At 63.8% G+C, this 227,794-nt stretch carries 211 protein-coding genes and 5 tRNA genes (2 of these 216 only partly in view); 105 read left to right on the top strand and 111 right to left on the bottom strand.

The window, feature by feature from the left end; translation table 11 throughout:
- The 8 genes from fliD to queE all read left to right on the top strand — a co-directional run.
- Positions 1 to 866, top strand: partial view of a flagellar filament capping protein FliD gene (gene fliD / locus RQH62_RS00485; protein ID WP_311266786.1) — the 3' portion only. 526 nt of this gene lie to the left of the window's left edge; only the last 866 of its 1,392 coding nucleotides appear in the window; the start codon falls outside the window, past its left edge; its stop codon occupies positions 864 to 866.
- A gap of 27 nt (positions 867 to 893) precedes the next feature.
- The gene (gene fliS, locus RQH62_RS00490) at positions 894 to 1,292 is read left to right on the top strand and encodes a flagellar protein FliS (RefSeq protein ID WP_311266787.1); all 399 of its coding nucleotides are present in this window, start codon (positions 894 to 896) and stop codon (positions 1,290 to 1,292) included.
- Between the two features lie 152 nt (positions 1,293 to 1,444).
- Positions 1,445 to 2,641, top strand: a complete 1,197-nt coding sequence (locus tag RQH62_RS00495) for an aspartate aminotransferase family protein (protein WP_311266788.1) — start codon at positions 1,445 to 1,447, stop codon at positions 2,639 to 2,641.
- A gap of 101 nt (positions 2,642 to 2,742) precedes the next feature.
- Entirely contained in the window at positions 2,743 to 3,669 is a 927-nt protein-coding gene (gene argF / locus RQH62_RS00500) for an ornithine carbamoyltransferase (RefSeq protein ID WP_311266789.1), read from the top strand.
- Positions 3,670 to 3,792: 123 nt separating this feature from the next.
- The gene (locus RQH62_RS00505) at positions 3,793 to 4,698 is read left to right on the top strand and encodes an Hsp33 family molecular chaperone HslO (protein WP_311266790.1); all 906 of its coding nucleotides are present in this window, start codon (positions 3,793 to 3,795) and stop codon (positions 4,696 to 4,698) included.
- Positions 4,699 to 4,889: 191 nt separating this feature from the next.
- Positions 4,890 to 5,264, top strand: a complete 375-nt coding sequence (locus tag RQH62_RS00510; protein WP_311266791.1) for a hypothetical protein — start codon at positions 4,890 to 4,892, stop codon at positions 5,262 to 5,264.
- A 59-nt stretch (positions 5,265 to 5,323) separates the two neighbouring features.
- Positions 5,324 to 6,016: a 7-cyano-7-deazaguanine synthase QueC gene (gene queC, locus RQH62_RS00515; protein WP_311266792.1), complete on the top strand. Its 693-nt coding sequence runs from the start codon at positions 5,324 to 5,326 to the stop codon at positions 6,014 to 6,016.
- Positions 6,017 to 6,029: 13 nt separating this feature from the next.
- The gene (gene queE, locus RQH62_RS00520) at positions 6,030 to 6,677 is read left to right on the top strand and encodes a 7-carboxy-7-deazaguanine synthase (protein WP_311266793.1); all 648 of its coding nucleotides are present in this window, start codon (positions 6,030 to 6,032) and stop codon (positions 6,675 to 6,677) included.
- 6 nt (positions 6,678 to 6,683) lie between these two features.
- Here the strand turns inward: queE and RQH62_RS00525 are convergent, their stop codons facing one another.
- The 3 genes from RQH62_RS00525 to lipB form a co-directional block, all read right to left on the bottom strand.
- Positions 6,684 to 7,376 carry a hypothetical protein gene (locus tag RQH62_RS00525; RefSeq protein WP_311266794.1) on the bottom strand — a complete coding sequence of 231 codons (693 nt, stop codon included), beginning with the start codon at positions 7,374 to 7,376 and terminating at the stop codon, positions 6,684 to 6,686.
- A gap of 87 nt (positions 7,377 to 7,463) precedes the next feature.
- The gene (locus RQH62_RS00530) at positions 7,464 to 7,751 is read right to left on the bottom strand and encodes a hypothetical protein (protein WP_311266795.1); all 288 of its coding nucleotides are present in this window, start codon (positions 7,749 to 7,751) and stop codon (positions 7,464 to 7,466) included.
- A 59-nt stretch (positions 7,752 to 7,810) separates the two neighbouring features.
- Entirely contained in the window at positions 7,811 to 8,521 is a 711-nt protein-coding gene (gene lipB, locus RQH62_RS00535; protein WP_311266796.1) for a lipoyl(octanoyl) transferase LipB, read from the bottom strand.
- Between the two features lie 81 nt (positions 8,522 to 8,602).
- Here lipB and RQH62_RS00540 point away from each other — a divergent pair, with 81 nt between their 5' ends.
- Positions 8,603 to 9,418: a hypothetical protein gene (locus RQH62_RS00540; protein ID WP_311266797.1), complete on the top strand. Its 816-nt coding sequence runs from the start codon at positions 8,603 to 8,605 to the stop codon at positions 9,416 to 9,418.
- Positions 9,419 to 9,422: 4 nt separating this feature from the next.
- Here RQH62_RS00540 and RQH62_RS00545 read toward each other — a convergent pair whose 3' ends face one another.
- Genes RQH62_RS00545 through RQH62_RS00555 form a run of 3 tightly spaced genes read right to left on the bottom strand, consistent with a single transcriptional unit; the run spans position 9,423 to position 11,361 of the window.
- Positions 9,423 to 10,013, bottom strand: a complete 591-nt coding sequence (locus tag RQH62_RS00545) for a GNAT family N-acetyltransferase (RefSeq protein WP_311266798.1) — start codon at positions 10,011 to 10,013, stop codon at positions 9,423 to 9,425.
- Complete coding sequence (gene hemF / locus RQH62_RS00550) at positions 10,013 to 10,906, bottom strand: oxygen-dependent coproporphyrinogen oxidase (RefSeq protein ID WP_311266799.1); 894 nt, start codon at positions 10,904 to 10,906, stop codon at positions 10,013 to 10,015. Before hemF ends, RQH62_RS00545 begins: the two co-directional genes overlap by 1 nt.
- Positions 10,903 to 11,361: a tRNA (cytidine(34)-2'-O)-methyltransferase gene (locus tag RQH62_RS00555; RefSeq protein ID WP_405053497.1), complete on the bottom strand. Its 459-nt coding sequence runs from the start codon at positions 11,359 to 11,361 to the stop codon at positions 10,903 to 10,905. Before RQH62_RS00555 ends, hemF begins: the two co-directional genes overlap by 4 nt.
- Before the next feature lie 206 nt (positions 11,362 to 11,567).
- On the opposite strand from RQH62_RS00555, the gene petA reads away from it, so the two are divergent.
- The 5 genes from petA to RQH62_RS00580 all read left to right on the top strand — a co-directional run bounded on the left by petA (position 11,568) and on the right by RQH62_RS00580 (position 16,024).
- Positions 11,568 to 12,134 (top strand): ubiquinol-cytochrome c reductase iron-sulfur subunit, encoded by a 567-nt coding sequence (gene petA / locus RQH62_RS00560; protein ID WP_311266801.1) that lies wholly within the window; start codon positions 11,568 to 11,570, stop codon positions 12,132 to 12,134.
- A gap of 11 nt (positions 12,135 to 12,145) precedes the next feature.
- On the top strand, positions 12,146 to 13,438 hold the full coding sequence (locus RQH62_RS00565; RefSeq protein ID WP_311266802.1) for a cytochrome b/b6: 1,293 nt from the start codon (positions 12,146 to 12,148) through the stop codon (positions 13,436 to 13,438).
- 14 nt (positions 13,439 to 13,452) lie between these two features.
- Positions 13,453 to 14,304 (top strand): cytochrome c1, encoded by an 852-nt coding sequence (locus tag RQH62_RS00570; RefSeq protein WP_311266803.1) that lies wholly within the window; start codon positions 13,453 to 13,455, stop codon positions 14,302 to 14,304.
- A 92-nt stretch (positions 14,305 to 14,396) separates the two neighbouring features.
- A complete protein-coding gene (locus RQH62_RS00575) occupies positions 14,397 to 14,933 on the top strand; it encodes an adenine phosphoribosyltransferase (RefSeq protein ID WP_311266804.1) in 537 nt (178 codons plus the stop codon).
- Positions 14,934 to 15,100: 167 nt separating this feature from the next.
- Positions 15,101 to 16,024, top strand: a complete 924-nt coding sequence (locus RQH62_RS00580) for an endonuclease/exonuclease/phosphatase family protein (protein WP_311266805.1) — start codon at positions 15,101 to 15,103, stop codon at positions 16,022 to 16,024.
- Here the strand turns inward: RQH62_RS00580 and RQH62_RS00585 are convergent.
- The 11 genes from RQH62_RS00585 to RQH62_RS00635 form a co-directional block, all read right to left on the bottom strand.
- Positions 15,979 to 16,641, bottom strand: a complete 663-nt coding sequence (locus RQH62_RS00585; protein ID WP_311266806.1) for a 5'-methylthioadenosine/S-adenosylhomocysteine nucleosidase — start codon at positions 16,639 to 16,641, stop codon at positions 15,979 to 15,981. The genes RQH62_RS00580 and RQH62_RS00585 overlap by 46 nt on opposite strands.
- A 66-nt stretch (positions 16,642 to 16,707) precedes the next feature.
- On the bottom strand, positions 16,708 to 17,082 hold the full coding sequence (locus RQH62_RS00590; protein ID WP_311266807.1) for a hypothetical protein: 375 nt from the start codon (positions 17,080 to 17,082) through the stop codon (positions 16,708 to 16,710).
- A 148-nt stretch (positions 17,083 to 17,230) separates the two neighbouring features.
- The gene (locus tag RQH62_RS00595) at positions 17,231 to 18,259 is read right to left on the bottom strand and encodes a hypothetical protein (RefSeq protein WP_311266808.1); all 1,029 of its coding nucleotides are present in this window, start codon (positions 18,257 to 18,259) and stop codon (positions 17,231 to 17,233) included.
- A 276-nt stretch (positions 18,260 to 18,535) separates the two neighbouring features.
- Positions 18,536 to 18,943: a hypothetical protein gene (locus RQH62_RS00600; RefSeq protein ID WP_311266809.1), complete on the bottom strand. Its 408-nt coding sequence runs from the start codon at positions 18,941 to 18,943 to the stop codon at positions 18,536 to 18,538.
- Between the two features lie 274 nt (positions 18,944 to 19,217).
- Positions 19,218 to 22,775: an SNF2-related protein gene (locus RQH62_RS00605; protein ID WP_311267490.1), complete on the bottom strand. Its 3,558-nt coding sequence runs from the start codon at positions 22,773 to 22,775 to the stop codon at positions 19,218 to 19,220.
- Positions 22,775 to 24,175, bottom strand: a complete 1,401-nt coding sequence (locus RQH62_RS00610) for an EH signature domain-containing protein (RefSeq protein ID WP_311266810.1) — start codon at positions 24,173 to 24,175, stop codon at positions 22,775 to 22,777. The genes RQH62_RS00605 and RQH62_RS00610 overlap by 1 nt, the downstream gene beginning before the upstream one ends.
- Positions 24,172 to 24,900 carry an OmpA family protein gene (locus tag RQH62_RS00615; RefSeq protein WP_311266811.1) on the bottom strand — a complete coding sequence of 243 codons (729 nt, stop codon included), beginning with the start codon at positions 24,898 to 24,900 and terminating at the stop codon, positions 24,172 to 24,174. Before RQH62_RS00615 ends, RQH62_RS00610 begins: the two co-directional genes overlap by 4 nt.
- A gap of 3 nt (positions 24,901 to 24,903) precedes the next feature.
- Positions 24,904 to 27,096, bottom strand: a complete 2,193-nt coding sequence (locus RQH62_RS00620; protein WP_311266812.1) for a hypothetical protein — start codon at positions 27,094 to 27,096, stop codon at positions 24,904 to 24,906.
- A 25-nt stretch (positions 27,097 to 27,121) separates the two neighbouring features.
- Complete coding sequence (locus tag RQH62_RS00625) at positions 27,122 to 33,139, bottom strand: DEAD/DEAH box helicase (RefSeq protein ID WP_311266813.1); 6,018 nt, start codon at positions 33,137 to 33,139, stop codon at positions 27,122 to 27,124.
- Complete coding sequence (locus tag RQH62_RS00630) at positions 33,139 to 36,477, bottom strand: STY4851/ECs_5259 family protein (RefSeq protein ID WP_311266814.1); 3,339 nt, start codon at positions 36,475 to 36,477, stop codon at positions 33,139 to 33,141. Before RQH62_RS00630 ends, RQH62_RS00625 begins: the two co-directional genes overlap by 1 nt.
- Positions 36,478 to 36,828: 351 nt before the next feature.
- Positions 36,829 to 37,206 carry a cyclic-phosphate processing receiver domain-containing protein gene (locus tag RQH62_RS00635; protein ID WP_311266815.1) on the bottom strand — a complete coding sequence of 126 codons (378 nt, stop codon included), beginning with the start codon at positions 37,204 to 37,206 and terminating at the stop codon, positions 36,829 to 36,831.
- A gap of 405 nt (positions 37,207 to 37,611) precedes the next feature.
- Here RQH62_RS00635 and RQH62_RS00640 point away from each other — a divergent pair, with 405 nt between their 5' ends.
- Genes RQH62_RS00640 through RQH62_RS00660 form a run of 5 tightly spaced genes read left to right on the top strand, consistent with a single transcriptional unit; the run spans position 37,612 to position 44,502 of the window.
- The gene (locus RQH62_RS00640; protein ID WP_311266816.1) at positions 37,612 to 39,177 is read left to right on the top strand and encodes a class I SAM-dependent DNA methyltransferase; all 1,566 of its coding nucleotides are present in this window, start codon (positions 37,612 to 37,614) and stop codon (positions 39,175 to 39,177) included.
- Positions 39,174 to 40,346: a restriction endonuclease subunit S gene (locus tag RQH62_RS00645; RefSeq protein ID WP_311266817.1), complete on the top strand. Its 1,173-nt coding sequence runs from the start codon at positions 39,174 to 39,176 to the stop codon at positions 40,344 to 40,346. The genes RQH62_RS00640 and RQH62_RS00645 overlap by 4 nt, the downstream gene beginning before the upstream one ends.
- Positions 40,347 to 40,349: 3 nt before the next feature.
- Complete coding sequence (locus tag RQH62_RS00650) at positions 40,350 to 43,904, top strand: DEAD/DEAH box helicase family protein (protein WP_311266818.1); 3,555 nt, start codon at positions 40,350 to 40,352, stop codon at positions 43,902 to 43,904.
- A gap of 47 nt (positions 43,905 to 43,951) precedes the next feature.
- A complete protein-coding gene (locus RQH62_RS00655; protein WP_311266819.1) occupies positions 43,952 to 44,218 on the top strand; it encodes a type II toxin-antitoxin system ParD family antitoxin in 267 nt (88 codons plus the stop codon).
- The gene (locus RQH62_RS00660) at positions 44,215 to 44,502 is read left to right on the top strand and encodes a type II toxin-antitoxin system RelE/ParE family toxin (protein WP_311266820.1); all 288 of its coding nucleotides are present in this window, start codon (positions 44,215 to 44,217) and stop codon (positions 44,500 to 44,502) included. Before RQH62_RS00655 ends, RQH62_RS00660 begins: the two co-directional genes overlap by 4 nt.
- A 162-nt stretch (positions 44,503 to 44,664) precedes the next feature.
- Here the strand turns inward: RQH62_RS00660 and RQH62_RS00665 are convergent, their stop codons facing one another.
- Positions 44,665 to 44,958 carry a hypothetical protein gene (locus RQH62_RS00665; protein ID WP_311266821.1) on the bottom strand — a complete coding sequence of 98 codons (294 nt, stop codon included), beginning with the start codon at positions 44,956 to 44,958 and terminating at the stop codon, positions 44,665 to 44,667.
- 44 nt (positions 44,959 to 45,002) lie between these two features.
- Here RQH62_RS00665 and RQH62_RS00670 point away from each other — a divergent pair, with 44 nt between their 5' ends.
- Positions 45,003 to 45,143: a hypothetical protein gene (locus RQH62_RS00670; RefSeq protein WP_311266822.1), complete on the top strand. Its 141-nt coding sequence runs from the start codon at positions 45,003 to 45,005 to the stop codon at positions 45,141 to 45,143.
- 111 nt (positions 45,144 to 45,254) lie between these two features.
- On the opposite strand, the gene RQH62_RS00675 is transcribed toward RQH62_RS00670, so the two are convergent.
- A tRNA-Val gene (locus tag RQH62_RS00675) sits at positions 45,255 to 45,329 on the bottom strand.
- 129 nt (positions 45,330 to 45,458) lie between these two features.
- Between RQH62_RS00675 and RQH62_RS00680 the strand changes: the two genes are divergently transcribed.
- Positions 45,459 to 46,790, top strand: coding sequence for a dicarboxylate/amino acid:cation symporter (locus tag RQH62_RS00680; protein WP_311266823.1), 1,332 nt, complete (start codon positions 45,459 to 45,461; stop codon positions 46,788 to 46,790).
- A gap of 23 nt (positions 46,791 to 46,813) precedes the next feature.
- Here RQH62_RS00680 and cpdR read toward each other — a convergent pair whose 3' ends face one another.
- Entirely contained in the window at positions 46,814 to 47,200 is a 387-nt protein-coding gene (cpdR, locus tag RQH62_RS00685) for a cell cycle two-component system response regulator CpdR (protein WP_311266824.1), read from the bottom strand.
- 142 nt (positions 47,201 to 47,342) lie between these two features.
- Between cpdR and RQH62_RS00690 the strand changes: the two genes are divergently transcribed.
- Positions 47,343 to 48,236, top strand: coding sequence for an N-formylglutamate amidohydrolase (locus RQH62_RS00690; protein ID WP_311266825.1), 894 nt, complete (start codon positions 47,343 to 47,345; stop codon positions 48,234 to 48,236).
- Positions 48,237 to 48,239: 3 nt separating this feature from the next.
- On the opposite strand, the gene RQH62_RS00695 is transcribed toward RQH62_RS00690, so the two are convergent.
- The 3 genes from RQH62_RS00695 to RQH62_RS00705 form a co-directional block, all read right to left on the bottom strand.
- The gene (locus RQH62_RS00695; protein ID WP_311266826.1) at positions 48,240 to 50,093 is read right to left on the bottom strand and encodes an acyltransferase family protein; all 1,854 of its coding nucleotides are present in this window, start codon (positions 50,091 to 50,093) and stop codon (positions 48,240 to 48,242) included.
- 389 nt (positions 50,094 to 50,482) lie between these two features.
- Positions 50,483 to 51,502: a class 1 fructose-bisphosphatase gene (locus tag RQH62_RS00700; protein ID WP_311266827.1), complete on the bottom strand. Its 1,020-nt coding sequence runs from the start codon at positions 51,500 to 51,502 to the stop codon at positions 50,483 to 50,485.
- A 104-nt stretch (positions 51,503 to 51,606) separates the two neighbouring features.
- Entirely contained in the window at positions 51,607 to 52,503 is an 897-nt protein-coding gene (locus tag RQH62_RS00705) for a tetratricopeptide repeat protein (protein ID WP_311266828.1), read from the bottom strand.
- Positions 52,504 to 52,646: 143 nt separating this feature from the next.
- On the opposite strand from RQH62_RS00705, the gene RQH62_RS00710 reads away from it, so the two are divergent.
- On the top strand, positions 52,647 to 53,432 hold the full coding sequence (locus RQH62_RS00710; protein WP_311266829.1) for a TerC family protein: 786 nt from the start codon (positions 52,647 to 52,649) through the stop codon (positions 53,430 to 53,432).
- 6 nt (positions 53,433 to 53,438) lie between these two features.
- Here RQH62_RS00710 and RQH62_RS00715 read toward each other — a convergent pair whose 3' ends face one another.
- The 9 genes from RQH62_RS00715 to RQH62_RS00755 all read right to left on the bottom strand — a co-directional run bounded on the left by RQH62_RS00715 (position 53,439) and on the right by RQH62_RS00755 (position 64,994).
- Positions 53,439 to 54,140 carry a YoaK family protein gene (locus RQH62_RS00715; RefSeq protein WP_311266830.1) on the bottom strand — a complete coding sequence of 234 codons (702 nt, stop codon included), beginning with the start codon at positions 54,138 to 54,140 and terminating at the stop codon, positions 53,439 to 53,441.
- 101 nt (positions 54,141 to 54,241) lie between these two features.
- Positions 54,242 to 55,600 (bottom strand): alginate export family protein, encoded by a 1,359-nt coding sequence (locus tag RQH62_RS00720; RefSeq protein ID WP_311266831.1) that lies wholly within the window; start codon positions 55,598 to 55,600, stop codon positions 54,242 to 54,244.
- Positions 55,593 to 56,015, bottom strand: coding sequence for a DoxX family protein (locus RQH62_RS00725; RefSeq protein ID WP_311266832.1), 423 nt, complete (start codon positions 56,013 to 56,015; stop codon positions 55,593 to 55,595). Before RQH62_RS00725 ends, RQH62_RS00720 begins: the two co-directional genes overlap by 8 nt.
- Positions 56,016 to 56,020: 5 nt before the next feature.
- A complete protein-coding gene (locus RQH62_RS00730; RefSeq protein ID WP_311266833.1) occupies positions 56,021 to 56,920 on the bottom strand; it encodes a glyoxalase in 900 nt (299 codons plus the stop codon).
- 166 nt (positions 56,921 to 57,086) lie between these two features.
- Entirely contained in the window at positions 57,087 to 59,012 is a 1,926-nt protein-coding gene (locus RQH62_RS00735) for an amidohydrolase (RefSeq protein WP_311266834.1), read from the bottom strand.
- The gene (locus RQH62_RS00740; RefSeq protein ID WP_311266835.1) at positions 59,009 to 59,209 is read right to left on the bottom strand and encodes a DUF1427 family protein; all 201 of its coding nucleotides are present in this window, start codon (positions 59,207 to 59,209) and stop codon (positions 59,009 to 59,011) included. The genes RQH62_RS00735 and RQH62_RS00740 overlap by 4 nt, the downstream gene beginning before the upstream one ends.
- A gap of 61 nt (positions 59,210 to 59,270) precedes the next feature.
- Positions 59,271 to 59,930, bottom strand: a complete 660-nt coding sequence (locus RQH62_RS00745) for a hydrolase (protein ID WP_311266836.1) — start codon at positions 59,928 to 59,930, stop codon at positions 59,271 to 59,273.
- Positions 59,931 to 60,154: 224 nt separating this feature from the next.
- On the bottom strand, positions 60,155 to 62,416 hold the full coding sequence (locus RQH62_RS00750; protein WP_311266837.1) for a beta-glucosidase: 2,262 nt from the start codon (positions 62,414 to 62,416) through the stop codon (positions 60,155 to 60,157).
- Between the two features lie 112 nt (positions 62,417 to 62,528).
- Entirely contained in the window at positions 62,529 to 64,994 is a 2,466-nt protein-coding gene (locus tag RQH62_RS00755; RefSeq protein ID WP_405053498.1) for a TonB-dependent receptor, read from the bottom strand.
- 168 nt (positions 64,995 to 65,162) lie between these two features.
- Between RQH62_RS00755 and RQH62_RS00760 the strand changes: the two genes are divergently transcribed.
- The 4 genes from RQH62_RS00760 to RQH62_RS00775 all read left to right on the top strand — a co-directional run bounded on the left by RQH62_RS00760 (position 65,163) and on the right by RQH62_RS00775 (position 69,244).
- Positions 65,163 to 66,401, top strand: coding sequence for an MFS transporter (locus RQH62_RS00760; RefSeq protein ID WP_311266839.1), 1,239 nt, complete (start codon positions 65,163 to 65,165; stop codon positions 66,399 to 66,401).
- Entirely contained in the window at positions 66,398 to 67,432 is a 1,035-nt protein-coding gene (locus RQH62_RS00765; RefSeq protein WP_311266840.1) for a LacI family DNA-binding transcriptional regulator, read from the top strand. Before RQH62_RS00760 ends, RQH62_RS00765 begins: the two co-directional genes overlap by 4 nt.
- Positions 67,433 to 67,497: 65 nt before the next feature.
- Positions 67,498 to 67,863, top strand: a complete 366-nt coding sequence (locus tag RQH62_RS00770) for a bleomycin resistance protein (protein ID WP_311266841.1) — start codon at positions 67,498 to 67,500, stop codon at positions 67,861 to 67,863.
- 55 nt (positions 67,864 to 67,918) lie between these two features.
- On the top strand, positions 67,919 to 69,244 hold the full coding sequence (locus RQH62_RS00775; protein WP_311266842.1) for an MFS transporter: 1,326 nt from the start codon (positions 67,919 to 67,921) through the stop codon (positions 69,242 to 69,244).
- On the opposite strand, the gene RQH62_RS00780 is transcribed toward RQH62_RS00775, so the two are convergent.
- Positions 69,205 to 71,502 carry a glycoside hydrolase family 3 N-terminal domain-containing protein gene (locus tag RQH62_RS00780; protein WP_311266843.1) on the bottom strand — a complete coding sequence of 766 codons (2,298 nt, stop codon included), beginning with the start codon at positions 71,500 to 71,502 and terminating at the stop codon, positions 69,205 to 69,207. The genes RQH62_RS00775 and RQH62_RS00780 overlap by 40 nt on opposite strands.
- A gap of 144 nt (positions 71,503 to 71,646) precedes the next feature.
- Here RQH62_RS00780 and RQH62_RS00785 point away from each other — a divergent pair, with 144 nt between their 5' ends.
- The 3 genes from RQH62_RS00785 (at position 71,647) to RQH62_RS00795 (ending at position 77,226) form a co-directional block, all read left to right on the top strand.
- Positions 71,647 to 72,657 (top strand): LacI family DNA-binding transcriptional regulator, encoded by a 1,011-nt coding sequence (locus RQH62_RS00785; protein WP_311266844.1) that lies wholly within the window; start codon positions 71,647 to 71,649, stop codon positions 72,655 to 72,657.
- A 45-nt stretch (positions 72,658 to 72,702) separates the two neighbouring features.
- A complete protein-coding gene (locus tag RQH62_RS00790) occupies positions 72,703 to 75,678 on the top strand; it encodes a TonB-dependent receptor domain-containing protein (RefSeq protein WP_311266845.1) in 2,976 nt (991 codons plus the stop codon).
- A gap of 108 nt (positions 75,679 to 75,786) precedes the next feature.
- On the top strand, positions 75,787 to 77,226 hold the full coding sequence (locus RQH62_RS00795) for a glucoamylase family protein (RefSeq protein WP_405053499.1): 1,440 nt from the start codon (positions 75,787 to 75,789) through the stop codon (positions 77,224 to 77,226).
- A 6-nt stretch (positions 77,227 to 77,232) separates the two neighbouring features.
- Here the strand turns inward: RQH62_RS00795 and RQH62_RS00800 are convergent, their stop codons facing one another.
- The gene (locus tag RQH62_RS00800; RefSeq protein WP_311266847.1) at positions 77,233 to 78,588 is read right to left on the bottom strand and encodes a carboxylesterase family protein; all 1,356 of its coding nucleotides are present in this window, start codon (positions 78,586 to 78,588) and stop codon (positions 77,233 to 77,235) included.
- A gap of 186 nt (positions 78,589 to 78,774) precedes the next feature.
- On the opposite strand from RQH62_RS00800, the gene RQH62_RS00805 reads away from it, so the two are divergent.
- The 5 genes from RQH62_RS00805 (at position 78,775) to RQH62_RS00825 (ending at position 83,318) form a co-directional block, all read left to right on the top strand.
- A complete protein-coding gene (locus tag RQH62_RS00805) occupies positions 78,775 to 79,104 on the top strand; it encodes a hypothetical protein (protein WP_311266848.1) in 330 nt (109 codons plus the stop codon).
- A gap of 154 nt (positions 79,105 to 79,258) precedes the next feature.
- Complete coding sequence (locus RQH62_RS00810; RefSeq protein WP_311266849.1) at positions 79,259 to 79,756, top strand: spore coat U domain-containing protein; 498 nt, start codon at positions 79,259 to 79,261, stop codon at positions 79,754 to 79,756.
- 25 nt (positions 79,757 to 79,781) lie between these two features.
- Positions 79,782 to 80,525 carry a fimbria/pilus periplasmic chaperone gene (locus RQH62_RS00815; protein ID WP_311266850.1) on the top strand — a complete coding sequence of 248 codons (744 nt, stop codon included), beginning with the start codon at positions 79,782 to 79,784 and terminating at the stop codon, positions 80,523 to 80,525.
- The gene (locus RQH62_RS00820; protein ID WP_311266851.1) at positions 80,506 to 82,812 is read left to right on the top strand and encodes a fimbria/pilus outer membrane usher protein; all 2,307 of its coding nucleotides are present in this window, start codon (positions 80,506 to 80,508) and stop codon (positions 82,810 to 82,812) included. Before RQH62_RS00815 ends, RQH62_RS00820 begins: the two co-directional genes overlap by 20 nt.
- 11 nt (positions 82,813 to 82,823) lie before the next feature.
- Positions 82,824 to 83,318: a spore coat U domain-containing protein gene (locus RQH62_RS00825; RefSeq protein ID WP_311266852.1), complete on the top strand. Its 495-nt coding sequence runs from the start codon at positions 82,824 to 82,826 to the stop codon at positions 83,316 to 83,318.
- Between the two features lie 72 nt (positions 83,319 to 83,390).
- Here RQH62_RS00825 and RQH62_RS00830 read toward each other — a convergent pair whose 3' ends face one another.
- Positions 83,391 to 85,598 carry a TonB-dependent siderophore receptor gene (locus RQH62_RS00830; protein ID WP_311266853.1) on the bottom strand — a complete coding sequence of 736 codons (2,208 nt, stop codon included), beginning with the start codon at positions 85,596 to 85,598 and terminating at the stop codon, positions 83,391 to 83,393.
- Between the two features lie 277 nt (positions 85,599 to 85,875).
- Here RQH62_RS00830 and RQH62_RS00835 point away from each other — a divergent pair, with 277 nt between their 5' ends.
- On the top strand, positions 85,876 to 86,199 hold the full coding sequence (locus RQH62_RS00835; RefSeq protein ID WP_311266854.1) for a hypothetical protein: 324 nt from the start codon (positions 85,876 to 85,878) through the stop codon (positions 86,197 to 86,199).
- A 304-nt stretch (positions 86,200 to 86,503) separates the two neighbouring features.
- On the top strand, positions 86,504 to 89,038 hold the full coding sequence (locus RQH62_RS00840; protein ID WP_311266855.1) for a sulfite reductase flavoprotein subunit alpha: 2,535 nt from the start codon (positions 86,504 to 86,506) through the stop codon (positions 89,036 to 89,038).
- 9 nt (positions 89,039 to 89,047) lie between these two features.
- Here RQH62_RS00840 and RQH62_RS00845 read toward each other — a convergent pair whose 3' ends face one another.
- The 5 genes from RQH62_RS00845 to RQH62_RS00865 all read right to left on the bottom strand — a co-directional run bounded on the left by RQH62_RS00845 (position 89,048) and on the right by RQH62_RS00865 (position 94,335).
- Positions 89,048 to 91,747 carry a TonB-dependent receptor gene (locus RQH62_RS00845; protein ID WP_311266856.1) on the bottom strand — a complete coding sequence of 900 codons (2,700 nt, stop codon included), beginning with the start codon at positions 91,745 to 91,747 and terminating at the stop codon, positions 89,048 to 89,050.
- A 15-nt stretch (positions 91,748 to 91,762) separates the two neighbouring features.
- Complete coding sequence (locus RQH62_RS00850; RefSeq protein ID WP_405053511.1) at positions 91,763 to 92,476, bottom strand: EF-hand domain-containing protein; 714 nt, start codon at positions 92,474 to 92,476, stop codon at positions 91,763 to 91,765.
- A gap of 70 nt (positions 92,477 to 92,546) precedes the next feature.
- Positions 92,547 to 92,807: a hypothetical protein gene (locus RQH62_RS00855; RefSeq protein ID WP_311266858.1), complete on the bottom strand. Its 261-nt coding sequence runs from the start codon at positions 92,805 to 92,807 to the stop codon at positions 92,547 to 92,549.
- A 120-nt stretch (positions 92,808 to 92,927) separates the two neighbouring features.
- The gene (locus RQH62_RS00860; RefSeq protein WP_311266859.1) at positions 92,928 to 94,091 is read right to left on the bottom strand and encodes a GGDEF domain-containing protein; all 1,164 of its coding nucleotides are present in this window, start codon (positions 94,089 to 94,091) and stop codon (positions 92,928 to 92,930) included.
- A 153-nt stretch (positions 94,092 to 94,244) separates the two neighbouring features.
- Positions 94,245 to 94,335: transfer RNA gene (locus RQH62_RS00865), tRNA-Ser, on the bottom strand.
- A gap of 101 nt (positions 94,336 to 94,436) precedes the next feature.
- Between RQH62_RS00865 and RQH62_RS00870 the strand changes: the two genes are divergently transcribed.
- The 3 genes from RQH62_RS00870 (at position 94,437) to RQH62_RS00880 (ending at position 98,316) form a co-directional block, all read left to right on the top strand.
- Positions 94,437 to 95,327, top strand: a complete 891-nt coding sequence (locus RQH62_RS00870; RefSeq protein ID WP_311266860.1) for a peptidylprolyl isomerase — start codon at positions 94,437 to 94,439, stop codon at positions 95,325 to 95,327.
- A 188-nt stretch (positions 95,328 to 95,515) separates the two neighbouring features.
- Complete coding sequence (locus tag RQH62_RS00875; RefSeq protein WP_311266861.1) at positions 95,516 to 96,745, top strand: methyltransferase domain-containing protein; 1,230 nt, start codon at positions 95,516 to 95,518, stop codon at positions 96,743 to 96,745.
- Positions 96,742 to 98,316 carry a CmcI family methyltransferase gene (locus tag RQH62_RS00880; RefSeq protein ID WP_311266862.1) on the top strand — a complete coding sequence of 525 codons (1,575 nt, stop codon included), beginning with the start codon at positions 96,742 to 96,744 and terminating at the stop codon, positions 98,314 to 98,316. The genes RQH62_RS00875 and RQH62_RS00880 overlap by 4 nt, the downstream gene beginning before the upstream one ends.
- A gap of 57 nt (positions 98,317 to 98,373) precedes the next feature.
- Here RQH62_RS00880 and RQH62_RS00885 read toward each other — a convergent pair whose 3' ends face one another.
- Positions 98,374 to 98,550 (bottom strand): hypothetical protein, encoded by a 177-nt coding sequence (locus RQH62_RS00885; RefSeq protein WP_311266863.1) that lies wholly within the window; start codon positions 98,548 to 98,550, stop codon positions 98,374 to 98,376.
- 234 nt (positions 98,551 to 98,784) lie between these two features.
- On the opposite strand from RQH62_RS00885, the gene RQH62_RS00890 reads away from it, so the two are divergent.
- The 5 genes from RQH62_RS00890 (at position 98,785) to RQH62_RS00910 (ending at position 102,866) form a co-directional block, all read left to right on the top strand.
- A complete protein-coding gene (locus RQH62_RS00890) occupies positions 98,785 to 99,615 on the top strand; it encodes a sulfite exporter TauE/SafE family protein (RefSeq protein WP_311266864.1) in 831 nt (276 codons plus the stop codon).
- A gap of 105 nt (positions 99,616 to 99,720) precedes the next feature.
- Entirely contained in the window at positions 99,721 to 100,431 is a 711-nt protein-coding gene (locus RQH62_RS00895) for a response regulator transcription factor (RefSeq protein WP_311267491.1), read from the top strand.
- Positions 100,424 to 101,776, top strand: a complete 1,353-nt coding sequence (locus tag RQH62_RS00900; protein ID WP_311266865.1) for a HAMP domain-containing sensor histidine kinase — start codon at positions 100,424 to 100,426, stop codon at positions 101,774 to 101,776. Before RQH62_RS00895 ends, RQH62_RS00900 begins: the two co-directional genes overlap by 8 nt.
- Positions 101,769 to 102,329 carry a hypothetical protein gene (locus tag RQH62_RS00905; RefSeq protein ID WP_311266866.1) on the top strand — a complete coding sequence of 187 codons (561 nt, stop codon included), beginning with the start codon at positions 101,769 to 101,771 and terminating at the stop codon, positions 102,327 to 102,329. The genes RQH62_RS00900 and RQH62_RS00905 overlap by 8 nt, the downstream gene beginning before the upstream one ends.
- A 171-nt stretch (positions 102,330 to 102,500) precedes the next feature.
- A complete protein-coding gene (locus tag RQH62_RS00910; protein ID WP_311266867.1) occupies positions 102,501 to 102,866 on the top strand; it encodes a hypothetical protein in 366 nt (121 codons plus the stop codon).
- A 34-nt stretch (positions 102,867 to 102,900) separates the two neighbouring features.
- Here RQH62_RS00910 and RQH62_RS00915 read toward each other — a convergent pair whose 3' ends face one another.
- Positions 102,901 to 104,103 carry a cardiolipin synthase B gene (locus RQH62_RS00915; RefSeq protein ID WP_311266868.1) on the bottom strand — a complete coding sequence of 401 codons (1,203 nt, stop codon included), beginning with the start codon at positions 104,101 to 104,103 and terminating at the stop codon, positions 102,901 to 102,903.
- 128 nt (positions 104,104 to 104,231) lie between these two features.
- On the opposite strand from RQH62_RS00915, the gene rpoZ reads away from it, so the two are divergent.
- Entirely contained in the window at positions 104,232 to 104,576 is a 345-nt protein-coding gene (gene rpoZ, locus RQH62_RS00920) for a DNA-directed RNA polymerase subunit omega (RefSeq protein ID WP_007708529.1), read from the top strand.
- Positions 104,577 to 104,702: 126 nt separating this feature from the next.
- Here the strand turns inward: rpoZ and RQH62_RS00925 are convergent, their stop codons facing one another.
- Together RQH62_RS00925 and ung are read right to left on the bottom strand one after the other, a co-directional pair.
- The gene (locus RQH62_RS00925) at positions 104,703 to 105,053 is read right to left on the bottom strand and encodes a glycine zipper 2TM domain-containing protein (RefSeq protein ID WP_311266869.1); all 351 of its coding nucleotides are present in this window, start codon (positions 105,051 to 105,053) and stop codon (positions 104,703 to 104,705) included.
- Between the two features lie 114 nt (positions 105,054 to 105,167).
- Positions 105,168 to 105,881, bottom strand: a complete 714-nt coding sequence (ung, locus tag RQH62_RS00930) for a uracil-DNA glycosylase (RefSeq protein ID WP_311267492.1) — start codon at positions 105,879 to 105,881, stop codon at positions 105,168 to 105,170.
- Positions 105,882 to 105,990: 109 nt separating this feature from the next.
- On the opposite strand from ung, the gene bla reads away from it, so the two are divergent.
- From bla to RQH62_RS00945, 3 genes are read left to right on the top strand one after another with little or no spacing between them, the layout of a single operon-like run.
- Positions 105,991 to 107,046: a class A beta-lactamase gene (gene bla / locus RQH62_RS00935; protein ID WP_311266870.1), complete on the top strand. Its 1,056-nt coding sequence runs from the start codon at positions 105,991 to 105,993 to the stop codon at positions 107,044 to 107,046.
- 56 nt (positions 107,047 to 107,102) lie between these two features.
- Positions 107,103 to 107,468: a DUF962 domain-containing protein gene (locus tag RQH62_RS00940; protein ID WP_311266871.1), complete on the top strand. Its 366-nt coding sequence runs from the start codon at positions 107,103 to 107,105 to the stop codon at positions 107,466 to 107,468.
- A gap of 39 nt (positions 107,469 to 107,507) precedes the next feature.
- Positions 107,508 to 108,575: a GNAT family N-acetyltransferase gene (locus RQH62_RS00945; protein ID WP_311266872.1), complete on the top strand. Its 1,068-nt coding sequence runs from the start codon at positions 107,508 to 107,510 to the stop codon at positions 108,573 to 108,575.
- Here the strand turns inward: RQH62_RS00945 and RQH62_RS00950 are convergent.
- Both RQH62_RS00950 and RQH62_RS00955 read right to left on the bottom strand, forming a co-directional pair.
- On the bottom strand, positions 108,553 to 109,422 hold the full coding sequence (locus RQH62_RS00950) for a cupin-like domain-containing protein (RefSeq protein WP_311266873.1): 870 nt from the start codon (positions 109,420 to 109,422) through the stop codon (positions 108,553 to 108,555). The genes RQH62_RS00945 and RQH62_RS00950 overlap by 23 nt on opposite strands.
- A complete protein-coding gene (locus tag RQH62_RS00955) occupies positions 109,419 to 110,561 on the bottom strand; it encodes a GNAT family N-acetyltransferase (RefSeq protein ID WP_311266874.1) in 1,143 nt (380 codons plus the stop codon). Before RQH62_RS00955 ends, RQH62_RS00950 begins: the two co-directional genes overlap by 4 nt.
- A gap of 171 nt (positions 110,562 to 110,732) precedes the next feature.
- On the opposite strand from RQH62_RS00955, the gene RQH62_RS00960 reads away from it, so the two are divergent.
- From RQH62_RS00960 to RQH62_RS00975, 4 genes are all read left to right on the top strand, one after another.
- Entirely contained in the window at positions 110,733 to 111,731 is a 999-nt protein-coding gene (locus RQH62_RS00960) for an NAD-dependent epimerase/dehydratase family protein (protein WP_311266875.1), read from the top strand.
- 354 nt (positions 111,732 to 112,085) lie between these two features.
- Positions 112,086 to 113,045, top strand: a complete 960-nt coding sequence (locus tag RQH62_RS00965; protein WP_311267493.1) for a KpsF/GutQ family sugar-phosphate isomerase — start codon at positions 112,086 to 112,088, stop codon at positions 113,043 to 113,045.
- Complete coding sequence (gene kdsB / locus RQH62_RS00970) at positions 113,042 to 113,851, top strand: 3-deoxy-manno-octulosonate cytidylyltransferase (protein ID WP_311267494.1); 810 nt, start codon at positions 113,042 to 113,044, stop codon at positions 113,849 to 113,851. Before RQH62_RS00965 ends, kdsB begins: the two co-directional genes overlap by 4 nt.
- 10 nt (positions 113,852 to 113,861) lie before the next feature.
- Complete coding sequence (locus tag RQH62_RS00975; RefSeq protein ID WP_311266876.1) at positions 113,862 to 114,452, top strand: histidine phosphatase family protein; 591 nt, start codon at positions 113,862 to 113,864, stop codon at positions 114,450 to 114,452.
- A gap of 47 nt (positions 114,453 to 114,499) precedes the next feature.
- Here the strand turns inward: RQH62_RS00975 and dmeF are convergent, their stop codons facing one another.
- Both dmeF and RQH62_RS00985 read right to left on the bottom strand, forming a co-directional pair.
- Positions 114,500 to 115,525, bottom strand: coding sequence for a CDF family Co(II)/Ni(II) efflux transporter DmeF (dmeF, locus tag RQH62_RS00980; protein WP_311266877.1), 1,026 nt, complete (start codon positions 115,523 to 115,525; stop codon positions 114,500 to 114,502).
- Entirely contained in the window at positions 115,522 to 115,794 is a 273-nt protein-coding gene (locus RQH62_RS00985; RefSeq protein ID WP_120250949.1) for a metal/formaldehyde-sensitive transcriptional repressor, read from the bottom strand. The genes dmeF and RQH62_RS00985 overlap by 4 nt, the downstream gene beginning before the upstream one ends.
- A gap of 64 nt (positions 115,795 to 115,858) precedes the next feature.
- Between RQH62_RS00985 and crtY the strand changes: the two genes are divergently transcribed.
- The 4 genes from crtY to RQH62_RS01005 are packed head-to-tail and all read left to right on the top strand — an operon-like array spanning position 115,859 to position 120,119.
- Positions 115,859 to 117,007, top strand: a complete 1,149-nt coding sequence (crtY, locus tag RQH62_RS00990) for a lycopene beta-cyclase CrtY (RefSeq protein WP_311266878.1) — start codon at positions 115,859 to 115,861, stop codon at positions 117,005 to 117,007.
- The gene (locus RQH62_RS00995; protein WP_311267495.1) at positions 116,986 to 118,500 is read left to right on the top strand and encodes a phytoene desaturase; all 1,515 of its coding nucleotides are present in this window, start codon (positions 116,986 to 116,988) and stop codon (positions 118,498 to 118,500) included. Before crtY ends, RQH62_RS00995 begins: the two co-directional genes overlap by 22 nt.
- A 26-nt stretch (positions 118,501 to 118,526) precedes the next feature.
- On the top strand, positions 118,527 to 119,108 hold the full coding sequence (locus RQH62_RS01000; RefSeq protein ID WP_311266879.1) for a TIGR00730 family Rossman fold protein: 582 nt from the start codon (positions 118,527 to 118,529) through the stop codon (positions 119,106 to 119,108).
- Positions 119,109 to 119,168: 60 nt separating this feature from the next.
- A complete protein-coding gene (locus tag RQH62_RS01005; RefSeq protein ID WP_311266880.1) occupies positions 119,169 to 120,119 on the top strand; it encodes a phytoene/squalene synthase family protein in 951 nt (316 codons plus the stop codon).
- Positions 120,120 to 120,269: 150 nt separating this feature from the next.
- Here the strand turns inward: RQH62_RS01005 and RQH62_RS01010 are convergent, their stop codons facing one another.
- From RQH62_RS01010 to lptB, 11 genes are all read right to left on the bottom strand, one after another.
- A complete protein-coding gene (locus tag RQH62_RS01010) occupies positions 120,270 to 121,616 on the bottom strand; it encodes an ammonium transporter (protein ID WP_311266881.1) in 1,347 nt (448 codons plus the stop codon).
- 13 nt (positions 121,617 to 121,629) lie between these two features.
- A complete protein-coding gene (locus tag RQH62_RS01015; protein ID WP_004209785.1) occupies positions 121,630 to 121,968 on the bottom strand; it encodes a P-II family nitrogen regulator in 339 nt (112 codons plus the stop codon).
- A gap of 158 nt (positions 121,969 to 122,126) precedes the next feature.
- Positions 122,127 to 122,702, bottom strand: a complete 576-nt coding sequence (locus RQH62_RS01020) for a DUF924 family protein (protein WP_311266882.1) — start codon at positions 122,700 to 122,702, stop codon at positions 122,127 to 122,129.
- Between the two features lie 92 nt (positions 122,703 to 122,794).
- On the bottom strand, positions 122,795 to 124,237 hold the full coding sequence (tldD, locus tag RQH62_RS01025) for a metalloprotease TldD (protein WP_311266883.1): 1,443 nt from the start codon (positions 124,235 to 124,237) through the stop codon (positions 122,795 to 122,797).
- A 45-nt stretch (positions 124,238 to 124,282) separates the two neighbouring features.
- Complete coding sequence (locus tag RQH62_RS01030) at positions 124,283 to 124,510, bottom strand: zinc-finger domain-containing protein (protein WP_311266884.1); 228 nt, start codon at positions 124,508 to 124,510, stop codon at positions 124,283 to 124,285.
- Between the two features lie 45 nt (positions 124,511 to 124,555).
- A complete protein-coding gene (locus tag RQH62_RS01035) occupies positions 124,556 to 124,723 on the bottom strand; it encodes a hypothetical protein (protein ID WP_311266885.1) in 168 nt (55 codons plus the stop codon).
- 143 nt (positions 124,724 to 124,866) lie between these two features.
- Positions 124,867 to 124,942: transfer RNA gene (locus tag RQH62_RS01040), tRNA-Val, on the bottom strand.
- Between the two features lie 56 nt (positions 124,943 to 124,998).
- Positions 124,999 to 126,018 (bottom strand): MarR family transcriptional regulator, encoded by a 1,020-nt coding sequence (locus RQH62_RS01045; protein WP_311266886.1) that lies wholly within the window; start codon positions 126,016 to 126,018, stop codon positions 124,999 to 125,001.
- A 257-nt stretch (positions 126,019 to 126,275) separates the two neighbouring features.
- Complete coding sequence (locus RQH62_RS01050) at positions 126,276 to 127,127, bottom strand: D-amino-acid transaminase (RefSeq protein WP_311266887.1); 852 nt, start codon at positions 127,125 to 127,127, stop codon at positions 126,276 to 126,278.
- Positions 127,128 to 127,693: 566 nt separating this feature from the next.
- A complete protein-coding gene (rpoN, locus tag RQH62_RS01055) occupies positions 127,694 to 129,217 on the bottom strand; it encodes an RNA polymerase factor sigma-54 (RefSeq protein WP_311266888.1) in 1,524 nt (507 codons plus the stop codon).
- A gap of 45 nt (positions 129,218 to 129,262) precedes the next feature.
- The gene (lptB, locus tag RQH62_RS01060; protein WP_311266889.1) at positions 129,263 to 130,045 is read right to left on the bottom strand and encodes an LPS export ABC transporter ATP-binding protein; all 783 of its coding nucleotides are present in this window, start codon (positions 130,043 to 130,045) and stop codon (positions 129,263 to 129,265) included.
- Positions 130,046 to 130,481: 436 nt separating this feature from the next.
- Here lptB and RQH62_RS01065 point away from each other — a divergent pair, with 436 nt between their 5' ends.
- Both RQH62_RS01065 and RQH62_RS01070 read left to right on the top strand, forming a co-directional pair.
- Entirely contained in the window at positions 130,482 to 130,784 is a 303-nt protein-coding gene (locus RQH62_RS01065) for a hypothetical protein (RefSeq protein ID WP_056687087.1), read from the top strand.
- A 193-nt stretch (positions 130,785 to 130,977) separates the two neighbouring features.
- Complete coding sequence (locus RQH62_RS01070) at positions 130,978 to 131,739, top strand: hypothetical protein (protein WP_311266890.1); 762 nt, start codon at positions 130,978 to 130,980, stop codon at positions 131,737 to 131,739.
- A 136-nt stretch (positions 131,740 to 131,875) separates the two neighbouring features.
- Here the strand turns inward: RQH62_RS01070 and RQH62_RS01075 are convergent, their stop codons facing one another.
- From RQH62_RS01075 to araD1, 7 genes are all read right to left on the bottom strand, one after another.
- On the bottom strand, positions 131,876 to 133,900 hold the full coding sequence (locus tag RQH62_RS01075) for a discoidin domain-containing protein (protein WP_311266891.1): 2,025 nt from the start codon (positions 133,898 to 133,900) through the stop codon (positions 131,876 to 131,878).
- Positions 133,901 to 134,015: 115 nt separating this feature from the next.
- Positions 134,016 to 136,877 carry a TonB-dependent receptor gene (locus tag RQH62_RS01080; protein WP_311266892.1) on the bottom strand — a complete coding sequence of 954 codons (2,862 nt, stop codon included), beginning with the start codon at positions 136,875 to 136,877 and terminating at the stop codon, positions 134,016 to 134,018.
- 252 nt (positions 136,878 to 137,129) lie between these two features.
- The gene (locus RQH62_RS01085) at positions 137,130 to 138,557 is read right to left on the bottom strand and encodes a glycoside hydrolase family 43 protein (protein ID WP_311266893.1); all 1,428 of its coding nucleotides are present in this window, start codon (positions 138,555 to 138,557) and stop codon (positions 137,130 to 137,132) included.
- 38 nt (positions 138,558 to 138,595) lie between these two features.
- Complete coding sequence (locus RQH62_RS01090) at positions 138,596 to 139,630, bottom strand: arabinan endo-1,5-alpha-L-arabinosidase (protein ID WP_311266894.1); 1,035 nt, start codon at positions 139,628 to 139,630, stop codon at positions 138,596 to 138,598.
- 107 nt (positions 139,631 to 139,737) lie between these two features.
- Positions 139,738 to 141,303, bottom strand: coding sequence for an alpha-L-arabinofuranosidase C-terminal domain-containing protein (locus RQH62_RS01095; RefSeq protein WP_311266895.1), 1,566 nt, complete (start codon positions 141,301 to 141,303; stop codon positions 139,738 to 139,740).
- A 20-nt stretch (positions 141,304 to 141,323) separates the two neighbouring features.
- Entirely contained in the window at positions 141,324 to 142,250 is a 927-nt protein-coding gene (locus tag RQH62_RS01100) for a Gfo/Idh/MocA family oxidoreductase (RefSeq protein WP_311266896.1), read from the bottom strand.
- 10 nt (positions 142,251 to 142,260) lie between these two features.
- Positions 142,261 to 143,253 (bottom strand): AraD1 family protein, encoded by a 993-nt coding sequence (gene araD1, locus RQH62_RS01105; RefSeq protein WP_311266897.1) that lies wholly within the window; start codon positions 143,251 to 143,253, stop codon positions 142,261 to 142,263.
- Positions 143,254 to 143,457: 204 nt separating this feature from the next.
- On the opposite strand from araD1, the gene RQH62_RS01110 reads away from it, so the two are divergent.
- Positions 143,458 to 144,222, top strand: a complete 765-nt coding sequence (locus RQH62_RS01110) for a FadR/GntR family transcriptional regulator (RefSeq protein WP_311266898.1) — start codon at positions 143,458 to 143,460, stop codon at positions 144,220 to 144,222.
- Between the two features lie 150 nt (positions 144,223 to 144,372).
- Here RQH62_RS01110 and RQH62_RS01115 read toward each other — a convergent pair whose 3' ends face one another.
- Both RQH62_RS01115 and RQH62_RS01120 read right to left on the bottom strand, forming a co-directional pair.
- Positions 144,373 to 144,714 (bottom strand): gamma-glutamylcyclotransferase family protein, encoded by a 342-nt coding sequence (locus tag RQH62_RS01115; RefSeq protein WP_311266899.1) that lies wholly within the window; start codon positions 144,712 to 144,714, stop codon positions 144,373 to 144,375.
- Between the two features lie 120 nt (positions 144,715 to 144,834).
- Positions 144,835 to 146,142, bottom strand: coding sequence for a sugar MFS transporter (locus RQH62_RS01120; RefSeq protein WP_311266900.1), 1,308 nt, complete (start codon positions 146,140 to 146,142; stop codon positions 144,835 to 144,837).
- A gap of 124 nt (positions 146,143 to 146,266) precedes the next feature.
- Here RQH62_RS01120 and RQH62_RS01125 point away from each other — a divergent pair, with 124 nt between their 5' ends.
- Together RQH62_RS01125 and RQH62_RS01130 are read left to right on the top strand one after the other, a co-directional pair.
- The gene (locus tag RQH62_RS01125) at positions 146,267 to 147,412 is read left to right on the top strand and encodes an aldose epimerase family protein (protein WP_311266901.1); all 1,146 of its coding nucleotides are present in this window, start codon (positions 146,267 to 146,269) and stop codon (positions 147,410 to 147,412) included.
- Positions 147,412 to 148,269, top strand: a complete 858-nt coding sequence (locus RQH62_RS01130; RefSeq protein WP_311266902.1) for an SMP-30/gluconolactonase/LRE family protein — start codon at positions 147,412 to 147,414, stop codon at positions 148,267 to 148,269. Before RQH62_RS01125 ends, RQH62_RS01130 begins: the two co-directional genes overlap by 1 nt.
- A 261-nt stretch (positions 148,270 to 148,530) precedes the next feature.
- Here RQH62_RS01130 and RQH62_RS01135 read toward each other — a convergent pair whose 3' ends face one another.
- The 3 genes from RQH62_RS01135 to RQH62_RS01145 all read right to left on the bottom strand — a co-directional run bounded on the left by RQH62_RS01135 (position 148,531) and on the right by RQH62_RS01145 (position 150,748).
- Positions 148,531 to 148,686 carry a hypothetical protein gene (locus RQH62_RS01135; protein ID WP_311266903.1) on the bottom strand — a complete coding sequence of 52 codons (156 nt, stop codon included), beginning with the start codon at positions 148,684 to 148,686 and terminating at the stop codon, positions 148,531 to 148,533.
- An 18-nt stretch (positions 148,687 to 148,704) separates the two neighbouring features.
- Positions 148,705 to 149,415 (bottom strand): hypothetical protein, encoded by a 711-nt coding sequence (locus RQH62_RS01140; RefSeq protein ID WP_311266904.1) that lies wholly within the window; start codon positions 149,413 to 149,415, stop codon positions 148,705 to 148,707.
- Between the two features lie 115 nt (positions 149,416 to 149,530).
- Complete coding sequence (locus RQH62_RS01145) at positions 149,531 to 150,748, bottom strand: toxic anion resistance protein (RefSeq protein WP_311266905.1); 1,218 nt, start codon at positions 150,746 to 150,748, stop codon at positions 149,531 to 149,533.
- Between the two features lie 132 nt (positions 150,749 to 150,880).
- Between RQH62_RS01145 and RQH62_RS01150 the strand changes: the two genes are divergently transcribed.
- Complete coding sequence (locus RQH62_RS01150) at positions 150,881 to 151,576, top strand: DUF899 family protein (protein WP_311266906.1); 696 nt, start codon at positions 150,881 to 150,883, stop codon at positions 151,574 to 151,576.
- A gap of 34 nt (positions 151,577 to 151,610) precedes the next feature.
- On the opposite strand, the gene RQH62_RS01155 is transcribed toward RQH62_RS01150, so the two are convergent.
- Both RQH62_RS01155 and RQH62_RS01160 read right to left on the bottom strand, forming a co-directional pair.
- Complete coding sequence (locus tag RQH62_RS01155) at positions 151,611 to 153,161, bottom strand: S10 family serine carboxypeptidase-like protein (RefSeq protein WP_311266907.1); 1,551 nt, start codon at positions 153,159 to 153,161, stop codon at positions 151,611 to 151,613.
- Between the two features lie 298 nt (positions 153,162 to 153,459).
- Positions 153,460 to 154,695: an aminotransferase class V-fold PLP-dependent enzyme gene (locus RQH62_RS01160; RefSeq protein ID WP_311266908.1), complete on the bottom strand. Its 1,236-nt coding sequence runs from the start codon at positions 154,693 to 154,695 to the stop codon at positions 153,460 to 153,462.
- A gap of 161 nt (positions 154,696 to 154,856) precedes the next feature.
- Between RQH62_RS01160 and typA the strand changes: the two genes are divergently transcribed.
- The 6 genes from typA (at position 154,857) to RQH62_RS01190 (ending at position 159,172) form a co-directional block, all read left to right on the top strand.
- Positions 154,857 to 156,674, top strand: coding sequence for a translational GTPase TypA (gene typA, locus RQH62_RS01165; RefSeq protein ID WP_311266909.1), 1,818 nt, complete (start codon positions 154,857 to 154,859; stop codon positions 156,672 to 156,674).
- A 114-nt stretch (positions 156,675 to 156,788) separates the two neighbouring features.
- A complete protein-coding gene (locus RQH62_RS01170) occupies positions 156,789 to 156,956 on the top strand; it encodes a hypothetical protein (protein WP_311266910.1) in 168 nt (55 codons plus the stop codon).
- A gap of 168 nt (positions 156,957 to 157,124) precedes the next feature.
- Positions 157,125 to 157,655, top strand: a complete 531-nt coding sequence (locus RQH62_RS01175; RefSeq protein WP_311266911.1) for a helix-turn-helix transcriptional regulator — start codon at positions 157,125 to 157,127, stop codon at positions 157,653 to 157,655.
- Positions 157,656 to 157,722: 67 nt separating this feature from the next.
- A complete protein-coding gene (locus tag RQH62_RS01180; RefSeq protein WP_056687147.1) occupies positions 157,723 to 158,067 on the top strand; it encodes a hypothetical protein in 345 nt (114 codons plus the stop codon).
- Positions 158,068 to 158,289: 222 nt separating this feature from the next.
- Positions 158,290 to 158,727 carry a hypothetical protein gene (locus RQH62_RS01185; protein ID WP_311266912.1) on the top strand — a complete coding sequence of 146 codons (438 nt, stop codon included), beginning with the start codon at positions 158,290 to 158,292 and terminating at the stop codon, positions 158,725 to 158,727.
- Entirely contained in the window at positions 158,705 to 159,172 is a 468-nt protein-coding gene (locus RQH62_RS01190; protein WP_311266913.1) for a MarR family transcriptional regulator, read from the top strand. Before RQH62_RS01185 ends, RQH62_RS01190 begins: the two co-directional genes overlap by 23 nt.
- A gap of 10 nt (positions 159,173 to 159,182) precedes the next feature.
- Here the strand turns inward: RQH62_RS01190 and RQH62_RS01195 are convergent, their stop codons facing one another.
- From RQH62_RS01195 to RQH62_RS01205, 3 genes are read right to left on the bottom strand one after another with little or no spacing between them, the layout of a single operon-like run.
- The gene (locus tag RQH62_RS01195; protein ID WP_311266914.1) at positions 159,183 to 160,511 is read right to left on the bottom strand and encodes an ATP-binding protein; all 1,329 of its coding nucleotides are present in this window, start codon (positions 160,509 to 160,511) and stop codon (positions 159,183 to 159,185) included.
- Entirely contained in the window at positions 160,508 to 161,275 is a 768-nt protein-coding gene (locus RQH62_RS01200) for a response regulator (protein ID WP_311266915.1), read from the bottom strand. The genes RQH62_RS01195 and RQH62_RS01200 overlap by 4 nt, the downstream gene beginning before the upstream one ends.
- A 13-nt stretch (positions 161,276 to 161,288) precedes the next feature.
- Positions 161,289 to 162,188 (bottom strand): intradiol ring-cleavage dioxygenase, encoded by a 900-nt coding sequence (locus tag RQH62_RS01205; RefSeq protein WP_311266916.1) that lies wholly within the window; start codon positions 162,186 to 162,188, stop codon positions 161,289 to 161,291.
- Between the two features lie 194 nt (positions 162,189 to 162,382).
- On the opposite strand from RQH62_RS01205, the gene RQH62_RS01210 reads away from it, so the two are divergent.
- The 4 genes from RQH62_RS01210 (at position 162,383) to RQH62_RS01225 (ending at position 165,916) form a co-directional block, all read left to right on the top strand.
- A complete protein-coding gene (locus RQH62_RS01210) occupies positions 162,383 to 163,696 on the top strand; it encodes a NupC/NupG family nucleoside CNT transporter (protein WP_311266917.1) in 1,314 nt (437 codons plus the stop codon).
- A 67-nt stretch (positions 163,697 to 163,763) separates the two neighbouring features.
- Positions 163,764 to 164,810: a DUF1176 domain-containing protein gene (locus RQH62_RS01215; RefSeq protein ID WP_311266918.1), complete on the top strand. Its 1,047-nt coding sequence runs from the start codon at positions 163,764 to 163,766 to the stop codon at positions 164,808 to 164,810.
- A gap of 80 nt (positions 164,811 to 164,890) precedes the next feature.
- On the top strand, positions 164,891 to 165,598 hold the full coding sequence (locus tag RQH62_RS01220; RefSeq protein ID WP_311266919.1) for an HAD family phosphatase: 708 nt from the start codon (positions 164,891 to 164,893) through the stop codon (positions 165,596 to 165,598).
- 120 nt (positions 165,599 to 165,718) lie between these two features.
- Positions 165,719 to 165,916, top strand: coding sequence for a hypothetical protein (locus tag RQH62_RS01225; protein WP_311266920.1), 198 nt, complete (start codon positions 165,719 to 165,721; stop codon positions 165,914 to 165,916).
- A 241-nt stretch (positions 165,917 to 166,157) separates the two neighbouring features.
- Here the strand turns inward: RQH62_RS01225 and egtD are convergent, their stop codons facing one another.
- The 6 genes from egtD to gluQRS all read right to left on the bottom strand — a co-directional run bounded on the left by egtD (position 166,158) and on the right by gluQRS (position 171,202).
- Entirely contained in the window at positions 166,158 to 167,117 is a 960-nt protein-coding gene (egtD, locus tag RQH62_RS01230; RefSeq protein WP_311266921.1) for an L-histidine N(alpha)-methyltransferase, read from the bottom strand.
- Positions 167,118 to 167,122: 5 nt separating this feature from the next.
- Entirely contained in the window at positions 167,123 to 168,391 is a 1,269-nt protein-coding gene (egtB, locus tag RQH62_RS01235; protein WP_311266922.1) for an ergothioneine biosynthesis protein EgtB, read from the bottom strand.
- Between the two features lie 84 nt (positions 168,392 to 168,475).
- The gene (locus RQH62_RS01240) at positions 168,476 to 169,330 is read right to left on the bottom strand and encodes a GGDEF domain-containing protein (RefSeq protein ID WP_311266923.1); all 855 of its coding nucleotides are present in this window, start codon (positions 169,328 to 169,330) and stop codon (positions 168,476 to 168,478) included.
- 143 nt (positions 169,331 to 169,473) lie between these two features.
- The gene (locus RQH62_RS01245; protein WP_311266924.1) at positions 169,474 to 170,043 is read right to left on the bottom strand and encodes a cob(I)yrinic acid a,c-diamide adenosyltransferase; all 570 of its coding nucleotides are present in this window, start codon (positions 170,041 to 170,043) and stop codon (positions 169,474 to 169,476) included.
- Between the two features lie 12 nt (positions 170,044 to 170,055).
- Positions 170,056 to 170,289: a twin transmembrane helix small protein gene (locus RQH62_RS01250; protein ID WP_311266925.1), complete on the bottom strand. Its 234-nt coding sequence runs from the start codon at positions 170,287 to 170,289 to the stop codon at positions 170,056 to 170,058.
- Between the two features lie 10 nt (positions 170,290 to 170,299).
- The gene (gluQRS, locus tag RQH62_RS01255) at positions 170,300 to 171,202 is read right to left on the bottom strand and encodes a tRNA glutamyl-Q(34) synthetase GluQRS (protein ID WP_311266926.1); all 903 of its coding nucleotides are present in this window, start codon (positions 171,200 to 171,202) and stop codon (positions 170,300 to 170,302) included.
- A 94-nt stretch (positions 171,203 to 171,296) separates the two neighbouring features.
- Here gluQRS and RQH62_RS01260 point away from each other — a divergent pair, with 94 nt between their 5' ends.
- Positions 171,297 to 171,863 carry an HNH endonuclease gene (locus tag RQH62_RS01260; protein WP_311266927.1) on the top strand — a complete coding sequence of 189 codons (567 nt, stop codon included), beginning with the start codon at positions 171,297 to 171,299 and terminating at the stop codon, positions 171,861 to 171,863.
- 18 nt (positions 171,864 to 171,881) lie between these two features.
- On the opposite strand, the gene RQH62_RS01265 is transcribed toward RQH62_RS01260, so the two are convergent.
- Positions 171,882 to 172,616, bottom strand: coding sequence for a Crp/Fnr family transcriptional regulator (locus RQH62_RS01265; protein ID WP_311266928.1), 735 nt, complete (start codon positions 172,614 to 172,616; stop codon positions 171,882 to 171,884).
- A gap of 206 nt (positions 172,617 to 172,822) precedes the next feature.
- On the opposite strand from RQH62_RS01265, the gene murA reads away from it, so the two are divergent.
- On the top strand, positions 172,823 to 174,106 hold the full coding sequence (murA, locus tag RQH62_RS01270; RefSeq protein ID WP_311266929.1) for a UDP-N-acetylglucosamine 1-carboxyvinyltransferase: 1,284 nt from the start codon (positions 172,823 to 172,825) through the stop codon (positions 174,104 to 174,106).
- Between the two features lie 8 nt (positions 174,107 to 174,114).
- Complete coding sequence (locus RQH62_RS01275) at positions 174,115 to 175,641, top strand: PAS domain-containing protein (protein ID WP_311266930.1); 1,527 nt, start codon at positions 174,115 to 174,117, stop codon at positions 175,639 to 175,641.
- On the opposite strand, the gene RQH62_RS01280 is transcribed toward RQH62_RS01275, so the two are convergent.
- From RQH62_RS01280 to RQH62_RS01290, 3 genes are all read right to left on the bottom strand, one after another.
- Positions 175,589 to 176,023: a response regulator gene (locus RQH62_RS01280; protein ID WP_311266931.1), complete on the bottom strand. Its 435-nt coding sequence runs from the start codon at positions 176,021 to 176,023 to the stop codon at positions 175,589 to 175,591. The two genes, RQH62_RS01275 and RQH62_RS01280, sit on opposite strands and share 53 nt — an antisense overlap.
- A gap of 96 nt (positions 176,024 to 176,119) precedes the next feature.
- The gene (locus tag RQH62_RS01285) at positions 176,120 to 176,338 is read right to left on the bottom strand and encodes a DUF2188 domain-containing protein (RefSeq protein WP_311266932.1); all 219 of its coding nucleotides are present in this window, start codon (positions 176,336 to 176,338) and stop codon (positions 176,120 to 176,122) included.
- Positions 176,339 to 176,341: 3 nt separating this feature from the next.
- Complete coding sequence (locus RQH62_RS01290; RefSeq protein ID WP_311266933.1) at positions 176,342 to 176,959, bottom strand: DNA-3-methyladenine glycosylase 2 family protein; 618 nt, start codon at positions 176,957 to 176,959, stop codon at positions 176,342 to 176,344.
- Positions 176,960 to 177,033: 74 nt separating this feature from the next.
- Here RQH62_RS01290 and RQH62_RS01295 point away from each other — a divergent pair, with 74 nt between their 5' ends.
- Positions 177,034 to 177,351 (top strand): 2Fe-2S iron-sulfur cluster-binding protein, encoded by a 318-nt coding sequence (locus tag RQH62_RS01295; protein WP_311266934.1) that lies wholly within the window; start codon positions 177,034 to 177,036, stop codon positions 177,349 to 177,351.
- Between the two features lie 117 nt (positions 177,352 to 177,468).
- Here RQH62_RS01295 and RQH62_RS01300 read toward each other — a convergent pair whose 3' ends face one another.
- Together RQH62_RS01300 and rlmB are read right to left on the bottom strand one after the other, a co-directional pair.
- Complete coding sequence (locus RQH62_RS01300; RefSeq protein ID WP_311266935.1) at positions 177,469 to 178,215, bottom strand: hypothetical protein; 747 nt, start codon at positions 178,213 to 178,215, stop codon at positions 177,469 to 177,471.
- A gap of 28 nt (positions 178,216 to 178,243) precedes the next feature.
- Entirely contained in the window at positions 178,244 to 178,984 is a 741-nt protein-coding gene (gene rlmB / locus RQH62_RS01305; protein ID WP_311266936.1) for a 23S rRNA (guanosine(2251)-2'-O)-methyltransferase RlmB, read from the bottom strand.
- A 103-nt stretch (positions 178,985 to 179,087) separates the two neighbouring features.
- Between rlmB and RQH62_RS01310 the strand changes: the two genes are divergently transcribed.
- From RQH62_RS01310 to RQH62_RS01320, 3 genes are all read left to right on the top strand, one after another.
- Positions 179,088 to 179,174, top strand: a tRNA-Tyr gene (locus RQH62_RS01310).
- A 58-nt stretch (positions 179,175 to 179,232) separates the two neighbouring features.
- Positions 179,233 to 179,308: transfer RNA gene (locus RQH62_RS01315), tRNA-Lys, on the top strand.
- 103 nt (positions 179,309 to 179,411) lie between these two features.
- The gene (locus tag RQH62_RS01320) at positions 179,412 to 179,732 is read left to right on the top strand and encodes a multidrug efflux SMR transporter (protein ID WP_311266937.1); all 321 of its coding nucleotides are present in this window, start codon (positions 179,412 to 179,414) and stop codon (positions 179,730 to 179,732) included.
- 149 nt (positions 179,733 to 179,881) lie between these two features.
- On the opposite strand, the gene RQH62_RS01325 is transcribed toward RQH62_RS01320, so the two are convergent.
- Positions 179,882 to 180,415 (bottom strand): hypothetical protein, encoded by a 534-nt coding sequence (locus tag RQH62_RS01325; protein WP_311266938.1) that lies wholly within the window; start codon positions 180,413 to 180,415, stop codon positions 179,882 to 179,884.
- A gap of 420 nt (positions 180,416 to 180,835) precedes the next feature.
- Between RQH62_RS01325 and RQH62_RS01330 the strand changes: the two genes are divergently transcribed.
- Complete coding sequence (locus tag RQH62_RS01330) at positions 180,836 to 182,710, top strand: ATP-binding cassette domain-containing protein (protein ID WP_311266939.1); 1,875 nt, start codon at positions 180,836 to 180,838, stop codon at positions 182,708 to 182,710.
- Here the strand turns inward: RQH62_RS01330 and RQH62_RS01335 are convergent.
- From RQH62_RS01335 to cysS, 3 genes are all read right to left on the bottom strand, one after another.
- Positions 182,707 to 183,204 carry a GNAT family N-acetyltransferase gene (locus tag RQH62_RS01335; RefSeq protein ID WP_311266940.1) on the bottom strand — a complete coding sequence of 166 codons (498 nt, stop codon included), beginning with the start codon at positions 183,202 to 183,204 and terminating at the stop codon, positions 182,707 to 182,709. The genes RQH62_RS01330 and RQH62_RS01335 overlap by 4 nt on opposite strands.
- 76 nt (positions 183,205 to 183,280) lie before the next feature.
- A complete protein-coding gene (locus RQH62_RS01340; RefSeq protein WP_311266941.1) occupies positions 183,281 to 186,178 on the bottom strand; it encodes a CHAT domain-containing tetratricopeptide repeat protein in 2,898 nt (965 codons plus the stop codon).
- An 82-nt stretch (positions 186,179 to 186,260) separates the two neighbouring features.
- Positions 186,261 to 187,796 carry a cysteine--tRNA ligase gene (cysS, locus tag RQH62_RS01345; RefSeq protein ID WP_311266942.1) on the bottom strand — a complete coding sequence of 512 codons (1,536 nt, stop codon included), beginning with the start codon at positions 187,794 to 187,796 and terminating at the stop codon, positions 186,261 to 186,263.
- A 395-nt stretch (positions 187,797 to 188,191) separates the two neighbouring features.
- Between cysS and RQH62_RS01350 the strand changes: the two genes are divergently transcribed.
- Positions 188,192 to 188,902 (top strand): Bax inhibitor-1/YccA family protein, encoded by a 711-nt coding sequence (locus RQH62_RS01350; protein WP_311266943.1) that lies wholly within the window; start codon positions 188,192 to 188,194, stop codon positions 188,900 to 188,902.
- Positions 188,902 to 189,195: a zf-TFIIB domain-containing protein gene (locus tag RQH62_RS01355; RefSeq protein ID WP_311266944.1), complete on the top strand. Its 294-nt coding sequence runs from the start codon at positions 188,902 to 188,904 to the stop codon at positions 189,193 to 189,195. Before RQH62_RS01350 ends, RQH62_RS01355 begins: the two co-directional genes overlap by 1 nt.
- 144 nt (positions 189,196 to 189,339) lie before the next feature.
- Here the strand turns inward: RQH62_RS01355 and RQH62_RS01360 are convergent, their stop codons facing one another.
- From RQH62_RS01360 to RQH62_RS01385, 6 genes are all read right to left on the bottom strand, one after another.
- Entirely contained in the window at positions 189,340 to 189,633 is a 294-nt protein-coding gene (locus RQH62_RS01360; RefSeq protein WP_311266945.1) for a GIY-YIG nuclease family protein, read from the bottom strand.
- A 111-nt stretch (positions 189,634 to 189,744) separates the two neighbouring features.
- Positions 189,745 to 192,528: a DNA polymerase I gene (gene polA, locus RQH62_RS01365; protein ID WP_311266946.1), complete on the bottom strand. Its 2,784-nt coding sequence runs from the start codon at positions 192,526 to 192,528 to the stop codon at positions 189,745 to 189,747.
- 40 nt (positions 192,529 to 192,568) lie between these two features.
- A complete protein-coding gene (locus RQH62_RS01370; protein ID WP_311266947.1) occupies positions 192,569 to 193,294 on the bottom strand; it encodes an anti-sigma factor in 726 nt (241 codons plus the stop codon).
- Positions 193,284 to 193,805, bottom strand: coding sequence for a sigma-70 family RNA polymerase sigma factor (locus RQH62_RS01375; RefSeq protein WP_311266948.1), 522 nt, complete (start codon positions 193,803 to 193,805; stop codon positions 193,284 to 193,286). The genes RQH62_RS01370 and RQH62_RS01375 overlap by 11 nt, the downstream gene beginning before the upstream one ends.
- 7 nt (positions 193,806 to 193,812) lie before the next feature.
- Entirely contained in the window at positions 193,813 to 195,078 is a 1,266-nt protein-coding gene (locus tag RQH62_RS01380; RefSeq protein WP_311266949.1) for a glycosyltransferase family 1 protein, read from the bottom strand.
- Between the two features lie 35 nt (positions 195,079 to 195,113).
- The gene (locus RQH62_RS01385) at positions 195,114 to 196,202 is read right to left on the bottom strand and encodes an FUSC family protein (RefSeq protein WP_311266950.1); all 1,089 of its coding nucleotides are present in this window, start codon (positions 196,200 to 196,202) and stop codon (positions 195,114 to 195,116) included.
- A gap of 109 nt (positions 196,203 to 196,311) precedes the next feature.
- Between RQH62_RS01385 and RQH62_RS01390 the strand changes: the two genes are divergently transcribed.
- Complete coding sequence (locus RQH62_RS01390; protein WP_311266951.1) at positions 196,312 to 197,112, top strand: transporter; 801 nt, start codon at positions 196,312 to 196,314, stop codon at positions 197,110 to 197,112.
- A gap of 1 nt (position 197,113) precedes the next feature.
- On the opposite strand, the gene RQH62_RS01395 is transcribed toward RQH62_RS01390, so the two are convergent.
- Positions 197,114 to 198,265 carry a serine hydrolase gene (locus RQH62_RS01395; RefSeq protein WP_311266952.1) on the bottom strand — a complete coding sequence of 384 codons (1,152 nt, stop codon included), beginning with the start codon at positions 198,263 to 198,265 and terminating at the stop codon, positions 197,114 to 197,116.
- Positions 198,266 to 198,440: 175 nt separating this feature from the next.
- Between RQH62_RS01395 and RQH62_RS01400 the strand changes: the two genes are divergently transcribed.
- Entirely contained in the window at positions 198,441 to 199,283 is an 843-nt protein-coding gene (locus tag RQH62_RS01400) for an alpha/beta hydrolase (RefSeq protein ID WP_311267496.1), read from the top strand.
- Positions 199,284 to 199,438: 155 nt separating this feature from the next.
- On the opposite strand, the gene nadB is transcribed toward RQH62_RS01400, so the two are convergent.
- The 5 genes from nadB to purM form a co-directional block, all read right to left on the bottom strand.
- Positions 199,439 to 201,043 (bottom strand): L-aspartate oxidase, encoded by a 1,605-nt coding sequence (gene nadB / locus RQH62_RS01405; protein WP_311266953.1) that lies wholly within the window; start codon positions 201,041 to 201,043, stop codon positions 199,439 to 199,441.
- A gap of 103 nt (positions 201,044 to 201,146) precedes the next feature.
- On the bottom strand, positions 201,147 to 202,076 hold the full coding sequence (locus RQH62_RS01410; protein ID WP_120250880.1) for an ABC transporter ATP-binding protein: 930 nt from the start codon (positions 202,074 to 202,076) through the stop codon (positions 201,147 to 201,149).
- 184 nt (positions 202,077 to 202,260) lie between these two features.
- The gene (locus RQH62_RS01415; RefSeq protein ID WP_311266954.1) at positions 202,261 to 202,416 is read right to left on the bottom strand and encodes a hypothetical protein; all 156 of its coding nucleotides are present in this window, start codon (positions 202,414 to 202,416) and stop codon (positions 202,261 to 202,263) included.
- Between the two features lie 138 nt (positions 202,417 to 202,554).
- Positions 202,555 to 203,505, bottom strand: a complete 951-nt coding sequence (purN, locus tag RQH62_RS01420; RefSeq protein WP_311266955.1) for a phosphoribosylglycinamide formyltransferase — start codon at positions 203,503 to 203,505, stop codon at positions 202,555 to 202,557.
- A gap of 138 nt (positions 203,506 to 203,643) precedes the next feature.
- On the bottom strand, positions 203,644 to 204,738 hold the full coding sequence (purM, locus tag RQH62_RS01425) for a phosphoribosylformylglycinamidine cyclo-ligase (protein ID WP_311266956.1): 1,095 nt from the start codon (positions 204,736 to 204,738) through the stop codon (positions 203,644 to 203,646).
- A 226-nt stretch (positions 204,739 to 204,964) separates the two neighbouring features.
- Here purM and RQH62_RS01430 point away from each other — a divergent pair, with 226 nt between their 5' ends.
- From RQH62_RS01430 to argB, 6 genes are all read left to right on the top strand, one after another.
- Entirely contained in the window at positions 204,965 to 206,230 is a 1,266-nt protein-coding gene (locus RQH62_RS01430; RefSeq protein WP_311266957.1) for a heavy-metal-associated domain-containing protein, read from the top strand.
- Positions 206,227 to 206,865, top strand: coding sequence for a chromosomal replication initiator DnaA (locus tag RQH62_RS01435; protein ID WP_311266958.1), 639 nt, complete (start codon positions 206,227 to 206,229; stop codon positions 206,863 to 206,865). Before RQH62_RS01430 ends, RQH62_RS01435 begins: the two co-directional genes overlap by 4 nt.
- A gap of 3 nt (positions 206,866 to 206,868) precedes the next feature.
- Positions 206,869 to 209,010 (top strand): RNA degradosome polyphosphate kinase, encoded by a 2,142-nt coding sequence (locus tag RQH62_RS01440; RefSeq protein WP_311266959.1) that lies wholly within the window; start codon positions 206,869 to 206,871, stop codon positions 209,008 to 209,010.
- Complete coding sequence (locus RQH62_RS01445; protein ID WP_311266960.1) at positions 209,007 to 210,524, top strand: Ppx/GppA family phosphatase; 1,518 nt, start codon at positions 209,007 to 209,009, stop codon at positions 210,522 to 210,524. Before RQH62_RS01440 ends, RQH62_RS01445 begins: the two co-directional genes overlap by 4 nt.
- A 55-nt stretch (positions 210,525 to 210,579) precedes the next feature.
- Entirely contained in the window at positions 210,580 to 211,260 is a 681-nt protein-coding gene (locus RQH62_RS01450) for a queuosine precursor transporter (protein WP_311266961.1), read from the top strand.
- A 108-nt stretch (positions 211,261 to 211,368) separates the two neighbouring features.
- Positions 211,369 to 212,286 carry an acetylglutamate kinase gene (gene argB, locus RQH62_RS01455; protein WP_311266962.1) on the top strand — a complete coding sequence of 306 codons (918 nt, stop codon included), beginning with the start codon at positions 211,369 to 211,371 and terminating at the stop codon, positions 212,284 to 212,286.
- A 110-nt stretch (positions 212,287 to 212,396) separates the two neighbouring features.
- Here argB and RQH62_RS01460 read toward each other — a convergent pair whose 3' ends face one another.
- Complete coding sequence (locus tag RQH62_RS01460; protein WP_311266963.1) at positions 212,397 to 212,921, bottom strand: GNAT family N-acetyltransferase; 525 nt, start codon at positions 212,919 to 212,921, stop codon at positions 212,397 to 212,399.
- Between the two features lie 135 nt (positions 212,922 to 213,056).
- Between RQH62_RS01460 and RQH62_RS01465 the strand changes: the two genes are divergently transcribed.
- Genes RQH62_RS01465 through RQH62_RS01485 form a run of 5 tightly spaced genes read left to right on the top strand, consistent with a single transcriptional unit; the run spans position 213,057 to position 215,860 of the window.
- Positions 213,057 to 213,371 carry a YggT family protein gene (locus tag RQH62_RS01465; RefSeq protein WP_184269699.1) on the top strand — a complete coding sequence of 105 codons (315 nt, stop codon included), beginning with the start codon at positions 213,057 to 213,059 and terminating at the stop codon, positions 213,369 to 213,371.
- 35 nt (positions 213,372 to 213,406) lie between these two features.
- Complete coding sequence (locus RQH62_RS01470; protein WP_311267497.1) at positions 213,407 to 213,694, top strand: DUF167 family protein; 288 nt, start codon at positions 213,407 to 213,409, stop codon at positions 213,692 to 213,694.
- A complete protein-coding gene (gene folD / locus RQH62_RS01475) occupies positions 213,691 to 214,584 on the top strand; it encodes a bifunctional methylenetetrahydrofolate dehydrogenase/methenyltetrahydrofolate cyclohydrolase FolD (protein WP_311266964.1) in 894 nt (297 codons plus the stop codon). Before RQH62_RS01470 ends, folD begins: the two co-directional genes overlap by 4 nt.
- Complete coding sequence (locus RQH62_RS01480) at positions 214,581 to 215,243, top strand: DUF4440 domain-containing protein (protein ID WP_311266965.1); 663 nt, start codon at positions 214,581 to 214,583, stop codon at positions 215,241 to 215,243. The genes folD and RQH62_RS01480 overlap by 4 nt, the downstream gene beginning before the upstream one ends.
- Positions 215,240 to 215,860 carry a MarC family protein gene (locus tag RQH62_RS01485; RefSeq protein ID WP_311266966.1) on the top strand — a complete coding sequence of 207 codons (621 nt, stop codon included), beginning with the start codon at positions 215,240 to 215,242 and terminating at the stop codon, positions 215,858 to 215,860. The genes RQH62_RS01480 and RQH62_RS01485 overlap by 4 nt, the downstream gene beginning before the upstream one ends.
- A 98-nt stretch (positions 215,861 to 215,958) precedes the next feature.
- On the opposite strand, the gene RQH62_RS01490 is transcribed toward RQH62_RS01485, so the two are convergent.
- Entirely contained in the window at positions 215,959 to 216,639 is a 681-nt protein-coding gene (locus RQH62_RS01490; protein ID WP_311266967.1) for an OmpA family protein, read from the bottom strand.
- A gap of 148 nt (positions 216,640 to 216,787) precedes the next feature.
- Between RQH62_RS01490 and RQH62_RS01495 the strand changes: the two genes are divergently transcribed.
- Entirely contained in the window at positions 216,788 to 218,104 is a 1,317-nt protein-coding gene (locus RQH62_RS01495) for a hemolysin family protein (protein ID WP_311266968.1), read from the top strand.
- A gap of 107 nt (positions 218,105 to 218,211) precedes the next feature.
- Here RQH62_RS01495 and RQH62_RS01500 read toward each other — a convergent pair whose 3' ends face one another.
- Complete coding sequence (locus RQH62_RS01500) at positions 218,212 to 218,790, bottom strand: GNAT family N-acetyltransferase (RefSeq protein WP_311267498.1); 579 nt, start codon at positions 218,788 to 218,790, stop codon at positions 218,212 to 218,214.
- 33 nt (positions 218,791 to 218,823) lie between these two features.
- Positions 218,824 to 219,459 (bottom strand): cytochrome c family protein, encoded by a 636-nt coding sequence (locus RQH62_RS01505; RefSeq protein WP_311266969.1) that lies wholly within the window; start codon positions 219,457 to 219,459, stop codon positions 218,824 to 218,826.
- 173 nt (positions 219,460 to 219,632) lie between these two features.
- Between RQH62_RS01505 and RQH62_RS01510 the strand changes: the two genes are divergently transcribed.
- The 8 genes from RQH62_RS01510 (at position 219,633) to RQH62_RS01545 (ending at position 225,158) form a co-directional block, all read left to right on the top strand.
- Positions 219,633 to 220,523 (top strand): prephenate dehydratase, encoded by an 891-nt coding sequence (locus RQH62_RS01510; protein ID WP_184269712.1) that lies wholly within the window; start codon positions 219,633 to 219,635, stop codon positions 220,521 to 220,523.
- Between the two features lie 254 nt (positions 220,524 to 220,777).
- Positions 220,778 to 221,506 (top strand): sterol desaturase family protein, encoded by a 729-nt coding sequence (locus RQH62_RS01515; protein WP_311266970.1) that lies wholly within the window; start codon positions 220,778 to 220,780, stop codon positions 221,504 to 221,506.
- Positions 221,507 to 221,535: 29 nt separating this feature from the next.
- Positions 221,536 to 221,937: a DUF2141 domain-containing protein gene (locus RQH62_RS01520; RefSeq protein ID WP_311267499.1), complete on the top strand. Its 402-nt coding sequence runs from the start codon at positions 221,536 to 221,538 to the stop codon at positions 221,935 to 221,937.
- An 86-nt stretch (positions 221,938 to 222,023) separates the two neighbouring features.
- Positions 222,024 to 222,869: a MipA/OmpV family protein gene (locus RQH62_RS01525; protein WP_311266971.1), complete on the top strand. Its 846-nt coding sequence runs from the start codon at positions 222,024 to 222,026 to the stop codon at positions 222,867 to 222,869.
- Positions 222,870 to 222,967: 98 nt separating this feature from the next.
- On the top strand, positions 222,968 to 223,879 hold the full coding sequence (locus RQH62_RS01530) for a tetratricopeptide repeat protein (protein WP_311266972.1): 912 nt from the start codon (positions 222,968 to 222,970) through the stop codon (positions 223,877 to 223,879).
- A 5-nt stretch (positions 223,880 to 223,884) separates the two neighbouring features.
- Positions 223,885 to 224,499: an LON peptidase substrate-binding domain-containing protein gene (locus RQH62_RS01535; protein WP_311266973.1), complete on the top strand. Its 615-nt coding sequence runs from the start codon at positions 223,885 to 223,887 to the stop codon at positions 224,497 to 224,499.
- Positions 224,496 to 224,675, top strand: coding sequence for a Trm112 family protein (locus RQH62_RS01540; protein WP_311266974.1), 180 nt, complete (start codon positions 224,496 to 224,498; stop codon positions 224,673 to 224,675). Before RQH62_RS01535 ends, RQH62_RS01540 begins: the two co-directional genes overlap by 4 nt.
- Positions 224,676 to 224,747: 72 nt before the next feature.
- Entirely contained in the window at positions 224,748 to 225,158 is a 411-nt protein-coding gene (locus RQH62_RS01545) for a hypothetical protein (RefSeq protein WP_311266975.1), read from the top strand.
- 60 nt (positions 225,159 to 225,218) lie between these two features.
- Here the strand turns inward: RQH62_RS01545 and RQH62_RS01550 are convergent, their stop codons facing one another.
- The 3 genes in view from RQH62_RS01550 to RQH62_RS01560 are tightly spaced (at most 18 nt apart) and all read right to left on the bottom strand, a layout consistent with a single transcriptional unit that may run on beyond the window.
- The gene (locus RQH62_RS01550; protein WP_311266976.1) at positions 225,219 to 225,650 is read right to left on the bottom strand and encodes a RidA family protein; all 432 of its coding nucleotides are present in this window, start codon (positions 225,648 to 225,650) and stop codon (positions 225,219 to 225,221) included.
- Between the two features lie 18 nt (positions 225,651 to 225,668).
- A complete protein-coding gene (locus RQH62_RS01555; RefSeq protein WP_311266977.1) occupies positions 225,669 to 226,928 on the bottom strand; it encodes an aminotransferase class V-fold PLP-dependent enzyme in 1,260 nt (419 codons plus the stop codon).
- On the bottom strand, positions 226,925 to 227,794 hold the 3' portion of the coding sequence (locus RQH62_RS01560) for an aminotransferase class I/II-fold pyridoxal phosphate-dependent enzyme (RefSeq protein ID WP_311266978.1). It continues 261 nt past the right edge of the window; only the last 870 of its 1,131 coding nucleotides appear in the window; the start codon falls outside the window, past its right edge — the gene reads right to left on this strand; the stop codon is at positions 226,925 to 226,927. Before RQH62_RS01560 ends, RQH62_RS01555 begins: the two co-directional genes overlap by 4 nt.

Here is a 227,794-nt window from a genome sequence, read left to right on the forward strand (position 1 = left end):
CGGACACGCAGGGTACCCGTCTGGTGTTCAAGGGCGAGACCGGCGCAGCCAATGATTTCACGATCAGCGCGAATGCTGATGACAGCAGCAGCATCCTGGGGAGCATGAACTTCACGAGCTCGTCCACGGCGCAGAATGCCAAGGTCACGCTCGACGGCGTCGCTTATGAATATGCCAGCAACACGATTGATGATGCGATCCCTTATCTGCGGATCGACCTCAACAAGGCATCGCCCGGCACCAGCGTGACCCTGTCGATGAGCCAGCCCACGGCCGGCCTGTCCGACCTGCTCAAGGAATTTGTCGACGCCTATAATACGTTGATGAAGGCGCTGAATACGGCGACGGCGACCGGGGCGGACTCGTCCAGCTCCGGTGTGCTGAACGGGGTCGCGGGCGTGCGTGACATGAAGCGCCAGCTGTCCGGCATCACCTCGACCCAGCTGGCATCGACCGGCACCTACAAGACGCTGGCCGATATCGGTGTTTCGACCAACCGCGACGGCACGCTGAGCCTGGACACCACCCGCCTGGCCGCCGCGATGGAAGCGGACCCGGAAGGCGTTACCAACATGGTCAATCCGAAAGTGTCGACCGCGTCGAACCAGGGCCTGTCGGCGCTGATGGATTCAGTGCGCGACAATATCGAACGGAGCGACGGCCCGCTCAAGACGGCCCAGACGCGCTATGATGCGCTGGCCGAGGATTTTACCAAGCAGCTCGAAGATCTGGACGAGAAGATGGCCAATTATGAGGAGCATCTGACCAAGGTCTACGCGGCCATGGAGACGCGTTTGTCCGCGCTCAAGGCGACACAAAGCTACCTCGAACAGCAGATCGAGGTCTGGAACAACAGCGACAGTTAATCAGTCAATCGGGGACGGAAGCAGACGATGTTTTATAATCAGGGTTATGCAGGCGCCAGCGCGGCACGCCGTTACGCAGCGGTCCATTCGGGCAGCCGCACCGAAGGTGCGACGCCGCACGCATTGGTCAAGATCCTGTTCGACGAGTTGCTGCTGGCGCTTGAAGCGGCAGCGCTGGCCGAACGGCAGGGCGACCGCATGAAGGTATCGGACAAGCAGGCCCGTGCCATGTCGATCCTCTTCGCGCTTGAATCGAGCCTGGACTTCGACAAGGGGGGCGACATTTCGGTCGGCCTGGCTCAAATCTATCGCGAAGCCCGCCGCCTGCTGCTGGTAGGCGCCAAGGACCGCTCGGCTGAGCCGGTCGAGCAGGCCCGCGACATCATCGCCGAAATCGCCGAAGCCTGGAACCAGATCGGCCGCTAAGGCAGAGCGAGAGCGCCCGTCCGGGCGGGGTTGCGCCCCCAACATGCCGCTTGTATAGGCGGTGCTCGCGAAGGGCGGCCCGGCGGGGGCCGCCTTTTTGCGTTCTACCAATGCGCACAGGACGCGCACCATCACCCAGAAAGGGAAGGCTCATGTCGATTACGCCGCTCATGCCCGTTTACCCCCGGTGCGATGTTCGTCCGGTGCGAGGCGAGGGCTGCTATCTGATCGGGGAGCGCGGCGAGCGCTATCTCGACTTCGCCAGCGGCATTGCGGTCAATCTGCTTGGTCACGGCCATCCGAAACTGGTGCAGACTATCGCCGATCAGGCCGCGACGCTGATGCACATCTCCAACCTCTACGGATCGCCGTTGGGGGAGCAATTCGCGCAGAAGCTGGTCGATAACAGCTTTGCCGATACTGTCTTCTTCACCAATTCGGGTGCGGAAGCGGTCGAGTGCGCGATCAAGACCGCGCGCCGCTATCACTTCGCCAATGGGCAAGCGCATCGGCACAAGATCATCAGCTTCGACAACGCCTTCCACGGCCGCACGCTGGGCACCATTTCGGCCACCAGCCAGCCCAAGATGCGCGATGGCTTCGAACCGTTGTTGCCCGGTTTTCAGGTCGTGCCCTTCAACGATCTCGACGCGGCGCTGGCGGCGATCGACGACAACACCGCCGGATTCCTGCTGGAGCCGGTGCAGGGCGAAGGTGGCGTGACGCCGGCGACGCAGGACTTCCTCAAGGGGTTGCGCAAGGCATGCGACGAACATGGCCTGCTGCTGATCCTGGACGAAGTGCAGTGCGGCTATGCCCGGACCGGCACCTTCTTCGCGCATGAGCAATATGGCATTACGCCAGACGTCATGGCCGTGGCCAAGGGCATCGGCGCGGGCTTCCCGCTCGGCGCCTGCCTCGCCACCGAGGAAGCGGCCAAGGGCATGGTGTTCGGCACCCATGGGTCCACCTATGGCGGCAATCCGCTTGCCATGGCGGTCGGCATCACCGTACTGGAAGAAGTGCTGGCAGAAGGGTTCCTGGATCAGGTGATGGCTATGGGCGCACGTCTGCGGTCGGCGCTGGAGCAACTCATCCCCAATCATGACGACATGTTTGAGGATGTGCGTGGCATGGGCCTGATGCTGGGCGTCAAGATGAAGGACGCCTATGATGCGCGCGCCTTTGTCGGCCATCTGCGCGACCATCATGGCCTGCTGGCCGTGTCGGCCGGCCAGAATGTGCTGCGCATCCTGCCGCCCCTCGTCATCGAGGAAAGCCACATCGCCGAGTGCATCGAGAAGATCTCCGCCGGCGCGCGGACCTTCGCCGAAGCCAAGGCGGCTTAAAACCAACCTCCGTTCGCCCTGAGCTTGTCGAAGGGCCGTTCTCTTCAAACGAAGAAGCGGGCTTCGACAGGCTCAGCCCGAACGGCTGTGGGGGTAATGATATGACCAAGCATTTCCTGAATCTCACCGATGCGGGCGGCGACGCGATTGCCGCGATGATCGCCGACGCCATTGACCGGAAGGCCGCGCGTCAGGGCAAGCCCAAGGGTTGGGTGGACGCTGACGCACCGCTGGCCGGCCATACGCTGGCGATGATCTTCGAAAAGAACAGCACCCGTACCCGCGTCAGCTTCGACATGGCGATTCGCCAACTGGGTGGCACATCGCTGATTCTGGAGGGCGCGACCAGCCAGATCGGTCGCGGCGAAACCATTGCCGACACGGCACGCGTGCTCAGCCGCATGTGCGATGCCATCATGATCCGCACCGACGATCATGCCAAGATCGAGGAGATGGCCGACTATGCCAGCGTCCCGGTCATCAATGGGCTGACCGACCTGTCGCATCCCTGCCAGATCGTCGCTGACCTGCTGACTGTGGTCGAGCATGGGCTGGCGCTGCCCGGTAGCCAGTGGGCGTGGCTGGGTGATGGCAATAATGTCCTCCATTCGATCGTGGAGGCGGCGGGGCTGCTCAAGTTCGACGTGCGCATGGGCATTCCCGAGGGCTATGATCCCGATCCGTCCTTTGCAGCGGCGGCGCAGGCGGCCGGGTCGACCATCACGCTCACCCGCGATGCGGCACAAGCGGTGGCGGGTGCCGACGTGATCGTCACCGACACCTGGATTTCCATGGGGCAGGCGCATGCCGAGGCAAAGCTGGCGGCGATGATGCCTTATCAGGTGACGCCAGACCTGATGGCCGGTGCCAAGCCCGATGCCAAATTCCTCCACTGTCTGCCCGCTCATCGCGGCGAGGAAGTAGTCGAGGCGGTGATCGACGGCCCGCAATCGCTGATCTGGGACGAAGCGGAAAACCGCATCCATGCGCAGAAGTCGGTTCTGCTCTGGGCGCTTGGAAAGCTGTAAGCGGACCTTATATTCGGGCGAAATTTCCCGTTCGCCCACGAAATCGTCGGGGCCTGTCCTGCGCTGAAGAGCGAAGGGCGGGCCCTCGCGGCTTTCGGGGTGAAGGGATCGGAAGGAAATAGCGTGACCAGTCCCCATATCGACCAAGCCCTGGGCTTCACCATCCCTTCGCGCCATGCGCGCGGCCGTCTTGTGCGCCTCGGGCCGGTGCTGGATCAGGTGCTTGCCGCCCATGCCTATCCGCCTGCGATCGAGCGGTTGCTTGCCTCTGCGCTGGTGCTGGCGGCGTTGCTGGGCAGCACGCTCAAGCAGGCCAATGGCCAACTGACGCTGCAAGCGCAGACCGATAATGGCGTCGTCAGCCTGCTGGTCGCCGATTATAAGGATGGTGCCCTGCGTGGCTATGTGAAGTTCGATGCGGATCGGCTGGCGGAGCAGGGTGCGGACCCGACCCTGTTCGGTCTGTTCGGCAAGGGTTATCTGGCGATTACCTTCGACCAGGCCATATCCGGTGAACGCTATCAGGGCATCGTTCCGCTGGAGGGACAGTCGCTGGCCCAGGCTGCCGAGCATTATTTTTTCCAGTCCGAACAGATCCCCAGCATCATCCAGATCGATACGCGCCATGATGCCGGTGCGGGCTGCATCGCCGCGGGCCTGCTGCTCCAGCATCTGCCAGAGGGGGAGGTCGGGCGCGAACGCCTGCATGTGCGCCACGATCATCCCGAATGGGAACATGTTCAGGCGCTGGCCCAGACACTGAAGGCGGAAGAACTGACCGATGATGCGCTGCCGCTGACCGATATCCTCTGGCGCCTGTTCCATGAGGAGGATGAGGTGCGAGTCTCAGAAGCGGCGCCGCTCGCGAAGGGCTGTCGCTGCGACCTTGGCCATATTCGCGATGTGATCGGTCGTTTCCCGGCCAGCGAGCGCGCGGAGATGGCGGATGAGAAGGGCATTATCGGCGTGGACTGCGCTTTCTGTTCGCGCCTCTTCCCGCTGGCGCTGGACAGTTTTGCTGCTCATTGAAGGCAATCGTTTCGCTAACGATATTTGTAATTGGGGCAGTTTTCGCCGCCTGCGCTATGAAAATGCCGCAATTAGCCGGCATGGCGTAGGGTGAGCGATTGGCGCTCGGAAACATTTTGCAACCGGTAACGGGATCGGGCGGGATCATGAAGAGGGCGGGATGGCACGCGCTCGGCGTGCTTGCGATGAGTATGGCGATAGTGTCAGCGCCAGGCGCTGACGTTGCTGCGGCGGGCTTGTCGGCACCCCAGGCGCTGCAAGCTTTGGAAACCGGGGAATGGGAATTGCGCGGACGCGGCGAAGGCGCGGAGACGCGCAAGCTCTGCGTCAGCGACCTGCGCCAGCTGCTTCAGGTCCAGCATGGCCGCACCTTGTGCCGCAGCTTCACCGTAAGTGACAGCGCCCATGCCGTTACGGTGACCTATGATTGCGCGGCGGCCGGCAATGGTCGCACCGATCTGCGGGTCGAAACCACCCGCCTTGTGCAGATTCGTTCGCAGGGGGTTGCCGACGGCGCGCCCTTCGCTTTCGCGGCCGAAGGTCGGCGGATCGGCGACTGTTCATGACTTGCCGCGCGGGGCGACCCATACTTGCACTGCGGCGCAACGAGGCGTAGCGCGGGGCCATGGTTGCCAATGAAGGAAAATTCGCTGTCGTCCTGCTGTCTGGCGGGCTCGACTCCATGGTTGCGGGCGGACTTGCGCGTGAGGCTGGCTATCGCATCTTTGCACTGTCGATCGACTATAATCAGCGTCACCGCGTTGAACTGCGCGCCGCTGCGCGCATCGCCGAATCGCTCAATGCCATTCGGCATATCGTCCTGCCGCTGGATTTGACCGCTTTCGGCGGGTCGGCGCTGACCGCAGATATTGCCGTGCCAAAGGGCGGCGTCGGGGAAGAGATTCCGGTTACCTATGTGCCGGCACGCAACACCATTTTCCTGTCGCTGACGCTGGGGCTGGCCGAGGTGGCAGGTGCCAGTGACATCTTCATCGGCGTGAACGCGCTCGACTATTCGGGTTATCCCGACTGCCGGCCGGAATTCATCGACGCGTTCCAGAAGATGGCGACGCTCGCGACCAAGGCCGGGGTGGAGGGGCATCCGATCCGTATTCAGACACCGCTCCAATATATGAGCAAGGCGGACATTGCCCGCGAGGCCCATCGGCTGGGCTTGGACGCCGGCATCAGTTGGTCCTGCTACGACCCTACGCCCGACAACAAGCATTGCGGCCTGTGCGACAGTTGCCGTCTGCGGTCGAAGGGCTATGAGGAAGCTGGCCTGCCCGATCCCACCATTTACGCCGCCAGGCCCTGAAAGGCGGATGGCGATGGCTTATGCGGTCAAGGAAATGTTCCTGACCCTGCAAGGGGAAGGCGTTCAGGCGGGACGGCGTGCAGTGTTTCTGCGTTTTGCCGGCTGCAACCTGTGGAGTGGCCGGGAACAGGACAGACGCGATGCCGTGTGTCGCTTTTGCGACACCGATTTCGTAGGAACGGATGGGCTTGGTGGCGGCAAATTCGCCGATGCCGCCGCGCTGGCCGACGCCGCGCTCGCCTTTTGGGGTGAGGGCGTTGCGGGTCATTATATCGTGCTGACCGGCGGGGAGCCGATGCTTCAGGTCGATGATCCCCTGGTCGATGCGCTGCATGCACGGGGCTTCACCATCGCGATCGAGAGCAATGGGACCATCGCCGCGCACCCCGGCATCGACTGGATCTGCATCAGCCCCAAGGCAGGTAGCGATGTGGTGCAGCAGTCCGGCAACGAATTGAAGCTGGTCTGGCCGCAGCCCGATGGCGGGCATGATCTGGCCGAGTTGGCGGCGATGGAGCAATGGGCGTTCGACCATCATCTGCTCCAGCCGCTGGATGATCCCCATGCCGCCGACAACGCTCGCGCAGCCATCGCTCTGGTCATGGACCGGCCACAATGGCGGCTGACCGTGCAGGCCCATAAATATCTGGGCCTGCGCTGAGCGGGATCAGGGCGTTACGCCGGTCTTGTCATTCCATGCCTGGTGGCAGACTGGTAGCAATACGCCCTTCTTCCAGCATTTGGGATCGAAGGATGGCAGGGTCACGCTATAGTCATAGCCCGGCGTGCCATAATATTGCTCCCCTGCGGCGATGAGCGACTTTTTGATCGGCCCCAATCCGACGCGACCCACTTCATTGAGCGTGCCGCGATCGGCGAAGATGGCCTGCCGGCCGACTTCCGCGGTCGTCTGACAGAAGCCCTTCTGTGCCTGAACCGTCGAATAGCTCGAATAGATGCGGGTATTATACATGTCGGACGCTGACTGGCCTGCCTTGCCCTTGCCGACAGTGCGCTGGAAATAGCCGAGCAGCGCGGCCTGGGCCACATCCAGTTCTGCGTCATGATGGGCGATCATGGCGTTGTAATTGCTGGTCGACAGCAGAGTCGGCTCGAACTGGCATTGCAGCGCCGCGACATTGAGCGCGGCGCGCACATTCCAGGCGAGGCCGGCCTTGATCTCCGCGGGTGTGGCGCCCGGCAGGCCGAGCGCGGTCGCGGCGGCCGCATCGGTTAGCGGCGGCGCGCTCATGTCGGGCGGCGACCAGAAGAATTGGGCCGATGCGGGTTGTGCCAGCATCGGCGCGACCGTCAGGGTCAGACCGGCGATCGCACGGCGCAACGGGAAACGCGAAGTCATGGATTATTGCCTCTCTGGAAGGGCGCTATAAATGCCGCCCTCATTCTGTCCGGTCCCTTGTATCAACCCTGAACGATCGCGCCAGTCCTACTGGTCGGACAGGACTTCCGCTTCTTCGGCCGGCGCTTTTTCCGGGGCGGGCTTGGCTGGCGCGCTGCTGGCGTCCGCGCTGTTGTTGCCGGGCAGGGCAACGGCAGTGCCTTCGCTCTGTACGCCGTCCAGATCGGTCATGGCATCGGTCGCGGTACCGTCCACCACTTCCATATCCTTCATCTGGACCTTGTTGCCGCCTTCTTCCTTGCCGCCGCACGCCGCCAGCGGCAGGATCGCGGCGATCAGGGTCAGGGTAAAGAACGTCTTTGCGGCAAAACGCATCCGGGTTTCCTTAAATGATGGGTGCCCGGCAATTCCCCCGCCCGGCGAAAGTCGCAAACCTAACGGCCTGTGTCACATTCCTCAACCCCCGTGCCGCAACGCTTAAGGTTGCCGAGGAAGGCAGGAAAATGCGCTTTGAGCGCTATATCCAACGCCGCCATCGACGCGTTGCCGTTGAGCGCCGCGATGCTGGTGACCGGAAATTCGCTGATGCCGCACGGCACGATGCCTCCGAAATGGGACAGGTCGGGATCGACGTTGATCGCAAAGCCGTGGAGCGTCACCCAGCGCCGCACGCGGATGCCCAATGCGCCGATCTTGGCCTCCCGCCCTTGCGGGTCGTCGGTCCAGATGCCAATCCGCCCCTCTGCGCGACGGGCTGCGATGCCAAGGTCGCCCAGCGCCGCGATCATCCAGCCTTCCAGATGATGCACGAAATTGCGGACGTCCTTGCCCCGTTCGCGCAGGTCGATGTTGAGATAGCCGATCCGTTGCCCCGGACCGTGATAGGTATAGCGACCGCCGCGCCCGGCATCATGCACCGGGAAGCGCGGATCCAGCAGTTCGGTCGGATCGGCGCTGGTGCCGGCGGTGTAGAGCGGCGGATGTTCCAGCAGCCAGACCCGTTCCTGCGCATCGCCTTCGTACATCGCGGCTGCGCGTGCCTCCATTTCCGCCAGCGCGCCCGGATAGTCGACCAGACCGGGATCGACCCGCCATTCGACGGAGGTGGGAAAGGGCGGCGGAAGATCGGAAGAAACATCGGACATAGGGCGCTTCCTTGACTTGGACTGGCCGAGCGATCAAGTCTCGCGCCGCATTTCCAGCATGATAGGGCAGGCAGCATAGATATGGCGACAATGTCGATCGGCAAGGCGTGGGAGGAGGCGGTGGCCTTCGTCGCGCGCGAAGCGACCCTGCTCTTTCCGGTGGCGCTGTTGTTCGTCGCGCTCCCCGGCCTCATCCTCCAGGAAATGATGCCGCCCGAATTGCAGGCCTGGTTCGCCCAGCCCAAGCCGGATGCGATTCCGGCGATGCCGCCGGGCTTCGGGTTGGCAATGCTGCTGACCATCATCCTCATCTGGTTCGGGGCGCTTGCCTTGTTCGCGCTGGCGTTGCGTCCCGGCATCAGCGTGGGGGAGGCATTGCGCCTCAGCTTCGCGCGCCTGCCGGTGCTGATCGGCACGGCATTGGTCGTGGTCGGCGCCGTGGCTGGCATTTTCGTGGCGGCGGCGTTGGTGGGCGTGGTCTTCTCGCTGGCCTCCAAGCAACTGGCCGCTGCGGCTGGCCTGCTGCTGGGCTTCGGTCTGGCGGGCATCGTCTTTTTCGCCAGCATCCGGCTCGTGCTGCTCAACCCGGTGGTGATCGACACGCGATTGGGCGTGATGGATTCGCTGCGACAGGCATGGGCGCTAACGCAGGGCTATTTCTGGCGCCTGTTCGGTTTCCTCATCATCGTCATGCTGTTGTCCACCATCGCCGGATCGGCAGCGCAGGCGATCATCGGATCGCTGGCTGGTCTGGCCGGCGGGGCGGATGCTGCGCGCCTGGCCGGTGGTCTGGCCGGCGCTGCGGTGTCCAGCATCGCCCAGGTCTATATGCTGGTCATGCTGGCACGCCTCTATCGGCAGGCCCAGCCGCAGGATATGTCGGACATTTTCAGCTGAACGCCTATCGCACGTCCAGAAGTGGCATATGTGGTGCCGCCTCGGGCGGGAGTATGCCGGCCAGTCGCGGATCGGCAAAGGTTTCGATTTCGCGCCCATAGGGCGTAAAGCCCGACCGGATATAGAAGCCCAGCGCCGCCGGGCTGTCGAGCGTGCAGGTGTGGACCCAGAAACGTTCCACGCCCTTGCGCCACGCGAGCGACTTGGCCTGCGCCATCAGCCAGCGACCCAGGCCCTTGCCATTCAGTTCCGGCACCAGCCCAAAGAAACTCAACTCGCAATTGGGCAGCGATCGGAAATCCAGTTCCAGCAAGCCGACTTCGGTCCCGCGCGGATCGGTGATCGCATAGACCTCCACGGCCGGGTCATGCAGGATCGCGGCAAGATCCGAATCGGCCATCACCAGCCGTGAAAACCATAGCCATGGCGTCCCCACCCGGCGGAACAGGGTGCGATAGGCGCGAAGGTCCGGCTGTTTCCAAGGGGCCAATCGCAGCGGTGCGGGCGGGATCGGCGCGGGCTTGGGCCGTTCCAGCATTTCCAGATGCGTGACAACCGTCGCCACCATGCCCGGTTCGACCGGAATGAAGGGCATCAGTTCCAGCTCGCCATCGGCGGCAGGCTCATCAGAATCGCGTCGATGTTGCCGCCGGTCTTGAGGCCGAACAAGGTGCCGCGATCATGGACGAGATTGAATTCGGCATAGCGACCACGCCATTCCAACATGGTGCGATAATCCTCATCGCTCCACGATTCGTCCATGCGTCGCCGCACGATCGGCGGGAAGGCGTTCAGGAAAGCGTCGCCGACCGCGCGGGTGAAGGCGAAATTCGCGTCGAACGCGGTATCGTTGTCGGCACATTCCAGATGATCGTAGAAGATGCCGCCGACACCGCGATGCACATTGCGATGGGGGATGAAGAAATAGTCGTCCGCCCATGCCTTGAAACGAGGATAATGGTCCGGATCATGGGCATCGCAGGCGGCTTTGAGCACATCATGGAAATGCGCCGTATCGTCCTCGCGCGGCAAAGGCGGGTTGAGATCCGCGCCGCCGCCGAACCAGCTCTTGGTCGTCACCAGATAGCGGGTGTTCATATGCACGGCGGGCACATGCGGATTGGCCATATGCGCGACCAGGCTGATCCCGGTAGCGAAGAAAGCGGGATTGTCGCCCGCGCCATGAATGGTCTGGGCAAAGCCGGGAGCAAATTCGCCGCCCACGGTGGAGACGTTGACGCCGACCTTTTCGAACACCTTGCCCTTCATCACGCCGCGGACGCCGCCACCGCCCTCGCCGGGGGCCTGTCCTTCGGCTTCGCGATCCCAGGCCGTGAAGTGGAAGCGCGCATCGCTTCCCGCTTCCCGCTCGATCGCCTCGAACTCGGCGCAGATCCGGTCCCGCAGCGATTCGAACCAGTTGCGTGCAGCCTGTTGCCGGGCATCGAGCGGGAAAGGCACGGCGGGCACAGGGTTGCTGTCGGTCATTCGGGAAACTTTCCGGTCTGGCGTAGGGCTTCTGCAACGGCGATGCCTGTGGACACGGCGATGTTCAAGGATCGAAAACCGGGTGCCATCGGGATGCGGATGCGGATATCGGCCAGATCGCGCACGTCGGTCGGCACGCCGGCGCTTTCCGATCCCATCAGCAGTACGTCGTCGGGCTGAAACTGCACCTCCGGCAATTTCTGCGAGGCATGGGCGCTCATCAGCAGCAGGCGGCGGCCCTGCGCGCGCCGATCCGCATCGAAGGCGGTGAAATTGGCATGGCGCGTAACTTCGGCCGATTCCCCATAGTCCATCGCCGCGCGTTTCAGGCGGGCGTCGGAAAAGGCGAATCCGGTGGGCATGATGATGTCGACCGGCACCTGGAAACAGGCGGCAAGGCGCAGGATGGCGCCGACATTGCCGGCAATCTCCGGCTGGTAAAGGGCGATACGCATGGGGTGCGCCATAGTCGATCAAGAGCATTTGCAACAGACTAGGTGATATTGCGGCTGGCAAAGCGGGCGCAGTGCGGTTATCACGCCCCTCGAACCACGCCGGGGGGAGGCGGGTCGACCCTTGGTCGAGTGCCCAAAACCCTTGATAATCAGCGCCGGTAACGGCATTCCGGTGTGACAGGGAAGTCTTGCAAGGGTAGAGGTGCATGGCGAGCGTTGAACAGATAGACGGTACGGGTCCATCCGGCGAAGATGGCGTACGCCGCCGGGATTTCATCAACATCGCTGCCGTCAGCTTTGCTGGCGTAGGCGCAGTCGCCGTAGTCCTCCCTCTCGTCGACCAGATGAATCCCAGCGCAGACGTGCTGGCGCTCGCGTCGACCGAAGTCGATCTTTCGGCGATCCAGCCGGGCCAGGCGATCAAGACCACTTTCCGCAGTCAGCCGCTGTTCGTGCGCCAGCTGACGCCGAAGGAAATCGCCGAAGCCGACAAGGTCGATCCTTCCACCCTGCGCGACCCGCAGACGCTGGAAGAGCGGACCGTCGACGGCAAGAAGCAGTGGCTGGTGACGATGGGTGTCTGCACCCATCTGGGCTGCGTGCCGCTGGGCGCGGGTGAAGGCGAGAATCGCGGCGAGTTTGGCGGCTATTTCTGCCCCTGCCACGGTTCGTCCTACGACACGGCCGCTCGCATCCGTAAGGGGCCTGCCCCCAAGAACCTGGAAGTGCCGAAGTATAGCTTCACTTCCGACACCGCCATTCTCGTGGGTTGAGGGGGACCGACATGAGCTTTCCTTGGGCTGAGCAATATACCCCCAAGCATCCTGTGATGCAGTGGGTCGACGAGAAGCTGCCGCTGCCGCGTCTCGTCTACAACGCGGTCGGTGCCGGCTATCCGGTCCCGCGCAACCTTAACTATTTCTGGAACTTCGGTGTCCTCGCCGGCCTCGCGCTGGTGATCCAGATCGTCACCGGCGTCGTCATGGCGATGCATTATGGCGCCAATGACCTGGTCGCCTTCGGCACCGTCGAACAGACGATGCGCGACGTGAATGCGGGCTGGCTGATGCGCTATGCTCATGCCAACGGCGCCAGCTTCTTCTTCATCGTGGTCTATCTCCACATCTTCCGCGGCCTCTATTTCGGTAGCTACAAGGCGCCGCGCGAAATGGTGTGGCTGCTCGGCCTCGTCATTTTCCTGCTGATGATGGCGACTGCCTTCATGGGCTATGTCCTGCCTTGGGGGCAGATGTCCTACTGGGGCGCGAAGGTCATCACCGGCCTGTTCGGCGCGATCCCAGTCGTGGGTGAGCCGATCCAGACCTGGCTGCTCGGCGGTTTTGCCCCCGGCAACGCTTCGCTGAACCGCTTCTTCTCGCTCCACTTCCTGCTGCCCTTCGTGATTGCGGGCGTCATCATCCTGCATATCTGGGCGCTGCATATTCCCGGTTCCTCGAACCCGACCGGCGTGGAAGTGAAGGGGCCGCAGGATACCGTGCCCTTCCATCCCTATTATACCGCCAAGGATGGCTTCGGCGCAGGCGTCTTCTTAATCGCCTTCTCGATCCTGCTGTTCTTCGCGCCCAACTTCCTGGGCCACCCCGACAATTATATCGAGGCGAACCCGCTTTCGACGCCTGCGCATATCGTGCCGGAATGGTATTTCTGGCCCTTCTACGCGATCCTGCGCGCCTTCACCGTGGACTTCTTCTTCATTCCCGCAAAGCTGCTGGGCGTGCTGGCGATGTTCGCGTCGATCCTGCTGCTCTTCTTCCTGCCCTGGCTGGACACTTCGCCGGTGCGTTCGGGCCGTTATCGCCCGACCTTCCGGAAATTCTGGTGGATCCTGCTCGGTGACGTGGCGGTGCTGGGCTATTGCGGCGGGGCCCCTGCGGCAGAACCCTTTGTGATGATCTCGCAGATCGCGGCGGCTTATTATTTCGCCCACTTCCTCATCATCCTTCCGCTGATCGCGCGCTTTGAAAAGCCGCTGCCGCTGCCCGGTTCGATCACCGAGTCCGTGCTGGCGAAATATGGCAAGACCGACGGCGAAGCCGCCGCGGTTCCGGCCGAATAAGAGGGTAGACAGATATGGTTCGCATTGGCGCATTTCTCGTCGGCCTCTTCTTCGCCGGCTGGCTGTTCATTTCCTTCCTCGTGGGTGCTTATTCCTACGTGACCGAGCCGCCGGCGGCCACGGTGGAGCATGAGTTCCATCTGCCGCCCAAGCATGTCGCTTTCTCGTTCGACGGCCCCTTCGGCAAATATGACAAGGCGCAGTTGCAGCGCGGCTTCCAGGTGTTCAAGGAAGTCTGCTCGGCCTGCCACAGCCTGAAGTTCGTTGCTTTCCGCGACCTTGAAGCGCTGGGCTATAATGAGGCGGAAGTGAAAGCGATTGCCAAGCAGTGGGCGATCAAGACTCCATCGGTCGATCCCGCCACCGGCGAAGCCTCAACCCGCGATCCGGTCCCGGCCGATCACTTCCCCAAGCCCTTCGCGAACAATGTCGCGGCGGCGGCGGCGAACAATAATGCGATCCCGCCAGACCTGTCGCTGATGACCAAGGCCCGCCATCATGGCAGCGCCTATGTCTATTCGCTGCTGACGGGCTTCCAGGAACAGCCGGCTGAACTGCTCAAGGAGTTCCCGGACGCCAAGACGCCGGAGGGGCTGCACTACAACCCCTATTTCGCCAACCTGAACCTCGCCATGGCGCCGCCGCTGTCGGCCGAAGGTCAGGTGACCTATGGTGACGGCACAAAGGCGACGGTGGACCAGATGGCGCAGGACGTGTCGGCCTTCCTCACCTGGACTGCCGAACCGAAGCTGGAAAACCGCCACCGTGCGGGTCTGGCGACGATCATCTTCCTGCTGATCGCCACGGGTCTGGCCTATATGTCCTATCAGAATATCTGGGCGGACAAGAAAAAGGCGGCGACCTGAACTCTGGCAGGCTGCTGAGACAAAATACCATATTTCATAGAGAACGGGCGCGGTTCCTTGAGGGGGCCGCGCCCTTTCTCTATGGAGGCCCCATGAGCATCGACAGCCTGACAGCCCTGATCCGCGCCATCCCCGACTTCCCCAAGCCGGGTATCATGTTCCGCGACGTGACCACGCTGCTGGCCGACGGTCCCGGCTTTGCCGAACTGGTCGCCCGGCTGGTGAATGTCGCCCGGCCGCTGGACGCCGACCTGATCGTCGGGATCGAGGCGCGGGGCTTTATCCTCGGCGCGGCGCTGGCCCATGCGCTGGGCAAGGGCTTCGTGCCGGTGCGGAAGAAGGGCAAGCTGCCCGGCAAGGTCGTGGGCATCGACTATGTGCTGGAATACGGTACCGACCGTCTGGAACTGCATGAGGGGCAGGTGCCGCAGGGCGCGCGCGTCATCCTTGTCGATGATTTGATCGCCACCGGCGGCACCGCGCTGGCCGCTGCACAACTGTTGCGCGAGCAAGGGGCGAGCGTCCTCATGGCGCTGTTCGCGGTCGACCTGCCCGATCTGGGCGGCAAGGCCGCACTGGAGGCCGATGGCGTCGTGTCGCAGGCGCTGATCGTCTTCGAGGGCGAATAGGCCGGGCAAAGCTTATGTCGGCGCTACAGCGATGGATCAGCGGCATGCGGGGCACGGCGCTGGCGTTGGCCCTACTCACGACCGGTTGCGCCACACCGCTTCCCCGCAATGCCCTAAGTTGCGTAGAGGCAACTCCGCCCGTTCTCGTTGCACATGACCAAGAGCGGGTGACCACGACCCTGACGGTCCTCACCTATAATATCGAGGGTCTGGGCTGGCCCGCCCGCTCGGGCCGTGCGCCGTCCTTGCGCGCCATAGGCGAGCGACTGGCCGCCCTGCGTGCGGAGGGGCGGGCGCCCGATATCGTCCTGTTCCAGGAAATGTTCAGCGGCGCTGCCAAGCAGGCGATCGCCGCCACCGGCTATCCCGCCATCGTCACCGGCCCGCGTCGTACCACCCGTGCGGAAGGCGTGACGAAGGAATCGCTTCCCGGCCGATCCCACATCAAGCGCGGCGAGCTTGGCCTGCACTTCACCGGCAGCGGCCTTGCCATCGCCTCGCGCTATCCGATCGTCCATGTCGACATGCACGCTTATGGTCGCCGCTCCTGCGCGGGGATTGACTGCCTTGCCAATAAGGGGATCATGCTGGCGCGCATCGCCATTCCCGGCGTGCCGACGCCGATCGACATATACGACACGCATATGAACAGCCGTGGCGCATCCCGCGCGCCGGCGCACCGCAATCTCGCCGCTCATGATCGCCAGTCGCTTGAAGCCTCCGCCTTTATCGACCGCAGCCATGAGGACGCCTATCCGCTGATCTTCGGCGGCGACTTCAACATGCGCCATTCGGAAGATCGGTGGGAGAATTTCTCTCGCTACCAGTCGCTCAATCTGGTCCATCGCGTCTGCGCCGATCCTGAATCGGGTTGCGACGTGCGCATGTCATGGGACGGCGACGAACCGTGGATGGATACCCAGGATCTGCAATTTTTCTGGCCGGGCGACACGGTTTCGGTCCGCCCGATCCGCGTCGAGGCCATGTTCGACGGCAGCCCCAGCGGTCCCGAATTGTCCGACCATGACGGCTTTCTGGTGACCTATCAGCTGTCCTGGCCGCGCAGTGCCGCCATGACAGGCGGCTGCTGACGATTTAGCGCATCAGGCAACAGGTCGACGACCTGCGCCAGACGTTCGTCGATCAGGCCCAGCAATTCCATCCAGCCATGGATATGCTCCAGCTCGCCGGGACCATCGGATACGCCGCGCAGCCCCATCAGCGGCACCTCGAACCGTTCGCACGCCCGTGCCACAGCGAATGTCTCCATATCGACCATGTCCGCGTCGATCGCAGCATATTCCTCGCCACCCACCACATTGGCACCGGTCGATAGCCGAACAGAGGGCAGGGCAAGCGGCGTCACCAGCGGGACATTGACCGGGTGATCGATGAGCGGCGTCACGCCTTTGGTAAAGCCCAGGCGTGAGGCGTCCATGTCGCGCCACGACACGCTGGCGATCTGGAAAATTTTGCCCAGCGGGCAGGTACGCGATCCGGCCGAGCCCAGGCAGACGACCAGATCCGGCAACGCCTGCTGGCGCTCCAATTCCTGCAGCGCCATGCCCGTAACCAGGGCCGCTTCCACCGGCCCCACGCCGGTCAGCAGCGGCGTGAAGCGTGCGCGCAGGTGCGGGCCATATTCGGCGTCCACCGCCATGACGAACAGCACCCGCTGTCCGCCGATCGTCTCGCACGCTATCGCCATTCCCGTTCCGATCCGACGCATTGCCAGTCTGTAATGTTCAGGACACCCCCGTGACATTGGCGCAGGCTATAGTCGAGCCTGTGTTTGTCCCGTGAGTTGATCTTGCCCATGTCCGTTCTGATTTCTCTCCCCGTCCGTTCTTTCGATGACGAGACCATTACCGCCGCCGACATCGTCGCCTGGGCTAAGGTCGAACGCGCGCTTTCGGCCAAGCGCGAAGCTTGCCGGAAATTGGGCGAGGGTAAGGTCGCCACGCATTGATCGGGTTTTGATAACGCCAGAAAAGAGAAAGCCCGCCGCTTCAACAGAAGCGACGGGCTTTGTCATGGTGGGCGTGGCAAGGATTGAACTTGCGACCCCTGCGATGTCAACACCAGCTATCCACGTAAAACTGCGGTTTTCTGTATCGAAATGCAGGCAAATCAGGGTGATTTGCCCCATAATTCTCGATTCGCGTGGTCATTTGGGTTCATATTGAACCAGACGACCACTGTGGGTTACTGGGCGATGTAAGACTATGTAAATATTGCCTTTTGATAGAAACGAAACTCGGCCCTAATGCCCATCGACGCGGACGCCTTATCATCCATCATTTTGTAGGGAGCAGGCACAGGATTGGGGACGTTTCCTCATTCCGAGCCGTCTCGAGCCAGCGACGGCCTTCGATCCCCTGCCTTTCCAATTCCTCAAGCGTGAGGATGGTCGATATAGCGGATGTCTCGCGAGAACGGATGGTATTGAACAGTGGACGCAACTCGTCCGTCGTCCTTTCAAGCGCCTCTCCCCATGCGCTTGTGCCCACTTCGATCGAAGAGGCTTGCATCCTTTTGAGGGCGTTGTCTGCCACGCCGAAGCGTCCTCCAAGCTTTGCAAGGGCCTTCGCGCCTTCGCCTGCCGCATATCTTGCTGCGACGTCGTCTCCGGCGGCTAGTCGGGCGGACACGCGCATCGCGATCGCCATTGCCATCGCTTCCTGCATCGGCTCGACGGCCTGAGTGTCGCTTCTATCGTCATCCAGCATCTGATAGATTCGCCGCTCGAAAATATTCACCAGAGCATGGGCTTCGTTTGCGACATGGCGCCAATGCTGGGAAGCATCCGACAGATGCCAGCCTTCATCCATCTGCTCGGTGGCGGTGCGCAGGCGAATGAAATCATCAGCAATTTTTTCCCGGAGCATATGTTCCACAGCACGGCCAATCGCGTCGACCCGTTGAGAAAGACTGTCGAGCTTGGTTTCGACCCTGTCGATTTTAGCGGAGAGCACGGCAAAGCCAGCTATAGACACACCGATACCTGCTGCGTCCAACGCCGCGTTGCCCAGTTGCAGGTTGTGCAGAACGCCGATCGCAGTTTTGATTTGCTCATTCTGCACATAGTTTGCAGCGTGACCCAGCAGATCTACCCCCAGCCCAACGCCTTGAAGAGGAAGCGTGGCGGGCGACGTCAGTAATTGGCTGGCGAGGCTCGTGAGGCCGGATGTCTCCTGTAAATGACCTGCAATCCTACCGGTTTGGACCGATCTGATGATCGAACCATAGATCCGGAACTCGCCAGTCTGAACCCCGGCCAGCAAAGTCTCTGGCACCTCCCGAAGGAGGATTTCACCGATCGCCATTATTGTCATTTCAGTTTCTTCGCCTGGGAGCACGCGCGATCGAACGCTTGTGCAATCTGTTCACGAATTGCTGGTTGCTTCGAATTTCCGTTGATGAGCGTTGCGATCACATAGTCGCGAACTTTCCTTCGAAGCCTAGATTGTGCCTTATCACGGATCTTGCCTGTGTTGAGTGCGCCAGTGGCAATGGCGATACCTGCTATGGCGCCACCGCCGACGACAACGGGCCAGCTGATGATGGTAGTAGAGACAAGCCCGAAAAGGTCGTCGATGTCGTCACAGCCATGGACGGTATAGCGGCAGCGACTGCGACGCCGCCTGCCAATGGGCCGGCCGCCACGGCCACATCTTGCCAGCCATCGAATGCTCCGCCTGATCCTTGATCTCCAGAAGGTTGTTCGTGCCAGATTGTATGACCATCAAGGCGTGATTTGCGCGATCCAGCAGGTCTGTGATCACTGGTTCGGCCCTGTTACGCACCAGTGGTGCGATGTGTTCGGCAATGAATTTTTCCTGACCGAACAGACCTTCTTTGAGGGTCGTGCCCAGAACAAGCTTGTCAGATTCTGCGATCATATCGGCAGCCAACTGGTTCAAGGCGGCCGCTGCGACGAGAACATAATCGTCTCGCCATTTGTCGATTTCGCGATGGCCGAACAGGTTTAGAAAATTGAACATCGACACCCCCAGATGTCAGAACAGCATGTCTGGTCCGGGCATTACAAGCTGTAAGTGCCAGTGCTCCTCGCGCGGCTTGGTCAGTTTGTCACCGCCGATTTTATGGACGCGCATGAGCAACTTGGTCAGCGTCTCCCGAAGGGCAGTTTCAGCACGGGAAAGGCCGGAAAGCCGATGAGCGAGGCATTCGACGTTGCCTGCCGGTCTTCATTATGCCTGCCTGAAAGGCAAAACCACGCTTTCCGGGCATAGCAAATGCTGCTGACAGGGTGGGTATCCGTCACGGCTCGGTCGTCAACACCACCCTGCATTGATGGCGATTGTGCATCACCGCGTCGATGCCGCGCCCAAGATCCCAAATAAGCGTTCGCCCTGACCGCGTCACTGCCTGCACCTCGCGGTCGTGGAGCGAACTGTTGCCGCGTTTCGACAATGCGATGAACTGCAACGGAACATCCCGACCGAACGTGCGCTGCCAGCGGTCATGCATGTCACCATATTGGGTTGCGTCATTCTCCGGGGGATCGACGTCCACAAATTCCGTATCGGCCGTGATCAGCTGAACGCTATCCACCCCTTGCCCATCCTTCAGCAGCATGCGGGCAAAATCGACCACATTCTGGCGCGCACGGGCGCCAGCTGCTCCATAGGGGTCGACGATACGCAGTTCACGCACCGGATCGGCCTCGATCGGGCCTTTGAAGATACGATAGTCGCGCGCTCCGCCGGGTTGATACACCACACGTTGCGGCCAGGTCGGCGGAGGGGCGACCGGAGCAGGCGGCGGAGGCGAAGCGACTACGCGTGGGCGCAGAATGGAACGCGGCGCAGGAGGCGCCGGCGGCTCGGGTGCTGCAACAGGCGGACTGGGCTGCTCGGCAGCTTCCGAGACCCAAACATCCTCCTCGCTGTCGCCCAGAATGCCGTCGAACAGCATGCCAGCGTCATTCTCATCTTCTGCTGGCGCCAGCAGGCCGCGGCTGAGCGCGCGCTTTCGTTCCATTAGGGCATGGAGCTTCAGGTCGAAGCTGGTCGGCGCGACCGCCGGGTCAGGATGGACCGACTGAGGCAAATAGACCGTGACGTCTTTGTCCTGGCCGATGCGATAGGCGCGGTCGGTAGCCTGGTCTTCGACCGCTGGATTCCACCAGCGTGACAAGTGGATGACGTGGTTCGCGGCGGTCAGTGTCAGTCCTACGCCACCGGCCTTGGGCGACAGCAGCATCGCATCGAAACCAGCTCCGCGGCTCTGGAAGCGATCGACTGCCGCCTGGCGAGCCTTGCCCGCGACCCCGCCATGGATGCGCTCGACCGTATGAGACAGATTGAACCGCCGCGCGATCTCTGCGGCTAGGAGGGCCTGCATTGCCAGGCTTTCGCAGAAAATCAGAACCTTTTCCCGCTTCGCGCTGATCTCGTGAAGCAGCGAGAACAAGGTTGCTATGCGTGCTGAATCCTCGAAATAGCCGGCATCGCTCCCCGCCTGTTCCGGCGCCAGCGGGTGCAGCGAAACACCGCGCAACTGGTGCAACACTTCCAGCATGCGGCCCCGCTCGCCCGACCCCTTGACCACCATCGCACGCAATATCGCGCGGTCATAGGCCTGCGCCTGAAGTGGTGGCATGTTCAGCGGCAGGGCGCGGATGTGCTTTGCCGGCAAACCGGCCAGGCAATCATCCTTCATGCGTCGCAGGAGGACGGGCGGCCGTCCCCCCTGTTCCTGCGTTAGCAAGGCATGCAGACGCTGCAATGCTTCGGGTTCGGCAGGATAGCTCTCTTCAAACTGGCGGCTTGACCCCAGCAAGCCGGGGTGCACGACATCCAGCACCGACCACAGATCCTGCAATCGGTTCTCCACCGGGGTGCCGGTCATCGCCAGTTGGAAGGCGGCATTCAGCGTCTTAGCCGCCCGCGTGACCTGGCTGGCGGGATTCTTGAGCTTCTGCGCTTCGTCATAGAGGATGGCGGCGAAAGGCTGGCGCGCGAGGCTCATATGATAGTCGCGCATCGTCTCGTAAGTGGTCAGGACGACCCCAGCCTGCGCCCAAGCCGCCGGGTCGATCGCGCTATCCCCGCTGTCGATGTCCCGCGCTGCTCCACCGCGCAACCTGGTGAGTGCGGCGCCATGGGCGTCAACGACCCGCCCCAGGGCATCAGGCTCCAGATGTCGGTTGATCTCGGCCCGCCAATTTTCCAGCAGGCCCGTTGGAGCGACGATCAGCACTGGCCTTCCGGCGCCATGTTCGCTGCGCAGCCACGCCAGAAATGCGAGCGCCTGAAACGTCTTGCCCAGCCCCATATCGTCGGCGAGCAGGGCACCGGGCAATCCGGCACGGCGGCAAGTGACGAGCCACTGAAAGCCATCGAGCTGATGTGGCTTGGGTGTCGAACGCAGGCAGGTCGGCAAGGCTGCCGGGGATGTATCGATGCCCGCATCGCGGACGAGCGGCGCATAGACCACGTCATCCAGATTGTCGCGCACTTGCAGGAAGAAGCGCTGTCGCAGCATCGGCGGCGGTATGTCCGCCTTCGTGTCGGTCACACCGGCAGCCGTCACAAGATCGACCAGCCTCTCCAGCGCTGTCACGGTGGCCTGTGTCGCAGGAATGTCCTGCCCCTCATAGCGGAAGCTGGCGCGCTCCTCGCGCACGGCCTGCTGTGCCATTTCCGTCACGAACGCGGCGTCATCCGGCGCGATCGGGATGCTATGCGCATCCGGCTCCTCACCGATCCGCAGGCCGAAGCTTTCTGGCAGCCAGCTATCCGGTTTGGGCTTGATCCAGGGCAGGACGGGCTTGCGCCACACATCGATGCCAGCAACCCGTTCGGAAAATTGCTGGGTTTCGATGAACAGCCGGGGCACGTCGGCAGGATCATGACCGGCCGATCGCAATGCATCGCCGATGTGACGCTCTGGTGCGGTGGCGAAGGCGCGGCGCTGCTCGGCGCCACCAGCCTGTGCCACACGGACGGCAGCCAGCGCTTCGCTCAGCTGCGGATCGATATAGAGCAGGGAGCCGTCATCGAGCAGATAGGTCCGCCTGCGGCCATCGCCGTTGCGGAACCGGCGGGCAAAGCCTGTAGCTAGAGCAGGAGGTAACAGGCTGTCGGTCGCCTCATCCAGCACGGCGCCATCCTCTGCCTGCGAAACCCGATCGCGGGCGAACAGCACCGGGTCGAAGTCGAACCCATCGCCCGATGTGCGCAGTTGTAGCGAAAGGCCGGACGCATAAGCGAGCCGGAGCCGATCGATCAAGCCGTCAGGCCGGATATTGGCCGCGCCTTCCTCGCCGATGGCTTGCTTGAGATCAGCCAGGGCGCGCTGCCGACTGGCATCATCGGACGCTGCATTGACTGCCTCTACGGCTACCAGTGTGGAGTAGAGCGGTTCGGGGATACGCCAGTCGCGTCCGTCCTGTCGCAGAAACCCGTCCTTGAGTGCCGCCCGCACGGTCACGCCGCCCATGCGTGACCAGTGCGTATCGATACGAAAGCTATCCCGCTGGATAAGACCGCTCGACCGCAGCGTCAGCGCCAGCCGCGTCGCCAGCGGAAGGCCAAGCGCTTGTGCCTCGCTGTCACTCAGCCGGGCGATCAAGGCCGGATGCAACCGGGTGCCGTCCGTATTCGGCTTAACTAACGCTTCTCCATCAGCAGCCACCTCGCCATCACCATAAGCTTGCAGCAGCCGCGCAATGGCGGCGGTAGCTATGTCAGGACGATGCAGCACCCAGTCGTCGAAGGGGATGATCTCACGCGAAGCCTTGCCGAAGGGGAGGCGGGAAGGGATTTCGCGAACCAGCGACAGGCGCTGGCCGTTGGCATGGAAATTCACCATCACATCCCGGCCCCATAAACGGGATGCCGGATGCCCGTGTGGCGATAAATGATCGAAGAGAAGCGCCATTCCCACATGCTCATATGAGGGACGTATTGGAAGCCGGCAGGCCCGACCGTCGTGCGGAGCAGGTTGCCATCATAGCGATCCTGATAGAGCGGAGGCGCTACATATTTGCTCAACCTTTTATCAGGATGTCTGGCGGTTGCGTCAGGCCAGAACCGACATGATCCATTATGACTCCATTCTGCGATCCTAAGGTCACCAATGGACAGGATCAGAGCGGAGTGGCTGGGGTCTGCTCCGCCTGAAACGAGCCCATATTGCACACGTTCATCGCGCGCCAGATGACCGGCGAGCTGTTCCGCCCGACGACCGAAGGCGAACCATGCATCCGAGATTGCACTCACTTCGATATAGCCCAGCCAGAAAGCTTCGCGGGCATCCCATTGATCCTGCCGGTCGGTGGTCTTGCGGACGATGGAGAAGAAGGCGCGGACATTACGTTCCGCCAGCCAGAAGCGCAGCCGGCCAGTTATAGACCCAGAAACATAGGACGATTGCCAATCAGCGATCTTTTGCTCAATCGCGGACCACTTCGCGGCGGCAAGTCGGGGATCGCCGATGCGTGCGATCAGCAGCCGGCTGATCTGGTCCTTATAGTCCGCTGCTGGCGCCGCGCTGCTCCATGGCGCGAGCAACGCCCATGCCAGTAATGCCTCCATGCCTCCGATCGCCAGCCGATCGAACAGCGCGATCAACCGTGTCCCCATCTCCTGTGCCCGCTCGCCGCGCGCACGTCCCGCTTGCTCGCACGCATTCTCGATGGCATCGGCCACATAGCCGCCATGTGCCAAATCGCCGTCCAATCCTGCCTCTCGCAGGGTGAGGAGCGGGTTGTCGGTCGTCAGCAACGCGCGTGCTAACCTTGCAGGACCATTGTCCGCGTCCCACAGACGCCATTGCTGCCCGCGTTGCCGCCATGGCCAGTCATGTCGCTCTGCCGTCAGTTCAGAAGCGGCACGCAACGCGTCGAAGGACGGATGATCCAGCGGGAAATGCCGTAGATAGGCGGTCAGGAGGGAGCGATCGACACTTTTGGCGTTGGCGGCCACGGCCGCGTCGAGTGTGGCCGGTGCTACCTTGTCACAGTCATGGTGCGGCCAAAGTTCGCCGACCATACGCCGTAGGTCACGCCGTGCGATGGCGCGAGGGACAAGTGCGCTGTCGCCGAGCCGCCGCAGGAAATCTTCCCAGGGTTCGCTCGGCCCGACCGCCTTGCCCTTACGATCCGCCAACCGGTTGGCCGCGCGCTCGCATGCCGTCTTGCGCTCCGCTGGCGGCAATGGCAGCCGCCCCGCTCTAGCTAAGCGCTCGGCCGTCTCGCGCAGCCCGCTCATTCCTGCCCCGTCAGCATCTGGACCAGATCCTCAGGTGGCGGCGCCGCCATTAGGAAGCGCAGATCGATGCGCCGGTTACGGCTCTTGGCGGCCTCACTGGTCCCTGTATCGACCGGCCGATCGGCGCCATAGCCGCTTACCGATAGAATCGGTCGCTTCTCTCGGTTGCGTAGCGCATCTAGCACCGGCACTGCCCGTTCCATTGCCCGGAAGGTGCTGGTCGCGCGTAGCGCCGACAGGTCCATATTGTCTGCCCACCCATTCATCTTGTCGGCATCAGTGTGGCCTTCGATGAAGATCGCATCGATGCTGTGCGGTGTGTCGGGGCACCCCTGTTTACGGCGCGGAAAGCTGTAGCAAGGCAGCACCTGCGCCATCGCCCCTGCAATTACACCAACGGCGCGCTCGCCCTCGGTCGTCATCCGATATTCGCTTTTGGCGAACAGGATCGCCGCAGGCATGCGCAGCACCCCTGTTCGCGTGTCGATTTCTACCTTCACGCTGGAATCGCGTCGTTCGATTTCGGTCTTGAGGTCGCGCAATATCTTCGTTCTCGCCTCACCCGCGTCGGATAGTGCCTTGCTCTTCTGCTGGAATTGAAGAGCGAAATAGAGCAGCAAAATGATGAAGATGAAGAGCAGGCCCACCATCATGTCGGCCATGGAGATAAAATAACTCTCCTCTTCCTCTTCACCGCGTGATCGCCGGACACCGCGACTGGACATGGTTTAGCCCCTTCCGCCCGGACCGTTGCGGTCCTCCAGTGCCTCGGCGAGATCCTTTATGACGTCGAGCGCGCTGCCCAGCCTATCGACAGCATCGGCAAGCGCCAGATCGATCCGCCCGACATGCTCGTTGAGGCCGGTGGCATGTTCTTGGGATGCCTGGCCGATCTGATCGAGAGCCCGCCCCAGCGCCTCGTCCACCGCCTCGAACCGGTCGCGATACCCATTCCACGCTTGCGCTGCTGCGCCAGACGTGGCGGTCAGGCTGTCGGCGATGCCGCGCATCATCTCCTGCTGGATACCATTGCGGCGATCCATTTCCTTGAGCGTCTCGTTGGTCCAGGTTGCTGCCTTGTCTATACTGTCGGTGGCAACGCGGATCGGATCGGCCACCTTGTGCAGGTCATTGGCGGCACGGCCCAGCATGGTCGCGACGCCCTGCGCCTCGCGTCCCGCGTCGGCGAGCTTGCCGGCATGGCTGTCTGCAGCACCTGCGGATCGCTCGATCGCGCCGGCCAAAGCCTCCATGCGCCCGGCCGTGGTCGTCAGGGTCTGCACCAGCCCGGCACTCGCCGTCTCGAAACGTGCGCCGAAGGCCTCGAACGCCTGTCCGATGGCGCGGCTGGATGCTTCGGTGGAGCGGTTGATTGCCTCATCGAGCGCTGCCCCCATGCCGGTTTGGGCTCTGGCTGTAGCGGCCTCCAGAGCCGTCGCTGCCTTGGCAAGGACTTCGGCATTGCGCTCTGCTGCGCCTTGCGCGCTGCCCGACAGAGCCTCGCCAAGATCGGCTATCTGCCCACGCATATGATCGAAGGCGGACTGGATACCGCTCGTCGCTCCTGCGAAGCCCTCCAGCGCCGCGCCGATCGCGGTGCTGCTCTCCGCCATTGCATCGCGCACCGCGCCGCGCACGGCCGCGACCATCGCTTCGCTCGCGGCAGCCGAGGCGGACTGCATCTCCTCGCCCATCGCACGCATCACCTCGCGCTGTCCCTGCGCCATGGCGTCGTAGCTCGCGCGGTCTTCCTCCACGCGCTGTGCGGTGCGGCGCTCGGCTTCGTCGGACTGGCTGGCGAGCGAACGCGACATGCCGTCGATCCGACCATATAGTTCGGCGAAGGCCTGCGTCATATGTTCGGACGCCGTGGAAAACTCCCGTGCAGCCGTCGCGATCTGCTCGCTCGCTGCGCCGCTGGCGCCCTCCAACCGATCGTTGACGCCCTGGAGTCCCGACGTCATGCCGGTCAGCGCCGCTGCCAGCCCTTCCATTTCGCTGCCGGCGTTACGGCTGATCGCTTCGCCCAGTTCCTTGCCGATCTGGTTGAAGCTGCCGTCTTTGAAATCGTTGATCGACGTCTGGATGCCTGACAGGCCCGCCACGACCGGCTGCATATGCTGGCCCAGTGCATCGCCGATGCTGGCGGCGAGCTGCTGGCTGAACTCTGTTAGCGCCAGACTTTGCTGTTCGAGTTCCCTTAGTTGCTGCGCCGCAATGCGCTGAGGTGGAGAAAAGAGTGTGCCATATTCCAGGCGCTCGCACAGCGTTTCAAGCCGTTTATCGGTCGCAGAGTGCCATTTCCGGTCGACCATGCGGAGCACGATGGAAGCGAGAACGCCGCCGATCGATGTCCAGAATTTGGTGGCCGTCATAGTCAATAGGTCGACCAGGGCTTTCTGCACCTGTGCCATGTCAGCCCCGCTCGACATGGAGCTGACGGCGCCCACCAGTGCCGCGATGATACCGAAGAAAGTCAGCGTAAGGCCCGTCGCCACGAAAATGTTAGCCCACCAGGCAAGCAGGCGTGAATCGTCGCTCAAATGTAGGAAATAGCCTTCTGGCCGGCTTGTGGCGCGCAACGGCCTGTCGTTGGGATCGACAAAGGTTTCCGTGAACTGCGTCCAAGCATGGCGCAGCTCTCCAGTTCCCTTGCCGCCCGCGGTCATGGCGGCTGCAATGTCGTCATAATGATCGGCAAAGGCTGCCTGAGCGTCAGCGTCCGTCTCTTGCCGGGCAATGATGTCCGTGGCCGCCAGGCGCGCCTCCAGTGCTGTCCTGGATGGCCTGTAATAGCGCCAGTAAGTCCGGACGATGATGTATGCCGCCAGCACCAATATCAGAGCGAACAGGGCAAACCCGGTCCATGTCCACCCGAACAGCAGGGCAACGATCTTATTCGGAAGTATCTGATGGTCCACGAATATTACCCCAATATCCAGATCGTTATGTCGTCACCACGGCATAGCCTGCACCATTTGCATTTATCAGCGCCGAATAGCGTAGCAACCTATCGGTTTGACTTGCCGCGTCCACGCCGAAATCGAATTTTGCAGAAACAGGCGTGCGCCACGAGCCAAAGCCCTGATCCAGGACAAGCCGCACTTGCGCGCCATCGGCGAAGCCGAGTGTCATGATCCGGCCATGCTCGGCGCCGTGCTCGATCAGGTCGGCCTCCAGCCCATGGGCGTCCAGCACGGCGTCCAGCACATCGGCACGGGTCCATTCCGATTGCCAGTCATGATGGATCAGATAGGGCTGTTGGCCATGGTGCTTGTGGCGGTTGGTGACGATCCGGACATCGATCGTCGCGTCCGGCCCTGCCAGCGCATCGCGCAACGCGGCCATCGTTTCGACCATCAGCCGGATAACCAGCGGCGATTGCAGATAGCGGTCGTTATAGTCGATGCGCGTCAGCACGCCCGTTCCGCCGGCTTCGCGGATCGCCGGCAGCAGCGTATCGACCATGCGCGTGCCGAACCCGGCGATGGTTCCGTCGGCGGCGCCTGCAAGGCCCATGAAGCGCGTCCCCGATGCGGGCAGCAGGCTATCTAATCCGATTGCCGCGGCAAGTGGTAACCGTTCGACGCGTCCGCACACGACCGGAGCTGTCAAGCCCAGGCCCCAGCCCTCGCCGGGCAGTGCCGCGGCATCATCCCGCGATGCCCAGAGCATGGTTTCGGCGCTATCCGTGGCGGCAGCAATTGCCTCGGCGCCATTGTCGAAGCGCATCGCCGCTCCGCGCCGCAGGTCGATGGCATGGGCCTTGGCAAAATCCCTCAGGGCCAGTCGCGCGGCTGCGTCCAGCCGGTCTAGCCAAGCCGGATCGGCAATCAGGCGCAGGCTTGCGCCCCGATCTGTTGCTCTTCGCGCAACCATGGCGAGCGGTCCCTGCGCGAGCATCGCTACATCGGCTTCGCCGCCAATCCACAGGCTGACAGACTTAGTCCCGCCATCAACGGCAGTCATCAGCTCGTCGGCAACAGCGCGACTGAACCGCGCGTCGTCCACGAAGCGGTCTTCGCTCGCGACCGACCCCAGAGCCTCCAGCGTCTCCAGCACCCAGGCCAGCGCGCCCTTGCGATCGACGATCTCCTGCTGCCGGAAAAGATCTCCGGTCAGGATGCACGCAGAACAGCCCCGCTCGCATCCCGGCTCGCGGCATTCCAGTATCGCGGCTGCTTCTCCCAGTAGCTGATCATAAAGCGCCGTCGCTTGCGGCGCGAACCCAGCGCCGCCCGATGCGCGGTCGAACAGGTAAAGCGAATGCGTGCGCTGTCCAAGGGAACCTATGGCAGGCCTCACCGCCATGCCGATCTCGCCGGCCTCAATGCCGAGCCCGCGCGTCAGTGCCCGGCGTAGCGCCGACAGCGCCGCCCAGGCCGCGCCTTCGCTGTCCAGCCCCATGGGCTGCAACTCCGCCACGTCGGTGACGATGTCGTGCCCAAGGGCCAAGTCATGGACGATCTTGAAAGGATGATCGTTGCCGGGACACAAACCCGCTCCGTTTGGCTTGGTGTGCCGCAATGGCCTGTGATTCGGCATTGGTTTGCCAGGCTCTCCGGTCGAGGCTTCGGCCCGTCCGCATTCCAGGCAGATATGATAGCCCTTGCCGCCTACGCCTCCGCGCGAGGAGAAGAAGACGAGGCCATCGTGACTGGCCCGCATCCGACCCTGCGCGGGATTGGTCATCGGCGCCCAGCCAGCGCCACGGGCTACGATCCGCTCGGGCTCCGGCTCAATGAAGGCGACTATGTCGGTCTCGGCATGCGGCTTGTCGGCTCGATCGGCGGTAAAGCCCGCTGGCTCCAAATAACGTAGTTGCGCTTTGAGGGGGATTGCCGCCTGACAGGCCGGGCAATGCTCCGGCACTACCGATGCCGTGTCGGCTGCACCGCAGGACGGACAGGCCCAGAAATTGCGGATGGCCTGCACTTCGCTCGCTTGGTCGGCATCGATCGGCCGACGCCAATTGAGCGTCACGCCAGCCGAGCGATAGACCAGGCCGTCAACTACCACTTCTGCGCCCGGTGCATAGTCTCGGATTGCAATGTCCAAGTTACGCGTCGGGAAGCTACGTCGGCGACCGCGCACGTCGCCGGCCTCCGCCTCGTCGGCTGCAGGCTTGTCACTATGGACGAAGGGCACCACGGCCGTCGGGAAACCATGGCCGGGCAGCACCGCTCTTGTCGCCAGCTCGCTCAGCAGATTGTCCCGCGCCAGGCGCTGCAGCTGGAAGCCGATGGCGTTCTTACCCTCCTTCGATAAGCCCTCGGCCTGCGTCTGCATGATCCGCCATTCCTCGATTATCGCACTGCGCACTTGGCTCATCGCTTCGAGGGTCGCGTTGAACAGCAGGTTGTCACCCGCCAGCACGGTGCCATTCACCAGAACCGCCAGTTCTGTCCCAAGCGCCTGCACCGTCGACGGACGCCCGACCCACTCCAGGAACGCGTCGACAGGCGCCGATGCCGGCTGCGCAGCGCCGACACTTTCGGGGCAGCCGAAGAAATCGCCCACCTGCGTCTTGAGTGCTTCTCCACCTTCGCTTGCGAACCATCGGGCCAGTAGCAGGGCGTTGACATGACGTTGGACGATGCGCCGGCTGTCCAGCTTGACCTGCGGCGCCCGCGTGTGTCGGCTGAGATAGGTTTGCGGATCGCGGAACATCTCGCGGTCGAGCGGCGTGTCGCGCGTATAGGTAAGCGAGGTGGCGAAGCCCTGTCCACGGCGTCCCGCGCGCCCGACCCTCTGGCGATAATTGGCGAGCGCGGGGGGCACGTTGGTCATCATCACTGCAGACACCGAACCGATATCGACGCCCATTTCCATCGTGGTGGAGCAGTTGAGGATGTTGATCTCGCCCTTCTTGAAAGCGATTTCGAATGTCCGTAGCCGCGATGGCGGCTGCTGCGCGCTATGTTCGGCTGCGCGTATATAGGGCGACAGCATCGCCACGCGATCGTGCAGGTTTGCCCACAGCCCACCGACGCGCAGCGTGCAGACAGCTTCATCCTGATCAAGCCAGTCGGCAATCTGCTCAACCTGGTCGCCTTTCGGGAAGGTGACCGGAAGGCGCGGCATGACGATTGGCTTGGGGGCAAGATTGCTCGTGATCAATCCATCGCGATGGCCATAAGGGCTTAACCCCAGTGGCGGGTTTGCCAGCACCCGGCGGGTAACCGAGCATTGCGAGGCATCGACGACAGGTGCGATATGGGCGGCCTCCAGATTCAGGGCGTAGCCGTCCTCGGTCGGGCTGGAGAAAAGCGGCAGCAAGGCGTCCCACGCAGCTTCCAGCAGGTCGTTGAGGTCGCGTTTGTCTCGTGCCTCGCTGCGATCCAACCTCAGCGTCTTTTCCAGCAGGCGAACGATGTTACCGGCATTGCCGCCCGGTCCGGCGATCGGCCAGCGCTGTTCCTTGCCGACTTTCGGCTTTTCGCCAAAAGGAAGTAATTCCTTTCGCCACCCTCGTGCGGTGATCCAGTGCAGATCATCGTCGCTAGCCCGTATCGCGAGATTAGCGCGGGCGACCATGTCGAGCATGGCATAAAGCAGTCCCTGCCATGCGCCTACATCGAACCCACGCGCCGTCAACAGGTTGGGTAGGCCGCGCACGCGATCAATGGCATCGAAGCGAAGCCGCGCCAGCCCCATGGTTTCGACCGTATTGGCCTGCCGCGGACGCCGTGCCAGTTCGCGCAGCATCAGGAACTCGGCCAGCGCCTCAGGATCCTCATAACGCTTGTCGCGGGGCGCCCAGATGTCGCGCATCCATTTGCGCACCTCGTCACGCATCGCCAGCTTGCCGCGAAGCTTCTTCCAGGACAGGCCGCCAAGCGATGGACTAAGAGCTGCCGCCAGCTTTGCCCGTTGCATGTCCAAGATCTGATCGAGGCTTGCGTCCCTGTTGGGCAGCGCCTCCAGCGCAGTGATGGTTTGTCTGGTCGTCAGGATGTCGGGATCATCAGCAGCTGCAATCTCAGCCATACTCCCCTGCACGGCATGATAGATATGGCTGCGGACGAAGCCACGCTCGGCGGCGCTTTGCAGATTGGCGGCGAACCGGGCCGTGCCTTGCCGGCTGTCGGTAAAGGACAGCAGCTGTCGTCCGTCCGCAGGCGGTCGGATGGCGATGCCGGCCGGGATACGCGGCTTTACGCCGTCCAGCAACACCGGCGCGGCATTGCCGATCAGGAAAGGCGCGCCGAACCGAAGGGGCCGTAGCACCGGCCCGCCTGCGCCAGCCTGCGCACCGCAGGCGCCGCAACGATCGCCCTTGTGCACTTGATAGGGCACGGTATCGTCCTGCGCGCGGTCATATCGCTCGCCGGTCGCAACTTTTACATGGGCCGTGCCGCCGCCTTCGAGCGTGCGGGTGGCAATCGCTAGGTGCAGCGCGTCATAATCGCCCGCCGCCGCATTTGTCTCGGCCAAACCGTCTTCAACTTCTCCTTCCGGCTCGAACAGCTCGGCAAACTCATCCGCCAGAGCGGCATTGGTGCGCAATTGCAGCCGTCCGTCGCGCTCCTCGCATTCCAGATAGGGTTCGCCGCATTCCCGACAGTTCGCGACCGCCAGCACGGCAGACTCGCAATCGGGACAGTTGTTCACGCGCTCGGGCAGGATCATCCCGAACGGCCAGCCGGGCGCTGATCCGTTACAATGCGTGTTGATGCAGCTCCACAGCCCCGGCACCGCGCGCAGGAAGCCATGCACGCGCAGCGGCAGCAATGGCGCCCCATCGGTGTCTGCCGCGATTGCGCTGACCACAGCCTCGACCGGCTGTCCGGTGGCGCGCAGCATGGTTTCGGCCTGATCCAGCCGCACCGGCCCGGCCTCGGCCGCCCGGACGAAATCCTGGACTGGCGGGCAGGCCGCCAGAGCCATGCGGTCCGTCAGCATTTCGTCAGTCAGGGCCGGGGAGCTTCCCGGTATTGGCAATTGAACTTTGTCGCGGTTGCCCAGCACGACCTTGACCCGAGCCTCGTCCGCGCCGGACAGGTCGCGCAGGAAGCGGCGGAGCTGCTCAGTCACGTCCTTGCCTTCGCCGATCGTTGCCGACGTCGCGACGAAGCGCACGTCATCGGGCTTCACGTCAAACGCCAGCATCACGCGCCGGAGCAGCAGTGCCACTTCGGCCGCAGCCGACCCGACATAGCCATGCGCTTCGTCTAGGATGATCCAGCGTAGCTTGCCTTGGCTCTTTTCGATCAGCGGGCGGTCCACCCGCCGCACCGTCATATATTCCAGCATGGTGATGTTGGTGACGAGGATCGGCGGCGGATCGTTGCGTAGTGTCGCCCGATCCTCGGCCTGCTCGGGATTGAGTCTATCGCGCGCCGGCAGGGTCTCCGGCGTCAGGCCATTATACAGCCCGAAACGGACTTGGTCGCCGAAGGGCGCTGTCCAGGCGCTAAGGCGTTCGCGCTGGCTCGCGATCAGGGCATTGAGCGGATAGAGCATGATCGCGCGCACGCCGGAAAGCCGTCCGGTCTGCTGCGCTTCGCTCGCCAGATCGTGCAGCAGCGGCATCAGGAAGCATTCGGTCTTGCCTGAACCGGTGCCGCTCGATACCAGCACCGATCGCTTTTCCGCGTGGGTTAGATGCTCCCACGCCTCCAGCTGGTGCTTGTAGGGCTGCATGGCTGGATCGAAGCGATAATTGGCATCGCGGTTCTGCGAGATCGCCTTGATCACCTCGGGATGCAGCGGATTGCCTGCGCAGTCCGCAAAGCTGCGCCCGCTCGCAATGAAGGGCGCCGCCCCCTCGATCAACGGTTCGCGCACCAGCGCGCCTTGCGCAATGTCAGTCCCACCAAAACGCCGCCGTATTTCGGCTGCCAGTGGGGGATGGTTAAGCCCGGCCTGGCCCAACACCGCCTCCACCGCGCGATCCCGCACCAGGTCCATCGTGCGCAACGGAACGGTGCCGGGGCGTGGGGTCGGGTCGGAAGCGGCCATTATTGGGTCTCCTTGAGCGCGGCGGCGAAGGCGTCGGCGAAAAACATGGGGTAGGCACGCGCCACCGCTTTGATGTGACGGACGGCTTGTGCATTCGGCACCCATGCGCCGTTGACGGCGAGGGCGGCGGCATAGGGTGCATCGAGCGTTTCCAGACAATCGTCCGGCAGGCGTAGATGATCATCGGGCAGGGGCAGGCCCTCTTCGCGATAGCGACTACCCTCGCTGCGGCCGGGGACTGTGCGCGAATCCGCAATCTTGCGGATCAGTATCTGGTTTACGTCGGCGCGCGGCACCGTTGGTAAATCGCCTTTCAGCACATGCGCCAGCAACGGTTCCCGATCGACCAGCGTGTTGAGGACGGCCAGGCTGGCCATGAACGCGATCTGCCCCGCTCCTTCGACCCCCGGCATGCGCGCGATCAGCCCCTCTCGCCACGCATCGAAGGCCTGCCACCAGATGGTGCGCGGGATCAGGCACCAGGCGAAGGGCAGGGCATTGGAAAGGCCGAGGATGGCGTCGCGCTGCTCCGGCGTGGCGGCCACGGCCATGCGCGCCAGAGCGGCGGGATGCTCCGGCAGCAGGCGCATCGCCAGTATATACCAGGGAAGGATGCCGTTCAGGGATGCTGCCAGCGCATTTAGTTCGCTAATGATCGCATGGTCTTCCCGCGCGGCGATCAGCACATCATGCAAAGCGGCATTCAAGGCATGCCAGTCGGTGATCTGCATCGCACGGGTGAGCGCGCTGTTTGCCGGCGGGGCTGCGCCATTGGCCATCACGACCTCGGGGCGGGATAGGAGGCGGTCGCCCTCACGCAGATAGATGATCCATCCGCCACCGGTATCGGCTGGCAGATGAAAGGGGCGGTGATTGGCATCCGTCAGCAGAGAATAAGTGCCGAAGCTGACCTCGTGGGTCGGGTCGGCCAGAGACCGGCCGCAAATCCGGGCATCGGCTGCGACAACCCCTGCACTTGCCACCAGTCCGCCATCGTCCTGCCGGAGCAGCCACATCGCGAAAGGACGAACATCCCAGTGCCCATGTGTGCCAATCATGCTTAGGCGCACGGATGCATCCCCAGTCGCTGGCAGCAGCAGGCTGGCAATATCCTCCGCTACCGAACTCATCGGCATCTCGGCATGATATTGCCAGTGCATCGTCGAGGATGACCTGCGGGGACCGCGTTCGCCCAGTTCGCCCAGCAGATAGCTCTCCCCTTCGCTCACGGCCACCAGCTCACGCAGATCGTCCAGCGTGATCGTCATCCCGTGTGGGAGCAGTGTGCCGTCCCAGTGCGCAATCGTTGCATCTGCTGGATAGCCAATCGTGATTAGCAGCGGTGGCCCGTCCGACCATCGGATCGTGGCGTCAAAACGATAGCGTGGTCGGGCCATTCCCGGCGGCAAACTGATCCACTGATCTCCCGCCACGCGCACCGGCGCACCTTCGGCTGGCGTCAGGCTGACGTTGCCGAAGCCCGAGACGGTGTAACTTGTTCCTGTGCCGGTCCCGCTACGTTCAACGCGCGCAGTCGCGGGCAGCACCGCAATCCGGCGTCGATCGAGCAGCATCTGGCCGTCGCGCCAACCGATGTCATAATGTCCTACCGGCAAGGGGGAGGGCGCACGGGACCATTCGCGAGACCCGATCGTGCGGATGAACAATCCGCCTCGAGTCTGATCGCCCGCTTTCACTATCGGTGGTCCCAGGAACAGATCCGCGTCGCCGGCCGTCTCGACCCAGTGGGGCGTCTTGCCGTCGATAAATGCCAACCGATCCCGGCGATCGCGGGTTTGCCCCGCACGCACACGATAGCAGTCGCCGTCGGGTGCCGTGACGAACGCGCCGCCTTTTACGCGCCACAGCAGTGTATCGCCGACTCCCGGCCCGATCTGGGCCACCTCCTCGATACTTTCACCATCGCCAGCCGTGGTGACGCGCCAGTCTGTCGGGGCCTGGAGAACCAGCAGATCGGCCTTGAACAGCCCTGACCCGCTTCCCTCGACCTTCAGCCGTTCCGGTGCTTCCGCCGTTCCTGCGGCAAGGGTGCAGACCAGCAGTTCCCCGCGCCTGGGCTTACCTTGTTTCCATATGATGCGTCCGATCCAGCGCTCGCCCGAACGGATGTCCATCTCGATGGGTGTCGCAAAGGGAACCGGCAATATCTCGCGAATCGCACGTCGTGATCGAGCCGTCCAGCGACTGTCTTCTCCGGTCGGTGGCTCCAGCATGCCCAGCTCGCCGGGCATATTTCGCGCCAACGCACCCGCTGCAAACAGTCTCAGCCGGCCGACATCGGCATCGATACCCTGAACCACCTTGCCATCTACATGGCCGTCGAGGCCTAGACGAGCTGCCTCGTTCCAATGCTCATTCGCCCCACGCACCAGCAACCGTTCGACGCCGACCGCTGTGCCGCCAATCTCGGCCGCTTCCACCAACAACAATTCGCCCAGTAGCGCTTCTGCGCCCGGCCCGGTGACGCTCAGAGGGAGCGTCTCGCGCCAGTCGGGACGATGCATCTTGAGCCAGCCAGCAACCGGCAGGCCTGCCGCCCGTGCTGGCCCGTCCGTAGCGCGTCGAATATCGACGACGGCCAGCGCCAGTTCCGCGCACAGCAGCGTAAATTCGTCATCCTGGAACAGGCGGGCCGTAATCCGTTCCTGCCGCATGCGAGCGAACGCTTTGGCCTGCTCTAGCCCGGCTAGCGGATCGGCCAGCAGCGGAGCAACGATCCCGGCGAGCATGGCGCCGGCCCAGCCCTTGCCACCCTGCTCCAGAGCAGCAACCGGAAATCCGCCCTCTCGGGCTAGGGTGCCCAGCAGATATCGTCCGCGCTGACCCGTTTTACACTTGCGGCCCCAGCGACGCAGACCAGCTTCAGTGATTTCGCCCAGAAAGGTCTGATCTACTGAGGCGCCCAAGCTATCGATTAACGGCTTCCACTTCAGCCCATCACCGCGATAGCAGCGCCGGAACCAGTCTGCTGCCCATAGCACGAACAAGCCAGGTCCATCGCCTTGGCCCAATGCATTACGCGCTGCCCTTTCCGACAGATTGGCTTGCAAGAGGTCATAGGCCTCATCGCTCAGCCGATAGCCATGCAATGGAATCTGACGGGTTTCGCTGATGCCGTAGTTAGCGGCAAAATGGGGCATTCTCGGACCATTATTTGCCCGACCACGCAGTTGCGACACCTTGTTCAGCGCCTTTATCCGTAAAGCACGCACGGAAGCGTCGTTATGAGCCGCCGCATACTTCGCAAGGGCACGAAGTTTTTCAAAGTCCTGCTCTTCGTCGATTCTCAACGACAGGGTCAGCCGTTCATTGGACATTATCTTGCTTCCCCAATGCATCGCGCCGCGATTTACGTCAGCTTCGTAGGATGGCCCCCTGCGCCGCGATGGTGTGGGTAATAATGATCCATTATCATTCGCTTAATTCAAGCGGGAACATTCCATCCGGTTCAATGTCGACTTAATGCACTGCATTCGAGAGCTGGAATTTGCGCATTCATGCTCGTAAATCTGAGCTTCTGTGAAAGGGGCAGGACGCATTGATTTGAGAAGTGCAATCTGATTCAGGCTCCGTGAGGAGACTGGGAATGAGTGACCTGCTCGGCTGCACCAAGGGCGGCAGGTCATTCTATGTAGTTTGGAGCTGAGGGCAGCTTGAGCCGTCACCTGCTACCGAGCCGGCGTTTCCATGGGGTAATCATATTCGAGCGCGCTGCGCCTGCGCACTTCCACCGCCGGGATTTGCTCGTGCCTGATCGCCGCGTGCATCATGGCGATCATGGCCTCGGCGGCGACGATATTCGCGCTATGGACGGTAAGCCGTTTCAGTTGGGGCAGACGCATCGCCGGATTGAGCGCGTCGCCAACGATGCGACCGACTGCATGGCGTCCTTCCAATTCCTCTTGAAGGTCGTTGTCGAACGAGATTTCGGTGATCTCGGCAGAATGGGCCGACACCATGTCCATCAATGCGGGCACGGATCTGACTACGAGCCAATCGGGCTCGTTGGCAGGGGGCAGGCGCTCGTCATCCAGAAATATCCGCATATCATGTGTTCCAGTCATAGTGTCCGGGTAAAGGTGGCGAACGACTGCCTGATTGGCAGCATCCGGGTCGAGTGACGATGAAATCCCTAGGACTTCCGTTTCCCGGTGATCAGCCCTGCTTGCCCTTGAACGCTCGTGCGACGAGCGAGCTGCTCGCGGTAGCTAACCCCAGTGCTCACCCTTTTCTTGTCGCTCACAACCGTCTCCAGACCTGAAAATCACGTTGATTATGAGAGACCTAATTGTGCACGGCAAGCGCGCCATGGTCCGCCTGCCCGGTCAAGGCAGCAGGTGCGGATGCCCCCCAATCTTGGCGCGAACGCGCTTTATGGTTGCGCCGACTCCCTCTCCCTGATCAAGGTCGCTCGACTTCATTCCACGATTGCCTTCGGAGACGAACATTCCATGCTGACCGGTGAAATTCGCGGCCAGATCAACAAATTGCGCGATGCGCTCTGGTCGGGCGGCGTGTCCAACCCGCTCACTGGCGTCGAGCAGATCACTTACCTCCTCTTCGCCAAGCGCATCGACGAAATTCAGACCCGCGAGGAGGCAAAGGCGCTCGCGCTCAAGAAGCAGGGCTATGTTCCGCGCCGCGTCTTCCCCGAAGGCAAGGATGAGCTGGGCACCCCCGGCTTCCCCGATGGTTGCCCCTATGAGTTGATGCGCTGGTCGACGTTCAAGAATGAAGCGCCCGAACGCATGTATGAGATCGTCGCCGATCACGTCATGCCCTTCCTGCGCACGCTGGGCGGGTCGGAAAGCGTGATGGCCAGCCATATGAAGGGCGCGCGCCTGGCCTTCACCAAGCCCGCCCTGCTCGACAAGCTGGTTCAGGGGCTGGATGAAATCCCGATGGACGATCGCGATACCAAGGGCGACGTCTATGAATATCTGCTCTCCATGATTTCCAGCGCGGGCGAGAATGGCCAGTTCCGCACGCCCCGCCACATAATCGATCTGATCGTGCGGCTGATGAACCCCGGCCCGGAAGACACCGTCTGCGATCCCGCCTGCGGCACCGCCGGCTTCCTGATGATGGCGGCCGAGCATGTGAGGCGCGAGCATCCCGGCATTTTCTACGATGCCGCCAGCCGCCAGCATTTCGAGACGAAGGCCTTCACCGGCTTCGATTTCGACGAGACGATGCTGCGTATCGCCGCGATGAACATGATGCTGCACGGGATCGAGGAGCCGCGCATCGAATATCGCGACAGCCTGGCCGAAGGCGCGGGGGAAGATAGCGGCCATTACAGCCTGATCCTGGCTAACCCGCCCTTTGCCGGCAGCCTGGACAATGAAAGCTGTTCCAAGGATCTGTTGAAGGTCGTCAACACGAAGAAGACCGAACTGCTGTTCCTGGCCCTGTTCCTGCGCTTGCTGTCGACCGGCGGGCGTGCGGCGGTGATCGTGCCGGATGGCGTGCTGTTCGGATCGTCCAAGGCGCACAAGGGCATGCGCAAGGCACTGGTGGACGAGCATCGGCTGGAGGCGGTGATCTCGTTGCCCTCCGGCGTGTTCCGGCCTTATGCGGGCGTTTCCACCGCGATCCTGATCTTCACCAAGACAGGGCGCGGCGGCACCGATTCCGTCTGGTATTATGACATGCAGGCGGACGGGTGGAGCCTGGACGACAAGCGCAATCCGCTGCTGGCCGACGACCTGATCGGCCCTGCGCCGTCGCGGGCGCTGGATGAAGTGGAGCATAGCAAGAACAATCTGCCCGACCTGCTCGCCCGCTGGGCCGACCGCGAAGGCGGCGAGTGTGCCAATCCCCGCACTGCGCAAAGCTTTTGCGTTTCGCGCGCGGAGATCGAGGCAGCGGGCTACGACCTGTCGATCAACCGATACAAGGAGGTGGTGCATGAGGCGGTGGAGCATGCGGCGCCCAAGGATATTATTCGCGAGTTGCGCGAACTGGAGGACGAGATCGCCAAGGGGCTGAAGGCGCTTGAGGAGATGTTGGGGTGATCCTTACTCCTATTGGTGAATGCGTAGAAACGGTAAAATCCTGGAATCCCGCGAGGGAAGCTGCCGACCAGAATATTGACTACGTCGATTTGGGGGCGGTCGATAACGAGCAGAAAATTGTCGTCGATGCCCAACGTGTGCTTGGCAAAGAAGCGCCGAGTAGGGCTCGGCAGAAAGTCTTGGCCGGGGATATCGTTGTCTCGACTGTCCGGCCCTATTTGAATGGCGTGGCTCGTATTCCTGATCATCTCGATGGTGCAACGGCATCCACGGGATTTTGTGTGCTCAGGGCGTCCAGCGAAAAGATCGATCCCGCCTATCTTTTTCACTGGGTCAAAACACCGACTTTCGTTGCGGATATGATCCGTAAATCGACCGGTGCAAGCTATCCGGCGGTTTCGGATCGTATCATTTTGGAATCCTTGGCTCCGGTCCCGTCCCTCCCGGAACAGCGCCGGATTGCGGCGATTCTGGACCAGGCGGACGCGCTGCGGCGCCTGCGCCTTCAATCCCTTTCGTGCAATGCGAAATTGGGGCAGGCAATTTTCCATGACATGTTCGGAAGTCCGCGCGTGAATGAGAAGGGTTTTGCCACCAGTCGCTTGGGCGAAATCGCCACACTGGGGTCGGGGGGAACACCTTCAAAATCCGACAAGAAATTCTGGAGCGGTGATTTTCCATGGGTCTCGCCCAAGGACATGAAGACGATTCGGATCAAGGATGCCCAAGACCACATCTCAGATGAGGTATTTGAGCGGACGTCACTCAAAAAGGTGCCGGCAAATACTGTTATGATTGTCGTGCGAGGCATGATCTTGGTCCATACGGTTCCGATCGGCATGGCAATGTGCGATGTCGCCATAAATCAGGACATGAAATCGCTGCACTTTGACGCTCGTGTGTCATCGGAATTTGCGCTTTGGTGTCTTATTGCTCAACATGATGCAATTCTCAAAAAAGTGGATACCGCTGCGCACGGCACGAAGCGGTTGAGTTCTGAAGCTTTGCAGGATTTGCCTGTCATTGTGCCGCCGATTGAGCTGCAAAAACAATTTGAGATGCGGATAAGTGCATTTGAAAAAATAATGACTTTTCAAGATAAGCACTTAAATCAACTTCAAGGCGCATTTGTCTCCCTCCAACATCGCGCCTTCCGTGGAGAACTTTAGCTGATGACCACAGCCGGATCGGGCGGTCGCAAGACCCTGTCGCTCTCGGGCGGTGCCACACCGCGCTCGTCCACGCCCGTTCCGGCTGACCAGTTCGCTTTCCTCGCCGCTTTTCCCTTCATCGCCGATCATGTCGCCATGGCGCAGCGGCAGGCGCTGTCCGATCCGCGCGGCGCCGCCGTCCATTGTCGCCTGGCGGTCGAGGCGCTGGTCGGCTGGCTCTATGATCACGACACAGCGCTGCGGCGCCCCTATGGCGACCATCTGGCCGCGTTGATCGCCGAGCCGAGCTTTCATGCACTCGCCGGCACGATGATCCGCACCAAGATCGACCTCATCCGCAAGATCGGCAACCGCGCCGCCCATCCTGGCCAGTTCGCGGGCAGCCAGTCGGTCAGCGCGCTGCGCGAGCTGTTCCACATCGGCATCTGGTTCGCCACCCGCTATTCCGACAATCCGCCGCCGGCCGAACTGGCCTTCTCCGCCGACCTGCTGCCGCGCGGCGATACCGGGCTGCAGACCAGCCCCGCCGACGTCCAGCGATTGGAGGATGCCGCCGAGGCCAGCCGCGCCGCGCTGGAGCAGGAGCGCAAGGCCCGCATGGCAGACGCCGACACGCGCGAGGCGCTGGAGGCGGAGCTGGCGGCGATGCGCGCGGAGATCACTGCGCTGCGCCGGGCCAATGAAGGTCGCGACGCCGGCCATGACTATGGCGAAGCGGAAACCCGCGACCTCTATATCGACGTGCTGCTGCGGGAAGCCGGCTGGCCGCTCACCGATACGCGAGATACGGAGTTCCCGGTCCATGGGATGCCGAACGATCGTAGCGCCGATGGCAAGGGCGCAGGCTATGTCGATTATGTGCTGTGGGGCGAGGACGGCAAGCCGCTGGCGGTGATCGAGGCCAAGCGCACGCGCAAGAGCCCCATGGAGGGGCAGCAGCAGGCGAAACTCTATGCCGATTGCCTGGAGGCGCAATTCGGCCAGCGCCCGATCATTTTCTGCACCAATGGCTATGAGCATATGCTCTGGGACGATCTGCGCTATCCGCCGCGTCCCGTAGCGGGGTTCCGCACCCGCGACGAACTGCAACTGATGGTGCAGCGACGCACGACCCGCCTGCCGCTCGCCAGCGTCCCGACCAATCGCGCCATCGCCGGATCGCATCGCCGCACCTATCAGGAAAAGGCGATCCGTGCCGTCTGCCACCGGTTCGAGGATGTCGAGCATGGCGGGGAGAATCATCGCAAGGCGCTGCTGGTCATGGCGACCGGTTCCGGCAAGACGCGCGTCTCCATCGCGCTAACCGACGTGCTGATGCGGGCCAACTGGGCGAAGCGCATCCTGTTCCTGGCCGACCGTATCCCGCTGGTGAAACAGGCGGCGGGCAATTTCCGCAAGCACCTGCCCGACAGTTCGCCGGTCAATCTGGTTCTGCATCCCAAGGCGGACGGGCGCGTGTTCCTGTCCACCTATCCCACGATGATGAATCTGATCGAGCGGGCGCGGCAGGAGGGCAAGCAGCGCTTCGGCCCCGGCTATTTCGACCTGATCATCGTCGATGAAGCACACCGGTCGGTCTATCGGAAATATAAGGCGATTTTCGACTGGTTCGACGCGCCGCTGGTTGGCCTGACCGCCACGCCCAAGGATGAGATCGACAAGAACACCTATGCGCTGTTCGAGCTGGAGGATGGGGTTCCGACAGACGCCTATGACCTGAAGCAGGCGGTGACGGACGGCTTCCTGGTGCCGCCCAAGGCGATCGACGTGCCGATGAAGATCCCCTTCGCTGGCATTCGTTACGATGATCTGCCCGACGATGAGAAGGAGGCGTGGGACGCGATCGACTGGGGCGAGGATGGCCCGCCCGACAGCGTCGATCCCGCGGCCATCAACGACTGGCTGTTCAACATCGACACCATCGATCAGATGCTCAAGCAGTTGATGGAGGACGGGCTGAAGGTCGCTGGCGGCGACCGGCTGGGCAAGACGATCATCTTCGCCAAGAACCACAAACATGCCGAGTTCATCGTCGAGCGATTCAATGCGAATTATCCGGCGCTCAAGGGGCATTTCTGCCGCCTGATCGACAATCAGGTGAAATATGCCCACAGCCTGATCGAGGATTTCGAGCAGCCGGAGAAAGACCCGCACATCGCCGTGTCCGTCGACATGCTCGATACCGGTATCGACATTCCCGACGTGCTGAACCTGGTCTTCTTCAAGATCGTGCGATCGAAATCGAAATTCTGGCAGATGATCGGTCGCGGCACGCGCCTGCGCGAAGGCATTTTCGTCGATGCTGATGGCCAACGGACGGACAAGGAATATTTCTACGTCTTCGATTATCTGGGCAATCTCGACTATTTCAATGCCCAGATGGACGGTGCCGAGGCCCGTGCTGCCGCGCCCCTTGGCGAGCGGCTGTTTACTGCCCGCGTCGAGCTATTGGGGCTGATGCAGCCGCCGCCAGCCGATGCGTTGATCAAGGCCGTGCATTCTCCCGCCAATGGCTATCGTGGCGAAGCCGACGAACAGGGCCTCTATGAGGTCGTGAAAGCGCATCTGAGCCAGGAAGTGGCCGGCATGCCGCTCGACAATTTCATCGTTCGCACCAAGCGCCGCTATGTCGAGAAATATCAGGATGGCGCCGCCTGGAGTCATCTGGGCGAAGAGGATCGGCACGAACTGGTCGAGCATGTCGCCGGTCTGCCGACCAGCCTGACCGACCCGGATGTCGATGCCAAGCGGTTCGACCTGCTTTGCCTGCGCATCCAGCTGGCGATGCTGCGAAACATCAGCTTCGCGCCGTTGCGCAAGGCATTCATCGAACAGGTGCATCAGCTGGAAAGCAAGGGCGCGGTGCCGGACGTGGCGCGGTGCATGGCCCTGATCCTGGAAGTCCAGACCGATGAATGGTGGACCGATGCAACGCTGGAGATGGTCGAGGTCGCCCGTCGCCGTTTGCGCAGCCTGATGAACCTGATCGAGCCGGGAAAACAGGTCGTCGTCACGACCAACGTGGCCGATGTCATGGGCGTGAAGCGCGAAATAGAATTGGTCGATCTGGGTGGCGCGTCGTCTCTGGCGCAGTTCCGGCGCAAGGCCCGTGCTTATGTCGATCAGCATGCCGACCATGTCACGCTGGCGCGGTTGCGACAGGGGCGGCCGCTCACGCCGGTCGACCTGGACGAGTTGCAGAAGCTCTTCACCGACGCGGGCGTGGCCGAGAGCGCCGATTTCCAGCGTATTCGCCAATTGCCGGACATGCCGGATTTCATTCGATCGCTCATCGGCCTTGATCGGCGCGCCGCTCAGGCGGCTTTCAATGATGCACTGGCTGGCACCGCGCTATCGCCGCAACAGATCCATTTCGTCGAGATGATCGTCGACTATCTCACCGCCTCCGGCCAGATGGACCCGGCGGCGCTCTATGAGCCGCCTTTCACCAACGCCGCACCCAATGGCGTGAGTGACATGTTTGACGGTGAGGTGGTGGCGAGGATCGTCAACACCCTGGAGGAGTTCGAGCCTCGGTTCGACGTCGCCCTCTAACGATCGATCAGATTGCCGCCAGTATCATAAAGTGATAGTTTGCCCTTATGCCATCCAGCTTCACCCTCGGCAGCCATTTCGAAGGCTTCATCAAGCGCCAGGTCGGCAGCGGCCGCTATGCATCCGCCAGCGAAGTTGTGCGCGATAGTCTGCGTCTCCTCGAAGAGCGCGAAGAGGAGCGGGCAGCCCAAATGGCGGCGTTGCGGGCGGAGATCGACAAGGGAGCAGCCAGCGGCCCAGGCATCTCCGCAGACGAGGTGTTTGACAGGCTCAGGGCGCGCATTCGCGAAACCGGTCACAAGCACGCCGGATGATCCTTCAGTTTTCGCCAGCCGCTGAGGCTGACCTGATCGACATCGCCCTGTTCATTGCAACGGGCGATCCAGACCGGGCGCTGACGTTCATAGACGAGTTGCAGGCTGCCTGTAGCATCCTGCTCGACTATCCCCTTGTCGGCGTCGCCCGGCCTGAACTCGGCGACAACCTCCGTTCCAAGCCCTATCGTCGATATCTGATCTATTACCGCCTCGTCGGCGACGTCGTTCGCATTGAACGTTTCCTTCACGGTTCGCGTGATCCGTCGGCGATCGACAGTTGAAGGGTTGAAAGCGCTTGAGGCGTAAATCCCGAAATTCGCTCAACCAATGTCAACTTTTATCAACTATGGTGCTTTTGCGCTTCGGGCCTGAAAGCCAGGTATATATGGGCAATCAGCGCCGTCGTGGTGTTCGGCATAAATGCTGATTGCCCGAATTTTTATTCAGTGAAGCCGATCCCGCAACCGTTTCTGGATGCAAGCCTCTACCGGTTCGATCGTCCATTCACCGTCAGAATACATCCCGATCCCGCTCACGCCGCGTTGCAGCGCCTTGTTCAAGGCGTCCGGGTCGCGCTCATCCATCTTCGGCCTGGAGACGATAGTATAGCTCGGCACAACCCCATAACGATGAACGAACAGGTCGAAGAATATTCCGGCCGCAGCCCGGTTGCTCCTGGCAAAAATCGTCACCGACATTTTGCCGCACGTCGAGACCCCATCGTAGACGCGCATCATGCGATCTCCTCAAAGCGTTCAGGAGGCACGATGGTCCAACCGGCATGAGGGTCGTAATAGCCAATGCCAGCAACGCCCAGCGAGAGGGCCTTGTCAGCGTGTCGCTGCGTGCCTTGACCGAGCGGACCTATGCTAGATACAGCCCTGGCTTCATGCGAGACGCCGCTGCCGCGCTCGATTGGTGAGCTTGATATAATGTGGTCGGTGCCAAGCGGCTGGTTCAATTGAACCGGGCGAGCTCTGTGGTGCAGAGCAATAAAAACCCCGGTAAGTCGTTGACCTACCGGGGTTTTCAATGGTGGGCGTGGCAAGGATTGAACTTGCGACCCCTGCGATGTCAACACAGTGCTCTACCACTGAGCTACACGCCCGCCGTGGAGGGGGCCAATAACGAGGGTCGGTGAATCGCGCAAGCAGGAAATTGAAACAGGTCGATATTCTTCTGGACAGGGCAGGGGCCGCCCATATGCTGAGACGCAAACAGGGGGACGCCGATCATCATGCTGCCATCGCCAAACTCGCCGGTTCGGGCGGCGCCACGGCTGCCTTTCTATCGCCAGCTTTATGTTCAGGTGCTGGCCGCGATCGCGCTGGGCGTGTTGATCGGCCATGTCTGGCCGGATGCCGGCAAGCAGTTGAAGCCGCTGGGCGAAGCCTTCATCAAGCTGGTGAAGATGATCATCGCCCCGGTCATTTTCCTGACGATCGTTACCGGCATTGCCGGCATGAAGGAACTGGGGGCGATCGGCCGGGTCGCGGCCAAGGCGTTCGGCTATTTCCTGACCTTCTCCACGCTGGCGCTGATCGTCGGTCTGATCGTCGCCAATCTGGTCCAGCCGGGCGCCGGCCTCAATATCGACCCGGCGACGCTCGATGCCGGCAAGGTCGCCGATTACGCGCATCAGGCGCATGAGCGCACGCTCACCGGCTTTCTGATGAGCATCATCCCGTCGACCATGGTGTCGGCGGTGGCGGACGGCAACATCCTTCAAGTGTTGTTCGTCGCCATTTTGTTCGGCATCGCGCTCACCCTGATCGGCGACAAGGCGCAGCCGCTGATGACGGTGCTCGAATCGGCCAGCCATGCCGTGTTCAAGCTGGTGTCGATCCTGATGAAGGCGGCGCCGATCGGTGCCTTTGGCGCCATGGCCTTCACTATCGCCGAATATGGCGTCGGCACGCTCGCCAATCTCGCCGGGCTGGTGGCGACATTCTACCTGACGTCGTTGCTGTTCGTGCTGGTGGTTCTCGGCGCGGTCGCCTGGGCCGTGGGCTTCAACATCCTGCACTTGATCCGTTATCTGAAGGCGGAATTGCTGCTGGTGCTGGGCACCTCCTCATCGGAAGCCGCATTGCCCAGCCTGATCGAAAAGATGGAACGCGCCGGGTGCCGCAAGTCGGTGGTCGGGCTGGTCGTGCCGACTGGCTACAGCTTCAATCTGGACGGCACCAATATCTACATGACGCTGGCGGCGCTGTTCATCGCGCAGGCGTGCAATGTCCATCTCAGCCTGGAGCAGCAGATATTGCTGCTGCTGGTGGCGATGATCTCGTCCAAGGGCGCGGCGGGCGTCACGGGCGCGGGCTTCATCACGTTGGCGGCTACGCTGTCGATCGTGCCGTCTGTGCCGGTAGCAGGCATGACGCTGATCCTGGGTGTCGATCGCTTCATGAGCGAATGCCGCAGCCTCACCAATTTCGTCGGCAATGCCGTGGCGACGGTGGTAGTGTCTGTCTGGGAAAAGGGGCTGGATCGCGAGCGGTTCAACGCCGCAATAGCGGGCCGTCCGCTCGACCCAACGCCCGACATGCAGGAAGTGGTGCCCGACTAAGGCCGGGCACAGTCCGGGCAGCGTCAGGGATTGTCGGTCGATGCCGGCACGCTTTCGCTGCCGAACATCCGTTCGACCTCCAGCACCAGATCGCGCAGGTGGAAGGGCTTGGACAGCACCTTGGCCTGCGGCACCGCCTTGCCGGCCTTCAACGTGACGGCGGCGAAACCGGTGATGAACATGATCCGCATGTCCGGTGCGACTGACGCGGCATGCTGCGCCAGTTCGATCCCGTCCATCTCGGGCATGACGATGTCGGTCAGCAACAGGTCGAACCGGTCCGATTCGATGTGAGGCACGGCCTCCCGTCCGGTAGCCACCGACACGACCTCATATCCCGACCGTTCCAGCGCACGGGCGAGATAGACCCGCATGCTCTCGTCATCTTCGGCCAATAAAATGCGAACCATTGCCCCCAACATTCCCACTCGGCCGTCCCACGGCGCTTGGCGCCGATCCGACAGGGTGGCGCGAAGCCCGCTTATATGCGACAAGGTTTAAATATTTGCCAGCCGGGTAACCTTTTTTGGCGCGCCGGTGAAAGGAGCCGCATTGGATCATCCCGCGCCGTGTTTCCCGACCTTAAGCAAAGCGGCCTTCGATCTTTATGGCCCGGCTCTACCCGACCGGCCGATCATCCTGTCCGTGCCCCATGCCGGGCGGGTTTATGATGCGGATCTGCTTGCCGCCGCCCGTGTCCAGCCACAAATTTTGCGCCGGCTGGAGGATAGCTGGGTCGATCTGCTTGCTCACCCGCTGATCGCGCGCGGCTTTTCCGTCGTCGTCGCTCGCGCGTCGCGCGCCATGATCGACCTCAACCGGCATGAACGGGAAATCGATGCCGGCATGATCGCCGATCTGCCGCGTGATGCGACGTTGCAGAGCAGCGCAAAGCTGCGCGGTGGCCTTGGCCTCTTCCCACGTCGCCTGCCCGGTGCGCATGAATTGTGGCGCGGTCCGATGCGCTGGGCGGAAGCGCGCAGGCGGATCGAGACGCTGCACCGGCCCTATCATGCGATGCTGGCCGACATGCTGGCCGCCGCACGGCAGGCGCATGGCCATGCAATCCTGATTGACCTTCATTCCATGCCACCCCTTGCGCCGCCTGCGGCTGGCCAGCCAGCCCCCGATATAGTGCTGGGCGATCGGTTCGGCCGCAGCGCATCGACTCGGCTGATGACGCTGGCGGCCGGTGTGGCGACGGGCCATGGGCTGATCGTAGCGCAAAATCATCCCTATGCCGGCGATCATATGGTCGATCGCCATGGGCGGCCGGAACAGGGCATCCACGCTTTGCAGGTGGAGATCGACCGGGCGCTCTATCTGGATGTTACGCTGGACCGGCCGGGGCCGGGGGTGGCGCGGATGCAGGCGGTCGTCACCCGCATGGTCGAGGCGCTGGCGGCGGAGCTGCCACGCTCCGACTATGCGCTCGCCGCCGAATAAAGGTCATCGCGCTTCCGTCACCAGTCGCGCGCCCGCGACGCTCAGATGGTGCGAATCGAAATAAAGCGGCCGGCCTCCCTGTTCGATGGCACAGCGTCCGCTGGCGCAGAGCGCAGCGATCGGGTCGATCATCCGGACGCCCTTCGCCTGCCATCGTGTGAACAGGGCGCGCAAATGCCGGGTCCGCGCTTCCACCCAGGCCCGATCGACGCCGTGCGCTTCTGCCAGACGCCCGGCTCGCACCAGATGGGCAAGGTGGCGCGGCACGTCGAAGGGCTGGGGCGGCACCGGGCCGATCAGCACCACCTCTCGTCCCTCCGCACGGATTGCGGCGATCGTGCGGTCCAGTCTGGCCACGAAGGCGGGATCGTCAAAATCGCCATTGGCCCAGAAGGCGGCGAGATAGATGCGCTTGAGGGTCCGGTCGGCCCGGATCGCGGCGAAGGCGGCACGGTTGGCTGCGGCGCAGCGCGGATCCTTTGCCTCATAGCCCAGCACGGGTGGACAACTCGACGTCGTGCGCTCGACCAGGGATCGCCCTTGGGCTCGCGCCGCCAGCGACAGGGCATAGGCCAGTTCGACGCCATGGCTGTCCCCCCACAGCATCGCGTCAGGCGGCACGGTCGCACCCAATGTGCAGGGCAGGGCGCCGCGCATATAAGTGTCATGGCATTGCTTGCGTGTGGGCGCGAAATCCGTCTGCCCCGCCATTTGCGCCAATACCTGCGGCGCGAAGCGGGAGGGCCAGCCACCCATCGCCATCAGCGCCAGCGACAGCAGGCAGAGGATCGCCATGGCCGCACCGGTGAAGCGGAAGATGGCGCGCGCCGGCATGCGTTGCGCATCGCGGAAGGGGCGCTCGACAAAGCGCCAGGACGCTGTCCCGGCCAGCAGCGCGGCGCCGATCACCATGATTCGCGTGCCACCCGATAGCGGCAGGTCGGTCGCATATTCGGTGAAGACGATCAGCGGCCAGTGCCACAGATAAAGCGAGTAGGAGATGAGGCCGATGCCCACCATTGGCCCCCAGCCAAGCAATCGGCCGATGGATGTCCCCGGCGCGGCATGGATCAGCGCCGCAGCCCCCAGAACCGGGGCGAGGGCTGTAACTCCGGGAAAGACGGTGTTGCGATCATAAAGTGCGACAGCGAGTAAGACAGTTGTTGCGCCTATCCACGCCGTGCATTCGCGCAGCCAGCGCGGTCGTATGGCTGGCACTGCGTCCAGCGCCAGCAGCGCGCCGGCGAACAATTCCCAGGCGCGGGTCGGGAGCAAATAGAAGGTGAAACCGCTGGTGTCGCGCTGCATGGCGATGGCGATGGTCAGCGACAGTGCCGCGATCCCTGCGACCACTGCCGTGCGCCACTGCGGTGCGAAGCGGGCCAGAAGCATCAGCAGGACGGGGAAACCGATGTAATATTGCTCCTCGACCGCCAGCGACCATGTGTGAAGGAGCGGTTTCACATCCGCGCCGCCGGAGAAATAGCCGGTGTCGGTGAAGAACCAGATGTTGGAGGCGAACAGCGTTGCGGCCAGCGCCGATCGGGGCACGCCCTCCAGGTCGCCGGGCAGATAGAGCCAGGCCGCTCCAGCCAATACCGTCAGGATCATCAGCGCCAGCGAGGGCATGATGCGACGGAAACGGCGTTCGTAGAAGCGGACGAGCGAAAAGCGCCCTTCATCCACTTCGCGGGCGATGATGCCGGTGATAAGGAAGCCGGAAATGACGAAGAAGATGTCGACCCCGACATAGCCGCCGGAAAAGCCCGGCACATGCGCATGGAACAGCAACACCGGCAGGATGGCGAGCGCGCGCAGGCCGTCAATGTCGCGGCGATAGCGAATCGTATTGGTCATAGCGGGAGCGGGGCCGTGCATCCCTGCGGCCTAGCAGCCAAGCCCTGACATTTGCTTAGCGCTGCGACTCGTGAATGAACGCGGCCTGACACTGCGGCCGGCAATGGATTGCGTTTGATGCAACCATGGTTTCGTCCTTCGCATTTGCGAAAACCCCGCCGCCGGGACAAAAGAACTGTGCCTTTCAGGCATCCTCTCCTAAAAACTTTCAGGCCGGTCTTGCGATCGGCCTTTTTTTTGTCATCGCGCTGGGCTAGAGCGAAATCGCTGTTTGGCGCGCCATATAAAAAGTTTCTGGAGAGGAGCCGCCGGTTAAGACCGGCACGGCGAGCCGAAGCAAGGGGGATCGAGCGGTAACGCTCTCCCCCTTTTTTCTTGCCCAGGTCGATTCAGGCGGCAACCGCCGCTTCTGCGCCATAAGCGACGACCGCGGCCACTTCCGCCGCGTCGCCCAACACCACGCCGATGCGCTGGTGCAGGGCGGTGGCGGGCACATCCATGATCGGCATGAAGCCGTCGCTTGCCGCGCCACCAGCCTGTTCGATCAGGTAGCTCATCGGATTGGCTTCATACATCAGGCGCAGCTTCGCCTTGCCGGGCGTGCGGTCGTCATAAGGATACATGAAAATGCCGCCGCGCTTCAGGATGCGATGCACGTCGGCCACCATCGAGGCGGTCCAGCGCATGTTGTAATCCTTGCCACACGGCCCCGCTTCGCCAGCCACGCGCTCGTCCACATAACGGGTGATGGCCGGCGACCATTGGCGGCGATTCGACATGTTGATCGCAAATTCGCACTTGCCCTGCGGCATCTTCATGTCCGGGTCGGTCATGACCCAACTGCCGACCTCGCGGTCCAGGGTGAATTCATAGACGCCGGTGCCGACGCTGAGCACCAGGATCGTCTGCGGTCCGTAAATGGCGTAGCCTGCGGCAACCTGGCTGCGGCCGTCTTGCAGGAAATCCTCTTCGGTCACGGCGCGGCCGGCGCAGCCATCGGGCGCCTTCAGCACCGAGAAGATGGTGCCGACCGACAGGTCGACGTCGATATTGCTGGACCCGTCGATCGGATCGAACAGCATCAGATATTCGCCCTTGGGATAGCGATTGGGGATGGGATAGAGCGTCTCCATTTCCTCCGAAGCCATCGCGGCCAGATGTCCGCCCCATTCATTGGCGTCGAGCAGCAGTTCGTTGGCGATGACGTCCAGCTTCTTCTGCACTTCGCCTTGCACATTCTCGCTGGTCAGGCTGCCCAGCACTTCGCCCAGCGCGCCCTTGCCGACCGCATGGCTGATCGTCTTGCACGCGCGTGCGACGGTTTCGATCAGCAGGCGCAGTTCGCCCGGCAGCGCGTTCGCCTCCCGCTGCTGTTCGATCAGGAAACGGGTCAGGGTGGTCCGGGACATATGCCGCCTTTCGCAAGTGATGGGATTTGCGGCTGCACGCCGCGGCAATGGTGGAAGAACGGCCCGTCGCTACGGCACCCGTCCGGTCAAGTCCAGTCGAAGCGTCAGCCGCCCGTCGCGCGCCGTTTCGCGTCGTCGCGGCCGATCGTCAGGTCGCGTACGCGCGTTACATCCTCCTGCGCGGCGCCGGCACGGCCATAGGCGCGTTCGGCGGCGGCATAATCGCCCATCCGTTCCGCACAGAGGCCAAGGTTGAACAGTAGGGAGGGATGGCCGGGCAGGGCTCGCTCCATCTCCGCCCATGTCGTACAGGCCGCGACCGGATCGCGCTGCGACAAGCGGATACTGTCCTTGAATGCCTGCCCCATTACCTTGTCCATGCCCTCGCGCCCTTCGCGCAGGCGGATGTGATAATTCTCATGGCGCGGCATGATATCGTCGATGAAGCGATCGGCGGCGGTGCGCACCATCTTCGCGATCCGGTCCTTGGGGCTGGGCTTGCCCTTGTCGCCGGGGCAGGTGGTGATGCTGTCCGTTTGCGGCCGGGTCTGCGTATAGAGGATGCGCCCGTCATCGCTGCCCGCGACCCGCAGAGTCGAGGAGAAACTGATCATCTCTTGAAGGCAGGTAGCCTCCACCTTTTCCTTGCGCACGCATTTGTCGCCCTGTTTCTCGGCGCATTGCTCGACCTTGCGTTTGACGTCGCTTTCCCGGACCGATGCGTCGGCCATGCCCGACACCAGCGCGTCGGCCTCCGGCCCGCGTCGTGACAGGGCGATCAGGTCGTAATAAGGCCGTCCGTCCGGTCCGCGCTGGCTCAGTTCTGCCTCGATCGCCAGCCCCAGCGCCATGCCGTCGCGTCCGGCGATCCGGTCGATGCCGATGCTGCGGGTCAGGCTCACCTCGCGAAAGGCGGCCGGGAAATGGCCGTTCATCTCGAAGACTTCGGCTTGCACAGGCGCGGTAAGAGCCAGCGCCACAAGGCCAAGCATGATACGCATCGATGATCCCCCCAAGGTCCAGCAAGTCAGCATTAGAAACTGCGCCATCGGGCATCAAGCAGCAACAAAGGAACGCTAGTCCTTTTGCGCCGTTTCGTTACGCTGCCGGACAGTCGTGACGACCGGGTGCAATAGAGGATGATATGGACAGTCTGATTACCGCTTTCACCGATCCCACGGCCCTGGCTGCGCTGATCGCGCTGGTGGTGATGGAGGTGGTGCTGGGCATCGACAATCTGGTGTTCATCTCCATCCTGACCAACAAGCTGCCCGAAGCGCAGCGGCCCAAGGCGCGAAAGATCGGCATCGGGCTGGCGCTGGTGATGCGGCTTATCCTGCTGTCGATGATCGCGTGGATCGTCGGCCTGACGCAGCCGGTGTTCAATCTGGGTTTCAGTGGTCCACTGGACCAGCATGGCGCGCCGACGTTCGAAACCGACTTCTCCTGGCGCGACCTGATCCTGATCGCGGGCGGCCTGTTCCTGATCTGGAAAGCGACCAAGGAAATCCATCATAGCGTCGATCCCGCGCCGGCCGACGGCGTGCTGGACAAGAAGGGCGTGGCGACCATGACCTTCGGTGCGGCGATTGCGCAGATCATCGTGCTGGATATGATCTTTTCGCTCGACTCCATCCTGACGGCGGTGGGCATGACGGACAATCTGGCGGTCATGTATATCGCTGTGATCTTTGCAGTGACGGTGATGCTGATCGCGGCCGATCCGCTGGCCAATTTCATCGCCCGGAACCCGACGGTGGTGATGCTGGCGCTGGGTTTCCTGCTGATGATCGGCGCGGTGCTGATCGCAGACGGCTTCGGCGTGCATGTGCCCAAGGGTTATATCTACGCGGCCATGGCCTTTTCGACGCTGGTGGAGGTGCTCAACATCTTTGCCCGCCGCGCCAAGACGCGGTCGGGCGGAGACTGAAGCGCATCAGGCAGCGAGGGTATCGGCCGCTGCCGGATGCGCCATGCAGGCGAGGGTGCCGCCCAGGATCAGCGCGCCGGCCAGCAATAGCGGCACGACGAGGCCACTCTGGGTGACGAGCAACGCACCGATGGCAGCGCCCAGAAAGATGGCGAGGACGCTGCCGATCCGGCGCGCCCAATTGGGATTGCCGCCGCCTGCAAGCGAGGAATCCGCAGCCAGCCCCGTCACGGTCAATGTAAGTACCGTAGTGGTCAGGTCGGGTATCTTGAGTTGGCGAATGGTGGCGTTGCGAAAGCCCATGGCGAGGCCGGTGAGAGCGATGATCGCGTAAAGGGCGGCGCCGGGCGACTGGCTGGCCATGTCAAAGCCGGTCGCGACCCCGGCCGCCGTCCAGAGCAGGCTCGCCTCCACCAGCGCCGCGACCAGCAGCCAGCGGCGCAAAGGCAAGCCGGCATGGCCCTTGCCCACGCGACCTGCAACCAGCGCGCCGATCAGGAAGCTGGCGATCGCGACCAGATAGGATGCGGCATGAAAGCCCGGCGTGCCCACGGCGGCGAAGCCCAGAAACACGATATTGCCGGTCATGTTGGCAGTGAACACCTTGCCCAGCCCCAGCACGCTGATCGCGTCGACCAGACCGGTCGTGACAGACAGGAGCAACAGGAGCCAGGGCAGGGGCGAAGGGCTTTTGGCGGGAGCGGTCATGAATAGTCTCCGGATGGGATAATGCCGCTGATCCTATGGACGGGCAGAATTTGCATGCAGTCGAATAATGTCCGTCATTCTGTTCCATAATGTGGAATAGTTCAGAAGCGGAAATTGCTCTCCAGCCCCAGCATGGTGGTCGTCTTCGCCGGGCCGGTATCGCGGATGAAGGCGCCCGGCGCGAATGCGGAGAAGGAGGTCGATACCTCCCATTCGGGCGTCGCCTGCCAGGCGATCGTGACCTCCGCCTCCTTGCCGATGAAGCGGGCGTCGCTGTCACCGGGTGCGCGGATCAGATTGCCCGGAATGTCGTAGACACCATCGCCCTTGCTGGCGCGCCAATAGGCCATGGCGCCGAGGCTGGCGGACAGGCCTTCGTACAGCGTCCCGCTGACTCGCGGGTTGACGCTGATAATGTTGGTCGGGCCGACCGGCGACAATTCACCGAAATATTTGCCCTTGGGGAAAAGCGCGTTGAAGGTACCGAGCTTGCCGTCGCCGGCCTTCTTGTCGCCGCTGACGATGTTGACGCGCAGCGTTGCATCGGGCGCCAGCGGCAGGTCGGGGAAGCTGCGGCCGACTTCGGTGCCCAGCGTCCAGGCGGCGATGCGCTGGCCATCGAAATGGCCGAACTGATAGACGCCCTCGACATTCCAGTGCCAGTCGTCGCGAATCCCATGCGACCGAAGGCCAAGGCTGTGGCGTATCTCCCGCCCTTCAAAGCCGCCAAAACGGGCGGCACGGTTGCGATAGCTCAGATAATAAAGGTCGAGTTCGGGCAGCGCGGCATAGGTGCCCCAGAGAGCTTTGCTATCCGACGTGGCATCGTCGAAACTGCCGGGTCCGGGCTGCACCGGCTTCATCGCCAGCAGGCTGACCGTCGCCTTGCCGATCCTGACATCGGCCCGCGCGCCATCGAAGGCGAGCGGCATATTGGGGCCATAACGTGTGCCGATCAGCCTTTCGGTGCCGAGCGAAAGCATCTGCCGCCCGGCGCGCAGGGTGACGGGGCCAAGATCGATCTCGCCAAAGGCCTGGAGCAGGTCGACCCGCGTCTGGTCGATCGGGCTGGCGGACGGCGCGACGCCGACCGCATAGGCCGCGATCGGCTGAACGAAGGCGCGGGTCTTGCCGATATGCAGATCGACATAGGGCAGGGCGCGCAACCAGAGATAGGCGTCGTCCGGTGCATCCGCTCCGCCCCAGAGATTGTCCCCATAGCTTTCGCTGCGCGCCCGCACTTCGATGCCGGTGGACAGCCAGGCTTCGTCACCGATCGGAATATATTTGAACGGGCCGGTCCAGTGATGGGCACGCTTTTCCGCATCGGCGAGGTCGGACCAGTCCTCGTCATAGCGGGTGATGCTGAGCGTCGGCGCCTGCCAAGCCTCGCGCGGCTGGGCAGCGGCCGGGACCGGCAGCGCCAGCAGCGCGAGGCAGGGCAGAAGGCATTTACGCATCGGCCTTCTTCCGATTCGCGATCATCGCCACGAGGATGAAGCCGCCGATCAGGCCGATATGCTCGAAAAAGGCATTGGTCGCCATGAAGCGCTCCTGCCCGGCCGGCATTGCCCAGAAGGCGTTGGCGGTGAAGGCGGCGAGCAGCGTGAAGACGCCCAGCATGCCAGCGCCCAGCCAGACCAGCCGCCCGGTCAGGATCAGCAGCGGGCCGATCAGTTCCAGCGCGATGGTCAGCGCGGCCCAGAAAGCGGGCGGGCTCATGCCGAAATGCGCCTGTTCGGCGACGGCGCCCTGCCAGTCGGTCAGCTTGACGATCCCGCCGAGAAGATAGGCGCTGGTCAGCATCAGCCGGGCGAGAAACCATGTGGGGCGCCATGCGAGGAGGGCGGAGACGAAATGGGGGGTGGCGGTCATGGCGCTCACTCCCCGACGACGCTGTGAATTTCGGCGATATAGCCGCCGGGGAAACGGACGATCGCCGACTGGTGGCCGCCATCCTCATGGGCCGGCACCAGCGTTTCGACACCGGCGGCCTCGGCTTTGTCGAGCGTGGCGCCAAGGTCCGCGACGGCATAGCCGGTCATGTCGCGGCCATAGGGCCAGGGCAGTTGCCCGTCCGATACGATGACGCTCATTTTGCCATAGCCGGATGTCAGGCGGATGCGGCGATAGGTGTTGCCCGGCTGGCCGATTTCCGCGCCCGGCGCAGCCTTCTCGTCGGACGTCACTTTGGCATGGGCAAAGCCTGTCCACTGCTTGACGAACCTGTCGGCCGCATCGCGGGTGAGGTAGATGCGGTTTTCCGGCACGGTTGTCAGCGCGGGATAGCTGGGCGTGGCGGTATGCCAGTAAAGCTGCATGTTCACGCCGCCCGCCCATTGGACCACCACGTCGCGCCCGATCGGATCGGGGAAACTGGTGATGAGGCGCGTCGCGCCATGCTTGACGGCAGACGCCACCGCCGCGTCCATGTCGCGCACCAGATAGCCGGTCCGCTCTGCGCCGAAGGGATAGGGAATAGGGGTCAGGAAGCCGAAGACGGAAATGGTGCCGGCAGGCGTCAACGCCAGTTGCGACTTGGTCTGGCTGGCGGTGGGCGTGACCTGAAACACGCCCTGCTTGCTGGTGGTGCCGCCGAAGGTTGCGGTGAAGCTGGCGATGAAGCGGTCGAAATCTTCCGGTGCCACATAAACATGGGTGGTGTCATATTGCGGGCCGACGGCATAGTCGGTGCTGGCGGCAGGTGCGGCCTTTGCAGGCGCGGGGGCGGGGCTGATGGCGACCAGCGCGGTCGCCATCATCAGGGTGATGCGGTTCATGTCATTGGCTCCGGTTGGAGAAGGCGAGCGCCTCTCGGTCGATGTGGCAAGGCCTGTCTAGGCTGCAATCGGATTGCCAGCGATCCGAATAATATCGACGATTATGTTCTATATTATGGAATGATGGGTGCCGGCCCCTCCGGATCGGGAGGGGCCGGTCGGAAGATCACACGGCCCAGCAGCCGCAGCCCAATGCGCCCCAGAAGCTCTGCACATCAGCGGCGGGGACATCGGCACCCAGCGCAGCGGCATGGTCATGGCCATGGACCCCGCAGGATGAGGCGCAGCCGCAGGCCGACGCCAGCTTCTTCGCGCTTTCATCCTTGCGATAATGACCGCCGAAGGTCGCGACCGGCGACCAGTCGGGCATCGCCTTGGGCGCGACCGGCGCCAGCGATCCATAGTCGCCTTCGCCATAGACTATCTTGCCGCCTAGCACGGTCAGGACCGAGCGGAGATGCGCGATCTCATCTTCGGGGACCGAGAAATAATCGTCCGACAGCAGGGCGAAGTCGGCCAGCTGGCCCTTCCGGATCTGCCCCTTCTTGCCCACTTCGTTCGAAAACCATGTGTTTTTTTCGGTCCACAGGCGCAGCGCGGTTTCGCGATCCAGCCGGTTGCGTACCGGATAGAGCGCCAGGCCGCCGACCGTCTTCGACGTGACCAGCCAGCTCAGCGACACCCAGGGATTATAGCTGGCGACGCGGGTGGCGTCGGTGCCGGCGCCCACGGGCAGGCCGGCCGCCATCATCCGCTTGATCGGTGGCGTGGCCTCCGCCGCCTTGGCGCCATAGCGCTCAACGAAATATTCGCCCTGAAAGGCCATGCGATGCTGGACGGCGATGCCACCGCCCAGCGCCGCGATCCGGTCTATATTGCGCTCGCTGATGGTTTCGGCATGGTCGAAGAACCAGTTCAGCCCCTGCAACGGAATGTCGCGATTGACCTTTTCGAACACATCGAGCGCACGGCCGATCGTCTGGTCATAGGTTGCGTGCATCCGCCAAGGCCAGCGGCGCTCGGCGAGCAGGCGGATGACAGGCTCCAGATCGCCTTCCATTTCCGGCGGCATGTCGGGACGTGCGACGCGGAAATCCTCGAAATCGGCGGCGGAATAGACCAGCATCTCGCCCGCGCCATTGTGGCGGTAGGTGTCGTCGCCATCGCCGGGCTTCACCTTGGTCGACCAGGTTGCGAAGTCCTTCAGTTCTTCCTTCGGCTTCTGCGTAAAGAGATTATAGGCGATGCGCAGCGTCAGGTCGCCATCCCTGTGCAGCTTGTCGATCACTTCATAATCGCCGGGGTAATTTTGCGACCCGCCACCCGCGTCGATCACGCTGGTGACGCCGAGCGAGTTGAGTTCACGCATGAAATGCTTCGTGCTGTTCAACTGATACTCCTGCGGCAGCTTCGGCCCCTTGGCCAGCGTGGCATAGAGGATCGTCGCATTGGGCTGAGCCAGCAGCAGGCCCGTCGGATTGCCCTGCGCATCGCGGACGATCTCGCCGCCCGGAGGATTTGGCGTGTTCCGATCATAACCCACGGCCCGAAGCGCGGCCGCATTCAGCAATGCGCGATCGTAGAGATGCAGGATGAAAACCGGGGTGTCGGGCGCCGCCGCGTTGATCTCCTCGATCGTGGGCAGGCGCTTTTCGGCGAACTGATGTTCGGTGAAACCGCCGACCACGCGGACCCACTGCGGCGGCGGGGTGTTTTCAGCCTGCGTCTTGAGCATCGCCATCGCTTCCGACAGGCTCGGCACGCCTTCCCAGCGCAATTCCATATTATAGTTTAGGCCGCCCCGGATGACATGGATGTGGCTGTCGATCAGGCCGGGGATCAGGCGGCGGCCCTTGGCGTCGATCGTCTGCGCGTCGGGGCTGGCGGCGGCGCGAACATCCTGCTCGCTGCCCACGGCCAGGAACTTGCCGTTCCGGATCGCCACCGCCTGCGCCACCGGATTTTCCCGGTCCAGCGTCGTGACCCTGGCATTGATGATGATGAGGTCTTTCTGGCTCATGGCGAAGCTTTCCGAGGCGGTGAGAAGGGCGGTGGTGGCGGCGCTGGCCAGCGCCTGGCGGCGGGTCATCATGCGTCATGCTCCGTGGATGCGATAGGGGGCGAGGGGGCGATCAGGCGGTGGGCGATCGGCAGCAATTGTTCGCCCAGCAATATCCCCGCCAGCCCGATCAGGGCGATGACGGGCGGGGCGGGCGATCGCACGCCCATCAGGCTGTAGACGATGCCGACCAGCAGGCCAGCGCCAAGCGAAAGAAGATAGGCCTTCATGGGTTTTTCCCTTCGGTTCGGGAAATAGGGGAGCTGTACCGGGACGGCTCCCCCGAGGATATTAGTGTCCGCCTTCCGAAGCATTGAACATCGTCTTGGCATAGGTGATGCCCAGACCATAGGCGCCACCCCATTTGCGGGCGATGCCGGTGGTCATGTCGTAGGTTTCGGTACGCTCCCAGTCGCGCTGGAGTTCGAGTAGATATTGCAGCGAGGTGATGGGCTTGGCGCCGGCCGCGATCATGCGCTCCACGGCGCGTTCATGGGCTTCCTCGCTGATGTCACCGCTGGCGTCGGTGATGACATAGGCCTCAAAGCCCTGTTCGATCGCCGAGAGCACCGGACCGACGATGCAGACGCTGGTCCACAGGCCGGCGAAGACGATGCGATCCTTGGCGATGCGGTTCACTTCATCAATGACGGCGGCGTCTTCCCAGGTGTTCATCGACGTGCGGTCGAGCATCGACTGGTTGTCGAAGGCTTCGGTGATTTCGCTGAACATCGGACCGGAAAAGCTCTTTCCGGCGACGGTGGTCAGGATGGTGGGGACGTTGAAGCCAGCGGCGGCATTGGACACCAGCGCGGCATTGTTGCGCAGCAGTTCGGGCGCGATCGACTTGGTGGCGAAGGCCATTTGCGACTGGAAGTCGATGAGGACCAGGGCATGATTGGTCGGCGACAGCAGAGCCTTGGCGGGGGTCGGGGTGGCGGTGATCGACATGGGTGAAGTCCTTCCTGAGAATGTTCTGCGCCCGTCCGTTCGGGCTGATGTCGGTCTACCGCCCAGCATAAATGTGAAACAGCTGGATAAATTATTCTCTATCGTTCGATATTTTAGAAATGATGGAAGCTGAATCAACAAAGGCCGGCCCGGCACGATCTGGGCGATCATGCCGGGCCGGCCGGTATTCCGGTTGTGATGTCAGGATGAAAGGGGCGAGGCGATCAGGGCTTCAGGTTGACGGGATCGAGCCGCGCCACGCCTTTCAAGGCTAAGTCACCGGCATGATGACCGACCGCCAGCGCATAATTGCCGCCGTCCAGCCGCCAGCCTGTTCCTTCCTCGAACCGGGCGATCAGACGCGGATCGACCGTCATGGTGATGCGCCGGGTTTCGCCGGGGGAGAGACTGAACTTGTCGAACCCGGCCAGCCGCCAGCCGTTGACGCCCGCGCTGCCCTTCGCCTGCACATAAAGTTGCGGCACATCCGCGCCGCTGCGGTTGCCGGCATTGGTGACGTCGAAACTGACGGTCAGCGCCGCGCCGTCCTGTACTGTCAGGTTCGCATAGGTGAAGCGGGTATAGCTGAGGCCATAGCCGAAGGGAAAAAGCGGCTTGGCGCCCTTCATCGCATACCAGCGATAGCCGACCTCCGCGCCTTCGGGATAGTCGACCGCGAAGGGCGCGACGCCGCCGGTCATACCGTAATTGGCCGTGTCGCCCGCCTCCCGCCGGGCATCGGCGGCATGCAGTTCGGCAAGGCCCAATGGCTCAGGGCGTGGCGCCTGATCGGCGCGCACGGGAAAGGTGATGGGCAGGCGCCCCGAGGGCGTCACGTCGCCGAACAGGATGTTCGCCATCGCCTCGCCACCGCGCTGTCCGGGATACCAGGCCTGCACCAGCGCCGGCACCTTGGCGATCCACGGCATTTCCACGGGGCCGCCGGTTTCCAGCATGACGATGGTCTTGCGGTTGGCACTGGCTACGGCGTCGATCAGTGCGTCCTGATTGCCGGGCAGGCGCATATGTTCCGGGTCTTGCGCCTCCGTCTGCCATTGCCAGCCGAAGACGATGGCAAGGTCGGCCTGCCGCGCGGCATCCGCCGCTGCCTTGGGATCGCTGCCGTCGACATAGGTGACGTCGGCCTGCGGTGCGATGGCCTGGATCGCCTTCAAGGGGGATGAAGCATGCCAGGTCATGCGCGCGAAGGACGCCGCCGCCCCCTTGGTCAGCGGAATTTCGACCGGTGCTCCGCCGACCGAGCGGACCTGCGACGATCCGCCGCCCGACAGCACACCCACATCGGCGTGGCCGCCGATCAGGACGATCCGCCGCGCGCTCTTGGCCAGCGGCAGCAGATTGCCCTCATTTTTAAGGAGGACGATCCCTTCCTCCGCCGTCCGTTGGGCGACATCGGCATGGGCGGCATAGTCGATCTGGCGCGGGCTGTCCGGCACCGGATCGTCCATCAGCCCGCTGGCGATCACGCCATGCAGGATGCGCGTCACCATATCATCAAGCCGTGCCATGGGGATGAGCCCGGCTTTTATCGCGTCTTCGAACGGCTTGCCGAAATGGATGGCGTCGTCCAGTTCCTGCCCGGACTCTTGGTCCAGCCCGCCCAGTGCGGCCTTCTCCGTCGAATGTACTGCCCCCCAGTCGGACATGACCCAGCCCTTATAGCCCCAGTCCTTCTTCAGGACCGTATTGAGCAGCCAGTCATTCTCGCAGGCATAATCGCCATTCACCTTGTTATAGGCGCACATGACGGAGGCAGGCGCGCCGATCTCCGTTGCGATCTGGAAGGCCAGCAGGTCGCTCTCGCGCAGGGCGGCCTTGTCGATCCGCGCGTTCAGCACGGTGCGCCCGGTTTCCTGGGAATTGAGTGCGAAATGCTTGATGGTCGATACGATATGGTTGCTCTGGACGCCGCGAATATGTTCGCCCGCCATCACGCCGGCCAGCAACGGATCTTCGCCCAGATATTCGAAATTGCGCCCGTTCCATGGATCGCGGGTCAGGTTGACGCCACCGGCGAGCAGGACATTGAACGTCTTGGCCCTTGCCTCTGCCCCGATCATCGCGCCGCCGGCATAGGCAATGGCCGGATTGAACGTCGCGGCCGTGGCCAGACTGGCGGGCAGGGCGGTTGCCGTGTCGCCCTTGCGCTGCTCGATCTGGTTGGCGACGCCAAGGCTAGCGTCACTTTCCCGCAGCGTCGGGATGCCAAGGCGCGGGATGCCTGGAATATGACCAGCCGACGGGATCATCGCGATCGGCTGCGGCGGCTTCGCCATAGGCGGGAAATAGCCGTGGATGATCGCCAGCTTCTCCTGCGTGGTCATGGCCGCGACCAATGCTTTGGCCCGCGCCTCGGTCGACAAGGCACGATTGCTGCCGGCCGTCGTTGCGGGCGACTGGGCCTGTGCGGTCGGCACATAAGCGGTGCCAATCAGAAGGAGGGCGATCAGGGCAGGGCGCGTCATGGACGATCTCTCATTGTGTAAAAGTGGCGGCGGAGGCCTATCGGGGGAGGGAAGGGCGTCCGCCGCCTGAAGGGCGACCGGCAGGGGAAGGGAAGCCGGTCGCTGGCCGCTATCAGAAGTTCGCGCGGGCGCGCACGCCCCAGGTGCGCGGTGGCTGAAGGTTGGACAGGAAAATCGGGTCATATCGCGGCGCGCCGAACGCGCCGGCGCCGGTGCGGATCTTCCCATTCTCGATATTCTGGACGAAGGCTTCGACCGAATATTTCTCATCCGGCGCGGTGAAGCGGATCGACGCGTCGGACCGGAAATAGGCCTTCTGCCGGTCCCAGTCGGTGCCGTTGGTGCCGCGGCTGGGCATATTGTCGGCCGGGTCGTTGGCATTGACGAACGGATTGGCGTCGCCGTTGAAGTAGCTGAGCCAGCTCTTCGTCTCATAATGGGTGGTGAAGCGCGGGGTGATCCGCGCGCCGCTGGCCATCACGAAATCATGCTCATAGCTGAGCGTCGCAGAGAAGCGCGGCGCATGGGCCAGTTCATTGCCTTCAAGCTGGGCGATCGAGGACAGCTTTCCGCCATCGTAAAGCCGCCCGTCGACGCTTGCCAACTCCTCCAGCTTAGTCTTCTGGAGCGTGCCGGAAAATTGCAGCCGGTCATTGTCGGTCAGATTGGCGACCATTTCTGCTTCCAGACCATAGGCTTTCGCGCCCTTGGCATTTTGCGTGATCATCTGGCTGCGTATGACATTGCCTTCGTCGTCGCGGAAGGTGACGGCCTGGTTCACCTGATAGCCCTTGAAGTCGCTATAATAGGCCGCGAGGTTCAGCGTGACGCGGCGGTCCAGGAAACGGGACTTCAGGCCCACTTCATAGTTGGTCAGCGTTTCCGGGTCGGTCAGGCCCGCATTGTCCTGAATATTGCCCGACTTGAAGCCGGTGCTGATGCTGGCATAGCCCAGCACATCCTGCGCCAGATCCGCGTCGACGCGGGCCAGATAGGTCAGTTTGTCCCATTTGCCCTTCACATCGTTGCTGGAGATGGAGAAGCCCGGCAGCAGCGCCACCAGTTCTTCCGCGCTTGCACCCGGATAGGCGCCGAAAATGCCGCCGGTGCAACGGCCGCCGGGCAGCTTGTCGGCATCGGAACAGCCTTCGCCGGAATAGGTCACGTTGCGGCCGCCGATGTCCTGCTTCTTGTCGGACGTGTAGCGCAGGCCGCCGGTCACGCGGATCGCGTCATTGACGTGCCATACCGCCTGACCGAATACGGCCCGGCTGTCGATCTGACGATTGGCTTGGATGAAGCTGCCGGCCCAACTGAAGGTGCCGTCACGATAGCCATTCCGCTGATCGATATCGAAGCGGATGCGGTTCTTTTCATGGCTGTAATAGGCGCCCAAAATCCAGTCGATCGCCCGTTCGCCTGATGATTTCAGCTGGATTTCATGGCTCTGGAAATCATAGCGCGACGACAGGGTGCGGTTTTCGCCGAACGCGCCGAGCGGCAGGTCGTTGCCATTGGCATCGACTGTACCCGTCGGCGGCATCGCGCCCGCGTCCGCGTCCGTCTGGGTCGAACCGCCGATCCGCGACCAGCCGGCGATATAGCTAAGCTGGATGCCGTCGGTGATATCGTAGTTCATCGTGCTGCGTAGCGCGACCGAATAGCGGTCGGTGTCGGGCGCGGTGTCGCTAAGCGTCGACCAGCGCTTCGTGCCAGCGCGGGGCGTCTGGAGCAGGCCGATGACCGGGGCGCCATTGTCGAGGAAGCCTTCGGCCGACAGGTTCCAGCTGAACTTCTCGCTCGGCTGCCAGAGCATCGAGACACGGCCCGACTGCTGGTCGGCGGCATAATATTTCTTGCCGCTGGTGACGAAGGCGGACTTGTTGATGCCGGTCACATCCGGCGCCGGCTGGAAATCGGCATAACCGTCATGCCGGTCGCTGACGAACGCCACGCGGAAGGCCAGCGTGTCGCTGACCGGGATATTGATCGCGCCGCGCACGCCCAGCCGGTCATAATTGCCGGCGGTGACTTCGACATTGCCCTCGAACTCACCCAGCTTCGGCTTGGCGGAAATCAGGCTGAGCGCGCCGACCGTGGCATTGCGGCCGAACAAGGTGCCCTGCGGACCGCGCAGCACTTCCACCCGCTCCATATCGTACATCAGCACCGAAGCGCCCTGCGACCGCGGCGAATAGATGCCATCGACATAGATGGCGACTTCCGGGTCGGCCACTTCGGTATAGGCGCTGTCGTTGCCGATACCGCGCAGCGTCAGCAGGACCGCCGACTGGTCGCCCTGCTGGTTGAACTGGAGCGAGGGGACGAAGCGGGCAAGGTCGGTCACATCCTTGACCTGTTGCTTGTCCAGTTGCGCCTGACCGAAGGCGGACACCGCGATCGGGGTCGATTGCAGGGTCGTTTCGCGGCGGGTGGCGGTGACGATGATATCGCCGTCATATCTGTTTTCGGGCTGCTGGGCGGCCTGCGGCGCGGTGCTGTCCTGCGCGTAGGCGGGGGCCATTGCCAGCGTCATAGTCGCAAGCGCAGTGCTCGCGACGAGCGCAATGCTCTTCATCATCTCTCTCCCTGGACTCACATCATTGTGTGTGCCGCGTAATGACCAAAGCCTGACAACGATGTCAACATGGTTTTTGACATCGATGTCAAATCCGCGCACAGGGGATGCAGCATTGCTTCCCATTCTTCACCGCGCATTGTAAGGATCGACCGCAAAGTCCGCTTGATGGTTATCGCTACGTCAACCTTGCCTGTCCCTGATGGCGACCGGATCGCGAGCCGGCTTTTCCGGCTGTCTATCGGCGTGTTCTTCATCGGTGGTTTCCTGACGTCTTCGGTCAGCCTGCTCGTGCCGCAACTCAAGCTGATGCTGCATCTGGATTATCGTCAGGCGCTGCTGGTCCAGCTGGCTTTTCACTCCAGTTACCTGCTGTTTGCGCTGCCGATTACCTGGGCGATCGTCCGCACCGGCTATATGCGCGCGATCGTGGCGGGGTTGGCGGTGATGACGGCCGGTTGTCTGGCCCTGACCATGGCGCAGACAGCCTTGTCCTTCGCCATGGTGATGGGGGCGCTGCTGCTCCTGTCGGCGGGACAGACCTTCCTCCAGATCGCATCCAATACGGTGGTCGCGGTCATCGGTCCGTCACGCGGCGCGGCGCGTCGTCTCACTTTGCTTCAGGGCTTCAATTCGCTTGGTACCGTGCTGGGGCCGCTCATCAGTGCGCCGCTGCTGCTGGCGGAACTGGATGCCGATGTCGCGCGCAGCATCGATCCGACGCTGCCCTTCCTTGGCACGGCGCTGGTCACGGCGGTCCTGACTCTGGCCTATATGCGCTATCGCAACCTGCTGGCGCGCGGAGAAGCGCAGACCTTCGCCGGGACTGGGCAGATGTTTCAGTTGATCCGTCTGCGCCGCCTGAAATGGGGCACAGCCGCGATCTTCTTCTATGTGGGGGCGGAGGTCACGATCGGTGCGCTGCTGCCCACCATATTGATGCGCTCGGACCGGCTGGGCGTCACGCCGGTAGTTGGCGGGCAGTTGGTCAGCCTTTATTGGGGCGGCGCTATGGCGGGTCGTTTCATCGGCGCCTGGATGATGACGCGTATGGCCGAATATCGCTTGCTGCTGGCGGTGGCGGTGGGCGGCGTGGCGCTGACAATGGCGGCCATCATACTGCCCGGCGCACTGGGTGCGGGCGCGTTGATTGCCGTCGGTCTGTGTAACGCCATCATGTATCCGACCATCTACGCTCTTGCCCTGCCGGCAGATGAGCGACAGGCGCCTGTCGCCTCCATGTGGTTGTGCATGGCGGTGGTCGGCGGCGCGGTCATTCCTGTCCTGACCGGCGTGTTGGCGGATGCGATGGCGCTTCTGCCCGCGCTGATCGTGCCGGCCGCCTGCTACGCCTTCATCGCCCGGTTTGCCGCCCTGTGCGCGCAGCCGCAGGAGCCCAAGTCATGAAGACCGTCACGATCAAGGATGTCGCCGCTCGCGCCGGCGTCTCGCCCAAGACCGTATCGCGCGTCATCAATGGGGAGGATCATGTTCGCCCCGAAATTCGCGAGGCGGTGCAGCGAATTGTGGCCGAGCTGGACTATCGCCCCAATGCCTTCGCGCGCAGCCTGTCCAGTTCGCGCTCCTATCTGCTCGGCCTCTTCATTGACGATCCGGTGTCGGGCTATGCCGCCGATGTCCAGCATGGCGCGCTGATCCGCTGTCGTGAGCGCAGCTATCATCTGGTGGTGGAACCTGTCGATCTGAGCCGACCCGGCTGGCAGGATCATGTCCGCGACAGCATCGCCAGCCTACGGCTGGACGGCGCGATCATCGCGCCCCCTATTTGCGACGCGCCCGAACTGATTGCCCTGTTCCGCCAGGCGGCCGTGCCCCATGTCCTGATGGCGCCATCGGCCGAGCCAGAGGATAGCGGCGCGGTGCGGATGGACGATCATGGCGCGGCGCGGGAAATGACCGACTATCTGATCGGCCTTGGCCATCGCCATATCGGTTTCGTGCAGGGGCCGGTGAACCACAGCGCCTCCATCCGACGGGAGGAGGGGTTTCGTGCGGCCATGGCGACGGCGGCGATTGCGGTGGAAGAACGTTTCGTGCGGCGCGGCGATTTCAGTTTCCGGTCGGGTTTGGAACTGGGCGAGGCGTTGCTGTGCGGTCCCGACCGTCCCAGCGCTATTTTTGCCTGCAATGACGATATGGCGCTCGGCGTCCTGATCACCGCGATCAAGCGGGATCTGCATGTGCCCGACGACCTGTCGATCGTGGGTTTCGACGACGCGGCATCCTCCCGCGCGGCTTGGCCGCAAATCACGACGATCCGCCAGCCCAAGGCGGAAATGGCCGCTGCTGCCGTCGACATTCTGGTCGATCCGTCCTTCCGCAAGAAGATCGCCCATCCCGATGCCCATCTCATGCTGCCCCATGCGCTGGTGGTGCGTGGCAGCAGCGGGCCTATGGTGCCAAAAAAGGGCGACTGACCTGTGCGTGGTGGCCCCATTTGGCGATATGCGTTACGAGGGCGCTGATCGATGGAGTGGCTGCCATGACTGACCTTGCGACGCCTAACCTGCCGTCCCGTGATTTCGGCGCGACATCGGCCTTCTACGCGCGCTTCGGTTTTGCGGAGAGCTGGCGCGATCCCCATTGGATGATCCTGCACCGTGGCAGCATCATACTGGAATTTTTTCCCTATCCCGATCTGGACCCTGCCAACAGTTCCTTCAGTTGCTGTTTCAGGATGGACGATGTGAATGGTTTCTTTGCCGAGGTGATCGCGGCCGGCATAGTCGAAACCAGCATCGGCTGGCCGCGCGCCCATCGCCCGAAGAAGGAGCATTGGGGCGGGACCGTGGGCGCGTTGATCGATGAGGATGGCACGCTGATCCGGCTGGTGCAGGCGCCCGATTGACCGACGGGCTTGGCCGGGCCTGACAAACTCTGGCCGATCCTCTATCCGTTGACCGATGCCCGGCTCTTCCCCCATGCCGCATAGCCCGGACGGACCGCACCGCCTGCGCGCCATCGGTTTTGGCGCGGGCGATTATGCGTTCAATCTCTATTGGCAGACGGTCAGTCTTTATCTGCTGTTTTTCTATACCGACCGGCTGGGCCTGACTCCCGACCGGGCAGGGCTGATCATGGTCGCCGGGGCCTTCGCCGACGGACTGGCTGATCTGGCCATCGGCTTCGCGGCGGACCGCTGGCGGCTGCGTTACCGACGCATCGTGGCCTGGGGGTCGGCACCGCTGGCGATCCTGTTCATGGCGCTGTTCATTCAGCCGGACTTGTCCGGCGACCATATGTTCGCGTTGGTCCTGACCGTGCATCTGGCCTTCCGTATCCTCTATGCGCTGGTCAATCTTCCCTATGCCGCCTGGTCCACGCGCGTCAGCGATCATGCGACCGACCGTACCCTGATGTCGGGATCGCGCATGACCTTCGGTGCCTTGGGTGCCGTCACCGTCGCCTTCGTGATGCCGGCACGAGGCGAGGGCTATGGCGGGATGGCGCTCTTGCTTGCGCTGGTTGCAACCGGCGTTCTGGCGGCCGTCGTCTGGCGCGTGCCGGAACAGGTGCCGGATGATGAGCCGCAGACTGTTGCGCGCAGCATCCGGCGGGATCTGCGGGCCTTGTCGCATAATCGCCCCTTCCTGACGCTGGGCGCGGCAACCCTGTGCGTCACCATCGCCGGCGCGATCATCGGCCATTCCGTCATCTATTATTTCACCTATATTCTGTCCGCGCCGGTCGGCGGAAAGCAGGCGCTGGCCGTGATGGGCGTGATCGGCGCCGTAGCTGTCCCATTATGGACGGCGATCGCGATGGTCATCGGCGCACGCGCAAGCTGGCTGATCGCGGCGGTTCTGGGGATGCTCGCGCTTGCCGGCCTCGCCTTGTGGCCAGCCGTGCCGGGCGTCATCCTCTCCATCATCGTCCTCGCCATGGTGCAGGCGGCGATGAGCGGATTCCACCTCGCCGCCTGGGCGTTGCTGCCGACTACCGTGGATCATGGCGAAAGCATCGCCGGTTTTCGCGTCGAGGCGACGGCCTTCAGCCTTTTCATGCTGGTGCAGAAGATCGGACTGGGCCTCGCTGCTCTGCTGCTGGGCCTCGCCTATGCGCATTGGGGCTATGAAGGCGGCACGCCCGATGCCGCTGGTCGCGCCGCCATCTATTGGCTGATGATCGCCGGGCCTTTGGCGACCATTGCGGTCGGAGCGGCGATCATGGGGCTGTCGCCGCGCCTTGTTCAGGCCAGCACGAACATGTCCGACACCCCCTCCGCCTGAGCCGAGGGCGCGACCCAGAGCCGGAATTTGCCCGGTTCGACGGTCGGCTGCATATCCTGTCCCAGGAAGGTCAGGTCGTCGCGCTTCAGTGTGAAACGCACCTCCTGCGTTTCGCCGGGCTTGAGCGTGATCCGCTGGAAGGCTTTCAACTCGCGCACCGGCCGGGTGATGCTGGCCGTGATATCCTGCACATACAGTTGCGCGACCTCGATTGCCTCATGCTTGCCGCTGTTGCGGATGCTGGCCACGACCGCCAGTTCGCCGCCCGCCGTCAACCGGCCGGTGCCCATGTCGAGTTTCGTATAGACGATCTCTCCATAAGTCAGGCCATGGCCGAACGGATAGAGGGCCGCGTTGGGCGCCTCGCGATAATGGGCTTTATAATCCTGACGCGGACCGGGCGGGTTGGGGCGGCCGGTATTTTTGTGCGCATAATAAAGCGGCTCCTGCCCGCTTTCATAGGGGAAGGAGCAGGGGAGGCGCGCGGACGGGCTGGCCACGCCGAAGAGAATATCGGCGATCGCCATGCCGGACATGGACCCCAGGAACCAAGTCGCCAAAATGGCCGGGGCTTCCTTCACCGCCCCATGCAGCGCCAGCGCGCGACCGTGCCGCAGCAATATGACGATCGGCTTGCCGGTCTGCGCGACCGCTTCGGTTAGCGCTATCTGGGCGGCGGGGATAGTGATGTCGGTGCGCGATTGCGCCTCACCCGACATTTTCTGGCTTTCGCCGATCGCCAGCACGACAATGTCAGCGTCCTGCGCAGCGGCGACGGCGGCTTCGATTCCGCCCGCGATCGGCTTTTCGATGCCCGACCCATCTACCGCGACGATGGATTGCGGATCGGCGGCCACGGCGCGCATACCGCTGAGCAGGTCGACGGCGTCAGCATCCGTGCCATAGACATTCCACGGGCCGATCAGTTCGCGCTGACCCTGCACGAAGGGGCCGATCAGCGCGATCCGCTTGCCGGAGCGGGGCAGGGGCAGCAGCTCCTTCTCATTCTTCAGCAGGACGATCGACCGGCGCGCCGCATCACGCGCCACCTCCAGATGCTGCGGCGTTCTTATGCGCGCCTTTTCCCGCTTCGGATCGATCCGGCGGAAGGGGTCGTCGAACAGGCCAAGTTTGGTTTTCAGCGCCAGGACGCGGCGGACCGCTTCATCCAGCCGGGCCATGGGCACTTCACCCGCCTTCACCAGACCGGGCAGATGCCGGATGTAGAAACCCGACTGCATCGACATGTCCACACCGGCGAGGAAGGCGAGTTTCGCCGCCTCCCGCTCGTCGGCGGCAAAGCCATGGTCGATCAGTTCGAAGTCGCCCGTATAGTCGGACACAACCAGACCATCGAACTGCCATTGCCGGCGCAGCACATCGGTCAGCAGCCAGTGGTTGGCGGTCGCCGGCACGCCGGACAATTCGTTGAAGGACGCCATCACCGTCGCTGTCTGCGCCTCCAGCGCAGCCTGGAACGGCGGGAAATAGATTTCGCGCAGGGTCCGTTCCGACACGTCCACGCTGTTATAATCAAGGCCGCCTTCGGCCGCGCCATAGGCCGCGAAATGCTTGGCGCAGGCGGCCATGGCATCGTCCGCCGTCAGGCCCGATCGCCCCTGAAAGCCCCGCACCCGCGCATCCGCCATGATCCGGCCCAGCAGCACATCCTCGCCCGCGCCCTCGATCCCCCGGCCCCAGCGCTGGTCGCGGGCGATGTCCACCATCGGCGCGAAATTCCAGTCGATGCCGGCCGCCGTCGCCTCGATCGCGGCGATGCGGGCCGTCTGTTCGGCCAGCGCCGGGTCGAAGCTGCCGGCTTCGGCGAGCGGCATGGGAAAGACGGTGCGAAAACCATGGATGACGTCGGCGGCAAAGATCAGGGGAATTTTGAGGCGGGATTGCTTCGTCGCCACGACCTGCATCTGGCGGGCCATTTCCGCGCCATTGCCATTGAAGACGCCGCCGATCCGTCCGCGCTTCACCTCTTCCAACTGCTGCCGGAAACTGGATTTGGACGGCGATGTCGGATTGAGCGCATTGGCGGCGCCACCGGCCCAGGCCGCCGCCATCAGCGTGACCTGCCCCGCCTTTTCCTCGACCGTCATCTTTGCGATCAGGGCATCGAGGTCAGCCGAAGCCGCGCCACCAGCGCCCGCTTGTGCCAGCAGCGCACGGGCCGGCGAGGCCGCCCAAGCCGCCACTGCACCGGCACCGATAAGGATCGCACGACGCGAGACTGAGGAGCGGGGCTGCATGTCTTTCTCCTAAATTCCTGGCCTGTCCGGTGTCATGCTGCACCGTTTCGCCATCCTATTGCAGTGTCGTTCGGTTTCTTGTAACCGGTTACAAGATGGATCGGCAAGTCATGCCGGCAAAAAAGCGAACGACAAGGGCAGAGGATGAACGGCAAGGCCATCGGACAGGCGACGATCAGGGACGTGGCGCGCGAAGCCGGCGCATCGGTCGCGTCGGTGTCGCGCGTGTTCAATCGCCTGCCCAACGTTCGCCCGGAACTCAAGGAACGGGTCGAAGCCGCCGCCCGCAAGCTCAACTATGTTCCCCATGCCGGCGCCCGCAATCTCAGTCTGGCGCGCACGGGCGTCATCGGCGTCGTCCTACCGGACCTGCATGGCGAATTCTTCTCCGAAATATTGCGTGGCATGGAGCGGGAAGCAGCAATGCGCGGACGGCACCTGCTGCTGTCGAACATGCATATGGGGCTGGGCGATGGCGTCGAGGCATTGCGCAACATGCGCGGACGGGTGGACGGCCTGATCGTCATGGCGCCGCATATCGACCCGGACCTGCTGTTCGCGCATCTGCCGGCCAGCATCCCGGCCATTTTGCTCAACGGTCCGGAAAACCGGCAGGGTCGGCCGGAACTGCGGATCGACAATGCCGCCGGCGCGCGCACCATGGTGGAGCATCTGGTCGCAACCGGCCGTCGCGCCATCGTCCATATCGCCGGGTCGCACGGCAATATCGAGGCGGCGGAACGGGCGCGCGGCTATCGCGAGGCGATGGTCGCGGCCGGACTCGCCCCCGTCATCCTGCCCGGCAATTTCGATGAGGAGTCCGGCCATCTCGCCGTCCAGCGGTTGCAAATACAGCAGATGGACGTCGATGCGATCTTCGCGGCGAACGACATGATGGCTATCGGCGCGCTGGTCGCGTTGCGCGACATGGGTGTCGATGTGCCGGGCCAGATCGCCGTTGCGGGCTTCGACAATATCCCGCTCGCGCGCCTTATCAGCCCCGGTTTGACCACCATGGCGGTCGATATCGCCGATCTTGGTGCGCGGGCGATTAACCGGCTTTCCGCCGTCATCGACGGAGAAAACGTTCCGCAGACGGAACTTAGATATCCCAGCCTCATTGTTCGCAACAGCACGACGCAAACAACAGCGTAACGACCACCCCGAAGGGAACGGGGATAAGACAGGGGAATAGATGCCATGAACAAGACGAACGCTCTTCGCCTCCTCCTTGCCAGTGCGACCGCGCTGAGCAGCATTGTCGTCATGACGGCGCCGGCCAGCGCGCAGACGACAGTGTCATCCATTCGCGGCAGGGTGACGGACTCCGCCGGTGCGCCCGTGCCCGGCGCGACCGTGACGCTCAGCAGCGCAGGCACCGGCCGCACGCAAACGGCCACGAGCGGCGCCAATGGCACCTATATATTGAATGGCGTCCGGGCCGGTACCTATCGTATCGCTGTAACCGGTTCCGACAAGGGGGCGTTCGAGCAGGATATCGCGATCGGCGTGGGTCAGGCGGCCACGGTCGATGCCCGGCTGGGCACGCCGGCCACCGACACGGCAGCGGCCACGCCCGATGATGGCGCCGGCAGCCAGATCGTCGTCACCGGCAGCCGCCTGCGCGAAACCCGGACCAGCGAAATCGCGACCAATATCAGCCAGGAGCAGATTCGCGTCCTGCCGCAGACCGATCGCAACTTCCTGAGTTTCGCCGCGCTGGCGCCGGGCGTGCGCTACAATGATTCCGAGACCGACAAGAGCTTTTCGTCAGGCGCTTCCCCGGCCAGTCAGGTCAACGTCTTCATCGACGGCGTCAGCCTGAAGAACAAATTGCGCGAAGGCGGCGTCGCGGGCCAGCAGAATAGCCGCGGCAATCCCTTCGGCCAGCTTGCCGTGCAGGAATTCCGCGTCATCACGCAGAATTACAAGGCCGAATATGAGCAGGCTGGCGCAGCCGTCATCACCGCCGTCACCAAATCGGGTACGAATGAGTTTCATGGCGAAGTGTTCGGTCAATATACCGACCGGTCGCTGACCGAGAAAAGCTTTATCGACAAGCGCGACGGTAATGCCAAGCCGGCCTTTGAGCGCAAGCAATATGGCGCGTCATTGGGCGGTCCGATCATCAAGGACAAGCTGTTCTTCTTCATGGCTTATGAAGGCAATGATCAGGACCGCGCCTTCAACGTCCGTTCCAACGGCGCCGATGATGCGATCGCCGAGTTCGAACAATTTTCAGGACGCCAGATCAGCGATTTCGAAGGGGCCTTCGTCAGCCCGTTCCGCAGCGACTTCTATTTCGGCAAACTGACCTTGACCCCGAATGAGAACCAGACGTTCGACGTTTCGTTCAGCCGGCGCGAGGAAACCGACATTCAGGGCTTTGGCGATAACGTCGCCTATGACTATGCCGAAAACAAGATCAACGTCGTCGATACCTACCAGTTTAAATGGACCTATGACGACGATACGGTCGTCAATGAATTCAGCGCCAACTATCTGAGCTACAAGTTCAATCCGACCTCGCTGAACCCGGATCTGCCCGCCTATGATTATCAGGGCGTGATCCTGTTCGGCGGCAAGGATTCGACCCGGCGCGAGGTTCAGGAAAATTATAATTTCCGCAACGACCTGACCTATACCGGCTTTTCCGGTCATGCGATCAAGTTCGGCGCGCGCATCGAATTTACAGACATATTGTTCGACAATCAGGCCTATATCCAGCCGCGCTATTATTTCCGGCGCGAACCGAACAACAACCTCAACTTCGCTTTTCCGGCGGAGGCACGGTTGGGCTTGGGATCGGGCCTGATCAATGCATCCAACACTCAGCTTGGCCTCTATATTCAGGACGACTGGGACGTCACCGACAAGTTGCAGCTGAATGTCGGTCTGCGCTGGGACTATGAAAGCAACGGCTTTAACAACCGTTACAAGACGCCGGCCGCCGCTGCTGCCGCCTTGCGTGCGCTGCCTGCCACGGACTATTTTAACCCGGAAAACTACATCAGCGATGGCAATGACCGCAGCCCGTTCAAGGGCGCCTTCGCGCCGCGCTTCGGTTTCTCCTGGGATGTGAAGGGCGACCGCAGCACGGTCGTCTTCGGTGGTGCCGGTCGCTATTATGACCGCAACAATTTCAACAATACCGTCGATGAACTGTCGCGCACGATCAATCCGATCGGCCTGTTCCGCTTCTCGGCCGATGGCCAGCCGCGCGACGGCCAGCCGACGGTCGCCTGGGATCCGGCCTATCTGACTCGCGAAGGGCTGCTGGCGCTGGTCAACGCCAATCCCGAAGTCGGACTGCCGGAACTGTTCGCGGTCAAGAATAATGCCAAGCCGCCGGTGAACGACCAGTTCTCGCTCGGCGTACGCCAGCGCATCGGTATCTTTGAAACCTCCGTCACTGCCTCCTATCAGCGTGGCCGAAACGGCTATACCAACCTGTTCGCTACCCGTAATAATGCCGGCTTTGGTACTTGCTGCGACGGCGAATTGCTCGCAGCGGTCCGGGCGGCGGGCTATTCCAACGTGCTGATCGGCTATGACGGGCTCGATACCCGCTACAAGGCGCTCTATTTCACGCTCGACAAGAATTACACAAAGCAGTCGGGCTGGGGCCTGAACATCGCCTATACGCTCAGCAAATCGGAAAAGAATGGCGGCGACCTGTTCAGTCTGGATGCGCCGACCCCCGACTCCTATGGCTGGCGCAATTCGCCGGGGGATGAACGCCATCGTCTCGTGATTTCGGGCATCGTTGATCTGCCGTTGGGCTTCCAGTTCTCGACCCTGACGACGCTCGGTTCCGGTCAGGCCTATCAGGTGACGGACGGCACGAACGGCGCTTCGTCGGGCTTCAACGACTTCACCGCTCGCTATCCCAAGAAAAATTGCATCAAGGGCGTGTTCGCCTTCTGCGAAATCAATGTGACGCTGGCCAAGAATTTCGCACTCTTCGGCAAGGACGATCAGGTCAATTTCGCGGTCGATGTGCTGAACATCTTCAACAGCAAGAATTTCAGCGGTTTCGACGGTTTCTTCAACAATACCATCAACCCCGCGACCGGTCAGGTCACCGATCCGCTGCTGCCGGCCAACGGTGCCAATGCGTCGAATATGTTGACCCTGCCGCGGCGCGTTCAATTCCGCGTGGGCTATCGCTTCTGATGCCTGCGCATCCTGCTGCGGACCGGTCCTGCACGATCCGGTCCGCAGCGGTATTGCAACTGGAGTAGACTATTGCTGGACAGACGGACGTTCGTTGGCACGGCGGGAATGGGCCTGGCCGGGCTGCTGTCGGGGTGCGCCACGCGCAAGCCGGAGGTGCCGCTATCCACGGGGCCGATCGCCGTGGATGGCTGGACCAAGCTGGACCATCGTCCCGCGCTGGATGTCGAGGTCAGCCCGCTGATTGATGACATCCAGAAACTGGCCTTTCGCTATTTCTGGGAAGTCACCGATGAAAAGACGGGCATGTCGCCCGATCGCTGGCCGACCCCGTCTTTCGTATCGATCGCGGCCGTCGGCTTTGCCCTGACCGCCTATCCGATCGGCGTGACCCATGGCTGGATTACCCGTGACGAAGCGCGGCAGCGGACGTTGACGACGCTGCAATTTCTGGTCGCCGCGCCGATGGGCGACAAGCGCACCCAGGTCAGCGGCAATCACGGCTTTTTCTATCATTTCCTTGGCTCGACCAAGGGTTATCGCTTCGCTCTGTCCGAACTGTCGACGATCGACACGGCGCTGTTGATGGCAGGCGTGCTGTTCGCGCAAAGCTGGTTCGACGATCCGCTCCATCCCGACGAAGTGAAGATCCGCGATCTGGCGGAGAGGCTCTATCGCGCGGTCGAATGGACCTGGATCACGCCGCGCGCGCCCTTCATGTCGATGGGCTGGCATCCCGAAAGCGGCTTCATCCGTTCCGACTGGGAAATCTATAATGAAGGGATGATCCTCTACATATTGGGCATGGGATCGCCCACATTCCCGCTGCGCGACGACACATGGAATGTCTGGAGCACCCAGTTCGAAACCAGTTGGTCATCGCGCTGGGGCGATCCGCACCTGCATTTCGCGCCGATGTTCGGCCATCAATATAGCCATGTCTGGGTCGATTTCCGGGACATTCGCGATCGCTACATGGCCGGCAAAGGCATCGACTATTTTGAGAACAGCCGCCGCGCCACCTATGCTCAGCGCAACTATGCGATGGAAAATCCGGGTGGCTGGGCCGGCTATGGCGCGGACTGCTGGGGCCTGACCGCCTGTGACGGGCCGGGCGACTTCAAGATGACGCTGGCCGGCAAGGAACGGGAATTTTACAGCTATTCCGCGCGCGGTCCGGGCGAACGCGATGACGGGACGCTGGCGCCTACCGCGCTGCTCGGCTCGCTCCCCTTCGCGCCGGAAATCGTCGAGCCCACCATCCAGGCCATGTATTTCCGCTATGGCGAACAGCTTTATGACAAATATGGCTTCCTCGACAGTTTCAACCCCACGATCATCCGTCGTCCCTCGCAACCCTTCCGCCATGGCGAATTTCGCCTCGGCGTCGGCTGGGTCGACAAGGATTATCTGGGAATCGACCAGGGGCCGATCGTCGCGATGATCGAAAATTATCGGTCCGGCCTCGTCTGGAACACGATGAAGAAGAATCCGCATATCAGGCGCGGCCTGCAACGGGCCGGCTTTACGGGGGGATGGCTGGGATGATGCCGCTCAGTCGACCAGCGCTGTCCCGTCCAGCGTGAAATCCATCAGGCGCTGGCCCTTGTCATGGCGGGGCCAGTCGGCCAGCCCCCGGCCATTGGGGTCGCCAGTCTTGACGAAGTTGACCAGATAGGCGCTGATCGTCCGGCCCATCTGATTGTCGCGCGGGCTTGTCTGCGCCCCATATTTCATCGCCTGCGTGTCGAAGAAGAAGGGGATGTCCGTGGCATGATAAGCCTGCGTCCCGCCGACCGCCGTCGCCACATAGGAGAAGCGATAGGCGTAAACGGGCTCGCCCTTCGCTGAGAACAGGGACGCCAGATTGCGCGCGCCTGCGATCATCCGGCCATCGGGGCCGCCGATATCCGCGCTGGTCGCGCCGATCATGATCGGTATCGGCCTGAACCGATCCGCGCGATAGGCGTCGGCCGCTTCCACCGCGCTTTCGCCGTCGATGACAGGGCTGAAGAAGGCCGGCTTCTCGGGCGTGCCCATATGGGCGAGGTTGAGATCGCCGACCACCTGTTTCGCAGTTAGCGCGCGCAGCCGTTCCGCTGCATCAGGTGAATCTGATTCTATCCCCTGGCTGCGGCCGAAGGTGATCGCCAGCGTTTCGGCATCGGCGGGCGTGGACAGGGCACCGGACTGCCCGTCGCTGCCGGACATGATGACGGCACGCTGGAACAAGCCTTGCGCCAGAGGCGATGTCAGCAGCGCATGTGCCGACCGTCCCCCCGCGCTTTCGCCGACCAGCGTGACCTGTGCAGGGTCGCCCCCGAAGGCTGCGACATTGCGACGCACCCATTGCAGGGCCGCAATCTGGTCCAGCAGGCCATAATTGACCGCCTGATCCGCGCCCAGAGCCGGATGGCGGAAGGTGCCGAAGCGGCCCAGCCGATAGTTGAAGCTGACCACCAGTACGCCCTGCCGTGCCAGATTTGCGCCGCTATAGGTCGGAGGGGACGATCCGCCATTCACGAAGCCACCGCCATAGATCCAGAGCATCACCGGCAGCTTGCCCTTGGCCTTGGCCGGCTTCCAGACATTGAGATAGAGGCAATCCTCTGCCGGTGCGGTTCCCAATGGCGCAGCGTCACTGGGGAAGGGCTCCTGCATGCAGTCGTTGCGATAGGCGGTGGTGTTGCGGATGCCGGTCCAGCGTGGCGCGGGCTGGGGTGGCTGCCAGCGGAGCGCGCCCGTGGGCGGCGCGGCGAAGGCGATGCCTTTCCAATGCACTCCATCCGCGTCGGTCGTGCCACGAACCCGGCCGGATTCGGTCCGCACGACCGGTGCGGATGTTTGCGCCGAAGCAGCGCAAGGCGCCGCCAGCACCAGTGTCAAAATGACGCAACAAACCTGTCTCATGGCGCACCACACTCCTCTCTATGCCGCAGGAAATGGCATGTTTTCATCCATATACCAGCTTCGACAGGGTCGTGCACGCCAGGCTGCGGCAAGTCGGGCGGCGTACCGGATGGTCGCACTGCTTAATGATTAACCGACTTTTCAACGGCACGGCGCTGCGATAGAATTTGCCGAAGAGGCGGTTGGATGGCCAGCGGGGCGTCGCCTTCCGATCATATGTTTCGTCAAAGCGGGGGTGTCGCAGTGTCTTATCGTGTCATGCAGGCAATTTTCTGCCTGCAGCTCGCCATGTCGGCGGCTGTGGCATGGGCACAGGTGCCGGCAAAATCGGCCATGACTGTGGGGGCTATAGTTGTGAAGCCTTGTCAGATATCCGATCGCGACAGTGAAAATATGTGTCACACCAATATTCGCAAGACGATGTCGGATGTTGCGTCTCATATTGTTGCCGGTGATGCGGCGATATCTGAAAATCTTTCCAATTCCCGTTTCGCATTTGTTGAATATGAATTTTAAATTATCATGTCATTATCGAATTGATTTAGGATGCTATTTGGTGGTTAGGTCCATAGTGAACGATTCGACCAAAGTCTAAACGTCGAAGTAAGATTCCGTTAACTCTCTGGAGCGATACTTTCCACAGCAAAACATGCTGAGCTCGGAGAGTAAGATGTCCCGTTCCCGACTAGTTGCGGCGCTCTTTGCCGTTCCGCTGATGATCGCGAGCGGTGGCACCGCTCAGGCCGCTACCGCCACCACGACCTTCCCCGTGACCGCCACCGTCATCAAGGCGTGCATCGTATCGGCCACGCCGCTCGCTTTCGGCAATTATGATCCGACCGCCTCAGCGCCCAATGATGCGAGCTCGACCCTGTCGGTCCTCTGCACGGTGGGTACGTCCTACACGGTGGGCCTGACCCAGGGCACCGCATCCGGCGCGACCGTCACCACGCGCAAGATGTCTAACGGCGCCAATCTGCTCAACTATGCGCTTTATCAGGAAACCGGTCGCACCACCAATTGGGGCAATACTGCCGGGACCGACACGGTCGCCGCGACCGCACCGGTGGGAGCGACCACGCTGACCGTCTATGGCCGCATCGCCGCTGGCCAGAATGTGCCGATCGGCGCCTATAGCGACACGATCACCGTCAACGTCGTCTACTGACGCGACGGTTCTGGCGGAGGCTGGCATGCGACATCCTCTCCTGCGCGGTGCGATTGCGGCGCTGATGGCTTTTATGGTGCCGGCGACGACCCATGCCACGACGCTGAAAATCTATCCGGTGCTGATCCAGCTGGATGGCAAGACGCTGGTCCAGACGATGACGATCGAAAATAGCAGCGATGCACTGGCCCGCATGCAGGTTCGCGTCGTCGCCTGGCGGCAGGATAATGGGCAGGATCTGTTCGAGGATACGCGCGACATCCTGGCCAATCCGCCCTTGTTCGAGGTCGCGGCCGGCGCGCAGCAGATTGCGCGTTTCGGTCTGCGGACCACCGCCGGCACGACCGAGAAAAGCTATCGTATCTTCCTGGAGGAAATCCCGACCGAGCGTCCGCTGGCCCCCGGCGAGGTGCGGACCCTGCTGCGCGTCAGCATCCCTATTTTCGTGCCAGCGCTGGGCGCGCAGCCTTCGCTCGACTGGCAGATCTCCGGTACGGGCGACAAGCAGGTCATGGTTTCCGTGCGTAACACGGGCGGCGCGCATATTCATCTCAACCGGATCGACATCAGGCGCGCGGACGGATCGGCCCTGACGGCGCGTCAGGAATCCATCTATATCCTGCCGGGCGCGGCGCGCAGCTTCCTGCTCGATGCCCCCGGTGCGATCCGGGCAGGGGAGAAACTGACGCTCGACGCCACCAGCGATACGCAGCGCCTGTCCGTCAATCTCGTCAGCCAGGCGGGATCGCATGGCGACGGGGACCGTTAGAGCGGCGCTGCTGTTGCTCGGCATCCTTGGCGCTGGCGGTACCGCCCGGTCCGAGGAGCCTGCTCCCGCCGGCCTGCCGGCCGCATCGGACCCGGCGCCTGCCATGCTGCTCGTATCGGTCAGCATCAATGGTCAGCCTCAGCCCGAAACCTATCTGGTCGCCCGGCGTGGCGATGGCTTTCTCGTGCGGGCTGACGATCTGGTCGTTTGGCGCATCCGGCCGCCTCTGCTCGACCCAATTCTGCTGGATGGGGAACGGTTCGTGCCGCTGGCGGCGATCGGCGGCGTGACGGCGGCGTTTGACGAACTGCAACAGGCGCTCAAGCTTATCGTACCGCCCGCCGCCTTCCTCGCCAATCGGGTGTCGGCGGCACAGGCCTTGCCGCAACCGACTGACAGCGCCTTTGCGGCCTTCTTCAATTATAATCTGTCAGTGGAATATGCTGACAAAGCGCGGATCGGTGCCTTTGTCGAAGCCGGCATGTCCGACGACTGGGGTGTGATTTCCAACAGCATGTTGCTGGGCAACGGCACGGTCTATGGCCGTGCGACGCGGCTCGACAGCTATTATATGCGGGATGATCCGGTCAGCCTGACGCGGCTGGTGGTCGGCGACAGCGTGACCGATGCGCGCGACTGGTCCCGCCAGGTCCGCTTTGGCGGCATACGTATTGGTACGGAGTTCGCCCTACAGCCCAGCCTGTTGACATTTCCCACGCCTTCGCTGGCGGGCAGCGCGGCCGTGCCGTCCAATGTCGAACTGCTGGTCAACGGCACCCAGCGGTTTCAAACCGATGTCGATCAGGGGCCGTTCTCGATCAATCAGGTGCCCCTCGTCACCGGCGCGGGGGAGGTGACGCTGGTGGTCCGCGATCCGCTGGGCGTAGAGCGGCGGATCAAATCCTCTTATTATGTCAGCAGCCGCTTGCTGCGCGCGGGCCTGTCCGCCTGGTCGGCCGAAGCTGGGGCGGAGCGGCGTGACTATGGATTGCGCAGCTTTCGCTATGCCGCCCCCTTCGTCGCCGGCACCTATCGCCGGGGCCTGACCGACTGGATCACGGTGGAAGGGCGGGCAGAGGCAAGTGGCGATACCCAGATGGCGGGCGGGGGCATCACCATGGTGATGGTGCCGCTGGGCGAATTCAGCCTGGCGGCGGCCGGCTCCAACGGGAAGGAGGGGCAGGGCTTTCTCTATCGTGCCGCCTTCAACCGTAACGCCCCGACCTGGAATGTCGCGCTCAGCTATCAGCGCGCCAGCCGGGATTATCGGGAGATCGGCGTGGAGCGTGCCTCCGAACGCATCATCGAACAGATACAGGCGGCCGGTGGCCTGACCTTCGGACCGATGGGTACGGCCGGCATCTCCTACACCAGCCTGACCTACGCGGACGGGCAGAAAGCGCAGGTGCTGTCCGGCAATTACAGCCTGTCGGTGCGCGATCGGGCCTTTGTCAGTCTTTATGCGATCCACAGCCGCTTTTCCGAAACCGGCCGCGACACCAGCCTGGGCTTCAACCTGACCATCCCCTTCGGTGCGCGCAGCAGCGCCTATCTTCAGGCCGGGACGGACGGCACACGTGCGGAAGTGCGTAGCACGCCGCCGGTCAGCGGCGGCTGGGGCTATCGTCTCGCCAATTCCACCGGCAATAACGGGCGGCAGCAGGCGGAAGCGCAATGGCGCGGCGATGTGGGGGAGATGACCGCCCAGATCGATCATGCCGGCGGGCAGACTGGTATGCGCGTCACTGGCCGGGGCGGCTTGCTGATGGCCGATGGCGCGCTCTTCCCAACACGGCAGATGGAAAGCGGCTTCGCAGTCGTGCGCGTGCCCGATCAGGCGGATGTGCGCGTCTATCAGGAAAACCGTCTCGTCGGTCGCACCAATGCGCGGGGCACGGCGATCATCCCGGACCTGCGTCCCTATGAGGTCAATCGTCTCAGCATTTCTGCGGCGGACATACCGATCGACGTGCGCATGCCGGAGGATCAGTTGCTGGTCGTACCGCGCTATCGCGGCGCCGTCAGCGCCCATTTCGTGGCGATCCGCGAACGGCCCGGCACGATCATCGTCGTTATGCCTGACGGCAAGCCCGCGGAGGCTGGAAGCGGCGTGTCGGCCGGCGTCGAAAAATCCTTCGTCGGCAATGACGGGGAGGTGTTCCTGCAAAATCTCCATGCCGGCATGGTCCTGACCGTGGATGCGGCCGGCGGCCCCTGTCATGTCAGGCTCGACGCCCTGCCCGATCAGGTGCTACCCACTATCGGGCCGTTACGGTGCGTGCGGTGAGGAGGGACAGGATGGGCTTGCGCTTCTATCTCGGCATGATCGCGCTGCCGGTGTCGGCGGTCACTCTGCCTGCCCCGGCGCAGGCCGCCTGTGACATATTGGCGCTCTGCACCTGCACCGTATCGGCCACCGGCGTCGATTTCGGTACATATAATCCGGTTTCGATCATGGACAATGACAGTTCGGGCACCGTCCGCGTGCGGTGCAGCCTGGTGCTGGCGCTCGCCGGCAGCTACACGATCCAGTTGAGCCGGGGTTCATCCGCCACCTATGCGCAGCGGAGCATGGCCAGCGGCGCATCGACGCTGCATTATAATCTCTACACCAGCAATGCGCGCAACCAGATCTGGGGTGACGGAACCGGCGGATCGCTGTCCGTGACCAATACTTTCACCGCCTTGCTGGGTGTCGACCAGACCACGACCGTCTATGGCCGGGTGCCGGCGGGCCAGAATGTTGCGCCCGGCGGCTATAGCGATACGATCTTGGTCACGATCATATTTTGACAGGTTGGATAATGGGTCGGACGCTTGCCGCCCCGCCGCCGTCAGGGCAGCGGAGCGGCACGTCGCTGCCGATCAGGGATAGGCGAAGCGCAGCGTCGCGAACACGGTGCGCGGGCTGCCATAGAAGTTGCCGCGCCCGGTCGAGGATATGCGCGCATAGTAAGTGCGGTCGAACAGATTGTTGACATTGACCGACAGCGACAGCCGGTCGTTCATCTTGTAACCTGCACGCAGGTCCGCGATCACATAGGCGCCCTGCCGCACGATGGTCGATCGTGTCCGCAACGTCCCGTCCGTATTCCATATCGCCGCATTGCCGCCGAAGGTGGAACTCAGCCAGGTCAGGCCGCCACCGATGCTGAACCCGTCCAGCAGGCCGCCGATCGGCGCATAGTTAGTGAAGACCTTGGCCGAATGTTTGGGGATGACCGGCACGACCGAAATCCCCTCATAGAGCGCATTGCTGTCGCGCAAATATTTGTTCTTGTTGTAGCTGTAGCCGCCATTGATCCGCCAGCCCGGCGTAATTTCCCCGCCCGCATCGAACTCGATCCCGCGCGACCGCACCTTACCGATCTGAAGCACGACGTCGGGCAGGTCGGGGTCGTTGAACAGCCGGTTCGACTGAGTGATCTGGTACGCGGCCAGCGACAGCAGCAGCTTGTCCTGGAACAGGGATAGCTTGGTGCCAGCTTCATATTGATCGCCGATCAACGGTTCGATCTGCCCGCCATCGACCCGCGGCAGAGTCGATGTCTGCGGCGAGAAGCTGTCGGCGTAGCTGCCATAGATGTTCCAGCTGGACGTCACGTCCCACACGATGCCGCCATAGGGCGTGAATTGGGCATCCATGCTATAGCCGGTCGGCGCCAGCTTGCTGGGCAGTAGGGTTTGCGAATCCGTCGACCACCATGTCATGCGGCCGCCGCCGACCAGCGACAGGCCCTCGATCGGGCTGATCCGCATCTGCCCGTATATGCCATATTGTTCGACCTGCGTGTCGCTCGCGCCATAGACCTGCGTGACCGCGCCATAGGGGCCGACATAGGCCGGCAGCGGGCCATAGGGATCGAGCGGCGGTTCAGCCGGCGACACCGGATTATAGACGTCGATCTGCGCATAGCGGCTGAGGCGCGTGTAATAGGTTCGCGCGGAACTCGCCTGATAATCCATGCCCAGAATCAGTGTCTGATCGCGCCCGAACAGCGGGAAGCTGCCCACGCCGTTGAAATCGAAGGAGCGCGTGCTGTAGCTGTTGTCGCCGCGATAGGCGATGTGCGACGTGACCCCGTTCGTTTCCGTCACCGGCGCGCTGCCGATATAGCTGTAGACGTCGATGCGATCGACTTCGGTGTAGAGGCCGGTAGCCCGCAGCGTCCAGTGATCGCTGATCCGGTGGGTCAGTTCGGCAAAGGCCGACCAGCTTTCCGACCGGAAACGGTTCCAGTCGGCCCCGACATAGGTGGAGCGCGGCACGTCCAGCAACTGCCCGTCGCTGCCATCCGCGCCGCCGATCAGGCCGGGCAGGCCGGTCTGGATCGCCGGCTTGAACCGTTCCCATGTGCCGCCCACGGTGAAGGTGGTGCGATCGCCAATGTCGATTTTGCCGACGCCGAACGCGCCGACGCGGTTGCGATGGGCGATGTCGTAAAACTGGTCCTGATCCTGCACCATCGCGCCGAAGCGGACGGCGACGCCCTGCGCCAGCGGCGCGGACAGGTCGATCTCGCCACGCTTGTTCTGATAGCTGCCGTAGCCGAGCGAACCCTGCAGTTTGAACTCGTCCAGCGGCCGCTTGCGTACCAGATTGATGCTGCCCGCTGGATTGCCCGATCCGCTGAACAGGCCAGCCGGGCCGCGCAGCACTTCCAGCCGTTCGTAGAAGAACAGGTCGGGAATGACGGCAGGGGAATCATAGGCACGGGTCGGCGTCCCATCGACCAGATAATTGTTGATGGCAAAGCCGCGCGAATAGAAGGTCGCGCCTTCGCTGCCCACGCCGTTGACGGTGATGCCGTTGGTCGCGGTCAGCGCATCTTCCAGCGTGAAGAGATTTTGCGCCTCGATCTGCACGCGGTCGATGACGGTAACCGTATTGGGTACGTCCTTCAGCGGCGTGACCGTCTTGCCGACCTCCTGGCCATAGCTTTTGCCGAGGACGATGATATCGGCGCGGTCGGCGCTATCGCCCTCTTCGGCGGCCATGGCGGCCGAGCCGATAGCCATATTGGCAAGGGCGAGCCCGGTCAGGCTGATGGCGGATCTGAATATATGATTCAATGGAAACCTCCCTGTAAACGGGGTGCCCCTAGATCATTTAGCTATTGCAAGTCACTATCAAAATTGACTTCTTCGTTTTTGTTCAATGGATTGCGCAAACTGGCGGCGGGCATCTCTTGTCCGGATGAGAAAGGCTGGTCCCGCATCAATCCTGCCTTGCCGGAATAAATGTCGCTTCGGCCGCTGGCGGGCCTGTCCAGCGGCGGGCCAAATAGGCTATGAGCAGGCGTCATAGGTCGCGGGCGGAACCCGGCGCATCGAGAAGGTTTTAATGCACATGCCCAAACCGACTTCGCTTTCTCTGACCTTCGATTGCTGGAGCCTGGGGCTGGAGGCCTGCTCGGTCATCGGTATGCGGCTGCCCCGGCTCATGACCGGCAATGCTGCGGCGCTGGCCGAAGCGCAACTGATGGTCAGTGAGAAGATGGAAGCGGCCGCCACGTTGCAATGGAAGATGATGACCGGCGGGTTGGGCACGTCGGGACCGGCCATGCTGGATGCGTCGCTGGCCCATTATCGCAAGGCGGTCCGCAAGAATAAGCGGCGTCTCGCCGGAGCGGAACGGCGCCGGCAAGGCGGACAAGGCGCGACCTTCTTCTGAAAGACCGACCCGCCGGCTTTTGCCTTAAAAGTCCATGCTGGCGGAAAGCGCATCTGCTGCGCCAGCCCGACATAGAAGATTATATCGCCGGGCGATCAATAGCGTTTGCTGGTGATTGTATCGCTGTGGCCCCTTAACGTCAGTGCGCGGTCGCCGGCCATCTACCCCTCGTAATTCACGCCCATATTATAGGCTGACGTGCGATCAGTGCATAGCGATACTGCGAATATGTCGCAATTGCATTCGTGCTGCACATGCGCAATAGGGACCGGATCGGCATAACGGATCAGCCATCGGAGTTCGGGTGACCAAGCGCGTCTTCTTCCAAATTCACTGGTTCCTGGGCATCACCGCCGGGATCGTGCTGGCACTCATGGGTGTCACCGGCGCGACCATGAGCTTCGAGGACGAAATTACCGAAGCGCTCACCCCCCGCCTGTTCGCGCCGGGCGTGCCATCCGGAGTGGACCTGTCACCCGACCGGCTGATCGCCCGGATCGAGTCCGACCATCCCGGCTATTATGTCGCGCGCCTTGATTGGGAGGCGGCACGCGATCGCAGCCATGCGGTCCGGCTGCTGGCCAGCGAAGGGCGCGGTCGCATGCAAGGGCAGGTCGATCGTGCTACCGGGCGCTGGCTGGGTGAACCGGCTGGCGCCGGCTTCTTCCACCTGATGGACGAACTGCATCGCTGGCTTGCCTTGCCCGGCGGCGGCAACGGTATCGGTCGGCAGATTACGGCATTCAGCGCCATTTCGCTGATCTTCTTCGCCTTGTCCGGCCTCTATCTGCGCTGGCCGCGGCAGGCGCTGGACTGGCGCGCCTGGATGGTGCTGGACCTGCGCAAGACCGGCCGCAACCTGTGGCGCGCGCTGCATGTCGTGATCGGCACATGGGTTCTGCTCTTCTATCTGCTCAGCGCCTTGACCGGCCTGTGGTGGAGCTATGACTGGTATCGCCAGGGCGTCCTTTATGCCCTGACCGGCAAGGCTGGTGGCGAGGAGGGGCGACGTGAAAGCAAGAAAGACGAGGTAGCGCCGCGCCCGGCGATTGATCCGGCCTGGACCGCCTTCCGAAGCGCCACAGGCGATACCTATGTCTGGTTCCGCATCACCCGTCCGGCACCGGCCCAGCCGATGAAGGCGATCAGTTTCGATGCCCGACCGGCCGGCGCGCGCCACCTGCGCCAGACCGACCGCTACAGCTATGATCCAAATACGATCGCGCTCAAGAAGCGTGACCTTTATGATCGCCGGCCGCTGGGCACCATCATAACCCAGAGCATGTATGAACTGCATCGCGGCGCATTTTTCGGCCTGCCGGGCCGGATCGCGCTGCTGCTGACCAGCCTCACCATGCCCCTGTTCACCATTACCGGTTATCTGCTCTATCTGTCGCGGCGCCGGCGCAAGCGGGAGGCGAAGGCGCTGGAGGCCGGTATCGCCTTGCCCGCAGGAGCGGGACCGGGCGACCTGCTGATCGCCTATGCCAGCCAGACCGGCACGGCCGAAATCCGCGCGCGCAACGCGGCGCTAGCTTTGGCGCAGGGGGGCGTGCGGGCACAGGTAGTGCCGGTCGGCAAGCTGACACCGACGCTGCTGGCGGAGAGCCAGCGCCTTCTGCTGGTAGTCAGTACCTATGGCGAGGGCGAGCCGCCAGACATGGCGCGCGGCTTTGCATCGCGGCTATTGAGCGGGGCAGGGCCGGATCTTGGCCATCTCCACTATGGCATATTGGCGTTGGGCGATCGCGAATATCCCGATTTCTGCGCCTTCGGCCACCGGGTGGACGATTGGCTGCGGGCGGCCGGCGCGACCAAGCTCTTCCCGCTGATCGCGATGGACCATGGCGATCAGGCGGCGGAACGGCAGTGGGACGCTGCCCTGCACGATCTGGGCGCGGCCGAGGCCCGGCGCGGACAGACCGTCATTCCATTCACGGCCTGGACATTGGTATCCCGCCATATGCTCAACCCGCATAGTGACGCGCTCAAGGCCTTCCACCTGCAATTCGAGCCGACCGCCGCCATGGATGGCGCATGGGAAGCCGGCGACATTGTCGAGGCTCAGCCCTGCAACGCGCCCGAAGCGGTCGATGCCTTGCTGGTCGCACAGGCACGAGATGCCGACCTGATCGACCTGCCGGCATCGCTGCGCGATCATCTGATGACGGCGATGCTGCCTGATGCCGGTCATCCCATCACGGCAGAGGCGGCACGGGCGCTGCGGCCCCTGCCGGTGCGCGAATATTCGGCGGCTTCTATCACCGCGGACGGTACGCTCGACCTGGTAATCCGCCAGGTTCGGGGTGAGGATGGCCGGCTGGGCGTGGGGTCGGGCTGGCTGACCGCGCATCTGCCAGTGGGCGCGACCACCCTGCTGCGCGTGCGCCCCAATCCCGGTTTTCGCGCCGATCCGGGGCAGGGTGGGGCGCCGCTGATCCTGATCGGTAACGGCACCGGTATAGCAGGCCTGCGCGCCCATCTGCGGGCGCAGGCGCATGACGGGCACAAGGGGCACTGGCTGCTGTTCGGGGAGCGGACCCGGCGCCATGAAAGCTTCTTTGACGATGAACTGTCGGTTTGGATCGCGGATGGGACGCTCGCCCGTCTCGACCGCAGCTTCTCCCGTGACGAGGATTGCGGGCGCTATGTGCAGGACATGCTGCCCGATGCGGCATCGACCCTGATCGACTGGGTCGATCGCGGCGCCACGATTCTGGTCTGCGGCAGCCTGGAGGGCATGGCGCAGGGCGTGCATGAGGGGCTGGCCCGGATATTGGGCGAAGCCACGCTGGAACATCTGGCCGAGGATGGTCGCTATCGCCGGGACGTCTACTGACCGGCGTCGTCAGAAGATTTTCCGGACTGACAGCATCAGCGTGCGGCCTTCGAGGTCGAGATAGGCCGGCTGATAGGCAATCGGCGTCGCACCCGTCGCGTCCGTCACCCTCTGCCGCTGGTTCAGCAGATTGCCGATGCTCAGGCTGACGCGCGTCCCGCGAGCCCAGTCCTGTCCGCGGAAACGATTGGCCAGATTAGCGAACAGCCGCAGGTCGAACGTCACCAACTGACCAAAGCGCAGGTCGCCGCCCGCCGTTGCCTGATCGCCGCTGACATGCGATGCGCTCTGCCAGTTGCCGTCCAGCCGGACGCCCACGCCATTGTCGGTCACACCGCTGCTCAATTGCACCTTGTGGCGCGGCTGCGGACTGCCGCCCAACGTGCCGCCGTTCAGCAGATCGACCCATGGACCACCCTCCGTCAGCAGCACCGCGTCGCGCAGCATCAGGCTGTGATAGAGCGACAGTTGCAGTCGCGCACCATTGTCGCTGCCACCGCCGCCCGGCCCTCCACCCGGAGGAGGGCCGAAACCGCCCGGTCCACCCGGACCGCCGGGGCCACCCCCCGGCGGCGGCCCACCTTCAGGCGGCGGTCCGGGCGGCGGGCCGAAACCATCGGTCCCATCAAACCCACCCGGCGGTCCCATCGGCACGGCATCGTCCTGACGATGTCCGTTGACCAATATATCGGCGCCGCTTTCGTCCGTTTCCGGGCCGCCTTGCGCGGCCTCATCGGGACCGGGCGTTTCCGCCCCTGTCTTCTCATCACCGGCAGCGTCAGCCTGCGCCATCCGCCGCCATGGCGGGACCATGCCGGCCGGCGGCTCGGGCCTTTTGGGCTTGCGCAATATCTGGGTGAAGTTGAGGCCCCAACGCAGTTGCTTCACTTCCTCGCGCGCGACATTGACGGACCGCGTGTCGATCCGCGTCAGCATGCCTTCCTCGTCGCGGGTATAGCGATCAGGAAAGGCCGCCTCCAGCGCGGACGATACGCCCGACAGGCTGATGATCGCATCGCGCGTCACGCTGTTGGCATAATTGGCCGACAGGGTCAGGTTGACCTTGGCAAAGGGCTTCACCGTCGCCCCCAGCTTGAACTGGCGCCGGTCGTCCGCCCGTAGCGCGGGATTGCCGCCGCTGACCTGCGTCACGGTAGCGCTTTGCCCGCGCACATAGTCGTAGACGCGGACATTGCTGGTCGTGATCGACGGGCTGTTGCGTTGCTCCAGTGTCGGCGCAGTACGATCATTGTTGATCGCCGCGATGATGGTGATGCCGGTGCGCGGCGTCCAGCTAAGGCCATAGCCCAGCGTGCCGAGCGTCCCATAATCCGACACCTGCGTCACCGACGCATTCACATTCGCGGTCAATGTGCCCAATGCCGACAGAAAATGGTTGCGGCGGCTGGCGATCGGCAGGTCTAAGCTGATCTGTGCGCCGCCATTGGTGCGGCCGGTCGTTCGCTCCGACATCACGCCGTCGAGGCTGGAGGAGGATCGCAGGCTGCTCGTGTCGCCGCTCAGGCGCATGCTCATCCCCACATTGCCCGCAGGCAGCCTGAACAGCTTGCCGTTGACCAAAAGGCTGGCGCTACCTGTATCCTGCAACGCGCGCGCATGCTGCGTCCGCATGCTGCCCAGCAGGGATGCCGGTAACGACCCCGAGGCATCGACGTCCCCGGCGTCGATCGCCGCCTGCACATCGTCCAGATCATAGCCGCGATCATTGTCGGTGCGCGTGTCGCTATGGCTGTAGCTGGCGATCAGCGAGAGCCGCCACAGCTTCGACAGATCGACATTCAAACTGACGCCGCTGCTGAGCGAAAGCGTGCGGCTATCCTGCCGCAACGGATCGAGCGAGAGGATGCGATCGACCGCCGTGCCGTCCCCAGCGATCAGGCCGTCCGAGGGCAGGCCATTGCGCGCGGCGCTGCTTGCATACTCCACCCGGCCGTTCCAGGACAGATTCGCCTTTTCGCTCAACTGGTGCGCGACCGAGGCGTTCAGCATATAGGTGCGCGTCGATGGCGATAAAGTGCGATAGGCGCGGTCATCGCTCACGCGCCCGGTGGGGTCGCTCGCCGCGTCCGGATCGGCGATCACGTCGCGTTCGCTTTCCAGCAGCGATGCGGCTGTCCTGGCCCGCGCCGTGACATTGATCCGGTCATTGTCGTGGATGCGCGTATAGCCGACCGAGCCGGTCAGATTTTCGCCCTGACCCTCCGTCGCCAGTCCGCCGCCCGCATTGGCCACCTGCGACCGGAAGCGGCGGCGCAGGATGATGTTCACCACCTTGCGCTGCGCATCATAGCCATATTTGAGCGCGACCTCCTCCGGCAGGATGTCGAGCCGCAGGATCGACTCGGTCGGCAGGTCGTTGACCTCGTTGACGCCGGATATGCGCTTGCCATTGACCAGCACCACAGGCCCGTCGTCGCTGCGCCCCTGATTGCTGCTGGTCTGGGCGGCAATCTCGTCCAGCAATTCGCTCACCGTATCGACGCCATAGGCGTCGATATCCGCGCGATTGAGCTGATTTTCCGCCGGAATGTCGCCGATGACCGCGCCCGGCACGGCCTGACCGGTCACGACGATCTCGTCCGTCGCGGCAGTCTGGGCCAGAGCGGATATGGACAGGGCGGACAGGCTGCATCCGGCGAGCAGCAGAGAACCGCCCGCCCGCAGACGGGTCGCAAGACTATAAAACATGGTCAGGTTATCGCGTCAGTTATGGGGCGGCGGCGGCCCACCCGGACCGCGTCGGGGCATCAGGCTGCGCATCTCGTCCGCCGAGAGCAGGCCGTCATGATCGGCATCGGCCGCATCGAACCGCGCGCGCTGAAAAGCGAGCAGTTCCTCCAGCGACAGCCCGGCATCATAATTGCTGTTCGCCTGCGCGATCACCGTCGCGTTCAATGGCTCGATCAGCCGCGCCAGCACCCTATCCTCCGGATCGTCGCCCAGTTGCGGCAGGATCGCCTCGGCCACCGGTCCGCCCTGATCGCCCAGCGCACCCGCTTCGGACAGCGCGACCGATCCCATGCTCGTCTGCCAGGTCTGGAATTCGGTCAGGCTGATCGCGCCGTTGCGATCGCTGTCGATCGCGGCGAAACGGGTGCGGATGATCTGGTCACGGCGCGCCTGCACCACCAGCCGCAACTCGTCGATCGTCACGATGCCATCGCGATTGCTGTCCGCCTGCTGGAACATGGCGGTCACGACCTTGTCCAGTTGCGCGCGCTTGATCGGCTTCATCTCGCGGGGCTTGGCCGGCCGGCCCTGACCACCACCGGGCGGTCCATCGCCACCACCCGGAGGGCCGCCCATGCCGCCACCGCCCATAGCACCACCGCCCATGCCGCTTCCTCCTATGCCGCTCTGGGCCAGAAGTGGGCTCGAACCGAGCAACAGCGCGGCCAACAGCACAATCCTGCGCATCATATAGTCTCTTTCCGAAAAGGATGAATCGGCAGCGCCGGTCACGCCGCCGCAGGGAAGGTGTGGCGCGTCAGAGCGCGCAGCGGACCTTCTTCCCCCGGTAGAGATAGCTGTCCGACTTCAGGTCGTAGCTTTTGTAGCGGCTGCGGCAGGCGGCCTGATGCTTCGTGCCGTGCGTTGCCACCTTGGACGGCTGGCTCTTCGCGGCCTGTTTGACCGGCACCTTGGCGGCCGTCGTCCGACCGGTTGCCTGATGCTGGGCGAGGGCCGGGGTGCCCGCCATGCCGATCAGCGCCGCCGCCGTAAGGGTCAGGTAGGAAACATGGGTCATGGCTGGTCCTTTCAATGGGGTGGTATGACCGCAACGGCCATGCTTGCCTCACCCCTTTGGCGATCCCATTTTGCCCCGCCATTTCCCGAATATTTCAGGAATAGTGCCGGTCAGACGGTGTCAGGCCCGCCGCAACTGCGCGTCTGCCTGCGGAACCACATCCGGCATGGCCAGCGCGCGGCGGACACAGACCCGGTTGCGTCCCTTGTCCTTTGCTTCGTACAGCGCACTGTCCGCGCGGGCGATCGCCTCATGGATGGACGGATCGGCGCGGTGCAATGTCGTCAGGCCGAAACTGGCCGTCAGCGACTGGGTCAGGCCCAGCCGCGCCGCCGCCTGCTCGGCAAAATGCACGCGCACCGATTCGGCGATGCTGGCGGCCGTGGCCGCATCCGTCGCCGGCAGGAAAAGCAGAAACTCCTCTCCGCCAAAACGGGCGGCGATGGCACCGGGCGGGGCTAGGGTGCGGAGCATGTCGCCCAGCGTCACGATCACGCGATCGCCGGTCGCATGGCCATGGGCATCGTTGACGGCCTTGAAATGATCGATGTCGCAGGCGATCAGGCTGCCGCCCTTGCGCCGCAGCTTTGCTACCGCCTCGTCAAAACCGCGCCGGTTGAGCAGGCCCGACAGCGGATCGACATGGGCGTCGTGACGATAGCGGGCGATCAGGTCCAGCACGCAGGCCGCCAGCGCGGACAGGGCCAGGAACAGGCCGAACATGCAGGCCAGCGCCTGCATCAGGAATGCATAGTCGCTGTCGCGGAAGGACACGCCGCTCGGCAAGGTGAACGAGACGCTGCTGCCCCGCACCAGATTGTCGAGGGCAACAAGAACCGCAGCGGCATAAAGCGCCCGGTCAGGCCAGCCGCGCAATTGCCCGCGCGCGGTAATCAGCGGCAGGGCAATCAGCAGGAAACAGCCGAAATCCGACGACACCAGTTCCAGTGGAACATGGCCGATCAGAACGGCAAAGCCGCACAGCGCCACCGAACCAGCCCAGATGGCTAGCCGCAGGCGCAGGATCCAGTTGCGTCGCCAGCGGTCGAGCAAGGCCTGGCTGAACAGCAGGAAGCCGGTGGCGAAGAGCAGGTCCGCGACGATGCCCCACAGGTCGGTCGGTAGCGCCTGAAAGGCGACCGGCACGGCAAACCCGCCCGCGACGCTGAAGAAGGCCCCGCTCCACCAGCCCGCCCCGCGTGCGCCCCAGCCCCAGACGATGAGGAAGGCAACGCCGAAACTGGCCATCATGATAGGCAGGAAAAAGGCGAAATTCTCACCCACGTGACGCTCATGTCCTTCATGCGATGCGGCGACGGCCGTAAAGACCATGACCATCTGGTCGCCAGACTTTTAAGACGGGCTGCTTAACAAAGCCTTCGACGCAAGCGGCAGCATTCGGATCGTCAAGCTGGCACGGGGTGGGAAACGGGGTGGTGGCGGAGCGGCAGGGATTCGAACCCTGGATACGCTTTTGACGTATACTCACTTTCCAGGCGAGCGCCTTCGACCACTCGGCCACCGCTCCGCATGCTCTGGAGGCGGCTCCCTATCGCGGCGCGTCGCACTAGGCAAGGGGCATTGCTGCCAAGGCTTTACATTATCCCGCGCGCCCTGTTTGATCGCGGCATGACCCATCGCCTTCGCGCCCTGCTGCTCGCCACCTTCGCCGCAACCCCGGCTTTCGCCGCCGATCCGCCTGCCACGCCCGCCGCCGTCGTGGCGCAGGCGCCAGCTTCCGCTTGGCAGGCCATCTCCGCCGAAGATCTGCTGATCATGGATATGGAGGGGGGCAAGCGTGTGGTGATCCAGCTCGCGCCTGGCCTGTCGCCGCGCCATGTCGCCAATATCGTCACGCTGGCTAAGGCGCATTGGTGGGATGGCACCAGCATCAACCGGGTGCAGGATAATTATGTCGTGCAGTGGGGCGATGCGACCGAGAAGAAGCCGATGCCGCCGGGCCTGTCGGTCACCAGCGCCGATGATTACGGGCTGCCGCTGGCGAACCGCCGTCTGGCGGTTACGCCCTTGCCCTATCCTGATCCCTATGCGTCCTCGACCGGTTTCGTTGCCGGATGGCCGGTGGCGATGGATGGTGCCGCCGCCTGGCTGCCGCATTGCTATGGCTATGTCGGCGTGGGGCGCAATGTTTCGCCGGACGCCGGGACCGGGGCGGAGCTCTATGCCGTGATCGGTCAGGCCCCGCGCCAGCTCGATCGCAACATCGCCGTCGTGGGCCGGGTGGTCGAGGGGATGGCGAACCTGTCCAGCCTGCCCCGCGGATCGGGCGAACTCGGCTTCTACACCCCGCAGGAGCATCCGGTGCCGATCCTGAGCGTCCGCCTTGCCAGCACATTGCCGGAGGCGGAGCGGCCCCGCTTTGCCATGATGGACACGACATCGCCCAGCTTCGCGCACTATCTCCGTCTGCGCGCCAACCGGAATGATGATTTCTACGATCGTCCCGCCGGTGGCGTCGATCTCTGCAACGCCCCGGTGCCGGTCAAGCCACTGCCCTGAGCGCGAGGCAAGGCAAGAGGATCGGGTACGGCTGACTGCTCTCGCATGAGCTTCAAGGCAGTCACAATAGGCAACATAATTCACGCTATTCAGATGATATCTTCCTCTATTGCATTGTGCAGTTCGACGCTGCACTCACTTGACTTTCGATATCGCCGGGAGCGGGGGCAATCATGCACGCATCATCAATGGAAAATATGGCCAGGTGCGTCACTTCCTACATGGGTCTCCAAGATATAAACGTCATAGATCTTGGGGCTATGAACGTGAATGGCTCCTACCGCACGCTGATGCCCGATCATGCAAATTATGTAGGTGTCGATCTGGAGGCAGGTCCTGGGGTCGATATAGTATTGCAGGATGTTTACCGCCTGCCCTTCGAAGACAGTTCAATAGATATTGTAATGTCCGGCCAAATGCTGGAACATTGTGCACATTTCTGGAAAGTCTTCACTGAAATTTCCCGCGTGCTGAAGCCTGGTGGGAAAGCCTTCATCATCGCTCCGTCCAGCGGTCCGGTGCATCGCTATCCGGTCGACTGCTATCGCTTTTATCCGGACTCGTATCAGGCTTTGGCTGAATGGTCGGGGCTGCGGATGGTGCAATCCTGGACAGACGAGCGAGGCCCATGGTGCGACCTCGTCGGCATTTTTCAGAAGGGCGGCGATTGCCAGCCTCAGACGCAGGCTGCACCGATCGAAGTGGTTCAAAACTATCAACAGGCACCGTATGGCGATCCGGCTGCTGAGCAAACGCGCGGCGTCCGCCCCTATCTGGAGGTATTGCGCGACCTTCATGCCTTGAAGCAGCCTCAATCTTATCTCGAGATTGGCGTTCGAAAAGGGGCGAGTCTGGCACTGGCAAAGTGCAAGGCCATCGCCATTGATCCGGACCCGCACCCCTCATTTCGTGTCGATGAAGGGCATGTCGATTTCCATCGCTGTACCAGCGATGATTTTTTCTTTTTCCATCGCAATTTGGTGGAGCCTCGATCGGTTGATTTTGCCTTCATAGATGGCATGCATCTGGCAGAATATGTCCTGCGCGATTTTATGAACGTGGAACGATTGATGAGTCCGAATGGGATTATCGTCATTGACGATGTTCTTCCCAACCATCCGGTTCAGGCGCGTCGTGAACGTCAATCTCAGGTCTGGAGCGGCGATGTCTGGCGCTTTGTCGAGCTATTGAAAAAGGAGCGCCAGGACCTGAATCTTCATTTGCTCGATACGCAACCGACCGGATTGCTCGTGGTGACCAAGCCGGCGGCCAATAATCGCATATTGTGGAACAAATATAATAAGATTTCTCAGGTTCTTGCCAATGGTGCGTCCGCGCAGGTGCCTCGGAAAATAATAGATCGCAAAGAAGCGCTGGTCCCTACGATGGAAATGCTGGCGAAGGTGCTTGGTAAATGACTTTAGATATGCCCGATAAAGATGCGGTTGATCTTAGCATTATCGTTTGCGCTTTTAATATGGGTCGGGAATTGCCCCGCACTCTATATTCGCTGTCGCCTGCCTATCAACGGCACGTCGATGGCCTGGCCTATGAGGTCATCGTGCTGGACAATGGCTCCACCCCGGCCGTCGACGAACGGGCGTTGCAAGATATTTTTCCGGGCGTCAGGGTGGTGCGGCCTGATGTCATCAGCATTTCTCCAGCCGCCGCAATCAATGCCCTGGCCGATCAACTCAGGGGGCGGCTGATCGGCTTGTGGATCGATGGCGCGCGCATAGCCACGCCGGGCATCATCCATCACGCGATGGAGGCATGGCGAACTGACCCGGCCAAGGTGATCGGTACATTGGCCTTTCACCTTGGCCGCGATGTGCAGATGCGCAGTGTGTTCGAGGGGTACGATGCCGCGGCGGAAGATGCCTTGCTGCATTCGATCAACTGGCGCCAAGATGGCTACCGCCTGTTCGACATCTCTGTTTTGGCCGGGTCGTCCGCTAACGGATGGTTCGGGTGCATCAGCGAGAGCAACGGCTTGTTTTTGGACCGTGCCCTTTGGCAGGAACTGGGCGGCCTGGATCAACGCTTTGCATGTCTGGGCGGTGGCTTCGTCAATCTCGACTTCTGGGAACGCGCTATCCAGGCGTCCGGCGGTAGCCCCTGGATGATCCTCGGCGAAGGCACTTTTCATCAGGTGCATGGCGGAGCGGCGACCAATGGGACGGCAGACGACAGGACGGTGATGCGCGATGAATATACCGCCTTGCACGGTCGCCCTTTTGTCAGGCCTTCCTACTCGGCGCGCTATGTCGGCGCACTTGACGCGAAGCGCTTCAAGGCAGGCCATTCTGAACCGGTCGAGAAATATAGAAAAGCGCATATGGTGCGCGGCCGGCAATTTCGCATGGATCTGCCACAGGCAACGATCGCCGGCATTCAAAAGGGTACGCTCAGGACACGGTATAAAGGCCTTCGCCTGGCCAAGAACCCTTTCGACCTCGCTTTATATGCAAATGCTTTGGGCAGCGTGCGCCCGGCCACAATCATCGAAGTCGGAACATCGGAGGGTGGCAGCGCGGTGTGGCTTGCCGATCAATGTCTCGCTCTCGGTCTTGATGATACGCAAATCCTCACCATTGATATTACGCCGCCGCTGCTTGACGTGCCAAACATCACCTGTTTCCCCGGCGACGCATATGCGCCGGAAACAACATTTCCCCTCACCGCGATCGCAGACGCGCCGCACCCATGGCTTGTCATTGAAGACAGCGCTCATACATTGGAAGCGACCCTTCGGGTCCTCGATTTTTTCGATGCGCGTCTGATCACGGGCGACATGATCGTCGTTGAGGATGGCGTTGTTGCCGATATGGATGGCGATCAATATCGCCAATTCAAGGATGGACCGAATCGAGCCGTCGCGGCGTTTCTCGGGCGCGTTGGTGATCGCTACAGCATCGATACCGCATTGTGCGATTTCTACGGCCACAATCTGACTTACGCGCCTAACGCCTGGCTCCATCGGACTTGACCGGGCGGTGCGGAGATGGGCCGTCCACATTGGCTGACGTCGCATCTGCCTGCATTTTCATTCGACGCAGCGCTTGGCACGCATGGGTTCGAGGGCAGGTTCTACAGGGTTGTAGCCCATGCTCCTGCACCCCGCCGTAAGCGGCGCTGAACGGATCATTCCGGCGACATTGTCAAAATGACGGAACGGTCGCTTGCCTGGGACGGTGCCGTTTTTCTCATAGATTGCCGCCATGATTTTGTTTCTCTCCTGCGTCATAGTTTGGGAGAGGGGGCTTGCGGGTTCCTGCCCGTCGTTCGTTGAACGGGGCAGGGGGACATGACCACATGCCCCCCATGCAGCTTGATTCCGCCGAAGAGAGGCATGGTCTAACATCATGGTCGATTTCCCAACATTCGCCGCCTTGATCCGAAAAGGCGATCGCAGCAACATGCGCGTTCGCCGTGCCGTTCAGAAAGGGGTGTGCTGATGTCTGGTGATCTCATGAACTGGATGGTCCCGCTGGTATCCATGCTGGCAGCCGGTCTGGTTGCCGGCTTTGCCGCTGGTCTGTTCGGCATCGGCGGCGGCTTCGTCGTCGTGCCGGCTTTGCTGGTCGTGCTGCCGCTGCTGGGCGGCACGCATGATGCCATCGCGCATGTCGCCATCGGTACCTCTGCGGCAACCATCATTGTCACCTCCATCCGTTCGCTGCTGGCCCATGCCAAGCGCGGCGCGGTGGAATTTGAAGTGCTCAAGACCTGGGCGCCCTGGATCGTGCTGGGCTGTGGTGCGGGCGTGCTGCTCGCCGGCCATGTCGACGGCAATACGCTCAAGATGATCTTCGCCACCGGCGTCGGCCTTATGTCCCTGAACTTCCTGCTGCCCAGCGTCAGCGGCAAGGTGGTCAGCGACACCATGCCCTCGGGCATCGTGCGGATGGGCATTGCCGGCGGCCTTGGCACCTTTTCCTCGCTGCTCGGCATCGGCGGTGGCGTGATCGCGATCATGGTGATGACCCTGTGTGGCCGCACCATCCACCGCGCCATCGCCACCGCATCGGGCATCGGTACGCTGATCGCCATCCCAACCACCATCGGCTTTGCCATCATCGGCTTCAAGGAGGGCGGCCTGCCCTGGGGATCGCTCGGCTATATCAACGTGCCCGCCACGCTTGCCATCGCCTCCATGTCGATGCTGACCGCACCATTGGGCGTTGCCGCCGCGCACAGCCTGCCGGCCGGCCCGCTCAAGAAGATCTTCGGCGTCTACCTCATCATCATCTCGGTCATCATGTTCCGGGGTGCCCTGCACGGCTGATATAGCCCCATAATCGGACGCCTTTTTGAAGGGCCGCCAGCGACACGCTTTAACAGGCTTTGTCACTGGCGGCCTTTCGCGTTATCTGCGAGCGGGGGGACCATGATGGCGCAGGCGGACGCAATTTCAGTATTGCTGGTGGAAGATGATGAGGCAGCGCGCGCCAATATCGCCGCCATCCTCAGCGGCGCCGGCATGGTGGTGGAGCAGGCGATCGACGGCGCCACCGGCCTCAACCGCGCGGGCGGCGGCAGCCACGATGTCATCATCCTCGATCGCATGCTGCCCCATTTGTCGGGTATCGACATCGTCACCCGCCTGCGCGTCGCGGGCGTCGGCGCGCCGGTGCTGATGCTGTCCGCGCTCGGCCGCAGTGAACATCGGGTCGAAGGGCTGGAAAGCGGCGTCGACGATTATCTTGCCAAGCCGTTCGAGCCGGACGAACTGGTCGCCCGCGTCCGCGCGCTGTGGCGCCGCGCCAGCCGCCGCAGCCATGAACCGGTACTGCTGTTCGGCGATCTGGAATGTCATGTGAAGGCGCGCACGGCCTTCCGTCAGGGTAAGCATCTGCCGCTCTCGCCCAAGGAATTTGAGCTGTTCCGCTATCTGATGGAACATGCCGGCGAAGTGGTGACGCGCGAAATGCTGCTGCGGCAGGTGTGGAAGCTCAGCTTCGATCCCCAGACCAATGTGGTCGACGTCAATGTCGGCCGCCTGCGCCGCAAGCTGGAGGACGGGTTCGACGGTCCGGTGCTGGAAACCGTCTGGGGCACCGGCTATCGCCTCATCGCGGCGACGGGACCGGGCCTTGCCTAGACCCGACCTGTTTCGCTCGGTGTTCGGGCGGGTCACGCTTTCGGCGCTGCTGGTCAGCCTGCTCTCCACCCTGGCGCTGTTCCTGGTGGTGCAGAAGATCGTCGATGATGACGGCCGGGCGATGCTGGCGCGTGAAGTCGACACTGACCTGGCTGGCCTTGCCGATATCTATCTCAGTAGCGACGTGACGGAATTGCGCGCGCGCATCGCCGACCGGCTCGCCATGAACCGCGAGGATGGCGAGCGCAGCTGGTATCTGCTGACCGATCCGGCCGGCCGTCGCCTTGCCGGCAATCTCGATCGCTGGCCGGTCATCGCCTCCGAAGTGTCGGAGGCGCGCTACATCACTTTGCCTGATGGCGATCGGATGTTCGCCCGCGCCACCCAGTTGGGCACCGGTGCCCGCCTGCTGGTGGGGCGCAGCAGCTATCGGGGGCAGGCGCTGCTCGGCCGTCTGGCCGCCGCCTTTGCCGTCGCCGGGGCGGGCATTGCGCTGCTCAGCCTGGTGGCGGGCCATTTCGCCGCCCGTCGCCTGCGCGCGCGGGTGGAGGTGGTGAATGCCACCTTCGCCGCCGTGCGCGCAGGGCGCATCGCCGCCCGCGCACCGGGGGCAGGGGGCAATGACGAACTGGCCGAGCTGGCCACCAACACCAATGTCATGCTCGATCAGGTCGAACGGCTGGTGGAGGCGCAGCGTGCGGTGTCGGATCAGACCGCGCATGAAATCCGCACCCCGCTGATGCACCTCGACACCCGAATCCTCAAAGCGATGGAAAGCACGCAGGATGTCGCCCTGCTGCGCACGCTTGACCAGTCGCGCGGGGAGATACGCGGCGTCGTCCGCCTGCTCGACTCGTTGCTCGACATTGCGGGGACGCAGGCGATGCGCGGCGATCCGCGCGGCCTTGCCGAAGTCGACCTCAGCGACATCGCCGAAAGCCTGGCCGATCTCTATGGTGCGAGTGCCGAAGATATGGGCATTGGCTTCCATGCGCGGATCGCGCCGGGGGTGCGCAGCCGTGCCGACCCGATGCAGATGACGCGCCTCATGTCGAACCTGCTCGACAACGCCTTCAAATATGTGCCGACCGGCGGATCGATCATCCTGGAACTGGCGCCGGGGCCGCGCATCGTGGTGCAGGATAACGGGCCGGGCATCCCCGCCGCCGACCGGGAACGGGTGTTTGACCGCTATGTCCGGCTTGACGGCGCACGGGGAGGGGGGCATGGCCTTGGCCTTGCGCTCGCCAGGGCGATCGCAGAGCGGCATATATTGTCGCTGCATGTGGAGGACGCCGCGCCCGGTGCGCGCTTCGTGCTCCAGCCGGAGGTTCGCGATGATTAGGCTGTTCTTGCCCATATTGCTGCTTGCTGCTGGCCCGGCTGCGCCGGCGGCGGACCTGTCGCCGTCCGATCCGGTGCTGCGTACCCTGCTGGAGGGGGACGCGGCCGAGGGTGCGGGCAATCATGCCGCGCTGCTCGACACGGCGCAGATACTCAAGGCGCTGGGAGCAACGCCTGCTGACGGGCAGGATGATCTGGCGACGCAGTGGACGCAACAGGCCCATGATCATGGCGTGACCGATTCGGGTCTGGGTTTTCGCGGTCGCGCGCTTGGGCCTGCCTATCGCCACGGCTCGCTTGGCGCGCGCGGCAGCATGACCGTGCGTCAATTATTCCTCGCCGGGCAGCGCGCCCAGATTTCGGTCGCGCCCGCGCGCGGCGCCGCCAATCTGACGATGCGGGTGCAGGGCGCGGACGGCAATACGCTCTGTGCCAAGCCGATCGGCGGCTCACAGGCGGACTGCATATGGTTGCCGCTCTTCACTGATCGCTATGACATCGTCATCGAAAATGGCGGCCCGGCACCGGCGGCCTTCTATCTGGTCGTTCGTTAACGACATCTACCTGATTTCAGGCTGAAAATCTTGGCAGGGCGACGATATTCCTGTCACGGTCCGTCGCTCCCACTTCTCGTTTCGTCCATTCTGCACATCCGTTCAGGCGAAAAAGGCCGGGGTTGGCGCGTTGTGCAGGTCATGGTTCAGATCGAAAGAGGAGAAGAACCCATGACTCGTTCGAAGATTCTCGCTGCCGCCGCCCTGATCGCCATGGTCCCCGCCGCCGCGATCGCGCAGGAAGGCCCGGTCAGCTATGAAGAGCAGCTGGCGCAGGTCGAAACACAGCTTGTCTATCAGGCGCCGATCGCCGGGGTCGAAAACAACTATTGGTTCAATTACCAGACCGACCTGGCCGAAGCGCGCAAGGAACTGACCAAGGATCTGCGTGGCGCGTCCGATGCCGAGGATAATCGCGACGCCTGGGAGGAATATCGCGCAGAACTGGCCGATGCTCGTGGCGACTATGCCAAGGAAATGGCCGAAAAGGGCTATCCGGTCGGCGAAGTGCGCGTCCTGACGGACAATGGACGCTGACGGATGATGGGAGGGGCGGGCCTCGCCCGCCCTTTCAATCCGCATCCGGATCGCGGAAATTCAGCCGCCGCGTCACTGTATAGTCCAGCACCCCTACCAGCAAATAGCTGATCCACTGTTTCAACAGGGTCAGGCCGCTGCGCCCGGCGCGATAGGCTTCCAGTTCGATCGCGCGGCTCGCCCCGGCCTCCCGCCCGATAAAATCGCGTACCTGCGCGGCAAAGCCGGCATCCTCGATCCGCAGCATCACCTCCAGGTTGATGAACAGACTGCGCATGTCGAAATTGGCAGATCCTACATAGACGGCATCGTCGATGACGATCAGCTTCATATGCAGCTTGCAGGGCTGATATTCGTAAATCTCCACGCCACGTTTAAGCAACGGCCCATAGAGCAATCGGGCCGCAGCCACGGTCGCGCCATTATCCGACCTGGCCGGCAGGATCAGGCGTGCGCCCTTGCGCCGCGCCGCCTGCGCAATGCGCTTCAGCATGCCCCGCCCCGGCGAAAAATAGGCGGCGATCATGTCGACTCGGCCGGCCTTCTCCAGATCATGCTTCACCACCTGCGCCCAGGGGCTGAGGCGCCGGGTCGGCCCGCCGATCAGCCAACGGAACGGGTCCGCCGGGTGATGATGCAACGAGGGATGCCATTGCCGCACCATATGCCGCAATGTGCGGAAGCGGTGCCGGCGCGTAGCGGTCCAGCGCCACAACTGCCCATACCAGCGCGTCATCGCCTCCACCTGATCCCCCTCGATCAGCAGCCCGACATCGCGCCAGCAATCCTCGGCGGGAATCCCGAAATAGCCGTCCTCGACATTGAATCCGCCGATCATCAGCCTTTTGTCGTCGGCGATCGTCATCTTCTGATGATTGCGGATCAGATAGCGGGTGGTACGACTGGTCCCGAATCGCGCGAAATGGGCGCCAGCCTCGATCAGCGGCGCGAAGAAGCTGTCGGGGGTATGCGACGATCCGAACCCATCGACCATCAGCGTCACCGCGACGCCCCGGCCCCGCGCCGCGATCAGCGCATCGCGCACCAGCGTCCCGCTATCGTCGCTTGCGAAGATATAATAATAGAGTTTCAAACTGTGCCGCGCACCGTCGATCAGTGCGACCAGCGTGTCGCGCAAGACCCGGCCATCCGCGATCAGCCGCAGATGATTGTCCTGCAAGCTGAGGCGGATATCGTCCGCATCGACGCGGGGGGGAGCAGGCTCGATTGTTGCCATATCTGTCTTCATGCCCATTTTAACCGTGGCTCGCCATGGCTTTATGGCCTTTTCATTGACTCTGGGGAGGGGGGCTGCTAGGCGGCCGGTTCAGGATTTTTCCATTCCTTGTTAGCAGGAGGCCCTGTTTGGCCCGCGTTACAGTCGAAGATTGCGTCGACAAGGTTACCAACCGTTTTGACCTCGTCCTTCTCGCCGCCCAGCGTGCGCGCGAAATTTCCGGCGGTGCCGAGCTGACGCTCGACCGCGACCGCGACAAGAATCCGGTCGTCGCCCTGCGCGAAATCGCCGAAGAAACCGTTTTGCCCGCCGATCTTCATGATTCGGTCGTCGCGTCACTGCAAAAGGTGCAGATCGACGATGACGACACGCCGGACGAAATCGGCTCGATCGCCCAGTCGGCGGAGGCTCTGCGCCTCACCGCCGCCGCGCCGCCGCGCAACCAGAATATCGGCGGCGACTACGACGGCTGATCGCCTGAAGAGTTTGGAGAGGGAATGAGGCTCGGCCCGCGCAAGCGGGACCGGGCCTCGACCTTTTCGGGCAATAAGAAAGGCGCGGAGGATCTGTCCTCCGCGCCTTCTTCGTCTCTGCGCTAATTAGCAGCTGCCGTTGCGGTCGATCGCCCGACCGGCCAGCGCGCCTGCACCAGCACCGATGATGGTGCCGGGGGCACGGTCGCCACGGGTGTCGACGGCGCGGCCCAGCAGAGCACCGGCTACACCGCCCAGCAGCAGGCCGGTGGTGCCGCCCGACTTGCGGCAGCGATAGCGGCGGTCGTCGCGATAGTCGCGGCGGTCGGCATAGCGCTGGCCGCGATAATGGTCGCCACGATAGTCGCGGTGATAGCCACGGCGATCATGATCGCGGGCATAGGAGGCCGATGGGATGACGGCGGTCATGGTGGCGGCGGCCAGGGCGGTGGCCATGATGGCCTTGCGAATGAACATGGTGCTTCTCCTCGAACCTGTACTCTCTGACTGTGATTCGAGTTATGGCACGCCCCGCTTGTGACGATCCTGAACCGGCCTGTTATCCGCCGTTCAGCTAGGCGGATACGGCCTTTAGAGTGACAGCCCTCGCTGCTCGCCATCCAGTGCCGGCAGTGCCCAGTCGATCGCCCCGCGCCCCTTCGCTTCCAGAAATGCATTAGCCCTAGAAAAGGGCCGCGATCCCAGAAAACCGTTATGCGCGGACAAAGGGGAGGGGTGAGCGGACTTGATCACCAGATGCCGGCTCTGATCGACGAAGCTGGCCTTGCGCTGCGCATAGGCGCCCCACAGAAGGAAGACGACCGGTTCCTCCTTCTGTGCGACGAGGCGGACGATCGCGTCGGTGAACAGCTCCCAGCCCTTGCCTTGATGCGACGCGGCGCGGCTCATCTCGACCGTCAACACGCTATTCAGCAACAGCACGCCTTGTTCCGCCCAATGCTCCAGAAAGCCATGGCGCGCACGCGGGATGCCCAGATCCGTCTCCATCTCCTTATAGATGTTGACCAAAGACGGCGGCGGCCGCACCCCCGGCTGCACCGAAAAGCACAGGCCATGGGCCTGTCCCTCGCCATGATAGGGATCTTGCCCCAATATCACGACCTTCACCTGATCCAGCGGCGTCAGGTCCAGCGCGCGGAAATATTCGCTGCCCTTGGGGAAGATGCGTTTCCCCGCCGCCTTCTCGGCTTGAAGAAAGCTTTTCAGGCCCTGCATATGCGGGGCGGCAAATTGTTCGGCCAGCGGCGCGCGCCAGCTTTCGTCCAGCTTGATGGTATCGCTCATGACCGCCAGATGGCGCGCGGCGCAAAGCCCTGTCAACCGGCCGCATTGGCCGGGCGCGATCGCGGTAAAGCCTCTTGCCTCCCGCGCGGCGATCCGTAACAGGACAATCATGCCGCTTCACCGTTCGATCAGCCTGCTGGCCGCCCTTGGCCTATTCTTCGCGCCGCTGCCTAGTGCCGACGCGTTCGGCCCGCCGCCCAAGTCGCTGGTGCAGCAGACGGCCGAGGCCAAGCTGCTCGCCGAATTTACTCGCTTCTCCACTTTGTCCGACGGGACGGTCGGCGTTGCGGTGCGCGACCTCCAGACCGGCGAGACGCAGGCGCTGAACGGCGACACGCTCTTCCCCATGGCCAGCGCCTATAAGGTCGCCGTGGCCGGGCGCATTTTCGCGCTGGTCGATGCCGGTGAAGTGCGGCTGGACGATCAACTCGCGCTCGATCCCGCGCTGGCGAGCGAGGGCGGCATCGCCTGGATGTTCAATCGTCCCGGCGCGACCCTGTCGGTCGACCGGCTGCTGGAACTGATGCTGCAAAAGAGCGACAATAATGCGACCGACGTGCTGGTCGCGCGCGCGGGCGGGCCGCAGGCGATCACCGCCTTCGTGCAGAAACTGGGCGTCACCGGCCTGCGCGTCGACAGCGACACCGCGCATCTTCTTTACCGCGCCATGGGCATCAACCCGCAATCGGGCAGCTTCCGACAGAATGCGGACGCTGCGCGCCGCGCCAATCCGCAACTCGTCACCCGCGATATCCGCGACCTGCCCAACCTCGCCTTCGCCATGGAGCCGCAGGATACCGCCACGCCCACGGCGATGCTGGACCTCATCACTGCCTATGAATCGGGCCGCGCCTTGTCGGCCGCCAGTACCCAGCGGCTCTTCACGATCATGGCCCATTGCGAAACGGGCAAGGCACGGATCGTCGGCATGCTGCCGCCCGGCACGGCGGTCGCGCACAAGACCGGCTCGCTCAACGGCACCGGCAATGATGTCGGCATCGTCCGCCTGCCTGATGGCCGCCGCTTTGCTGTCGTCGCCTTCGTCATGAAGGACAGCAAGGGGCATGTCTCGCGGGACCGGATCATCGCCGAAGCGTCACGCGCCGCCTATGATTATTTCCTCTATGCTCCCGACCGGGCACACGGTCTGGCGCATAAGTCTTAACAGAGATCAAGGCGGTCGTTATGCTGGTATCCAGAGAGGATGCCAGAAAGAAGAACATGACCAGCATCACCCGATTTCGCGATTTTTGGCCCTATTATCTTCAGGAACATGCCCGGCCGGGCACGCGCGCGCTCCATTATGCGGGCACCAGCCTCGTGGTGGGTCTGATCGCAAGCCTGCCCTTTGCCGGCGGCTGGTGGATGGCGGCGGCGGTACCCTTGGCAGGCTACGGTTTCGCCTGGGCCGGCCATGGCCTGATCGAGCGTAATCGGCCTGCGACCTTCCGCTATCCACTCTGGTCGCTGCGCGCCGATTTCGTCATGTGGTATCGCTTCCTTACTGGCCGCATGGGCCGCGATCTGGCACGCGCCGGCGTGCGCCCGGACGGCACGGTCGATCCCGCCCGGCGCCTGTCCGCCTGATGGCTTGACCCGTCACTGCGCTCTGTCACAAGGGGCGCGATGACCTTGTCCGCCACTTTCTCGCAGCCCGACCGGGCAACCCTGGCGCAACGCTGGCAGGCGCTGGAGGCGCGGTCGGACGGCAGCTTTTTCCACGGCTGGACCTGGGTTTCGGCCTGGCTCGACAGTTACGGGATCCGGCCCGACCTGCTCGCCATCACCGACGCGGCGGGCGTGGATGTGGCGCTGGCGCTGGTCGGCCATGCGATGGAGCCGCGCCTGCTCGGCCCGGTGGCGACACTCAGTCTCAACCAGTCGGGCGATCCGCAAGCCGATCGACCCTATGTCGAATATAATGGTTTGCTGGTGGAAAAAGGGCGGGAGGCGGAAGCGACCGTCGCCGCGCTGGCCGCACTTGCCCGGCGTCGCGACTGGCGCGCGCTGCGGCTGAGCGGCATCGCACCCGATTCGCCCTTGCTCGCCCTGCCGGCCCGCCGACGCACTCGCGTCGACCAGTCGCCGGTCTATCAGGTCGATCTCGACGCCGTGCGCGCCGCCGATGACGACTATCTCTCGCTGCTCAGCAGCAATACGCGCAGCCAGATCCGGCGCGCGATGAAGGATCATGGCGGCCCGCTGCCCGATGTCAGCATCGGCACGTTGGACTATATCACCCCCTGGTTGGAGGAAATGGCGGCGCTGAATGGCGGCCGTCATGCCGACAATGCGTGGGATGATGCCGGCTTCCGCAACTTCGTCGCGACCATTGCGGCGCGCGGCCTGCCCACCGGCGCGGTCGAGCTACTTCGCTTCACCGATGCCGGCGGCGTGGTCGGGCTGCTGGTCAATTTCGTCCATCGCGGCGTGGCGATGAACTATCAGTCGGCCTTCGCCGCACCGCGCTCAGCCAAGGACAAGCCGGGCCTGCTCTGCCACGCGGCAGCGGTCGGCCATTATGCCGCCCACGACCTCAGCCGCTATTCGCTGCTGGCCGGCAAGGATCGCTACAAACAGAGCCTCGCCACCTGCGAAGACACGCTCGAATGGTGGGTGCTGGAACGATTCAGTCCGCGCCTCGAAGCCGAAGCGCTGCTGCGCCGTCTGCTCAGGCGCCCAGCTTCCGCATGATGCGATAGACCAGCCGGCGAACGCCCTGCGTTTCGGGCTGGGCGCTGACCTTCCCGACCGGCAGGCTGCGCTTGCGGAGCAGCGCGTTGAAGCTGTGCAACTCGCCCTCGGCCACGCTGCGTTCGGATCGCCACGTGACCGACAGGCTGACCGACACGGTCGGGCCATTCTCCACGAAATGGGGCGCCTTCACCGGTACATGGATGGCGTCGCCGGGCTCCAGCCGTACAGCCTTGCCGCGCGCCTTGAACCCGTCCTGCCAGACCAGGTTGCGATGCCCGCCACCGTGGAAATCCTCGCTCTTCTGCGCCGGCACCAGATCCTCGTCGCGCGCAGGGAAGACGGTCATCGTCTTCTGCCCCATGATCTGGAGCAGGATATTATGTTCCGGGTCCATATGGAACGGCGTCACGCTGCCGGGGGAGGAGAGGAAGATGAAGGCTTCCCGGTGCAGCATCGGCCCGGTCTTGCTCGCCACGATCGGTTCCAGCTCCGCCAGCGCATCGTCCAGCAATGTGGCATAGGCCGGGTCGTGCTCGACATTCTTGAGCACTGCCCAGCTGCCGTTCGTCTCGATCGTGCGGATCGTCTCGCCCAGCGTCAGCCCGTTGGAGGGCGTATCCTCGGCCGTCACGCCCAGTGGCAGCTTGCCCAGATTATATTCCACCGACGTCGCCGGCATCCGTTCCGCCAGCGTCGCCAGCGCGTCCAGCGTCAGCAGGCTATGGCCGACCAGCCCATGGCTGAGCTTGGTCGACTGGTCGGGATAGGCGGCGGCAAAGATGGCGCGCGCGTCATCGGGGAAGGTGGCGCCGGCGGCCGGCGCGATCGGGCTATGGGCGGTCATGCCTGTCCTTTCAACTTTCTGGCGAGCGTCTCGACGCCATTGGCGATGGCGAAGGCGGCGCTGCGCTGCATCCGTGCCATGCCGCGGCCGTGCAGCGCGATACGATATTGTACGATGGTCCGCCGCTCCGCCCACAGGCTGTCGATCATCGGATGATCGGCGGCGGCGCAACTATCCATCCAGCCGATCGTCGAATCGTCCTGCACCGCATGCAGGTTGGCGATCTCGATCAGCACGCCGGGCGAAAAGCGGCCCAGCGCCTCGTCGAATGCGATCTTGAAGGAGAAGGCGCCTTCGCCATGGCGGAAATTGACCAGCATTGCGATCGCTCGCCCGTCCAGGTCGATACGCAGCATATGCAGCCGCCCGGCGTCGAAAGCGGCAACGCAGGCGGCCCGGAAGAAGGCGGCGTCGGCCGGCTTGCACCCCAATGCCGTGCCTTCCTGTCCCTTCCATCCCGATGCTTCCAGCGCCAGGAAATCGTCGCACCACAATGCCAGATCGTCCCGCGCGCTCAGCAGCCGCGTCTCGACCGTACCCAATTCCGCCAGCCTTTTTTGCAGGCGCCGCAATTCCTTGCGCTTCTTGGACCGGACATGCGTGTCCCAATAGGCATCCGCGCTCAGGTCCGACCGCAGCATTGCCCGGTCGTACCGATGGATTTCCACCCGCCCGCGCCGTTGTTCGACGCACAGTGCCTCCAGCGCCGCAGCATTGGCGCCGGCCGCGTCCAGCCCCTCCAGATGCAGGAAGCCGCCGGCCCAGGGTGCCGCGTCGAGTTGCGCCAGAAAACCGCGCCAGGCCGCAATCTCGTCGCCCCGCCGGATGATCGGCGCCCCGAAGAAACAATGATCGTGCATCCAGTTGGAAACGCAGCCGATCGGTAGCCGCCCGTGCCGCGCTCGCTGTATCACCGGCAGCAGCCCGATCAGGCGATCGCCGTCACATGCCTCGATCAGATGCACGTCCTGACCGCCGGCCAGATGGTCGATCGCCGCGCCCAGCATGTCGGGCGCGTAGAAGGCGTTGGCCTCCGCTGCATCCTGCGCCAGCGCCAGCCAGCGCGCGCAATGGCCCTGCCCGCTGATGGCAGGGGGAGGGGCGATAGTCGGAAGCGCGGGATGGGATGCCATGTCCATGGCCCTGCCATAGGCGACAAAGATTAGAGTGCGGTAAAGATGTCGGAAAGCCTGCCCGTCGCCGGCCGGTTACAGCCCGGCGGTAGAGGAAGGGGGGTTTACAAGCTGACATGGATTGGTCGAGACGGGGGCAATGGCCGCGCGCCCGCACCCATGCCGAGAGGGATAAGCATGACGATCCTCGTTACAGGAGCCGCCGGATTCATCGGCATGCACGTCGCCGACCGGCTGATGGCGCAGGGCCATGCCGTAGTCGGCATCGACAATATGAACGACTATTATCCCGTCTCGCTAAAGCGCGATCGCATCGCCCGGCTTCAGGCGACGCATGGCAGGCTCTTCACCTTTCATGAACTCGACTTTGCCGATCTCGACGCATTGCAGGGGGCGCTCGCCGATCAGGTGATTGAGGCAATCATTCATCTCGGTGCGCAGGCGGGGGTGCGCTATTCGCTTATCAACCCCCATGCCTATGTCCGTTCCAATCTGGCTGGCCACGTCAACATGCTGGAACTGGCGCGCGAACGGCGGGTGCGGCATCTGGTCTATGCCTCCTCCTCGTCCGTCTATGGTGGCAACGACACGCTGCCCTTCCGGGTGGAGGACCGGGCCGATCATCCTGTCTCACTCTATGCCGCAACCAAGCGCGCCGACGAGTTGATGAGCGAAACCTACGCCCATCTCTTCCGTATTCCGATGACCGGGCTGCGCTTCTTCACCGTCTATGGTCCCTGGGGGCGTCCCGACATGGCGATGTGGATCTTCACCGCGAAGATCCTGGCGGGCGAGCCGATCCCCGTCTTCAACCATGGCCGGATGCAGCGCGACTTCACCTATATCGACGATATCGTCAGCGGCATCATCGGCTGCCTTGACCATCCGCCGGCGGACGATGGCGCGGCCAAGGCGGGGGGCAGCCGTGCGCCGCACCGACTCTACAATATCGGCAACAACCAGCCTGAAGAACTGATGCACCTCATCGCCGTGCTGGAAGATGCGATCGGCAAGAAGGCGCAGATTGATTTTCAGCCGATGCAGCCGGGCGATGTTCATGCGACCTACGCGGATATCAGTGCGATATCGCATGATATCGGCTTTGCGCCCACGACTGGAATCGACTCGGGCGTGCCGCGATTCGTGCAATGGTATCGCGACTATCATGCTGCATGATGACATCATGGTGCGCTGCACCCGCGAAATCCTAAAAGGTTCCGCTGTTTGTCGCTAATATTACTCGCTTCATCTTGCGCCATTCTGGTTTGTCTCGCTTCGACCCCTTCAAATTTTCTTTCGCACTTGCAAAATAGATTGCCATAAGTGCCTGAAACGGCGTAAGCCATGATCCCATGCTGGTTGTGAAACTGGCTAGGGGTCGCGGAACGAGGGAAAGACGGCACATCGAATACGGTGGTTCGTCGCCGTGGATCCGATCGGGGTCTTCCGGTCGATTGAAACGGAAAAAAGGGCAAACGCGTGTCGACACCAGCTTCGAAGATCGTCCCGTTCGGCTCCGGCAGCCGTATCGTGGAGACTGCCTGCCGCAGTCTGTCCATTGCAGCCTTCGGGCTCAATGCGCTGGAAGCTAAATTCGCCGAGCGCGACTTTGCCGCCACTTTTCTGCGCGTGATTGGCGTTATCATGAAGGTGCGCGGTCGCGTGATCGTCACTGGCATCGGCAAGAGCGGTATCGTCGCCCGCAAGATGACGGCCACGCTCACCTCCACCGGCACGCCCGCTATCTTCCTGCATCCGGCCGATGCAGGCCATGGCGATCTCGGCATGATCACCCCGGACGACGTCGTGCTGATGCTGTCCCATTCGGGCGAATCGACCGAACTCGGTCCGATCATCCATTATTGCAAGCGCTTCGCCATTCCGCTGGTCGCCATCACCGCTCAGGAGCATAGCACTGTCGCCGCTGCGGCCGACATGGCGCTGCTGATGCCGGAAGTGGAGGAAGCCTGTCCCAATGCGCTGGCGCCCACGACTTCGACCACGGTGCAGATGGCGCTGGGCGATGCGCTTGCCATCTCGCTGATGGAAATGCGCGGCTTCTCGGCCGACGATTTCCACAAATTCCATCCCAATGGCCGACTCGGCGCGCAACTGGTCAAGGTGCGCGAACTGATGGCCAAGGGCGACGATGTGCCGATGGTGCGCGAGGATGCTTCGCTGCTCGACGCCACCATCGAAATGACCCGTGCGCGCCTCGGCGGCACGGCGGTGGTCGATCGCAATGGCCGCCTGATCGGCGCCTTCACCGACGGCGACCTGCGCCGCACCGTCACCGGCAAGCAAAATCTGACCGAGGCGGTCGGCCGCTTCATGACCATGACGCCGCTGGCGGTCACCTCGGACGAACTGGCGTCCGAAGCGCTGCACCTGATGCACGAGCGGAATATCATGCTGCTCTTCGTCTGCGACAATGGCCGCCTGATCGGCGCCGTCCATATGCACGACCTGCTGCACGCCGGGGTCGCCTGAGCCTTCTCGTTGTCATTCCCGCGCGGGCCGGATCGTCCCGCCTGCCGCGCAAACCGCTCCGCCTGATCGCCGGGCGGACCTTGCTTCATCGTACCATCGCCATGGCGCGCGCTGCGATCGGCGACCGCGCTGATGTCGCTCTGGCCGTTGCTACGGACGACGACGCTATCGCCGATCACGCCCGAGCCGTCGGCTGCGATGCGGTGATGACCGACAGCGCCATTGCCACGGGATCGGGGCGTGCGCTCGCGGCCGCGCTGGCGCAACCCGCTCTGCCGCGCTTCATCGTCAACCTTCAGGGCGATTCGCCCTTCCAACCGGAAGGCGCGCTGGCCGCCGTGATTGCCGCCTTGCAGGCCGGCGCGCCGGTCGCCACACCGGTGATCGCGCTCGACTGGCCGTCGCTCGATGCGCTGCGCGACCACAAGACCCGCTCGCCCTTCAGCGGCACCACCTGCGCCCGTGCGCCGGATGGCCATGCCCTCTGGTTTTCCAAGACGATCATCCCCGCCATTCGCGGCGAGGACAAGCTGCGCGAAACCGCGCCGCGTTCACCGGTCTGGCGGCATGTCGGCCTCTATGGCTATGCGCTGGATGCGCTCCAGCGGTTCGAGGCCTGCCCGCCCACGACGCTCGAAAATCTGGAGGGGCTGGAGCAACTGCGTCTGCTCGAACTGGGCATCCCGGTCATGACGGTCGCCGTCGATCCGCCGCGCTTTGACAGCAGCGGTATTGATACGGAGGCGGATATCAGCCGGGTCGAAGCACTGATCGCGCTCCATGGCGATCCCACGCCACCGCTCTGAACGCCGCCCCATGCGCCGCCTCTTCATCATCCGTCACGGCAACACTTTCGCCAGCAGTGCGGAGGCGCGGCGCGTCGGCGCCCGGACCGATATCCCGCTGGTGGACAGCGGCCGCGCCCAGGCCGACCGGCTGGGGGAATGGTTCGCGCAGCAGGCGCTACCGATCGACCGCCTGTTCTCCAGCCCTCTGAAACGCGCCCGCGAAACCGCCGATCTGATCGCGGCAGCCACCGGCCATGCGCGCGACGGCAGCCTCGACTGGCTGGGCGAGATCGACCATGGCCCGGACGAGGGCAAGCCGGAGGCGGAGGTGCTCGCCCGCATCGGTGCGCAGGCGCTGGCGGACTGGGACGAACGCGGTATCGCGCCGGATGGCTGGATCGTCGATGCCGACCGGCGCATGGCCGCCTGGCGCGCTTTTTTCGCGGAGAGCGGGGCGGGCAACGACCTGCTCGTCACCAGCAATGGTGCCGCACGCTTCGCCCTGCTCGCAGCCGGCCTGCCCCTTGGCACACTCAAATTGCGCACCGGCGCCTTTGGCGAACTGGCCGTGGATGTCACCGGTGGGGTCACATTGGTGCGCTGGGACGAGCGCCCTTAGTCAACAAGGTCCGTTCGCCCTGAGCCTGTCGAAGGGCGCACAGGCGCTCAACCGCACTCCACCGTGACATGCTCCATGCGCGGCAGCGCCCGCACCCGCGCCCGCACCCTTGGCGCGTCGGCGCCGGGCGCCAGGCTGATGATCGCGGCATGGGCATGCGGCCCGATCCGCCAGACATGCAGGTCGCGGATGGTCGCGCCCTCCGCCTCCACCAGCCCGCGCACCCGCGCCATCAGCGCCGGCTCTGCGGTGTCGAGCAGGATCGCGGCCGTATCCTTCATCAGGCCCCAGGCCCAGCGTGCGATGACGACGGCGCCCAGCAGGCCGACCGCCGGGTCCATCCACCACCAGCCCAGATAGCGCCCGGCCAGCAGCGCCGCGATCGCCAGCACCGACGTCAGCGCATCGGTCAACACATGGACATAGGCGGCGCGCAAGTTGTTGTCGGCATGGCCATCCTTGTGGTCGTGCACATGGTCATGCCCATGCCCACCATGCCCGTGATCATGGCTATGGTCATGCCCCAGCAGGAAGGCGCTGATGATGTTGATGATGAGGCCGATCACCGCCACCAGCGTCGCCTCGCCAAAAGCGACGTGGATCGGCTGGAAGAATCGCATGCCCGATTCGATGGCGATGAACAGCGCGGTGCCCATCAGCAACAGGGCGGAGGCGAAGCCGGCCAGATCGCCCACCTTCCCGGTACCGAACGTATAGCGGGGGTTACGCGCATGGCGCTTGGCATAGCCATAGGCAGCCGCCGCGACCGCCAGCGCCCCGGCATGGGTCGCCATATGGAAGCCGTCGGCCAGCAGCGCCATCGACCCGGTGATCCAGCCGAAGACGATCTCCACCACCATCGTCGCGGCGGTCAGCCAGACGACCCACAAGGTCCGCTTCGCATTCTGGTCATGCCCGGCAGACAGATAGATATGGTCGAAATAATGGCTGTCCTCACCCTCGTCGGACGCGGGCGGGGCGGGCGCATCATGGTCATGGTGGCCATGATCGTGCCCATGCCCGTGCCCATGATGATGGCCGCCAGAATGATTATGATCGTCGTGCATCGTCATTTCCCGTAGCGGCGGATCAGCGCCAGCATTTCCTCGGTCGCGGCTGTCCGCGCCTCGTCGGACAGGCCCGGCCGGGCAACATGCTCGCGCATATGCTGCTCTATCAGTTCTTCCATCAGGCTGCCCACCGCGCCGCGCACCGACGCGACCAGTTGCAATGTTTCCGAACAACCTGCGTCGCCCGTCAACTGGCGCTCGACGGCCGCCACCTGGCCAGCGATCCGGCGCACGCGCGCCAGCAATTTGTCTCGATCCGCAATAATGTGCATAGGGTACCCCCCTATACTATATTTCGCGCGACGGCTAGCCCTCCCTTCGCCTAACAGGAGCGGCATGACGGATGACTATGACTGCGATCTGGCGATCATCGGCGGCGGCCTCTCCGGCGGCCTGATCGCGCTGGCCTTTGCGCGCCTGCGACCGGAGGTTCGGCTGCTGCTGGTCGAACAGGGCGACCGCCCCGGCGGCAATCATGTCTGGTCCTTCTTCGACGGCGACGTCGCACCCGCCGATCGCTGGCTTATCGACCGGCTGGTGGCGTATCGCTGGCCGCAGGGGCATCGCGTTGATTTTCCGGGCTACAGCCGGGATCTGGACACGCCCTATAACAGCATAACAACTGTCCAACTCGCTGTCGCACTGGAGCGCGCGCTGGGCGACCGGCTACTCACCAGCGCGCCGGTTACGACACTTGCCCCTGATCATGTCGCATTAGCCGACGGCCGGACGATCAGGGCACGAGCAGTGATCGATGCACGGGGGGCGGGCGATCTGTCCACGCTCCGCTGCGGCTGGCAGAAATTCGTCGGCCATAGCCTGCGATGTGATGAACCCCACGGCATCGACCGCCCGGTCATCATGGACGCGACGGTCGAGCAGCAGGATGGCTATCGTTTCGTCTATCTGCTCCCCTGGGACGACCAGACCATTTTCATCGAGGATACCTATTATAGCGACGAGCCGGCACTCGACACTGATGCCCTCGACGCCCGCATCGCGGCCTATGTGCGAGGGAAGGGCTGGCAGGGCAAGGTGATCCATCGCGAACAGGGTGTGCTGCCCGTCGTCCATGGCGGCGACTTTGACCGCTACTGGCCGGAAGGCGATCCTGTCGCCCGCGCCGGAGTGCAGGCCGGCCTGTTCCAGCCAATGACGGGCTATTCCTTGCCGGATGCGGTGCGATTCGCGCTTTGGCTCGCCGATCAGCCGCTGGATGGGCTTCCGGCTGCAACCCGCGCCTACGCCCGCGCGCATTGGCGGCGCGGCGGCTATTATCGCCTGCTGGGCAAGATGCTGTTCGGCGCCGCTCGCCCCGACCAGCGCTGGCGCATCTTCGCCCGTTTCTACCGCCTGCGCCCGACGCTGATCCAGCGCTTTTATGCCGGACGCTCCACCATCGCGGATCGCATCCGCATCTTGTGCGGACGGCCCCCGGTGCCCATAAGGGATGCCATGCGAACATTGTGGAACCCGCCCGCCTGATGAACAGGCCAAATCCCAGACGCGCGATCGTCATCGGCGCGGGCTTTGGCGGCCTGGCGCTAGCCATCCGGCTGCAATCGGCCGGCGTCGACACCACCCTGGTGGAGGCGCGCGATCGCCCCGGTGGCCGGGCCTATATGTGGGAAAAGGACGGCTTTACCTTCGACGCCGGCCCGACCGTTATCACCGATCCCGATTGCCTGGCGGAATTGTGGCGGTTGTCGGGTCATGACATGGCGCAGGATATCGGGCTGGTCCCGGTGTCGCCCTTCTATCGGCTCAACTGGCGCGACGGCACCAATTTCGACTATTCCAACAATGAAGCGGCCTTGCGGGCGGAGATCGCCCGGCTCGATCCGAACGACGTGGCCGGCTATGAACGCTTCTGCGATTATGCCGCCGGCGTCTATGAAGAGGGGTATCGCAAGCTCGGCGCGGTCGCCTTCCTCGACTTCGCCTCCATGATCAAGGCCGCGCCCAGCCTCGCCAAATATCAGGCATGGCGCTCGGTCTATTCGGTCGTCGCATCCCATGTGAAGAATGAGAAACTGCGGGAGGCGCTGTCCTTCCACACGCTCCTCGTCGGCGGCAACCCGATGAAGACCAGCGCCATCTATGCCCTGATCCACAAGCTGGAAAAGGATGGCGGCGTCTGGTTCGCGAAAGGCGGCACCAACCGTCTGGTGCAGGCTATGGCCACCCATTTCGAACGGCTGGGCGGCACCATGCGCTTGGGCGACGCCGTCACACGGATCGAAACCTATGGGGACAAGGCGACGGCGGTGCATACCGCTTCCGGCTGGCGCGGGGAGGCGGATGCGATCGCCACCAACGCTGACCTGATGCACAGCTATCGCGATCTGCTGGGCCATCATCCGCGCGGCCAGAAGCAGGGCGAGAAACTGGCGCAAAAGCGCTGGTCGCCCAGCCTTTTCGTACTCCATTTCGGCATCAAGGGCAGCTGGCCGGGCATCCCGCACCACATGATCCTGTTCGGGCCGCGCTATGAAGGGTTGCTGACCGACATTTACGATCATGGCGTGCTGCCGCAGGATTTCTCGCTCTATCTGCATCATCCGACCGTCACCGATCCGTCGATGGCGCCGGAGGGTTATTCGACTTTTTATGCGCTCGCCCCGGTGCCGCATATGGGCAAGCTGCCGATCGACTGGGACCAGTTCGGCCATGCCTATGCGGAACGGATCCTGGACGAGATTCAGCATCGGCTGATCCCCGACATCCGCTCGCGCATCGTCACCCGCTTCCATTATGCGCCGAGCGATTTCGGCCGAGATTTGAACGCCCATATGGGCAGCGCCTTCAGCCTGGAGCCGCTGCTGACCCAGAGTGCTTGGTTCCGCGCGCATAATCGCGACGATGTCATTCCCAACCTCTATCTGGTAGGGGCCGGCACCCATCCCGGCGCGGGCATCCCCGGCGTGGTGGGCAGCGCCAAGGCGACGGCGGCGCTGATGTTGCAGGATTTGGGTTAAGGGGCACGGCCCCACGGACGGACGAAATGAAGAGACTGGCAGTATATTGCGGATCGGCGACGCCGGCCGACCTCACCTATATCGACGCGGCGCGCCATGTTGGCCGCACGCTGGCGGAGCGCGGTATCGGCGTCGTCTATGGCGGCGGGCGTCTCGGCCTGATGGGTGCGGTGGCGGATGCCGCGCTGGAAGCCGGCGGCGAGGTGATCGGCGTGATCCCCGAAGCGCTCGTCGGCGCGGAAGTCGCACATCGCGGTTGCACCGAATTGCACGTCGTCCAGACCATGCACCAACGCAAACAGCTCTTCACTGACCTGTCGGACGGTTTCGTGACGCTGCCGGGCGGCGTCGGCACGATGGACGAATTGTGGGAAGCGATCAGCTGGGCGCAACTGGGCTATCACAGCAAGCCGGTCGGCCTGCTCAACGTCGCAGGCTTCTACGACCAGCTGATCGGCTTCAACCGGCAGATGGTGGAAGCCGGCTTCATCCGCGCCCAACATGCCGGCATCCTGATCCATGACGACAGCATCGAAGGGCTGGTCGATGCCATGGCCGTCTATCAGCCGCATGAGACGATCTTCGCGATGAAGGCGGGACGACTGTAACTGCTGCAAATATTCCCCTCCCGCTTGCGGGAGGGGTTAGGGGAGGGCATGTCCATTGACATGTCCTCCATTATCCCAGACCGCGCCGCCCTTGTCGCTCATGCCCGCGACAGTATCGCGCGCGGCTCCAAATCCTTCGCCATGGCTTCGAAACTGTTCGACCGCGTGACGCGCGAGCGGGCCTGGCTGCTCTACGCCTGGTGTCGCAAATGCGATGATATCGCCGACGGGCAGGACCATGGCGGCGCGATGACCAGCGTGTCCGATGCACAGGCGCGCCTGTCGATGATGCGGGTGCTGTCCGACAAGGCGCTGCGGGGCGAACCGACCGGCGATCCGGCGTTTGACGGCTTTGGCGTGGTGATGCGCGAATGCGCGATCCCCGCCCGCTATGCCCATGACCTGATCGAAGGCTTCGCACTGGACGCCCGCGATTGGCGACCGCGTAGTGAGGCCGACATGCTGCGCTATTGCTATCATGTCGCCGGCGCGGTCGGCTGCATGATGGCGGTACTGATGGGCGTCGATCCCGAAGATCAGGCGACGCTCGATCGCGCCTGCGACCTGGGCCTTGCCTTTCAGCTCGCCAATATCGCCCGAGACATCAGCGAGGATGAGGCGGCAGATCGCTGCTACCTGCCGCAGGAGTGGCTGGCGGAAATGGACATCCCGCCCGGCGAGCATATGAAGCCCTGGGTCCGACCGCGCCTTGCCGTCCTCGCCCGGCGCATGGCCGACATGGCCGCCGCCTATGAAGCGAGCGCCCGCCATGGCACCGGCGCCCTGCCGCCCCGCGCGGCCTGGGCGGTGTTGGCCGCAGCAGGCATCTATGGCGACATCGCGCGCGAAGTTGCCCGTCGGGGCGAGCAGGCGTGGGACCATCGCGTCGTGACGCCCAGGGCGGAGAAGCTCGGCTGGGTCGCGCGGGCGGCGGTTCAGGTGATGGCGCGCGGCCGGCGTTGGCCGGCGGAAACGCCGCGTGCCGCCACGCTCTGGATCCGACCACGCTGACGCATAAGGAAATCTGACACTTTCCCGCCGTTACATCATGCCTAGCCCAAAAAAAGGGCCGGTACTTTCGTACCGACCCAAGGCATGTTCGCAGGAGGAACATCGGAAGGCGGGGCGGCGGTTCGGCCGCCCGGCCAATGCAGTGAAAACTTACGGATTGTAGGCTCGTTCGCCATGTTCGCCGAGATCGAGGCCTTCATATTCGACCTCTTGGGCGACCCGCAGACCAGTGACGGCCTTGGCGATGTAGATGGCGATGGCGGTGCCGATCGATGCCCAGATGATGGTCACGACGACCGCTTCGATCTGAACGAGCAGCTTGGCGCCGATTTCATAGTCTTCCGCGCCGGGGCCACCGAAGGCAGGCGAGTAGACGATGGCAGTGCCGATCGCGCCGATCATGCCGCCGATGCCATGGATGCCGAAGGCGTCCAGCGAGTCGTCATAGCCGAGCTTGGGCTTGAGGACGGTGACGGCATAGAAGCAGACGATCGAAGCGACGGCGCCCAGGATGATCGCACCGAACGGGCCGGAGTTGCCGGCGGCAGGCGTGACGGCGACGAGGCCGGCGATGATGCCCGAGCAGAAGCCCAGCGCCGAACCCTTATGACCGTTCAGTTTTTCGGCCAGCATCCAGAACAGACCACCCGAAGCCGTGGCAACGAAGGTGTTGATCATGGCGAGTGCGGCCGAACCGTTGGCTTCGAGTGCCGAACCGGCGTTGAAGCCGAACCAGCCGACCCACAGCAGGCCGGTGCCGACACCGGTCAGCGTCAGGCTGTGCGGCGCCATCGGTTCCTTGGGGAAGCCGATACGCTTGCCCAGGATGAGGCAGGCCACCAGAGCGGACACGCCTGCGTTGATGTGCACCACGGTGCCACCAGCGAAGTCGAGTGCGCCAGCCTTGAAGAAATAACCCGAAGCGGCCCAGACCATGTGGGCGATCGGGAAATAGGTGATGGTCAGCCACACGGCGGCGAACACCATGACAGCCGAGAATTTGATGCGTTCGACCACCGAACCCAGCACCAGCGCGACCGTGATCGCGGCAAAGGTCATCTGGAAGCTGATGAACACATATTCGGGGATTTCGACTCCTGCGGTGAAGGTCGCGGCCTGCGAAGCGGGCGTGACGCCCTTCAGGAACGCCTTGTCGAAGGTCGAAACGAAGTTGGAAAGGCCGCTGGTATAATCGGGGCCGAAGGCCATCGAATAACCGTACATGACCCAGATCAGCATCGCGAGGCAGGCAGCCGCGCCGATCTGTGTCATGACTGACAGCATATTCTTGCTGCGGACCAGGCCGCCGTAGAACAGCGCCAGGCCCGGCAGGATCATCGCCAGCACCAGGATGGTGGCGGTCATCATCCAGGCGACGTCGCCCTTGTCGACCGTGGCGGCGGGCGCCGCGGCGTCCTGCGCCCAGGCGGGCAGGGCGGTGAAGAGCGACAGAGCCGCAGCCCCCGCCACGCCGCCAATTTTCTTGGAAAAGGTCATTATTTCCCCCTTCTTACAGCGCGGTTTCGCCGGTTTCGCCGGTGCGGATACGCACGGCCTGACCGACATCGAGGACGAAGATCTTGCCATCGCCGATGGCGCCCGAATTGGCGGCCGCCTGGGTCGCTTCCACGACGCGGGGTGCGAGGTCGTCGTCGCAGACCACCTCGATCTTGATCTTCGGGACCATGTTCGTCGAATATTCGGCGCCGCGGTAGATTTCGGTCTGCCCCTTTTGGCGGCCGAAGCCCTTCACTTCGCTGACCGTCATTCCTGCGATGCCGAGCGAGGAGAGTGCCTCGCGGACATCGTCAAGCTTGAACGGCTTGATGATAGCCATGACAAGTTTCATGTCGCCCCCTGTTACTGGTGTGCGGAAACATACTCAGCAAGAGGCGTGCCAAAACGCAAAAGGCGCGTTAATGCGGGGTTATGGCGATACGGTCATAAAAATGACGCCAAAAAATTGTGCAGCGCAACTTTGCTGCCTAAATTTTGTGCAACTTTACGCTACCAGCGTGCGCCTTCGGCCACCGCTGCCGCCTCTTCGGGCGATGTAGGGCGGCCGAGCGCCGCGTTCCGATGAGGGAAATGTCCGAAACGCGCGATGGTTGCATGATGTTTACGGGCAAAATCCAGCGAACGCTCGTCGCCGACGCCCTCGAAAAGGGTCAGCGACAAATCCTGATCCTCTATCGCCTCGCTATGCTGGAACGGCATGTAGAAGAAGAGCCGCCCGGCCCCGCCGATCTGAATGTCATAGCCCATCGCGATCGCACCGCGCGCCAAATCCCTTGCCAGCGCATCGGTGGCGAAGGCATCGGCCGTGCCCCGGAACATGTTGCGGGGCAGCTGGTCGAACAGCAGGATCGCCGCCAGCGCATCATCGGCGCGATCCAGAAAGCTTTCGGCAGGCAGGTGCTGCTTTTCCAGCCACAATGTCCGGAACCGCGCGGTACAAAGCTGGTCCAGTTCAGGATCATGGCTGTACCAGCCCTGCTCGCCGACCTGGTTGAACCAGAAATCGAGCAGGGCGGCGGCCCAGTCGTCCGTCACGGCGTCGTGGCTGTCGGTCAACATGTTCATACCCGATCAACAACGGACGCCGGGCCACGTTCCGCCATTCATGCCACCGCAGGCTCAGGTCGCCGTGCCGCAGCCCGACGACCAGTGATCTTTCAGGTCGCGGTGCCGCCTACCGTCAGGCCTTCCATCAGCAATGTCGGCTGTCCCACGCCAGCCGGCACGCTCTGCCCGCCTTTGCCGCACATGCCGATGCCTTCGTCCAGCGCCCAGTCGTTGCCGATGCCGATCACCTTGGTCAGCGCGGTCGGTCCGTCGCCGATCAGGGTCGCGCCCTTGATCGGGTCGCCGATCTTGCCATTCTCAACCTTATAGGCCTCCGTGCAGGAGAAGACGAACTTGCCCGACACGATGTCCACCTGTCCGCCGCCGAAGCTCTTGGCGAAGATGCCGGACGTCATGCGGCTCAGCAGTTCCTCCGGATCGTCATTGCCGCCCTTGATGAAGGTATTGGTCATGCGCGGCATGGGGGCGTGGGCGTAGCTTTCGCGGCGGCCGTTACCGGTGGGCGCTACGCCCATCAGCCGGGCGTTCAGCCGATCCTGCATATAGCCTTTGAGGATGCCATCCTCGATCAGGATATTCTCCTGCGTCGGCGTGCCTTCGTCGTCGATGGAGAGCGAGCCGCGCCGATTAAGGATGCTGCCATCGTCCACCACGGTGACGCCGGGCGCAGCGACACGCTGGCCGACGCGACCGGAAAAGGCGCTGGTGCCCTTGCGGTTGAAATCGCCTTCCAGGCCATGACCGATGGCTTCATGCACCAGCACGCCGGGCCAGCCGGGGCCGAGCAATACGGTCATTTCGCCGGCGGGCGCGGCGATGGAGCGCAGGTTGACCTGCGCCTGGGCCAGCGCCTCGTCGATCGCACGGTTCCAGATCGCGGGGTCCATCACCTCGTCATAGAGATAGCGGCCGCCAATACCGAACACGCCTGTTTCGCGGCGGCCATTTTCTTCCAGAATGACGGAGACGTTGAGACGCACCAGCGGGCGGATGTCGGTCGCGGTAAAGCCGTCGGCGCGCACGATCTCGACCACCGACCAGCTGCCGGCCAGACTGACCGACACCTGCGCGACGCGCGGGTCGCGGGCGCGAGCCGCCGCATCGATCTCGCCGCACAGCTTCACCTTCTCTGCGAAGGGGACGATCTCCAGCGGATTGGCGTCGGTGTAGAGATGGCGGTTGGTACGCAGGGGCGGCGGGGCGGGCTGGCCCTTGGCCGGGTCCAGCAGCGTCAGCGTCTGCGCCGCCTTGGCGATCGCGGCCTCGCTGATATCATTGGCATGGGCGAAGCCGGTCATCTCGCCCGACACGCCACGCAGGCCAAAACCGGCATCGGTGGAATAATCGGCGGTCTTCAACCGCCCGTCGTCGAATCCGAAGCTCTCGCTCGCCCGATATTGCAGATAGAGTTCGCCATCGTCGCAGGCGCCCAGCGCCTGTGCGGTCAGGCGGCGCGCACCATCGGGATCGAGCAGGCCCGGACGATAGAGAAGGCCGCGGGCATCGGTGAAGAGGGGAGCGAGTTCGGTCATGCCGCCCGATATAGGGGCGGCACGGCGGAAGCCCAATAGAAAAGCTTAGAGGCTGGCGCCCGATGCGATGTCGGGCTTCGTCGTGACGTCGCCATGGTCAGCCGCCCCGCCGATCAGCACGAAGCGCCGATCGCAATAGCCGCAGTCGACATAGCCATGCTCATCAATTTCCAGAAAGACGCGCGGGTGGCCAAGGGCGGCGGGAATGTCACCGCTGCCGTCACAGGACACGCGGGACTTGGAGACTCGGATGGTTTCGGGCGGCTGGATCATGGTCCAGCGGTTAGCAGCGGTGCCGTTGCGCTGCAATATGCGGCTTTACATCAATAGCGGTTGATGGCGCGTGCAGGCTTTTTGTCCGGGCGTCTTCGCGGCCTTGGCGACGGGATGCCAGCCCGTGCAAGGCGCAGCCACCATCACGGCAAGGGGCGACAGCATCAGCACAAGGGGCAGGATCGTCCCGTTGAAGAAGGCTGCGAATGGCATGCAGTAACATTGCTATAGCCATGCTTGCTGCACGATGAACGTTACGGATGCGGATTGGATGGCGGTGCGAAGGCGCCCTTCGCTTCGCTTCGGGAGTTTTTCGGGGAAATGTCCCCCGGACGGGCTCTAAAGACCGAAAAAACTGGTGGGCGATGACGGGCTCGAACCGCCGACATTCTCGGTGTAAACGAGACGCTCTACCAACTGAGCTAATCGCCCCCTTTCGGGAGAGCGCCTATCTAAGCGAAAAAGTCCGGCCGTCAAGCGCTAGCATGTCAGTTGGCGAGCAGGCGGCGGCTGGCGCCGAACCAGCGGGTCAGCGCATCGGTAGCCTCCTGCGCCAGGGCTATGAAAACGCGGCGGCCGTCATGCGGATCGGCCTGGCGCTCGACCAGCCCCTTGTCGGTCAGGGTGCGAATCCAGCGCAGCGCGGTGGTCGGCGGGACGGCGGCGGCGATGCAGAGGCTGGAAACGGATACCCGCTCATGTTCCAGCCGCGCGGCCAGCAGGTCCAGCATCATGTCCCAGGCCGGATCGGCGAACAGGTCGCCGGGCAGGAAGTCGGCGCGAATCCGCCGAGCGCGTAGCAGGTCGCGGACCTGGGTGGCGGTGATGGTCGATGCCGCCTTGTCTGTCGTCGGCGTCAGCGCGCCGGCCGGCGCACCGATCGGCGCAAGGGCGGGCATGCCGATATAGTCGCTCGGCCGGTCGGAAATGCGGGGGCCAAGGTCGAAGCTGGGCGCGGCCATCCGCGTCCGTTCCGTCAGCGCGTCGAGCGTACGGGCGAGGCGGCCGACCTCCTCGCTCAATTGCTGGAGTCGGGCGCCCTCGCGATCGACCTCATGCACTTGCCCGGCGGCCGGGCGATGCTCGCCAGCCGCCACCAGCGCTGCGGCGAGTTCGGTTCGGTCGGGGTCGCAGAGCAACTGGCTATGCGGGCTGCGCAGGCAGGCGAAGGCGAGATCGATCGTTTCAAGCCCGGCGACCAGAATCACCGCCATCCCATTCTGGATCGCCTGCGTTTCAAGCTGCACCAGCAGCCGTTCCAGCAGCGGCGTCAGGGTCGGGCAGACAAGCAGGACGGTATCGCATTGCGCCTGAAGATCGAGCCGGACCGGCGCATCGGCCAGCGGTGTGACGCCCAGCAGGCGCAGGCCTGCCGCGTTCGCTACCGGTTCCAGATCGGCCGCTTCCATCCGGTCCGCCACCACCAGCAGGCTGGCGCGCTCGTCGCGCGGCGTCAGCGGCGCGGCGGAACCCGTTTGGGGCAGGGCGTAGGAAAAATCTTCCATCATAGTCCGACTCCCGTTCTATCTTCGTTCTGGAGAATAAAGCAAGAACGGATCGTTTCAGCCGGTAATTTGGCCGTAATGGAGAGGGTCTGGAGGAAGGGCGGCGTCCGGCCGCGATCAAGGCCCGGTTTGACCGGCTATTCGGTCCGGCCATTGCGTCCAGCTTGCCGCCATTTCGGCGCCACAATGAAGGAAGTTTCCTATCTCTCAAGAAAGGATGACACTTCCTCCATTATGGAGTCATTTCTCAGCTTCTGAGGTCAGACCCCGGTGCGGCGCGCAAAGTCGACATAGAGGCTGCGCATCCGCGTGGCGACCGGGCCGGGCGTGCCGTCGCCGATCGGCTGGCCGTCGATCCGCACCACCGGCAGGCAGAGGGTGGAGGCGCTGGTGATGAAGGCTTCCTTCGCGGCGAGCGCTTCCTCGACCGTGAAGGGCCGGCGGATGACGGCAAGGCCGCTTTCCTTCGCCAGCGCGGTCAGCGCGGCGCCGGTGCAGCCGGCCAGCACCGACTGGCTGTAGGGGCGGGTGACGATGCCCTCGTCGGTGACGATGAAGGCGGTGGAGGAGGCGCCTTCGGTGACGAAGCCATCCTCGATCATCCAGGCTTCCTGCGCGCCGGCGTCCTTGGCGGCCTGCTTGGCCATGGCCTGCGCCAGCAGCCCGACGCTCTTGATGTCGCGCCGCGCCCAGCGCAAGTCGGGCATGGTCGCCACCGCGATGCCGGTCTGCACGCCGGGCAGGTCGACCACTGCCTTGTCCTGCATGAACATGAACAGGGTCGGCTGGAGGCCGGGCGTCGCGATAAAGTCGCGGCTGGCGTCCGCCCCGCGGGTGATCTGGAGATAGACAAGCCCCTCGGTCAGGCCGCTGCGGACCACCAGTTCCTTCTGCGCCGCCTCGATCGCGTCGAGCGACAGTGGCAGGACAATGCCGATCGCGGCGGTCGAGCGTTCCAGCCGGGCGAGATGGCTGGCGCTGTCGACCAGCTTGCCATCGATCACGGCGGCGACTTCATAAATGCCGTCGGCGAAGAGGAAGCCGCGATCGAGCGGAGAGATGCGGGCCTCTTCGAGGGGCAGGAAGCTGCCGTTCAGATAGGCGACGGACATGATATGGGCGATCCTTTGATCTGGGTTGGGCGTATCTGGGCGCCGCTTTTGCCGGTCGCGCGGGCGGGGTCAAGGGCGACCGGGATAGCCCGCCAAAATAGGATTTGTCCGCCTTAACTTCACACATTTCCCGCTAATCGAGACATGAGATTTCCTATGTTGGACATTTTGTTGCGAGGGGTGTCGGGATCGTGGTGCCGACAGTGGGAAAGAGCCGCGCGATCCTAGCGGAGTGCGGGGGAGTAGGACAGGCGCGGCCGGAGTAGGTCCATGAGCGGCTTTCTGCCATTCCCGCAAAGTCATCCCTGCGAAGATGGGGAGCCATCTTCTCAGCGTGGTGCTTGCGGATATGTCGGGAAATGGGTTCCCGCTTTCGCGGGAATGACGACAAGGGTGGAGAGCGGCCATTCCCCTCCCGCCTGCGGGAGGGGCAGCGAGACTTGCGCGCGCAGCGCGTTAGTCGCAGCGGGGTGGGCTGTCGCGACGTCCAGCCCACCCCCTAGCCCCCTCCCGTAAACGGGAGGGGGGACATGTCCACTTCTGGTCGAAACCAGCCCAAGCAATGCTCAGGCCGCCTTGCCCTTCAACGCCTTCTGCCGCCGCCTTTGCACCGACGAGCCGATCCCCAGCGCCTCGCGATATTTGGCGACGGTGCGGCGGGCGATGTCCATGCCCTTGGCGCGGAGCAGGTCGACCAGCGTGTCGTCGGACAGGATCGCCTGCGGGTCTTCGGCGCCGATCAGCGCCTTGATATGGCTCTTGACCGCTTCGGCCGAGACGGACCCGCCGTCGCCGCCCGATGACGCCACGCCGCTGGTGAAGAAATATTTGAGTTCGTAGAGGCCGCGCGGGCAGGAGAGATATTTGTTGGAGGTGACGCGGCTGACGGTGCTTTCGTGCATGCCGATCGTGTCGGCCACGGCTTTGAGCGTCAGCGGCTTCAGATGAGCGACGCCCTGCTGGAAGAAGGCCTCCTGAGTGCGGACGATTTCGCTCGCCACCTTGATGATCGTCTTCTGCCGCTGGTCCAGCGCCTTCACCAGCCAGTTGGCGCTGGCCAGGCAGTCGGCGAGCCAGGCCTTTGCCGTCTTGTCCTGCGGGCCGCTGGCCAGTTCGACATAATAGCTGCGGTTGATAAGGACGCGGGGCAGGGTGGCGCTGTTGACCTCGATCGCCCAGCCTTCGCGCGTGGGCCGCACGAACAGGTCGGGCGTCACCGGCGCGGCCCGGTCATGCGAAAATTGCAGGCCGGGCTTGGGATCATAACCGCGCAGTTCGGCGATCATGTCTGCCATATCCTCCTCATCCACGCCGCAGATGCGGCGCAACTGGGGCAGGGCGCCCTTGGCCAGCAGGTCGAGATTGGCGAGCAGCCGCGCCATGCAGGGGTCGTAGCGGTCGGCCTCCTTCGCTTGCAGCGCAAGACATTCGGACAGGCTGCGCGCGCCGACGCCGGTGGGGTCGAATGTGTGGATGACGCCCAGCACCCGCTCCACGTCGAACAGGGGAATGCCAAGGCCATGGGCGGTTGCAAGCAGGTTCGCCTCCAGATAGCCGGCCTCGCTGATCTGGCCGATCAACTGGGTCGCGATCAGCAGATCCATGCCCGACAGCGCGGCACGGGCCTGCCCCATCAGATGTTCCTGCAAGCCGATATCCGGCGCGGCGAAACTGTCGAAGTCCGGCGCATCCTCGGCATAGCTGCCCGACAGTGCATCCGTGCCGCCACCGCTGGCGCCATGCGCTTCGGCCATCCGGTCGCCGGGGCCATCGTCGATGAAACTGTCCGCGCCATGATCGACGTCGAGCGGGCTGTCCGCGCCGCCCAGCCCCTGCGCGATCAGATCGTCGGCGCCACCGGTTTCGGCGGACAGGGTGGGTGCCTCGACCGTCTGGTCGATGCCGTCGGGGGCCGGAGGGCCGTCATCGCCGCCGCCCGATTCCAGCAGCGGATTCTTTTCCAGCTCGCCCGCGACGAACGCCTCGATCTCCAGATTGGACAGCGCGAGCAGCTTGATCGCCTGCTGCAATTGCGGCGTCATCACCAGAGACTGGCTCTGGCGAATGTCCAGCCGTGGGCCGAGCGCCATTAACCGCCGCTCCGATCATGAGGAAGGGCGCGCGCGGTCTGCATCTTACAGCTGGAAATTCTCGCCCAGATAGAGGCGGCGGACGTCGGCATTGGCGACCAGTTCGGTCGGATTGCCGGCAAAGAGCACCTGCCCGCCATAGATGATGCAGGCGCGGTCGACGATTTCCAGCGTCTCGCGAACATTATGGTCGGTGATCAGCACGCCGATGCCGCGCGTCTTCAAATCCTTCACCAGATCGCGAATGTCGGCGATCGAGAGTGGGTCGATACCGGCAAAGGGTTCGTCCAGCAGGACGATCGACGGATTGGCGGCCAGCGCGCGGGCAATCTCGCAGCGGCGGCGTTCACCGCCCGACAGCGCCATGGCGGCCGAATCGCGCAGGCGCGTGAGGCCGAATTCGGACAGCAACTGTTCGAGGCGGGCGGCGCGGGCAGCCTTGTCCGGCTCCGCCTGCTCCAGCACGGCGCCGATATTCTGCGCCACGGTCATGCCGCGAAAGATGGAGGTTTCCTGCGGCAGATAGCCCAGGCCCAGGATCGCGCGGCGATACATGGGCAGGTTGGTGATATCCTGCCCGTCCAGCACGATGCGGCCATGGTCCGGGCGGACGAGGCCCATCACCGAATAGAAGCAGGTCGTCTTGCCCGCGCCGTTGGGGCCGAGCAGGCCGACCACTTCGCCTTTGCCCACGGTCAGCGACACGTCCGACAGGACGACGCGCTTGTCATAGCTTTTGGCGATCGAGATGACGGACAGGCCTTCCCCCACCTCCTGCGGGATTTGCGGGCGCTGCGCCGTCCGGTCCGGGGTCATCACGTCGTCCATGCGTCTTGTCCTTGCAGCCGTTCATTCAGGCACGCGGGAAATTGGTACGCGCACGGCAGTTGGCAAGCTTTGTGCATGGGATCGCCGCCGGGGCAAGGGGGAAAATGGCGACAGGGGCCTGAACAGGGACAAGCGGGCGCAAATTCCTGCCTGTCATGCGTTGGTCCATTGGCAGTGAGATCATGCGAGCGAATCGCCACATTCCGTCCCGCCTCCGCGACGCCGGCTCGACGGAGCGTGGCTGATGCGGGATCAGCGGAGCGGCATATTTCCATCCGGGTTAATCCGCAATTCATGTCGGTTTTTGGCGGAATAGCGTGGGTTTGCGGATCGCTCCATTCGACTGGCGAGACGCACGGCCGGTCAGAATTGCGTTGTCGGCGCTTCCACGCTCAGCTTCGACTATTGCGGCAATGTTACCAATAAGGAGAAAAACATGTCGCTGTCCCTGACGAAAATGGCCCCGCTGGCCGTCGTTCTGATCGGCTCGCTGGGCCTGGGTGGCTGTGCCACGAAGGGGTTCGTCCGTGAGCAGGTTGCGACCGTGAACCAGCGCGTCGACGCGCTCGACGCGAAGCTTCAGACCACTGATGGCACCGCCCAGCAGGCTTTGGCGGAAGCACAGTCGGCGTCCGGCCAGGCACAGCAGAACAGCCAGCGCCTCGACCAGCTGAACGGCCGCGTCGATGGCGTGGAGCAGCAGCTTCAGGCCGCCCAGCGCAAGCGCGCGCGCAACTGACGCCGCGGGGCGGCCTCAACTATCGCATGGGCGGCGGGGCATATCCGTCCGCCGATGACGATATGACCATAAAGCGGACGCGCAGCTTCCCTTGCGACCGACCCCCATCGGTGCGCGTCCGTGCCATAAGATCATGACCTTTCCGGCCGGCGCTTCCCCCTAGGCGCCGGCCCTTTTGTGCCAGACCCTTTTCATGAGTGTAGAGAAGAAGATGATCCGTGCTTTTCTGGCGCTGTCGGGTTTTGCGCTTGTCACCGCCGTCCCGGCCGAGGCGGCCGTCAAGAAGCCCGTCGCCAAATCCGCTGCTGCCAAGAAGAAGGCCGCAGCGAAGAAGAAGCCGGCCGCTGCCGCGAAGGCAGAGCCAGAGGCACCCCCGCCCGTCCTGTCGGACGGCGCGACCCGCGTGGTGGATTGGGTGGCATCGGCGAAGGACAATCGCGCTCTGCCCTATATCGTCATCGACAAGCCGGGGGCCGCTGCCTACCTGTTCGATGCCAAGGGCAAGATGCTGGGCCATGCCCCGGTGCTGATCGGTATCGCGCCGGGCGACGATGCGACGCCGGGGATCGGCGCCAAGAGCCTGGCTGAAATCGGCCCTGCGGAAAAGACGACGCCGGCCGGCCGTTATCTGGCGAAATTCGGCGTGGCGGCGGGCAAGCAGCGGGTCTTGTGGGTCGATTATGCGACCTCCGTGGCGCTGCACACCATTCCGCCCGGCAATCCCAAGGAGAAGCGCACGGAGCGCATGCTCTCGCCGGGGATCGAGGATAATCGCATCACCTTCGGCTGCATCAATGTGCCCAAACTTTTTTATGCCAAGGTCAGCCCGTTATTTCGGGGCAAGAAGGGCGGCTATGTCTATATCCTGCCCGACAGCAAGCCGATCGAAGAGGTGTTTCCGCGTTTGCGGGTCCAGCCGTTCCTGAATGCCAGCCGGGCGACCGAGGCTGGGTGAGGGCATAACCCGACCGGGTTATTCAACGGTGGTGGCGCTCATGATATAGCGAATCCGCGACCCGAAGGATTACCTTATTAGGTGAAACTTCACGACTGGCCCGGTGCGTGTATGCGCACCGGGCTTTTTGCTGGCATTATTCTGCGAACAGCTTGAATTCGGCGAGGCGGATCGCCTTGCCTTTGGGTTGGGTGAAGAGCAGGCGGACCTTGCTCGTCTGAAGCCGGGGCCAGCGGATATCGGTGATGCCGTTGGCGATCGGGCTGCCTTTCGGTGCGGCGATGTCGCGCCAGTCGCCGTCCACCCATGCCTGAAGCCGATAGCTTTGCGGCACCGCAAAGCCCTTGCCATCGGCGAAGAAGGCGAGTTCGGCGCGGGCGAGGTCGGTGGGCTTGCCCAGGTCGATCGCATACCATTGGTCGGCGGGCGAGGGCGCGGAGGACCAGCCATTGGGCAGTTCCGGGAAGAACCAGACGCGGCCGTCGATCGCGTCATGGACATTTTCAACGTCGGCGTTGCTGGACGCCGACCCCATCGGGAACTGGCCCCGCACCAGTTGTACCGCCCGGTTGATCGGGCGCTGGATGGCAGGGGTAGCGGCGCGCGTCACCGGCACTTCGATCCGGCCCAGCGTCTCGCGATGGGCGACCTGCTGGCCGTCCACCTCAATGAAGAGGCCCTTGCCGCGCTTGTAATGGCTGCCGTCCACATCCCATGTCACCGCGATCTTATGGCCATGATAGGGGACGTCCTGCACCCGGAACCAGGCGAGCGCCTGTGGATCGCTGGCGTCCGGCAGCAGCGGGTTCACCTCCAGCACATCGTCGGCGCTCGGACGGATGCCGACCAGCCCGGTCAGGATCAGGTCGTTGAAGCCGGAATGGAAATAATGGTGGCTGCGGTCGAGGCCGACGATGGGCTTGCCGGTTTCGGGGTGATAATCCTCCTCGATATCGAGACGGTTTCCCTGATAGTGAAGCGCGGCATATTGGCGCAGAAGGCGCATATAGGCGCTGCGCGTGACCGGGCCGGTCTGTTTCTGATGATCGAGCAGGTTGGCCATGCCGTGCAGCACCTGCGTCGTCTGATAGGGCCAGATCGGGCCGTTCCACTGGCATTCCGGCGCATCGCCCAGATAGCGATATTGCCGCATATAATATTCGTAACTGGCCTCGACCGTACGCATCCCCGCCTTGCCGGCGAGCGAGGCGGGATCGAGCAGATGCGCCCAGGCGGCCGCATATTTCGCGTCGTCCGGGACGAGGTCGAACATCCAGGGCAGGTAGCCGACCAGTTCGCGATTGCGGATCGGCTCCCAATATTTCACGAAGTCGGTCTTCGACTGGTGGCGGTCGATGAAATGGCCGAGCCTGTCGCTCCACAGATCGGTCAGGACGCGCTTTTGCAGGGCGTCGGCGCGGGCGGCATAGTCGGCGGCCAGTCCCTTGTTGCCGGCCATCTCCGCCATTTTCGACAGGGCGCGGGCATTGGCGAACATATAGCTGTTGACTGAGGGGCGGAAGGCGTCGCCGCCCCGGAACCCGTCCTTGCCGCCCGATGCGTCGATCGAGGAGACGGTATATTCGGTGGCGTCGAGCAGCGGCTCGACGAAATACAGCCCCTTGGCGAAGTCATATTTATCGTCCCACAGGCGATAGATATGGTTCATTACCGGCAGATGTTCGATCGCATCCGCCCGGTCGCCATCGACCAGATAGCGGCCCCAGACGCTGTCCGCCATATGATCGGTGAAGTGGCGGTCGTTGCCGCCACTGCGATACATGAAATTGATATAATCGTCGGCGAAGCGGCGGTCGTTCAGCCAACGCCCTTCGCCGATATGAAAGCCGCTGGCGTCGTTCAGGCTGGCATAGGGCTGGCGCTGCCAGTCGACATCGTCGAAAAATTCGGTGGTGATATAGCCTTCGTTGCCCAGGTCGCGCTGGTGCCCGCGATACAGCGCCCAGCGATAATAATAGACGGCGTCGAGCTTCAGATCGGCGGATTCGAAGAAGGGGATGCGGTCCTGATACCAGGGGGCGTCGTTGCCGAAGCGCTGAGCGGCGATGGCGCGGGTGTCCATCGTGGAAGGCGGCGCCGACGCGGCTCCGATCCCCATGAGCGCAGCCCCGGCCAGCAGGATCATCTTCATCGCGCGCATCGGTCGTCCTCCCTTGTATCACAAACAAATATGGCGGCCGTAGCGGGACTGGAGAGTATCCCGATACGGCCGCCATTATGGGGCCCGGCGAGGAGACGCCGCACCCCATGGGCACTCAGTCGAACTTGAAACGGACACCCAGAGCGAAGGTGCGATCGATCAGTAGCGTGCTGGAGTTGAACTCGGTCGGATTGCCGACATCGCCGAACTTGTAATAATTCTGCTGCTTCGCCTTGGTGATGTTCACCGCGTCGAAGGTGATGCCGATATCCTCGTTCACGTTCAGCGTCAGCTGGAAGTCCAGGCTCTTTTCCGGCGCGCGCCACATGCCGATCGGGTTGGCGAAGGAGCGGCCTTCATTGTTGTTCAGGAAGCCCTTGCGCCAGATATAGGACAGGCGGGCGCCGACCGGACCCTTATCATAGGCCAGCGTGGCATTGTAGGACAGCTTCGACACGCCGAAGAAGGCCGACTTGGTCGTGCCGGTGATTTCGCCTTCATTGTTGACGACCGGGATCGTCTGTTCGGAATCCAGGATCGTCGCGCTGCCGGTGAAGCCCAGGCCGTCAAGGAAGCTAGGCAGGTAGGACGGGAAGTAGGTCAGACCCAGTTCCAGACCCTTGAGCGTGCCGTTGGAGGCATTCTCCGGACGGGTGATGTTGAAATATTCGGTGTAGGTTTCGTTGCGCGGCAGATAGTTGTTCGGAATGAACTCACGCACGGTCAGAGGAACGACCAGACCGTTGATCTTGCGCTGGAACGCCGTCGCATAGATAGCGCTGTTGCGTTCGAAATACCATTCGATCGCAAGGTCCATATTCTTCGAATGGGTTGCCCGCAGGTTGGCATTGCCCGCCGAACCCGAACCAAACCCGATGCGCGACAGATCGCCCGTCAGAGACAGATTGGGGTTGAGGTCGCCAAAAGCCGGCCGGCGCAGCGTTTCGCCATAGTTGAAGCGGATGCGCAGATTGTCGGTGATGTTGTAGCGCGCGGTGAAAGACGGCAGGAATTTCTCCGAACCGGTCGACACGGTGGTCCGGGCGAAACCGTTGCCGCGATCGAAATAGTCGTAGAGCGTATCGATCGCCACGAAGCGCACGCCGCCCTGAAGCTGGAGCGGACGGCCGAAGATTTCGAGTTCGCCATCGGCCAGAATATAGGCAGCCAGATTGCTTTCGTTGATGCCGAACACATGGCCGAAGCTCATTTCGTCCGACAGCAGCAGGCCGGGCGCGACGGCGCGATACAACTGGCGAACGGCATCCTTGTCCATGCTGCGCGGATCAGCAAGCACCCAACTGGTCGGAACATTGGCGCGACCGTCGAAGAAGCCGCTGTTGGTGAACGGGTTCCCTGCGCTCAGTTCCGCAAGCGTAACGGGGCGGCGCAAATCGGATCCGGGAATGGCTGCGGTGAGCGCACCTGCGCCCTGATCGCGCACATAGCTGTCGGCATTGCGATTGTCATAGCGGAAGCCAGCCTTGATGCGGCGCAGGAAGCCTTCATCCCATTTATATTCGCCGTCCAGCATCATCGTCAGCGCGCTGCCGGTCGTCTTCGTGCCGCTGTCGAACAGGTTGCCGACAGTCCACTTGCTGGCGTCGGTCAGCACTTCCTGATTGGCGAAGCTATAGGCAGGCAGGCCCCCGCCGCCGTTGAAATCGACGTTCAGGTCGAGCGGGCCGCGATCGGTGCGGATGGCAAAGAAGGAGGTTTCGTTCTTGCTGTCCTGATAGGCGATATCGGCCGAAATCTTGCCGTTGCCACCCACGTCCCACTTGGCATTCAGTGCATAGACATAGCTGTCGGTCTTGTTGGTGGCCATGTCGCCGCTGTTGAAGCCTGCAACCGAACCCAACTGGCGCGACTTGATGATGTTCGTGCCTTCATACAGTTCAAAGCTGTTGCCCACGTCGGCGGGCAGATCGCCCCACCAGTCGGCGAAGCTGAAGTGCAGGCTGTTGAAGGTTTCGCCACGGAAGCCGGTGTAGAAGACTTCGGCGGTGTAAACCGAGCTGTCATTGGGCGCCCACTGGAGCGCGGCGTTGATCGAGGGGCGTTCCCGCTTGCCATAGAGGTCGGACGCGATGACGGCGTCGCGCGACAGATAATAAGGCGTTTCGACGCCATTGATGTTCAGCGTCGATCCTGGTGCGGTCGGCAGGCCAGCGTCCAGGCCCGGCGTCCAGTTTTCGTTGGTCGCGCCGGGGAAGATACGCTGAAGCGGGGTCAGGCCCGAACCGGCGGTCGGATTTTCGGTAGCGAAGGGCACCATCGCGCCCGCCTGAAGATTCTGGTTGCGATACTGGGCCTTGGTGTAGCTGGCGTTCACCAGGAAGCCGATGTCGCCGATGCCGGTTTCCCAGCGGTTGCTGACCAGCATGGAGACGTTGGGATTATATTTGTCGGCCAGTTCCGAATAGACGCCGCGCGCCAGACCCGAAATGGTGAAGCCGTCGAAATCGAGCGGGCGGCGGGTCTGGACGTCGATCTGGCCGGCAAGGCCGGTTTCGAGCTGGTCGGCCGAGCGCGTCTTGTAGACGTCGATCTGCTTGACGAGGTTCGCGGAAATATCCTGCAACGCGAAGGACGTGCCGGCGGCAGTGAAGATGTTGCGGCCGTTTAGCGTGGTCAGCGGATCGGTCAGACCACGGATGGTGATGCCGGCGGTTTCGCCACCGGCGCGATCCGTAACCTGAATGCCGGTGACGCGCTGGAGCGCTTCGACGACGTTATTGTCGGGCAGCTTGCCGACGTCTTCCGACACGATCGAATCGACGATCTGGGTCGATTGCTTGCGGACGTTGAGTGCGCCGACGATCGAGGCGCGGACGCCAGTGACGACGATGTCGGCGGCGTCATCTTCGGCGGCGACTTGCGGCGCGGCGGTGGCGGCATCCTGTGCGTGGGCGGCGCCCGACAGCATCAGTGCGAAGATGGACGCGGAAGCGAGTGTGACCGGCTTGAAAGCCATTTGGATATCCTCCCCATTAAGCTGGCGCGGTTACGCCATGCATGAATTACTCGGACTAATTATTGCTCCGACAAATGAATCGCAAGCGGAATTTTGCAGTTCATTGCAGTGAAATTTCAGCGATGTGATATTAATGACGCAGCCCGCAAAATGGGGATAATTCCGCCTATTTCCGCTACGTTAGCAAAGAAAATCGGGCGCCTGGCGGATTGCCCGACGCCCGATTGCCTTTGAATAGTCTGACTTATGGCGTCAGTCGAGATGCCACCAGGCGCTGGGATCGCGGCTCGCCACCAGAGTCAGTCGGTCTGCCGAAATGCCGATGGCCTTGCCCGGCACCGCGATCGACACGAAGCGTGCCGCGTGCAGCGTCTTCTCGTCGAAGCGGACGAACTGGCTGCGCAGGGCGAAATCCGCACTCTTGCTGTCGGGTTGCAGGCTCAGCGATCCGTCCTTGCCCGCGACCAGATAATGGTCCGGCATCAGGATCGGGGAGAGCATCACACTGCGCGCGCCGGCGCGGCCGGGCGTCTGGCGGAACTGGGTCTGCGCCAGCGACGGGTTGCCCGCGATCAGCGTTGTGCCGTCATGCGCCATCAGGCGCGTCGGATCGGTGGAGGACACGAAGCGTTCGGGCAGCGGGCCATTGCCCACTGGAACCCCGAAATCGGGGGTGCCGTCTGCGGTGTAGTATAGGCGCTGGACGCGGGTGTGGCGGTCCGGGTTGAGCAGCGGGTCGCCCTGGATCGCCTCATAGTCGCGGCCATGATAGACGAGGATGTCGCGGCCTTTCTCATCGACCGTGAAGCTGTTGTGGCCGGGGCCATAGACGCTGGTGGCGCTGTTGGAGACGAAGACCGGCTGGGGCGACTTGGTCCAGCTGTTCGCATCGAGCAGGTCGGCATTTTCATCCGCCGTCAGCAGGCCCAGGCAATAGCGCGCGTCGGTGGCGCTGGCCGAATAGGTCATGAACAGGCGGCCGTTGCGGTGCAGGACGGCGGGGGCTTCGGCGACCTTGTAGCCGCGCACTTCCCAGTCGAGCGTCGGCACGGTCAGGCGCGTGACCTTTTCGCCCAGTTTCAGCGGCGATTCCAGTCTGGCGATATAGAGGTTGCTGTTCGTTTCGATCCCCGGTTCGCGCTGCGCCCAGGCGAAATAGCGTACGCCTTTGTGGACGAAGACGGTCGAATCGAGGTTGAAGCTGTCCCACGGCGTTTCCATTTCGCCCGCGACGCTCCACTTGCCGGTCATCGGATCGGCGCCGTCGCAGACGATGGCGAAGGTGCGGATGCGGAACACGTCGTCCCCGCCGCCCGCCGGGCCAGCTGCGAAATACATATACCATTTGCCGTCGATCTGATGGAGTTCGGGCGCCCAGATATAGCCAGACCGCGGGCCGCTGGCTTCATGGCGCCACAGCACGGCTTCCTTGGCGGTGGAAAGGCCCGCGATCGTCTTCGACCGGCGCAGGACCAGACGGTCATATTCGGGGACGGAGCCGGTGAGGTAATAATAGCCGTCGTCGTGACGGAAAACCTGGCCGTCGGCGCGCTGCTTGACCAGCGGATTGACGGGGACGGGCGCATCCGCCGGAGTGGACGCGGCCTGAACGATGGCGGGCGTGGCGGACAATGCGGCCGCGCTGCCGATAAAGCCACGGCGGGACAGGGTGAGGGGCATCAGAGTCTCTCCGAATGAGTTAGTCGGACTAAATCGTGTCAATATTCAGCTTGGGGCCAGCCGTCAGCCCCCCAGCGCACCGGAGCGATGCGCAAAGTGGGGGCGCCATTCGCCTGCTTGTCATAAGCGTGGTAGACGACATAATCTTTGCCGTCCTTGTCCGTCAGCCAGCCGGCATGGCCGGGGCCGCGGAAACGCTGCTGTTCCTGCAAGTCGGCGCGCAGGAAGATGGTGCCGCCGCCCTCCATCAACGGGCTGCCATCCTTGCCCAGATAGGGGCCGGTGATGGCCTTGGAGCGGCCCATGACGGTGTAATAGGTGCTGTTCGCACCCTTGCAGCAATAATCATAGCTGACCATCAGCCAGTAATAGCCGCCATGGTCGACGATGAAGGGGGCCTCCACCGGGGCGGGGCCGCCAGCGGGGGCAGGGCGGCGGGCGATGGAGACAGGCGTCTTCGCGTCCTTAGGCTTGCCGGTCTTGGGGTCCAGCTCGAACAGCTTGATGCCGGTCCAAAAACTGCCGAGGCTCAGCCAGTGGCGACCTTCGCGGTCGATGATGAAATTGGGGTCGATGGCGTTATAGTCGCTGTCCTTTGTGGACAGGACCACAAGGCCCTCGTCCCGCCAGCCGTAATTCTTTGCCTTGGGGTCCAGTGTCGGGCTGGTGGCCAGGCCGATGGCAGACCGGTTGGAGCCGAAGGTTGAGACGGAATAATAGAGGCGATAGCGACCGTTCACATAAGAGATGTCGGGCGCCCACATGCCGTCGCTGCCGGGGATCGCTTCCTTGGCCCAGGCGGGCAGGGCGGTGAAGATCGGATCGCCCGCGGTCCAAGTCACCAGATCCTTCGAGGTGCGCGTCTCGATCAGCCGTTTGCCATGACCGGTGCTGAACACATGATAGGTGTCGCCTTCGCGGGCGATCACCGGGTCATGGGTGGGGACGAGGTCGCCGGTCAGGCGGTCGTTGAGCGTTGTTGCGGCCGGCGCGGGCGCAGATTGGGCGCAGGTCGCCGTCGTGGTTGCGAACAGGGCGAGGCCCGCCAGCGTGAACATGATCTGCCGGGTCATCCGGGCCTCTCCTTATCGTCAAAGTCATGCACCCGCCGGCTGGCGGATGCATGACGGCAGGGGGATGGAGCGGGCGGTAATTCCACCCACCGCCCGCTCCAAACAGGTTAGTTCAGTTCCAGCACCACCACCGACTTGGCCGGCAGTGTCACGGTCAAAGTGCCACCGCTGACCTGCGCGCCGGTGAAGGCGACGGGCTTGACGGTTTCGGGCGCGTCGAACGTGTTGTGCGAATTGATCGCGCCGGCCGTCAGCACGCGGCCGGTGACGGTCGCGGCGTTCAGGCCGTCCAGCTTCACGGTGACGGTGTTGGGCTGGTTGGGATCGAGGTTGGACAGGCCGACATGGACCTTGCCATCCTTGCCCTTGACGGCCGATCCGCTGACGGCGGGCATGGTGTACTGATCCTTGGCATACCAGGGCGTCTGGATGTCGATCGGCAGCACGGTTGCATCCTGCCAGGGCTTGTACATTTCAAAGACATGATAGGTGGGCGTCAGCACCATCTTCTTGCCTTCGGTCAGGATCATTGCCTGAAGCACGTTCACCATCTGCGCGATCGCGGTCATGCGGACGCGGTCGGCATGCTTGGCGAAGATATCGAGATGGATCGACGCGATGAGGGCATCGCGCAGCGTGTTCTGCTGACGCAGGAAGCCCGGATGGGTGCCTTCGTCCTGCGCATACCAGCTGCCCCATTCGTCCACCGCCAGGAAGACGCGCTTGGCGGGGTCATATTTGTCCATGATCGCGCTGTGCTTGGTGATCAGCTCGTCCATGTGGCGCGCGCCATTGAGCGCATCGGCCCAGCCATTTTCGTCGAAATTGACGGCGGGCGCACGCGGCGGCCAGCCGCCGGCGGGGTGGACATAATAATGGAGCGAGAGACCGTCGAGCTTGTCGCCCGCCACCCGCATCATCGTTTCGGTCCAGTTATAATCATCGACATTCGCGCCGGCTGCGATCTTCATGATCTTGGTGCCGCGCGGGGCCTTCACGAAGGTCGCATAGCGACGGGTTTCGTCCGCCGCGAATTCGGCGCGCATATTGCCGCCGCAACCCCACAATTCATTGCCGACGCCGAAATAGGGCACCGCCCACGGCTCCTTATGGCCGTTCTTCGCGCGTTCGTCGGCCAGCGTACCGGCGGGCGAGGTCATATATTCGACCCATTCCGCCATTTCCTGCGGCGTGCCGTTGCCGACATTGCCGGCGATATAGGCCTGCGCGCCGACCTGACGGATCAGTTCGAAAAATTCATGGGTGCCCACGGTGTTGGGCTCGGTCACGCCGCCCCAATGGGTGTTGATCTTGACCGGGCGCTTGTTCTTCGCGCCGATACCTTCACGCCAATGATATTCGTCGGCGAAGCAGCCGCCGGGCCAGCGGATGATCGGCACCGACAGGTTGCGCAGTGCCGAAATCACATCATTGCGGAAACCGTTGGTGTTGGGGATCGACTTGTCGTTGCCGACATAGAGGCCGCCATAGATGCCGGTGCCCAGATGTTCGGCGAACTGGGTGAAGATCGCCTTGTCATAGACGGCGCCGGGCTTGTCGGCGTGGATGGTGGCGGTGGTGGGCTTGCCGTTGGTGTCGGCGACGGCCGTGGTCGACAGCGCACTGGCGCATAACAGCAGCGCAGCGGAGGCGCGGCGTAGGGACTTCATCATATTCCTCTCCCTTGGAAATGTCAGTCGTGGAAAGCTTCGGTCGTTTCACGGGTGCCGCGCAGGAAGGCGTCAGCGACCAGCCGCAGCGGGCTGGTGTCGACATCCGACCGGCCGCCCCGGATCAGCGTGGCGAACCGGGCATAGAGGCCGGCATATTCGACATCTTCGCCATGATCGGTGCCGCTGGGCAGGGTCAGCACCGCGCCGCCATGGGACAGCTTCAGCGTCCCGGCATCGGTGTCGACGACGATGTCCCAGCTTTGCGGGCCGGTCTGGCGCCAGTCGAGATCCATGTGGATCGATGCGCCAGCCGTATCGCGGAAGGCAAGGTCGGCGGCGATCGGTGCAGCGCGGTTTTCCGGCAGCACCAAAGTCGCGTCCTTCAGGAAGAAGGGGCGCGGCAATATGTGGGTGACGATCGACAGGGCGTTGATGCCCGGATCGAACACGCCAAGGCCGCCGGGCTGCCAGATCCATGCCTGACCCGGATGCCAGACGCGGACATCCTCCCGCCAGACGATCGACACCTTGTCGATGCGCCGTTCGGCGAGCCATGCGCGCGCCGGGGCGACCCCGGCGGCGAAGCGGCTGTGCCAGGCGGCGAACAGGCTGACGCCGACCTTGTCGGCCTGCGCCTTCAGGGCCTCCACTTCCGCCAAAGTCGCGCCGGGCGGCTTTTCGAGGAAGAGGTGGATGCCCTTCTTCAGTGCCTGCGTCGCAAGGTCGTAACGGACCTGCGGCGGGGTGCAGAGGGCGATGGCGTCGACCGCCGGCCCCTGGGCAAGCAGGTCGTCCAGGCTGGCATGGTGCGGCACGCCATCCAGGCCCGCATCATGCGGGCTGACGGTGGCGGCCAGGCTGAAGGCGCTATTGCCCCTTATCGCGGGCACATGCTGATCGCGGGCGATCTTGCCTATGCCCACGATCGCGATGCGGATCGGGTCCATGTCGATGGGTTCAGAGTTGCTTGACGGCGACCTGAACGGGGGCAGCGCGCTTCAGCGGGTTGCGCACCGGCAGGGTGAAGGGCGCGGCGATGATTTCGAACACATCGCCTTCCTGCGGCACGATGCCGTCGCTGAACGACAGGGTCGCAGTGCCGAAGAAATGGACATGCACGTCGCCGGCGCGGCGGAACAGATCATATTTGAAATGATGATGTTCCAGATTCGCGAAACTGTGCGACATATTGCCTTCGCCCGACAGGAACGGCTTTTCCCATATGGTTTCGCCGTCGCGGATGATGCGGCTGGCGCCTTCGATATGCTCGGGCGGGGTGCCGACCAGCAGTTCCGGGCCAAGCGCGGCCTGACGCAGCTTGGAGTGAGCGAGCCACAGATAATTGTGGCGCTCGGTCACATGATCGCTGAACTCGTTGGCGAGCGCGAGGCCGAGGCGATAGGGCGTGCCGTCCTCGCCGATCAGGTAGATGCCGGCCAGCTCCGGCTCTTCGCCGCCATCCTTGGCGAAGGCGGGCATGGTCAGCGCGTCGGTCGGGCCGACCAGCTGCGATCCGTCGCCCTTGTAGAACCATTCGGGCTGCTGGCCGACTTCACCGGCGGCGGGCTTGCCGCCTTCGAGGCCTTCCAGGAACATGCGCATTGAGTCCGTCTGCTTTTCGACGGCGGCGGCTTCGCGGTGCATCTTGTCGCGGCCTTCGGCGGAACCCAGATGGGTCAGGCCGGTGCCGGTCAGCTGGACATGCGCGCCATCTTCATGGTCGATGGGCGCAAGCAGGCGGTTGGCTTCGAATTCGGCGGCGATGTCGATCGGATCGCCCTTGCCGGCGGCGTCGACGGCGGCGGTCAGGTCAATGCCCTGCGCGATCGCGTGCAGCGCCAGCGCGCGGATGCTGGTGAAGCCGGGCACGAACCAGGCAGCGTCGCCCTGAGCGGCGATGACCGACCGATCGCCATTGTCCGAACGGTGCTGCAACAGGCGCAATGTCATGAAAACTCTCCTCCCGCGCGCCTCAACCATGGCGCTCAATCCAACGTGCAAGACATTTCGCCGCGCGCCCGACATCGCCATGATGGCGAGGGCGGCGGCGGTGAATCCGGTAATTACTCCGACATATTACAGGATGATGGTAATGGCAATGCTTGTATTGTAGCGAGGGTTGTGCCTCATTGGGGAGAGGCGAGAGGAGCAGGAATGGTGAAGGAAAATCCGTCTTTGCACAGGGATGAGACGGACAATGGTGGCGCGGCGAAGGCGGTCCGGGGTCCGGGGCGTCGGCTGCACGGGGCGATTGCACATAAATTGGGCATGGCGATCTTGTCCGGCCAATATGCGCCCGGCGACACGCTGTCGGGTGAAGTGGCCTTTGCCGAGGAACTGGAAGTCTCCCGCAGCGCCTATCGCGAAGCGATTCAGGTGCTGACGGCCAAGGGGCTGGTCGAAAGCCGGCCCAAGGCGGGGACGCGGGTGTTGCCGCGCAATCGCTGGAACCTGCTCGACCCGGAAGTACTGGCCTGGGCCTTTGCCGGAGAGCCGGACATCCAGTTCGTGCGCGACCTCTTCGAACTGCGCGCCATCGTCGAGCCGGCCGCTGCGCGGCTGGCGGCGCAGCGGCGCGACAAGGACGATCTGCGGATCATGAAGGATGCGCTGGCCGCGATGCGCCGCCATACGCTGGCTACCGAAGCGGGGCGGGCGGCTGACCGCGATTTCCACAATGCGATATTGAACGCCACGCGCAATGATGCGCTGTTGACGCTGACCGCGAGCATCGGCGCGGCGGTCAACTGGACGACGCAATATAAACAGCGCGCCCGCGCTCTGCCGCGCAATCCGATCCCCGACCATGTCCGCGTCTATGATGCGATCGCGGCGGGCGATGCGCAGGCGGCGGCGGAAGCGATGGGTGTGCTGGTCGACCTGGCGCTGGAGGATACGGCCAGCGCGATGGTCGGCTGACGGTCAACTCCCGTCATGCCAGCGAAGGCTGGCATCTCACTTCTTCTGGCGATGCGCTTGAAAGAATAGAGAGATCCCAGCCTTCGCTGGGATGACGGCTAAAACTGAGCGTCCGCTCCCCACTCAAATCCGCCATCCAGGCGGGCGGTGTCAGTCGTCCCTGTCCCCATAGATGAACGCCGTCAGCCCCGAGCGTAGCGTCACCGCCCGCCGCACATAGTCGACCTCATAGGCATCCGCGCTGGCGATATCCTGCGGCGTCAGGCGAAAGAGCAGCCCCTCCACCGCATCGGCCGGATCGTCGCTCGGCTCGACCATCGGGTGCCATTTCGTGCCGCTCTTGGCGATCACCTCCGCATCGCTGATCTCGATCATGCGCTGGCGAAAGCCGGGCAGGGCGTCGGGCACGCCCGCCACTGGTCGGCCGAACAGCGCCATCTGGACCTCGACCTGCCGCAACGTGCCGTAGGAAAAAAGCAGGATGTCGGCCATGGCGGGTTCCTTATTTGCGAAGCCATGCCGGATAGGCCGATGCACAGCTGCCGCAAAGAAAAAAGGCCGGAGCGGCATGTCCGCTCCGGCCTTTTTCCTGTCTGAAATATGGCTTTCTAGTTAGTCTGCGATCACCTGATCCGGCAGCGCGTGGGTCGTCTTCGACCCCCACAGCGCGTAGAAGAGGATGTAGAGTTCGCAGGCGGCGGTCAGCAGGAAGCTGGTCTGCAAACCATAATGGTCGGCCAGCCAGCCCTGCACCACCACCAGCGCGCCACCGGCGATCGCCATGATCAGCAGGCCCGAACCTTCTTCAGTCAGGGGCCCAAGCCCCTTGATGCCGAGGGTGAAGATGGTCGGGAACATGATCGAGTGGAACAGGCCGACCAGGATCAGCGACCACATGGCAACCGGGCCGGTGGTGAAGACGGTGACCAGCATCACGATGAAAGCGCCGATCGAGAAGGCGGCGAGGACATGGCCCGCATCGAACTTCTGCATGATCGCCGAACCGGCGAAGCGGCCGACCATCATCCCGCCCCACAACAGGGTCAAATAATTGCCCGCCTGCTCATGCGTCAGGTTGGCGATGGTGGGCTGGCTGACGAAGTTGATGAACAGATTGGCGACGCCGATTTCCGCGATCAGATAGATGAAGATCGCCGGGATGCCGAACACCAGATTGCGGTGGTTCCAGAGCGAATGCTTCTTGCGCTCTTCCTTGTTATGGCGCTGCGTCGCGTTGCCCATCGCGGGCAGGGGGAAGCGGGCGATGACGATGGCCAGCACCGCCAGCACGACGGCGACGATCACATAGGGCAGGACCACCGACTGGGCGTCGGCCAGACGTTCGGCTTGCGTCAGGACGACTTCGCCCTGTGCCGTGCCGCCCTTCGACCGGCCAAGGATCAGATAGGCGCCGAACATCGGGGCCAGCATCGTGCCGGCCGAGTTCATCGCCTGCACGAGGTTGAGGCGCGAGGAGGCGGTTTCGGGCTTGCCGACGACCGCGACATAGGGGTTGGCCGCGACCTGAAGCAGGGTGATGCCGCTGGCAATCACGAACAGCATGACAAGGGTCACGCCATAGGAGGGGATCGACGCCGCCACCGTCATGCCCAGCGCGCCGGCCGCCATGACGAGCAGGCCGATAACCATCGACTTCTGGTAGCCCACGCGCTCGATCAGTTTGGCCGAAGGAATGGAGGCAAAGAAATAGGCAATGAACCAGACCGATTCGATCAAGGTCGTCTGGGTGTAGCTGAGGTCGAACACGCTGCGCAGATGGGGCAGCAGCGTATTGTTGATGACGGTGATGAAGCCCCACATGAAGAAGAGGCTGGCGAGCAACGCGAGCGCAGGGCCGTAGCGCGTGCCGGGGTTATGCGTTGCGACAGGCGCAGCGCCAGACGAGATCGGTCCTGCCATTCATCCTTCTCCAGTGCAGTTCCAGTAGCAGGCCGCCCGATCAAGGGTTGCGCCTGCTTATTTTGTCGGAGTATATCCCCCTCAACCGCCCGTCAATGGGCGTGCGTTTTTCGGGAGGAAGTCCATGCGAAAGGTCGTCGATTTGAAAACAGCGCTGTCATGCGCTCTGGCTCTCGCCATGGCAAGCGGAACCGCCCTTGCCGCCGACGCCAGCCGCGCCCCCGCCGGTACGGCCGATGGCGCGGCGATCGAAACGATCACGCTGAAGAATGGCGCGGGCGTATCGGCGAAGATCCTGACCTATGGTGCGACGCTCCAGTCGCTGTCCGGCCCCGGCAAGGATGGTCAGATCGCGGACGTGCTGCTCGGTTATGACGACCTGAAGGATTATGTCGATCATCCCAATTTCTTCGGCGTGACCGTGGGCCGCTATGCCAACCGCATCGCCGGTGGCAAGTTCAGCCTCGACAGCAAGGCCTATCAGCTTCCCCTCAATGACAAGGTCAATTCGCTGCATGGCGGCGGCAAGGGCTTCGACAAGCAGGTGTGGAAGGTCGTGTCCCTGAAGAGCGGGCCGAAGGCCAGTCTGGTACTGGGTCTGACCAGCCCGGACGGCGATTCGGGCTATCCCGGCAAGCTGGACGTGACCGTCACCTATACGCTGGACGAGGCCGGCAACCTCGGCATCGCCTTCGACGCGAAGACCGACAAGCCCACCATCGTCAACATGACCAACCATGCCATCTTCAACCTTCAGGGCGAAGGATCGCCCGATGGCGCGATGGGCCATCTGCTGACGATCCCGGCCAAGGCCTATACCCCGGTCGACGCGAACCTGATCCCCACCGGTGAACTGAAGCCCGTAGAGGGCGGCGTGTTCGATTTTCGCGCACCCCGCCGCGTGGCGGATGGGCTGCGCGATGGTCGCGATCCGCAGATCATCGCCGGCCGTGGCTATGACCACAACTGGGCGCTGGACAAGGGCGCGACCAAGACCCCCGAACTGGCCGCACGGCTGGAAGACCCGACGTCAGGTCGCGTGGTTGAAGTTTTGACGACCGAACCGGGCGTGCAATTCTATACCGGCAATTTCCTAGATGGCACCTTCATCGGCAAGCAGAGCCATGTGTACCGCATGGGCGACGGCATCGCGCTCGAGCCGCAGAAATTCCCGGACTCGCCCAACAAGCCGAACTTCCTGTCGGCCCGTGTCGATCCCGGCAAACCCTATCATCATGAAATGGTCTATCGCCTGTCGGTGGCCCGCTGATGCCCGAATGGCGGCTGATCGACCGAGGCGTCGCCGACACGCTGGGGGAGGGGACGCTCTGGTCGGCGCGCGGCAACGCGGTCTACTGGGTCGATATCCTCGCCCCGGCGCTCAACCGGCTATCGCTGGAGAGCGGTGCGGTCGAACGCTTCGCCATGCCAGAGCCGCTCGGCTGGGTGGCGGAGCGTGAGGCCGGCGGCTTCATCGGCGGTTTCCAGAGTGGTTTTGCCGACATCAGCCTCGATCCACTGACGATCACGCCGTTCGGCGATCCGGAGCCGCATTTCCCCGGCAACCGGATGAATGATGGCAAGGCGGATGCGCAGGGGGCCATCTGGTGCGGCACGATGGACATGGGCGAGGAACATGATCGCGGCGCGCTCTATCGCCTCGCGCCCGATCGCAACTGGACCGTGGTGGACAGCGACTATCGCGTGCCCAACGGCCCCTGTTTCTCGCCCTGCGGCCAGTGGCTCTATCATAGCGATACCGCGAAGAAGCAGATGTACCGCTTCCGCCGGACGGAGGATGGCGTGAGCGAGCGCGAGCCGTTCATCCAGTTCGGCGAGGAGGATGGCTATCCCGACGGCATGACCGTGGACGCGGAAGGCCATATCTGGGTCGCCCATTGGGGCGGCAGCCGGATCAGTCGCTTTACGCCGGAGGGCAAGCTGGACCGCGCCATCGCCATGCCCGCGCGGCAGGTGACGAACATCACCTTCGCCGGCCCCAACCTCGACCGCATGTTCGTCAGCAGCGCGACCGTGGGCCTCGACGATCCGACCGAATATGACGGCGGCTTCTTCGAGGTTGAAACCGGCGTACGCGGATTGCCGACCAACCTTTACGCGGGCTGATTTTCGGTATCATCGTGTCGATCGGGGCGCGGCTGTCATCAGGCAGCCGCGCCCTTCGCATATTTGGCATCTGCAAATCCGGTTGCGTCGCCATACCGAATCAGCTAGAGCGCCGGGACAACGTTGTCATGCCCTCTCCAAAGTCATGCAATGTTGCGATCCCGGACGGCCTGCTGGCGAACTGCACGCGTCATCGGCCGTCCGGGGCGACTTTTCCTGACATCATTGGATCAGTAGCGCGGGCGGACGCTCCGCAAGGCGTCAGCTTTTGCGCCGCAGGCGGCGGAAGAGCGACACGCCCAGAAAGCCACCGCCGACCACGGCGGCGATCGCCCCACCGGCGGACGCCAGCGCCCAGGCACCGGCCGCCAGCAGGCCCGTCAGAAAATCGACGATGATGAGCGTCAGATGGATCATGATAGGGACAAGACGGCGCTAGGCCCCGAGTTCCTTGGCTTCCTGATATTTCAGTTCAAGAAACCGGTTCTGTGTTGCTAATTTGTCGAGGTCGCCGCTGGCCAGGCTCTCGCTCATCCGGCTGATTTCGGCGTCGATGACGGACAAGCCCTCGACCAGCTGCTTTTCGGGCACGCGCCCATTGCGCTCTTCCCGGCGCAGCGGGGCGGGAATCGATTGATAGCCTGTCACCAGTTCGGGCAGGTGATCGGCGAGCAGCCGGCGGATTTCCTGCGCGGCCGGTTCCTGCTCACCCAGCCGCTCCAGTTGCGGCGCCAGCGCTTCCAGCTTGACGCCGATGCTGTCGACCAGCGTGACAGCGGGGGCGGGCAGTGCCTTGCGCTGGTTCTCCAGCCAGATTTCGGTCTTGAGCGGCAGGGCGGCGAGTTCGGTCTGCGCCAGCGCTTCGGCCTTCACCCGGCCTTCCGTCGGCGCGAGGGCGATCAGCAGCACGGCCGCGATCATGACGCCCAGCACGATCATGACGCCGGTGGTGCCCAGCGGCAGGACGAAGCCCGCCACCGCACTGCCCAGCAATATCGCCAGCACCGCCCAGAAGGCATATTTGACCTTCCGCATCAGTCCGGCATTGCGCCGCTGCCGCGCGCGGTTCGACAGGCTGCGCCCACGATCGCTGTGGCGGCGGAGCACCGCCTCCGCATCGGCCAGCACGCGGTCGGACCGGCTCACAGGTCTTGCTCCAAAGCCCGTTCGCCCTGAGCTTGTCGAAGGGCCTCTTCTTTTCTGCAAGAAGGGCAGGGCTTCGACAGGCTCAGCCCGAACGGAGGTGGGGGAAGCATATCGTTCACCCCTCGATCGCGCTCAGCAGGGGATTGTCCGCGCGCACTTCCTTGGCGGCCTGCGCCTGACCCTCGGCACGGGCGATATAGCCCTTGGACTTTTCCACTTCGCCCGACAGCGTATTAACCGTCGTCTTCATATTCTCCAGCGCCTTCAGCTTGAAGGCGTCGATATTGTCCATCGTGTCGTAGATATTCTGGAACGCGCGCTGGAGCGTCTCGATCGGGATCGTGCTGGACGCAGCCTGCTCATGGATCTGCGCGGTCTGGCTCTTGAGCAGTTCGCCGGTCCGGTCGATCATGTTCGCGGTCGTGGTGTTCAATGCGCTGATCTGCTCCAGCACCAGCCTCTGCCCGGCCAGCGCCTGCGCCACCGTCACCGCCGTGCGCAGCGCCGCCACGGTGGTCGTGCTGGCGCGATCGACGCCCTTCACCAACTCGACATTGTTCTTCTTCACCAGATCCAGCGCCAGATAGCCCTGCACCGTCACGGCCATCTGCGTCAGCAGATCCTGCGTGCGCTGGCGGATGTAGAAGAGCGCGCTTTCACGGATCGCCTTTGCCTTGGCCGGATCGGACGAATCCAGTTCCAGCGCTTTGTCTTCCAGCCGGGCGTCCATCGTCTTGCTGATATGGATCATCTGCTCCAACCGACCCATGGTCTGCCACATATTCTGGCGCTCGACGTCGATCGCGGCATTATCCTTGATCAGCACGTCCTTGCCGCTGGCTAGCGACCCCAGGATCGAATTGATATGGCCCTGCGCGCTCTTATAGCCGTCGAAATAGTCGCGCATCTTGTTGCCGAAAGGGATGATGCCGAACAGCTTCTTGGGCGCCAGCAGATTGCCGCGTTTGCCGGGATCGAGGTCTTCCACCGTGCGGCGCAGTTCGGCAAGATCCGCGCCGACCTTGGTATCGCTGTCCATCGCCCGTACCGGCCGATCAAGGAAGCGGTTGCTGTGACCCGCGGCTTCCGCGATTTCCTTGCGGCCCATATTGGTCAACTGGTCCACGCGCGCGCCGAACTCGGGCGAATTGGCATCCTGTGCGACCAGATCGGCGACGAAGGCGTCAACTTTCTCGTCCAGCTTCGACTTCTTCTCATCCTCGATCGGGACGAGGCCCGCCGCCTTTTCGGGCGCAACTGCCGGCACCGGATCGGGCGGGGTCAGGTTCAGCGTGTCAGCAGTGGCAGTCGTGGTGGGCGCAGTGGTGGCCATATCGTCTCCAGTCGCCATGAGCGGCTTGCCGTGTAATATGGTGATAATACACCTTGGTGCAAGCCTTGGTCCGGGGAACGATATAGGATGGTGCGGCATTGCTTGGCAATCTTGACCGGAGAGGAACCTGCCATGGCCAGCCTGAAACCCGTCGCCGAGCTTGTCACCCATCGTAAAGCCCGCTTTCCCGGCGAAAGCGCCGCCTATCGCGATGCCCGCACGACCTTGCTGGCGGAAGAAATCGAATTTCGCCGCCATGCCACCCGCCTTGTCGAGCGACGGCAGGCGCTGCCGCCCGGCCCGCTGATCGAAAAAGACTATCGCTTCAAAGACGAACAGGGGTTCGAAGTCGGCCTGTCCGACCTGTTCGGCGACAAGGACGCATTGGTCGCCTATTTCTGGATGTACGGGCCGGAGCGGGACCGGCCTTGCCCGATGTGCACCAACTGGATCGGATCAGTCGACGGCAATGCCGCCGATATCAAGCAGCGCGTCGCCTACAAGATTTTCGGCCGCAGCCCGATCGAGCGGCAATATGCCTTCGCGCAGGAGCGGGGCTGGCGCAACACCGACTTCGTCCAGACGATCGGCGACGATTATGCTAATGATCTGGGCCTGCTGACGCCCGACGGCGAATATCCCGCGCTGGTCGTGTTCCGCAAGGATGGCGCGGGCGTCCGCCTCTTCTGGATGAGCGAGATGACGGGCGAGATGGCCGATCCGGGGCAAGACCCCCGTGATGCGCCGGATATCGCTTCGCTCTGGTCGATTCTCGACCTGACGCCGGAGGGCCGCCCGGCGGACTGGTATCCGAAGCTGCGCTATTGAAAAGGGGCGGTGTCGCCACCGCCCCCTTCATCGTTCAGCGCGCGCCCTCGGCGTAGTAACGCTCCATATCCAGCCGCATCTGGTGCAGCGCCTCCGGGTTCAGATAGACCATGTGGCCCGCCGGATAATATTTGAACTGGAGGTTCTGGCGCAGCGCCGGCTCCAGCATCATGTGCTTCAAATCGCGCTCGGTCGAGAAGAAGGGCGTCGCCATGTCGTACCAGCCATTGAGCGACAGGACGCGCATATGCGGGTTGGTGCGCATCGCGGCGGAAAGGTCGGCGGTCACGTCCGCGACATTCTGCTTGCCGCCTTCCGGGGGCGAATGGCTCCAGTCCCACTTGAAGTCGCCACCCTCGCGCGCGCTCAGGCGGTAGGACAGGTCGGTCTTGTAGCCGATCTTGTTCGTCACCTGATCCAGGAAGCTGCCGACATAAAGGCCGGTGATGCCGGTGCTGGACGGATCATATTCCGGCTCCTCGCCCGCCGCGTCGGCGTCGATGCCCTTGTAGCGGCTGTCGAAACGGCCGATCGTCTCATGCCCGTCGCGCAGCAATTCCTTGCGGAAGCGGGACAGGCTGATGCGCAGATTGGCGCGCTTCAGATACTCGACCGACAGGCCGGTGAAGCGGCTCAATTGCTGGGCGATCTGGTCCGTTTCCTGCGCGCTGATGTCCGAGCCCTTGAGCAGTGCCGTGGCATAAGCGCCGTTGGCAAAGACGCGCGCTTCCTCGACAAACGCTTCCAGGTTTTCGGGACGGCCGCCGGGCACGCGATTATGATACCAGGCAGTCGCGGCATAGCTCGGCAGATAGCCGACATGGATCGCATCGAAGCCCGACTGGCGGATGCCGTAATTCATGATCGACGACAGCAGCACAACGCCGTTCAGCGTCAGCCCGCGATCCTCCAGCTGATAAGCGAGCGCACCCGACCGGGTCGTGCCATAGCTTTCCCCGAAAATATATTTGGGCGACGCCCAGCGGGCATTTTTCGTCGTGTAGCGGATGATCGCCTTGGCAAAGGCGTCCACATCGCCATCGACGCTGTAAAAATCGGACGGCTTGGCATCGCCTAGGATGCGTGAATAGCCCGACCCGATCGTGTCGAGGAACACCATGTCGGTGCTGCCGATCAGGCTGTCATTGTTCGGCCCGACGTCGAAGGGCGCGGGCTTCACCGCTTCAGGATTGCCGGTGCGGACATGTTCGGGCGCAAAGCTGCCCATGCGCAGCCACAGTGACGACGAACCGGGGCCGCCATTATAGAGGAAGGTGACGGGACGGTTCTTACCGGCGGCGGTATAGGCGGTGTAGAACATGCTGGCGATCGGCTTGCCCTTTTCATCGCGGATGGTGAGCGTGCCGGCGGTCTGGGTATAGGGGATCACCTTGCCATCGACGCGGGCCGTGCCCTTGCTGCTCTGGGTGACTTCCTCGACCGGGGCCGTGGCCCAGTTGGCTGCGACCTCCTCGGCGACCTTGTCGGCATGCTGCTTGGCGGCGTCGGGCGCATCCTTCTGCGCGAGGGCCGGGGAGGCGAGGGCGATGAGGGAGGCGAAGGACAGGATAGCGGCAGACCGCATCGGGGAAGGCTCCTTGCAAGGATATGGTATATTATTGGCGACGGGCCGCACCATAGAAAGGTCGGTCCGTGGAGCAAGGGGCAATTGCGCTTTTGTAAAGCAAGGGGGCTTTGATCCCTCTCCCTGCGGGGGAGAGGGCTGCGAAGACTTGGCAGCTTGCTGCCTCAGTCGTAGCTGGGTGAGGGGGCTGCAACCTCACACTAATGCGCTGAAGCTGCGCCAATCCCCCTCATCCAACTTCGCCTAACCGCTACGCGGTAAGGCTTCGTATCCTTCTCCCTCCACGGGAGAAGGAGGTTTAGCCCCGCCGCAGCCCCTCGATCACCGCCGCGACATCCTCATCGCTATTATAGATATGCGGCGAAAAGCGGATCGCCGCGCCGCCGCCGATCTTGGACGCGGCGGTGGCGATCTTCGCCTGCCACAGCTTCGCACGCAATGCCGGCACATCGCGGCCGGGGAAGGCCACGGTGATGACCGGGCCGGTAATGGCGTCCACGCCGCTGCCGAAGGGCTTGGCGCCCGGCACGGCGGACAGCGCCTGCCGCATCGAGGCCGCCCGCTGCCGCGCCGCCTGCTCGATCGCGGCTTGCCCCACGCCGTCCAGCACATCCAGCGTCGCGGCGAAGGCCATCAGGCGGGGATCGTCGCGCTGGCCCAAAATCTCGTATTTCTGGGCGGTGTTCAGGTTCGCTTCGTCGGTCAGCCAATAGCCATGGCTCATCATGATCGGCTGCAATTCCGCCTGCCGCTCCCGCTTCACATAGAGCATCCCGCCTTCCAGTGGCCCCATCAGCCATTTATGCGTGCTGCCCGAATAGCTGTCCACGCCCAGCGCAGCCAAATCCAGCTGCATCCAGCCGAAGGTCTGCGCGCCATCTGCATGCAGCCAGATATTCTTCGACCGGGCCAACTGGGCGATCTGCGCCATCGGATAGATGATGCCGGTGATATTGCTCATATGCGACAGGAAGATCGCCTTGGTGTTCGGGGTCACGGCCGCAGCGATGCCGTCGAACAGCTCTTGCGCGGACTTCGCTTCGACAGGCACCGGCACGACATGCAGGTCCAGCCCCTCCCGCTCCGTCCGCAATTTCCAGCTATCCCAGGTCGACGGATGATTATGGTCGGTCAGGATGATCCGGTCGCCGGCCTTGAGCGCCAGCCCGCGTACGGCAACCGTATTCGCCTCGCTCGAATTGCGGACCAGCGCGATTTCCTGCGCCGTGACGTTCAGACGCTTTGCCAGCCGGTCGCGCAGCGCGTCCGCAGCCTTGGGATAGAGCGCGCGCCGCTCGACCGACGGGTCCGTCTGGAAGGCGCGCGTCTCCCGCTCATGCACCGCCGCCACACTGCGGAAGGTCGGCGCGATGTTCGCCGCGTTGAAATAGCGGATCGCCGGATCGAGGATCATCGCTTCGCGCAGGGCGGGCTTGCCCGCCGCAGACAGCATCTCTGCCGACAGCGCCAGTGGTGCGGCGATCGCGGCGGCCTGCATCAGGGAACGGCGGCTGATCAGCGGGCTGTCGGTCATGGGCGTCTCCTTCTTTGACCAAAGGATGGACGGATCGGGCAGGACGATCCGCCATCTGCCCGTTACCCTTGCCGCATCGCATCATTTCCTGTAGGGGCGCGCCCGATAGTCCTGGACAGGCGTGGTGCCGGCCGGGAGAACCCGAATCCCGAAGGCACAATATGTCCCTGCGTAATATCGCCATCATCGCGCACGTCGACCATGGCAAGACCACCCTCGTCGACCAGCTTTTCCGCCAGTCCGGTACGTTCCGCGACAACCAGCGCGTCGAAGAACGCGCCATGGACTCGAACGACCTGGAAAAGGAGCGCGGCATCACCATTCTGGCGAAGCCCACCTCGGTCGAATGGAACGGCACCCGCATCAACATCGTCGATACGCCCGGCCACGCCGACTTCGGCGGTGAGGTGGAGCGCATCCTCTCGATGGTCGACGGCGTGATCCTGCTGGTCGACTCGTCGGAAGGCGCGATGCCGCAGACCAAGTTCGTGACCGGCAAGGCGTTGGCGCTGGGCCTGAAACCCATCGTCGTCGTCAACAAGGTCGATCGTCCCGACGAGCGTATCCAGGAAGTGCTGGACGAAGTGTTCGACCTGTTCGTGACGCTGGACGCCACCGACGAACAGCTCGACTTCCCCGTCCTCTACGCTTCGGGCCGCAACGGCTATGCCAGCGACGATGCCCAGCGCCGTGAAGGCACGCTGGAGCCGCTGTTCCAGAAGATCGTGGACCATGTCCCGCCGCCGTCGCTGGATCAGGACGCGCCGTTCAGCTTCCTCGTGACTCTGCTCGACCGTGACAACTTCCTGGGTCGTATCCTGACCGGTCGCGTCCAGTCGGGCGTGGTGAAGGTCAACCAGCCGATCCACGCGCTCGACATGGACGGCAACGTGATCGAAACCGGCCGTGCGTCGAAGATCATGTCGTTTCAGGGTCTGGACCGCGTCCCCGTGGAAGAAGCCAAGGCTGGCGACATCATCAGCCTAGCCGGCCTGACTGTCGCGACCGTTTCCAACACCATCGCCGACCCGCAGGTCAGCGAACCGATCCAGGCCCAGCCGATCGATCCGCCGACCCTGTCGATGCGCTTTGCCGTGAACGATTCGCCGATGGCGGGCCGTGAAGGCACCAAGGTGACCAGCCGCATGATCCGCGATCGTCTGGCCCGCGAAGCCGAATCCAACGTCGCTATCAAGGTGACCGAATCGGACGACAAGGACAGCTTCGAAGTCGCTGGCCGTGGCGAATTGCAGCTCGGCGTTCTCATCGAAACCATGCGCCGCGAAGGCTTTGAACTCGGCATTTCGCGTCCCCGCGTGCTGTTTGGCGAAGACGAAAATGGCGGCAAGACCGAACCCTATGAAACCGTCGTTATCGACGTCGATGACGAGTTTTCGGGCACGGTCGTCGACAAGATGAACATCCGCAAGGCGGAAATGACCGACATGCGCCCGTCGGGCGGCGGCAAGACCCGCATCACCTTTTCCGCGCCGTCGCGCGGCCTGATCGGCTATCATGGCGAATTCCTGTCCGACACGCGCGGCACCGGCATCATGAACCGCCTGTTCGAGAAGTACGGCCCCCACAAGGGCAAGATCGAAGGCCGCAAGAATGGCGTCCTCATTTCGAACGGCGCGGGCGAAGCCAATGCTTACGCTCTGGGTCCGCTGGAAGAGCGCGGCATCCTGTTCGTCGGCGTGGGCGAAGCGCTCTATGAAGGCATGATCATCGGCGAAAACGCCAAGCCCGAAGACCTTGAAGTCAACCCGATGAAGTCGAAGGCGCTGACCAACTTCCGCGCCAGCGGCAAGGACGACGCCGTTCGCCTGACCCCGCCGAAGAAGGCGACGCTGGAACAGGCCATCGCCTATATTGACGACGATGAAATGGTCGAAGTGACGCCCAAGACGATCCGCCTGCGCAAGCGCTTCCTCGACCCGAACGAGCGCAAGCGCATGAGCCGGGCCAAGAGCGCCTGATTTTTCAGGGCGGTCCGAACAGAAGAACCGCCTGATTTTTCAGAGCTGACGGATTATGAAAGGGTCGGCGTCTAAAAGGCGCCGGCCCTTTGCTTTTGAACAGGAGCCATCACCATGGCCGATCTCTACTCCAAGGCGCTCAATAGCGAGCGCAAGGCGCTCTGGGCCGAATGCCGTCTCAAGGGTCTGGCGAAGGATACGCCACAGCGCCTGCGCATCGTGGAAATCGATGCGCTGCTCGCTACGCACAAGGCGAAGCAGGACAGCAAGAAAAGTAGCTAAGCCGTCAAGCATGGTTGCAGACATATTTGGCCGGCGCGGTGGACAAGCGCGCCGGCCATCTGCATTGCGCCTGTTGCCCATATCGTGCGAATTCAGGTCCAGCGTGAACCGAATCATAACGGCTGGTTCGCAAGCTAGGGAAGGCGTGGGGCCTTTCGATGCCGGTCGATGTCGCAGACCGGAGGCGCACGCAGGAGGAATGAAGACGTGGCGGATACCCTTCCGGCCTTGAGCGAGGGGGAAAAGCAGTGCCTGCGGCTGGTGGCGCAGGGCTTCAATTCCAAGGAGATCGCGCGCCAGCTCCATGTGTCGGAGCATACGGTCGACCAGCGCGTCCGCACCAGTTTGCGCAAATTCGGCGTGCCATCGCGCAAGGAAGCCGCGCGCCTGTTCGTTTCGACTGCGGAACAGCCGCCCCAAAGTGACACATATCAGCCTTTGATATATCAACCGGAGCCGCTTGCCTCCGATCCCGAACCTGCGTCATCCCTTGCTCAGCCGGACAGGCCGGATGAGCAGATGGAGCACAAGACGCTCCTGAACCGCATCCTCGCCTTCGGCCCGCCGCTCGGGGGATCGACCAATGAACTGAGTAAAGATGGCCGCCTGTTGGCGATGATCCGCGCCGCGGTCCTGACCGGGGTTGGTGTCGTCACCCTGCTGCTGCTCATTGCCGGGGCCTTTACGGTCCTGGGCTGATCCATCCGAACATCGCTATGCCGAACAACGCACCGCCGGGCTAGGGTTGGTGCGAAGGAGAAGACTTGTGCTCAACCTCGACCCCATCAAGACCCAGGCCGTCGCCGACCAGACCCGCCAGGCTTTCGCCGCTTTCGACAGCGCGCTGGTCGATGCCGCGCAACTCACCACGGCCTTCCTTACCGCGTCGCAGGGATCGGGCCTGACCGCCAGCGAAAGCCAGCGCATCCTGAAGCAGATTCACGACAGCGCGACCAAGATCATCGAGGGCCGCAGCGACATGATCCGCGCCACCGCCCTGCTGACCCGCTGCCTCGAACATAGCGCCATTCCGGTCACGTCGGTCGGTTGCCCGATCGGCCTGGAACTGGAGCAGCAGGAAACGGCGCGCCACCTGACCCTGGTCGCCTGACGAAAACCCGCTGGAGCAGTTTCCGATCCGATTGCATCGGCTCGGCTGCTCCAGGTTTTTGGTTCACCGCGTTTTTCGAGGCAGCAGGTGATTCCACCTGCTTGGAAAACGCTTTAATCACAAGACCCGAGCAGATGGTCCGGTGCAGTCGCACCGCCCCTGCTCAGGTGGAGGCCACCGCGTCCGCATGACCTTTGCCCCCCCTCTCAATCGGAAATGTGGATGACGGTGGCTTCCTTCTGGCTGACCCTTTTCTTCTGGATGCTGACCGCCTTCGGCTGCGTCTTTGCCCTTGTCTTCGGCGGCCGGGACGGCCGGTGGTTCACCACCGCCTTTCTGGGCTGCGTGCTGCTCACCATTCCGGCGCAACTGGCCGGGTCGTGGCACGCGACCCAGATCTGGCTGATGCTGGTCGACGCCCTGCTGCTGGGCTGCCTCATCTGGCTGATGATGCGCAGCAACCGCTACTGGCCGATCTGGGCGACGGCCAGCCAGTTGATGACCGTATTGACCCATGTCGTGACGATGATGCTGCCCGGCTTTTCGGAGCGCATCTATGCCGGGCTGAGCACTGTCTGGGTGATCCCGCTGCTGCTCTTCACCATCATCGGTATCGAACTCGACCGGAAAAAGATCAATGACCGCGCATATCCCGCCTGACCGCCACCTGCCGAGCCAGGAAGCGGTGGACCTGGTGGTCGCGCTGCAACGCTGCCTGACCAATTTTCACGCCCGCAAGGAAGAACCCGCCATTCTGGACGGGGACGGGAATGACCAGCTTCCCATCCTTGCCCGCTATCTGGAGGCTCGCCGTGTGCGGGCGATGCTGTTCGGGCAAAATCTCTTTGCCGACCCCGCCTGGGATATATTGCTGGCCCTCTATCAGGCGGAACTGGAGGGCGGTGCGCTGACGCTTGAGCAATTGAGCGAGACGCTGCGCCTGTCGCTCAGCGTCGTGGTGGGGCAGGTCGGCACGATGGAGCGGCGCGGTTTGCTGGACGAGCATCGCACCTCCCCCAACAGCCGCCGCCGCCGCGCGATCCGCCTCTCGCCGCTGGCGTTGGATGCCATGGCCTCCTGGTTCTCGCTCGCGTTCGAGGAGTGAGCGGGGCGCCTTAGACCTGCCGTTCCAGCGGCAGGGTCACACTCGCGCGCAATCCGCCCTCGGTCCGGTTGGCAAAGTCCAGCCGTCCGCCATGATCGTCGGCGATGCGCCGGGCGATCGCCAGACCTAGTCCGACCCCGCCGGTTTCCCGGTTGCGCGATGCCTCGCCGCGATAGAAAGGTTCGCACAGCCGCTCGATCGCCTCATTGGGCACGCCCGGTCCCTCATCCTCGACCGCCACCGTCACCCGTCCGCCAGCGACCGCCAGAGCGACCCGCGCCGACCCGCCATAGCGCACGGCATTCTCGACCAGATTGGCGACACAGCGGCGCAGCGCGACGGCATCGCCGCGGATCACCGCGCGGGCGCTGCGCGTCACAGCCACATCCTGCCCCATATCGGCCAGATCGTCGGCCAGAGTCTCGACAATGGCGCTCAAATCGATGCGCACATGGGCAGCGGCGTCGCCCTGACCGCGCATGAAGTCGAGCAGGTCGGTGACCATCGCCCGCATTTCCTCGACATCCGCCTGCGCCTTGGCGCGCGGGTCATCGGGCAGCGCTTCCAGCCGGAAGGAGAGGCGGGTCATCGGCGTGCGCAGATCATGGGCGATCGCCACCAGCATCGCCGTCCGCTCGTTGAGATAGTCGGCGATCCGGGTCCGCATATGATTATAGGCGGCGCCGACCGCGCGCACCTCCGGCGGGCCGGTCAGCGGCAGCGGATCGGCCCGTTCCGGCCGCTCGGTCGCCGCGCCTTCGGCCAGCCGGCGGATCGGCTGGGTGATGCGCCGCGCCACCCAATAGGCCGGCAGCAGCAACAGGATGAAGATCCCGGCCATCAGCGACAGGGTGATGGCATACCAACGCAGATTGGCGCCCTGCCGCGCCTGCACCACCTGCCAGCCATCCTGCGTCCGGCGCGCCAGCAGGACGGCGCCATGCAGCATCATGCGGTCGGGGCCGGGGCCGAAACCGGGCTGGGGCCATGGCTTGCGGTCGGGATCGGCCATGCGCATCGGCGGCTGCTCGCGCAGCACGCGGACGTCCGCCGGGCGCGCGCCCAGCAAGGCCGCGATCTGCGCCGCCATGCCGCGATCCTCGACCTGACCCGGTTCGGCCAGCGGTGGCGGGTCGGACCGGTAGCGCGTCACCGTCCAGCTACCAGTCGGGACGGCCCCGCCCTGCATCAGCGCAGCGGCCTCGCCCAGCATCATCGGCCGGGCATGGGGCGGCGGGCCGCGAAAGGCGACCAGCATCATCGCGCCCAGCGCCAGCAGCAGCGTCGCCGCGACCAGCGCGACGATGCGCGTCAGGATGGACGGGTTGGGCGGCGTCAAACCGGGCGGACCTCGGCCGTGAACATATAGCCTTCGTTGCGGATGGTGCGGACCAGATCGTCCGTCCCTTCCGTCCGCGCCCCCCGCTCCAGCTTGCGGCGGAGGCGGCTGACCTGCACATCGATCGCCCGGTCATAGCTTTCGGTCTCGCTGCCGGCCGAATAGTCGAGCAACTGGTCGCGGCTCAGCACCCGGCGCGGATGCTCGATAAAGGCGCGCAGCAGGCGGAACTCGCCATCGGTCAGGGTCACGACGACATTGTCGGGATCGGTCAGCAGGCGGGCCCCCATATCGACCTGCCAGCCGGCAAAGCGCAGCCGCTTGCCACTGGCCTCCGGCGTTTCGGCCACCTGCCGCCGGTGGCGGCGCAGCACCGTGCGTACGCGCGCCAGCAGCTCGCGCGGGTTGCATGGCTTGGGCAGATAATCTTCCGCCCCCATTTCCAGGCCGACGATCCGGTCGATGTCGCTGCCGATCGCCGACAGCATGATGACCGGCAGGCCGCCCCGCGCCGACAGGCGGCGCAGGATCGACAGGCCGTCTTCGCCCGGCATCATCACGTCCAGCACGGCGATGTCGAAATCCTGCACGCCCAGCACCTCGTCCATGCGCGCGCCGTCCGGCACCGCCGTCACGGCAAAGCCATGCTGTTCCAGAAAGTCCGACAGGAGCGTGCGGATATCCGCATCGTCGTCGACCACCAATATGCGTGAACCGTCCATGACGGCCAGCATATCGGGGGAATGCGCCTCCTGCAAAGTCATCCCGTTCCTTCCTTCAGATTGCCAGGCCGACCGTCACGGTGCCGGTGAAGCCGTTGGTGATGTCGCCGGTCATCGTCGGCGTCATCGCCGCGACCTGTGCCGACGTGTTGTCGCCGAACACATTGTCGCTGCTGGTGGTGATCTTGGCGAAATTCGTCTTGCTGCTGCTGTAACCGCTGGTGGCATAGACCGTGTTGCAGGCGTCGGTCGGCATCGCGAACTGCGACGTCAGCACGCGATTGGCATAGCTGGTCGCCCGCGCCAGGCTGGGATAAACCTCGAAATGGATATGCGGGTAGCGCCCGTCATAGCAGCCGGGGAAGATGCTGGTGAATGTCACCTGTCCATTGGCGTCGGTCACGCCCACGCCGCGCAGATAATTTTCGCCCGGCACGGTATAGAGCGAATAGAGGCCGTCGCGGGTGCAGTGCCAGATATAGACGGCATAGCCTTCCAGCGCGGCGCATCCGCTGTTCACATTCACCACCGTCAGGGTCAGCGTCATGGTGATGCCCGCAGCCGTGCCGCTGGACGATCCGAAGCTCGACCGGATGTCGGTGCGCACGATGCCCGTGTCGTCCAGCACATTGACCACGCTGCCATTGCTGCTGTTCGATCCGTCGGCCGGATAGGGGCCGTTGGTTTCTTCCGGATCGGCGATGCAGGTGCCGGTGGGTGTCGGGGTGGGCGTCGGTGTGGGGGTTGGCGTCGGGGTCGGCGTGGGTGTCGGGGTCGCGGTCGAATCGCCAGAAGACCCCGACCCGCCGCCACAGGCGCCGATCAGCGCCGCGCCGCTCGCCGAAAAAAGCAGGCGCAAGGTCCGCCGTCGCCCGATCTTCTCCCGCGCCAATGCGCGCATCTGTTCCAGATCGTGCATCAACCCATGGTCGTGCGCGTCGTTCCTATCAGCCATCTACCCTAGTCCCTCTTGTCTTGTGTAAAGACCCTCAAGGACCGTCCCTAGGCGCGGCATGTCTCCGGCCGATTGCCCAATGTAGCGGCTTTGTAGCAGTCGGGCGGGCCGGGAAGGGGAGTCAAACGGGGCTGGCCTCTGCGCGTCCGGGGTCATATAGTCGCGCGGTTTGTCATTTCCCGCGAAAGCGCTTCATGCATCTTCTTATCGGCCTCGCCGGCATCCTTCTGATTCTCGCCATCGCTTTCGCTCTCTCGTCCGATCGCCGCGCCATTCGCCCGCGCGTGGTCGGTGCGGCCTTCCTGTTGCAGGCGGGGATCGCCATATTGGTGCTTTATGTCCCGGCCGGCCGGGCGATCATCGGCGGCATGTCGCATGGCGTGGCCAATCTGCTCAGCTATGCGCAGGCTGGCACCGACTTCATCTTCGGCCCGCTGGCCAAGCCGGAAATCGGCGGGGCCAGCTTCGCTATCGCCGCGCTGCCGGTCATCATCTTCTTCGCCAGCCTGGTGTCGATCCTCTATTATCTGGGCATCATGCAGTTCATCGTCCGCTGGGTCGGCGGCGCGATCGAGAAGGTGACGGGCGTGTCGAAGGTGGAAAGCCTGTGCGCCGCCGCCAATATCTTCGTCGGGCAAAGCGAAAGCCCGCTGGTCATCCGCCCCTATCTCGCCGGACTCACCCCGCCGCAGCTGTTCACGGTGATGACCAGCGGCATGGCCGGCGTGGCCGGTACGATCCTCGCGGCCTATGCTTCGATGGGGATCAAGATCGACTATCTGCTCGCGGCCAGCTTCATGGCGGCGCCCGGTGGCCTGCTGATGGCCAAGATCATGATGCCCGATGTCCCCGAATGCGAGCCGGAACTGCCGTTGGAGGATGACATCCACCTGCCCGAAACCCGCCGCGCCGCAGCTGTGGCGCAGGCGCTGAACGCGGAAACGACGCCGGGCGAACCCATGCCGGTCGCCACCCATGATGAGGAGAAACCCGCCAACCTCATCATGGCGGCCGCGCAGGGCGCGCAGACGGGTGTCAAACTCGCTGTCGCAGTCGGCGCCATGGTGCTGGCCTTCGTTGCGCTGGTGGCGCTGGCCAATGGCATATTGGGTGGCATCGGCGCCTGGTTCGGCTATCCCGACCTCAGCTTCCAGATGCTGCTCGGCTATGTCTTCTCGCCGGTCATGTATCTGCTCAACATTCCGTGGAACGAGGCGCAGGTGGCCGGCGGCCTGTTCGGTACGAAGGTCGTGCTCAACGAATTCGTCGCCTATATCAACCTGGGTCAGGTGCAGGGCGCACTGTCGCCCGCGACCATCGCCATCATCACCTTCGCGCTGTGCGGCTTCGCCAATTTCAGTTCGATCGCGATCCAGATGGCGGTAACGGGCAATCTTGCCCCCAATCAGCGGCCGATGATCGCGAAGCTGGGGCTGAAGGCGCTGGTCGCCGGCAGCCTCGCCAACCTCATGAGTGCGGCACTGGCGGGGCTGATGCTCAGCCTCTGATGGGGATCGAGACGATGCCGTAACGTTGGGCCTACCCCTGCCGATGCAAATCGGTTATGGTTAACCCATGGGGGCAAAGCATTTTTTCCTGGCCGCGCTGGCGGCACTCGGCTCGGCAGGCATAGGGGACGCGCAGGCACCCAAGCCCGGCGCACTGGAAACCTATAAGGACTGGACCGTCGGTTGCGACAATCGCAACCGATGCGAGGCGGTGTCCCTATTTCCAGAGGGCGGCGCATGGCCAGACAGTCCGATCATGGTCGGCGTGGTCCGTGACGCCGGGCCGGACGGGGCCGCCGAAGTCTGGGTCAGCCGCGATGCCAAGGGCGGCGGCGAATTCAGCTTCCATGTCGATGGGCGCAAGGTCGCCAGCGCGATGAGCCGCGACGGCGACGCCACGCTGCGCGGGCCGCAGGCATCGGCGCTGGCCATCGCCATGGCACGCGGCAGCGTGCTGGAGATCAAGGCGGGCAACCGATCTCTCGGCAAACCCTCGCTGGCCGGATCGGGCGCGGCCTTGCGCTATATGGACGCGCGGCAGGGGCGGGCCGGCACCAGCACAGCGCTGGTCGCAACCGGGGCCATGGGGCCGATCGCCGTGCGCGCCGCGCCGGCTGCGCCGACCATCCGTCGCGCCCCGCTGCCCGGCACGGCCGCGCCTGCCGCCCTGTGGCGCGAGGAACTGACCGCGATCGGCAAATTTACCGGCTGCGCCGAGGAGATGAAGGGCGCAGAACCGCCGCAACTCTATCGCCTGTCGCGCACCGAAACGCTGATCCTCGTCCCCTGCGGCAGCGGCGCCTATAATTTCACCTCCATCCCCGTGATCGCGACCGGGGACGCGGGCCGCCGCGCCTTCCGCCTGGCCGGTTTCGACATGAAGCCAGGCTGGAGCGAGGAAGAGGCGCGACCGATGCTGGTCAATGTGGGCTGGACGCAGGACAAGCTGCGGCTCGACAGCTTCGCCAAGGGGCGCGGGCTGGGCGATTGCGGCGGCAGCGAAGCCTATGTCTGGGACGGCACGCGCTTCCGCCTGATCGAAGCGACCAGCATGGGCGAATGTCGCGGCGCCTGGCACTGGATCAGGACATGGTCGGCGCAGGTGACGGAATAAGGCGCGTTTCAGGCAATATTCGCAATCGCCTCACCCGATTTTGCAATGGAATTGAGACGCAACGCCGCCATATCGGTGACATGACCCAGTTGCTGCGCCAATCCGCCCCGTCGATCAGCCCCTCCAACCTGCCGGAGACAATCCGCGCGGTGATCTTCGACATGGACGGGACGCTGATCGACACCGAAGCGGCGCATAAGCGCGCCTTTGCCGAAACGGGCGAGGCGATCGGCTGGCCGATGTCGGACGCGCTGCTCCTGTCCATGGTCGGCATCCATCGCGACGAAAATGAGCGGGTGTTGGCCGCACATCTGGGGCCGGACTTCCCGCTCGCCCGCTTCTATGCCGACAGCGACGCGCTGTTCGAGGCGGCGGTCGATGCCGGCATCCCGCTGCGCCCCGGCGCGCTGCTGCTGCTCGATCATCTGAAACAGGCCGGCATCCCCATGGCGCTCGCCACCTCCACCGCCGCGCCCTATGCGCAGCAGCGGCTGGAGAAGAGCGGCCTGCTCCACTATTTCGACGTCATCGTGACCCGCAGCGACGTCGACCAGCCCAAACCGCACCCGGAACCCTATCTGCTGGCCGCGCAGCGGTTGGGCATCGCTCCGGCCGATATCGTCGCGGTGGAGGACAGCCATGCCGGCGTCCGATCGGCCGTGGCGGCGGGCATGGCGACGGTGATGGTCCCTGACCTGCTCCCCCCGACCGAAGAACTGGTGCTCGCCTGCGCGCAGGTGCTGCCCAGCCTCACCGACCTGCGCGATTTGCTGCTGGCGACGGGGTAGGTTAGGTAGCGGAATGTCGGGTTTTGGAGTGATGACCGGCGATAGCGAACGATGGGGGAAAATCGTTCGACAACAATCACCCACTTGCAGTCGTTCAGCTAGCCGGGATAGCCTGTAAATATGAACGAAGATCAAACAAGTCCGATTTTTCCAATTGCCCTTGCGGCAGTGATGTGGATAGTCGTCTTCATTATAGGGTCGCTGTCAATCAACAAACGTGCAGGTGGAAGCATCAAGCCGTACAGTGAGCGCTATGCGGCATTGTGGGCAACGATCGTTGTAACAGCATTCCTTTTTAGGGAGTTGGGGTACAACTAATAGCGAGTGTCCGCTTGTTGTCAGATTTCGTAATTTTACCTTCTAAATGAATGGACGACTTCAAGGGTCTGTATCATCCGGCGGAATGACTGAAAGTGGTCGAAGCCAGACATACCCTATTTCGTCATGCCGGGCTTGACCCGGCATCCCGCTGTTTCCGCAAGCCTCAGAAAAAGCGTCACCCCGGATCAAGTCTAGGGTGACGATGTCGCTGATCCGCCTCTGACCGCTATCTGCTCCTCTACCCCGCCTCCGCCAGCACCAGCGCGAACAGGCCCTCATCGTCCATCCACTCCGTCGCCGGCTCCCATCCGCCGGCGCGCAGCAGCAGCCGTTCGTCGCGTGCGCCATATTTATGGCTGCTCTCGGTATGGATCGTCTCGCCCGCATCCATATGGAAACAGCGGCCCGCGACATGGAAATGCAGCGGTCGCCGCGCCTCCAGATGCATTTCGATCCGCGCCTTCTCGTCATTCCAGACCGCGCGATGGGCAAAGCCCTCCACCGGCAAGTCGCCCTCAAGCTCGCGGTTGATCCGCGCGATCAGATTGAGGTTGAAGGCGGCGGTCACGCCCTGCGCATCGTCATAGGCGGCGATCAGCCGGTCCCGATCCTTGATCCGGTCCATGCCGATCAGCAGCCTGGCATCATCCCCCAGCAGCCGCCGCATCGCGCGCAGCAGGTCCACCGCCGCGTCCGGCTCCATATTGCCGATGGTAGAGCCGGGGAAGAAGCCGAGCCGCGGCATCCCCACGATCGCGGTGGGCAAAGCGAGCGGTCGGTTGAAGTCGCCCACCACCGGCAGCACCGGCAGGTCGGGAAAGGCTTGTGCCAGTTCCGCGCTGCTCGCGTGGAGAAAGTCGCCGCTGATGTCGATCGGCACATAGGCGGCCGGCGCGATGGCGCGCAGCAAATGCGGCGTCTTGCGGGAACTGCCCGCGCCAAACTCCACCACCGCCCGGCCGGGGCCGATGGCGGCGGCAAAATCCGCGCCATGGTTACGCAGCAGCGCGGTTTCGGTGCGGGTCGGATAATATTCGGGCAGGTCGGTGATCGCTTCGAACAGCTCCGACCCGCGCCGGTCGTAGAACCAGATGGGCGGCGTCGCCTTGGGGCTGCGCGACAGGCCGTCCATGATGTCATGGCGGAAGGCCGGGTCGATGGCATGGTGCATCGCGGGGGCGTCGTCGGTCAGCAACATGGGACTTACAGATCCTTGGCCAGCCGCAGCCCGGTGAACTGCCAGCGTTGATGGGGATAAAAGAAATTGCGGTAGCTGGCCCGGCCATGGCCGCGCGGCGTGGCGCAGCTGCCGCCCTTCAGCACGAACTGGCCGGACATGAACTTGCCATTATATTCGCCGACCGCGCCCGGTGCCGCGCGAAAACCGGGATGGGGGCGATAGGCGCTGCCGGTCCATTCCCACACATCGCCAAACATTTGCGTCAGCGCCGTGCCGGCTTCGGCCGGGCGCGGCCGGGGGCAGAGCGGGCCGTCCAGCTGATTACCGCTGATCGCGGCGACATTTTGCGCCGCACATTCCCATTCCGCTTCGGTCGGCAGGCGTGCGCCGGCCCAGCTGGCATAGGCGTCGGCCTCATACAGGCTGATATGGGTGACGGGGGCAGCGGGATTGACCGGCTGGCGCCCGTCCAACCCGAAGCGGGTCCAGCCTTGCTCGCCCTGTTTCCAATAAAGCGGCGCGTCGATCCCCTCGGCCTGCACCCAGGCCCAGCCGTCCGACAGCCAGTGGGCCGCCGTGCGATAGCCGCCATCCTCGATGAAGGCGATCCATTCGCCGTTGGTAATCGGTCGGTGCGCCAGCGCATGCGGGCGCAGCACCGCCTTGTGCCGTGGCCCCTCGCAATCGAAGGCGAAGGCGCTGCGGCCATCCTCGCCCACTTCCACCAGCCCTTCGCGCCCCTCGATCCAGTGGAGCGGGCCGGGGAGGTCTACCGGCACGGCGCTCGGCGCTTCGAACAGGGCCGGTTCCAGCGGGTTGAGCGAAAAGAGGTGGAGCAGGTCGGTCAGCAGCAACTCCTGATGCTGCTGCTCATGGTGCAGGCCCAGCGTCACCAGCGCGCGCGCTGCCTGCGGCAGCATGCCCAGCGCATCGGTCAGCGCTGCGTCGACATGGGCGCGATAGGCGTAGATTTCGGTCAGCGACGGGCGGGTCAGCATGCCCCGCAGCGGCCGGGCATGGCGCGCGCCCTCCGCCTCATAATAGCTGTTGAACAGAAAGGCGTAGCGCGGGTCGAATGGGCGATAGCCCGGCACATGGTCGCGCAATATGAATGTCTCGAAGAACCAGCTGACATGCGCCAGATGCCATTTGGCCGGCGACGCATCGGCCATCGACTGGACCGTGGCATCGGCATCGGACAGCGGGGCGGTAAGCGCCTGTGTCAGCGCCCGCACCGTGCGGTAGCGCTCTTCCAGGTCGTCCTGATGGGCCTCTGTCCAGCTTCTCGCCATGCCTGCCCTTTCCGATACGGTTGGCCGCTCTCGGAAAGATAAGCGCATGAAGGCGGCCGGGGGTTCCGACCGCTGCCCTAAAGGTCACACTTCCTGAAGGATCGGTGCGGCCCGGCACACCCGGTCGCGGCCGGACTGCTTGGCCTCGTACAGCGCATCGTCGGCGCGGCGCAGCGCCTCGTCCAGATCGCCGCCGGTCCAGCGGCATATGCCAGCGGAAAAGCTGATCGGCCGGTCGTTCACTTCGCCGATCGGGTCGCTGCGCATGCGGCTGGCGATCCGGGCCAGCGACCAGCTCGCCTCATCCTCGATACAATCCTGGAAGAAGATGGCGAATTCTTCGCCGCCCCAGCGCGATACCATGTCGACGCGGCGGACCAGCGCTGACAGGCGGGTGGCGAAGGCGGCCAGCACCCGGTCGCCCTCCTCATGGCCCTTCAGGTCGTTGACCCGCTTGAAATAGTCGATGTCGATGATCGCGACGCAGCCCCTGCGCCGGTCTTCGGGCAGCCCCTCCATATGGGTCAGGAAACCGCGCCGGTTGGCGATGCCGGTCAGCGGGTCTTCATGCGCGGCCTGATGCAGATGGTCCATCTGCTCGCGCGTGGCATGGGCGGCGCGCTGCACCCCGGCATAGAGGGTGTGGATGACGTCGCCGACCTCCGGCAGGGCAGGTGCTTCGCTCTCGCCGCGATGCAGCGTCTCTGCCAGCGCATGGATGGGGTTCAGCAGCGCGCCGATGCCCAGCAAAGCGATGCCGGTGCCGACCACCGTGGCCATGGTCAGCAGCACGAATTCGGCCAGCTGGATGCGCCCGCTGGCAAAGCCCCAGCCCAGATAGGCGAGCAGCGGCAAATGGGTGGCGACGAAGCAGAGCGTGAACAGGCGCAGGCGCAGCGAGCGCGGAAAGATGAAGGAGGTGGCGAGGTAGAATTGCATGGCGATCCCCGTCTATTGCGATTGGGGCGCACCGTCCAAAGGGCATCTAAACGCCTTCTGAAGAAACAGGGTTAATCGCCTGACATTCGGTAAGCCGTGGCGGCGGAGAGTCAGTCCGTGTTTCCAGACGGTTGCCGGTCCGATCAGCGGGATGCGCCGGGCACCCATTTCACATCGGCCGCACCATTGTCATTGAGCCGCCGGGTCAGCACGAACAACAGGTCGGATAATCGGTTGAGATAGGCGAGGGCCTGGCCGTTCAGCGACACCTCGACCGCAGCGGCGGTCGCGCTGCGCTCCGCCCGGCGCGTGATGGCGCGGGCGAGGTGAACGGCCGCAGCGGCGGGCGATCCGCCCGGCAGGATGAAACTGTCGAGCGGCGCCAGATCGGCATTCATCGCGTCGATCTGCTGCTCCAGCCGCGTCACCTGGCTCGCCACGATGCGCAACGCCCAGGGTTCGTCCGGACCGTCTGGAATGGGCGTCGCCAGATCGGCGCCCAGATCGAACAGGTCGTTCTGGATGGTCGTCAGCCAGCCCGATTCCTCGCTGGCCCCCATGGCGACGATGGCCAGGCCGATCGCGCTGTTCGCCTCATCCACATCGCCCACCGCCTGCATGCGCGGCGCATGTTTGGGCAGGCGCGATCCGTCGACCAGGCCCGTGGTCCCCTTGTCACCGGTGCGGGTGTAGATCTTGTTCAGCTTGACCATGAGAACGTGGCGTCAGCCATGACCTTTGGACAGCAGCAGGATGGCGACGATGATGATCGCCGCCGCCTGAAACAGGATGCGGTTCAGCATCATCTTGTTCTGCTTCAGGCTGGACGGTCGCACCGCGCCTTCGGGCAGGTTCAACTCTTCCTTCGTTGTCTGGAGGAAGGCGATGATGCCGCGGATCAGCGCGAACAGCGTCGCGGCCATGGCAAGGATCAGGGCGATGACGAGGATCGTGTTCATGGGCGCGATGCTAGGCGCTTGCGATGCTGATGCCAATGGGAAAGCGTCCCGCGCGCAGGTCCGCCGCCAGCGCCGCCGGGTCCATGCCGTCGCGGCGCAGTTCAGCCAGCGCGATCGCCCCGTCGCGCTTGGCCAGCCGCCTGCCATCCGCGCCAAGCAGCAATGGGTGATGGATATAGGCCGGGCTGGGCAGGTCCAGCAGCGCCTGAATTAGCCGATGGACATGGGTCGCGCCATGAAGGTCGTCGCCGCGCAGCACATGGGTCACGCCCATCGCGGCATCGTCCAGCGTGCAGGACAGATGATAGCTGGCCGGCGCATCCTTGCGCGCCAGCACCACGTCACCATGGGTGAGGGGCGTCGCGGTGATGGGCATGCCGGGGTCGCGATCGGGCGGGAAGGGCAGGGCCGTCCATTCCAGCGCGTCCGCCCGCGCCACCGCCCGCCCCATGTCGATCCGCCAGGCATGGGCCTCGCCCACGGCAATGCGCCGGGCGCGTTCTGCGTCGTCCAGCCCCCGGCATGTCCCCGGATAGACCGGCCCCTCCGGCCCGTGCGGCGCGGTCAGGCTGGCCTGTATGTCCGCCCGCGTACAGAAACAGGAGTAAAGCAAGCCCTCCGCCCGCAGCCTGTCCAGTGCCGCATCATATTGGTCCAGCCGCTGTGACTGGAACATCACCTCGCCGTCCCAGTCCACGCCCAGCCATGTCAGGTCGGCCAATATCCCCGCGACATGCTCCGGCCGACTCCGCGTCCCGTCTATATCCTCGATCCGCAGGCGAAAGGCGCCGCCGGCGGCGCGCGCCATGTCCATCGCCATCAGCGCCGACCAGCCATGGCCGACATGGAGCAATCCCGTGGGGCTGGGGGCGAAGCGGGTCACCATATGCAGTGGTGCGGTAAGATGAGTCATACAGGCTCTTGACGGGAGATATTCGTTAATGCTGTCATGCCCTTGTCACCTTGCTGGACGATCAGCGGCGGTGATCAGGGGGAAGAAGGTTTTTATGTACCATCCCGACCTCATACGGCATCCGGAAAATTGCCCGGCGCTCGTTCTCAATGCGGATTTCACGCCGCTCAGCTATTATCCGCTCAGCCTCTGGCCCTGGCAGACGGCGATCAAGGCGGTGTTCCTCGACCGGGTGGACATCATCGCCAGCTATGAGCGGCAGGTCCACAGCCCCAGCCTGGAAATGAAGATTCCCTCGGTCATCGCGCTCAAACAATATGTGCGTCCGTCCGAACATCCGGCTTTTACCCGCTTCAACCTGTTCCTGCGCGACAAGTTCGCCTGCCAATATTGTGGCACCGGCGCCGACCTGACCTTCGATCATGTCGTGCCGCGCCGCGCGGGCGGGCGCACGACATGGGAAAATGTCGCCACCGCCTGTTCGCCCTGCAACCTCAAAAAGGGCGGACGGACGCCGAAGGAAGCGGGCATGAGCCTGCATGTCCAGCCGATCCGCCCGACCAGCTGGCAATTGCTGGAACATGGCCGCGCCTTCCCGCCCGGCTATCTGCACGAAAGCTGGCATGACTGGCTCTATTGGGACGTCGAACTGCTGGCCTGATGCACCGCGCCGGGCGGCTCAGCCGACCGGCAGCCAATCCAGATCCATGTCCTTGTGCCGGTTGGTATAATGGCCGATCTCTTCCAGCCGCGCCATGTCATTGAGGATGATGCGGCCGTTGGATCGGCTGATCAGCCCTTCCTGCTCCATCTGGCGGATCATGCGGTTCACATGGACCGATGTCAGCCCGATAGAATCGCCGATTTCCTCCTGCGTCAGCTTCAGGTCGAAACTGTCGGTGATGCTGTCGTCGGTCACGCGCAGCCGGTCGAACATGTCGAGCAGGAAGGACGCGACCCGCGCCTTGGCCGAAGTTCGGCCCAGCGCCGCCAGCCGGTCGGTCATCGCCACCCGCTCCGCATTGGACAGCAGGAATAGCAGCGCGGCAACGCGCGGATATTCGTCCAGCAGCCGGCGCAGCGCATGTTTGTCGAACGGGCAGACGATCGCATCCGATAGCGCAACCAGCGATTCGGGCGCCTTGCTATAGATGGTGCTGGCCGATCCGATGAAATCGCCGGGAAAATAGACGCGCAATATCTGGCGGCTGCCATCGGGCAGGATGACATAGCTCATCACCCGCCCTTCGCGCAGCACGAACAATTCCGTCACCGTCTCGTTGACGCGCTGGATCATCGCACCGCGCTTCACCTTGCGCGGATTTTCTTCGAGCCGGGCCAATGCCTTCTTTTCCGCATCGGACAGCGGCACCTGTTTTGCCAGCCTTTCCGCGAAACAACTCGTTGCCACCAAAAACACCTTTTTCCAATTGTCGTTACGATGGCAAAACGCCCCTTTCGCCTTTTGGCTGCATTTTCAGAATGCACACTAAACTCGATCAAGGTCGGGCCGCGCTTTGCAATAATATTTCACATTGCCACCAGGCGCCCGGCTGATACCGTCAAATGACCCCGCAGCCGCCTTGCGCGGGGCGCATTAGACGTTATTAACCCTGCCCAATGGACCGCATTCACATTCGCGGCGGCAATATGCTCAACGGCCGCCTTCCCATCTCCGGCGCAAAGAACGCCGCCCTGACGCTGCTGCCCTGCGCATTGCTGACCGACGAGCCGGTTACGCTGCGCAATCTGCCGCGTCTGGCCGACGTCGACAGTTTCGGCCATCTGCTGAACCAGTTGGGCGTATCGACCATGATCGAAGGCGCCCGGCCGGAGGATTTCGGCCGCGTCCTGACCATGCGCGCCGGCCGCGTCACCTCGACCGAGGCGCCTTATGACATCGTGCGGAAAATGCGCGCGTCGATCCTGGTGCTGGGGCCGCTGCTGGCCCGCGTCGGCGAAGCGCGGGTTTCGCTGCCCGGCGGCTGCGCCATCGGCAACCGCCCGATCGACCTGCATCTGAAGGCACTGGAAGCCTTCGGCGCGACGCTCGAAACCACGGCCGGCTATGTCCGCGCCAGCGTGCCGGACGGCGGCCTGCCCGGCGGCATCTATACTTTCCCGGTCGTGTCGGTCGGCGCCACCGAAAATGCGGTGATGGCCGCCTCGCTCGCCAAGGGCACCTGCATCCTCGAAAATGCGGCGCGCGAGCCGGAAATCGTCGACCTGTGCAATTTGCTCGTCGCGATGGGCGCGGACATTGAGGGCATCGGCACCGACAAGCTGATCATCCATGGCCGTGAGCGTCTGCACGGCGCGACCTACAGCGTCATGCCGGACCGGATCGAAGCGGGGAGCTATGCCTGCGCCGCCGCGATCACCGGTGGCTCGGTCGATCTGGTTGGCGCCAATGCCGACGACATGCACGCCATCCTCGCCGCCCTGCGCGACGCGGGCGTTCAGGTCGATCCGCACAAGGACGGCATCCGCATTTCCTCGGACGGCAAGCTGAAGCCCCTGACCCTGTCGACCGCGCCGTTCCCGGCCTTCCCGACCGACATGCAGGCGCAGTTCATGGCGATGCTGACGAAGGCGGACGGCGCGTCGGTGCTGACCGAAACCATCTTCGAAAACCGCTATATGCACGTCCCCGAACTGGCCCGTATGGGTGCGGACATCGCCGTCAACGGTCGGACCGCCGTGGTGCGCGGCGTCGACAAGCTGGTCGGTGCGCCGGTGATGGCGACCGATCTGCGCGCCTCGATGAGCCTCATCCTCGCTGGCCTTGCCGCTGAAGGGGAAACGCAGGTCCAGCGCGTCTATCATCTCGATCGCGGCTATGAACGGCTGGAGGAAAAACTCTCCGCCGTCGGCGCCGATATCGAGCGCGTCAGCGATGGCTGAGGGCCATAATGGCTGAAGGACGGGGCTTGGCAACGGATCGGGCGGCGCTGCTGGCGCTGTACGACCTCGACGCTGGCGGCTTCCGCAATCTCGACGACATTACCGGCTTCGCCGCCGAACTGTGCAGCGCGCCGATTGCGCTGGTCAGCATTGTCGAGGATGTGCGCCAGCGCTTTCTGGCGCGCGTCGGACTGGACGCGGAAGAAACGCCGCGCGACGTATCCTTCTGCGCGCTGGCGATGCTGGGCGACGATATCTTCATCGTACCTGACGCGACCCGCGATCCGCGCTTCGCCGAAAATGCTCTGGTCACAGGGCCACCCCATATCCGCTTCTATGCCGGCGCGCCGCTGATGGGGGCGGATGGTGAACCACTGGGCGCGCTGTGCGTCATCGACACGGTGCCGCGCCCGGACCTGACGTCGCTGCAACGGCAGGGGCTGACGCTGCTCGCCCGACAGGTGATGGTGGAACTGGAGGGGCGCCGCCGCGACCGCGACATGATCATGCGCCAGCGGCTCGACGCGGCCGCCGTCGCCGAAAGCGACCGGCTGTTTCGCTCGCTCGCCGACACCATGCCGCAAATGGTCTGGTCGACGCTGCCCGACGGCTATCATGATTATTACAACGCCCGCTGGTATGAATATACCGGCGTGCCGCCCGGATCGACCGATGGAACCGGCTGGAACGGCATGTTCCATCCCGACGATCAGGACCGGGCCTGGGCGCGCTGGCGCAACAGCCTGGCCACCGGCGAGCCCTATGAAATCGAATATCGGCTGCGCCATCATGGCGGCGACTATCGCTGGACGCTGGGCCGTGCCCTTCCGATCCGCGATGCCGATGGCCTGATCATACGCTGGATCGGCACCTGCACCGACATTCACGAACAGAAACTGATGATCGACGAGCGCGAGATGATCGCGCACGAACTGTCGCATCGGATCAAGAATATCTTCTCGGTGATCGCCGGCCTGATCGGCCTGTCCGCGCGCCAGCATCCGGCCATTGCCGACGTCGCCGACGATCTGCGCGACCGCATATTGGCGCTCGGCCGTGCCCATGATTTCGTCCGCCCGCACAGCGTCGAATCGGCGGGGCAGATCGGCGACGGGGAAGGGCGGCTCTGGGGCATACTCGACCAGATTTTCGCGCCCTATCGCCATGACGGCGCGACGCGCATTCTCCTGTCGGGCGATAATCCGGCGATCGACGACCGCTCCGCGACGCCGCTGGCGCTGCTGTTCCATGAACTGGCGACCAATGCCGCCAAATATGGCGCACTATCCGTGGCTGAAGGCAGGGTGGCGCTGCATGTGGCGCTGGATGGGGATGATGTCCGCATCGACTGGCAGGAGCAGGGCGGCCCGGCGGTCGTGCCGGGCGGCCCGGATGGCTTTGGCAGCCGGCTGATGACGCTCAGCGTCGAACGGCAGCTGGGTGGCCGGATCGCGCGCCAGTGGCAACCCCACGGCCTGCAACTCAGCCTCTGGATTCCATCCCGTTCCATGAGCCGGTCGGGCGGAACGGCGTAAAGCCGGCAATCTCCGCGTCGGTCAGGTCCGGCTGATCGGCCGCCGCCAGTTGCAGCGTGGCGGCGATGCTCTGAGGGCGGAACGGCTTGGTAATGACGCCCAGCGCCGCGACCGACGCCTCGCCGATCTGCGCGGGGTTGGCGGTGACGTATATCACGCGAATACCATGCCGCGCCGCCAGTTCCATGCCGATCTGCGGTCCGGTGGGTCCGTCGCGCAGGTTCAGGTCGACCAGCGCGATGTCGCAATCGTCCGCGCTTGCCAGCGCGGCTTCGCGATCAGCGGCAATGGCCCCGACCGCGAATCCGGCGTCCTCGACAATCTGCTCGATTTCCAGTGCGACGAAAATCTCGTCTTCGACGATCAAAACCTTCTTGCGCATTCCATGACCCGTAAAATCTGGATCAGATAAATGTCGGCGCGGCCATTCGGTTCCATAGTTGAGCGCTAAAATGAACAATGGCGGCCGCGCCGGCGGTCATTCGGGCACGTTGGTCCACAACGTCTCGAATTGGGTGCCAGCCATCAGCAGCACCGACGCCGGATAGCCCGCGTCGCCGGCCTTGCGCGCCGTATCGGTGGCACTTGCCACCGCCAGGGCCTCGGTGGGGAAGGGGCCATAATATTGATTGTTCAGGTTGATCTTCCAGACGCCTTCATGGGGCACGACGATATAGCGGGCGTGGGGCAGGGGCATGGGTCAGAGTACCTCGGTGTTATAATGGTGCCAGGCCATGATCGCGGCGGCGCCGCGATGCGGGCGCCAGGCTTCGGCGACTTCACGGGTCAATTTCTCGCTCGGCCGTTCGGGCATGCCCAATATCCGGCCAATCTCGATCTGTATCGCCAGATCGCCGGCGGGCCAGATGTCGGGCCGTCCTTCCGCGAACAGCAGATAGATTTCCGCCGACCAGCGGCCGATCCCCTTGATCTGCACGAGTTGCGCGATCGCCTCCTCGTCATCGGCGGGCAGGGCGTGCAGGTCCAGCGCGCCCGACACGATCAGTTCGGCGAGACTGCGGGCATAGCCCTGTTTCTGCCGAGACAGCCCGCAAGCGCGCAACGCATCGAAATCCCGCGCCAGCAGCGCTTCCGGCGCGCAGCCTTCGCCCAGTTCCGCCTCCAGCTTGCGCCATACGGCGGCGGCGGACGCCACGCTTACCTGCTGCCCCACGATCGTGCGCAGCAGCGTCTCATAGCCCGGTTCCCGCACTCGCGGCGCGGGGTATCCGACTCGCGCAATCGCCGCGACAAAGCCCGGCTCCAACACGGCGATCGCGTCCAGGCTTGTCCGCAACTGATCGACACTGTTCACCATATTACTGCGCCCGACCCCTTGATTTCCCGGTCCCTGTCGGTCAGAGCGGAGAAAATTTCGAGGGGATAGGGTAGATGCCGAAACTGATCGTGGTCAACCGTTCGGGTGAAGAACAGGCTGTCGATGGCGACAATGGCCTGTCGGTGATGGAAGTCATCCGCGACAATGGCTTTGATGAATTGCTGGCTTTGTGCGGCGGTTGCTGCTCCTGCGCGACCTGCCATGTCTATGTCGACCCCGCCTTCGCCGACGCGTTGCCGGCGATGACCGAGGACGAGAACGACCTGCTCGACAGCAGCGACCATCGCAACGACAGCAGCCGCCTGTCCTGTCAGGTCGTGCTGAGCGACGCGCTGGACGGCCTGCGCGTCACCATCGCACCGGAAGACTGATCTTTTTAATATAGCCGCACCGGCCCACACCCCCACCCGGCCTCCCACAGTATAACTGAAAGGGAAACCGGGTGGGGGTGTGGGCCGGTGCCGTACGTTCAGCTTTGCTGAACCAGATCAATTCTTCACCCGCAATGTCGCAGCCGGCGCATCGCTCGTCAGCGGCGTGATCGTCCACACGAGCCGCTTGCCCTGCGGCGTGGTTTCCGCGCCCTCTTCCTGATTCTGGCTGACGATCTCTGCGTCGGTGGTCAGCGTGAAGGTGCCGTTCAGCGCCTTTGCGGCCTCATCCCCCGCGCCACCCATACCGGCAGGCCCCTGGCTCTTGTCGAAGCCGTTGGCAAAGCCCGGCGCCTTTACCCGTACCCGATCGTCCCCGCGCATTTCCACTGCGACGAAGGGCAACACGATCTGCGCGTCGATGTTGAACGGAAACAGGAAGGCGTGGTCCAGCCGGCCCGTGATCGCATAGTCGATCTCGAACTTGTGCTTGCCCATATAGCGGGCCGATCTAAACCCCTTCTCCTTGCTCAGTGCCGCCGCGATCGCCTGCATCTGCGCATCATCGCCCTTGGCGCCGTCCACCGCGTCGCTGAAATCCTCCTCCTGCACCGCGATCTGCATCAGTGTGGGGCTGTTCTCCGCCTCGCCCTCCGGCGCGTCGTCGCCGGATGAAGAGGAGGAAGCGCCCGTCAGCGCCTCCTTGCCCATGTCCGACGCCAGTATCTCGCCCTTATAGGCGAAGCTGAAACTGCGATCCGCGCGGATATCCAGGCTCGATTCGAACCTGCCGGGCGTCACCAGACAGGCGGAGAGCGCCAACAGCCCCGCCAGTGCGCCCAATGTGCGATACAGGCGGTCCATAGCCACTCTCCCCCTAATCAACGCCCCGTCAGCCCACCGTGGCGGCGTACAGCGCGATCGCCGCCGCGTTGGAGACGTTCAGGCTCTCCATGCGCGGGCTGATCGGCAGCTTGGCGATGATGTCGCAATGGGCGATCGTATTGTGGCGCAGCCCTTCTCCCTCGGCCCCCAGCACCAGCGCGACGCGCGATTCGCCGATCGCCTCGCCCAAAGTGGTGTCGGCGTCGCCATCCAGACCGATGCGCCAGTAACCCGCCTCGGCAATCTCCTCCAGCGCGCGGGCCAGATTCACCACCCGCACCCATGGCACATTTTCCAGTGCGCCCGACGCCGCGCGCGCGAGCACCCCCGATTCGGGCGGCGCATGCCGGTCCTGCGTCACGATGCACAGCGCGTCGAACGCCGCGGCAGAGCGCAGGATCGCGCCCACATTATGCGGGTCCGTCACCTGATCCAGCACCAATATGGGGCGCTTGTCGTCCTGCCCCTGCTCCAGAATCTCGCCCAGCCAGACATCGTCCAGCGGCTCGACTTCGGCGACGATGCCCTGATGCGGCGCGTCGGACGGGACCATGCGGCCCATGTCGGAGACGTCGGAATAGACGATCGGCAGCACCGGCGGCAGGTCGAGGGCGCCGAGCGCCTCGCGCGTCCCCCATATCTTGCGCACGATGCGGTTGGGATTGGCGAGCGCCGCGATAACGGCGTGACGGCCATAGAAGCGCGGAAAGGCGCTCTTGGGCTTGGTGGAGCGATTGGGCTTTTTCATGATTTCGCTCTTTTCACATCAGGCCATTGACAGGCAAGTCTCCATTCGCCATTAGGCCGCCTCCAGCGCGGCGGGAACGCAATTTTCCAAAGCGTAGGGCACTGGACAGGTGGCCGAGTGGTTAAAGGCAGCAGACTGTAAATCTGCCCGGGTTTCCCGTACGCTGGTTCGAATCCAGCCCTGTCCACCACTGCATCGGGCCGATGCAGTCACCCCCCCTTTCGAAGGGGACGGAAGTAGGCCAGTGTGGACACATAGCTCAGTTGGTAGAGCAGCTGACTCTTAATCAGCGGGTCCTTGGTTCGAGCCCAAGTGTGTCCACCACCCTCCTTCCCAGAACAACGGTCCTCCGGCGCGCCGCCTCTTTCGGGTTTCCGGCCACCGCGCCGCCTTTCCGAGCCCGCCCTGTACGAAAGGGAAGCGCCCTATGGCGTGGCTCATCCTCGGCATTGCCGTGTTCACCGAAATCTGCTGGGCGCTTAGCCTGAAATGGGCCGCCACGATCGGCAGCTGGCAAGCCTCCGCCGTGCCGATCGCGCTCAGCTTCATCAACATGGGCCTGCTCGCCCTCGCGATGAAAGGCATCCCCGCCGGCACCGCTTATGCGGTCTGGACGGGCCTTGGCGCCGTGGGCGTCATCATCGGCGGCATGCTCTTCTTCGGCGACCGCGTGAACGCGGTGCAGGCCGGCTTCATGGCGATGATCGTGGTGGGGGTTGTGGGGACTAAGGTGTTTGGGAACGGGTGAGGGGGCTGGTTTGTGCCCCGTTGTCGGCGTCGGGCAGCGATTTTTTCATCCTTGGAGGTGGACGTTAAAAATTTTTAGTGGGCTCTGGAGGATTCCTATCGTCTCCGAGCGATACGTCGAATGGCAAATTGACTCTCGCTGATGCAAGCTTACTTGTTCCAGCTGTCCACAATAGACTGTGCGGATAGCTTGGCAGAGGCGATGCCATCCGCTCTCATATATGCCGCTACTTGATGGAGATAGTAGGAGATTTTGTCCTTGGCGAAGCCGCCATTGTTGGCGGGTGGGGTAGCAAAGCCATATCGACGGAGTTTATTCATTACTACATTGAGATTGGCGATGACCGCTGGATTTGCGAAAATACTGCTACTGTTATCGAGCGAGTAAGCGGCAAGCGATACATCAGTGGCCAAAGCTTCAAGCGGGCTCGGACTATTTCGCTTTCCTAGCCAACGACGAACAAATACAGTTGCGACGCATCCCAATGCGAAAAATGCGACGGCTAAAAACCAGTCAGTCTGTACGACCCTGAAAAGCCAGTTTGGCAGTGAGCGGACCAGCGGGTTTGTTGCGTAACTCGCGATGTTGGATTGCATCTCGCTTGCGGATTGGTTTGCCATGAAGGTGATTAACGCCAGCAAGGACGATCCCACCAAAGCGATCAGGTTCCAGATGTTCTTCATGCGTCCGCAAATCCTCCCGCTGTAAAGTTTGAGTAGGTGCACGGAAAATACCAAGCAATCAACGCTAGGCGCTTGCGCTAACACCGGTTCTGGTCGGCAGCAGATACCATATGAACATCAACTATCCTCTCCAAGCCTGCCGTTCTACAACTGGCCAAACCTCCCCTGTCCTACACCCCCCATTCCATGTCACCCTCCCGCCGGCTCTTTCCCACCGTCGGCTTCATCCACCCCGCGCCGCCTTCGCACCGGCACGGGCCTGACTTTGCAAAAATTTTCCTATTGCGAAATCAACATCACCCGTTTGTGCCCACGCTTTTACGTTCGCCACGACGGTGTGAACTTCGCAACCGCTGACCCTGTTGTAAAACGCACCCTCGCGCCTTTGCGCCCCGCCGTACCTCTGCTAAGGGCGCGCCCATGCTGAACCTGAATTCCATCACCGTGCGCCTGGGCGGCCGCACCATTCTCGATCGCGCTGCCGCCGCGCTGCCGCCGCGCAGCCGTGTCGGCCTCATCGGCCGCAACGGCGCGGGCAAGTCCACGCTGATGAAGGTGATGATCGGCCAGCTCGACCCGGATGAGGGGTCGTGCGACATGCCCCGCGACACGCGGCTGGGCTATATCGCGCAGGAAGCCCCCTCGGGCACCGCGACCCCGTTCGACACCGTGCTGGAGGCCGACAAGGAACGCGCCGAACTGATGGCGGAGGCGGAGCATACCGAAGACCCCGATCGCCTCGGCCATATCTATGAGCGGCTGACGACGATCGACGCCTATACCGCGCCGGCCCGCGCCGCCCGCATCCTCGTCGGCCTCGGCTTCGACGAAGAAATGCAGGGGCGTCCGCTCGACAGCTATTCGGGCGGCTGGAAAATGCGCGTGGCGCTCGCCGCCTTGCTCTTCTCCAATCCCGACCTGCTGCTGCTCGACGAACCCTCGAACCATCTCGACCTCGAAGCGACGCTCTGGCTGGAGAATTTCCTGAAGGCCTATCGCGGCACCGTGGTCGTCATCAGCCATGAACGCGACCTGCTCAACAATGTCGTGGACTATATCCTCCATCTGGAAGGGGGGAAGGTCACCCTCTATCCCGGCGGCTACGACGCCTTCGAACGGCAGCGCGCCGAACGGCTGGCCCAGCTCGAATCCGCCCGCGCCAAGCAGGCGGCGGAGCGCGAGAAGTTGCAGGATTATGTCGCCCGCAACAGCGCCCGTGCGTCCACTGCAAAGCAGGCCCAGTCCCGTGCCAAGGCGCTGGCCCGGATGCAGCCCATCGCCGCCGCGATCGAAGATCCCACGCTGCATTTCGGCTTTCCCAGCCCCGCCGAACTGCGCCCGCCGCTCATCACCATGGACATGGCGTCGGTCGGCTACACCGAAACGCCGATCCTGCGCCGCATCAACCTGCGCATCGACCCGGACGACCGGCTGGCGCTGCTCGGCCGCAACGGCAATGGTAAGACGACGCTGGCCCGCCTGATCGCCGCGCAACTCACGCCGATGGAAGGCATGATGCAAAGCTCGGCCAAGATGAATGTCGGTTATTTCACCCAATATCAGGTGGAGGAACTGGACGTCACGGACACGCCGCTGGAGCATATGACCCGCGTCATGAAAGGCGCGACCCCCGGCGCGGTCCGTGCGCAACTCGGCCGTTTCGGCTTCTCCGGCGAGCGTGCGACGCAGAAGGTCGGCTCCATGTCGGGTGGCGAACGCGCCCGTCTGGCGCTCGCCCTCATCACCCGCGACGCGCCGCATCTGCTGATCCTCGACGAACCGACCAACCATCTGGACGTCGACAGCCGAGAGGCGCTGGTGCAGGCGCTCAATGATTATAGCGGCGCGGTGGTGATCGTGTCGCATGACCGGCACATGATCGAACTGGTCGCCGATCGTCTGGTGCTGGTCGACAATGGCACCGCCCAGCCGTTCGACGGCAGCCTTGACGATTATACCGACATCATCCTGCGCAAGGCGGACGGCAACGGCACTGGTTCTGGCGGCGATGCGCCCAAGGTCGACCGCAAGGCCGACAAGAAGGCCGCCGCCGAATGGCGCGAAAAGCAGAAAGTGCTCAAGAACGCCGTCAACAAGGCGGAGCGCGAGATGACGGCGCTGGCCACCGAGCGCGGCCGGATCGACGCCGCCTTGTCGGACCCCAAGACCGCGACCGGGGCGGAAGCGAAAATGACCAATAGCCAGCTGATGGTCAAGCGCGCCGAAGTCGAAAAGAAGCTGGCCGCCGCCGAGGAAATCTGGATGGAAGCCGGCGCCGCGCTGGAAGCGGGTTAAAACACCCGCTCCAGCAGTAGCAGCGCCGGGTCGCCCTCCACGGCGCGGGCGCTGAAGCCCATTTCCCGCTCCAGCGCGATGGCGGCGCGATTGTCCCGGCTCTCGATCGACTGGAGCCGGCTGATGCCCCATCCGCGCGCCTCCTGCGCGACATGGTCCAGCAGGGTCCAGCCTATCCCCTTGCCCTTATGATCGGGCAGGATGGAGATGGCGACCTCCCCGGTGCCACCCTCCCGGTCGGCGGCCAGCGTGGCGGCGGCGATGATATCGTCCCCGCCCGGCGCGAAAGCGACGAACGTTTCATGCCGGTGATAGTCGAAAGCGGTGATGTCGTGGAGTTGCCCCTGGCTGACATGGCGCACCGCCGACAGGAAGCGGAAGCGCCGGTCCTCGTCCGTCACGGCGGCGAAGAAATCGGCCAGCGCCGGTTCGTCGGCATGGCTGGCGACGCGAATGTCGATGCGAAAGCCATAGCGGGTTGCAAGCGCGATCATGGGACAGTCCTCTGCTTAAAGGTTACCCCGACCTATCCGCCTTCCGCGCACGGAAACCTATAAGGACTATTCCCTATCAGCGGCCCATCAGGATGAACGGCGCCCAGATATAGGGCTGCACCGCATTGGGATGTTTCGACCCGATCAGCTTGAGCATTGCCCGTTGCAGTGCCACCGCGCGGGGCAGGCCGCGATTGGCGCCCTTGACCGTTTCCAGCGTGACGAAGGCGCTGGCATCGTCCCGCACCGGCCAGTGCGACACCAGCAGCGATCCCGCCCCGGCGTAGCGGAACGCCTGCGCCAGCCCCGAATAGGCCGGCGACTGGCTGTTGTCGCCCGCCGCCGTGTTGCAGGCGGACAGGATCACCCAGTCGGCCCCGATCCGCATCGTCGCCACTTCCGACGCAGTCAGCAGGCCGTCGTCATCGGGATCGTCGGCGCCGGGCGGCGACAGGACCAGCGCCGGTTCGGTCACCCCCTCCATCTCGCCGCTGACCAGCCCGTGCGTCGCGAACAGGATGACGCCATAGCCGGACAGGTCCAGCGTGCGCAGCGCGCGTTCATTGGCGTCCGCGCCGACCAGCAAAGTTGTCCGTGCCGCACCGAAACGATGCGCCACCGCCTGCAACTCCGTCTGCGATCCGGGCAGCGGCGGCAATTGCGCCAGCGCATGCGCATTCGCGCCGCCACGAGGCGCGTTCGCCGACTGGACATCGCCGAACAGTTGCGGCGCACCGATGCCCAGAAAGCGCTGGTCGCGCGCCGCAAGCTGGTGCCGCTGTTGCCCCCCGGTCGAAAAGCCGGGCTGTACCTCTATCGCGAAGCGGTGGATCAGCCATGGGGTGGCGCGCGTCACCGTCTTCACCGGCCGCTGTGGCAGCATGGAGAAGGGCAGGGAGGCGAAGGCCCCGGTCGGCACGATCCGCAGGCTGCTTGCTTTGCCCAGCGTCGCCAGGATGCCGGGCGTGAAGATCTGGCGATACAGGCTGTGCGCGCTGCTCTGGTCGAATCCGGCCGGGGTGAGCGAGCCGCGCAGCCGGTTTACAAGCGCCATCATCCCGGCGCGATCCATTTTCGCCCGCTCGACATGCACGGCGTCCTTGCCGACCGCGAGCAGATAGACGCCGTCAAAGGCCGGCATCACCGCCAGTAGCGCTTCATCCTTGCCAAGACTGTCCCGCAGCGCGCCAAGGTCGGGCCGCTCGCCGCCATGCGCCTCCACCCAGCGCGGATAGTCGCGGGCGATGGCGGTCCGCTCGGCGTCGACCTCCGCTGCGACGGCGGCGCGGTCCGCGCGCGCCTCGGCCACGCCGCTGTCGATCGCCAGTGCTTTCAGCAACCGGCTGTCGGCGGCCTGCAATATCTTGGTCCGGTCCTGAAGGCTGCGCACGCGCGCGGCCAGCGCCGGATCGGTGACCAGCCGCTGTGCCACCAGCCGGTTGGCCTGCGCGATGCGCGATCCGGCCAATATGCCCATGGCGTCCAGCGCCAGCGCCCCGTCCTGCGTTTCGGATGCCACCGCCAGAACCGTGTCGAGCGCCGCGCGCTGCTCCTCGTTCAACTCGCCATCGTCATTGACGCTGGCATTGTCGCGCAGCAGGCCGACAAGCTGGCGCGCGGCCGGTCCCAGTGCCGCCTGATCCTGCCGGGTCCAGGCGACCAGCATCGCCGCCTGCGCCAGCGGAATGGCCGGCGCATTGTCGAGTTGCCGGGTTTCGACGGCAAAGGCATCGGCGGCGCGGCGGGCATCGTCGCCGCGCTTCGCCGCGATCAGGGCCGGGACAAGATAGGGATAGACGCGCTGGCCGATATCGCGGTCCTTGTCAGACCCGGCATGCACGCGCGCCAGCGCATCCGTCAGCCGGTCGATGGCTTGCTCACGATGCCCCTCCGCCAGCGCGGCCGATGCGGCGAAGGCGAGCGCACGGGCGGACTGCGGGCTATCCTCGCCCTCCAGCCCGCGAAAGCCGCGCTCGGCCTCCATGAACAGCGACTCCGCGTCGGCATAGCGCTCCAGTGGCAGCAATACCGTGCCCAGATTTTGCAGGCCGAACTGGAAATAGAGGCTGCTGGTGCCGACCGTCTCGCGCTTGATGGCGATGGCCCGTTGCAGATAGTCCAGACTCTCGGTCCGCCGGCCGGTACGGGACAGCAGCAGGCCCAGCGCCTCCAGCGCGCGGGCGTAGCTGGGATGTTTGCGATCGACATGATCGGTGGCGATGTCCACCGCCATGCGCGCATATTTTTCCGCCTCCGCGTCGCGATCGGCGCGGGCGAGCATCTGGGCATAGCTGTAGTAGGAGCCGATCGTGTCCGCGCTGTTCGGCCCCGCCGCCAGGATGCGCGCCTCCATGCTGGCTTTCTGGGCCTCCACCGCCTCGTCATTGCGGCCAAGGCGGGTCAGGGCCTGCGCATGGGAGAAGGCGATGTTCGACCGCAGCATCTGGGTCGATTCATCCTGCTGGTCGAGCGGGGTGCGGGCGATATAGCCGTCCATATAGGCGCTCGCCTGCGCCAGCGTATCCGCCGCGCCGGTCACGTCGCCCAGCGCCGCCTGAATGAAGCCCTTGATCGACAGGCCCTGCATCCAGGCGACGGGATAAGCGTCGGCAAAGGGCGCGAGCAGGGCCAGGCCCTCGCTCGACCGGGTCAGCGCGTCGGTATTCTTGCCGTCGATCTGGTCCATAGACGATAGGTTGATCAGCGCGACCCCGGCGAGCGGATGCGGCTTGCCATCTACCTTCACCTTTCCCGCAGCGCTGTGCAGACGGGTCCAGGCGTCGCGCGTCTTTTGCGACATGGACAGGGCATAATCGTCGCTGTTGAACAGGTCCGACGCCTGCTGCTCCAGCGCATGAAGCCGGGCATGCCGGGGGTCTGTTGCGGAAAAGCCGGCGGGCGGCGCGGCGAGTACGGTCGGCGCAGGCAGGGCCAGCGTCAGCAGGATGGCCGAAACAGCAGCGGAAAGTCTCATCTTACCCCCACCATGGCGCGACCCTCGCGTCTCATGGGTCCGGTGCAGGCGGGCGTCAAGAGGACGCCGCGCCTCCACCCATTCAGGCGAGCGTCAGCCGCCAGTCCCAGCGCAGCGGATCGCCGTCCATCACCTCGACCCCGCGTGCGATCAGCGCGTCGCGAATCTCGTCCGACAGGGCGAAATCCTTTTCCGCGCGCGCAGTGGTGCGCCGTTCCAGTTCTGCCTCGATCTCCTCCGGCGTGATCTGCGCATCCTTGGGGCGAAGGCGCAGGTCGGCGCGGCTGAGCGTCAGCAGATTGAGGCCCAGCGCAGCATCGAAAGCGGCGATCAGGCACAGCTTCTCGTCCACCGGCACCTTCTTCATGGTCACCACCTCTTCCAGAAGCGGTAACGCGCGCGGCGTCATCAGGTCGTCGGCAATGGCGGCGTCGAACTGCTCCAGCAGCGGCGCCAGCTTGGGATGCAGATTGGTCCGCAGATAGTCGAGCCGTGGCGACTGCCATGTCACGCCCTCGGCCCGCGCCTTCAGCCCTTCGACGCCCATGACCAGCCGCTTGAGCCGCGTCAGGGCCGCCGCCAGATTGTCCGCGCTGAACTCCAGTTCGCTGCGGTAATGCGCGCCAAGGCAGAGCAGGCGATAGGCGATCGGGTGCACGCCCGCGTCGATCAGGCTGAACAGGGTGGTGAAGCCGCCCTTCGACTTGGACATCTTGCCCTGCCGGTCGACCAGGAAATTATTGTGCATCCACCAGCGCGCACCGGTGAAGCCGGCTTCCGCCGCGCCGGGTTGGCCGCAGCAGCTATGGCCAGCCTGATGATATGCCTGGTTCTGGGCGATCTCGTTCGGGTGATGAATCTCGCGATGGTCGATGCCGCCGGTATGGATATCGAACGGCTGGCCAAGCCGGGCTTGCGACATGACCGAACATTCCAGATGCCAGCCCGGCGCACCCTTGCCCCAGGGGCTGTCCCATTCCATCTGGCGCTGCTCGCCCGGTGGCGACTTGCGCCAGATGGCGAAGTCGCTCGGGTTGCGCTTGCCCGCGACGGGGTCGATCCGCGCATGCGCGGCGTCATCGCGGCCACCGGCCAGCGCGCCATAATCGGGCACCGTGCTGCTGTCGAAATAGAGACCGCCTTCCAATTCATAGCAATGATCCGGCGCGATCTTCTCCGCAAAGGCGATCATCTGCGGCACATAGTCGGTCGCGACCGTCCATTCGCTGGGCGCCATGATGTTGAGGTCGGCGATATTGGCCTTGAACGCCTCGGTATAATGGGAGGCGATGTCCCAGATGCTTTTCGCGCTGGCCTTGGCCGCCGCCTCCATCTTGTCGTCGCCCGCGTCCGAATCCGATGTCAGATGGCCGACATCGGTGATGTTGATGATCTGGTTAACGTCCAGCCCCTTCCACAACAATGTCCGGCGCAGCGTGTCGACAAAGACATAAGCGCGCAGGTTGCCGATATGGGCATAATTATAGACGGTCGGGCCGCAGCTATAGACGCGCGCGTGGTTGCCCTCGATCGGCGTGAACGGCTCGATCGTGCGGGTCAGGCTGTTGAACAGGCGCAGCGGCGCGGGGATATGCTGATCGTCGGAAGCGTGGCTCATGGGGCAAGCCATGTCGCGAAGCGGGGCAGGGGTCAATCCTTCCCGGTCATCGCGATAAAGAGAATTATTTAGTTAGCTAAGTAACGAAAACATGTGGGCGATTCAGGTGTCTAACTCGCTGTCTCATTTGTGGCCAACAGCCCCGGCACGACCCGGCCCGATTGTAATAAAATGTTGCGCAGAGGCCGATCCCTTGCAGCCGGGCATAGGGCATCCGATATTGCTGATGCGGGCCGGGCCCCTCTGGCGACATGGATTTCCCCCTGATCCCTGTCGCGATGTCGGACCGCATCGGGTGTGCCCGGTGCTGGTTTTTGCGGCGATTTGCCCCCTCTCGTTGCCGCAGGAGACCGCACCGGGCCACTCGAACCAACCTTTGGAGTGAGTGTGTCCCAATGAATAATCCCGTTCGCATGCCGGGCTATGGTGCCAGCCAGACGGCGCAGACCGACGCCGGCCTGCGCGCGCATATGCTGGGCGTCTTCCGCAACATGGGTATCGGCCTGGTCATCACCGGTCTGGTCGCAGCCCTTGTCGGCAATACCCCGGCGCTCGCCGCCGCCATCTATGGCACGCCCCTGAAGTGGGTCGCGATCTTCGCGCCTTTGGCCTTCGTCTTCTTCTTCAGCTTCCGCATGGAAAAGATGACGACCTCGGGCGCCCGCACCGCTTTCTACGCTTTTGCCGCCGTGATGGGCGTGTCGCTGGGCAGCGTCTTCCTCGTCTTCACCGGCGGCAGCATCGCCCAGGCCTTCTTCTCGGCCGCGGTCATGTTCCTCGCCATGGCGCTGTGGGGCTATACCACCCAGCGTGACCTGACGAAGATGGGCAGCTTCCTGATGATGGGCCTGATCGGCATCATCGTCGCGAGCCTGATCAACCTCTTCATCGGTTCGTCGGCGATGGCGATGGTCATCTCGATCATCGGCGTGGTGGTCTTCACCGGCCTCACTGCCTGGGACGTGCAGCGCATCAAGTCGGAATATTTCTATTATGCCGGCCATGAGGTTGCCGGGAAGATGCAGGTCATGGGCGCGCTGTCGCTGTACCTGAACTTCGTCAACCTGTTCCAGATGCTGCTCAGCCTGACGGGCGAACGCGAATAATGCGCGATCAGGCTCAAGTGTCGGCGATGCTCTGCCCGGTCTGTCATGTCGGCCTCGCCATGACGGACCGGCAGGGGGTCGAAATCGACTATTGCCCGCAATGCCGGGGCGTCTGGCTGGACCGGGGCGAACTGGACAAGATCATCGAGCGATCCGGGCAGGCAAGCGCCCCCACGCCGCAACCCGCCCCCTTCGCCCAGCAGAGCTACCGGCCGGACCGCGACTATCGCGACGATGGTCGCGGCTACCCGAAGAAGCGCAAGAAGAGCTTCCTGGAAGAGTTGTTCGATTGAGAAAAGACCGGTCCCGATGGGGCCGGCCTTTTTTGTTGGCGCGAAGAAAAGGGACAACCCAGCCTACGCTGGGATGACGGCGTAGATGAGGGAGATGCAATCAACCTCGTCTACGCCAGCGAAGGCTGGCATCTCTCTTCTTCTTCAGTCCAGATGCAGCGTATCGAAGAGGTCGCCCCATTTCGGATTGATGCTTTCGATCAAGGCGATCTTCCAGTCGCGTTGCCACGCTTTCAAAGATTTCTCGCGGGCGATGGCGTCCATGATTGTCGCATGCCGCTCGGCATAGACCAGCCGGTCGAGCCGATAGCGGCGGCAAAAATCGGAGCCGCTGCCATCGCGATGCTGCATGGCGCGATGCGGCAGGCTGGATGTAACGCCGATATAGAGCACGCCATAGGCGCGGTTCGTCATGATATAGACCCAGCCCCCGCTCATATGGCGAGGGTGCGTCAAAAGGTAGGGAGATGCCAGCTTTCGCTGGCATGACGAATATAATTTATCGTCATCCCAGCGTAGGCTGGGATCTCTCTTTTCTTCTACCCATTATCAATGCGCCGCGCCCCAACTCGGCCCCGTCCCGATTTCCACACCCAGCGGGACGCTCAGTTTCACGATTGGTTCGGCTGCGCTCTCCATGACCTGCCGGATGACCGTGCTGGCCGCATCCACATCGCCTTCGGGCAGTTCGAACACCAGTTCGTCATGCACTTGCAGCAGCATCTTCACATTGGGCAGGCCCGCTGCCTCCAGCGCCGGTCCCATGCGCGCCATGGCCCGCTTGATGATGTCCGCGCTGGTGCCCTGAATGGGCGCGTTGATCGCGGCGCGTTCGGCGCCTTGTCGTTCATGCTGGACCGACGCCTTGATGCGCGGAAACCATGTCTTTCGGCCGAACAACGTTTCGGTATAGCCGCGTTCCCGGACCTTCTCGATCGTTTCGTTGATATAGATGCTGATGCCGGGGAAGCGCTCATAATAGCGGCTGATCATGTCCTGCGCCTCGTCCGCGCTAATCTCCAGCCGACCGGCGAGGCCCCAGCGGGAAATGCCGTAGAGGATAGCGAAGTTGATCGTCTTGGCCCGGCCGCGCGTGTCGCGATTGACCTCCCCGAACAATTCCTGCGCGGTGCGGTTGTGAATGTCCTCGCCCGCCGCGAAGGCGTCCTTGAGCGCGGGCACATCAGCCATATGCGCCGCCAGTCGCAATTCGATCTGGCTATAGTCCGCCGCCAGGATGACATTGCCCGGCTCGGCGACGAAGGCGTGGCGGATCTGGCGGCCGACTTCGGTGCGGATCGGGATATTCTGGAGGTTCGGATCGGTCGAAGACAGGCGGCCGGTCTGCGCACCGGTCAGCGAATAGCTGGTATGGACGCGGCCCGTATCCTTGTTGATCTGCGCCTGAAGCGCGTCCGTGTAAGTGGACTTGAGCTTGGATAGCTGCCGCCACTCCAGCACCTTGTCTGCGATCGGCGCGCCTTGCGCCTTCAGTTGCTCAAGGATGGTGACATCGGTGGAATAGGCGCCCGACTTGCCTTTCTTGCCGCCCTTATACCCCATCTTGTCGAACAGGATCGCGCCAAGCTGCTGGGTCGATCCGATGGCGAAGGGTTGCCCCGCAATCTCGTGAATCTCGGTTTCCAGCGCGGCGATGCCGGCGGTGAATTCGGCCGACAGGCGCGAGAGATGCTCGCGATCGACCTTGATCCCCTGATGCTCCATTTTGGCGATCACGCCTACCAGCGGACGGTCGACCAGCTCATAGACGCGGTTTGCGCCTTCATTGGCGACGCGGGTTTTGAAGCGCTTCCAAAGGCGCAGCGTAACGTCGGCATCCTCGGCGGCATATTCGGTCGCGCGGGGCAGGGGGACTTCGGCGAAACTGATCTGACTCTTGCCCGTGCCGACCACCTCCTTGAAGCTGATGCACTGGTGGTTGAGGTGGGTCTTCGCGGCCTCATCCATGCCATGACCGGCTAGGCTCTGCCCGGCGTCAAGGTCGAAGCTCATGACGATCGTGTCATCATAGGGTGCGATCTCGATACCGTGACGGCGGAGCACGGTGAGGTCATATTTCAGATTCTGGCCGATCTTGAGGATGCTGTCATCCTCCAGCAGCGGCTTCAGCTTGGCGATGACCAGCGCCTTGTCCAACTGCTCCGGCCGTTCTGCAAACATGTCGGTGCCGCCATGGCCGACCGGGATATAACAGGCCTTGTTCGGGCCGGTGGCCAGGCTGATGCCGACCAGCTGGCAGGACACGGCGTCCAGCATGTCCGTCTCGCTATCGACGGCCACCAGACCCTCGGCATAGGCGGCGGCGATCCAGCGATCGAGCGCATCCTCCGTCACCACCGTTTCATAGAGGCTGCGGTCGATCGCCGGTTCTTCCACAGGCGCCGGGGCGGCGGGAGCGGGCTCTGCGCCGACCGCGCTGGTCGCGGCCACCGCAACGGCTGCGGCTGGCGCGCCTAGCCGATTCAGCAGCGTTTTGAAGCCATGGTGGGACAGGAACTCCTGCAAGGGCTCCTTCGGAATGCCCTTGAGCGTCAGGTCGTCCAGCGGTTCGGGCAGGTCCATGCTGTCATGCAGCGCCACCAGACGCCGCGACAACCGGGCCATGTCGGCATGGGCGATCAGGTTTTCCTGCATCTTCGACTTCTTCATCGAAGGCGCAGCCTCCAGCGCGGCCTCCAGCGATCCATATTCGGTGATCAGCTTGGCCGCCGTCTTGGGGCCGATGCCAGGGATGCCGGGGACATTGTCGACGCTGTCGCCCATCAGCGCCAGCACATCGCCCAGTTGCTCGGGCTGAACGCCGAATTTGCCGACCACATAGTCCGCGCCGCGCCGCTCATTCTTCATCGTGTCATACATGTCGACGCCGGGCTGGATCAACTGCATCAGATCCTTGTCGGAGCTGACGATGGTGACATGCCATCCTGCGCGCACGGCAGCCTGGGTGTAGCTGGCGATGATGTCGTCGGCCTCGAACCCGGCTTCCTCGATGCAGGGGAGGGAGAAGGCGCGGGTCGCGTCGCGGATCATCGGAAATTGCGGGATCAGGTCTTCCGGCGCGGGCGGGCGGTTCGCCTTATACTGGTCGTACATATCGTTGCGGAAGGTGTGCGAGCCCTTGTCCAGCACCACGGCCAGATGCGTCGGGCCTTCCGCCTTGCCCAGTTCCTCGGCCAGTTTCCACAGCATCGTCGTATAGCCATAGACCGCGCCGACCGGCTGGCCATGCTGATTGGTGAGCGGCGGAAGCTGGTGATAGGCGCGGAAGATATAGCCGCTGCCGTCGACGAGGTAGAGGTGATTCTGGGTCATGGAGGAGGAGATAGCGGGTAACGTCTATCCCCTCCAGCCTTCAGGACCAGTCGCGCGTCAAAGCCTCTGCCGTGGCGTCCATCAGGCGCGGTTCGCCGCTGCCGGTCAGCGCATAGGACATGTCGCCGCGCCGCCAGTAGGCGACCGATTCCGCGCCTTCCTGCACCGCGTCGGGCCGCTCAGGCGCGCGGCTGCGATCGCGCAGGGCAAAGAGCGAGAAATTCTTGCCGCCCTCCGTCTTCACAGCCACCACCAGCGCCGGGCCGCGCTCGGTGGGGAAGAGCTGGACATCGGTCACTCGCCAGTCGTCGGGCAGATGCGGCATGGCGATCCGGGTGTTGGACGCGATTTCGCGGGCATCATATTTGGGCGTCTCTACCTGCGACACCATGGCCGCGCGCATCATCGCGATGCGGTGCGAATTGACCGCATAATCGACATAATCTGGCGGGCCGGAGGGGGGCAGGAAGGTTAGGGCCAGACCGGCTGCTGCTGCGAGCGGGGCAACCAGCGGCAGGGCGCGGCGCCAGCGTGGCCGGACGGCCGCCGCCTGCAACCGGGTGGCTGCGTCGGCCATGGCCGGTGGTACGGCGTCGGGGCGTGGCGCCATCAGCCGCAGGGCACTGCGGGTCGACAGGTCGGCCATGACCTGCGCCGCCTGATCGGGATGGCGGGACAGATGCGTCTCCACCACGAAGCGGCGGGACAGATCCAACTGGTCATCTACATAGGCGTCGATCTCCAGCGCGTTCACGTCATTGGTCATCCTGTCCTCCCACAATCCGCAGGCGCGGATGGCTTTTCCCTGTTTGCCCTTCCCGAAGCGCAGTCCGCGCCCGCGACAGGCGCGACATCACCGTGCCGATCGGAATGTCCAATATGTCGGCCGCCTGCTGATAGCTCAGCCCGTCGATCGCGGTCAGATGCAGCACCGCGCGCTGGGCGTCGGGCAGGGCGGCGAAACCCTGCGCTATCTCCGCCAGCCGCACATGCTCTTCCTGCTGCGGATCGACGCTGGATAGCAAAGTCTCGGCGAACCGGTCGTTCCGGCGCGTTTCCGCGGCCTGGCGCCGCTTGCCCGATACGAACACATTATGGACGATCGCCAGCAGCCAGCGGGTGCGGCTGCGTTCGGGCTGATAGGTCGCTTTGCGTTCGATCGCGCGCAGCAGCGCGTCCTGCACGACATCGTCTGCATCCACATCGTCGCGGGCGAGCGACCGGGCATAGCGGCGCATCGCCAGCAGGTCCGCCTCCATGTCGCGCGCATCATCCATGGGCGGCTTATCCCGTGCCGGCACGGGCGGGGCAAGCGACGATAACTGGCGCCTGACGATCGGCAGGTGTGGGAATGCCGAGCAGGCCGGCATAGGCCTGCACGACCGATTGCAGCACATCATCCCAGCGATGCCGGCTGGCGGCACTCGCTGCCGCCTGACGCATGGCGGCGAGGCGCGTTGGCGTCCGGATCAGCATTGAGGCAGCATCGGCATAGGCGTCCGCGTCAGTCGGGGGCAGCAGCACCCCGGTGCGGCCGGCGTCGATCAGACTGGCGGCGCTGGGCACATCGGCGGAAAGGACGGCGAGGCCGGAAGCCATAGCCTCCAGATTGACGTTGCCAAAGGCTTCGGTGACGCTGGGATTGATGAGCAGGTCTGCGCTTGCCACCGCGCGGCCGAGGTCGGCGCCGCTTAGATGGCCCATGAAATTGGCATTGGGCAGGCGCTGCGCGAGCCAGGACCGGGCTGGCCCTTCACCCACGATCAGCGGGCGGATCTGATGCCCGCGCGCGCGGATCGCGGCGATCGCGTCGGCAAAGATGCCCAGCCCCTTTTCCAGTACCAGCCGGCCGAAGAAGAGCGGCACGACATCCTGATCCTCATAACCGAGCGCGGCCCGCAGCGCAGGATCGCGCAGCGTCGGGGCAAACTGGGTCGGGTCGATACCTCGCCCCCACACAGCCACTTTCGCTGCGCCATGGTGAGCGGCCATTTCGTCGCGGATCGGTGGAGTTGGCGCCAATATGCAGTCGGCATCGCCATAGAAGCGATCGAGATAGCGTTCCATCGTCCCGCGCAGGAAGCCGAGGCGATAATAATCGAGATAGGTTTCGAAGCGCGTGTGCAAGCTGGCGACGACGGGGATACCGCGCGCTCGCGCATGTTTCTGTGCCTGCCGGCCCAGCAGGTCAGGCGCGGAAAGATGGACGATGTCCGGTGCGAAGGCATCGAGATCGCGGCGCACCCCGCGCGTCAGGCCGATGGCGAGTCGATATTCCGGCCGGCCGGGCAGGCTGAGCGAGGGCACCGAACGGACTTCGCCGACCGAGGCGAAAGCGGGTTGCGGCGCAGTGGGTGAGTAGATGCGGACCTGCGCGCCGATCCGGTGCAACAGATGGGCGACGAGGCGATTGAGCGCACGGTTGGCGCCATCGCGGACGCAGTCATAATTGCCGGAAAAAAGGGCGATGCGGAGCGGTGGGCGGCCGGTCGTGATCGGCCGGATCGGCACGATGCTGGAGGAAATGGCTGTAGGGAAATAGGCATTCATGCCGGGCATACGCCTGTCGGCTTATGCTTATTCCATCAGATGCCGCCGGTTTCATCCTGGGTTGGCGTGGCGGGCGTAGCTGGCCGGCGGGCGCCGAAGGCATGGCCGATCAGCAGTACCGGCAACAGCATGGCGATGCCGACGAAGATGGCAGTCAGGCGCTCCGATGCGGGCAGAAGTTCGGCTGCATCATAGCGATCGGGCACAAGCGTCACCAGCACGGCCAGGGTGAATTGCGTGCCGATATAGCGATGGGCGGGATCGCCATTTTCCAGATGCCGCCCCAGCGCCGTGCCGATGGCGGTGCCAACCAGCAGGGGCAGGGCAGACCCGCCGGCGCCCAGAAGGACGGCGGCGGAAAACAGTGCGCCGACGCCGCATCCGATGGTGCGCTGGAGAATACGACGGCTGACCGGCGCAAGGCCGCTCTGGCCGATGCCGGTGGCGGGAAGAACCATGACCGCCATGATCATGATCGCACCCTGCGCCAGAGCGGGAATGTGGAAGACGATGCCGAGCGCCACTAGCAAGGCGAGCGCGACGCCGGCCTGACAGGCATGGCGGAAAGCGTCGCGATGCCAGGGCGCGCCGATTGGCAGCGGCGTAGGTGGAGCAGGCCAGCGCCGGCGCAGGGTGAGAGTGCTGATTAGGCTGACGGCGAGGCATGCGGCGATACCGGCCACCGTTTCCAGGATGCGGGTGTGCACGAAGGCGGCGAGCGCGATGTCCGGATGCTCCAGCTTGTCCAGCAGCACCATGGCGAAGGTGAGTCCAAAGAAGAGCCACGCATAGGAACGACGGGAGGTGATGGCGGCATAGAGGCTGACGGTGCCGACCAGCATCATCGCCAGCGCCGTAATCGGCCAGAAGGGCAGAATGAATGGCGCGATGCCCAATGCGAGCAGGCCGCCCGCGAGCGTGCCGACGATCCGCAGCGCGCCACGCATCAGCGTTTCGGCGGCATGGCCACGCATGACCATATAACCGGCAAAGGCCGCCCAGGAGATATGGGTCGCGCCCAGCAGATGCGCGATCAGGATCGCCAGCAACACCGATGCGACGCACTCGCCTTCGTCGATGGTGCGCGCGGTTATCCGCTTCGACAGAGATCGGCCACAAGCCATGGCCGGTTCATGCCGCAACGGCGCGCGCTTGGCCAGATTGCGTGCGGGAACATGATTATGTCCGACCGGTTTCCTGCTATGTCATCGGCCACAAAAGGGGGGAATGGGGATGAAGCGGATATGGATGCTGCTGGTCGCGCTGATGCCGGTAGCGGCACTGGCGCAGGCTGAAGAGCCACGCGACCTGTGCGCCGACAGGCCGGGGCTGGGCACGCCGGCCTGTACGGTCGACAAGGGGCGGGTCGTGGTGGAACTGGGGCTGGGCGACTGGACGCGGGAGCAGGATGGGCAAAGCCGGACCGACACGATCCAGACCGGCGACATGCTGGTGCGTCTGGGGCTGGCGGATCATCTGGAGGCGCAAATCGGTTGGACCGCCTTTGGCCATGTGCGCACGCGCGACAGGATGAGTGGTGTGGTGGACAGCGATAGCGGTATCGGGGATGTGCGTGTGGCGCTGCGCCGGAACCTGAGCAACCCGGATGCGTCGGGCTTTTCGGTGGCGCTGATGCCTTATGCGTCGTTGCCGGCCGGCGGATCGGCCATCGGCGATGGCGATTGGGGTGCCGGACTGTTGGTGCCAGTCAGCTTCGATATCGGGCATGGCCTGTCGCTGGAGTGGGTGCCGGAGATCGACGCGGCGGTCGATGAGGACCGGTCCGGGCGGCATGTCGCCTATGGCAGCGTCGCCGGGCTGGGCTTTGACCTGAGCGATAGCCTGTCCGGCACGATCGAAGCGTCGCTGATGCGGGACGACGATCCGACCGGCCATGCTACAGAGGCGCTGGCCGGCCTGTCCTTTGGTTGGCAACCCAGCGACGACATGCAGTTCGACATCGGCGTCAATGCCGGGCTGAATGCGGACAGTCCGGACGGGGAAGTCTATTTCGGCGTCGTGCGTCGCTTCTGACTCAGCGCGGTTCGTGGTTCGCCACGACCGCCTTGGCCACCGCTTGCATCAATGCCCAGCGTTCGGGGATGCCGACCGTGGTCGATCCGATCATCACCGCAACGGCATAGCTGGTGCCGTCCGGCGCGGTCATGATGCCGATATCGTTGAAACCGGTGGAGCGGGGCGGCAGATCCTGACCGGTCCCGGTCTTGTGCAGATAGGACCAGCCCGGCGGGACGCCGCCCTTGATCCGCTGCGGCCCGGTCTTGGCTTCCGACATGATCGAAAGCAGCAGGCGCGAGGAGGCGGGCGAGAGCATGTCATTCTGCTTCAGCTTCGCCAACGCCTGCACAATCGAGGAGGGCGCCGCGCCGTCGGGCGGGCTGGCGAGATAATTATCGAGGGCCTTTTGCCGCACCGTCATCGGCAGCTTGGCGCGGGCAGCGTAGAAATTCCGGCCGATCGAATAATCCTGCCGCCAGTCTAGGCCGGCGGTGGCCGATTGCAGCAGCCGTTCGCCCGGACCGAAGCGGATATCCTTGATCATCCGCCGTGCCAGGAAGCCGCGTACCGCATCCGGCCCGCCGACGGCGCGGAGCAGCGTGTCGTTGGCGGTATTGTCGCTTTGCGTCATTGCGCGGCGCATCAGGTCGGAATAGCTGGTCGTCCAGCCGCCATTTTGCGCCACCAATGCAGCGGTCGGCTGGTGGAACAGGGTCAGGTCGTTGCGGGTGATGGTGGTCGTGTCGGTGATGCGCAGCTTGCCGCGATCCACCGCGTCGAGGAAGGTCATCGACACCCAGAGTTTAGACACGCTCTGCTGCGGAAAGAGCGAGGTGCCGTTCCATGCCACGGTCCAGTCCGTACCGATGCGGCGGACGGCGATGCCGACCTTGCCCCGGAAACTCTGGCCAAGGTTGCGCACGACGCTGACCAGTGCGGGTGGTGGTGCCTCGTTCTGGTCGATATCGCGATAGGGTAGCGGCGGATTGGCAACCGGGCGGATCGGCCATGTATTGGTGGTCGGCTGAGGCCGGCCGGGTATCGGCTTTTGCGGTATGGCGGCGGCCGCCTGCGCACGGGGCGGCTCTGGTGCGCTTACACAGGCGGACAAGGCCGCGACCAGCAGGACCAGACGCGCCGAAGCCGCCCGGTTTTCATTCGATGTCATTAGCGTCCCCGCACTCTCTCAAGGCACAATAGGGGCGGTCCGCCGATCGTCCGGCAAGACCCATGCGACGAATGATTCCACAAATGCGATGTAAGGAGGATGAACGATGCAACCGCCTGATGTCGCGCGGTGTCATTCGGTTGCGGTTCAGGGGCGGGCGGGCAATAGCGGGCGCATGACGACGAACGGACTGGACAGGCGGGCGCTGTTGCTGGGCGCCATGGCGGCGGGCATGATGGCGCATGGCGGCACGGCATGGGCGGCGCCCTTCGTTTCGCGGCGCATCGTCATGAACGTGCGTGGCGCAGGCCGCGACGTGATCCTTATTCCCGGCCTCGCCAGTGGCCCCGGCATCTGGAACGGGGTGCTGGGCGGGGTGCCGGGCTATCGCTATCATCTGGTGCATGTGCGCGGCTTTGCCGGACTGGCGCCGGAGGGCAATGCCAGCGGTGCGCTGCTTCAGCCGATCGCGGACGAGATTGCCCGTTATGTCTCCGCCGCCGGCCTCAAGCGCCCGGCGATCGTCGGGCACAGCATGGGCGGTACGCTGGCGATGTTGCTGGGCCTGAAAGGGTTGGCGAGCCGGGTGATGGTGGTGGACATGCTGCCGGCCGGCGCGGCGATGGTCGGCGGAACGGCCAGCGGCATGGGCTATCTGGCCGACCAGTTGAGCGGCTATTTCACAGGGACGCAGGCGGGGCGCCGTTATCTGGCGCAGATCGTCGCGCAGGCGCCTGGGGCCAAGGGCAGCGACCCCGATGTCATCGCCAATGCTCTGCGCGACCTGGCCAATACCGATCTCGGACCACAGCTTTCGCGGCTGGGCGCGTCGCTGGAGGTCGTTTATGCCGTGGGCAGCGATGCGCAGCAGGCGGCGTCGATCACCCGCAGTTTCCAGAGCGCCTATGCGGGCAAGAAAGGTGCTTTGTTGAAACCGCTGGGGCCGAGCGGCCATATGGTGATGGCCGACCAGCCTGCCCGCTTCAACGCGCTGCTCAAGGATTTTCTGATCGTTTGACACGGATCAAACCATGGCGGGGAAAGGGCAAGTAGGAAAGCACTCCCGGATGTGCTTCCAGCGCGTCCCTCCTCCACCTCATGGCGCGGCGTCCCCCCGGATGGCCGCGCCATTTTTTCCTGACCTTCGTTCGTTTCGAGCGAACGGGCAGGGTTTTATGGGGCGAGAACCGTGTCCACCGCGTCCGGCAGCGTGTCAGGATAGTCGAGTGTGTAGTGGAGGCCCCGGCTTTCCTTGCGATGCAGGGCGGAGCGGACGACGAGGCGCGCGACCTCCAGCAGGTTGCGCAGTTCGATGAGGTCGGGCGTGACGCGAAAATTGCCGTAATATTCATCGACTTCCTTGGACAGGAGGTCGATGCGGTGCTGGGCGCGCTCCAGCCGTTTGGTGGTGCGGACGATACCGACATAATCCCACATGAAGCGCCGGATTTCCTTCCAGTTATGCTGGACGATGACTTCCTCGTCGCCATTGGTGACCCGGCTTTCGTCCCACGGCCGGATCGGCGGCGGGGTGGGGAGGTCGTCCCAATTGGCGCGGATGTGCCTGGCGGCTGCCTCGCCGAAGACGAAACATTCGAGTAGCGAGTTGGAAGCCAGACGGTTGGCGCCGTGCAGGCCGCTTTCGCTGACTTCGCCGGCGGCATAGAGGCCGGGCAGGTCGGTGCGACCGTCCAGATCGATCACCACGCCGCCGCAGGTATAATGCTGCGCTGGGACGACCGGGATCGGTTCCTTCGTGATGTCGATGTCGAGGTCCAGCAGCCGGGCGTAGATGGTCGGGAAATGATGCCGCACGAAGGCGGGGTCCTTGTGACTGATATCCAGATGGACATAGTCGAGGCCCAGCCGCTTGATTTCATGGTCGATGGCACGGGCCACGATATCGCGGGGGGCCAGTTCTTCGCGCGGGTCGAAGCGGGGCATGAAGCGCTCGCCACCGCCCGGCACGCCGGGGGGGAGTTTCAGATGGCCGCCTTCGCCACGCACGGCTTCGGTGATCAGGAAATTCTTGATCTCCAGATTGTAGAGGCAGGTCGGGTGGAACTGGTTCATTTCCATGTTCGACACGCGGCATCCCGCGCGCCAGGCCATGGCGATGCCGTCGCCGGTCGCGCCGCGCGGCGCGGTGGAGAAGAGATAGGTGCGGCCCGCACCGCCGGTGCACAGGATCGTTGCCCGGCCGAGCAGCGCGTCCACCCGCTGGGTCTGGCGGTTGAAGGCATAGACGCCCCAGACATGGCCGTCGCCAGAATAGCGTTCCCCATGACGGGAGGTGATGAGGTCGATGGCGACCATATCCTCCATCAGGGTGATGTTCGGGTTGGCGCGGGCGGCTTTCAGCAGCGCGACCTGCACCGCATGGCCGGTGGCGTCATCGACATGGACGATGCGGCGGTGGCTGTGGCCGCCTTCGCGGGTCAGATCCCAGCGCTTGCCGAAGGCCTCGCCGCCGTTGAACGGGACGCCGAGGTCGGCCAGCCGTTCGATCGCGGCGGGCGCTTCGGAGACGACAAACTGGACCGTTTCCAGATTGTTGAGGCCGGCGCCGGCGACCATCGTGTCTTCGACATGTGCCTCGAAACTGTCACCCGCGTCGAGTACGGCGGCAATGCCGCCCTGCGCCCAGTTGGTCGACCCACCATCGAGCGCGCCCTTGGCCAGCACCAGCACCTTGCGGTCCTGCGCCAGGTTGATGGCGGCCGTCAGCCCCGCAGCGCCGGAACCGATGATGATGACGTCATGGGTGATGGTGGACATAGGCTTCTCGATTGTTCGGGTCTGTTCCCTATCCCGTTCGGTTCGAGCTTGTCGAGAACCCGTGCGCACCGGTTCTCGACAAGCTCGAACCGAACGGAGGTTGCTAGGCCGCCGCCGTGAGGTTGAGGAAGACGTCCTCCAGATCGGGGTCGCGCGTCACGACGTCGACGATGGCGAGGCCGCTGGCCTGCACCGCGCTCAGCACCTGACCGGCATTGGCGCGGTCTTTCATATAGGTGATGGTCAGGGTGCGGTCGCCGGACAGTTCGACTTTCTCGAAGCAAGGCGCGTCAGGAGCCACCGTCAGGTCGCGGTCCACCGTCACCTGCACGACCTTTTCCTGCGCCATGGCGAGGAGTTCGCGGGTCGGCTTGTCGGTGATGACCTTGCCATGGTTGATGATGCCGATCCGGTCGCACAATTCTTCGGCTTCCTCCAGATAATGGGTCGTCAGCACGATGGTGACGCCCAGCGCGTTCAACTCGCGGACATAGGCCCAGAGTTGCTGGCGCAGTTGCACATCGACGCCGGCGGTCGGCTCGTCCAGCACCAGGATCGGCGGCGAATGCACCATCGCCTTGGCTACCAGCAGGCGGCGCTTCATGCCGCCCGACAGCGTGCGGGCATAGGCATGGGCTTTGTCGTCCAGATGGACGGCGCGCAGCAATTCCATCGTGCGGCGGCGATCCTTGGCCACGCCGTAGAAGCCGGCCTGATTTTCCAGCGTTTCGAACGGCGTGAAGAAGGGGTCGAAGACGATTTCCTGCGGCACGATGCCGATGCTGTTCTTTGCGTTGCGCGGATGGGCGTCGATGTCGAAGCCCCAGATGCTGACGTCGCCCTCGCTCTTGTTCACCATGCCGGCCAGGATGTTGATCGTGGTCGACTTGCCTGCGCCATTGGGGCCGAGCAGCCCGTAGATCTGGCCGCGCGGGATGGACAGGTTGATCCCGTCGAGCGCGCGCTTGCCGCCCTTATAGACTTTGGTGAGGTTGCGGATCTCGATCGCGGCGGGGGCGGGGCTGTCGGTCATGCTTGCTCTATGGGGATCGGCAGCGGGGAAGGGAAGGGGCGGATTGGCGCAGAGCGACGCGACAAGCGAAGTTCACACCGTTGGTGGGGGTGCAAGAAGGCGTTTTGGGGCAATTGCGACGGGTGGGCGACGGCAAGGTGACAGGCGCGCGACGGTGACGCGACATTCGCGCGCTAGTTCTACGCTACCGACGCGGCATGCCCGCCACCTGCGCGGCACGGTGGACGCTGCCATATTCTAGCAGCGCAGCGAGGAAGAGCCGTTGCTTCGTGGGTGTCCAGCGGGCGCGCGGGGCGCGGCGGGCGGGGACGGGCGGGTTGGGATGACAGGTCTGGTCCATCCAAGAGTGTGGATCAGAAAAGGCGCGTGTAGGAAAGCGGATTGGATGGGCGTCGTTTCGTTACCGCAGCGAAGGCTGGTATCGCAGAAGATGGAGCGTAAGGCCAGCCTACGCTGGGATGACGGATGTTGGGAATATTTAAAACTGATCGGCGATATCCATCAGGCCCAGCAGCTTTTTCGGTGCGATCTGGCGCCAGCTGGCGCGCAGGCGGTCCGCGATATGGTCCCAGTCGGTGTCGCCCAGGTCGAGGCGGATGCCGACCCAGTCGGTGCCGAAATAGGCGGGGCGGTAATAGCGTTCCGGATCGGCTTCCATCAGTGTGGCCTGTTCTTCCGGCGCAGTGGTCTTCACCAGCACGGCGATGATGCCGTCGCCATGATGGTCGCGGGTGAAATAAGCGAATTTCTTGCCCTTCACGATGCCGAAACAGGGCATGCCGTGCGAGACGATCTCGTCCGCCTGCGGCAGGGCGAGCGCGGCTTCGCGGACCTTGTTGAGCAGCCAGTCGGGCTGGCGTTCGCGAGTGACGAAGCCGGCGAGCGTGCGCGAATAGAGCTGATGCTCGGCGATGAGGATGCGGGCGGCGAGGCTGTCTTCGGTGTCGCCGGGCAGGATCGCGACCGGGGTCTGGCCCAGCACCGGGCCGTCGTCCAGTTCGGCCGTCACGATATGGACCGAGCAGCCGGCGAGGCTGTCGCCCGCGTCGATCGCGCGCTGATGGGTGTCGAGGCCCTTGTACTTGGGCAGCAGGCTGGGGTGGATGTTGAGCATCCGACCTTCCCAGCCCGACACGAATTCGGGCGAGAGCAGGCGCATATAGCCGGCGAGCGCGACATAATGGGCGCCGGCGTCGCGCAGCCGCGCGTCGATGATCTGGTCGAATTCGGCGCGTTTGAGGCCCTTATGGCTCTGGCCGAAGGTCGGGATGCCTTCGGCGGCGGCGAGGGTGAGGCCGGGGGCATCGGGATCGTTGGCGGCGACCAGTACGATCTCATAGGGGCAGTCGTCGGCCTTTGCGGCATAGAGCAAGGCTGCCATGTTCGAGCCACGGCCGGAAATCAGGACGCCGACTTTTGCTTTGGTCATTTCAAAACTCCGTTCGTCCTGAGTAGCCGCTGAGCTTGTCGAAGCGGCGTATCGAAGGATGTTCGCGCTTGAGCGGGATGCTTCGATACGGGCCTTCGACTTCGCTCAGTCCCTACTCAGCACGAACGGTTCTTTTTCTCAGCCCAGATGCGTGGCGGACCAGCCGGCCTTGGCGCTCCAGGTTTCGGCGCTGCCTTTCACCGTGCAGCCCTTTTCGCCTTCGCTGATCGCGCCGATGCGGAAGACGGTTTCGCCCGCATCCTCCAGCGATTTCGTCACGGCAGCGACATGGGCTTCGTCCACGGCCAGCACCATGCCGATGCCGCAGTTGAAGGTGCGCGCCATTTCTTCCGGCTCGATATGACCCTGCGCCTGGAGGAAGGCCATCAGGCGCGGCTGTTCCCACGCATCGGCGTCGACCGTGGCATGGGCGCCTTCGGGCAGGACGCGGGGAATATTCTCCAGCAGGCCGCCGCCGGTGATGTGGGCAAGCGCATTGATCATGCCGGCGCGAACCAGCGGCAGCAGGCTCTTCACGTAAATCTTCGTGGGGGCCATCAGCGCGTCGATCAGCAGCACTTCATTGTCGAAGATGGCCGGGCGGCCGAGCTTCCAGCCCTTGTCGGCGGCGAGGCGGCGGACCAGCGAGAAGCCGTTCGAGTGGACGCCCGAGGAGGCGAGGCCGATCAGCACGTCGCCGGTCTTCACCCGGTTGCCGGTCAGCGCCTTGGACCGTTCCACCGCGCCGACGCAGAAGCCGGCCAGATCATAGTCGCCCGGACCATACATGCCCGGCATTTCGGCGGTTTCGCCACCGATCAGCGCGCAGCCGGCCATGCGGCAGCCCTCCGCAATGCCGGCGATGACGCGCTCGGCCACGCCCGACTCCAGCTTGCCGGTGGCATAATAGTCGAGGAAGAAGAGCGGCTCGGCACCCTGTACGATCAGGTCGTTGGCGCACATGGCGACCAGGTCGATGCCCACGCCGTCATGGCGATCATGGTCGATCGCCAGTTTCAGCTTGGTGCCCACGCCATCATTGGCGGCGACCAGCAGCGGGTCGTCATAGCCAGCGGCCTTCAGATCGAAAAAGCCGCCGAAACCGCCCAGTTCGGCGTCGGCGCCGGGGCGGCGGGTGGCCTTGGCCAGCGGGGCGATGGCACGGACAAGGGCGTTGCCGGCGGCGATGTCGACGCCAGCCTTGGCGTAGCTGTAGGATTCGTTGTCGCTCATATTTTCGGCCCCTAGAGCAAAGGGGCGGAAAACGGAACCTTCGATGTTGCTGGCATCTGTCCTGACGCCTGCTCCCCGTTCGCCCTGAGCCTGTCGAAGGGCGAGCGCGCGCCCTTCGACAGGCTCAGGGCGAACGGTGCTGGTTTAAGAGCGCTGTGGCGAAAGGTGGGGATAAGTCGCGCCTTGCCGCTTGGCATCGCAGGCAATGTTCGCCAAAAGGGCGCCCGTGAGCCTGAGCCAGACCCTTCCCCGCCCGGCAGCCTTTGTGCGGTTGCTTTCGCGGCCCGTCCAGATCATCGTCGCGATTCTGATCGGCCTCGCCGCCGCCGCCCTGTTCGCCCAGATGGAAGGCGAGCGCGGCGTGCCGCCGATCGCCAGCGGTGGCGATTTCGAGGTGCGCGGGGTCAAGGTCGATGTGCAGGCCAAAGATGCTGACACGGCGCGCTATGCTGGATGGCGCATGGCGCAGCGGCAGGCGTGGCGGATGCTGTGGAGCCGTACCCATGGCGGCGGCGGTGCGCCGGCTCTGTCCGATTCGCAGATCGAGGCGATGGTGTCGGGCATCGAGGTCGAATATGAGCAGAACGGCCCCAATCGCTATGTCGCGACGCTGGGAATCCTGTTCGATCGCGCACGGACCGGGGCGTTGCTGGGCGTATCCGGCAATGTGATGCGGTCGCCGCCTTTGCTGGTGATTCCGGTGCTGTGGGATGGCGGCAGCGCCGTATCCTATGAGCGGACGAACGAGTGGCAGAAGGCCTGGGCGCGATACCGCACCGGGGACAGCGCGATCGACTATGTGCGCGTGGCCGGCTCCATCGCCGATCCGATCCTGCTGAACGCTGGCCAGACCGGGCGGCGCGGGCGCTTGTGGTGGCGCGTACTGCTCGACCAATATGGCGCGGCTGATGTGGTCGTGCCGATCGCGCGGCTGGACCGGGCCTATCCCGGTGGTCCCGTTACGGGCACCTTCACCGCGCGCTATGGCCCGGACGACAGCCTGATCGGCAGCATCACGCTGCGCGCGTCCAATGACAGCGGCATCCCGCAGATGATGGACGAGGGCGCGCGTCGGATCGATGAACTCTATATCCGCGCGCTCAATGATGGTCGCCTGCGGCCTGATCCCTCGCTTGTCATCGAGGAACCGGTCGACCCCGCTGCGCTGGAAATCGAGAATGCGGTCGAGGCGCCGGTCGAGGCGGTCGACCTGCCGACGGTGGCCACCAGCGGCGCCAGCTTCACCATCCAGTTCGACACGCCCGACGTCGCGTCGGTCGGATCGGGCGAGGCGAGCGTGCGGTCGATCCCCGGCGTGCGGCTGGCCAATACGAGCAGCCTGGCGCTGGGCGGGACGTCGGTGATGCAGGTCAGCTTCGACGGCACGGCCGACATGCTGCGGGCGGGCTTGCAGGCGCGCGGCTTTACCGTCGCGGCGTCCGGCAACACGCTGCGGATCACGCGGCGTCAGGCATCCCCGCCGCCGCAATGACCCAGATCAGCCTGCCCTTCGAACGGCATGGGGGATCAAGCGAAGGTGATTTCCTGGTCAGCGATGCCAATCGCATCGCCGTCGCCCATCTGAAACGGTGGCGCGAATGGCCGCTGTCGATCAGCGTGCTGACCGGGCCTTCGCAATCCGGCCGAACCATATTGGCCCGCCACTTCGCGCAGATGAGCGGGGGCGAGGTGATCGACGACGCGCAAGCATGCGACGACCATTTTCTCTTTCACGCCTGGAACGAGGCGCAGACCGCGCACCGGCCGTTGCTGATGATTGGTGATGCGGCGCCGTCCAATTGGGACGTGACGCTGCCCGACCTGCGATCGCGGCTGGCCGCCGTGCCGCATGTCGCGATCGAGGCACCGGACGAGTTGCTGGCGCGCGCGCTGATCTGCCGCGCGTTCGATCTGGCGGGCGCCAGCTACGCGCCCGATGTGCCGGACTGGCTGCTGCGCCGGATCGAGCATCGTTATGACGCGATTGCGCAAGTGACAGGGCTGCTGGATCGCGCGGCATTGTCATCTGGACGCAAGATTTCTGTCGCAATGGCGAAAGAGGCTCTGCAATCCGCAGGCTTTCTGCCTATAGTCCCGTCCGATCCTCCCCCTCCGCAACGCGAGTAATCCGTGGCCGAAGCCGATCCCTCCGCCAGCCTGGCGCTGCCCAGCGACCGTTATTTCAATCGCGAGCTGTCCTGGCTGGCGTTTAACCAGAGGGTGCTGGAGGAGGCGATGAACCGCGCCCATCCGCTGCTGGAGCGGTTGCGGTTCCTGTCGATTTCGGGCGCCAATCTGGATGAATTCTTCTCCGTCCGGGTGGCGGGCCTGAAAGGGCAGCAGTTGCAGGATGTCGACCTGCGCTCCGCCGACGGGCTGACCCCGGCGCAGCAACTGGCCGCCATTACCGAGGAAAGCGCGCGGCTGATGCGGGCGCAGCAGAAGGTGTGGGGCGCGGTCCATGCCGAACTGGCGCAGGTGGGGATTGAGGTGATCGGCCCGTCAAGCGAGATGGATGTCGGCTGCGCGCAATGGCTGCGCGAACATTTCCTGACGCAGATTTTCCCGATCCTGACGCCGCAGGCGCTGGACCCGGCGCATCCTTTCCCCTTCATTCCCAATCAGGGTCTGTCGATCGTCTTCGATCTGGAGCGCCTGTCGGACAAGCAGCCGATCCGCGAACTGGTGATGATCCCGTCCTCGCTTGCCCGCTTCGTGCGGATACCGGGCGAGCCGGTGCGCTATATGGCGCTGGAGGCGGTGATCCGACGCTTTTCCGCGGACCTCTTCCCCGGTTATCGGGTGCGCAACAGCGGCGTGTTCCGCATCATCCGCGACAGTGATATCGAAATCGAGGAAGAAGCGGAGGATCTGGTCCGGTACTTCCGTAGCGCGATCAAGCGGCGCCGGCGCGGGCGCGTGATCCGCATGGAGATTGAAGAGCGCATCCCCGAACCGGTCGAGGAGATGTTGCAGGACATGCTTCAGGGGCATGAGGCGATCGTCGACGAGGTCGAGGGCTTCATCGGTATCGGCGACCTGTCCGGCATCGTTGATACCGATCGGCCCGATTTGAAGTTCGAGCCTTATGTGCCGCGCTTCCCCGAGCGGATCCGCGAATATGGCGGCGATTGCTTCGCCGCGATCCGGGCAAAGGACATCGTCGTCCATCATCCCTATGAGGCGTTCGACGTCGTCGTGTCCTTCCTGAAGCAGGCGGCGTCCGACCCCGATGTGGTGGCGATCAAGCAGACGCTGTATCGCGCGGGCAAGCAGTCGGCGATCATCCGCGCGCTGATCGACGCGGCGGAGGCGGGCAAGTCCGTGACCGCCGTAGTCGAATTGAAGGCGCGGTTTGACGAAGAGCAGAACCTGATGTGGGCCGACGCGCTGGAGCGCGCCGGCGTGCAGGTGGTCTATGGCTTCATCGACTGGAAGACCCACGCCAAGATTTCGATGGTGATCCGCCGCGAGGGGGGGCAGTTCCGCAGCTACTGCCATTTCGGCACGGGCAATTATCACCCGATCACGGCGCGCATCTATACTGACCTCAGCTTCTTTACCGCCGATCCGGCCTATAGCCGCGATGCCGCCGCGCTGTTCAATTATATCACCGGCTATGTCGAACCGAAGCGGCTGGAAAAGCTGGTCATGTCGCCCCGCGACCTGCGCAATACGCTGAGCCAACTGATCGACGCGGAGATCGAGCATGCGCGGGCCGGGCGGCCGGGGACGATCTGGGCCAAGATGAACAGCCTGGTCGATCCGGCGATGATCGAGAAACTCTATGCCGCGAGCAATGCCGGGGTGCAGGTCGACCTTATCATCCGGGGCATATGCTGCCTGCGGCCGGGCGTGCCGGGCATGTCGGAGAATATCCGGGTGAAGTCGATCGTCGGCCGTTTCCTGGAGCATAGCCGCATCGCTGTGTTCGGTAATGGCAAGGCGCTGCCCAATAATGGCGCCAAGGTCTTCATCAGTTCGGCCGACTGGATGCCGCGCAATTTCGACCGTCGGGTGGAGTTTCTGGCGCCGGTGGAAAATCGGACGGTCCATGACCAGATTTTGGATCAGGTCATGGTCGCCAATCTGATCGACACCGAACAAAGCTGGTCGCTGGACAGCGATGGCCATTATGCGCGGCTGGAACCGGGTGACAAGCCGTTCAACCTGCACCGCTATTTCATGACCAACCCGTCGCTGTCCGGGCGTGGGGCGGCGTTCGACAATGAGGCGGTGCCGACGTTGCGCCTGCGGGGCTTTACTGCATGAATTCGATGCTGAGTCGGGTGCGCGCTGTCGCCGAGCAGATGACGACATCGCCTGAACCGGCGCATGCGCGCATCGCGATCATCGACATCGGGTCGAACAGCGTGCGTCTGGTCGTGTATGACGGGCCGCGCCGCATCCCCTTCATCCTGTTCAACGAGAAGGTGATGGCCGGGCTGGGCGCGTCGCTGGCGCGGACTGGCACGATCGAACCCGAAGCCATGGATCGCGGCCTACGCGCCGTGGGGCGCTTTGCCCATCTTTGCCAGGCGATGAAGGTGACCGAGATACGCTGTGTCGCCACGGCTGCGGTGCGGGATGCGACCAATGGCGGGGAATTTATCGCCCGCGCCAGGGACATGGGCCTGACCGTCGAATTGCTGACTGGTGCGCAGGAGGCGATCGGCGCGGCGATGGGCGTGCTGTCGGGCATTCCCGGCGCGGACGGGATCGTTGGCGATCTGGGCGGCGGCAGTCTGGAACTGGCGCGGGTGCGCAATGGTGCGATCGAGCAGACGATTTCGCTGCCGCTGGGCGTGCTGCGGCTACCGCAGATACGGGCGAAGGGGCCGCGCGCGCTGGAGCGGACGGTTGCCAAGATGCTGGACAAGGCGGGATGGGCGGTGGAGCCTGACCTGCCCTTCTATCTGGTCGGTGGATCGTGGCGCGCCTTGGCGCGGTTCGACATGCAATTGACCAGCTTTCCGCTGCCGGTCGTCCATCAATATGAGATGAGCGCGGCGCGGGCCGAGCAACTGACCCGGATCGTCAGCCATGTCGACCGGACCCGACTGAAACAGATACCGGCGATGACCGGATCGCGCGTGCCGACCATGCCGGATGCGACCGCCTTGCTGTCGATCGTGGTGCGGCAGTTGCGGTCCAGCCGGATGATCGTGTCGGCCTATGGCCTGCGCGAAGGGTTGTTGTATGAGGATCTGCCGGAGGATATCCGCGCGCATGACCCGCTGCTGGTCGCGGCCGAGGCCGAAGGGGAGGCGCAGGCGCGCTTTCGCGGCCATGGCGACCGGATCGACCGCTGGATCGCGCCGCTTTTCCCCGATGATGATGCCGCTGCCCGGCGCATTCGCCGTGCCGCCTGCCTGCTGGCCGATGTGAGCTGGCGCGCCAACCCGGATTTCCGGGCAGAGCGGGGCGTGGAGATTGCGCTGCACAGCAACTGGGTGGGGATTACGGCGGCCGAGCGGGCGATGCTGGGGCAGGCGCTGCACAGCCATTTCGGTGGCGGAATGACAGCGCCGATGGAACTGGACCGGATCGCGAAGGCCGACGACCTGCGCCGTGCGGCGCTGTGGGGGCTGGCGATCCGGCTGGCCCAGCGGCTGTCGGGCGGGGTCGAAGGGCCGCTGGCGGTGTCGCATCTGGAGCGGCATGGCGATCGGATCGACCTGCATCTGAGCGATGGTGACGCCGATCTTTATGGCGAGGCGGTCGAGCGGCGGCTGAAGAATCTGGCGCAGGCCATGGGGCTGAAATATCAGTTGCTGGCGGAGTAGGGCACAGGCGCCGCAGCATCTTCCCCCCGACGGTGAATATCGGTAAGGGCGGGCGATGACTGCTTCGCCCGCGCCCATCAGCCGTTCGCTTTTTGCCTTCTCGATCTTCTATGGCGGCATGGTCTGCATCGCCGGCGTGCTGGGGAACAAGCAGGTCGCGCTGGGGCCGCTGTCCGCGATCGGGCCGATGGTCGGGCTGGGGCCGCTGGCGGTAGAGGCGGGGATCTTCGCCTTCCTGTTGTTGGTGACGATTTCCAGCGCGGTGGCGGAACTGCATGGCCGCAAGGTCGCCAACCGGCTGGTGCAGATCGGCTTCCTGCCACTGATTGCCTCGATCCTGATTTCCATCCTGGTGCTGGCCGCGCCGGCAGCCGGGGACATGGACCCGGAGCGGGCCAAGGCCTTTGCCATGATGATGGGGGGCACGCCGCGTATCTGGCTGGGCGGGATCATCGCCTATGGCATTTCGCAGACGCTGAACGTCACTCTGTTCGCTGCGCTCAAGGGTCGGGAAGGGAGCCGGATGCTGTGGCTGCGCGCTGCGACGGCGAGCATATTGTCGCAGATTGTGGATACGTTGCTGTTCGTGTCGATCGCTTTCTATGGCGTGTTCCCGATCGGCGAACTGCTGTTGGGGCAGATGCTGGCCAAGGTGCTGCTGTCGGCGATATTGGTGCCGCCGGTCATCTATCTGCTTGTAGGGCTGGGGCGGCGGCTGGATCGTCCGGGCGCGTAAGTGAGACAGCGAGTTAGACAGTTGAATCGCTACGGCGGTTTTCGTTACTTAGCTAACTAATTAAATCGCGGGCGCGCGCAAAACTTGCGGTGCGCAGCATATGGTCTTATGCGCGCGCGCATGAACAGCAAGCACGCTCCCGATCCCGCGCTCCTCGCGAAGGCCGAAACCCTTGTCGAGGCGCTGCCCTATATGCAGCGATATGCGGGCAAGACCTTCGTCGTGAAATATGGCGGCCATGCCATGGGCGATCCCGAAGCCGCGCGCGACTTTGCCGAGGATGTCGTGCTGATGAAGGCGGTGGGCATCAATGTCGTCGTCGTTCATGGCGGCGGGCCGCAGATCGGCGCGATGCTCAAGAAGCTGGGCGTCGAATCGCAGTTTATCGGCGGGTTGCGCGTGACCGATGCGGAAACCGCCAAGATCGCTGAAATGGTGCTGGCCGGTTCCATCAACAAGGAAATCGTCGGCTGGATCGCCGGCGCCGGTGGTCGGGCCGTGGGCATTTCGGGCAAGGATGGCGGCCTGGTCCTGTGCGAGAAGGTCGCAGGCAAGCGCGAGGCGGACCCCAATTCGGGGATCGAGCGCAATGTCGACCTGGGCTTCGTCGGCGATCCGGTATCGGTCGACCGCCGTATCCTGGATACGCTGGCCGCCAGCGGCATCATTCCGGTGGTGGCGCCGGTCGGCATCGGCACGGACGGCCATACCTATAATGTCAACGCCGACACGATGGCGGGTGCGATCGCGGCGGAGCTGAAGGCGTCGCGCTTCTTCCTGCTGACCGATGTGGCGGGCGTGCTGGACAAGGAGAAGAATCTGCTGACCGATCTGGACCCGGCGGCGATCGAGATATTGCAGGCGGACGGCACGATCAGCGGCGGCATGATCCCCAAGCTGGAAACCTGCGTCCGCGCGGTCGAGGGCGGCGTGGACGCGGCGGTCATCCTGGATGGCCGGGTGCCGCATGCGATGCTGCTGGAAATCTTCACCGATCGCGGTGCGGGTACGCTGGTGCGAAAGTAAAAACGACCCGTCCCCCTCTCCTGACGGGAGGGGGCACGGTGCGTTGCCTGTGATGCAGGCTTGCTACGCTTGCCACCCACCCCCGACCCCTCCCTTGGAAGGGGGGGGATTTAGTTGCGGATGAGCAGACGGGGGTCTTTCCAGGCGACGCGCTTTTCCGGCAGCGTCCGACCGTCCGGGCCGGGCTTGTCCCAATCCTCGACCTCCATGCCGCCGCGTGCCGCATAGAAGCCGCGCGCGGCATCATTTGCGGTATAGCACCACAGGAACAGGCCACCGTCCGGCCAGCCCGCCAGCGCCCAGCGCGCCGCCTGATCGAGCAGCGCGGTGCCGATGCCGCCGCCCTTGGCCGATGGCAGGGCGTGCAGATTATCGACCAATGTTCCCCAGCGCGGATCGGCGCCGCCCACTACGCAGGTGAAGCCGATCGCTTGTCCATCCCGCTCCGCGATGATGATCCGCTGGCCCGGTTGCGGCGTATCCAGCCGTTGCGTCCATGTCGCCAGCCGTTCCGCCTCGATCGGGCCGGCGAGATAGGCGGGGTCCATGATGTGCGCATAGGCGATGCGCCAGCTGGCGACATGGATGGCGGCGATCAACGGGGCGTCGGCGGGGAGGGCGTCTCGAAATACCATGCCTCTTCTATAGCGCGCCTGTCGATTTTGTCCCGCCGTTGGTGGAATAAAGCCGGAGGGCTGCTTGTCCCGGCGGCGCCCCGCCGCTAGATACAGCGTCACATTCGCGGCAGCGCAGCATGGAAGGCCGGTAGCTTGTTCGAACTTCTCAACGCCCTGAACGGCATCGTCTACATCGTGCTGGAAGCGATCTGGTGGATCATCATCGTGCAGGCGGTGCTGAGCTGGCTGATCGTGTTCAACGTGATCAACACCTCCAACGAATATGTCCGCAACGGCCTCTATGCGCTCGACCGGATGACCGAGCCGCTCTACCGCCCGGTGCGCAAGTTCATGCCCGATCTGGGCGCGCTGGACCTGGCGCCGATGGTGGTGCTGCTGGCGATCATCATATTGCAGGGGCCGATCCGGCAGAATCTGTTTGCGGCGCTGATGCGGGCCGTGGCCTGAACGCTGTATGGAGCGCGGCCGGCGATGACCTGCTGCTGAGCGTCCGGCTGACGCCGGGATCGGCGAAGGAAGCGATCGGCGGTGGCTGGACCGATGCGCAGGGCGCGTGCTGGCTGATGGCGCGGGTGCGCGCCGTGCCCGAAAAGGGCCGGGCCAATGATGCGTTGATCGCTTTATTGTCGAAACGGCTGGATTGGCCGCGCAGCGCGATTTTGCTGGAATCGGGCGATACCAACCGGCTAAAGCGGTTGCGGATTATTGGCGGGGGCGCGGCGGCAGCGCGCCTGACCGCCCACATCGCAACATGGGTAGAACAGACATGACCATCGGCAAGATCATCGACGGCAAGGCCTTTGCCGCAACCCTGCGCGACAAGGTGGCCGACGGCGTCGGCGCGTTCGTGGAAGCGACCGGGCGCAAGCCGGGGCTGGCGGTGGTGCTGGTGGGCGAAGACCCGGCGAGCAGCGTCTATGTCCGGTCCAAGGGCAAGATGACGGTTGCGGCCGGCATGGAGAGCTTCGAGTTCAAGCGCCCGGACAGCATCGGCGAGGAGGATCTGCTCGACCTGATCGAGGAACTGAACCAGGACGACCGGGTCGACGGCATATTGGTGCAGTTGCCGCTGCCCAAGCATATCAACGAGGCCGCCGTGATCGGTGCGATCGACCCGGCCAAGGATGTGGACGGGTTCCATGTCGTCAATTCGGGGCTGCTCGCGACGGGGCAGGAGGCGCTGGTGCCGTGCACGCCGCTGGGCTGCATCATGCTGCTGAAGGATGAGCTGGGCGACCTGTCCGGGCTGGAAGCCGTAGTCGTTGGCCGGTCGAACATCGTCGGCAAGCCGATGGCGCAGTTGTTGCTGGCGGAAAGCGCGACGGTGACGATCGCGCACAGCCGCACCCGTGACCTGGCCAGCGTGGTGCATCGCGCCGACATCGTCGTCGCTGCGGTGGGCCGGGCCGAGATGGTGAAGGGCGAGTGGATCAAGCCGGGCGCGACCGTGATCGACGTCGGCATCAACCGCATCGCCGACACCGAAGATGGCAAGAGCCGGATCGTGGGCGACGTCGCCACCGCCGAGGCGCTGGCCCATGTCCGCGCCATCACCCCGGTGCCGGGCGGCGTCGGGCCGATGACGATCGCCGTGCTGCTGCGCAATACGCTGGTCGCGGCGCATGCCCGCGCGGGCCTGACCAAACCGGCGGGCCTGTGAGGGCGCGGCTGGCACTGTTGATGGTGGGGGCGGTGGCGCTGGTCGCCGCGAAACCGCCGCTGCGGTTCCAGCCCGATCCCAGCAGCGTGATCGCGGCGGAGATCGCCTTTAACCGGCTGGCGCAGGAGAAGGGGCAATGGACCGCCTTTGCCGAGACGGCCGCCGACGATGCCGTGATGTTCGTGCCGCAGAAGGTGGTGGCGAAGGACTGGTTGCGCAGGCAGGCGAATCCGGCGGCTTCGGTGAGCTGGGCGCCGTCCATCGTCTATGTGTCGTGCGGGGGCGATCTGGCGGCCAGCACCGGCAACTGGAAGCGGCCGGACGGGTCTGTGGGGTATTTCACGACTATCTGGCGGCGCGATAAAAAGGGCCGCTGGCAGTGGATCATGGACCATGGCGATACGCTGAGCGTCGCGCGGGAGGTGCCGGAATTCCTGAGCGGCAAGGTCGCCACCTGCAAGCGGCCGGCGGAAGGGGCGCCGATGGGGCCGCTACCCGCTGGCAAGCCGGCCAAGGGCGCCCCGCCGCCTCCGCCCGACGAAAGCCTGATCTGGAGCGCCGATGTGGCGACCGACGGCAGCCGCCATGTCAGCGTGCGGATGTGGACGGGCAATGATTATCAGACAGTGATCGACGATAGAGTGAAGGCCGGATCATGATCGAATTGTTCATTTCTGCCTTTGTCACGCTGTTCGTGGTGATCGACCCGCCGGGCTGCGCGCCCATTTATGCCAGCCTGACCAGCGGCGCGAGTCACGCGCAGCGGCGGGCCATGGCGATCCGCGCGGTCGGTATTGCGGCGGCGATCCTGCTGGTCTTCGCCCTGTGGGGCAAGCAGTTGCTGGGCGTTCTGGGCATCGCGCTCGACAGTTTCCGCATCGCCGGCGGCATCATGCTGTTCATGATCGCGATGGACATGGTGTTCGAGAAGCGGACCCAGCGGCGCGAGGACCGGGCGCAGAAGATCACGACCGAAGAGCCGCATGTCGAGGATGTGTCGGTATTTCCCATGGCGATGCCGATGATCGCCGGTCCGGGGTCGATCGCGACCGTCATGCTGTTGATGTCGCGGGCCAATGGCATGGCGGAGCGCGGCGTGGTGCTGGGCGCGGTGGTGCTGACGCTGGCGCTGATGCTGGGCGCGTTGATCGCGGCGGGGCCGTTGATGGCGATGCTGGGGCGCAAGATCGAGGCGGTGATTACCCGCCTGCTGGGCGTGTTGCTGGCGGCGCTGGCGGCGCAGTTCGTGATTGATGGGTTGAAGGCGAGTTTTTGATGGGGTGGGGTGGTTGCCCACCCCGCTGCGACTAAATTCGCTTCGCTCGTTAAGTCTCGCTGCCCCTCCCGCAAGCGGGAGGAGAGCAGGCTGGAGCATTAACCCTTCACATCGGCTTCCGTTACCGGGGCGATCTTGATTTCGACGCGGCGGTTGGCGGCCTTGCCTTCTTCGGTCGCGTTGGAGGCGATCGGCTGCGTCTCGCCAAAGCCGCGGGTGCCGATGCGGGCGGACTGGACGCCCTTGCTGGTCAGATAGGCGGCGACCGACTGGGCGCGGCGTTCGGACAGCGTCTGGTTATAGGCGTCCGCACCGTCGCTGTCGGTATGGCCGTACACGTCGATATAGGTCTTGGGATATTGAGCCAGGACCGAGGCGACGTCGTTCAGCGTCGGCTGGAATTGCGGCTGAACGTCCGACTTGTTGTAGGCGAAGGTGATGCCCGAGGGCATGCGCAGCAGCAGATTGTCGCCGTCGCGAATCACGTCCACGCCGCTGCCGGCGGTTTCTTCGCGCAGCTTGCGTTCCTGAGCATCCATATAGGCGCCGATACCCGCACCCGCGACGGCGCCGATGCCCGCGCCCAGAATCTTTTCGGTGCGGTCGTTGCGGCCGCCGACCAGATCGCCGAGCAGATAGCCACCGAGCGCGCCGCCGATGCCGCCGATCGCGGCCTTGGAGATGCTGCGCTGGCCGGTCTGGGGATCGGTGGTGCAGGCGGTGGTGGCGAGCATGGCGGCGAGGCCGGCCGCGCCGATGATACGGTGAGAAATCCTCATGATCCTGTTCCCTTGTCTGTCGTCCGTTCGGCCGAATACGGCCTTAATGGCTCAACAAGGACGTTTGTTCCACATGCGAACTGAACCAATGATGATGCCGATGTTGTGAAATTGAAAGAATAACGGTTATAGGAGGTAGTTGACCACCATGGCCACGATCCCCCCCCACAATCCGACGCCCTTTCCCTGGGTAGACCTTGTCATCATTCTGGCGCTCGTCGCGGTGAATGGTGTCTTTGCCATGTCCGAGCTGGCCATCGTGTCGGCGCGCAAGCCGCGCCTGCAAGCGATGGAGAAGGCCGGACGCAGCGGGGCCAAGGCCGCGCTGGCGCTGGCTGCCGATCCGGGGCGGTTCCTGTCCACAGTGCAGATCGGCATCACGCTGATCGGCATCATATCGGGCGCCTATTCGGGCGCGAGCCTGGGCGGGCCGGTGGGCGAGCGGTTGCAGGGGCTGGGCCTGTCGCCCAATAGCGCCGAAAATGCCGGCTTTGCGCTGGTGATCGGTTTGACCACCTATGCCTCGCTGATCGTTGGCGAACTGGTGCCCAAGCAGTTCGCGCTGCGTGCGCCGGAGCCGATCGCCGTGCTGGTGTCGGTGCCGATGCAGTGGCTGGCCAGGCTGACCGCGCCGGTCGTGTGGGTGCTGGATGCGTCGAGCGGGCTGATTTTCAAGGCGTTGGGGCTGGCCCGCGAATCGGAAAGCCATGTCACCGCCGAGGAACTGCACCTGATCGTCGCGGAGGCGAGCAAGTCGGGCGTGATCGAGGAAAGCGAGCGGGCGATCATTTCGGGCGTCGTGCGGCTGGCCGATCGGCCGGTGCGCGAGGTGATGACGCAGCGGATGGATGTCGACTGGATCGACATCGCCGCCGATGACGCCACCATTCGCAGCCGCTTGCTGGAAACGCCGCATACCCGTCTGCCGGTGGGGCGCGGGTCGGTGGAAGATATCATCGGCATCGTTCAGGCGCGCGATATCATGACTGCGCTGTTCCGGGGCGAATCGCTCAATGTGGAAAGCCTGATGCGCAGGGCGGAGGTCGTGCCCGATCAGGTCGATGCGATGGACGCGCTGGAAGTGCTGCGCCGGTCCGACGTGCCGATGGTGATGGTCCATGACGAATATGGCCATTTCGAAGGGATCGTGACCCCGGCGGACCTGCTGTCGGCGATTGCCGGCCATTTCGCGTCGGACCGCGACGCCTATGACGAACCGGACATGGTCGAGCGCGAGGATGGCAGCCTGCTGGTGTCGGGCCAGATGCCGATCGACCAGCTGGCTGAGCGGATCGGTATCGACCTGTCGGAGGAGCGCGACTATGCGACCGTGGCGGGCCATGCGCTGTGGCTGATGCGGCGCTTGCCAGAGGTCGGCGATTATATCGACGATCAGGGATGGCGATTCGAGGTCGTCGATATGGACGGGCGCAAGATCGACAAGCTGCTGGTGGCGGCGCGGTAGGTTTTGTGAACTGGATACTCGATCCGTTCCTTTCGAGCGTGTCGAGAAACGGCTAGGGCAGCGCTTCAGGCTTCTCGACTTCGCTCAAAGCGAACGGGGGGTGAGGCTTACAGCGTCTTCACCCAGAATTGCATTTCGTGGTCGCTGGCTGCCTCTTCGCCCGGTTCCTTCCAGTTGAAATGGCCGATGAGGCCATCGACCGGCGCATAGCCGCGCTTGTGCCAGAAGGGGTCGAGCGGGCTGTAGTCTGCGGGACGGGCCGGGTGGTCGGCGGGGCGGATCACGGCGCAGAAGCTGGCCATGGCGAAGCCCAGTTCGCGGGCTTTCGCTTCGCGCCGGTCGAAAAATGCGTGGCCGACGCCATGGCCGCGCCATTGCGGCAGCAGCACCGATTCCCCGAAATAATAGATATGGCCGATGTCCATGCCGCGTGCGCGAAAGGGCTCGGCAAAGGCGGCGGCATGATCGGCCATGGGGGCGGCGGTGGCGGCGCCGACCAGCTGTTCGCGCCCGTCCACCTGCGCGAAGGCGCCCGCGATCAGCGCGCCGGGACTTTCCGCATAGGCGGTCAGATAGCCGCGCTCATAGCCGCCGCTGCCTTCATACAGATAGGGATAGTCGCGGAAGACGGCGATGCGCAGCTGCGCCAATGAATCGAGCGCGGCAACCAGTGCCGCGCCCGTCAGATCGCGTATCTCGATGCTATCGGTGATTGCCGCTTACTCGCTGGCGTTGGCAGCGTTTTCGGCCGGGGCTTCCGCGCCGTTGGCGGCGTTGGCGGCGTTGCCGGCTTCGGCCGCGTTCGCGCCTTCGGCGGCCGGGGCAGCGTCCGCGGCGGGCAACGGCAGGTTGGACCCCTGCGTGTTCAGCCAGGCGATCAGGTTGGCGCGGTCGGCCGGGTTGCCAAGGCCGGCGAAGGTCATCTTGGTACCCGGCGCAAATTCGCGCGGGCTCTTCAGCCAGTGATCCAGCGCTTCAAAGGTCCAGGTGCCACCCTTGCCCTTGAGCGCTTCGGAGAAGGCGAAGCCCGCCTTGCCATGGCCGATTTCCTCACCGACCGTGCCGTAGAGATTGGGACCGATGCCGTTGGCGCCGCCCTGATTGACGGTGTGGCAGGCGGCGCATTTGGCGAAGACCTTTTCACCGGCGGCGACGTCCGCACTGGCGAGCAGGGTGTTGAGGCCGGGGCCGCTGGCCGCGCCGCCTTCACCCTCTGCTTCGACGCCTTCGATGGCATAGCCCATCTTTTCGGGCCGTTCTTCATGGAAGATCTTGGAACTGACGATCGCGCCGCCGAGCGCTACGATCCCTGCAAACAACGCCCAACCCGCTGCGGTATTGAAACGATCGCCCATCTCGCTCGACTTCCCTTGCCTTATTGTTATGGCGGCTGTCTTCCGCGCCCCCTCTTGTGGGTTGCCATAATGGCGGATACGCGCAGGCGCAAGCCGGGTTCATCCCTATTGTCATGGAAGGGCGTGCCAATACTTGCGCGGGGACGGGGGAAACCCTAAGCGCGCGGGCACCCATGGAAAATTATCCCGCCCCCGCCCGCGCGATCGTCGCGGACCTCGCAGCCAAGGCTGCGATCGATCCGGCCCGCGCCGTCGCCTATCAGGGCGCGCCCGGTGCCAATTCGCATCTGGCGGCGCTGGGTTATGCGCCCGATTGCGTGCCATTGCCCTGTTTCGCGTTCGAAGATGCGATCGATGCGGTGCGCAGCGGCCTTGCCGCGCGGGCGATCATCCCGATCGAAAACAGCCTGCATGGCCGGGTGGCGGACATGCATTTCCTGCTGCCCGAATCGGGCCTGTCGATCATCGACGAATATTTCCTGCGCATCCGCCATTGCCTGATGGCGCCCGACAACAGCCCGGTGAAGAGCGCGATCAGCCATCCGCAGGCGCTGGGCCAGTGCCGCCATTATCTGCGCGAGCGGGGAATCCAGCCGGTCGCCTATGCCGACACGGCGGGCGCGGCCGCGCTGGTGGCGGAGACGCGCACGCCCGGCGAAGGGGCGATCGCGCCCTATCTGGCGGCGGAGCTTTATGGCCTGCGCCTGATCGCCGAGAATATCGAGGATAGCGATGACAATATGACGCGCTTCCTGGTGCTGGCGCGCGAACCGAAGGTGCCGACCGCCAATGTCGGGCCGGTCATGACCACCTTCCTGTTCGAGGTGAAGAATATCCCGGCCGCGCTCTACAAGGCGATGGGCGGCTTTGCGACCAACGGGGTCAACATGACCAAGCTGGAAAGCTATCAGCGCGGGGCGAGTTTTGCCGCGACCGAATTCTTCTGCGACATCGAGGGGATGCCGGGCGACCCGGCAGTCGACCGGGCGCTGGCGGAACTGGAATTCCATACCAAGTGGGTGCGGCAGCTAGGCAGCTATCGGCAGGCGCGACCCAGAACCTGACCTGCGGTTGCCGGATGGCTGATTTGGGTGGGAAGGGGACGTTCCCCTCCCGCCTGCGGTAGGGGCAGCGAGACTTGCGCGCGCAGCGCGTTAGTCGCAGCGGCGTGGGCTGTCGCGACGTCCAGCCCACCCCCTAGCCCCCTCCCGTAAACGGGAGGGGGGACATGTCCACTTCTGGTCGTTAGCAGACCATCGCCTCTCGCGCGTCATTCCCGTGCTTTCGCCCGTGCGGGATCGCGCCTATAGCCCCTGCCATGGTCGCAGCCATCCTCCTGTCCGCTCTTGCGATGAGCGCCATTGTCGGCGGGCGCTATCTGCTGGCGAGCGGGGGTTTTGCGCTGGCGACGCGGATTCGGCAGCCGGGCCTCTATCGCGGGCTGGAAAAGCAGATGGGGCGGGAGATTGGCTGGTCGCTGCTGTCTGCGCTGATCTACGGCGTGCCGGCGGGCGTGGTCGCCTGGGGCTGGCAGGCGCGGGGGTGGACGCGTATCTATGAAGATGTCGGCGCTTATCCGCTGTGGTGGATGCCGGTGTCGCTGCTGCTCTATCTCGTGCTGCATGATACATGGTTTTACTGGACGCATCGCTGGATGCACCGGCCGCGGCTGTTTCGTGTCGCCCATGCTGTGCATCATGCCAGCCGCCCGCCGACCGCTTGGGCCGCGATGAGCTTTCATCCCTGGGAAGCGCTGACCGGAGCGTTCGTCATTCCTGTGCTGGTGCTGCTGATACCCATTCATGTCGGTGTGCTGGGATGCGTGCTGACGATCATGACCGTCATGGGGGTGAGCAATCATATGGGGTGGGAGATGTTTCCGCGCTGGATGGTGGGCGGGCCGCTGGGCAAGTGGCTGATCACCGCGACCCATCATCAGCGGCATCATGATCAATATAATTGCAATTATGGACTCTATTTCCGCGTCTGGGACCGGCTGTGCGGCACCGACAAAGGGCTGGGCGATTTCAGGAAGGGACGCGGGTGAAGCGGGCAATCGGGGTCGCAGTGTTGGCGATGATGGCGGGGCAGACGGGCGCGGCGCCGACGGGGCAGTCGCTCAGCATGACGCTGGACGGGCTGCGGTCGGCCAAGGGGCAGATATTGGTGTGCGTGACGCGCACGGCTGCTTTCTTTCCTGACTGCACGAAAGACCCGGATAAGCGCCATTTTACCGTGGCGGCGAAGGGCGGCCCGATCCCGCTCGGTACGCTGGCGCCGGGCGATTATGCCATTGCGATCATCCATGACGAAAATGGCAATGGGAAGCTGGATACCTTTGCCGGCATCCCGCGTGAGGGCGTGGGTTTCTCGCGCAATCCGGTGCTGCGCTTTGGTGCGCCGAGCTTCAAGTCGGCTAGTTTTCCGGTGGCCGTTGCGCCAGTGGAGCAGGCGATCAAGCTTAAATATTTCCTGTGATGCAGGGCCGTTTTTCGGGGCGGGGGAACCTGTAACCCGCTCGAAACATTCTAGGCCCTGAACGCATCTTCATAAACAGGGTCATCATGGATCATCTCCGCTGCCGACTGGCCGCGACATTCGTCGCGGCCCAACTGCTTGTCGCGCCTGCCATGGCGCAGGAAGAGGAGCAGCATAGCACTCTGACCATCGGCGCGGGGATCGCCGCTATCCCCAGCTATGAAGGGTCGGACGATTATCGCGTGATGCCGCTGGTGCAGGCGCGGGGCAAGGTGCATGATTTTTCCTTCTGGACGCGTGGCACGGCGCTCTATGTCGATGCGATTCCCGATCCGACCGGCACCGGCGTCGATTTCGAGCTGGGGCCGGTGGTCAATGTCCGGCTCGATCGCACCAGCCGCAAGGCGATCCGCGACGATGCCGTGCGCGCGCTGGGCAAGCGCGACGTGGCGGTGGAGGTCGGCGGATTCGTCGGCGTCGGCAAGACCGGGGTGATCACCAGCGACTATGACAATCTGTCGGCGCGGGTGGCGGTGACTAAGGATGTGGCGGGCGCGCATGGCAGCTATGTGGTGACGCCGACGATCGAATATTTCACGCCGCTGTCGACCACGACCTTCGTCGGCATGGGCGTGTCGGCGGAATATGTCGGCAAGAAATATGGCCGTTATTATTTCGACATCACCCCGACGGAAAGCGCCGCGAGCGGGCTGGCCGTCTATGACCGGGCCGGTGGATCGGGCTTCAAGCGGTTGAACGTCAATCTGTCGGCCGGCAAGTCGCTGTCCGGCGATCTGCGCAAGGGCTGGGCGGTGTTCGGTGTCGCCGGCTATTCCCGCGTGCTGGGCAAATATGCGGATTCGCCGATCGTCGCAGATGCCGGATCGCGCAACCAGTTCGTCGGAGCGCTGGGCATCGGTTACACCTTCTGAAGCTTTCCTGACCTTTCGTCTTGTCCGCAAGGGGTGACGCCCCACATAAGGCGCGGTATGACGGCGGTGAATGACCGTATTGGCAGGAGATTATAAGCGTGGCGACCCTGGGATTGAGCGAGGCTGACAAGGCGGCCGTGGAGGCGTTTCGCCAGGATGTGGTCGAGCCGTCGCGCACGAGCCTGGTGATCGTCGATTTCTGGGCGGAATGGTGCGGCCCGTGCAAGCAACTGGCCCCGGTGATCGAGAAGGTGTGCGCGGAATATGCGCCCAAGGGCGTGAAGCTGGTCAAGGTCAATGTCGACGAAAATGGCTTCATTGCCAGCCAGTTCCGGGTGCAGTCGATCCCGACCGTCTATGCTGTGTTCCAGGGGCAGCCCGTTGCGGACCTGACCCAGGCGCGTACCGAAGGGCAGCTCAAGCAGTATCTGGACCAGTTGCTGTCGCAATTGCCGATCGAATCCGACGAAAAGGCGCAGTTGCAGGAAATCGCGCCGCTGATCGCCATGGGTGAGGAAGTGCTAGCGGCCGGCGATGCCGAACGGGCGCTGTCGGTGTTCGGCCAGCTGGCCGAGATGGTGCCTGACAATGTCGAGGTTGCGTCGGGGCTGGCGCGGGCGCTGGTGGCGCTGGGGCAGCTGGACGAGGCGGAGGCGGTGCTGGCTGCGCTGCCCGCCGATGTGGCGAAGAATGTCGCAATCGACCAGGCGCGGGCCGCGATCGCGCTGGCGCGGGATGTGAAGCCGGTGGCCGACTTGTCGGGCGTGCAGGCGCGGGTCGATGCCGATGGCGATGATCATGAAGCGCGGTTCGAGCTGGCCGGCGGGCTGATGGCCAATGGCGAACGCGACGGTGCGGCCGAGGCGCTGCTGGAGATCGTGCGGCGCGACCGGGCGTGGAATGACGGGGCGGCGCGGACGCAACTGCTGACCATCTTCGATGCGGTAGGTCTGGAAGATCCGTGGGTGTCGGCGCAGCGGCGCAAGCTGTCGCAGATATTGTTCTCGTAAAGCCGATGCCGGTCGCGCGCGTCTCGATCTTTCCCCTGTCCGGTGCCTTGCTGTTGCCGGGCATGGACCTGCCGTTGCATATTTTCGAGCCGCGTTATCGGGCGTTGATCCATGACGTCATGGCCCGCGACCGGCGGATCGGGATGATCCAGCCGCGCGGGATGGGGGCCGTGCCGACCCTGTTCGACGTTGGGTGCCTGGGCCATGTCAGCCAGATCGAGGCGCTGGACGACGGGCGGTTCAATATCGTGCTGACGGGGCTGGCCCGGTTCCGGGTAGTGCGGGAACTGACGGTGCCGACCCAGTTCCGCCAGATCGAGGCGGATATCGAGCAGGCGCCACAGGAGGATGAGGTGCTGCACGCGGTCGAGCGGGCGGCACTGGAGCAGGAATCGCGGCGCTTTGCCGATGCGCTGGGCTATGTGGTGGACTGGACGGCGGTGTCGCGGCTGGACGACACAGCGCTGGTCAATGGCATTGCCCAGATCGTGCCATTCGACCCGGCGGCCAAGCAGACGCTGCTGGAGGCGGACAGCCTGTCCGAAAGGGCCGACCGGATCATCCAGTTGATGCAGATTGTCGGCCGGATCGAGCGCGATGGCGGGGCGACGATGCAATGAGTGACGTTGCACCCATAGACTCCTGGCTGCTGGGCAAGCTGGTCTGTCCAGTGACGCGCACGCCGCTGCGCTGGGACGCGGCACGGGGGGCGTTGCTGTCCGACGCGGCGGGGCTGGCCTTTCCCGTGCGCGATGGCGTGCCGGTGCTGCTGGTGCGCGAAGCCGTAGCGATTTGAGCGGTGCTATCGCTTGGCCTGCGGGTCTGATATCATCGGCGCATGGTTGAAAGACTGGTTTCCCGTTTCCTGATGGTTATTGCGAGCATGCTGGCTGCGCCGGCTATGGCCGGTAGCCCGCCCGTGGCGCCGCCTGTTGCCGTGCCCCCTATCGCCGCGCCGACACTGACCGACAGCCGTGGGCTATCCTGCACCGCCGATGACCGGTCGGTACGGGAGATTGTGATCGACTTTACCGGCGGGCGCTGGCGCGATGCCGGCGGCGACTGGAACAAGATCGCCGCGCAGGACGATGCGACCATCACGCTGGTCAATCAGGGCGGCGGGATGCTGGGCGGGATATTGAGCGACCTGCGCCGGGTGGAGAAGCTGGACCGGGCAACGCTGATGCTGTCGACCCAATTGCATACCGGGCTGATCGACGAGGCGCGATCCTATCGCTGCAAGATCGTCGCCCCCTTCGATGCCAAGCGGCAGATATAGGTTCGCTTCGCTCGCGACCCAGCCCTAGCCCCTCCCCGGAAGGGAGGGGGATATTGAGGGTCATTTGAAGGCGGCGATACATTCCACTTCGAGCGGGGCGCCAAGGGCCAGGCCGCTGGCACCGAAGGCGCTGCGGGTGGGCAGGCGCTTGCCTTCGAAATAGGGGACATAGGTGGCGTTGAAGCGGGGCCAGTCGGCCATGTCGGCCAGCATCACCGTGCATTTGACGACATGACCGTAGTCGAGGCCATTGGTTGCCAATATCTTGCCGATCGAATCCATCGCGCCTTTGACGGCGGCGTCGAACCCTTCCTTATGCTTATCCATGCCTTCGGGCACCTGACCGATCTGGCCGGACATGAACAGGATATCGCCCACGCGGATCGAAGGGGAGAAGGGCAGCTTGGCCGGCAAGGGCTGCGGCGCGGCGGCGGGTTGGGCGAAGGCGGGCGTGGTGCCCAGTAAAAGGGCGGCGGCGAGAAGGCGTTTCATGAGTCTCTCCCTATAAGGTCAGGCGCGCGGTAGCGCGGCGAGCAGGCGGTCCACATCATTCCTATCGTTGAAGACCGACGGTGCGATGCGGAAATGATGGTCGTGGAGCGAAATGCGGACCTGCGCCTTGGCCAGCGGGTCGTTCAGGCGGACCTTGGCCTGCGGGTGCAGGGCGGTCAGGATCGGGGTCTTCGTGCCGGGCGGGGTGATGATGGTGTAGCCCTTTGCGGTCAGGCCCTCGCGTAGCGGGGCGATCAGGCTTTGCGCATGGGCCTGAATTGCGGGGACGCCGAGCGCGCTAATGTAATCGAGGCTGTGGCCGATGGCTGCGATAACCGATTGTGCATAGGTGCCGGTGCCGAAATGGCCGAGCGTGCCGGGGCGGATGCTGTAGCTGACCGGTGCGTCGCCGGGCGGGTCCATGGGATAGATATGGGTGGCCGGCGGTGACAGGCCGATGCCGGGCGGGGCGTCGGGGGCGGCGAAACCATAATAGCCGAAGTCTGCGAGCGGCAGATTGTCCAGCACGCCGCGCCGGGCGTAGAGGAAGCCGAGGCCGAAATCGCCCATGAGCCATTTGTAGGTAGCGCAGGCAGCGAAATCGACGCCACTGCCATGCAAGTCGACGGGGACCGCGCCTGCGGCATGGATGATGTCGGCATAAACCAGCGCGCCGGCGGCATGGGCGAGGTCGCAGACCGCCTTCAGATCATGCTGGAAGCCATTATAGGTGGAGACGAGCGACAGGCTGACCAGTTTCGTGCCGGGCGTGATCGCCTTTGCCATATCCTCCAAGGCGATGCGGCCATCGCGCGCCTGCACCCAGTGGATATCGACGCCCTGCTTGGCCAGTTCCTGATACATGGGAAAGCCGGCATAGAAATGCAGCGTATCAGTGATGATGCGGCCACCCTGATGCGGGAAGCCGAGCGCACGCAGCACCGCCTGTTCACCCATGGTGGTGGACTGAACCCAGCAGAGTTCGTCCGGGTCCGCATTCACCAGTCGGGCGAATTTGGCGATGGTCGCGGCGCGATCCACGGGTTTGCGCGCGGCGGCGGCGGGATCGAGGGTGCGGCCCGCGACATAGGCGTCCATCGCTGCCCGTGCGCCAAGGCTGATTGGGTGGGTGGAGGCATTGTCGAGATAGGCGATGGGGGTGGGCGCAAAGCTGATCCGGTCCGGCAGGCTGGGCAGGGTGGCGGCCGCGCGGGTGGCCTGCGCCGCCAGCGGGGCGGCGATCGCCGCGCCCAGCGCCTGCCGGCGGGACAGGGTCATGCCATGACTTTCGCGAAGGCGAGTTTGAACGCCTGCATTTCCGCCGGCGTGCCGAAGGAGACGCGGACCCAGTCGTCCATATGCTTGCGCGCGCCGCCGATGAAGATTTTCTGGCTGGCTAGCGCGGCGGTGACGTCTGCGCCGGGGCGGCCGACATGGATCATCGCGAAACTGCCTTCGCTCGGCAGATAGCGGATGCCGCGCTGGTCCAGCCAGGCGAAGAGATCGTCGCGCACAGCCTTGTTATAGGCCTTGCGGTCCGGCAGCAATCTGGGGTCGAGCAGGCTGGCTTCGGCCGCAACCACGGCGGGCATGGGCGTGATGTTGACGCCATAATCGGCCATGCCGTCGAGCAGATCCTTCCGCCCTGCGATGAGGCCGCAGCGCAGGCCCGCAAGGCCATAGATTTTCGAGAAGGTGCGCGTGACCAGCACGTCCGCGCCCTTCGCCACCAGATCGAGACAGGATGGCGCGTCGCTGAAGTGGATATAGGCTTCGTCGATCAGCAGTAGCGACCCGGCCGGCTTGTTGGCGAGCAGCCATTCGATGTCGGCGCGCGGCGTGACGAGGCCGGTCGGATTATTGGGATTGCAGATATAATAGACGCCGGCATTGGACGCGGCGGCCAGCATCTGGCGCAGGTCGCCGCGGAAATCGCCGGACAGAGGGATGGGAACGGCGCTGGTGACGACTTTGTTGCCCTTGCCCATAAAGCCGCTGTCGAAGGTCGGTTCGAAAAAGGCGATCGGCCGGTCCTGCGACGAATAGGTCAGCGCCACAGAACGGAGGGTCATGTAGGAGCCGGGATGGACCTGCACTTCCTCCGGTTTCAGGCCGTTCTGCCGGGCAAATAGTCGTTCCAGCTG

It is taken from the genome of Sphingobium sp. WCS2017Hpa-17 (genome assembly GCF_031843765.1).
GTDB lineage: Bacteria > Pseudomonadota > Alphaproteobacteria > Sphingomonadales > Sphingomonadaceae > Sphingobium.

Coding starts and splice junctions, on each gene's coding strand:
- RQH62_RS01525 (WP_311266971.1), top strand. CDS start 222,024: ATGGATCATCTCCGCTGCCGACTGGCCGCGACATTCGTCGCGGCCCAA.
- RQH62_RS00875 (WP_311266861.1), top strand. CDS start 95,516: ATGGAAAATATGGCCAGGTGCGTCACTTCCTACATGGGTCTCCAAGAT.
- nadB (WP_311266953.1), bottom strand. CDS start 201,043: ATGTCCACCATCACCCATGACGTCATCATCATCGGTTCCGGCGCTGCG.
- purM (WP_311266956.1), bottom strand. CDS start 204,738: ATGAGCGACAACGAATCCTACAGCTACGCCAAGGCTGGCGTCGACATC.
- RQH62_RS01035 (WP_311266885.1), bottom strand. CDS start 124,723: ATGCCATTCGCAGCCTTCTTCAACGGGACGATCCTGCCCCTTGTGCTG.
- RQH62_RS00695 (WP_311266826.1), bottom strand. CDS start 50,093: ATGACCAATACGATTCGCTATCGCCGCGACATTGACGGCCTGCGCGCG.
- RQH62_RS00890 (WP_311266864.1), top strand. CDS start 98,785: ATGTCTGGTGATCTCATGAACTGGATGGTCCCGCTGGTATCCATGCTG.
- RQH62_RS01550 (WP_311266976.1), bottom strand. CDS start 225,650: ATGAAACGCCTTCTCGCCGCCGCCCTTTTACTGGGCACCACGCCCGCC.
- RQH62_RS01395 (WP_311266952.1), bottom strand. CDS start 198,265: ATGACATCGAATGAAAACCGGGCGGCTTCGGCGCGTCTGGTCCTGCTG.
- RQH62_RS01555 (WP_311266977.1), bottom strand. CDS start 226,928: ATGACCCTGTCCCGCCGGCAGGCGCTGGGCGCGGCGATCGCCGCCCCG.
- RQH62_RS01170 (WP_311266910.1), top strand. CDS start 156,789: ATGGCCGATCTCTACTCCAAGGCGCTCAATAGCGAGCGCAAGGCGCTC.
- RQH62_RS01410 (WP_120250880.1), bottom strand. CDS start 202,076: ATGACCGACAGCCCCGCCCCCGCCGCGATCGAGATCCGCAACCTCACC.
- RQH62_RS00655 (WP_311266819.1), top strand. CDS start 43,952: ATGCCATCCAGCTTCACCCTCGGCAGCCATTTCGAAGGCTTCATCAAG.
- egtB (WP_311266922.1), bottom strand. CDS start 168,391: ATGGCGAGAAGCTGGACAGAGGCCCATCAGGACGACCTGGAAGAGCGC.
- RQH62_RS01005 (WP_311266880.1), top strand. CDS start 119,169: ATGTCCTCCATTATCCCAGACCGCGCCGCCCTTGTCGCTCATGCCCGC.
- argF (WP_311266789.1), top strand. CDS start 2,743: ATGACCAAGCATTTCCTGAATCTCACCGATGCGGGCGGCGACGCGATT.
- RQH62_RS01135 (WP_311266903.1), bottom strand. CDS start 148,686: ATGATCCATCTGACGCTCATCATCGTCGATTTTCTGACGGGCCTGCTG.
- RQH62_RS00590 (WP_311266807.1), bottom strand. CDS start 17,082: ATGGGGCAAATCACCCTGATTTGCCTGCATTTCGATACAGAAAACCGC.
- RQH62_RS01010 (WP_311266881.1), bottom strand. CDS start 121,616: ATGACCTTTTCCAAGAAAATTGGCGGCGTGGCGGGGGCTGCGGCTCTG.
- RQH62_RS01385 (WP_311266950.1), bottom strand. CDS start 196,202: ATGGCTTGTGGCCGATCTCTGTCGAAGCGGATAACCGCGCGCACCATC.
- RQH62_RS00740 (WP_311266835.1), bottom strand. CDS start 59,209: ATGAAGGCCTATCTTCTTTCGCTTGGCGCTGGCCTGCTGGTCGGCATC.
- RQH62_RS00530 (WP_311266795.1), bottom strand. CDS start 7,751: ATGCGTTTTGCCGCAAAGACGTTCTTTACCCTGACCCTGATCGCCGCG.
- RQH62_RS00955 (WP_311266874.1), bottom strand. CDS start 110,561: ATGGACATGGCATCCCATCCCGCGCTTCCGACTATCGCCCCTCCCCCT.
- RQH62_RS00855 (WP_311266858.1), bottom strand. CDS start 92,807: ATGACCCATGTTTCCTACCTGACCCTTACGGCGGCGGCGCTGATCGGC.
- RQH62_RS00625 (WP_311266813.1), bottom strand. CDS start 33,139: ATGGCCGCTTCCGACCCGACCCCACGCCCCGGCACCGTTCCGTTGCGC.
- lipB (WP_311266796.1), bottom strand. CDS start 8,521: ATGTCCGATGTTTCTTCCGATCTTCCGCCGCCCTTTCCCACCTCCGTC.
- RQH62_RS00575 (WP_311266804.1), top strand. CDS start 14,397: ATGAGCATCGACAGCCTGACAGCCCTGATCCGCGCCATCCCCGACTTC.
- RQH62_RS00825 (WP_311266852.1), top strand. CDS start 82,824: ATGGGCTTGCGCTTCTATCTCGGCATGATCGCGCTGCCGGTGTCGGCG.
- typA (WP_311266909.1), top strand. CDS start 154,857: ATGTCCCTGCGTAATATCGCCATCATCGCGCACGTCGACCATGGCAAG.
- RQH62_RS00730 (WP_311266833.1), bottom strand. CDS start 56,920: ATGAACCGCATCACCCTGATGATGGCGACCGCGCTGGTCGCCATCAGC.
- RQH62_RS01495 (WP_311266968.1), top strand. CDS start 216,788: ATGGCCACGATCCCCCCCCACAATCCGACGCCCTTTCCCTGGGTAGAC.
- bla (WP_311266870.1), top strand. CDS start 105,991: ATGCCGCTTCACCGTTCGATCAGCCTGCTGGCCGCCCTTGGCCTATTC.
- RQH62_RS00770 (WP_311266841.1), top strand. CDS start 67,498: ATGACTGACCTTGCGACGCCTAACCTGCCGTCCCGTGATTTCGGCGCG.
- RQH62_RS00820 (WP_311266851.1), top strand. CDS start 80,506: ATGGCGACGGGGACCGTTAGAGCGGCGCTGCTGTTGCTCGGCATCCTT.
- RQH62_RS00640 (WP_311266816.1), top strand. CDS start 37,612: ATGCTGACCGGTGAAATTCGCGGCCAGATCAACAAATTGCGCGATGCG.
- RQH62_RS01450 (WP_311266961.1), top strand. CDS start 210,580: ATGACTGCTTCGCCCGCGCCCATCAGCCGTTCGCTTTTTGCCTTCTCG.
- RQH62_RS01100 (WP_311266896.1), bottom strand. CDS start 142,250: ATGGACCCGATCCGCATCGCGATCGTGGGCATAGGCAAGATCGCCCGC.
- RQH62_RS00760 (WP_311266839.1), top strand. CDS start 65,163: ATGGTTATCGCTACGTCAACCTTGCCTGTCCCTGATGGCGACCGGATC.
- RQH62_RS01390 (WP_311266951.1), top strand. CDS start 196,312: ATGAAGCGGATATGGATGCTGCTGGTCGCGCTGATGCCGGTAGCGGCA.
- RQH62_RS00700 (WP_311266827.1), bottom strand. CDS start 51,502: ATGTCCCGGACCACCCTGACCCGTTTCCTGATCGAACAGCAGCGGGAG.
- RQH62_RS00510 (WP_311266791.1), top strand. CDS start 4,890: ATGGCGATAGTGTCAGCGCCAGGCGCTGACGTTGCTGCGGCGGGCTTG.
- queC (WP_311266792.1), top strand. CDS start 5,324: ATGGTTGCCAATGAAGGAAAATTCGCTGTCGTCCTGCTGTCTGGCGGG.
- RQH62_RS00940 (WP_311266871.1), top strand. CDS start 107,103: ATGACCAGCATCACCCGATTTCGCGATTTTTGGCCCTATTATCTTCAG.
- hemF (WP_311266799.1), bottom strand. CDS start 10,906: ATGACCGACAGCAACCCTGTGCCCGCCGTGCCTTTCCCGCTCGATGCC.
- rlmB (WP_311266936.1), bottom strand. CDS start 178,984: ATGAAAAAGCCCAATCGCTCCACCAAGCCCAAGAGCGCCTTTCCGCGC.
- RQH62_RS00750 (WP_311266837.1), bottom strand. CDS start 62,416: ATGACGCGCCCTGCCCTGATCGCCCTCCTTCTGATTGGCACCGCTTAT.
- crtY (WP_311266878.1), top strand. CDS start 115,859: ATGACGGATGACTATGACTGCGATCTGGCGATCATCGGCGGCGGCCTC.
- RQH62_RS00910 (WP_311266867.1), top strand. CDS start 102,501: ATGACTCGTTCGAAGATTCTCGCTGCCGCCGCCCTGATCGCCATGGTC.
- RQH62_RS00790 (WP_311266845.1), top strand. CDS start 72,703: ATGAACAAGACGAACGCTCTTCGCCTCCTCCTTGCCAGTGCGACCGCG.
- RQH62_RS00905 (WP_311266866.1), top strand. CDS start 101,769: ATGATTAGGCTGTTCTTGCCCATATTGCTGCTTGCTGCTGGCCCGGCT.
- RQH62_RS01090 (WP_311266894.1), bottom strand. CDS start 139,630: ATGACCCGGCAGATCATGTTCACGCTGGCGGGCCTCGCCCTGTTCGCA.
- RQH62_RS00555 (WP_405053497.1), bottom strand. CDS start 11,361: ATGCGTATCGCCCTTTACCAGCCGGAGATTGCCGGCAATGTCGGCGCC.
- RQH62_RS00545 (WP_311266798.1), bottom strand. CDS start 10,013: ATGCCCTTCATTCCGGTCGAACCGGGCATGGTGGCGACGGTTGTCACG.
- RQH62_RS01300 (WP_311266935.1), bottom strand. CDS start 178,215: ATGGACCGCCTGTATCGCACATTGGGCGCACTGGCGGGGCTGTTGGCG.
- RQH62_RS00635 (WP_311266815.1), bottom strand. CDS start 37,206: ATGCGGATATTTCTGGATGACGAGCGCCTGCCCCCTGCCAACGAGCCC.
- RQH62_RS01250 (WP_311266925.1), bottom strand. CDS start 170,289: ATGAACACGATCCTCGTCATCGCCCTGATCCTTGCCATGGCCGCGACG.
- RQH62_RS01030 (WP_311266884.1), bottom strand. CDS start 124,510: ATGATCCAGCCGCCCGAAACCATCCGAGTCTCCAAGTCCCGCGTGTCC.
- RQH62_RS00870 (WP_311266860.1), top strand. CDS start 94,437: ATGACCCATCGCCTTCGCGCCCTGCTGCTCGCCACCTTCGCCGCAACC.
- RQH62_RS01190 (WP_311266913.1), top strand. CDS start 158,705: ATGACCGCGCATATCCCGCCTGACCGCCACCTGCCGAGCCAGGAAGCG.
- RQH62_RS01460 (WP_311266963.1), bottom strand. CDS start 212,921: ATGGTATTTCGAGACGCCCTCCCCGCCGACGCCCCGTTGATCGCCGCC.
- RQH62_RS01240 (WP_311266923.1), bottom strand. CDS start 169,330: ATGCAATTCTACCTCGCCACCTCCTTCATCTTTCCGCGCTCGCTGCGC.
- RQH62_RS00745 (WP_311266836.1), bottom strand. CDS start 59,930: ATGTCGATCACCGCCACCCCGACCCCCGCCAAGGCTCTGCTGTCGCCG.
- RQH62_RS00800 (WP_311266847.1), bottom strand. CDS start 78,588: ATGAGACAGGTTTGTTGCGTCATTTTGACACTGGTGCTGGCGGCGCCT.
- RQH62_RS01435 (WP_311266958.1), top strand. CDS start 206,227: ATGACCCAGATCAGCCTGCCCTTCGAACGGCATGGGGGATCAAGCGAA.
- RQH62_RS01260 (WP_311266927.1), top strand. CDS start 171,297: ATGTACCATCCCGACCTCATACGGCATCCGGAAAATTGCCCGGCGCTC.
- RQH62_RS00665 (WP_311266821.1), bottom strand. CDS start 44,958: ATGATGCGCGTCTACGATGGGGTCTCGACGTGCGGCAAAATGTCGGTG.
- RQH62_RS01245 (WP_311266924.1), bottom strand. CDS start 170,043: ATGGTCAAGCTGAACAAGATCTACACCCGCACCGGTGACAAGGGGACC.
- RQH62_RS01415 (WP_311266954.1), bottom strand. CDS start 202,416: ATGGACCAGACCTGTCATCCCAACCCGCCCGTCCCCGCCCGCCGCGCC.
- RQH62_RS00780 (WP_311266843.1), bottom strand. CDS start 71,502: ATGCAGCCCCGCTCCTCAGTCTCGCGTCGTGCGATCCTTATCGGTGCC.
- RQH62_RS00785 (WP_311266844.1), top strand. CDS start 71,647: ATGAACGGCAAGGCCATCGGACAGGCGACGATCAGGGACGTGGCGCGC.
- RQH62_RS00565 (WP_311266802.1), top strand. CDS start 12,146: ATGAGCTTTCCTTGGGCTGAGCAATATACCCCCAAGCATCCTGTGATG.
- RQH62_RS00975 (WP_311266876.1), top strand. CDS start 113,862: ATGCGCCGCCTCTTCATCATCCGTCACGGCAACACTTTCGCCAGCAGT.
- RQH62_RS01175 (WP_311266911.1), top strand. CDS start 157,125: ATGTCGCAGACCGGAGGCGCACGCAGGAGGAATGAAGACGTGGCGGAT.
- RQH62_RS01340 (WP_311266941.1), bottom strand. CDS start 186,178: ATGAGACTTTCCGCTGCTGTTTCGGCCATCCTGCTGACGCTGGCCCTG.
- RQH62_RS01510 (WP_184269712.1), top strand. CDS start 219,633: ATGGAAAATTATCCCGCCCCCGCCCGCGCGATCGTCGCGGACCTCGCA.
- RQH62_RS00880 (WP_311266862.1), top strand. CDS start 96,742: ATGACTTTAGATATGCCCGATAAAGATGCGGTTGATCTTAGCATTATC.
- RQH62_RS01350 (WP_311266943.1), top strand. CDS start 188,192: ATGAATAATCCCGTTCGCATGCCGGGCTATGGTGCCAGCCAGACGGCG.
- RQH62_RS01545 (WP_311266975.1), top strand. CDS start 224,748: ATGGTTATTGCGAGCATGCTGGCTGCGCCGGCTATGGCCGGTAGCCCG.
- queE (WP_311266793.1), top strand. CDS start 6,030: ATGGCTTATGCGGTCAAGGAAATGTTCCTGACCCTGCAAGGGGAAGGC.
- RQH62_RS01370 (WP_311266947.1), bottom strand. CDS start 193,294: ATGACCAATGACGTGAACGCGCTGGAGATCGACGCCTATGTAGATGAC.
- RQH62_RS01215 (WP_311266918.1), top strand. CDS start 163,764: ATGGGGGCAAAGCATTTTTTCCTGGCCGCGCTGGCGGCACTCGGCTCG.
- dmeF (WP_311266877.1), bottom strand. CDS start 115,525: ATGACGATGCACGACGATCATAATCATTCTGGCGGCCATCATCATGGG.
- RQH62_RS01540 (WP_311266974.1), top strand. CDS start 224,496: ATGAGTGACGTTGCACCCATAGACTCCTGGCTGCTGGGCAAGCTGGTC.
- rpoN (WP_311266888.1), bottom strand. CDS start 129,217: ATGGCGCTCGGCCCACGGCTGGACATTCGCCAGAGCCAGTCTCTGGTG.
- RQH62_RS00710 (WP_311266829.1), top strand. CDS start 52,647: ATGGACAGTCTGATTACCGCTTTCACCGATCCCACGGCCCTGGCTGCG.
- gluQRS (WP_311266926.1), bottom strand. CDS start 171,202: ATGACTCATCTTACCGCACCACTGCATATGGTGACCCGCTTCGCCCCC.
- RQH62_RS01210 (WP_311266917.1), top strand. CDS start 162,383: ATGCATCTTCTTATCGGCCTCGCCGGCATCCTTCTGATTCTCGCCATC.
- RQH62_RS01445 (WP_311266960.1), top strand. CDS start 209,007: ATGAATTCGATGCTGAGTCGGGTGCGCGCTGTCGCCGAGCAGATGACG.
- RQH62_RS01205 (WP_311266916.1), bottom strand. CDS start 162,188: ATGGCTGATAGGAACGACGCGCACGACCATGGGTTGATGCACGATCTG.
- RQH62_RS01200 (WP_311266915.1), bottom strand. CDS start 161,275: ATGACTTTGCAGGAGGCGCATTCCCCCGATATGCTGGCCGTCATGGAC.
- RQH62_RS00525 (WP_311266794.1), bottom strand. CDS start 7,376: ATGACTTCGCGTTTCCCGTTGCGCCGTGCGATCGCCGGTCTGACCCTG.
- RQH62_RS01295 (WP_311266934.1), top strand. CDS start 177,034: ATGCCGAAACTGATCGTGGTCAACCGTTCGGGTGAAGAACAGGCTGTC.
- lptB (WP_311266889.1), bottom strand. CDS start 130,045: ATGGACGACGTGATGACCCCGGACCGGACGGCGCAGCGCCCGCAAATC.
- RQH62_RS01070 (WP_311266890.1), top strand. CDS start 130,978: ATGAGTGTAGAGAAGAAGATGATCCGTGCTTTTCTGGCGCTGTCGGGT.
- RQH62_RS01185 (WP_311266912.1), top strand. CDS start 158,290: ATGACGGTGGCTTCCTTCTGGCTGACCCTTTTCTTCTGGATGCTGACC.
- RQH62_RS01520 (WP_311267499.1), top strand. CDS start 221,536: ATGATGGCGGGGCAGACGGGCGCGGCGCCGACGGGGCAGTCGCTCAGC.
- RQH62_RS00945 (WP_311266872.1), top strand. CDS start 107,508: ATGACCTTGTCCGCCACTTTCTCGCAGCCCGACCGGGCAACCCTGGCG.
- RQH62_RS01280 (WP_311266931.1), bottom strand. CDS start 176,023: ATGCGCAAGAAGGTTTTGATCGTCGAAGACGAGATTTTCGTCGCACTG.
- RQH62_RS01115 (WP_311266899.1), bottom strand. CDS start 144,714: ATGGCCGACATCCTGCTTTTTTCCTACGGCACGTTGCGGCAGGTCGAG.
- RQH62_RS00805 (WP_311266848.1), top strand. CDS start 78,775: ATGGCCAGCGGGGCGTCGCCTTCCGATCATATGTTTCGTCAAAGCGGG.
- RQH62_RS00650 (WP_311266818.1), top strand. CDS start 40,350: ATGACCACAGCCGGATCGGGCGGTCGCAAGACCCTGTCGCTCTCGGGC.
- RQH62_RS01375 (WP_311266948.1), bottom strand. CDS start 193,805: ATGGATGATGCGCGCGACATGGAGGCGGACCTGCTGGCGATGCGCCGC.
- RQH62_RS00735 (WP_311266834.1), bottom strand. CDS start 59,012: ATGATGACCCGCCGCCAGGCGCTGGCCAGCGCCGCCACCACCGCCCTT.
- RQH62_RS01065 (WP_056687087.1), top strand. CDS start 130,482: ATGTCGCTGTCCCTGACGAAAATGGCCCCGCTGGCCGTCGTTCTGATC.
- RQH62_RS00810 (WP_311266849.1), top strand. CDS start 79,259: ATGTCCCGTTCCCGACTAGTTGCGGCGCTCTTTGCCGTTCCGCTGATG.
- RQH62_RS01020 (WP_311266882.1), bottom strand. CDS start 122,702: ATGAACATGTTGACCGACAGCCACGACGCCGTGACGGACGACTGGGCC.
- RQH62_RS00680 (WP_311266823.1), top strand. CDS start 45,459: ATGCTGCCATCGCCAAACTCGCCGGTTCGGGCGGCGCCACGGCTGCCT.
- RQH62_RS01535 (WP_311266973.1), top strand. CDS start 223,885: ATGCCGGTCGCGCGCGTCTCGATCTTTCCCCTGTCCGGTGCCTTGCTG.
- RQH62_RS00850 (WP_405053511.1), bottom strand. CDS start 92,476: ATGCGCAGGATTGTGCTGTTGGCCGCGCTGTTGCTCGGTTCGAGCCCA.
- RQH62_RS00885 (WP_311266863.1), bottom strand. CDS start 98,550: ATGGCGGCAATCTATGAGAAAAACGGCACCGTCCCAGGCAAGCGACCG.
- araD1 (WP_311266897.1), bottom strand. CDS start 143,253: ATGACATTGCGCCTGTTGCAGCACCGTTCGGACAATGGCGATCGGTCG.
- RQH62_RS01225 (WP_311266920.1), top strand. CDS start 165,719: ATGAACGAAGATCAAACAAGTCCGATTTTTCCAATTGCCCTTGCGGCA.
- RQH62_RS01000 (WP_311266879.1), top strand. CDS start 118,527: ATGAAGAGACTGGCAGTATATTGCGGATCGGCGACGCCGGCCGACCTC.
- RQH62_RS00615 (WP_311266811.1), bottom strand. CDS start 24,900: ATGTCCAGTCGCGGTGTCCGGCGATCACGCGGTGAAGAGGAAGAGGAG.
- RQH62_RS00540 (WP_311266797.1), top strand. CDS start 8,603: ATGGCGACAATGTCGATCGGCAAGGCGTGGGAGGAGGCGGTGGCCTTC.
- RQH62_RS00845 (WP_311266856.1), bottom strand. CDS start 91,747: ATGTTTTATAGTCTTGCGACCCGTCTGCGGGCGGGCGGTTCTCTGCTG.
- tldD (WP_311266883.1), bottom strand. CDS start 124,237: ATGACCGAACTCGCTCCCCTCTTCACCGATGCCCGCGGCCTTCTCTAT.
- RQH62_RS00755 (WP_405053498.1), bottom strand. CDS start 64,994: ATGAAGAGCATTGCGCTCGTCGCGAGCACTGCGCTTGCGACTATGACG.
- RQH62_RS01515 (WP_311266970.1), top strand. CDS start 220,778: ATGGTCGCAGCCATCCTCCTGTCCGCTCTTGCGATGAGCGCCATTGTC.
- purN (WP_311266955.1), bottom strand. CDS start 203,505: ATGACCAAAGCAAAAGTCGGCGTCCTGATTTCCGGCCGTGGCTCGAAC.
- RQH62_RS01325 (WP_311266938.1), bottom strand. CDS start 180,415: ATGAAGAACATCTGGAACCTGATCGCTTTGGTGGGATCGTCCTTGCTG.
- RQH62_RS00720 (WP_311266831.1), bottom strand. CDS start 55,600: ATGCGTAAATGCCTTCTGCCCTGCCTCGCGCTGCTGGCGCTGCCGGTC.
- RQH62_RS01130 (WP_311266902.1), top strand. CDS start 147,412: ATGCCCGAATGGCGGCTGATCGACCGAGGCGTCGCCGACACGCTGGGG.
- RQH62_RS00715 (WP_311266830.1), bottom strand. CDS start 54,140: ATGACCGCTCCCGCCAAAAGCCCTTCGCCCCTGCCCTGGCTCCTGTTG.
- RQH62_RS01095 (WP_311266895.1), bottom strand. CDS start 141,303: ATGATGAAGTCCCTACGCCGCGCCTCCGCTGCGCTGCTGTTATGCGCC.
- RQH62_RS00495 (WP_311266788.1), top strand. CDS start 1,445: ATGTCGATTACGCCGCTCATGCCCGTTTACCCCCGGTGCGATGTTCGT.
- RQH62_RS00925 (WP_311266869.1), bottom strand. CDS start 105,053: ATGTTCATTCGCAAGGCCATCATGGCCACCGCCCTGGCCGCCGCCACC.
- RQH62_RS01150 (WP_311266906.1), top strand. CDS start 150,881: ATGGCCAGCCTGAAACCCGTCGCCGAGCTTGTCACCCATCGTAAAGCC.
- RQH62_RS01320 (WP_311266937.1), top strand. CDS start 179,412: ATGGCGTGGCTCATCCTCGGCATTGCCGTGTTCACCGAAATCTGCTGG.
- RQH62_RS01290 (WP_311266933.1), bottom strand. CDS start 176,959: ATGGTGAACAGTGTCGATCAGTTGCGGACAAGCCTGGACGCGATCGCC.
- RQH62_RS00605 (WP_311267490.1), bottom strand. CDS start 22,775: ATGGTGAATTTCCATGCCAACGGCCAGCGCCTGTCGCTGGTTCGCGAA.
- cpdR (WP_311266824.1), bottom strand. CDS start 47,200: ATGGTTCGCATTTTATTGGCCGAAGATGACGAGAGCATGCGGGTCTAT.
- RQH62_RS00725 (WP_311266832.1), bottom strand. CDS start 56,015: ATGACCGCCACCCCCCATTTCGTCTCCGCCCTCCTCGCATGGCGCCCC.
- polA (WP_311266946.1), bottom strand. CDS start 192,528: ATGACCCAGAATCACCTCTACCTCGTCGACGGCAGCGGCTATATCTTC.
- RQH62_RS01075 (WP_311266891.1), bottom strand. CDS start 133,900: ATGCGCGCGATGAAGATGATCCTGCTGGCCGGGGCTGCGCTCATGGGG.
- RQH62_RS01355 (WP_311266944.1), top strand. CDS start 188,902: ATGCGCGATCAGGCTCAAGTGTCGGCGATGCTCTGCCCGGTCTGTCAT.
- RQH62_RS01335 (WP_311266940.1), bottom strand. CDS start 183,204: ATGATCGCGCTTGCAACCCGCTATGGCTTTCGCATCGACATTCGCGTC.
- ung (WP_311267492.1), bottom strand. CDS start 105,881: ATGAGCGATACCATCAAGCTGGACGAAAGCTGGCGCGCGCCGCTGGCC.
- RQH62_RS01400 (WP_311267496.1), top strand. CDS start 198,441: ATGACGACGAACGGACTGGACAGGCGGGCGCTGTTGCTGGGCGCCATG.
- RQH62_RS01045 (WP_311266886.1), bottom strand. CDS start 126,018: ATGATGGAAGATTTTTCCTACGCCCTGCCCCAAACGGGTTCCGCCGCG.
- RQH62_RS01155 (WP_311266907.1), bottom strand. CDS start 153,161: ATGCGGTCTGCCGCTATCCTGTCCTTCGCCTCCCTCATCGCCCTCGCC.
- RQH62_RS01360 (WP_311266945.1), bottom strand. CDS start 189,633: ATGAGCGGGGGCTGGGTCTATATCATGACGAACCGCGCCTATGGCGTG.
- RQH62_RS00795 (WP_405053499.1), top strand. CDS start 75,787: ATGGGCCTGGCCGGGCTGCTGTCGGGGTGCGCCACGCGCAAGCCGGAG.
- cysS (WP_311266942.1), bottom strand. CDS start 187,796: ATGAGCCACGCTTCCGACGATCAGCATATCCCCGCGCCGCTGCGCCTG.
- RQH62_RS01125 (WP_311266901.1), top strand. CDS start 146,267: ATGCGAAAGGTCGTCGATTTGAAAACAGCGCTGTCATGCGCTCTGGCT.
- petA (WP_311266801.1), top strand. CDS start 11,568: ATGGCGAGCGTTGAACAGATAGACGGTACGGGTCCATCCGGCGAAGAT.
- RQH62_RS01050 (WP_311266887.1), bottom strand. CDS start 127,127: ATGTCCGTCGCCTATCTGAACGGCAGCTTCCTGCCCCTCGAAGAGGCC.
- RQH62_RS01085 (WP_311266893.1), bottom strand. CDS start 138,557: ATGCCCCTCACCCTGTCCCGCCGTGGCTTTATCGGCAGCGCGGCCGCA.
- RQH62_RS00895 (WP_311267491.1), top strand. CDS start 99,721: ATGGCGCAGGCGGACGCAATTTCAGTATTGCTGGTGGAAGATGATGAG.
- RQH62_RS01330 (WP_311266939.1), top strand. CDS start 180,836: ATGCTGAACCTGAATTCCATCACCGTGCGCCTGGGCGGCCGCACCATT.
- RQH62_RS01015 (WP_004209785.1), bottom strand. CDS start 121,968: ATGAAACTTGTCATGGCTATCATCAAGCCGTTCAAGCTTGACGATGTC.
- RQH62_RS00585 (WP_311266806.1), bottom strand. CDS start 16,641: ATGGCGATAGCGTGCGAGACGATCGGCGGACAGCGGGTGCTGTTCGTC.
- RQH62_RS00570 (WP_311266803.1), top strand. CDS start 13,453: ATGGTTCGCATTGGCGCATTTCTCGTCGGCCTCTTCTTCGCCGGCTGG.
- RQH62_RS00915 (WP_311266868.1), bottom strand. CDS start 104,103: ATGGCAACAATCGAGCCTGCTCCCCCCCGCGTCGATGCGGACGATATC.
- RQH62_RS01080 (WP_311266892.1), bottom strand. CDS start 136,877: ATGGCTTTCAAGCCGGTCACACTCGCTTCCGCGTCCATCTTCGCACTG.
- folD (WP_311266964.1), top strand. CDS start 213,691: ATGACCATCGGCAAGATCATCGACGGCAAGGCCTTTGCCGCAACCCTG.
- RQH62_RS00775 (WP_311266842.1), top strand. CDS start 67,919: ATGCCCGGCTCTTCCCCCATGCCGCATAGCCCGGACGGACCGCACCGC.
- RQH62_RS00835 (WP_311266854.1), top strand. CDS start 85,876: ATGCCCAAACCGACTTCGCTTTCTCTGACCTTCGATTGCTGGAGCCTG.
- RQH62_RS01285 (WP_311266932.1), bottom strand. CDS start 176,338: ATGCCCCTGCCCCACGCCCGCTATATCGTCGTGCCCCATGAAGGCGTC.
- RQH62_RS01490 (WP_311266967.1), bottom strand. CDS start 216,639: ATGAGGATTTCTCACCGTATCATCGGCGCGGCCGGCCTCGCCGCCATG.
- RQH62_RS00660 (WP_311266820.1), top strand. CDS start 44,215: ATGATCCTTCAGTTTTCGCCAGCCGCTGAGGCTGACCTGATCGACATC.
- fliS (WP_311266787.1), top strand. CDS start 894: ATGTTTTATAATCAGGGTTATGCAGGCGCCAGCGCGGCACGCCGTTAC.
- RQH62_RS01380 (WP_311266949.1), bottom strand. CDS start 195,078: ATGAATGCCTATTTCCCTACAGCCATTTCCTCCAGCATCGTGCCGATC.
- RQH62_RS00950 (WP_311266873.1), bottom strand. CDS start 109,422: ATGACCGCCCATAGCCCGATCGCGCCGGCCGCCGGCGCCACCTTCCCC.
- egtD (WP_311266921.1), bottom strand. CDS start 167,117: ATGTTGCTGACCGACGACGCCCCCGCGATGCACCATGCCATCGACCCG.
- RQH62_RS01120 (WP_311266900.1), bottom strand. CDS start 146,142: ATGGCAGGACCGATCTCGTCTGGCGCTGCGCCTGTCGCAACGCATAAC.
- RQH62_RS00595 (WP_311266808.1), bottom strand. CDS start 18,259: ATGGCGATCGGTGAAATCCTCCTTCGGGAGGTGCCAGAGACTTTGCTG.
- RQH62_RS01485 (WP_311266966.1), top strand. CDS start 215,240: ATGATCGAATTGTTCATTTCTGCCTTTGTCACGCTGTTCGTGGTGATC.
- RQH62_RS00670 (WP_311266822.1), top strand. CDS start 45,003: ATGAGGGTCGTAATAGCCAATGCCAGCAACGCCCAGCGAGAGGGCCTT.
- argB (WP_311266962.1), top strand. CDS start 211,369: ATGCGCGCGCGCATGAACAGCAAGCACGCTCCCGATCCCGCGCTCCTC.
- RQH62_RS01220 (WP_311266919.1), top strand. CDS start 164,891: ATGACCCAGTTGCTGCGCCAATCCGCCCCGTCGATCAGCCCCTCCAAC.
- RQH62_RS01110 (WP_311266898.1), top strand. CDS start 143,458: ATGGTGAAGGAAAATCCGTCTTTGCACAGGGATGAGACGGACAATGGT.
- RQH62_RS00985 (WP_120250949.1), bottom strand. CDS start 115,794: ATGCACATTATTGCGGATCGAGACAAATTGCTGGCGCGCGTGCGCCGG.
- RQH62_RS00705 (WP_311266828.1), bottom strand. CDS start 52,503: ATGCGTATCATGCTTGGCCTTGTGGCGCTGGCTCTTACCGCGCCTGTG.
- RQH62_RS00630 (WP_311266814.1), bottom strand. CDS start 36,477: ATGTCCAATGAACGGCTGACCCTGTCGTTGAGAATCGACGAAGAGCAG.
- RQH62_RS01505 (WP_311266969.1), bottom strand. CDS start 219,459: ATGGGCGATCGTTTCAATACCGCAGCGGGTTGGGCGTTGTTTGCAGGG.
- RQH62_RS00610 (WP_311266810.1), bottom strand. CDS start 24,175: ATGAGCGGGCTGCGCGAGACGGCCGAGCGCTTAGCTAGAGCGGGGCGG.
- RQH62_RS01145 (WP_311266905.1), bottom strand. CDS start 150,748: ATGGCCACCACTGCGCCCACCACGACTGCCACTGCTGACACGCTGAAC.
- RQH62_RS00960 (WP_311266875.1), top strand. CDS start 110,733: ATGACGATCCTCGTTACAGGAGCCGCCGGATTCATCGGCATGCACGTC.
- RQH62_RS00815 (WP_311266850.1), top strand. CDS start 79,782: ATGCGACATCCTCTCCTGCGCGGTGCGATTGCGGCGCTGATGGCTTTT.
- murA (WP_311266929.1), top strand. CDS start 172,823: ATGGACCGCATTCACATTCGCGGCGGCAATATGCTCAACGGCCGCCTT.
- RQH62_RS01160 (WP_311266908.1), bottom strand. CDS start 154,695: ATGACCGACAGCCCGCTGATCAGCCGCCGTTCCCTGATGCAGGCCGCC.
- RQH62_RS00765 (WP_311266840.1), top strand. CDS start 66,398: ATGAAGACCGTCACGATCAAGGATGTCGCCGCTCGCGCCGGCGTCTCG.
- RQH62_RS01275 (WP_311266930.1), top strand. CDS start 174,115: ATGGCTGAAGGACGGGGCTTGGCAACGGATCGGGCGGCGCTGCTGGCG.